The sequence below is a fragment of the Stenotrophomonas sp. YJH_SMC_91 genome (genome assembly GCF_059368495.1).
Genome location: NZ_JCAFRT010000011.1, coordinates 1 through 162,278 on the forward strand (window position 1 = coordinate 1; position 162,278 = coordinate 162,278).

Consider the following 162,278-nt stretch of genomic DNA (forward strand, 5'->3'; position numbering starts at 1 on the left):
AATCGAAATCGTCGGCATCCGTCCGGTGCAGAAGACCACCGTGACCGGCGTTGAAATGTTCCGCAAGCTGCTGGACCAGGGTCAGGCAGGCGACAACGCTGGCCTGCTGCTGCGCGGCACCAAGCGTGACGACGTCGAGCGCGGCCAGGTGCTGGCCAAGCCGGGCACGATCAAGCCGCACACCAAGTTCGAAGGTGAAGTCTACGTCCTGTCGAAGGACGAAGGCGGCCGTCACACCCCGTTCTTCAACGGCTACCGTCCGCAGTTCTACTTCCGCACCACCGACATCACCGGCGCAGCTGCACTGCCGGAAGGCGTCGAAATGGTGATGCCGGGTGACAACGTCAAGATGGTCGTCACCCTGATCAACCCGGTGGCGATGGACGAAGGCCTGCGCTTCGCCATCCGCGAAGGCGGCCGCACCGTCGGCGCCGGCGTGGTCTCGAAGATCATCGAGTAATCTGGTAGTATCTGCGCCCCGATGTTGCCTGGGTAGGGCATCGGGGCGTATCAAATGGGAAAGCAGGCACAGGATGTGCCTTGTGTTCCCCGGACCAGGAAGGGTCAATGCCATTCAGGCGGCGTCAACAGGCGACTGTTGACAGCTGCCTTGTGTGCCATTATGCTTCTACGTCTGGGCAGGCCTGGGAACGGGTCTGCCTACGTTTTTGAGGTCTATGGAGTGGCCTTGTCGGCCTGCAGGAGTGTGGGCCGTCCGTATTCAGGAATTTCATGGGGCAAAGCAACCCAGAGGCTTTGTCTGTCGCTCTTTTAACGAAGGAACCTACCGCCATGGCGGACCAAAAGATCCGGATCCGGCTGAAAGCGTTCGATCATCGTCTGATCGACCGTTCGGCCAGCGAGATCGTTGAAACGGCAAAGCGGACCGGCGCGCAAGTGCGTGGCCCGATCCCGCTGCCGACCAAGATCGAGCGCTACACCGTTCTCGTCTCCCCGCACGTCGACAAGGACGCGCGTGACCAGTACGAGACCCGCACGCACAAGCGCGTGCTCGATATCGTTGACCCGAATGACAAGACCGTGGACGCGCTGATGAAGCTCGAACTGGCTGCCGGCGTCGACGTTCAGATCAAGCTGACCTGAGGACTACGACCATGACGAAGAAATATTCGTTGGGCTTCGTGGGCCGCAAGGCCGGCATGAGCCGCGTGTTCACTGAAGATGGCCGCTCCATCCCGGTGACCCTGATCGAAGCAACCCCGAACCGCATCGCGCAGATCAAGACCGTCGAAACCGACGGCTACAGCGCCGTGCAGGTGACCGTCGGCGCGCGTCGCGCTGCCCTGGTCAACAAGCCGGAAGCCGGCCACTTCGCCAAGGCGAAGGTGGAAGCGGGTCGTGGCCTGTGGGAATTCCGCGTTGAAGACGCGCAGCTCGGCGATTTCGCCGTTGGCGGCGAAGTCAAGGCGGACATCTTCGAAGTCGGCCAGATCGTCGACGTCCAGGGTGTCACCAAGGGTAAGGGCTTCCAGGGCACCATCAAGCGCCACAACTTCCGTATGGGCGATGCAACCCACGGTAACTCGCTGTCGCATCGCGCGCCGGGTTCGCTGGGTCAGCGCCAGACCCCGGGTCGCGTTTTCCCGGGCAAGAAGATGTCGGGCCACATGGGCGCGGTGCAGCAGAGCACCCAGAACCTGGAAGTGGTCAAGGTCGACGTCGAGCGCGGTCTGATCGCGGTTCGCGGCGCCGTTCCGGGCGCGGCGGGTGGCGATGTGATCGTCCGTCCGGCGAGCAAGGCATAAGGAGAGATGACGATGGAACTCGTTATCACGGGTAGCAACAACAAGGTCTCGGTCTCCGAAGCCGTGTTCGGTCGCGATTTCAGCGAAGATCTGGTCCACCAGGTCGTCGTTGCTTACCGCAACGCCGGTCGCGCCGGCACCAAGGCACAGAAGACTCGCTCTGAAGTGGCTGGTACCACCAAGAAGTCGAAGAAGCAGAAGGGCGGCGGCGCGCGTCATGGCGCACTGACGGCTCCGATCTTCGTCGGCGGCGGTGTCACCTTCGCGGCCAAGCCGCGCAGCTTCGAGCAGAAGGTCAATCGCAAGCAGTACCGTGCCGCCATGTGCGCGATCCTGTCCGAGCTGAACCGTCAGGGCCGTCTGACCATCGTAGAGTCCTTCGACGTCGAAGTGACCAACACGAAGGGTCTGATCGCCAAGCTGGCCGGCCTGGAAGTGGGCAAGCGCCCGCTGATCGTCACCGAAGAAGCGTCCGAGCACCTGTACCTGTCCGCCCGCAATCTGCCGTACGTGCAGGTGCGTGACGTCCAGGGTCTGGATCCGGTCTCGCTGGTGGGTGCCGACACGGTCGTCATCACCGCTGACGCGGTCAAGAAGGTCGAGGAGTGGCTGGCATGAACAGCAACGAAAAAATCTTCAGCGTGCTGCGTGCCCCGCGTGTCTCCGAAAAGACCGCGCGCCTGCAGGAACTCTCCAACCAGTATGTCTTCGAAGTTTCGAACGAAGCCACCAAGGCCGATGTAAAGGCCGCGGTTGAGCAGCTGTTCGACGTCAAGGTCGAAGCCGTCAACGTGGTCAACGTCAAGGGCAAGAACAAGTCCTTCCGTAACCGTGCTGGCCGCCGCGGCGATTGGCGCAAGGCGTACGTTCGCCTGGCCGATGGCCAGTCGATCGATGTAACGGCCAAGGCCTGAGGTACATCCCATGCCATTGATGAAATTCAAGCCCACTTCCCCCGGCCGCCGTTCGGCCGTGCGCGTGGTCACTCCCGACCTGCACAAGGGTGCTCCGCACGCTGCCCTGGTCGAGTCGCAGAGCCGCTCGGGTGGTCGTAACCACCATGGCCGCATCACCGTGCGTCACGTCGGTGGTGGTGCCAAGCAGCACTACCGCATCATCGACTTCAAGCGCAACAAGCTGGGCATCCCGGCGCGCGTGGAACGCATCGAATACGATCCGAACCGCACCGCCCACATCGCCCTGCTGTGCTACGTCGACGGTGAGCGTCGCTACATCATCGCCCCGAAGGGCCTGAAGGCTGGTGATCAGGTGATCGCTGGTTCGGATGCCCCGATCAAGGCTGGCAACACCCTGCCGCTGCGCAACATCCCGGTCGGTACCACCATCCACTGCATCGAACTGAAGCCCGGCAAGGGCGCTCAGATCGCCCGCGCCGCCGGTGCGGCCGTGCAGCTGGTGGCCCGCGAAGGCATCTACGCCACCCTGCGCCTGCGCTCGGGTGAAATGCGCAAGGTGCCGGTCGAGTGCTGCGCCACCATCGGCGAAGTCGGCAACGACGAGCACAGCCTGGAAAAGCTGGGCAAGGCCGGTGCCAAGCGTTGGCGCGGCGTCCGCCCGACCGTTCGTGGTGCTGCCATGAACCCGGTTGACCACCCGCACGGTGGTGGTGAGGCCAAGGCCGGCCAGGGTAACCCGCATCCGGTCACCCCGTGGGGTGTCCCGACCAAGGGTTACAAGACGCGCCATAACAAGCGCACTCAGCAGTTCATCGTCCGCGATCGTAGGGGCTAATCGACCATGGCACGTTCACTCAAGAAGGGCCCGTTCGTCGATCACCACCTCGTCAAGAAGGTGGAGGCCGCTGCGGGCAGCAAGAAGCCGATCAAGACCTGGTCGCGCCGTTCGATGATCCTGCCTGACATGGTAGGCATCACCATTGCCGTGCATAACGGCAAGAACCACATCCCGGTTCTCGTCAACGAGAACATGGTCGGCCACAAGCTCGGCGAATTTGCCATCACCCGGACCTTCAAGGGTCACGGTGGTGACAAGAAGTCGGGCAAGTAAGGAGAGATGACAATGGAAGCGAAAGCCATCCTGCGCACTGCGCGCATCTCCCCGCAGAAGGCTCGTCTGGTCGCTGACCAGGTGCGCGGTCTGCCGGCCGAACGTGCGGTCAACCTGCTGAAGTTCTCGGACAAGAAGGCTGCCCACCTGATCAAGAAGGTGGTGGAGTCGGCTATTGCCAATGCCGAGAACAACCAGGGCGCCGACGTCGACGAGCTGAAGGTTCAGACCATCATGGTTGATGAAGGTCCGACCCTGAAGCGTTTCATGGCGCGGGCGAAAGGCCGCGGTACCCGCATCCTCAAGCGCACCAGCCACATCACTGTGGTTGTGGGCGCCGCCAAGTAAGCGGATAAGGAAAAGACCATGGGTCATAAAGTTCATCCGATTGGTATCCGCCTCGGCATTTCCAAGGACTGGAACTCCAAGTGGTACGCCAACAAGGCCGAGTTCGCCGGTTACCTGGCAGCCGACCTGAAAGTGCGCGACATGCTGCGCAAGAAGCTGGCCCAGGCCGGCATCAGCAAGATCCTGATCGAGCGTCCGGCCAAGACCGCTCGCGTGACGATCCACACCGCCCGTCCGGGCGTGGTGATCGGCAAGCGCGGTGAGGACATCGAGAAGCTGCGCAAGGAAGTGAGCGAGATGATGGGCGTCCCGGCGCACATCAACGTCACCGAAGTGCGCAAGCCGGAACTGGACGCGCAGCTCGTTGCCGAGTCGATCGCCCAGCAGCTGGAGCGTCGCATCATGTTCCGCCGTGCAATGAAGCGCTCGGTCGGCAACGCGATGCGCCTGGGTGCCCTGGGCATCAAGGTCAACGTCGGTGGCCGCCTCAACGGTGCAGAAATCGCCCGTTCGGAGTGGTACCGCGAAGGCCGCGTGCCGCTGCACACCCTGCGTGCCGACATCGACTATGGCTTCGCTGAAGCCAAGACGACCTACGGCATCATCGGCATCAAGGTCTGGATCTACAAGGGCGAGGTCTTCGATTTCTCCCAGGTTGGCCAGGAAAAGCAGGACGACACCCCGTCGCGCAACGATCGTCACGATCGCGGCGACCGTGGTGACCGTCAGCGCCCGGCCCGTGAAGCGAGGTAACGACAATGTTGCAACCCAAGCGAACCAAGTACCGCAAGGTACACAAGGGCCGTAACGATGGCCTGAGCTGGAGCGCCAACGCTGTCAGCTTCGGCGAATACGGCCTGAAGGCAACCGCACACGGTCAGCTGACCGCGCGTCAGATCGAAGCGGCCCGCCGCTCGATCAGCCGCTACGTCAAGCGCGGCGGCAAGATGTGGATCCGCGTGTTCCCCGACAAGCCCATCACCAAGAAGCCCATCGAAGTCCGAATGGGTTCTGGTAAGGGTAACGTGGAATACTGGGTGGCCCAGATCCAGCCCGGCCGCATGATCTATGAAATCGAGGGTGTTTCCGAGGAAGTGGCTCGCGAGGCGTTCCGCCTGGCCGCCGCCAAGCTCTCGGTCACCACCACTTTCGTGACCCGTACGGTGCGCTGATGGATATCAAAACTCTCCGTGAAAAGTCGGCTGACGAACTCAAGGCCCACCTGATCGACCTGCGTAAGGAACAGTTCTCTGTCCGTATGCAGCAGGTCACCGGCCAGCTGCCGAAGACCCACGACATTCGCCGGGTCCGTCGCGAGATTGCTCGCGTCAAGACCCTGCTCGGCAGCACGAAGTAAGGATGGCCGCTATGAGCGACAATACTGAAAAGAAGACGCTGCGCACGGTCGAAGGCCGTGTCGTCAGCAACAAGATGGACAAGACGGTTACCGTCCTGGTTGAGCGTCAGGTCAAGCACGCGCTGTACGGCAAGTACATCAAGCGCTCGACCAAGCTGCACGCCCACGATGCCGACAACGCCTGCAAGGAAGGCGATGTCGTCCGCGTGACCGAGATTGCTCCGATGTCCAAGACCAAGAACTGGCGCGTGGTGGAAGTCATCACGCGTGCGGCTGAATAAGGAGTCTGAATCATGATCCAGATGCAGAGCTACCTTGACGTCGCGGACAATTCGGGTGCCAAGCAGGTGATGTGCTTCAAGGTGCTGGGTGGTTCCAAGCGCCGTTACGCCGGCATCGGCGACATCATCAAGGTCACCGTGAAGGATGCGATTCCGCGCGGCAAGGTCAAGAAGGGTGAAGTGTATGACGCCGTCGTGGTGCGTACCCGCAAGGGTGTGCGTCGCGCCGACGGCTCGCTGATCCGCTTCGACGGCAACGCTGCCGTTCTGCTGAACAGCAAGCAGGAGCCGATCGGTACCCGTATCTTCGGGCCGGTGACCCGTGAACTTCGTTCGGAGAAGTTCATGAAGATCGTCTCGCTCGCTCCCGAAGTGCTGTGAGCGACAGGAGATAATCATGGCTAACCGTATCAAGAAGGGCGACCAGGTTGTCGTCAACGCTGGCAAGGACAAGGGCAAGCAGGGTGAAGTCGTCCGCGTCGACGGCGACCGTGTGGTCGTCGCCAACGTGAACATCGTCAAGCGCCACACCAAGCCGAACCCGCAGGCAGGTGTTGCCGGCGGCGTGGTCGAGCGCGAAGCTTCGATCCATATCTCCAACGTGAACGTGCTGAACCCGGCTTCGGGCAAGGGCGAACGCGTTGGCTTCAAGGTGCTGGAGGATGGACGCAAACTGCGTGTGTTCCGCTCCAGCGGTGAGGCGCTCGACGCCTGAGGAATGTGAAGATGACTTCCCGTCTCGAAAAGATCTACAAGGAAGAAGTGGTGCCGGCGCTGATGAAGCAGTTCGGCTACACCAATCCGATGGAAGTACCGAAGCTCGTCAAGGTCACCCTGAACATGGGTGTCGGCGAGGCTGCCACCAACAAGAAGATCCTGGAAAACGCCGTCGCGGACATGACCAAGATTTCCGGCCAGAAGCCGGTTGTCACCAAGTCGCGTATCTCGGTCGCGTCGTTCAAGATCCGTGATGGTTGGCCGATCGGCTGCAAGACCACGCTGCGTCGCCACAAGATGTACGAGTTCCTGGACCGCCTGATCAACATCTCGCTGCCGCGCGTGCGCGACTTCCGTGGTGTTTCCGGCCGTTCCTTCGACGGCCGCGGCAACTTCAACATGGGTGTGAAGGAACAGATCATCTTCCCGGAAATCGACTTCGACGCCGTCGATGCGATCCGCGGCATGGATATCGCCATCACCACCACTGCGAAGACCGATGCGGAAGCGAAGGCGCTGCTGGCAGCGTTCAAGTTCCCGTTCCGTAACTGATCTGTCGAGGAAACCGAAATGGCAAAGACCTCCATGGTCAACCGCGACATCAAGCGGGAAAAGCTGGCCAAGAAGTACGCTGAAAAGCGTGCGGCTCTGAAGAAGATCGTGTCCTCCGTGGACGCGACCTACGAAGAGAAGATCGAGGCCGCAACCAAGCTGGCCAAGCTGCCGCGCGATTCGTCGCCGAGCCGCCAGCGTAATCGTTGCGAGCTGTCGGGTCGTCCGCGTGGCGTCTACAGCAAGTTCGGCCTGGGCCGTAACAAGCTGCGTGAAGCCACCATGCGTGGCGACGTCCCGGGTCTGCGCAAGGCCAGCTGGTAACCCCAGCCGGCCCTGCGATCAGGAGCCCCTTCGGGGGTTCCTGAACCGGGCAGGGGAGGCATTCAGCTTTCCCGACGCAAAAAAACCGAGGAGCCCGGCGCAAGCCGGGCTCTTTTGGCGTATACTCCCGCGTCTTGCCCTGCGCAAACGGGGTCGTAGGAGTGGGCTTCCGGCCCGCTGCATCAAGGGACCTGGCCCGTTTCCAGGAGACAACAGATTTTCGCGAAAGCGGATATCGGTGCACTCAAAGGTACTCATATGAGCATGACTGATCCCATCGCCGACCTGCTGGTCCGCATCAAGAATGCGGCCGCGGTGGGCAAGCAGACGGTGAAAGCCCCGTCGTCCAAGATCAAGGTTGCGATCGCCCAGGTCCTGAAGGACGAGGGTTACATCGCCGACCTGCGCGTGACCCAGCTGGAAAACAACAAGTCCGAGCTGGAAATCGTGCTGAAGTATTTCGAAGGCAAGCCGGTCATCGCGACCCTGAAGCGCTTCTCGCGTTCGGGCCTGCGCCAGTACCGCGGCAAGAGCGAGCTGCCGAAGGTCATGAACGGCCTGGGTATCTCCATCATTTCCACCTCCAAGGGCATCATGACTGATGCGCAGGCGCGCCAGCTGGGCGTCGGCGGCGAAGTCCTGTGCTTCGTGGCCTAAGGCGAAAGGAGTAGAACTATGTCCCGCGTAGCCAAGAAGCCGATTACCCTGGGTAAGGTTGAACTGAACGTCCAGTCGGACAGCGTCACCGCCAAGGGCCCGAAGGGCACCCTGTCGCTGGCCAAGCCGGCCGGTATTGCCATCAACGTCGACAACGGCGTTGCCACCCTGAGCACCGAAAGCGCCGACCTGGTCGCACTGACCGGTACCGTGCGTGCGATCCTGTCCAACATGGTCAAGGGCGTGTCCGAAGGCTTCGAGCGCAAGCTGGAGCTGGTGGGCGTGGGTTACCGCGCTGCCATGCAGGGCAAGGACCTGAACCTGTCGCTGGGCTTCTCGCACCCGGTCGTGTTCGTGGCGCCGGAAGGCATCACGCTGTCGACCCCGACCCAGACCGAGATCCTGGTCCAGGGCGCTGACAAGCAGGTCGTCGGTGAAGTTGCCGCCAAGATCCGTGCGTTCCGCAAGCCGGAACCGTACAAGGGCAAGGGCGTGAAGTACTCCGACGAAGTCATCATCCGTAAGGAAGCCAAGAAGGCATAAGCGCGAGTCCCTCGCAAGAGCCCGCACATCCCTGTGCGGACTTCTCAGGGAAAAGCTCTTCCTTCAGCTTTCAAGGAATAATCAAAATGAACAAGAACATCGCCCGCCTGCGTCGCGCCAAGTCGACCCGTGCCCACATCCGTGAGCTCGGCGTCGCCCGCCTGTCGGTGCTGCGCACCGGCCAGCACCTGTACGCCCAGGTCTTCACCGCCGACGGCTCCAAGGTGCTGGCTGCTGCCAACACCACCCAGGCCGACGTCATCGAAGGCCTGAAGAACGGCAAGAACGCCGATGCTGCTGCCAAGGTTGGCCGCATCGTTGCCGAGCGCGCCAAGGCCGCCGGCATCGAGAAGGTTGCCTTCGATCGTTCGGGCTACCGCTACCACGGCCGCATCAAGGCCCTGGCAGAAGCCGCCCGCGAAGCCGGCCTGCAGTTCTAAGGGACAAGGGCAGGGGGCCATTGGCCTCCTGCCCACCTGCTCGCCAGCCTGAGTGAGGCTGGACGGCGCCGCTCTTCTGCAGCGGCCCACCGGAACGCCGCGTCACGCCACAACCATAAGCGGCTTCGAGCCGTACATACCCAAACAACCAAGGAATCAACATGGCAGAAGAGCGTCAGCAGCGGGGTCGCGATCGCGACCGTAACCGCGAAGAGAAGATCGACGACGGCATGATCGAAAAGCTGGTCGCGGTCAACCGCGTCAGCAAGACCGTCAAGGGTGGCCGCCAGTTCACCTTCACCGCCCTGACCGTCGTCGGCGACGGCGAAGGCAAGGTCGGTTTCGGCTATGGCAAGGCCCGCGAAGTGCCGGTTGCCATCCAGAAGTCGATGGAACAGGCCCGCAAGAACCTGGTCAGCGTTGACCTGAACAACGGCACCCTGTGGCACACCATCAAGGATGGTCACGGCGCAGCCCGCGTGTTCATGCAGCCGGCTTCGGAAGGTACCGGCGTGATCGCCGGCGGTGCCATGCGCGCCGTGCTGGAAGCCGTTGGCGTGAAGAACGTGCTGGCCAAGGCCACCGGTTCGCGCAACCCGATCAACCTGGTGCGTGCCACCGTGAAGGGCCTGGCTGCTGCACAGTCGCCGGCTCGCATCGCGGCCAAGCGCGGCAAGAAGGTGGAGGAACTCAACCATGGCTAATGAGTCCAACAAGACTGTCAAGGTCCGCCTGGTGCGTGGCCTGCGTGGCACCCAGTCGCGTCACCGCCTGTCGGTGCGTGCGCTGGGCCTGAATAAGCTCAACGATGTGCGTGAACTGAAGGACAGCCCGCAGGTGCGTGGCCTGATCAACAAGGTTCAGTACCTCGTCCAGGTTGAGGAGTAATCGACCATGACTCTGCGTCTCAATGAACTGAGCCCGGCACCGGGCGCCCGCACCGAGCGTACCCGCGTCGGTCGCGGTATCGGCTCGGGCCTGGGCAAGACTGCCGGCCGCGGCCACAAGGGTTCGTTCGCCCGCAAGGGTGGCGGCAAGATCAAGGCTGGCTTCGAAGGCGGCCAGACCCCCATGCAGCGTCGTCTGCCGAAGATCGGCTTCCGTTCGCCGATCGCCAAGGACACCGCTGAAGTGCTGCTGTACGCGCTGGACAAGCTGCCGGCCGGTGAGATCGACTTCGCCGCCCTGCGTGCTGCCAAGCTGGTCCCGAGCACTGCCAAGAAGGCCAAGGTCGTCGTCAAGGGCGAAGTGACCAAGGCGTTCACCCTGAAGGGTATTGCTGCCACGGCGGGTGCCAAGGCCGCGATCGAAGCTGCCGGCGGCAGCGTAACGGAGTAAGAAAATCATGGCGCAAGCTGGCATCGGTAACCTCGCGGGCGGAATGGGCAAGTTCACTGAACTTCGCCAACGTTTGCTGTTCGTCGTCGGGGCTTTGATCGTCTATCGCATCGGCTGCTACGTGCCGGTGCCGGGCGTCAATCCCGATGCCATGCTTGCCATGATGCAACAGCAGGGCGGCGGCATCGTGGACATGTTCAACATGTTCTCGGGCGGCGCCCTGCACCGTTTCAGCATCTTCGCGCTGAACGTGATGCCGTACATCTCGGCATCGATCGTGATGCAGCTGGCCGTGCACATCTTCCCCGCCCTGAAGGCGATGCAGAAGGAAGGTGAGTCCGGCCGCCGCAAGATCACCCAGTATTCGCGCATCGGCGCCGTGCTGCTGGCAGTGGTGCAGGGTGGCTCGATCGCGCTGGCCCTGCAGGGCCAGGTCTCGCCGTCGGGCGCTCCGGTCGTGTACGCGCCGGGCATGGGCTTCGTGCTCACCGCCGTGGTCGCGCTGACCGCCGGCACCATGTTCCTGATGTGGGTCGGTGAGCAGGTCACCGAGCGCGGTATCGGCAACGGCGTGTCGCTGATCATCTTCGCCGGTATCGTCGCAGGCCTGCCGGGTGCGATCATCCACACCTTCGACGCCTACCGCGACGGCAACATCCAGTTCATCCAGCTGCTGCTGATCGCCATCGTCGTGCTCGCCTTCACCTTCTTCGTGGTGTTCGTCGAGCGTGGCCAGCGCCGGATCACGGTCAACTACGCGCGCCGCCAGGGCGGTCGCAACGCGTACATGAACCAGACCTCGTTCCTGCCGCTGAAGCTCAACATGGCCGGCGTCATCCCGGCGATCTTCGCCTCGAGCCTGCTGGCCTTCCCGGCCACCCTGGCCATGTGGTCCGGCCAGGCTGCCAACCAGAGCAGCTTCGGCCAGGTCCTGCAGAAGGTGGCCAATGCCCTCGGCCCGGGCGAGCCGCTGCACATGATCGTGTTCGCTGCGCTGATCACCGGTTTCGCGTTCTTCTATACCGCGCTGGTGTTCAACTCGCAGGAAACCGCCGACAACCTGAAGAAGTCGGGCGCGCTGATTCCGGGCATCCGTCCGGGCAAGGCCACCGCCGATTACATCGACGGCGTGCTGACCCGCCTGACCGCAGCCGGCTCGGCCTACCTGGTGATCGTCTGCCTGCTGCCGGAACTGATGCGCACGCAGCTGAACGCCTCGTTCTACTTCGGTGGTACTTCGCTGCTGATCGTGGTGGTGGTGGTGATGGACTTCATCGCCCAGGTGCAGGCGCACCTGATGTCCCACCAGTACGAGAGCCTGCTGAAGAAGGCCAACCTGAAGGGCGGCAACCGCGGCGGTTTTGCCCGCGGCTGATTGGCCTGTTATACTTTCGTCTTCCTGACGTGATGGTCCCTCCGCTTCGCGGACTCCGGCCACACAAACGAAGGGCGGCCCCCGCAGCGGTTCCGGGTGGGGGTGTGATGAGGTGGTCCCGCGCTGGAGTAGCGCGGGCGGCCCCGGGGGGAACCCCAGGTCCAACCCCATCCGGCGCCGGAGCCTGGGCACACTCCCCAGGCCGGGTTCATGAAACCAATGGTTTCACGGGCTTCCATGTAAACCGGAACCTTGTTAGTATCGCTAGTTCACTTTTTTGATCCATCCTGCCGGATTGGCGTGCCCGAGGCGCGCTGTCGGCCATCACTCAGCTGGAGAACCGCGTCATGGCGCGTATTGCAGGCGTCAACCTGCCAGCCCAGAAGCATGTCTGGGTCGGGTTGCAAAGCATTTACGGCATCGGCCGTACCCGTTCGAAGAAGGTCTGCGAAGTCGCAGGCGTTGCTTCGACCACCAAGATCCGCGATCTGTCGGAGCCGGAAATCGAGCGCCTGCGCGCCGAAGTCGGCAAGTACATCGTGGAAGGCGATCTGCGCCGTGAGATCGGCATCGCGATCAAGCGCCTGATGGACCTGGGCTGCTACCGCGGCCTGCGTCACCGTCGTGGCCTCCCGCTGCGTGGCCAGCGCACCCGTACCAACGCCCGCACCCGCAAGGGTCCGCGCAAGGCGATCAAGAAGTAAGGGACTGAGAAATGGCTAAGCCCGCTGCTAAGACCAAGAAGAAGATCAAGCGCGTCGTCACCGACGGCGTTGCCCACGTCCACGCTTCGTTCAACAACACCATCGTCACCATCACCGACCGCCAGGGCAACGCTCTGTCGTGGGCGACCTCCGGTGGCGCTGGCTTCCGCGGTTCGCGCAAGTCGACCCCGTTCGCTGCCCAGGTGGCTGCTGAAAAGGCCGGTCGTGCTGCGCTGGACTACGGCGTGAAGTCGCTGGAAGTCCGCATCAAGGGCTCGGGTCCGGGCCGTGAGTCGGCCGTGCGTTCGTTGAACAACGTCGGCTACAAGATCACCAACATCATCGACGTGACGCCTATCCCGCACAACGGGTGCCGTCCGCCGAAGAAGCGTCGCGTCTAAAGGGAGCGATAAGAAATGGCTCGTTATATCGGTCCTACCTGTAAGCTCGCCCGTCGCGAAGGCGCCGACCTGTCCCTGAAGAGCCCGGCGCGTGCGCTGGACTCGAAGTGCAAGCTGGAGCAGAAGCCCGGCCAGCACGGCGCCACTGCCCGCAAGGGCAAGCTGTCCGACTACGCCACCCAGCTGCGTGAAAAGCAGAAGGTCAAGCGTATCTACGGCCTGCTGGAGCGTCAGTTCCGCAACTACTACAAGAAGGCCTCGACCAAGAAGGGCAACACCGGCGAGAACCTGCTGCAGCTGCTGGAAACCCGCCTGGACAACGTCGTCTACCGCATGGGCTTCGCCGTGACCCGTCCGGCTGCCCGTCAGCTGGTGTCGCACCGCGGCGTCACCGTGAATGGCAAGTCGGTCAACCTGGCTTCGTACCAGGTCAAGGCTGGCGACGCCATCGCTCTGTCTGAAAAGGCTGCCAAGCAGCTGCGCGTCCAGGAAGCCCTGACCGTCGCCGCCCAGCATGACCTGAGCCCGTCGTGGGTTGAAGTGGATTCCGGCAAGTTCACCGGTATCTTCAAGGCTGTTCCGGATCGTTCGGATCTGCCTGCGGACATCAACGAAGCGCTGATCGTCGAGCTGTATTCGAAGTAATTCACATTGGAGAGCCCCCGGCGACGGCCGGGGGTTCACTAGGAGAACCCGCAACATGACGGTTACCGCCAACCAGGTTCTGCGTCCTCGCGGTCCGCAGATCGAACGCCTTACCGACACCCGTGCAAAGGTCGTTATCGAACCTTTGGAGCGGGGTTACGGGCATACGCTGGGTAATGCCCTGCGTCGCGTGCTGCTGTCGTCCATCCCGGGCTTCGCCATCACGGAAGTCGAAATCGACGGCGTGTTGCATGAGTACACCACGGTCGAAGGTCTGCAGGAGGACGTGCTCGAAGTCCTGCTGAACCTCAAGGACGTGGCCATCCGTATGCACTCCGGCGACAGCGCCACCCTGTCCCTGTCCAAGCAGGGCCCGGGCGTTGTCACCGCTGCCGACATCAAGGTCGACCACAATGTGGAGATCCTGAACGGCGACCATGTGATCTGCCACCTGACCAAGGACACGGCAATCAACATGCGTCTGAAGATCGAACGTGGTTTCGGCTACCAGCCGGCTGCCGCGCGTCGTCGTCCGGACGAAGAAACCCGTGCCATCGGCCGCCTGGTCCTGGATGCCTCGTTCTCGCCGGTCCGCCGCGTCGCCTATGCCGTGGAAGCGGCCCGCGTCGAACAGCGTACCGACCTGGACAAGCTGGTCATCGATATCGAGACCAACGGCACCATCGACGCCGAGGAAGCCGTGCGCACCGCCGCCGACATCCTCAGCGACCAGCTGTCGGTGTTCGGTGACTTCACCCACCGCGACCGCGGTGCGGCCAAGCCGGCAAACAACGGCGTGGATCCGGTGCTGCTGCGCCCGATCGACGATCTGGAGCTGACCGTGCGTTCGGCCAACTGCCTGAAGGCTGAAAGCATCTACTACATCGGCGATCTGATCCAGAAGACCGAAGTGGAGCTGCTGAAGACCCCGAACCTGGGCAAGAAGTCGCTCACCGAGATCAAGGAAGTGCTGGCTCAGCGCGGCCTGTCGCTCGGCATGAAGCTGGAGAACTGGCCGCCGGCCGGTGTCGCCAGCCACGGCATGCTGGGCTGATATCGGTAATGCCTGAAGGCTCCACCGTTCGCGGTGGGGCCTTCAACGCAACACACCATGCCATGACGAACCGCAGGTTCGCGCGGCAGGTCGTCCAGGACGGGCGGCCAGGACCATCCGCAGTCCGCGCAGCAACGCCAGGATGGCGACAACGATCCACACAGCCACATCATTAACCAAGGAATATCACCATGCGTCACCAGAAGTCTGGCCGTAAGTTCAGCCGCACCAGCGCCCACCGCGAAGCGATGTTCAAGAACATGGCCGCCTCGCTGTTCAAGCACGAGCTGATCAAGACCACCCTGCCGAAGGCCAAGGAACTGCGCCGCGTTGCCGAGCCGCTGATCACCCTGGCCAAGGTCGACTCCGTCGCCAACCGCCGTCTGGCCTTCGCCCGCCTGCGCGACAACGAAGCCGTGGGCAACCTGTTCACCATCCTGGGCCCGCGCTACGCGAACCGTCCGGGCGGCTACCTGCGCCTGCTGAAGTGCGGCTTCCGCGCCGGCGACAACGCGCCGATGGCCTACGTCGAGCTGGTTGACCGTCCGGTCGTGGCCGAGGAAGTGGCCGAGTAATCGGACCGCTCCAACGCGACACAGCGAAAGCCCGGCCTCCGCCGGGCTTTTGCGTTTCCAGGGCTCGGATCCCTTTCCGCAGGAAAGGGCCCTGACCCCGGGCAGGCAGCACCGCAGGCCAGAGCCCTTTGCATTCGCACTGGGATCTGACCCGCACCGTTCCGACAGGCGTCACCTGTGGCGGTTCGAATGGCACGCACTCTCGGTTACGCTTGGCGCCTGATCCATTTGAGCGTTGACGATGAATCCACTGCGCTGGCCCTTCCGCGCCCAGTTCTTCCTGGGCTTCCTGATCTGCGCGGGCCTGCTTGGCTACGCGATCTTCCTGCAGTTGAAGATGGGCCTGGAGCCGTGTCCGCTGTGCATCTTCCAGCGCCTGGCCTTTGCCGCGCTCGGCCTGCTGTTCCTGATCGGTGCGCTGCACGGGCCCTCCAACCGCCCGGGACGCGCGACCTATGGCGTGCTGGCGTTCATTGCCGCCGCAGTGGGGGCCGGCATCGCCGCGCGCCACGTCTACGTGCAGATGCTGCCCCCGGAAATGGGTTCCACCTGTGGCCCGCCGCTGGCGTTCCTGAGCGAGACCATGGGGCCGCTGGAAGTATTCCGCACGGTACTGACCGGTACCGGCAACTGCGGCAACATCGACTGGACCTTCCTGGGCCTGACCATGCCGATGTGGTCGGGCGCGTGGTTCGTGCTGCTGGCGTTGTGGGCGCTCGTGGTGTCGCTGGGCAAGGTCAAGCGCTGAAAGCGAAACGGGGTCGCGTCCCTTGGCATCGCAAAGGGCTCTGACCCCAATCGTTGACGCAGGGTAGTGCCGGCCGCTGGCCGGCACACCGTGAGGATGCCGGCCAGCGGCCGGCGCTACCTCAGAAGTCCTGCTGCAGGCTCAGGTAAGCACCTCGGCGCGGTCCCCACTGCGGGGCGAAGACGCCGACACCGCCACCGTCGCGCAGTTGATAGCTGCGATCCAGTGCGTTGATCACGGCCAGTTGGACGTGCAATGGATGGCCGCTGTCGGCATTGAAGTCGTGCCCGGCGCTGAGGTTCACCTGCAGGTACGACGGCAGCTCGCCGCCGTTGGGTACGCCTTCGATGTCCGAACGCAGGCCGCTGCCAAACACGTAGTTGGCGCCGATCCGGTTGTGTCCGGCGAAGGCGTAGCTGAGACCACCCGATGATGTCAGCTTCTGGTCGTGGTCGAGGTGGATCCAGTGGTTGGCCACATAGGCCAGCGCTTCCGGGTCGAGGTTGTACTGGCTGGTGATGACGTCGGTACCGATGGCCTTGTTCAGCGCGGCGTTGAAGTAGGCACTGAACGGACCGTTGCTGTAGTCGGCGCTGAACTCCAGGCCGCGGATGTGGCCACGGCGGTAGTTGAAGGTCGAATAGATGTAGGCAGCGCCGAACTGGCCTTCGTCCTGCAGGCGTGCGACGCGTCGGTCATACGCGTCCAGGCCCAGGGTCAGGTGCTCGCCCAGTTGCTGCGAGACGCCGATGTCGTAGTAGTCGCTGCGCTCGGCCAGCGGCGTGTTGTTGCCGCCGCTGGGCTGCTGGTTGGTGGTGCCGTCGTACAGCGCGATGTCGCTGCTGGCAATCAACTCGCTGGCCGGTGGCGTGAAGTAGCGCGAATAGCCAGCGTGCACGGTGGTGCTGTCGCTGGCATTCCAGACCACGCCCACGCGCGGGCTGAGCTGGCCCTCGCTGCGGCCGAAGGCCCTGTAGCGGTCGCCGCGCAGGCCGTAGTTCACGGTCCAGTCCTCGCCGATCTTCCACTCGTCCTGCACGTACAGTGCCAGCGTGCTGGCGTGGAACGCGCTGCGATCGGCAATCAGCAGCGGCGTGGTGCCGGACTGCTGCCCGTTGTCGTCGACCGGGAACACCCAGCTGTTGCTGCTGGCCCGCGCGTTCTCGTAGTTGCCGTACAGGCCATAGCGCAGCGTGTGGTCGTTGCCCAGCGGCGTGGAGAAATCGGCCTGCAGGGTGTTGGCGCGATTGCTGCGCTGCACCTGCGAGGCGACGCCACTGAACACCAGGTCACCGATGACATCGGGATTGAAGCCGACATCGCTGTAACGCTGCCCGGCCGAGAGCTGGTAGGCGGTGCTGCCCAGCGTGCCCTGCAGCACCAGCATGCCGAAACGGGTGGTCTCGCGCTGGGTTTCATCCAGCTGGCTGGAATCGAAGGTGGTGGTATCGAGATAGCCGAACTGCGGCGCCTGGCCCGGATTGACCGGAATCTGGAAGCGGTTGTTGGCGAAGCCGGCAAACACGCTCAGGCGGGTGTTCTCATTGACCAGGTAGGTCAGGTCGGCGAATGCCTTGCCCTGGTGCGTGTCGTCGTGCGATGGCTTGCGTGTGTTGGTGGGGTTCTCCAGGCCGACGTCGTTCTGGTCGTAGTTGCCGGTCAGGAACCAGCTCCAGCGCCCCTGGTTGCCCCACCCGGAGGCATTCGGATTGACCTTGCCGAATGAGCCGGTGGTCAGCCCCGCGCTGCCGCCGTTGCCCAGCTCGGCACCGTTGCGGGTGGTGATGTCGACCACCGCGGCGGTGCGCTCGCCGAACTGCGCCGGCAGTGCGCCGTCCATCAGGCGGATGCTCTTGATGGTGCGCGCGTCCAGAGTCTGGCCGAAGCCGGAGATCGATTCGGGCAGCAGCACGCCGTTGATGCGGTACTGCAGGTTGGCGTGGTCGCCGCGCACATGCACGCCGCCATAGGAATCCTGGACCACGCCCGGGGCCTGCAGCAGTACCTGGCTGAGCGGCGCGGACGCGCCCAGCGGCTGCTTCTGGATGTCCTCGGCGGTGATCTGGTACTGGCTGCTGCCGATGTCCGGCGACAGCGTGTTGCGGGCCTGGTCGAGCTGGGCGTGGACGGTGACCGCGTCCAGGTCCTTGACGGACGAAGAGGTGTCGTCGACTGCCGAGGCGAAGGCGGGCAGGCTGGCCAGGGCCAGGGCGAAGGTGATGCCGGTAGCGAGGGGCGAGGGCTTCATGGTGGGAGAGGTGGCGGCTGGATGTGGAAGGGGCCGGTCCATGACATTGAAGTGTTACTCCGTAACAAATCATGCGCCTGTCCCGGGCGGCTGACCATGCAGGATCTGGCCGCTGGCGTCGGCCTTTCCCTGCCGTTCAGGCGGGCAGGCCACCCGGACCGGCCCTTTGCGTCAGCGGCTGGCTCTGCGACCATGACCGCCCCCCATCCCGGAAGTCTGCAATGAGCCTGTCCGCCGTTCCGCCCGTCCCCGATCCCGCCGCGACCGCCGCTGGCGCTGCCTGGTCGCCGGAGAGCTGGCGTGGCAAGACCGCGCTGCAGATGCCGACCTATCCCGACCCGGTGGCACTGGACGCGGCCCTGCACGAGCTGAAGCGGCTTCCGCCGCTGGTCACCTCGTGGGAGATCCTGGCGCTGAAGCAGCAGCTGGCCGAGGCGCAGGAGGGCAAGCGCTTCCTGCTGCAGGGCGGTGACTGCGCCGAGAATTTCAGCGACTGCGAATCGGGCACCATCTCCAACCGGCTGAAGGTGCTGCTGCAGATGAGCCTGGTGCTGGTGCACGGCCTGCGCCAGCCGGTGATCCGCGTTGGCCGCTTCGCCGGCCAGTACGCCAAGCCGCGTTCGGCCGACACCGAGACCCGCGACGGCGTGACCCTGCCCAGCTACCGCGGCGATGTGATCAACGCGCCGGCCTTCACCGAGGCGGCACGCCTGCCGGACCCGAAGCGGATGCTGCAGGCCCACGCGCATTCGGCGATGACGATGAACTTCGTGCGCGCGCTGATCGACGGTGGTTTCGCCGACCTGCACCACCCCGAATACTGGAACCTGGAGTGGGTAAGCCACTCGCCGCTGGCCGCCGAGTACCAGAAGATGGTGGCCTCGATCGGCGATGCGGTGCACTTCATGGAGACCCTGGCGGGGGCCCGCGTGCACAACCTCAACCGCATCGATTTCTACACCTCGCACGAAGCGCTGCTGCTGCCCTACGAGCAGGCGCTGACCCGGCAGGTGCCGCGCCAGCAGGGCTGGTTGAACCTGAGCACGCATTACCCGTGGATCGGCATGCGTACCGCTGCGCTCGATGGCGCGCACGTGGAGTACCTGCGTGGCGTGCGCAATCCGATTGCGATCAAGGTGGGCCCGTCGGTGACACCGGACCAGTTGCTGCGCCTGATCGACGTGCTCAACCCGCATGACGAACCGGGCCGCCTGAGCTTCATCCACCGCATGGGCGCCGCGCAGATTGCCGAGAAGCTGCCGCCGCTACTGGATGCAGTCAAGCGCGACGGGCGTCGCGTGCTGTGGGTGTGCGATGCGATGCATGGCAACACCGAAAGCACCGCCAACGGTTTCAAGACGCGCCGCTTTGACAACGTGCGTGGCGAAGTGGAGATGTCGTTCGACCTGCATGCGGCCGCAGGCACGCGCCTGGGGGGCGTGCACCTGGAACTGACCGGCGAGGACGTGACCGAATGCACCGGTGGTGCGCGCGAACTGACCGAGCGTGACCTGGAACGCGCGTATCGTTCGACGGTGGATCCGCGGTTGAACTACGAGCAGTCGCTGGAGATCGCGATGGCGATCGTGCGCAAGCAGGAGCAGGTGCGGTAAGGGTTTTTCGGCAGGGCTTGCAGCCCTGCACCTGCTGCAATCAACGTCAACGGCAAAAGCCGAAGCAGCGGCAACAGCATGCATTCCGTGGGCTGGCGGGGTGGTGTCGGAGTGCGGGGACGCTGCAAGTACGTCCCTGTAAGCTTGGCAGCCGCATCCATGCGGCTGACACCCCGCACTCCGACACCGCCCCACCTTCGACAGGTTCAGGTCCCTATTGGTGGGTGCCGACCGTTGGTCGGCACATCTGTCAGATGTCGAATGAATCATCCACGCATGGCGTGGATCTACTGGTAACCGCGGCGATTGGCATGCGCGGCTGTTGGTAGGTGTCGACCGTTGGTCGACACGATTTTTCTATCAGATAGCAGTATTCAAAATGGGCTCCGACCCCGTGCCGACCAACGGTCGGCACCCACCATCAGCAGCAGCTTCCGACAGATCGCAGAAAACTGTCGAAGGCGGGTGGGTCCGGTTGCGGGGGCGTGAGCCGCATGGGCCCGAGGCATGCCTCGGGCGGGTTGGGCAGGACGCCCAACCCCGGTCTTGCCGTGTGCGCAGGACTGCGCACACGAGCAAGCGGCGACCGAGCTTACATGGGTGAGGGCGCTTTGCTTGCGAAGCACTGCTTTGCAAGCGCCCGAAGGCACAGCCGCCGGCGGCTGGGCCGGGCCCCGGAGGGGGACTTGCAGCGACCCCCGCAACCGGACCCACCCTGCCATCCCACAGGAAACCCGCTTCTGCTTCTGCTTCGGCTGTTGCTCCAGCACGCAGCAGGTGCAGGGCTGCAAGCCCTGCCGACCAACACCCTGCTTACGAACGGCTGACGTGACGCTCATGCGCCATGCGCGAGGCTGTCCACCTGGTTGTTCGACTGGAGGTGGCAACGGTGCACTGGCAGAGCGCACAGGCCTACGCATGGCCGTTGGGATTGGCCGTAGTGGTGGGCGGCATAGGCGCGTGGCTGATCCTGTGGATCTATCACCGGCTGAAAGGGCGTGATCGCCGACGTGCGCGTATCGGTCGAGTACTCGGGTTGCCGCTGGCCACCGCGTGGCCGCTGCTGCTGCTGATTCCCGCCTTGCAGGCGACGCCGCTGCAGGATCCGTTGCTGGGCCACCTGCAGCACGGACTCCACATTGCATTGATGGCCTGCTTCGTCTGGCTGCTGGTACGCGCGGTGGCGGCGGGCGAGCGCGCGATCCTGCGCAGCCATCCCATCGATGTCTCCGACAACTTGGAGGCACGCCGCATCCAGACCCAGACGCGCGTGCTCAGCAGGGTGTTGATGGGCGGCATCATCGTGCTCGGTGCGTCGCTGGTGCTGTTGACCTTCCCGATGGTGCAGAAGATCGGCACGGCGCTGCTGGCGTCGGCAGGCCTGATCGGGCTGGTGGCGGGCATCGCCGCCAAGCCGGTGTTCGGCAACCTCATCGCCGGCCTGCAGATCGCACTGACGCAGCCGATCCGCCTGGACGACGTGGTGATCGTCGAAGGCGAGTGGGGACGCATCGAGGAGATCGGCAGCAGCTACGTGGTCGTGCGGATCTGGGATGAGCGGCGGATGGTGGTGCCCTTGACCTGGTTCATCGAGAACCCGTTCCAGAACTGGACGCGGCGCAGTGCCGATCTGCTCGGCACTGCGTTTCTGTGGCTGGACTATCGGGCACCGATCGCGGCGATCCGTGCCGAGCTGGAGCGCATCTGCCATGGCCAGGCGCTATGGGATGGGCGCGTCTGCGTGACCCAGGTGACCGAAACCAACGAGCGCGCGATCCAGGTGCGCCTGCTGGTCAGCGCGCGCAGTTCCGGTGATGCCTTTGATCTTCGCTGCCTGGTGCGCGAACGCATGCTCGATTTCCTCGCACGTGAGCATCCGCAGTCGCTGCCGCAGGTGCGTGCGCGGCTGCAACACGAAGATGAGCTGGATATGCCGCGTGGTCCACGTGCACGCACTGCGGATGTGCGTTCGCCAGGTGCTGAAGATGGTGAGGCGGCGATCGTGCCGGTGGAGCCACAGGATCGGTAGTGCCGGCCGCTGGCCGGCAACGCCGGAGCGATCGAGCTGCCGGCCAGCGGCCGGCACTACCGGAAGCAAGATGTCGCGGCGTCACCGGAGCTCAGGGCTCGCCGGCGTCGATCAGCGCATCGGTATCAAAGTGTGGCGGCCGCCGCGCACGGGTGCGTTGCTCGTAGGCGTAGGCCATTTCGATCAGCTTCGGCTCGCTCCAGGCGGTACCCATGAACAGCAGGCCGACGGGAAGGCCGTTGATCTGGCCCATCGGCACGGTCAGGCTGGGGTAACCGGCCACGGCAGCGGCGCTGTAGCTCTCGCCGGGAAAGTCGTCGCCTTCGCTGCGGATCGGCCACGCCACACCGGTGGTCGGCGCCACCAGCGCATCGAGCTGATGGGCGGCGAGGGCTGCATCGATGCCTTCCGGGCCGGCCAACCGGCGCGCATCACTGCGCGCGCGGATGTAGGCAGGGTCTGCCAGGCCGGTGGTGGCATCGGCCTCCACCAGCAGCTCCTGGCCGAACAGGCCCAGTTCCTGCTTGCTGTGCGCCTGGTTGAAGGCGATCAGTTCGGCCAGGCTGCGCAGTGGCGCGCGGTGGGTGCTGAAGTAGCGCTCCAGCCCGGCCTTGAATTCGTACAGCAGCAGCGTGCGCTCGGCCTCGGCCCACGCACCCTGGTTGGGCAGCTCCACTGGCACCACCACGGCGCCGGCGCGACGCAGCTCGGTCGCTGCCTGATCGATCAGCGGCGGCATGCCGCGGTACTTCAGCAGCGGCGTCTGCAGCAGACCGATGCGTTTGCCGCGCAGGCCCTGCGGGTCCAGGCGCGCGGTGTAGTCGTAGACCGCACGGCCGGGCATGGTCGCGGTGGCGGGATCGGCGTCATCGCGGCCGGCGATCGCAGTCAGCACGGCAGCAGCATCGGCGACGCTGCGGGTCATCGGGCCGGCGGTGTCCTGGCTGAAGGAGATCGGCACGATGCCATCACGACTGACCAGCCCGACCGTCGGCTTCAGACCGACCACGCCGTTGATCGCGGCCGGGCAGACGATGCTGCCGTCAGTTTCGGTGCCGATCGCCACGCTGGCCAGGTTGGCGGCCACGGCCACCGCGCTGCCGCTGCTGGAACCGCACGGTGAATGGCTGATGCGGTAGGGGTTGCGGGTCTGGCCGCCGCGCGCGCTCCAGCCGGAGATGGAGTCATTGCCGCGGAAGTTGGCCCACTCGCTGAGGTTGGTCTTGCCCAGCACTACGGCGCCAGCCTCGCGCAGCCGGCGTACCAGGTAGGCATCGTCCGGACGGAAGCCCTGCAGGGCCAGCGAGCCGGCACTGGTGACCATCGGTGCGGCGTTGATGTTGTCCTTCAGCAGCAGGGGGATGCCATGCAGCGGCCCACGCAGGCGCCCTTCGCGGCGCTCGCGGTCGCGTGCGGCGGCTTCCTTCAGGGCGTCGGGGTTGAGCTCGATCACCGCGCGCAGGCGGGGCCCGGTGCGGTCCAGGGCGGCGATACGCTGCAGGTAGGCCTGGGTCAGGGTGGTGCTGTCCAGATCTCCGGCAGTCATCCGCGCCTGCAGGTCGGCGACATCGGTTTCGGCGTACGGGAACGGCACGTTGCGGCTCGCAGGTTCGGCCGCATGCGCGCTGGGCGTGGCCGGGCTGCAGCCAGCCGAAAGCAGCGCCGGCAGCGCGGCGAGCAGGCAGGTCAGCAGAGGCGGCAAGGACGGGCGCATGGGGCGGCTTGGTCGGCTCCAATCCCCAGTGTAGCCGGTGCTCAGCGGTGGCGCTTGCGCAGGTCGCGGGCGAGGACGTAGACCACGATCAGGTTGATCGCCAGGATCGTCCATGACGGCCAGCCGGGATGGCGGATGATCGCGAAGATGTCGAAAGGCAGGTACAGGGCGGCGGTCAGGCAGCCCAGCCAGGACGCCCAGGCCTTGGCCCGCCACAGGCCCCAGGCTTCGACCAGGTGCAGCAGGCCGTAGCCGATCATCCCCGCCGCGGCCAGGTGGACCGCGTCGGGACTGATCATGTGCAGCAGCGAGGGCAGGGTGCCATGATCCGGATCCAGGCTGAAACGCCGGATCAGGGCCATGATGCCGTGCCGCAGCGGCTGCGGTCCGAGCACTTCCAGCCCGGTGGCGGCCAACAGCGCCAGCATCGCCTTGCTCGCTTCGAGCAGGGCGATGACGTGCAGACCCGGATGCCGGTGTGGATCCGGGTTGTAGCCGCTCTGGTTCACGGGGTGCTGGCTCAGCCGCCGCGCGAAGCCTTCTTGCGATCGCTCTCGGTCAGGAACTTCTTGCGCAGGCGGATCTCCTTCGGGGTGATCTCGACCAGCTCGTCGTCTTCGATGAAGTCCAGGGCCTGTTCCAGCGAGTACTTGATCGCCGGGGTCAGCTGGATCGCATCGTCCTTGCCCGAAGCGCGCATGTTGGTCAGCGGCTTGGTCTTGATCGCGTTGACGGTCAGGTCGTTGTCCTTGGAGTGGATGCCGACCAGCTGACCTTCATACACGTTGTCGCCTTCAGCAGCGAACAGCTTGCCGCGCTCCTGCAGCGGGCCCAGCGAGTAGGCCGGCGTGGTGCCCGGTGCATTGGCGATCATCACGCCGTTGATGCGCTTGGCAATCGCGCCCTGTTCCTTCGGACCGTAGTGGTCGAACACGTGGAACAGCAGGCCCGAACCCTGGGTCAGGGTCTTGAACTCGTTCTGGAAGCCGATCAGGCCACGGGCCGGGATCTGGTACTCCAGGCGCACGCGGCCCTTGCCGTCCGATTCCATGTTCTTCAGCTGGCCCTTGCGGGTGCCCAGCTTTTCCATCACGCCGCCCTGGTGGATTTCTTCGATGTCCACCACCAGCTGCTCGATCGGCTCCATCAGCTGGCCGTCGATTTCCTTGATGATCACTTCCGGGCGCGACACGGCCAGCTCGTAGCCTTCGCGGCGCATGTTCTCGATCAGCACCGACAGGTGCAGTTCGCCACGGCCGGAGACCAGGAACTTGTCGGCGTCTTCCAGCTGCTCGACCTTCAGGGCCACGTTGTGGACCTTTTCACGGTCCAGGCGGTCCTTGATCTGGCGGCTGGTCAGGAACTTGCCACCGGACAGGTCCTTGTTGCCGGCGAACGGCGAGTTGTTGACCTGGAAGGTCATCGAGATGGTCGGCTCGTCGACGGTCAGCGCCGGCAGCGCTTCCGGGAAGTCCGGTGCGCAGATGGTGTCGGAGATGGTCAGCTCCTGGATGCCGGAGATGGCCACGATGTCGCCGGCCTCGGCCGAATCCTGCTCGATGCGCTCCAGGCCCATGAAGCCCAGCACCTGCAGCACCTTGCCGTTGCGCTTCTTGCCTTCACGGTCGATGACCGCGACCTGCATGTTCTTCTTCAGGGTGCCACGCTGGATGCGGCCGATGCCGATCACGCCCACGAAGTTGTTGTAGTCCAGCTGGCTGATGCGCATCTGGAACGGGCCTTCCGGATCCACTTCCGGCTTCGGCGCGTGCTGCATGATCGCTTCGTACAGCGGGGTCATGTCGCCGTCGCGCACGGTGTCTTCCAGGCCGGCATAGCCGTTCAGGCCCGAGGCGTAGACGATCGGGAAGTCCAGCTGCTCGTTGGTGGCGCCGAGCTTGTCGAACAGGTCGAAGACCTGGTCGATCACCCATTCCGGACGGGCGCCCGGACGGTCGACCTTGTTGACCACGACGATCGGCTTGAAGCCCATCGCGAAGGCCTTCTGGGTCACGAAGCGGGTCTGCGGCATCGGGCCGTCCATCGCGTCGACCAGGATCAGCACGGTATCGACCATCGACAGCACGCGCTCGACCTCACCACCGAAGTCGGCGTGGCCGGGGGTGTCGACGATGTTGATCCGGTTCTTGATGCCGGTCTTCTTGTCTTCCCAGGTGATGGCGGTGTTCTTGGCCAGGATGGTGATGCCGCGTTCCTTTTCCTGGTCGTTGCTGTCCATCACGCGCTCGGCGAGGACGGTGCGCTCGGACAGGGTGCCGGACTGCTTCAGCAGCTGGTCGACCAGGGTGGTCTTGCCATGGTCGACGTGGGCGACGATGGCGATGTTGCGAAGATTTTCGATGGACATACGAAAGGGGGCCAGTCGGCGCCGGATTTGGAAAAAGAAGTCCAACATTATACGTCGAACTTGACGATTCGCGAAAAGGTGGATTTCACATCCGTCGCGGGGCCCATTCAGCTGGCTGTCCGCCGTGTCGGCCGGGGCCGCCAGCGCCCGGAGACGCGGCTTCCCGTCCACGGGCTGAAGCCGGGTTCTTCACCGATGGTCGAAGCCGCCGCCGCCACGAGGCAGGTGTAAACTAGGTGGCTAGACGCGTTCCCCTCTGCATCAAGGATCTTCATGTCCCTCATCGCCACTTTCGACACCACCCAGGGCCCGATCAAGGTCGAGCTGTTCGCCGACAAGGCGCCGCTGACCGTGGCCAACTTCGTGAACCTGGTCAAGCACGGCTTCTATGACGGCCTGATCTTCCACCGCGTGATCGCCGACTTCATGATCCAGGGCGGCTGCCCGCAGGGTCGTGGCACCGGCGGCCCGGGCTACAAGTTCGAAGACGAGAAGAACGGCGTGAAGCACGAGGTCGGCTCGCTGTCGATGGCCAACGCCGGCCCGAACACCAACGGCAGCCAGTTCTTCATCACCCACATCAAGACCGACTGGCTGGACGGCCGCCACACCGTCTTCGGCAAGGTCCTGGAAGGCCAGGCCATCGTTGATTCGGTCAAGCAGGGCGACGTGATCCATTCGATCACCCTGGAAGGCGACGTCGACGCCGTGCTGGCCGCCCAGGCCGACCGCGTCGCGGAGTGGAACAAGCACCTCGCCGCCTGATCCCCCTTCGAAACGGCCACCCATGGGTGGCCGTTTCCCTGTTCCCCGCCGCCCGCCTGGCCTGCGTGGCTCTGCCCGCGGCGTCCCATCAAACGCTTGCAAGCAAGAGGAAACCCCCATGAAAGCACCCGTTCGTGTTGCCGTGACCGGCGCCGCCGGCCAGATCGGTTATGCCCTGCTGTTCCGCATCGCCTCCGGCGAAATGCTGGGCAAGGACCAGCCGGTCATCCTGCAGCTGCTGGAACTGCCGGTGGACAAGGCCCAGGCCGCCCTGAAGGGCGTGATGATGGAGCTGGAAGACTGTGCCTTCCCGCTGCTGGCCGGCATGGTCGGCACCGATGACGCCGAAGTCGCGTTCAAGGACGCCGACATCGCCCTGCTGGTCGGCGCACGTCCGCGCGGCCCGGGCATGGAGCGCAAGGACCTGCTGCTGGAGAACGCCAAGATCTTCACCGCCCAGGGTGCAGCGCTGAACAAGGTCGCCAGCCGTGACGTGAAGGTGCTGGTGGTCGGCAACCCGGCCAACACCAACGCCTACATCGCGATGAAGTCGGCCCCGGACCTGAAGCCGGAAAACTTCACCGCCATGCTGCGCCTGGACCACAACCGCGCGCTGAGCCAGCTGTCGACCAAGCTCGGCAAGCCGGTCGGTGGCATGGAGAAGCTGGTGGTGTGGGGCAACCACAGCCCGACCATGTACCCGGACTACCGTTTCGCCACCGCCGATGGTGCGTCGATCGCCGATGCGATCAACGACCAGGAGTGGAACGCCAACACCTTCATCCCGACCGTCGGCAAGCGCGGCGCGGCGATCATCGAAGCCCGTGGCTCGTCCTCGGCTGCTTCGGCCGCCAACGCAGCGATCGACCACGTGCGTGACTGGGTGCTGGGCAGCAACGGCAAGTGGGTCACCATGGGCGTGCCGTCCGACGGTTCCTACGGCATTCCGGAAGGCGTGATCTTCGGCTTCGCGGTGACCACCGAGAACGGCAAGTACACCCTGGTCAAGGACCTGCCGATCGACGACTTCAGCCAGAAGTACATCGACAAGACCCTGGCCGAGCTGGAAGAAGAGCGCGCCGGCGTCGCCCACCTGCTGGGCTGATGCAGGCGGTACCGGCTCCGGCCGGTACGTCTTCCATCAAGGTAGGTACCGAACGTTGGTTGGTACGCAGAAAACGGGGAGGCTTCGGCTTCCCCGTTTTCATTTGGAATTCCTGGAACCGCATGATCCACCTGCACTACATCGATGACGCACTGCTGGTGGCCGAGAAGCCGGCTGGCCTGTTGTCCGTACCCGGCCGCAGCGCCGAGAACCAGGACTGCGTGGTCGCGCGCCTGCAGGCGCTGTATCCGGATGCGTTGACCGTGCACCGGCTGGACCAGGTGACCTCGGGCCTGCTGCTGCACGCGCGCGGCAAGGAGACGCAGGCCGCATTGTCGAAGCAGTTCGAGCAGCGCCAGGTTGGCAAGCGGTATGAAGCGGTGGTGCAGGGGCTGCTCGAGGGTGATTCCGGCGAAGTGGACCTGCCGTTGATCGTTGACTGGCCGAACCGGCCGAAGCAGATGGTCGATCACGAACGCGGCAAGCCGGCGTTGACCCGCTGGCGCGTGCTGGCGCGTGATGTAGAAGCGCGGCGCACGCGCGTGGCGTTGGAACCGATCACTGGCCGCAGCCATCAGCTGCGGTTGCACATGGCCAGTATTGGCCATCCGATTGTTGGCGACGTGCTGTATGACGCGGCACCGGCGCACCGCGTGCATCTGCATGCGTGCAGCCTGCAGTTCACCCACCCGGTGACGGGCGAGGTGCTCGCGTTCGAGTCTGCGGCTCCGTTCTAGGGGGTCGGCAGGGCTTGCAGCCCTGCACCCGCAGAATCAACGTCAACGTCAAAAGCGGGCTATACGTGGGTTGGCGGGACGGTGTCGAAGTGCGGGGCCGCCGCAAGTACGTCCGTGTAGGCTTGGCAGCCGCATCCATGCGGCTGACACCCCGCACTTCGACACCGCCCCACCTTCGACAGGTTCACTCGGCTGTTGGTAGCGGTGGCCGTTGTTCCGCGCAGCTGTTGGTAGGTGTCGACCTTGGTCGACACGATTTTTCTGTCAGATATCGAATGAACCATCCACGCATGGCGTGGATCTACCGCGTCGACCAAGGTCAACACCTACCAGAGCAGTCGACCAAGGTCGACACCGACCAGAACAATATGCCGTTCCGGCAGATCGCGGAATCTGTCGAAGGCGGGGTGGGTCCGGTGGCGGGGGCGTGAGCCGCATGGGCCCGAGGCATGCCTCGGGCGGGTTGGGCAGGACGCCCAACCCCGGTCTTGCCGTGTGCGCAGGACTGCGCACACGAGCCAGCGGCGACCGAGCCTCCAAGGACGGATTCACGGCGTCCCCCGCAATCGGACCCACCCCGCCATCCCCCAGTAAGCCAGCTTCTGCTGTTGCTTCGGCTGTTGCTTCTGAGGTTGCCGGCCAGCGGCCGGCACTACCGCGGGTGCAGGGCTGCAAGCCCTGCATAACAAACCCCACCCCCTACCAAGGTAGGGCGGCCCGCGCGGCAGCACCGGACTATCCTCGAACCCATGACTTTGTCTGGGAGGGCTGCGTCATGAACTACGAGGAAACCTACCGTCGCTCGATCGACGAGCCGGAGGCCTTCTGGGGCGAGGAAGCCAAGCGCATCCATTGGCATAAACCGCCGCAGCAGGTGCTCGACTACAGCAACCCGCCGTTCCGGCGCTGGTTCGTCGGCGGCGAAACCAATCTCTGCTACAACGCCGTCGACCGCCACCTGGCCGAGCGCGCCGACCAGCTCGCGCTGGTCGCCATCTCCACCGAAACCAACAGCACACGCGAGATCACCTATCGCCAGCTGTACCGCGAAGTGAACGACTTCGCCGCGGTACTCAAGCACCTCGGTGTCGGCCACGGTGACCGCGTGGTGATCTACATGCCGAACATGGCCGAGGCGGTGTTTGCGATGCTGGCCTGCGCGCGCATCGGTGCGGTGCACTCGGTGGTGTTCGGTGGCTTCGCCGCGCACAACCTGGCGCTGCGCATCGACGATGCCAAGCCCAAGCTGCTGATCGCGGCCGACGCCGGTATGCGCGGTGGCAAGCTGATTCCGTACAAGCCGATGGTCGACGCCGCCTGCGCCGAAGCGGCGTCGCCGCCACCGCACGTTCTGATCGTGTCGCGTGGGCTGGATGCCGCCGAACCCTGCGTGCCGGGCCGTGACGTGGACTACGCGACGCTGCGTGCGCAGATCGGTGAAGTCGACGTGCCGGTGCAGTGGCTGGAAGCGAGCGAGCCGAGCTACCTGCTGTACACCTCCGGCACCACCGGCAAGCCGAAGGGCGTGCAGCGCGATGTGGGCGGCTATGCGGTGGCGATGGCGCAGTCGATGGAGACCGTGTTCGACTGCAAGCCGGGCCAGGTGATGTTCTCCACCTCCGATGTCGGCTGGGCGGTGGGCCACTCCTACAACGTGTACGGCCCGCTGATCGGTGGCTGCACGTCGCTGCTGTACGAAGGGCTGCCGACCAACCCGGACCCGGGCATCTGGTGGGCACTGTGCGAGCAGTACAACGTGCGCACGATGTTCTCTTCGCCCACCGCCATCCGCGTGCTGAAGAAGCACGACGCAGACTTCATCCATCGCCACGACCTGCGTGCGCTGAAGTACCTGTTCCTGGCTGGCGAGCCGCTCGACGAGCCGACCGCGCACTGGATCAGCGAAGCGCTCGGCAAGCCGATCATCGACAACTACTGGCAGACCGAAACCGGCTGGCCGGCACTGACCCTGCTGCCGGGCCTGGAGATGAAGCCGGTGCGCTTCGGTTCGCCGGGTTTCCCCAATCTCGGCTATCGGATGAAGGTGATCGACGAGAACACCGGTGAGGAAGTCGCACCGGGGCAGAAAGGCGTGCTGGTGGTGTCGCCGCCGTTGCCGCCGGGCTGCATGAGCACGGTGTGGAATGATGACAGTCGCTTCCTGCAGAGCTACTTCAGCCACTTCAAGGAACTGCTGTACAGCTCGCTGGACTGGGCGATCCGCGACGACGATGGCTACACCTTCATCCTCGGTCGCACCGATGATGTCATCAATGTAGCCGGGCACCGTCTGGGCACGCGCGAGATCGAGGAGGCCATTTCCAGCCATCCGCGGGTGGCCGAGGCCGCCGTGATCGGGGTCAAGGATGAACTGAAGGGGCAGGTGCCGCTGGTGTTCGTCACCCTCAAGCAGGGCCTGGATGGCGAGGATCCGGCGCCGGTGGTGGCCGAGATGATGGCGACGGTGACCACCTCGCTCGGCGCGGTCGCACGCCCGGCGCACGTACACGTGGTCAATGCACTGCCCAAGACCCGCTCCGGCAAGCTGCTGCGGCGCTCGCTGCAGGCGCTGGCCGAACAGCGCGACCCGGGTGACCTGTCGACGCTGGACGACCCCAGCGCGCTGGAGGAGATCCGCCGCGCGCTGGGCCGTTGATCCGGTAGTGCCGGCTACTGGCCGGCACCCCCCACTCAATCCCGAGGTTGCCGGCCAGCGGCCGGCACTACCCGCGGCACTTGCGCTAAGCTCGGCCTGTCATCGACCTGCAATACGCGGCGCGCGCCGGGGAAGGCGCGTGCCGTCCGGGGATGGCACACAGGGGGGCGTGCCCGTCAGGGCGCGCCGGCATTGCGCATCGAGGGAGGGGGAGGCAATGGCATTGCTGCACGCCAAGACGGCTGCTGGCCGTCAGGAAATCGAAGACCGTGGCCGGCGCCTGCCGGCGGCACTGCGTTCGATCCTGCTGATGGTCGACGGCCATCGCGATGACACTGAATTGCGTGGCCTGTTCGAAGGCCTGCGCGCGCCGGCCGATGCACTGGAGCAGCTGGAAGCGCAGGGCCTGATCGAAGTGATCGGTGGCAATGCCGAGGTGGCACCGGTACGTGGCATCAGCACCGGCCGCGAACAGGATCCGGCGTTGTACCAGCAGCTCTACGACGCGATGAGCGAGGCGGTGCGGCGCCACCTGGGCCTGAAGGGCTACTTCATGCAGTTGAAGATTGAACGCTGCACCGATGCACTTGCGTTGGAACGCCTGTGCCCGGAACTGCTGGCGGCGGTGGGCAAGGCGCGCAGCCCGGCGCTGGCGCAGCGCTGGTGGCAGGAAACCCAGGCCGCCGTGGTCAATGGTGGCGGCGAGGTCGTGCAGGCCTGAGCCACCGCGTAAAGTGATCGGTTCACTTCCCCACAAGGAGTCCCGCGTGCAGGACGACCACGACGACACCGACACCCCAGGCTGGGACGCGATCAATGCGGCGCTGGCGCCGCTGTATGCCGGCCAGGAACCCCGTCACTACGGTACGGCGTTGCCGTACACGCTGGGTGGCCAGGATCCACTGGATGGCATCAGCGTTTACTGGGCGGATGCGCCGGTACCGCACTGGCATTACATCACCTACGGCTTCTCCGAGCTGTACGCCAAGGAGAGCAGCGATGCCGCCGCCAGCGGCTATGGTTTCGAGCTGACCTTCCGCCTGGCTGCTGAAGCCGGTGAGCACGCCGGCAGTACCCCGCCGGTGTGGCCGATGAACCTGCTGCAGAACCTGGCGCGCTACGTGTTTGGCAGCGGCAACGTGTTCGAGGATGGTCACCATCTGAACGCCAACGGCCCGATCGCGCTGGAGACCGGCACGCGTCTGTGCCACCTGGCCTTCATCGCCGATCCGCAGTTGCCTGCGCGCGACACCGCCAATGGCCACCTGCAGTTCCTGCAGCTGGTCGGGCTGACCGATGAGGAGATGGAAGCGGTCAAGCGCTGGTCGACGCGCGGCGTGCTGCAGGCGCTGCAACCGGCGATGCCGCTGTGGATCAGTGACCTGCATCGCGGCAACCTGTTGGAGGATCCGACACTCGCCGCACAGGTGCGGGCCGGCAGCGAGCGCGAGGGCTCCAGCACCGGCATGTTGTTCATCGAGACACTGGATTGGCGGCAGGAGGCGGGCGTCACCACCCTGGTGCTCGGCGCCGGCCAGGTGGCCAGTGTGTGCGAGCTGTTGCCATTGCGCCTGCGCCACGGCAAATCGCTGGAACTGGCCAGCCGCGAGCGGCAGTGGGAATTCATTCCGGCAGCGCGCGGTGAAACCGGCGAGGTATCGGCCGACAGCGCGCGCTGGGCGCTGGACGAGACGGGGCTGCAGGCCCTGGCGGGCGTGCGTGCCGAACGTGGCATCTACCCGGTGGCGGGAGCGCTGCGCATCGAAGTGGTGCCGACCTACCTGCGCGATGCCAACGGTGAAGTGATCCGCCAGATCGGCTGAGTGTGGTGATGGCACCGGTGGGGTCAGAGCCGCCTGCTGTGCAGACGGATCCGACCCCGCCCTGGCAGCGGTATCGGGGTCGGATCCGTTCGCCACGCGAACGGCTCCGACCCCGGGTCAGGCTCAGGCCAGGCCTTCGGCCTTCAGGGCGGCCTGCACGCCGGCATCGGCGTCCATGCGTGCCTTGTAGGCGGCCAGGTTGTCCAGGCCCGACAGGTCGACCTTGGTGCCGGCGGCCCAACGCAGGGTGATGTAGAAGTACGGATCGGCGAAACTGCGGAAGCCGGCCAGCCAGGGCTTGTCGGCCAGCTGCCTGTCAGCGGTCTCGAACAGGCCACGCAGGCGCTTGTGTGCGGCGGCGCGGATCGCGTCGAACTGGCTTTCGTCGGCGATGAACTTGCCCGGTGCGAACAGCGGCGAGAAGGCCGGATGCACGTCGGAATTGACGAAGGCCAGCCAGCGGGTGGCTTCGGCACGCTGGCGCGCACTGCCATCGCCGCCGAGGCCGGCCTGCGGGTAGGTGTCGGCGATATAGCCCATGATCGCGGCGTTCTGCAGCAGCACGAAGTCGCCATCGACCAGCGCGGGAACGGCGCCGGCCGGATTGATCTTGAGGAATTCCGGACCCTTCAGGGTGTCCTTGTTCAGCAGTTCGACCTCGAACGGCTGGCCGGTCCACTGCAGGGCGATGTGGTCGGCGGTGGAACAGGCACCGGGCTTGCTGTACAGCTTCATGGGAACTCCAGGTGATGCGGGCGGGAAACGCCCACTATCCCAGAGCCTGCCAGCGGGCGGCAACGCTGCCGCCAGCACGGATCGTTACGACTGCCGCGGCTTGAGGTTCTGCACCTTATAGAAGGTGTGATCGCCGATGGTGGCCACCTGGTAGGCGTTGCGCCAGTTCGGGCTGGCGATGGACAACGCGGCGAAGTGGCTGGCTCCGGGCACGATCTCGCGGCGCTCGCCGGCCGGCAGCGCCCAGTTGCGCTCGGCGTCGAAGGCCACGTTCATTGCCTCGCTCCAGGCCGCGTCATTGCCCAGCTGGGTGCCGGGGGAGACGATGGTCGGCGCGAACTGCTTGCGCGCGGTGACCACCTGGCACATCGAGTCGCCCCACAGGCCACTGTCGAGGCGGCGCAGGGCGACCTCGGCAACGGCTTGCTGGCCGCGCAGGGTCTGGTCGCGGGCTTCCAGGTAAACGGTGGTGCTCAGACACAGTGAATCAGCGGCCGGCTGCGGCAACAACTGCGACAGCCAGAGAATCCAGGCCAGTTTCATATAACTCCTTGCTCCGTATGGGCCGCACTCTCCGCTTCCAGTCGCGGGGGCGACAGGATGCGGGGTACGACTTGGCGTCATGGGGAGGCGGCCATCGGGGCCGCCCCGTGGGCAGCCCCAAAAGAAACGACCAGTACCGATCGTGGGGGCTGCGCCGGCTCACCGGAAACTGGCTGGTGAGCGGAAAGATGGCGCAAGGTAGGGGGGCGTAGCCGAACGCATCGTGAACCGTCCGGCTTGACATTCAGGTTCGGGAGGGGTGACGGAAATCACATTCCGTCCCCCATTCATGCGCTCATCAGAGCGCGGCGGCCACCCGGCTGCCCTGGTCGATGGCCCGCTTGGCGTCCAGTTCGGCCGCTACATCGGCACCGCCGATCAGCTGCGCGTTGATGCCGGCGGCCTGCAGTTCGGCCTGCAATGCGCGGTTCGGTTCCTGCCCGGCGCAGATCACCACATGGTCGACCGGCAGCAGCTGTTCGCTGCCTTCCACGCGGATGCGCAGGCCTTCGTCGTCCACGCCCAGGTACTCGACGCCGCCGAGCATGCGCACGCCCTTGGCCTTCAGCGTGGCGCGGTGGATCCAGCCGGTGGTCTTGCCCAGCCGCGCGCCGGGCTTGCCGGGGCTGCGCTGCAGCAGCCACAGCCGCCGCGGCGATGCCTCGGGCTGCGGCCTGGCCAGCGAGCCGCGGGCCTCGAACGTGCTGTCCACGCCCCATTCGGCCATCCAGCGCTGTGGGTCCAGCGAGGGGGACTCACCAGCGTGGCTGAGGAACTCGCCGACATCGAAGCCGATGCCGCCGGCGCCGATGATCGCCGCACTGGCGCCCACTTCGACCCGGCCCAGCAGCACGTCCAGGTAGCTGACCACCTTGGCGTGGTTGGCGCCGGGGAAGTCGACCTTGCGCGGCGTGATGCCGGTGGCCAGCACCACCTCGTCGAAGCCGGCCAGGCTGGCCGCGTCTGCTCGCGTGCCCAGGCGTAGCTGCACGCCGGTTTCAGCCAGCTTGTGGCGGAAATAGCGCAGGGTCTCGTGGAACTCTTCCTTGCCGGGGATGCGCTTGGCCACGTTGAACTGGCCACCGATCTCGTCGTTGGCATCGAACAGGGTGACCTGGTGGCCGCGCTCGGCGGCCACCGTGGCGCAAGCCAGGCCGGCCGGACCTGCGCCGACCACCGCGACCTTTTTCGGCGTGGCAGCCGGGCGGTAGACCAGCTCGGTCTCGTGTGCGGCACGCGGATTGACCAGGCAGCTGGCCAGCTTGTTCTCGAACACGTGGTCCAGGCAGGCCTGGTTGCAGGCGATGCAGGTGTTGATCGCCTCGGCGCGGCCGGCGCGGGCCTTGTTGGGCCATTGCGGGTCGGCCAGCAGCGGGCGCGCCAGCGACACCATGTCGGCGCCGCCGCTGGCGAGGATGTGCTCGGCGACGTCGGGCATGTTGATGCGGTTGGTCGCCACCAGCGGCACCGTTACATGCGGCTTGAGCTTGGCGGTGACACCGGCGAAGGCGGCGCGCGGCACCGAGGTGGCAATGGTCGGGATGCGCGCTTCGTGCCAGCCGATGCCGGAATTGATGATCGTCGCGCCAGCCGCCTCGATGGCCTGGGCCTGCTGCACGATCTCTTCCCAGTTGCTGCCGTCGTCAACCAGATCCACCAGTGACAGGCGGTAGATGATGATGAAGTCCGGGCCGCAGGCCTCGCGGATGCGGCGCACGATCTCCACTGCAAAACGCATGCGTTGGTGGGCGTCGCCACCCCAGCGGTCGGAGCGCTTGTTGGTGCGCGGGGCGATGAACTCGTTGATGAGGTAGCCCTCCGAGCCCATCACTTCGACGCCGTCGTAGCCGGCTTCGCGGGCCAGCTTTGCGCTGCGTGCGTAGTCGGCGATATGCCGCTCGACGCCGCTGGCCGACAGCGCACGGGGGGTGAACGGGTTGATCGGCGCCTTCAGCTTCGACGGTGCCACCGACAGGGGATGGTAGGCATAGCGGCCGGCATGCAGCAGCTGCAGGCAGATCTTCGCGCCGTGCTGGTGCGCGGCCGCGGTGAGCTGCCGGTGCGGGCGCACTTCCCAGGGCCAGGACAGCTTTCCGCCAAAGGGCTTCAGCCAGCCGACCACGTTCGGCGCGAAGCCACCGGTGACGATCAGGCCGACGCCACCTTCGGCGCGTTCGGCGAAGTAGGCGGCCAGGCGCGGGAAGTCGCGGGCGCGATCTTCCAGGCCGGTGTGCATCGAACCCATCAGCACGCGGTTGCGCAGCTGGGTGAAGCCCAGGTCCAGCGGGGCGAACAGGTGGGGGTAGGCGCTTTCGTTGGCTGGCGACATGATCGATACGCTTGCGTACGGAAGCGCGAAGCGTGCCGGGAAACGGCGGCCGGGGCAAGGGGCGCGGGCGGTAGTGCCGGCCGCTGGCCGGGTACGCTCGGCACATGCGTGCTGTCGCTCCCGCATTTCGCTGCGCGAACCGCGGGCCCCACTTACCGACCTCCAACCCCCGCGCCTGCGGCGCTGCCCCCGAACTCCGGGGGCGGTAGTGCCGGCCGCTGGCCGGCATTCGATCAGCTCAGGGTGATTGCGGTTGCCGGCCAGCGGCCGGCACTACCGGGGGACGCCCAATCCCGAACCAGCCCAGCGTTACTCCGCACAGGGGGCCAATCAGCAGGGCGAAGGCGAGGGTGCCGACACCGACGTTGCCGCCGAGCCACCAACCCAGCAGCAGCACGCTGCCCTCGATCAGGCTGCGCACCTTCCAGATCGGCCAGCCGGTGCGGGCATGCAGGCCGGTCATCAGGCCGTCGCGCGGGCCGGGCCCGAGCTTGGCGCCGATGTACAGGCCGGTGGCCAGGGCGACCAGCAGCATGCCGGCGCAGAACATCGCCAGCTGCCAGCCAAGGCCGACCGCCGGGGGAAGCAACCACAGCCCGAACTGCGCGGATGGGCCGATCAACATCACGTTGAGCACGGTGCCGACACCCGGCTTCTGTCGCAATGGCCACCACAGCAGCAGCACCAGTGCACCGATCACATTGGTGGCCAGGCCGAACGATAGCGGCGTCTGTGCGGCGATGCCCTGCGACAACACGTCCCAGGGGGCCACGCCGATCGCTGCACGGATCATCAGTGAGGCGCCGAAGCCGTACAGGAACAGGCCGATGATCAGTTGCAGCAGACGCAGGGGCAGGGCGGTGGGCATGACGGCGCTCGGGGAGAGGGGAGGGATCTGTTTCCACCGTAATCCCGATTCAGTCACTCCCATAGATACAGATGCCGGCCGATTCGCCGCTACAGGAGTCGTCGATCCTGCGTATGGGCCGTTCTGTGGAGCTGGGCCATGCTCCGGCTGCTTTGCCTGGCACCGCCAGCCGAACATGGCTCGGTACTGCACCGGCGTTCCAGCCTGGCTCAGTCGCCCCAGCCGGCCAGCGCCAGCTTGCCCACCGTGCGCCCGCTGGCCAAGCGCTGATGCGCGATGTCCAGATTCGCCGCATTGATCGCGCCCAGCGTCTCGCTGAGGGTGCCGCGCAGCTGGCCAGCGTCGATCATGCTGGCCGCGCGGCTGAGGATGCGGTGCTGTTCGATGCGGTCCGCCGTGGCGAAGCGCGAACGCGCGAACATGAACTCCCAGTGGATGCCGATGCACTTGGCCTTGTAGGGATCACCGATGCGCAGCGCGCCGCGCGGTTCGACGATGAGGCCGACATGGCCCTGTGGCGCCAGCAGCTGACCCAACGCATCCCAGTAATGGTCGGTGTCGGCCAGGTTGAGCGCGACCTGTACTGCGTCGATGCCCAATGCCTGCAGCTGGGGCAGCAGCGGCTGCCGGTGGTCGATTACATGCTGGGCACCCATCTGCCGGCACCAGTCGATCGATGATTCACGCGAGGCGGTGGCGATCACCTCGAATCCGGCATGCCGGCCCAGCTGGATCGCCATCGATCCAACACCGCCTGCTCCGCCGATCACCAGCAGGTGCTGGCCGGCATGGCGGCGATCATCCAGCTGCAATGGCATGCGCTGGAACAGCAGTTCCCATGCGGTGAGCGTGGTCAGTGGCAGTGCGGCCGCTTCGGCGAAGTCGAGCGTGGTCGGCTTGCGCGCTACCAGCCGTTCGTCCACAAGATGGAACTGCGCATTGCAGCCTGGCCGGGTGACATCACCGGCGTAGTAGACCTCGTCGCCGGACGCGAACAGGCTGGCGTCCTCGCCGATCGCTTCGACCACCCCGGCGGCGTCCCAGCCGAGTACGCGGGGTGCTTCGAGCGTGGCCGGATCGGTGGCCGCCCGCTGCTTGCCGTCGACCGGGTTCACCGAGACGGCCTCGACCCGGATCAGCAGGTCGCGGCCACGCGGAGGCAGCGGCGGGGGCAGGTGGATATCGCAGAGGGCGGGGGCAGATTCACGACTCAGGGCGACGGCTTTCATCTCGGCTCCGGCTGGGTACGTGGCTCCATCATAGAGTTCCTCACGTTTCAGCAGATACGCTGAATCGGGCGGCGCAAGCTGTTGCGCAATATGTCGTACTCCGCACCTAAATCCCGTCAAACCCTTGCAGCGTGAGGGTCTTGCGGATTTTCATCATCCTGTATAGGGTTTCAACGTCGGACCGGTGGAGGGTCGGGCGCGATACTTCACATGTTACGGGACTGTTAACATGACCTTCACCCGCCTGAGCATAATGTTCGCGGCGGTGGCGTGCTGAATCGGCTGTCGAACATCGACGCACTAGTGCTGGCCCATGCCTCTACCGGTTTCATACCCCCGAAATAGGAGCTGTACTCAATGAACAAGAAGATCCTTACTGCCGCGCTGCTGGGTGGTCTGGCTTTCGCCCAGGCTGCGTCCGCGCAGGAGTTCGATGACCGCTGGTACCTGACCGGTTCGGCCGGCTTCAACTTCCAGGACAGCGACCGCCTGACCAATGACGCTCCGTTCGTCACCCTGGGCCTGGGCAAGTTCATCAGCCCGAACTGGTCGCTGGACGGTGAGCTGAACTACCAGAACCCGAACTTCGACGCCAACAAGGACATGAACTGGTCGCAGTACGGCGTCTCGCTGGACCTGCGTCGCCACTTCATCAAGGAAGGCCGCGGCTGGAACCCGTACCTGCTGGCCGGCCTGGGCTACCAGAAGTCGGAAGAAGAGTACAACCCGATCAGCGGTGGCCTGGCTGACCGCAAGGACGGCAACTTTGCCGCCAAGGTCGGCGTCGGTCTGCAGACCACCTTCGAGAAGCGCGTCGCTGTCCGTGCCGAAGTCGCCTACCGCGCTGATTTCGACGACCAGAGCGTGAACCCGAAGCGTGCCGGCAACGATGAAAGCTGGTTCGGCGACGTGCTGGCTTCGGTCGGCGTCGTGATCCCGCTGGGCCCGGCTCCGGTCGCGGCTGCTCCGGCTCCGGCTCCGGTTGCCCCGAGCTGCGCCGACCTGGATGACGACGGTGACGGCGTCAACAACTGCGACGACAAGTGCCCGAACTCGCAGCCGGGTCAGACCATCGGTCCGGACGGTTGCCCGGTGCCGGTCTCCATCGACCTGAAGGGCGTCAACTTCGACTTCGACAAGTCGAACCTGCGTCCGGACGCCGTGGCGATCCTGAGCGAAGCCACCGAGATCCTGAAGCGTTACCCGGATCTGCGCGTTGAAGTCGCCGGTCACACCGACTCGAAGGGTACCGACGCTTACAACCAGAAGCTGTCGGAGCGTCGTGCTACCGCCGTGTACAACTACCTGACCAAGAACGGCGTTGACGCCGGTCGCCTGGTCGGCCCGATCGGCTACGGCGAGAGCCGTCCGATTGCTCCGAACACCAACCCGGATGGTTCGGACAACCCGGAAGGTCGCGCCAAGAACCGTCGTACCGAGCTGAACGTCCAGAACTAAGTTCTGACGCTCTGCCAGTAGGACACAGCAGGACCCGGCTTCGGCCGGGTCTTGTTGTTTCTGCGGCCCGGAATCCGGTGCCTGCCGGTCCGGGGGTAACCGTTCGTCGGGTTTTTGTCCGTAAAACCAATGGGTTGCCGTATTCATTGAAAGTGGCGCTTGAAAGCTGTCGCGGCATTGCTAAACTCGCCGCGTCACTTCCTTTCCTGGATGCCCTTCATGCTGCGCTCTGCATCGGCCGCCGTCCTGGCGCTGGCCCTGGTTCCCGCCGCCCACGCTGCGGTCGATTGCTCGGTCAACACCAGCGCCTCGCCGCTGCCGTTGCCGGCCACGACCATCGCGCCGGTGGCCGACGAGCTCTACATCCGTGGCAACCAGCTGGGCATGCCGGCCGGCGTGCTGAGCAGCAACTACGATCCGTCGCAGTCGCTGGACCAGGTGCTGCAGCGCCTGCGCATCGATGGCTGCCAGAACATCGCCAAGGCCATTCCGAGCGCACCGGCGGTGAAGCCGAACGATCCGGCGGCCTACAAGCCGCAGACCGAATTCGACAACACGCCCTGGCGCTTCGACATGAGCCAGAACGGCAAGCGCATGACCGCCGAAGAGTTCGACGCCTGGATGAAGGCGCGTGGCGTGCGTGTGGTCAAGGCGCGTCCGGCTCCGGCCGCCACTCCGGCCCCGGCCGAAGCACCGGCTGAGACCAAGCCGGTCGACAAGAAGTAAGCACCGCGGGGAGCAGAGGCTTGCGCACGCGCCGCCCACCTGCCACCCCCGCCGCCCGCTCCCACGCATCGCGTGGGCGTGCGACTCCCGCTGCCACCGCCGCCGGTGTCCGTCATGGCCTGGCGCGCGTGCTGTCCAAGGCCGGCGTCTGCTCGCGCAGCGAGGCCGCGCGCTGGATTGCCGAGGGCCGCGTACGCGTCTCCGGCCGCATCGTGCGGGATCCCGAGTTCCCGATTGGCCAGCCGGCGCCGCCGATCGAGGTCGATGGCCAGCCGATGGGCGCGCCGCAGCGCCTGTACCTGATGCTCAACAAGCCACGCGGGGTGGTGACCACCGCGCAGGACGAGCGTGGCCGCGACACCGTCTACCGCTGTTTCGATGGTGCAGGGCTGCCGTGGATAGCGCCGGTCGGGCGCCTGGACAAGGCCAGTGAAGGGCTGTTGCTGTTCAGCAACGATCCGCAGTGGGCGGCGCGCCTGACCGATCCGGAAACGGGTCCGCAGAAGACGTACCACGTGCAGGTCGACCGCCTGCCAGATGACGCCACGCTGGCGGCCCTGCAGGCTGGCGTGGATGACGAGGGCGAGTTCCTCGTGGCCCAGGCCGTGCGCGTGCTGCGCAGCGGCGACAAGACCGCGTGGCTGGAGGTGGTCCTCGACGAGGGCCGCAACCGCCACATCCGCCGCCTGCTGGCGGCCTTCGACCTGCAGGTGCTGCGCCTGGTCCGGGTTGCGATCGGCGGGCTGCAGCTCGCCGATCTCGGCAAGGGCCAGTGGCGGATGCTGGAGGTCAATGACCAGCAGCGGTTGGGGGCCGCTGCACCGGGCTGATCATCGCCCGCAGCCGGCGGTTGCCGGCCACCGTTCCAGGCGTAGGGGGCGCCTGGTTGCTGAACTTCCCGAACGGAGCCTGCCCATGTACCACCCGACCCTCAACCAAACCCTGCGCTGCGCAGGCCTGCTGCTGCCGATGGTGCTGCTGACCGCCTGTGGTGGCCACAAGAAGGTGGCCAAGGCAGAAACGCCGGCCGAAACCCCGGTGGTGGAAGTGAAGACCCCGGAGCTGGATGGCCGCGGCAGCTACCGCTTCCTGATGAGCAACGGCGACAAGAAGATGACCGCCGATGAGTTCGATGCCTGGATGAAGGCCAACGGCATCCGCGTTGCCAAGGGCAACGGCCAGGACGCTGCCGCCAAGCCGGTGGTGGTGGCCAGCAAGGACGAGCCGAAGGGCAAGAAGAAAAAGAAGTGATGCCGGGAAGGTGCCGACCTCGGTCGGCACGCCCTCAAGCTCTGGTAGGTGCCGACCTTGGTCGGCACGCTTTGACCGCTGGGATCAACCCTTGATCACGCCCAGCTCGACGCCAATGCGGGTGAACGCATCGATCGCGCGGTCCAGGTGCTCGCGGCTGTGCGCAGCGCTGATCTGGGTGCGGATGCGCGCCTGGCCCTTGGGCACCACCGGGAAGAAGAAGCCGATCGCGTAAATGCCTTCTTCGAGCAGGCGCTCGGCGAACTTCTGCGCCAGCGGTGCGTCGTACAGCATCACCGGGCTGATCGGGTGCACGCCCGGCTTCACGTCGAAACCGGCGGCGACCATCTTTTCGCGGAAGTAGCGGGTGTTCTCCACCAGGGTGTCGCGCAGGTCGTCAGCGGCGGCCAGCATCTCGAACGCCTTGATGCCGGCGGCCACCACATGCGGCGGCAGCGAGTTGGAGAACAGGTACGGCCGCGAACGCTGGCGCAGCAGCTCGATCACCTCGGCGCTGGCGCAGGTGAAGCCGCCCAGTGCGCCGCCCATGGCCTTGCCCAGGGTGCCGGTGATGATGTCGATCTTCTCCAGCACGCCCTTCACTTCGGCCGAGCCGCGGCCGGTGGCACCGAGGAAGCCGGTGGCGTGGCATTCGTCGATGTGCACCAGCGCGTTGTACTTCTTCGCCAGCGCGGTGATCTCGTCCAGCGGGGCAATGAAGCCGTCCATCGAGAACACGCCGTCGGTGGTGATCAGCTTGGTCTTGCAGCCGGCGGCATCGGCGGCCTGCAGCTGGGCTTCCAGGTCGGCCATGTCGCAGTTGGCGTAGCGGAAGCGCTTGGCCTTGCACAGGCGCACGCCGTCGATGATCGAGGCGTGGTTCAGTGCATCGGAAATGATCGCGTCGTTCTCACCGAGCAGCGGTTCGAACAGGCCGCCGTTGGCGTCGAAACAGGCCGCGTACAGAATGGTGTCCTGCTTGCCGAAGAAGTCGGCAATCTGCTTCTCCAGCTGCTTGTGCAGGTCCTGGGTGCCGCAGATGAAGCGCACCGAGGCCATGCCGAAGCCGTGGGTATCCAGCGCATCCTTGGCGGCCTGGATCAGGTCCGGATGGTCGGCCAGGCCCAGGTAGTTGTTGGCACAGAAGTTCAGCACCTTGCGGCCATCCTCGAGGGTGATCTCGGCCGACTGCGGGCTGGTGATGATCCGCTCGGACTTGAACAGGCCCTGGGCGCGGATGGCGTCCAGTTCCTCGGCGTAGTGGCGGGTCAGGGCGGAGGAGGCGTCGGTCATGGCGTGGGCACGGCTCTGAACGGGGAAACCGTTGATTCTACCGGGCTACGACGGCCTTCGACCGGGCCGGGCAGGGCACCGCCACGGGTGGCACATGTTGCATCGCAATAGCAAACGGGTTAAAAATTCGTGAACCGCGCCTGTCTGGCGCCGGTTGCCCGCTCCCCCTTCCCGCCCCCGCCACCCTCGGAGACGCCCATGAAGCACGCCCGTGCCTGCCTCGCCATTGCCGCTGCCCTGACCCTGGCCGCCCCGTTCGCCGCCAGCGCCCAGGAAAACGAATCGCCGTACAGCTGGAACGTCACCGCTGTTTCCGATTACCTGTTCCGTGGTGTGTCGCAGACCGACGAGGATCCGACCCTGCAGGCCGGTTTCACCTACACCAGCCCGGTTGGCCTGTACGCAGGCGTGTGGGGCTCGGGCGTGGATTTTGGTGCGGGTGACCCGAAGACCGAGGTCGACTACCTGATCGGCTACGGCGTGGACGTCACCGAGCGCGTCAACTTCGACGTGCTGCTGAACCGCTACACCTACCTGAAGTCCAGCCACCAGAACTACAACGAGCTGATCACCACCACCACGCTGGATGACACCTACAAGCTGACGGTGGCCTACACCAACGATGTCTGGAACAGCAGCACCGATGGCTGGTACTTCGGCCTGGGCGGCAGCTGGGGCCTGCCGAAGGACTTCACCCTGAATGCCAACGTCGGTCGCAGCACCTTCGAGGACGGCATCGCCAAGGACTACACCGACTGGAACGTCGGCGTCGCGCGCCAGTTCGGCCTGTTCAACGTCGGCCTGGGCTACTACGGCACCGACGGCAACGGCCGCGACAACTCCGGCAAGCTGGCCCACAGCCGGGTGATGCTGAGCGTCGCCGTCGGCAAGTAACGCCGCAGGCGTTACGGGTAGTGCCGGCCGCTGGCCGGCAACACCAAAGAAAAAGGCGCCCATCGGGCGCCTTTTTCAATTTCAAGGTGTGCCGAGCAGGCTCGGCACCCACCCATCGCGCACGGCGAAGGGTCAATTCCAGCTCAAAACAACCTTGCCGGCCTTGCCTTCTTCCATCAGGTCGAAGCCCTTCTGGAAGTCGTCGATCGGCAGCTGGTGGGTCATCACCTTGCCGAGCGGGAAGCCGGACAGCACCAGCTGGGTCATCTTGTACCAGGTCTCGTACATCTTGCGGCCGTAGATGCCCTGCACGGTCAGGCCCTTGAAGATGATCTTGTCCCAGTCGCAGCCGGCGCCCTTGGGCATGATGCCGAGCATGGCGATCTTGCCGCCGTGGTACATGCAGTCGAGCATGTCGTTGAACGCACGCGGGTTGCCGCTCATTTCCAGGCCCACGTCGAAGCCCTCCATGTGCAGTTCCTTCATCACGTCCTTCAGCGACTGGTTGGCCACGTTGACCACGCGGGTGGCGCCCATGTCGGCGGCCAGCTTCAGGCGGAAATCATTGACGTCGGTCACCACCACGTTGCGCGCACCGATGTGCTTGCAGATGCCGGCGGCGATGATGCCGATCGGGCCGGCACCGGTGATCAGCACGTCCTCGCCGATCACGTTGAACTCCAGCGCACAGTGCGCGGCATTGCCGTACGGGTCGAAGAACGCAGCCAGCTCCGACGGGATCTGGTCCGGGATCGGCCACAGGTTGCTGGCCGGCATCACCATGTATTCGGCGAAGGCGCCGTTGACGTTGACGCCGATGCCGACGGTGTTCGGGCACAGGTGCGGGCGGCCGCCACGGCAGTTGCGGCAGTGGCCGCAGACGATGTGGCCTTCGGCCGAGACGCGCTGGCCGATTTCATAGCCGGTCACGGCCGAGCCGAGTGCGGCGACGCGACCGACGAATTCGTGGCCGATGGTCAGGCCCGGCTTGATGGTGCGCTGGCTCCACTCGTCCCACAGGTAGATGTGCAGGTCGGTACCGCAGATCGCGGTCTTCTCCAGCTTGATCAGGACCTCGTTCGGGCCCGGGGTCGGCACCGGAACCTCTTCCAGCCAGATGCCCTTGGCCGCTTCGCGCTTGACCAGGGCCTTCATCGTTTGCTGCGCCATCGGGGTGGAACTCATCAGGGGGAAAGCGCGGATTATAGGGTGCCGCGCGGATTTCCCATGTTGCGCTGCGGGTGCAGTGGCGGAACGAAAGGCGTGCGCCGGCGGGCGTTTCGAACGTGCCGCAAACAGCAGCGCCTCCTTGATTCCGGGGGAGGGGGCGTGGTCACCCTGGCCGGGACACGCAAAAGCCCATCCATGGTGCTCGATGGCGCCTTGCTCGTGCGCGCTGTCCTGCGCACACGGCAAGACCGGGGTTGGGCGTCCTGCCCAACCCGCCAGTCGCATGCGCCCGGCCCATGGCGCCAACGGTCCCGGCCAGGGTGACCACGCCCCCTCTGGACGATTCCATGTGCGCGGCCGACGTGCGCATGGCAGCGCAAGAAGCAGGCCCATGACTTCCGGGGTTCGGGCCGGGGCAGGGCGGCGGGCTACAATCGAGGGTTCCACTACCAGGGGCCGCTCCATGCGCTCGAACCTGCTTGCATTCTCCATCGTCGCCAGCCTCGGGCTGGCCCAGGTCGCCCATGCCGCTGAAGGCATGTGGGTGCCGCAGCAGCTGCCGGAAATCGCCGGCCCGCTGCAGAAGGCCGGCCTGAAGCTGTCCCCGGAACAGCTGTCCAACCTGACCGGCGACCCGATGGGCGCGGTCGTCGCCCTCGGCGGCTGCACCGCCAGCTTCGTCTCGCCGCAGGGCCTGGTGGTCACCAACCACCACTGCGCTTATGGCGCCATCCAGCTGAATTCGACCGCGCAGAAGAACCTGATCAAGGACGGCTTCAACGCGCCGACCCTGAAGGACGAACTGAGCGCCGGCCCGAACGCTCGCGTGTTCGTGCTCGACCAGATCACCGACGTCACCACCCAGGCCAAGGCCGCCATCGCTGCCGCCGGCAACGACCCGCTGGCCCGCAGCCGCGCGCTGGACGCCTTCGACAAGGCCCAGGTCGCCGCCTGTGAAGCCGATGCCGGCTTCCGCTGCCGCCTGTACAGCTTCTCCGGCGGCAACACCTACCGCCTGTTCCGCAACATGGAAATCAAGGACGTGCGCCTGGTCTACGCGCCCCCGGGCAGCGTCGGCAAGTTCGGCGGCGACGTCGACAACTGGATGTGGCCGCGCCACACCGGCGATTTCTCGTTCTACCGCGCCTACGTCGGCAAGGACGGCAAACCGGCCGCCTTCGCCGCCGACAACGTGCCGTACCAGCCCAAGCACTTCCTGAAGTTCGCCGACCAGCCGCTGGGTGCCGACGACTTCGTGATGGTGGCCGGCTACCCGGGCCGCACCAACCGCTATGCACTGGCCGGTGAATTCAACGAAACCGCCAGCTTCACCTACCCGACCATCGCCAAGCACTACAACGCCGTGCTGAAGATGATCGCCGACGCCGGCAAGGCCGACGCCGACGTCAAGGTGAAGTACGCCGCCACCGCCGCCAGCATGAACAACGTGGCCAAGAACTACCTGGGCCAGCTGGAAGGCTTCAAGCGCATCGACGCCGCTGGCCAGAAGCAGGCGGAAGAAGCCGCCGTGCTGGCGTGGCTGAAGAAGCAGGGCGCTGCCGGCAAGCCGGCCCTGGCCGCACACGCGCAGCTGCTCAAGCATCTGGATACCAGCAAGTCGACCCGCGAACGCGACCTGTTCGTCGGTCAGTTCAACAACACCTCGGCCGTTGGCGCGGCGATCACCCTGTACCGCCTGTCGATCGAGCGCAGCAAGCCGGATGCCGAACGCGAAGCCGGTTACCAGGAACGCGACCTGACCACCATCGAAGGTGGCCTGAAGCAGATGGACCGTCGCTACGTGGCGAAGATGGACCAGCAGCTGCAGGCCTACTGGCTGGACCAGTACGTGGCCCTGCCGGCCGCACAGCGCGACAACGAAGTGCTGAACAAGTGGCTGGCCGGCAGCGATGCCGCTGCGGTGAAATCGCTGGTGGGCAAGCTGTCGGGCACCGAGCTGGGCAGCCTGGATGCACGCCTGAAATGGTTCAAGGCCGACCGCGCCGCGTTTGAGGCCAGCAACGATCCGGCCATCCAGTACGCCGTGGCCGTCATGCCCGCACTGCTGAAGCAGGAAGAGCAGAAGAAGATCCGCGAAGGCGAATCGCTGACCGCGCGCCCGCTGTACCTGCAGGCCGTGGCCGACTACAAGAAGAGCCAGGGTGAGTTCGTCTACCCGGACGCCAACCTGTCGCTGCGCATCACCTTCGGCAACGTCATGGGCTATGGCAAGGACGGCGTGAAGTACACCCCGTTCACCACCCTGGAAGGCGTGGCGGCGAAGGAAACCGGTGAGGATCCGTTCGATTCGCCGAAGGCGCTGCTTGATGCAGTCAAGGCCAAGCGTTACGGCGGCCTGGAAGACAAGCGCATTGGTTCGGTTCCGGTGAACTTCCTGTCCAACCTGGACATCACCGGTGGCAACTCGGGTTCGCCGGTGCTGGACGCCAACGGCAAGCTGGTCGGCCTGGCCTTCGATGGCAACTGGGAATCGGTCAGTTCCAACTGGGTGTTCGACCCGGTGATGACCCGCATGATCGCCGTCGACAGCCGCTACATGCAGTGGATCATGCAGGAAGTGGCGCCGGCGCCGCAGCTGCTGAAGGAACTGAACCTGGCGAAGTGAGGTAGTGCCGGCCGCTGGCCGGCAACCTCGACCAGATAGCCGGAGTTTCCCAAACCCCGCGACCCACGTCGCGGGGTTTTTTCATGCCCGGCCCGGCCCGGTGCGCCGAACAGGTATCATCCCTGTTCCGCGTACTTCACAGGATGTGAACGAAACGCGGAAACCTCCTCCCCCCAGGACCCCTTGCACGCATGCGCATCCTGCTTGCCCGCCACGGCGAAACGCCGTGGAACGCCGAAGGCCGCTACCAGGGCCAGATCGATATTCCGCTTTCGCCGATCGGTGAAGCCCAGGCCCAGGCACTGGGTGCCCGCCTGGCCTCGGTGGACATCACCCGTGCCGTCGCCTCGCCGCTGTCGCGCGCGCAGCGCACCGCGCAGCTGGCGCTTGGCGCCGCCCGCGCCGACATGCTGCTGACCGAGCCGGAGCTGCAGGAAATCGCCCACGGTGAATGGGAAGGGTTGCTCGCCAGCGAGATCCACGAGAAGGATCCGTCGCGCCTGCAGGCCTGGCGCGAGGAGCCGGATACGGTGCTGATGCCCGGCGGCGAATCGCTGCGCCTGGTGCTGGAGCGCAGTTGGCGCGGCCTGGCGCGTGCCACCGAAGGCCTCGGCGAGCACGACACTCTGCTGGTGGTAGCGCACGATGCGGTCAACCGCGTGATCCTGTGCAAGGTGCTGGGCCTGCCGCTTTCCCGCCTGTGGACCTTCCGCCAGGCACCGACCACGCTCAACCTGCTCGAAGGCCCCGACCTGGACAGCCTGGAAGTGGTGCGCCTGAACGACTGCGCCCACCACACGCCGTTCTTCGGCGAAGCCAAGCACCGCGCCCTCTGATCCATCCCCCGCATCAACTGCTTCTGCTGGAACCGCTGCCGTGACGAACACCCCGACCACCCTGGCCGACTGGCTGGACTACATTGAACGCCAGCACCCGGCGAGCATCGACATGGGCCTGGAGCGCGTGCGCGCCGTGGCCGCGGCGATGGGCCTGGGCGCGCCGGCCAAGCGCACCATCGTGGTCGGTGGCACCAACGGCAAGGGCTCAACCGTGGCTTTCATCGAAGCCATTGCACGCGCCGCCGGCTGGAAGGTCGGTGCCTACACCTCGCCGCACCTGCTGCGCTACAACGAGCGCGTGCGCATCGACGGCCAGGACGTGGACGATGCCGCGCTGGTCGCCGCGTTCAATACGATCGAAGCCGTGCGTGGCGAGATCACGCTGACCTATTTCGAGTACGGCACGCTGGCCGCGCTGCAGCTGTTCGCCGACGCCGGGCTGGACCTGGCGGTACTGGAAGTGGGCCTGGGCGGCCGCCTCGATGCGGTCAACATCGTGGACGCCGACGTGGCGGTGATCACTACCGTGGACATCGACCATGCCGAGTGGCTGGGCGAGGATCGCGAGGCGATCGGGACCGAGAAGGCCGGCATCATCCGCGGCTGGAAGCCGGTGATCCTGGGCGAGACCGATCCGCCGTCGAGCGTGCTGCGCCGTGCCTATCTGGTTGGCGCCAATGCGATCCGTGGTGGCAGCGACTATTTCTACGAGCCGATCGATGCGCAGCGTTGGCGCTGGCGCGATGTCGGCCTGCGCATGGAACTGCCGACCCCGGCGCTGGCCGGCCCGATCCAGCTGGCCAATGCGGGTGCCGCCATCGCCGCGCTGCGCGCGCTGGACAAGCCGGTGCCGCGTGCGGCGTGGGCCGCCGGTGTCGCAGCGGCGCGCATTTCCGGCCGGCTGCAGGCATTCGAGCGCGATGGCGTGCAGATCCGCGTCGACGTCGGCCACAACCCGCAGGCGGCGGGCCAGCTGGCGCGTGCGCTGAAGGCCGAGGTCTCTGCCGGGCGCACCCTGGCGGTGTACGCCGCGCTGCAGGACAAGGACGCAGCGGGGGTGGTGCAGGCGCTGGAGGACGTAGTGGGCGAGTGGACCCTGGCCGGGCTGGAAGGCCCGCGCGGGCAGAGCGCCGCCCAGCTGCAGGCACGCCTGGCCGGCACCGCCGCCGCCACGGCGCTGCTGGCTGACAGCGTCGAACAGGCACTGGCGCAGGTGCTGGCCCAGGCCGAGCGCGGTGACCGCGTGCTGGTGTTCGGCTCCTTCCATACCGCTGCCGCCGCCCTGCAATGGCTGCAGGGCGATGCCTGATGCGCGTTCAGCCAACGCCGACGCCGTCCGGTCCGGCACCCGTATAATCGATGCCAATCTCCGGACAGTTGCCTGCCTCACGTGGATACGCCTCTGAAACAGCGTCTGATTGGTGCCATCGTGCTGGTGGCACTGGCCGTGATTTTCCTGCCGATGCTGGTCAAGGGGCCGGCACCGGACAGCGGCGTGGCCAATGTGCCGATCGCCGCGCCGGATGCACCGGCCGATGGCCAGTTCGAAACCCGTGAGCTGCCCCTGGTCGCCCCGGCCGGTGGCGCCACCGGCCTGCAGACCGGGCAGGCCAAGCCGCTGCCGGACGCCGCCACGCCGGCCACTCCGCCGACCGTGGACACCTCGCCGACGGTCGCCGCCGGCAACTATGCGGTCACCTTCGGTGCCTACGGCAGCAAGGCCGACGCCGATGCGGTGATCGCCTACCTGAAGCGCTCGCAGCTGCCGGGCTTCGCCGAAACGGCGACCATCAACGGCCGCCAGGCATGGCGCGTGCGCGTGGGGCCGTACGCCGACCGTGCACAGGCCGAGGCCGCCCGCCTGCAGGCGGTGAAGATCCGTGCCGATGTGAAGGCCGAAGTGATCACCCTGGATGCCGCAGCGGACAGCAGCGCCCCGGTGGCAGCCACCCCGGCACCGGCTACGCCGAGCGCCAGTACCCCATCCGCCGCCACCGCGCCGTCGGCCAGCAGCAACCCGGTGCGCAGTGAAAGCCTGCCGCCGAGTACGCCGACTGCAACGACCACTCCGGCGGCCAAGCCCGAGCCGCCGAAGCCGGCGCCGAAGCCCGAAACCCCGAAGCCCGAGCCGAAGCCGGAGGCCACCGCCAGCAAGCCGGCAACGGCCCCGGCCACGCCGGCAGCACCGGCCGCCAGCGGCGTCGGCTTTGCCGTGCAGCTGGGCGCGTTCGGCCAGGCCAACGATGCCAACGCCCTGCGCGACAAGGTCCGCGCCGCCGGCTTCAGTGCTTTTGTCGAGCAGGTGCGCACCGAAAAGGGCACCCTGCATCGCGTCCGCGTCGGGCCGGTGGCCAACCGTGGCGATGCCGAGCAGCTGAAGGCGCAGGTTGCCGCCAAGGTCGGCGTGGCCGGCATGGTCCGACCGCACCCATGACCCACGCGCAGCCTCGTTGCCAGCGCCGCCGAAGGAGCGGGGCGCCATGATCGACGTGGTGCTGCTGATCGTGATCGCCGCCTCCACCCTGCTGGGGATGCTGCGCGGCTTCGTGGGAATCGTCATCGGCACCCTGTCGTGGCTGCTGGCCGCGTGGGCGGCCTTCGCCTTCGGCAATGACGCCGCCCATTGGTGGGCCGCCCCGGCGGCCCCCGGTGGCGAACACTTCGTCGGTGGCTACCTGGGGGTCGGCATCGGCGTGATGATCGTGGTTGCGGTGATCGGCATGGTCATCAAGGCTCTGGTCCACCGCAGCATGCTGACCAGCCTGGACCGCCTGCTGGGCGGGGTGCTGGGCGCCGTGCGGGGCGGCCTGATCGCCGCGATCCTGCTGCTGCTGGGCAGTTTCACCCCGTTGACTGCCGAGCCCTCCTGGCAGCGCTCGGCGGTGCGCCCGCTGCTGAACCCCACCGTTGCGTGGATGAACAGCAAGCTGCCGCACTGGGAGGTTCCCGGGGCCGATCTGCTGCCCAAGGCCTTGCCGACCGACGCGCTGTCCCCATCTGCATTGATGGAGTTGGGCAAGAACGCAGGCGCCGGGTTGGGAAAGCCGGGCGCGGCAGGCGATAATGGCATCCTCAACCAGGTAGTGGCAGGCAGCGGATGGCTGCGGCCTGCGAAAGCGGAACAGGGCGATTCCTACGATCCGGCCGAAGTGCGTCCGGACGCCCCAGCACTGCCGGACAGTATCGAGCCGGGCGATCCGGCCAATGTCGACCGCAGGCGCGGCGACCACCGCGGCCAGGTACGGCCACCTTCCTTGTAACTGGGCACAGCCCAGCGGAGACCTCGCACCATGTGTGGCATCGTCGGAATCGTCGGCAACCAGAACGTCGCCGGGCAGTTGTATGACGGCTTGACCGTCCTCCAGCACCGTGGCCAGGACGCGGCGGGCATCGCCACCGCCAATGGCAGCCGCCTGCGCGTGCAGAAGGCCACCGGCCTGGTCCGCGATGTGTTCGATGCCCGCACCATGTCCACCCTGGAAGGCAGCGTCGGCATCGCCCACGTGCGTTACCCGACCGCCGGTTCGGAAGGCATGGACGAGGCGCAGCCGTTCTACGTCAATTCGCCGTACGGCATCGCGCTGGCCCACAACGGCAACCTGATCAATACCGAGGCGCTGCGCCAGCAGGTGTTCGAACAGGACCGCCGCAACGTCAACACCGATTCGGACAGCGAAGTGCTGCTGAACGTGTTCGCCTACGAACTGGAACAGCAGCGCCAGCTCAGCCCGGAAGCGGCGATCCGCGCGGTGGCTGGCGTGCACCGCCGCTGCAAGGGTGGCTATGCAGTGGTCAGCGTGGTGCTGGGCCTGGGCCTGGTCGCCTTCCGCGACCCGCATGGCATCCGTCCGCTGGTGCTGGGCAAGCGCAGCCATGCCGAGGGCGACGAGTACATCGTGGCGTCCGAGTCGGCCGCGCTGGACGTGCTGGGCTTCCAGCGCGTGCGCGATGTGCAGCCGGGCGAAGCGCTGGTGATCACCGCGCGCGGCGAGCTGTTCTCGGAGATCTGCGCCGAGCCGGCCGAGCACACCCCGTGCATCTTCGAATACGTGTATTTCGCACGCCCGGATTCGATGATCGACAACGTGTCGGTGCACAAGGCGCGCATGCGCATGGGCATCAAGCTGGGCGAGAAGATCCTGCGCCTGCGCCCGGACCACGACATCGACACCATCATCCCGATCCCGGATACCTCGCGCGACGCTGCGCTTGAGATCTCCAACGTGCTCGGCGTGAAATACCGCGAAGGCTTCATCAAGAACCGCTACATCGGCCGTACCTTCATCATGCCGGGGCAGGGCGAACGCGTGAAGTCGGTGCGTCGCAAGCTCAACCCGATCCACCTGGAGTTCCGCAACCGCGTGGTGCTGCTGGTGGACGATTCGATCGTGCGTGGCACCACCAGCCAGCAGATCGTGCAGATGGCCCGTGACGCGGGCGCGCGCAAGGTCTACCTGGCCAGCGCCGCGCCGCCGGTGCGCTACCCGAACATCTACGGCATCGACATGCCGGCGGCCGAGGAACTGGTCGCGCACAACCGCACCGTGGAAGAGATCGAAGCCCACCTGGGCTGCGACTGGCTGATCTACCAGGACCTGGAAGACATGGAAGCGGCAGTGAGCGAGGGCAATCCGGCGCTGCGCAACTTCGATTCGTCCTGCTTCAACGGCCACTACCCGACCGGCATTGAGCCGGGCTACTTCGAGCGCATCCAGCAGCTGCGGTCGGACGACGCCAAGCACAAGCGCCGCGCCTGAGGACCAGGCGTGGTTGACGTGCCCGACGTTGCTGGCGACCTGCTGCGCGCAGCGCAGCAGTGCCTGGCCGAAGCCGACCCGCTGCGCAAGGTTGCGTTGACCCAGGCCTACGCCGCTGCGTTCCGTGCCGGCCGCCTGAAGGTGGCTGCCGACGCGCTACCGCCAGAGCCGATCCGCATGCCGGGCCGGCCGGCGCAGCTGGTGCTGGTGCACCCGCGCGAAGTGCCGCGGCGCGGACTGGGCGGTGTGGAAGGACGGGCTGCTTTCATCCACGCCATCGCGCATATCGAACTCAACGCGATCGACCTGGCCTGGGACGCGGTGTACCGCTTCCGCGGCCTGCCGCCGGCGTTCCATGCCGACTGGGTCAGCTGTGCCGACGACGAATCGCGGCACTTCATGCTGCTGCGGGAGCGCCTGCAGGTGCATGGCCACGACTACGCCGACTTCCCCGCGCACAACGGCCTGTGGGAAATGTGCGAAAAGACCGCGCACGATGGCCTGGCACGCATGGCGCTGGTGCCGCGCGTGCTGGAAGCGCGCGGCCTGGACGTGACGCCCGGCATGATCGAGAAACTGCGCAATGTCGGTGATGGCGAGACCGCCGATGTGCTGGAAGTGATCCTGCGCGAGGAAGTGGCACATGTGGCTGCCGGTTCGCGCTGGTACCGCTGGTACTGCGACCGCGCCGGCGTCGAACCGCGTGCACGTTTCAAGGAACTGCTGGTGGAGTACGCCGGCGGCTACCTGCACGGACCGTTCAACATGGAAGCGCGCCTGCTGGCCGGTTTCGACGCGGATGAGCTCGCCAACCTGGTCGAACAGGCCGGTTGAAGAAAAGGGGACGGAGGGGATTAAGTCGTTTGTGGCACAAACGACTTAATCCCCTCCGTCCCCTTTTTTCAGGCGTTCGGCAATACCACGCGCTTGCCATCCACCGTCGGCCGGTTGATGTAGAACAGGCCGGGACCCGGCCGGTAGGGTAGTTCGCTGACGCCGGCATCGGCGGCGTAGGTCAGTGCGGTGTCGCCCAGTGCATCGAAGTTCCAGTGCGCCGACTGCATCAGGTAACGCCGGCGCAGCAGCGCCTCCTGTGTCTGCGTCAGCGGCTGTCCGGCCACCAGGCGCCGTGCGATCGGCTGCAGGGCGGACGGCAGCTCCCAGCCAGGAACCTCGGCGGCATTGGCGGTCCATTGCACGCCGGCGTCGATGGCCTGCTGCTGCATCACCTGCAGTGCGATCAGCTGGTAACGCCAGTCGATGCGCCGACGCAGCACCACCGCGGCGGTCACATACAGCACCGGTGACAACAGCACGCTGCGGCTGCCGGCGCGACGCTGCTGCTGCCACTGGTGCCAGACATCCACCCAGACCTCCTTCTCACCCACGCCCAGCTGCTGGCGCCAGCGTTCGGCATCGGCCTGCGTTTCAGCGTAGACCGTGGTGGCCCGCAGCAACGCCAGTGGAGGGACCTGGTAGTCGGCAACCGCGGGGCGGCGCAACTGTTGCCGGCGCGGGCGGCTGAGCAGCTTGGGACCTTCTTCCAGCTGGTTGTAGCCACCGCCGATATTGGCGTGTACGCCGGGTAGGGCGATCTCGGCAAACGGCGGTGCCACGCTGGTCAACGGATAGTGCTGGCGATGTTCATCGCATGCAGTGAGCTGCACGACGCGACCGGCGATGCCGCTGTGCAGGGCCAGCTGCGGCCGCTCATCGGCGCGGCCGCCATTGACTGCGACAACGGTGTCGAACAGCCCGATGAAGCGCAGCACCGGCGTGGCCGGGGCGAAGTTCGCAGTGCAGGACAGGCCGGCGGCCTGCAGCAGCTGGCGCCAGCGCACGCTGTCCCAGCCCTGCAGTTGGTTGGCGATGTCACGTGCGGCAGCAGCACCGCGTGAATAACCGAACAGGTCCAGCTGCACGCCATGCAGCGGTCGCTGCCAGCGTGCGGATAGTCCCGACAGTGCGGCCGGAAGCAGCACCTGCAGCGCGCGCTGCACTTTCGCGCGAACGCCACTGGCACCGATGCCGAAGGCCAGCCCGATCAGATCGTCGTCGGCATCATCGCGGGTACCCACGCCTTCGACATAGATCGACAGCGAGGGAGCGGCCATCGCATCACGGCGGCTGTCCGGATACAGCTGCTGCAGGCGCGCGATGTTGGTCAGGCCGTTGTCGTAGCTGCTGGTCAGCCGGCTCTGGTAGGTCGAATCATCGTCCGCGCGCAGCTGCGCCGGTCGAGGCTGCGGAACCTGCGGACGGCCGCGCGCCAGGTTGTGTGCGTTGTTGCGGGTGCCGTCGAAGAACAGGCCGATCCGCAGCAAGCCGACATCTTCGTCCGTGTCCTTCGCTGGTGCCATGTGCATTCCCCGTCGTGGCCGCGTCACGGTAGCGCGAAAGCGGTGTATTGGCGAAGTGTAGTGACGCTTTTGACCTTACTTAACGCAGATGCGGTCGATCACAGTTCCTGATTTTCATTTCCATCTTCTATTGAATTCACACGACCCGCGCAGGCCATATGGCCAAACCCGGCAAACCCGGGCGTGCTGCATCAACGCTGTTCACATCATTCAAGGAGCGACGCAATGTTGTCCAGATCGATTGGCAAAGCGGCAGGTGGCCTGGTGTTGGGTTTGTCGGTGGCGGCAGCCGCGCACGCGGCACCGTTGTTCGAACCGGTGACGGTCATCAGCCGGGCATCGGCCAACAGCGAGCCTGCACTCGGCAAGCTGCTGGCCACCCCGTCCACGGCGACGGTGCAGGAAGTGCGTGTCGACGCGGCGGCTACGGCGCAGCCGCAGCTGGAATTCGAGCTGCTCGGCAAACGGGTGCAGGCGGTGCGCAGCAAGGTCGAGGCGCTGCCCGATGGTGGCAGCATCTGGTACGGCCAGTTCCGTTCGCCGTCCGACCGGTTGACCGCCGCCACCTCCAGCGGCCAGGACGATCCGGGCAATTCGTTGATCCTGGTACGTTCGGGCGACACCATCACCGGTTCGATCCGCAAGGACGGCAAGCTTTATCGCCTGCGTCCACTGGGTAACCGCCACGTGCTGGTCGAAGTCGACGAATCGAGGATGCCAGCCGATCATCCGGCTGACTACAACCAGCTGCCGAAGATCCCGATGGCCGACAACGACCACATCGGCATCGCGCAGGCCTCGTCGGGAACGCCGGCGACCATCCGCGTGCTGGTGGTGGCGACCAATGCGGCGGTCACTGCCTATGGCGGCAACATGCAGTCGCTGGTGCAGCTGGCGGTGGCCGAGTCCAACCAGGGTTACGTCAACAGCAACGTCGGCCTGACGCTGCAACTGGCCGGTTACGAGACCACCAACTACAGCGAGTCCGGTAACTTCACCACCGACCTGTCACGTTTCCGTGGTACCAGCGACGGCTACATGGACAGCATCCACACCAGCCGCAACACCACCGCGGCCGACGTCGGCGTGCTGCTCATCAACAACAGTGCCTACTGCGGCCTGGCCTCGGGCATCGGCTCGACCGCGTCGACCGCTTTCGCGGCGGTGTACTGGGATTGCGCGACCGGCTACTACTCGTTCGCGCACGAGATCGGCCACCTGCAGAGCGCGCGGCATGATATCGCGACCGACTCGAGCACCTCGCCGTACGCCTATGGCCATGGCTATCGCTATGAACCGTCCACCGGCACCGGCTGGCGCACGATCATGGCCTACAACTGCACCCGCAGCTGCCCGCGCCTGAACTACTGGTCGAACCCGAACATCAGCTACAACGGCATCCCGATGGGCAATGCCAGTACCGCCGACAACCAGCGCGTGCTGGTCAATACCAAGGCCACCATCGCGGCCTTCCGCTGAGGCCAGGCGCCGACCAGGGGCGGCGTCTACCCGGGCACGTGCACCTGCCCGGGTAGATGCCAACCTTGGTTGGCACCCTCGGACCCATCATTCGCGCGCGAGCGTATCCAGCGACCAGCCGCCGGCATCCACGCGCAGCACCGAACCCTGCTCGTACCAGTCGCCCAGCACGATGCGGGTGCAGGCACGGCCACCGGCCTGCAGCGAATGGATCGCCGGGCGGTGGGTGTGGCCATGGATCATGGTGTTCACGCCGTGGCGCGCGAACGTGGCATCGACTTCGGACGGCGCCACGTCGGTGACGGTCTCGAACTGCGCGCGATCACCCTGTTTCATTTCCGACTGGCGGGCCTGGCTGGCTTCGCGCGCCTTCTGCGCGAACGCGATACGCGCTGCCAGCGGCTGTGACAGGAACTGTGCCTGGAACACCGGGTCACGCGTCTGTGCACGGAACTGCTGGTAGGGAATGTCATCGGTGCACAGCAGGTCACCGTGCTGCAGCAGCACCGGGCGACCGTAGAGGTCGATCATGCACGGGTCGGGCAGGATGCGCAGGCCGGCACGGCGCGCGTAGTCCTCGCCAAGCAGGAAGTCACGGTTGCCGCGGATGAAGTACACCGGCACGCCGCTGTCGGACAGCACCTTCAGTGCATCGGCCACTGCGTCGGCGGCGGGCGAGGGAGTGTCGTCACCGATCCAGGCTTCGAACAGGTCGCCGAGGATGTACAGCGCATCGGCGCCGGGCGCCTGCTCGCGCAGGAAGCGCAGGAACAGGTCGGTGATCTCCGGACGGCTGGGGTCCAGGTGCAGGTCGGAAATGAACAACGTGGTCATGCGGGCATTCTAGGGCATCAACGATGACGGTAGCGCCGCCGGCATCGTGGGGATCAGATCCCTCCCCGAAGGAAAACGGATCTGACCCCGGGGGCTACACCGGCAACGGTAACCAGGCCAGGCTGGCCGAGGCCAGCCCGATGGCGATGCCGGTGGCGGCCAGCACATCGGACGGGTAGTGCAGGCCGAGTACCACCCGCGACAGCGCCACGCCCGCGGTGAACGGCACCAGCAGTGGCGCCAGCCACGGGTAATAGGCCAGCGCCACGATGGTGAACGACACCGCGTGCAGGGTATGCCCGGAGGGGAAGCTGAACTCGTCCAGCGGTGCCACCCAGGCACGGATGCGCAGGTCGGCGGCATACGGGCGCGGGCGCCGGGTCCAGCGCTTGAGGCCCTTGTACAGCAACAGCGCGGCCAGGCCGGTAGCGGCCATGTGCACCGATGCGCGCAGGCCGTCGAAGCCATCAAGCAGCACCAGGGCGCCCATCAGCACATACCAGAACACGCCATCACCGAGCCGGCTGATGACCGCGAACAGGCGGCGCACACGGCGGCGGCGGCAGTAGTGGTTGGCCCGCCGGCACAGGCGCGCTTCGCGGTCGGCCAGCAGTTCAAGCCGCGTTGTGCGCATGGCCGGTCCTCCGCGACTGGGCCAGTTCGGCCAGCAGGGCGTCGAATTCCGCCACCACCTGCTGCGGATGCAGGCGCTTCATGGCGCGTGCGGCGTTGCTGCCCAGCACGTGGCGCTGCGCGTCATCCGCGGCCAGTTGCACGGCCGCGTCGATGAACTGCTCGTCGTTGTCCACTGCGGCGCCATTCTCGCCATTGCGCAGGTACTCGCGCGCAGCGCCGTAGTCGAAGGCCACCGTTGCCACGCCGCTGGCCATGCTTTCAAGGGTCACGTTGCCGAAGGTCTCGCTGCGGCTGGGGAACAGGAACAGATCGCCGCTGGCAAAATGACGTGCAAGCGCATCGCCACGCTGGACGCCGCAGAAGATGAAGTCGGGATTTTCATGCGCCAGCTTTTCGCGGGCCGGGCCATCGCCCACCCACACGAAGCGGGCCTTCGGACGGATCTGCTGCAACCGACGGAAGGCTTTCACCGCCAGGCCAAGGTTCTTTTCCGCGGCGATGCGGCCGACATAGATCGCGACCAGGCCATTGCCGTCCACGCCCCATTCCTCGCGCAGCGCCGGGTCGCGCCGGCCCGGATCGAACTGCTGGTTGTCGACCGCGCGTGCCAGCAGGCGCACGCGTTCGAAGCCCTGTTCACCGAGGAACTGCTGCAGTTCGCGGGTGGGCACCAGGGTTGCATCGGCCTGGTTGTGGAAGCGGCGCATCCAGCGCATCGCGGCGGCCTGCAGCCAGGCCACGCCGTAGTCGGGCAGGTACTCGTCGAAGCGGGTGTGGAAGCCACTGGCCACCGGGATGCCGAGGCGCCGTGCGGTGCGCACCGCCGACCAGCCCAGCGGGCCTTCGGTGGCGACATAGACGGCATCCGGGCGTTGCTGCTGCCAATGGCGACCGAGCCGGATCGGTGCCGGCATGCCGAAGCGCAGGCCGGGGTAGCGCGGCAGGGCGGCGCCGGGAACCAACAGGGTGCCCGGTGCGGAGTCCAGCGCTTCGTTGGCCTGGCGGGGCCGGATCAGGTCGATCTCATGGCCGGAATTGCGCAGTCCCTGCTCCAGCCCCTGTACGGTGAGGGCAACGCCGTTCACTTCCGGCGGATAGGTCTCGGTGACGATGGCATAGCGCATGGCGGGCCTCCGGGTTTCCGGCATGCTCGGGCCTGGCGATGTAGCCGATGTGACCGCTTTGCGACCGGCAGATGACGCGGCCGGAAGCGTACGCCACCACGGCCCCGAAGGGCCGTGGTGGGCACCGTGCGTGGTGCGTGGATCAGAAGCGCTGCTGGTACTTCATGTAGATGAAACGGCCGATGTCGAAGCCACCGTAGTAGGAGAAGTTGGCACTCGGCTGGCTGTACATGGCCGGGCCCTGGCGGCCGAACACGTTGTTGGCGCCGATTGAAACGGTGGCGTCCCACGGCAGGCTGTAGCGCGCCTGCACGTCATGGAAGGTGACCGATCCACGACGGTTGTAGTCGCGCGTACCGCTGAACCACGGCGCGCGCTGGTCGGGATGGGAACACTCGTTCGGATAATCCTCCGCACCCAGGCAGCGTTCCTTGACGGCGGAGAAGTAACGCAGGCCCCAGGTCAGGCCGAGGTTGCCATGCTCCCAGCCCAGCGACGCGTTGGAGCGCACGCGGAAGCCGATGCCGCCGTTGGTGGCAATGCCATTGCTGGGGATGGCCGGTACGCCGGCTTCGTTGGTGGTCTTCTCTTCGGCGTTGACCACATAGGTGGACTTCCAGTCAGCGCTCAACCTGCCCCAGCGGGTTTCGACCTTGTGGCCAATCTCCAGGTCGTAGCCTTCTGCCTGGCGGAAGCCGCTGTTGCGGTTGCCGAAGTTGAGTTTGTTGACGATGCCCAGCTCCGGGTCGCGGGTGAAGCTGCTGCAGCGCTCGGCAATACCCAGCTCGTAGCAGTCGCGAAGGATGTCGTTGGGATGGTCGGAGACGATGGTGTTGTCGATGCGGATCTTCCACCAGTCCAGTGCGATGTGAAGCCCTTCGGCGAACGTCGGGCTCCAGACCAGGCCCAGAGTGCGGCTGGTCGAAGTTTCCGGCTGCAGGTCGGGATTGGAGCCGTTGGTGAAGGGCAGGGGAGTCTGCCCACTGCTGCCGGTGATGGGTTCATTGCCCTGGCCGAGCTGGCGGTAGGTGTCGGCGTTGGCGATGTCGGCAGCACAGCGCGCGCGGACCTCGGCACTGCTTGCGGCTGCGCCATGGACCGTATCGCAGGGATCGCGGAAGCCGGTGGTGAACGTCTCCGAGCCGCCGCCGTACAGGTTGGCGATGGTCGGCGCACGGAAGCCCTGTGCCCAGGTGCCGCGGACCAGCAGCTGATCGATCGGCTTCCAGGTGAAGCCGAACTTGCTGTTGAGGGTTCCGCCGAAGGTGGAGTAGTCCGAGTACCGCGTCGCCGCGCTGAGGGTCAGCTCCCGGGCACCGGCGAGGTCGCGCAGCACCGGCACGCTCAGTTCCAAGTAGGCCTCGTCGACGCGGTAGCCGCCACCGGTGGGGCCTGCCGCCAGGTTGGTGGTGGCACCGGTCTGCGCAAGCGCATCGGGGATGAAGCGGCCGTCCTCGCGGCGGCTCTCGGCCCCCACGGCGAAGCCCAGCTCACCGGCGGGCAGGCTGGCAAGGCTGCCGCTGAGGTTGGCGAACAGGTTGCGGGTGGTGGTGCGGCCGCGGGTGAGTTCTTCCGGGAACAGCCAATCCTGGAGCTCCGTGTTGCCGGTCAGGCCATAGGGATCGTCCTGGCCATACGGAACCAGCGGGTTCCAGGGTTTGCAGCCTGCGATCGGCGCATCCGGCGTTCCGCATTCGACCTTGCCGGTTGCCGGGTTGTAGAACGAAGGACCGGTGGCATCGGCCACGCGCTGCTTGTGCAGGTTGCCAGTGGCACGTTGGGTCAGCTCACTGCGGTTGTACTGGTAACCCGCTTCCCAGTCGAAGTCGCGACCGCCGAATTCGAAGTTGCCCTCGAGTGCCGCGACGGCCTGCCAAGTGGTCAGATCGCTGGTGCTGACGCGAGGAATCTCCCAGGTACGACGGTTCCAGTGCACATCGCTGGGCGTGTCGTAGCCGTGATGGCTGCCGAACGGATTGAACCAGCTGTCGGCCGACATCGGGGTGATGCCGGCTGGGCCGGACTGGAAGGGATAGCCGGCAATCTGGCGAGTGGTGGTGCGCCGGTTGTAGGCCAGCTGGGTGTTGAAACGGACCTGGTCGTTCAGCTCCACGCGCGCATCGACGAAGATCGAATCGCGCTTGATCGGCGTCTGCAGATGCATCTGCTCGTTGCTGTTGCTGACATCACCGGTGAACGGTGTGTTGTCGCTGAGGTGGAAGCTGTCCGGCCCACCTGGCTGGCTGCCACGGTCGAGCGAGTAGCTGCAGCCCCGGCTGTTGCTGCAGCCGGGGCCCTTGAAGCCGGTGATGCGACCCCACTGGCCGACCGTGGTCCAGCCGTCATCCGCGTGGCCGTCGGTATAGGTATAGGCACTGAAGCCGCGGTCCCTGGCCCAGACGCCCTTTTCTTCGACATGCTCGGCAGCAACGCTGATGGAAGCACGGTCATTGGACCAGCCGGCAACCACGTCGTACTGGGTACGGGCACCGTCGCCTTCACTGTATTGGCCGTGATAGACGTTGGCGGTTACACCCTGAACGTTGCGCCGGGTGATGATGTTCACCACGCCGGCCATCGCGTCGGACCCGTAGATGGCCGAGGCACCGTCCTTGAGCACTTCCATGCGTTCCACCGCAGCGGCAGGAATGCTGGAGATGTCCTGAAAACCCGAAGTGGTCATGCCCAGCCGCTTGCCGTTGACCAGCACCAGGGTGCGCTGGGCACCGAGGCCACGCATGTTCACGTAGCTGCCGCCGGCGGCTTCGCCGGCGCTCAACGGGCTGGCGCGGCTCAATGCCGGGCTGCCGGTCGCGGTCAGGTTCTGCAGGATGTCGGCAACGGAGTTGAAGCCCTGTCGCTCGATGTCGGCGCGGCTGACGGTCAGCACCGGCTGTGCGGTTTCCAGGTCGACCTGGCGGATGCGTGAGCCGGTGATTTCGATGCGGTCCAGCGTGGTGGCTTCCGGTGCCTGCTGCGCGAGCGCTGGAACGGCCAGGGTTGTGGTCGCCGTGATTGCAAGCGCACGACGGATCGCCAGCCCCAGTGCGGGAATACGGATGGTCATGGGTGTCTCTCTCTCAGTCTTCGAAGTCTTCGGTGCGCAGCCAAGCGGGCCGCGCCAACGCCACCGCAGGCGGTGGTTGTTCGAACCTAGTGAAGGAGGAGAGGGAGAGGTATGGGGAAAGGACGAAATCGCCATGGAGCGGCATGACGCTTCCGCACAAACCGGAAGTGAATCAATCGATTGATCTGATCGACGGCGGAGCGATGGACGATGCACCCTCGCCCCGACTCTGGACCGAAAGCGTCATGGCATTTGTTGGCAGCGACAGCCTGCGCGGAAACAGAAAAGACCACGGCTCCGAAGGGCCCTGGTCGTAGAGCTTCAACAGTTTGTCGAACACGCGCGGAACAGGCCTTTGGCGACGCGTCATGACGTGCCGCCCTGGCCGTAGGGATCAGGCCACGAACGGCCGGAACTGGATGCCCAGCCCGGCGATGCCGTCGGTCTCGCCGATCAGGTCGGCGCGGAGCAGCGGGCGCGCATCGATGAAGGCCTGCGGCACGATCAGCGACAGGCGATTGTCGTCCGCGGTCAATTCCAATGCCGGCAGCGGATCGTCCTCGTGTGCGCGGTTGAGCAGTACCGCCAGGCGCAGCAGGGCGGCCAACCGGCGTGCGGTCAGCAGCAGGCGCTCGGGCAGGGCGTCGAACGCGGTCTTGGTCACGCTGCGGCGATGGCTGCGTACCAGTGCGGCCAGCATCTGCTGCTCCTGCCGCGAGAAGCCGGCGATGTCCGAGTGTTCCAGCACGTAGCTGCCATGCACGTGGTAGCCGCTGTGGGCAATCATCAGGCCCAGCTCGTGCAGGCGCGCGGCCCAGCCGAGCATGCGTGCGTCGTCGGCATCGAGTTTCCAGCGCTCCTGCACCTGCTCCAGCAGCGACAGCGCGGTGTCCTGCACGCGGTCGGCCTGTACCGTGTCGATGCCGTAGCGCTGGCTGAGCGCGGCCACCGATTCGTCGCGCAGGTCGTTCTCACCGGCACGGCCGACGATGTCGTACAGGATGCCTTCGCGCATCGCCGCCTTGCTGACCAGCAGCTTCTGCAGGCCCAGGGCCTGGAAGGCGGCCTCCAGCACCAGGATGCCGCCGGCGATGATCGGGCGGCGGTCGCTGGACAGGCCCGGCAACTGGATGTCGTCGATCTTCTTGGCCTTCAGCAGCTCGTCGCGCAGCTGGGGCAGGGCCTCGGCGGTGATCGCGCCCTTGCTCAGCTTCATCGTCGCGCAGATCTCGCTGATTGCCTTGTGCGTGCCCGAAGATCCGAGCGCTTCCTGCCAGCCCAGTGCGCGGTACTTGCTGGCAAAGGGCTGGAACTCGCGGCCGATCTCGGCCAGCGCGTCCTTCCAGCGCTTCTTGCTCAGCTTGCCGCCGGGGAAGAAGCGGCGGGTGCTGGCGATGCAGCCGGCCTGCAGGCTTTCACGCTCCAGGGTCTGCATGCCCATGCCGATGATGAATTCGGTGGAGCCGCCGCCGATGTCGATGACCAGCCGGCGCTGGCCAGGCTTGGGCGGTTGCGCGTGGGCCACGCCGAGGTAGATCAGGCGCGCTTCTTCGCGGCCACTGACCACTTCGATGGCATGCCCCAGCGCGGTTTCGGCCGGGACCAGGAACGACTGCGGCGAGCGCAGCTGGCGTACGGTGTTGGTGGCCAGCGCGCGTACCCGGTGCGGCGGCACATTGCGGATGCGCTGGCCGAAGCGGGCCAGGCATTCCAGCGCGCGCTGCCGTGCGGCGGAAGAGAGCCCACCTTTGCCATCCAGGCCATCGGCCATGCGCACGGTCTCGCGCAGCCGGTCGATCACCCGCAGTTGGCCGAGTGTGTAGCGCGCGATGACCATGTGGAAACTATTGGAGCCAAGGTCGATGGCGGCCAGCAGGTCGCCATCCTGCAATGCGGGCGGAGTCGTAGTGGTATGCGGCATGGGCGAATGTTAGCCGAAGGGGCGGTGTGCTCGTCACCGCGCGGCCTTCACATTTTGGAAGAGGGGAGTGCGGCAGGGCTGCGCCCTACACCCGCCGAATCAACGGCAACAGCAAAAGCGAGCTATCCGTGGGTTGGCGGACCCACCCCGCCTTTGACAGATTTCTGCGATCTGATGGTGGGTGCCGACCGTTGGTCGGCACTGATCCTATCCCGCCCCAAATCGGTGCCTACTGCTCTTGGTAGGTGTCGACCTTGGTCGACACACCGGGTCAGAGCCCCTGCATCAATGCCATCTGAGCAGAATGCGGGGCTTCGTCGTGCGCCGGGGCACGCTTGTGGTAGATACCGTCGGCATCCAGTTCCCAGGCGTTGAGGTTGTCGTCCAGGTAGTTCTGCAGCACCTCGCGGTAGACCCGCTTGGCCAGCTCCGGGTCGAGGATCGGGAAGCAGGTCTCGACCCGGCGCAGCAGGTTGCGCTCCAGCCAGTCGGCGCTGGCGCAGTACATCTCCGGTGCGCCGTCGTTGCCGAACCAGTAGACGCGGCTGTGCTCCAGGAAGCGGCCGACGATCGAGCGCACGCGGATGTTGTCCGAGATGCCCGGCACACCCGGGCGCAGGGTGCAGGCGCCGCGGATGATCAGGTCGATCTGCACGCCGGCCTGCGAGGCGGCGTACAGCGCGCGCACCACCTGCGGTTCGTTCAACGCGTTCATCTTGGCGATGATCCGCGCGGGACGGCCGGCGGCGGCGATGCGCGTTTCGCGCTCGATGCGGCCGAGGATGCCGGTGTGCAGGGTGAAGGGCGACTGCAGCAGGCGCTTGAGCTTCATCTTCGAGGCCAGCCCGGACAGCTGCTGGAACAGCAGGTGCACGTCGTTGCCGATGTCCGCATCGGCGGTGATCAGGCTGATGTCGGTGTACGCGCGGGCGGTGCCGCTGTGGTAGTTGCCTGTGCCCAGGTGTACATAGCGGCGCAGCTTGCGGCCCTCGCGTCGCACGATCAGCAGCATCTTGGCGTGGGTCTTGTAGCCGACCACACCGTACACCACCTGTACGCCGGCTTCCTGCAGGCGATCGGCCAGGCCCAGGTTTGCCTCTTCGTCGAAGCGTGCGCGCAGTTCAACGACCACGGTCACGTCCTTGCCGTTGCGCGCAGCCTGGATCAGCGCATCGACAATCAGCGAATCCTTGCCGGTGCGGTACAGGGTCTGCTTGATCGCCAGCACGTTGGGGTCGATCGCCGCCTGCCGGATCAGGTCCAGCACCGCGGTGAAAGCATCGAACGGGTGGTGCAGCAGCAGATCCTGGCGCGCCGCGGTTTCGAAGATGCCGTCGCTGTCGCGCAGCGTGCGCGGGGTCATTGGCGGGTACTTCAGGTCCGGCTGTGCGATCAGGTCGTACAACTGGATGATGCGGTTGAGGTTGACCGGGCCGTCGATGCGGTACACCGCGTTCTCGGTCAGGCCGAAGTTCTGCAGCAGGGTGCGCACGATCTCGCGCGGCATGTCCTGCGCGATTTCCAGCCGCACCGCCGGCCGGTAGCCGCGATCGACCAGTTCGTCGCGCAGTGCCAGCGCCAGGTTCTCCACCTCCTCCTCGTCCACCACCAGCTCGGAGTTGCGGGTGACGCGGAACTGGTAGGCCCCCTGGACTTCCATGCCCGGGAACAGCTCATCGACGAAGGTGGACAGCACCGAGGACAGGAACACGAAATTCTGCGACCCGCCGAGCTTCTCCGGCAGCTGGATGATGCGCGGCAGCGAGCGCGGCGCACGCACGATGGCCAGATGGCCGGCGCGGCCGAATGCGTCGGTGCCCTTCAGCACCACCACGATGTTCAGCGACTTGTTGAGGATCTTCGGGAACGGGTGCACCGGGTCCAGGCCCAGCGGCGACAGCACCGGCATGATCTCGTTGCGGAAATAGGCGCGCAGCCAGCGCCTCTGCCGATCGGTCCAGGAGTGGCGGCCGAGCACGCCGATGCCGGCCTCCATCAGCGCCGGGCGCAGCGTCTCGTTCCAGCAGCGGTACTGCTGGTCGACCAGTTGTGCCGCGCGGTCGTGGATGGCGTTGAGGATGGCCTGCGGGCTCATCCCGTCCGGTGCCGGTGGCAGGCCGAATTCCTGCGCGTGGCGGACGGCGGCGGCGCGGATCTCGAAGAACTCGTCCAGGTTGGTGCAGGAGATGCACATGAAGCGCAGGCGCTCCAGCAGCGGCACCTGCGGATCCATCGCCTGCGCCAGCACGCGGAAGTTGAAATCCAGCTGCGACAGCTCGCGGTTGATGTAGAGCGCCGGGTCGCGCAACGGATCGTTGTCCGGGCTCACGGGGAGGGGGAGGGATCCGAGGCTGCTCATGGCGTCATTCTTCGATGGAAGTCAGGGGGGCGGACTCGCGCGGGCGCACGTGGTCGGCATCGAAATGGCAGGAGAACACCGAGCCCTTGCCGACCTCGCTTTCAATCTCCAGCCGCGCGTGGTGCAGGCCGAGGATGTGCTTGACGATGGACAGGCCCAGGCCGGTACCGCCGCTTTCGCGGGAGCGGCTGCTGGAGACACGGTAGAAACGTTCGGTCAGGCGTGGCAGGTGGGAAGCCGGGATGCCGTAACCGGAATCGCGCACCGCCAGCACCGCGCCCTCGCCTTCGCGACGGAACTCCACGGCGATGCGGCCACCGGCCGGCGTATAGCGCACCGCATTGGTGACCAGGTTGGAGAAGGCGCTATGCAGCTCCTTGGTGGAACCCTGCAGGTCGACGCCGGCCAGATCGTCGATGCTGATCTGGTGGCGGCCCTGGCTGTGCGCTTCGGCCTCGCGGCGTAGTGTGGCCAGCATCGGCTGCATGGCGACGGTCTCTTCCTCGCTGTGCTCCTGCGATTCCAGCCGCGACAGGGTCAGCAGGTCTTCCACCAGCTGGGCCATGCGCTGGCTCTGCTTGCGCATTTCTTCCAGCATCGGACCGGTGCCCGGGAAATCCTCCGGGTCCATCATGTCCAGGTAACCGTGGACCACGGTGAGCGGCGTGCGCAGTTCGTGTGAAACGTTGGCGACGAAGTCGCGGCGCACCTGTTCCAGGCGCAGCAGCTTGCTGACGTCGCGGGCGATCAGCAGCCAGTAGTCTGAAGAATACGGAATCAGTCGCAGGTTCAGGCGGATCGCAGGATCGACCGGTGAGGGCACGTCCAGGATCGGCTCGGCGTTGCGGCCGCCGGCCAGCCAGTGCGCCAGCGGCATCGGCTGCAGGCGTTCGACCAGCGCCTCGCCGAGGTCGCCCGGATGATGCAGGCCAAGCAGGGCGGTGGCCGCTTCGTTGAACCACTGCACGCGCTGGCTGTTGCGGTCCAGCACCACCACGGCATCGGGCAGCGCGGCGGCAGCGGCGCGGTAGCTGCGCAGCATGTCGAGCAGGCGGCGCTTGCGAACGCGCATTTCCACCTGGTTGCGGTACAGCAGGCGGTCCAGCTCGTTCCAGACGCCGGTGCCTTCCTCGGCGGTATCCCAGCGCTGGCGCGCGGTCAGCCGGCGCAGCACGCTGCGCAGCCGCCAGTAATGCCAGGCCAGGGTGGCCAGCGCGCCCAGTGCGATGCACAGCCACAGGTGACCCGTGAACCACCCCACCAGTCCGGAGAACAGCAGTACCGCGGCAACGGTGGCCAGGGTCTTCAACCAGGCAGAGCGGATGTGGCGGGGCATTGCGATCTCGTCGTTGAAGTGCGGCGGTTCACTGGGGTGAACCGAGGGTTATAGCAGAGTTGCCGGCGCCGGCACCCGCGGGTGCGCGGCGTCGGCACGACGAGACTCAGGTCGCGGTGGAGAAGCGGTAGCCGGCGCCGCGCACGGTCTGCACCATGTTCTCGGCGTTGAACGGTTCCAGCGTCTTGCGCAGGCGGCGGATGTGCACGTCGATGGTGCGCTCCTCCACGTACACGCTGCCGCCCCACACATGGTCCAGCAGCTGGGCGCGGGTGTAGACGCGCTCGGGGTGGGTCATGAAGAAGTGCAGCAGGCGGTACTCGGTCGGGCCGATCGGCACCGGCTGGTCGTTGGCGAACACGCGATGGGCGGCGCCGTCGATGCGGATCGGGCCGACGGCCACGCTGCCGTCCTCGTCGTCTTCGCGGGCGCGGCGCATGACCGCACGGATGCGGGCCAGCAGTTCGCGCGCCGAGAACGGCTTGACCACATAGTCGTCGACGCCGGCTTCAAGGCCACCTACGCGGTCGTTCTCTTCACCGCGGGCGGTCAGCATGATGATCGGCACTTCGCGGGTCAGCGTTTCCTTGCGCCAGCGGCGGGCCAGGTCCAGGCCGCTGGTGCCGGGCAGCATCCAGTCCAGCAGGATCAGGTCGGGGACGCGATCGGCGATGGCGGTCTGGGCCTCACGGGCATCGCCGGCGTGGACCGGTTCGTAATCGCCCTTGCGCAGGGCGAAGGCGACCATTTCACGGATCGCGGGCTCGTCATCGACGATCAGGATGCGTTTCTGCACGAGGACACCGTAGGGCTCGGTTACTGGAGTGGTGCCAGTAGACTACGGTTTGATGACATGTTTGTGACTACCTGGTCGGAACCGGTCGGGATTGCCATCGACCGGTCATGCAACACTCAGCGGCGGTCCAGGTCCGGGTCCTGCACGCCCTGGCGGCGCAGCTCCAGCACGGTTGGGGTGATCGCCTCGATGCGCGCATCCACCCGCGCCCGGCCCACGTAGTCCAGCGCCGGGTTGCGCTTGAGGGCCTGCAGCTGCATCAACGATTGCTCCGGGCGGCCGCTGAGGAAGGCAGCCTCGGCATAGGCCTCGCTGGCGCGCACGCTGTCACCGGCCAGCTCGCTGGCGCGGGCGTATCGCTGCTGGAAGACCGGATCGTTACCACTTTGCGACAGCAGGGGCCGCAGCATGGCCTGCGCGCGCTGGCCCGCCTCGCGGGTGCCCTGTTCGTTCAGGATCTCGGCGTAGGTCAGGGCCACGGGCCGGCTGTTGGGGTGCTCGCGCAGCAGCTGCTCGAAACGGGTGTTGGCCTGCGCGCCCAGTCCGGCACGCGATTCGGCCTCGCCCAGGCCCAGTGCCAGCCACAGGTTGTCCGGGCGGGTCTGCAGCAGGCTGGCCAGGGTCTGCCGGGCCTGCGTGGCACCGCTGCGGCCGCCGCGCATGACCGCCAGCGCTTGGCCATAGCGCTGGGCGTCGTTGAGACCGTCCTTCTGCCGCTTGGCCATGTCCGCGTATTCGCGCTCCAGTTCGGCGGTGGAATCGGCGCTCAGCACGCGCAGGCGCTCGCGCGCCCACTCGAAGTCGCCACTGGCGCCACGGGCCAGCTGGCCGACCGGAACGCGCAGCACGCTGCTGGGAAGCAACGGGTTGTTTCCTCGCAGCAGGGGCTCGGCCAGGCCCGGATCGGCTGGATTCACCCGCTCCCTGCGCTCGCCGCTGGGGGTGCTGGTGGTCAGCAGCACCGTGTCCTTCTTCATCTGCTCGGCGCGGGCCTTGGCCTCGCTGATGCGGGTGATGTTGACCGGGTGGGTGCGCAGGAACTCGGGCACGCTGTAGCCGCCCTCGTTGCCGCGCATCGCCGCCGACATGCGCTCGAAGAAGCCGGCCATGGCATCCACGTCATAGCCGCTGCGAGACAGGGTACGGATGCCGAGGCGGTCGGCTTCCGATTCGTTGGAGCGGGTGTAGTTGATCTGCCGCTGCTGCATCAGGCCCATGCCGGAGCTGATCGCGGCCATCGTCGCGTTGCCGGAGGACGTGCTGTTGCTGGCCTGCGCGGCCACCACCGCCGCCAGCATGCCGAGCAGGATCGGTATCTGGTCGCGCTGGGCGCGTTCGACCCCGCGCAGCACGTGCTGCTGGGTGACATGGGCGATTTCGTGGGACAGCACTGCAGCCACCTCGTCCTCGCGCTCGGCGGTCAGCACCAGGCCGGCATTGACCCCGATATAGCCGCCCAGCGTGGCGAAGGCGTTGATCTGGCGGTCCTTCATCACGAAGAACGTGTAGGGCTGGCGCGGCTGGTCGCTGTTGGAGCCAAGCCGGGTGCCCATGGTCTGCAGCCAGTCGTTCACCAGCGGGTCGTCCAGCAGGTAGCCGTAGTTGCGCAGCTCGCGCAGCATCATCGCGCCGTACTCGGCCTGGCGCGCCGGGGTCAGCAGCTCGCCGGCCGAGGAGCCGATGTCGGGCAGCTTCTCCTGGGCCTGGGCCAGCGGCATGGCCAGGGCCAGGGTAACGGCGGTAGTCAGCAGCAGGGCTCGCAAGCGGAAGGTCCTCGGGCAGGGCGCGCCAAGCGTGGCAGGGCAGGGGGCAACCATTCGTTAACCCACAGTGTTGCGGCGGTGGCGTGGAATTTCCAGCGCACCGGTACCATATGTAGACCGTCGATCCATCGTGGAGTTTCCCGTGACAGCCCAGACCGCCGGCGGCGCCCCCGCCATCACCATCTATTCCACCGCCGTCTGCCCGTACTGCGTGGCCGCCAAGAACTTCCTGAAGAGCAAGGGCCAGCAGTGGACCGAGGTCCGCATCGACCTGGACCAGGCCGAGCGCGAGAAGATGATGGCACTGACCCGCCGCACCAGCGTGCCGCAGATCTTCGTCGGCGACGTCCACGTGGGCGGCTACGACGACATGATGGCCCTGCACCGTGAAGGCAAGCTCGAGCCGCTGCTGGCCGGGCAGGGCCAGGCATGAGCGCGGCCGACGACGGCAGCAAGGACCGCATCGCCGAATTCACCGACTTCCGCAAGCGCATGAACGAACGCATCCTGGGCGAACCGAACCAGGTGGTGCGGCGCTTCTTCGCACTGGACACGCAGACCTACCAGGCGGGCGCGCTGGACGTGAAGACCAAGGAACTGCTGGGGCTGGTGGCCTCGATGGTGCTGCGCTGCGACGACTGCATCAGCTACCACGTGGCCCAGTGCAAGGACGCGGGGGTGACCCGTGAAGAGTTCTTCGAGACCTTCTCGGTCGGCCTGGTGGTGGGCGGTTCCATCGTGATTCCGCACCTGCGCCGCGCGGTCGACTTCCTCGACCAGCTTGAAGGCGGCGCCAGCGCTCCGGCAGCGCACGAGCACTGAGGGTAGTGCCGGCCGCTGGCCGGCATCGCCTGAACTCGACCTGGCCGAGGTTGCCGGCCAGCGGCCGGCACTACCGGGCCCGCGAGGGGGCCTGTCCCGCGATCCAACAGCCCAGGAGCCCCTTCTTGTTGAAGGGGCGCGCCGACAGGCGGGGGTAGAGGAAGAATGCGCGGGCAATTATGCCTTTGCCGGGGTCAGGACCATGGTCTACTTGGGTAGCCGGCCCCGGCTAAGGCATAATTGCCGGTGAAACTTCCTTTGCGCCGGCGTTTCCGGGCACGTCCGGACGGCGTTTTTCCCCCTGTTCGGAACATCGATCAATGACGCAGAAAATTACGGTCATCCGCGGCGACGGCATTGGCCCGGAAATCATGGACGCCACCCTGTTCGTGCTCGACCAGCTCAAGACTGGGCTGGAGTACGAAGACGCCGACGCCGGCCTGGTGGCCCTGGAAAAGCACGGCGACCTGATGCCGGCGGTGACCCTGGAATCGATCGCGCGCAACAAGGTCGCGCTGAAGAGCCCGCTGACCACCCCGGTCGGTGGTGGCTTCACCTCGATCAACGTCAGCCTGCGCCGCCATTTCGACCTGTACGCCAACGTGCGTCCGGCCCACACCTTCCCGAACACCAAGTCGCGTTTCGACAACGTCGACCTGATCACCGTTCGTGAGAACACCGAGGGTGCCTACCTGGCCGAAGGCCAGGAAGTGTCGGCCGACGGCGAGACCGCCTTCTCCGGCACCCGCATCACCCGCAAGGGCTCCGAGCGCATCGTGCGCTACGCCTTCGAGCTGGCCAAGAGCACCGGCCGCAAGAAGGTCACCGCTGTGCACAAGGCCAACATCATCAAGTCGACCTCGGGCCTGTTCCTGAACGTCGCCCGTGAAGTAGCCGCGCAGTACCCGGAGATCGAGTTCCAGGAAATGATCGTCGACAACTGCTGCATGCAGCTGGTGATGCGTCCGGAACAGTTCGACGTGATCGTTACGACCAACCTGTTCGGCGACATCATCTCCGACCTGTGCGCCGGTCTGGTGGGTGGCCTGGGCCTGGCCCCGGGTGCCAACATCGGCAAGGACGCGGCGATCTTCGAAGCCGTGCACGGCACCGCGCCGGACATCGCCGGCCAGGGCAAGGCCAATCCGTGCGCGCTGCTGCTGGCAGCCGCGCAGATGCTGGACCATATCGGCCAGCCGGAAAACGCCGAGCGCCTGCGCAAGGCCATCGTGGCCACCATGGAAGCCAAGGATTCGCTGACCGGCGACCTGGGCGGTACCGGCACCACCATGAGCTTTGCCCAGGCCATCGCCAGCCGCCTGTAAGCGGCCGGTCGACCTCGGTTGGATCCACAGCGGGGCGCCTTCGGGCGCCCCGTTGCGTTGTGGGCTGACTCGTAGATCCACGCCATGCGTGGATGGGGTGGCTTTGGTCCGCAGCCACCCATGGGGTGGCCCTACAGGGGGTTGTCTGTGCGTATCTCGCACAGATCATGTGCTGTTGCACGGCTGGTTCGTGCGCCATCCGCTCCGCATCCTGTGCCCACTTTCCACTGCACAGGAGTCGCTCCATGAATCTCACCGCCTTCGGCCTGGCCAGCCTGATCGGCATGGCCGCCACCGCCCCGGTCGCCGCTGCCGAACCGTCTCATCCCACCATCCGCCACATGGCCGGCGCGCCGGTCGCGACCTCGCTGGATGCGGCGAAGACCGCCGTGCTGGTGATCGACTTCCAGAACGAGTACTTCGATGCCAAGGCCGCGCCGGGCTTTGCCGGTGGCCGCATGGTCATTCCCGATGGCGTGGCCGCACTGCGCCAGGCCAAGCGGGTGGTCGCGTTCGCCGATGCCCACGGCATCCGCGTGATCCACGTGCAGCACGTGTTGCCGGCCGGTGCACCGCTGTTCGCGCAGGGCAGCGTCAATGCCGACTTCCATCGCGACCTGCAGCCGCGCAAGGGCGAGACGGTCGTGCAGAAGGACAACGTCAGTGTGTTCGCTGGCAACTCGGCCGCGGTACTCGACACGGTGCTGAAGGATGCCGGCATCGACACCCTGATCGTCACCGGCCTGCAGACCCATGCCTGTGTGGCCGGTGCCGCGCGCGACGCGGCGGCCGCACCCCGTGGTTACCGGGTGATCGTGTCGTCCGATGCCAGCGCCAGCCGTGACCTGGACCTGGCCGGTGGCCAGCGCATCGATCATCGCGCGCTGCACGATGCCTCGCTGGCGCAGATCGAAGACGCCTTCGGTGATGTCATGAGTACCGACGCGATCCTGGCGTTGCCGGTGCGCAAGGCCGGCGACGGCGCTTGATAAGCTGGCGGGGCCCGCATGCCGTGGGCCCCGCCACATGGAGCTGCCCGCCGATGGATCACTTCGCCGCCCTGCGTGCGCTGCGCGCCATCGTTGACGCGGGCAGTTTCACCGCGGCCGCTGAACGCCTGGGGACCACCCACTCGGCGATGTCACGGCAACTGCGCCAGCTGGAAGAGCATCTGCAGGTTCGCTTGCTCGATCGCAACAGCCGCCGGCTGTCATTGACCGAGGCCGGGCGCGACTACTACCGCGAGGCGGCAACGCTGCTGGATCGCCTGCAGGAGGCGGACGACCGTGCCCGCGCCGGGCAGGCGCAACCCAGTGGCAGCGTACGCATCAGCGTGCCGCAGGTGGTGGCCAGCCAGGAGTTGCCGCATTGGCTGCCGTCGTTCCTGCAGCGTTACCCGCACGTCTCGTTGGATCTGTCGGCCGATGATCAGCTGGTCGATGTCGTCGGTGGTGGCTTCGACCTGGCCCTGCGGATCGCGCATGCGTTGCCGGACAGCCAGCTGGTCGCACGTGAACTGGCCAGCTGCCCTCGCATCCTGGTGGCCGCGCCAGCCTACCTGGCGCGTCATGGCCTGCCGCGTCAGGCATCGGATCTCGCGCAGCACACGCTGCTGGGCTTCAGTCCCACACCGTCAATGCCGCCCTGGCAGCTGCAGGGGCCGCGTGGTGCCAGTGCGAGCGTCGAGGCCGGGCAACGCCTGCGGGTAGATGCGACGCCAGCGTTGTACGCCGCCGCGCTGGCTGGCATGGGCATCAGCCTGTTCACCGCACTGACGGTGCAGGAAGACCTACGCGCCGGTCGTTTGATCCGTGTGCTGCCGGCCTGGCACGCCGGACAGCGGCGCTACTTCGCGCTGTATCCGCATGCACGTGCGCTGGCGCCGAAAGTGCGCGCGCTGGTCGAGCACCTTGCGGCGCACTACGCTGCACAGGTGGGCGCGGCAGGGTAGTCGCGCGGTTGCAGCCGAGGTGGTGATGGAGTCGGTGTATCTGCTGGTCGCACTGGGCGCGATCGTCGCCGGATTCGTGCAGGGCCTGTCCGGCTTCGCCTTTGGCATGGTGGCGATGTCGTTCTGGGCATGGGGGCTGGAGCCGCGACTGGCGGCCACGCTGTCGGTGTTCGGCGCGCTGGTCGGCCAGCTGGTCGCGGTGTTCACCGTGCGCCGCGGATTCAACCTGCGCCTGCTGCTGCCGTTCGTGCTGGGCGGGTTGGCCGGCATTCCGCTGGGCGTGATGGTGCTGCCGCAGCTGGACATGGACTGGTTCAAGGCGCTTTTGGGCGGCTTCCTGGCGTTGTGGTGCCCGGTGATGCTGATGGCGCGCTCGTTGCCTCCGGTCCGCGTCGGCGGCCGTATCGGTGATGCGATTGCTGGCATGGCCGGTGGCGTGCTCAGCGGCATCGGCGGCTTCGCCGGGCCGGTGCCGACGTTGTGGAGCACGCTGCGCGGCTTCGGCAAGGACGAGCAGCGCGCGGTCATCCAGAACTTCAATCTGGCCATGCTGGCGGTGACCATGGCCACCTATGTCGGCAGTGGCCTGGTGAGCCGGCAGATGCTCCCGTACTTCGCCATCGTGGCGCCAGCCATGCTGGTGCCGACCCTGCTGGGCGCGCGCGTCTACATCGGCATCAGCGAGCTGCGCTTCAGGCAGGTCGTACTGGGCCTGCTGACCGCATCAGGCATTGCGTTGCTGGCTTCGTCGCTGCCGACGCTGCTGGCGCGCTGAGGGAGGAACGAAAAAGGGCGCCACGAGAGGCGCCCTTTGTCGTCTATGGCATGTTCCGACTCAGCGCTGCTGGATCTTCGACAGCAGGCGCAGGAACTCCACATACAGCCAGACCAGGGTCACCATCAGGCCGAATGCGCCATACCACTCCATGTACTTCGGCGCGCGCTGGGCCACGCCGGTCTCGATGAAGTCGAAGTCCAGTACAAGGTTCAATGCGGCCACGACCACCACGAACAGGCTGAAAGCGATGCCCAGCCAGCTGGCGTCATGGATCACCGGCACGTTGATGTTGAAAAAGCCCAGCACGAACGATGCCAGGTAGAGCAGGGCGATGCCGCCGGTGGCGGCGACCACGCCCATCTTGAAGTTCTCGGTGGCCTTGATCACGCCGCTGCGGTACGCGACCAGCAGGGCGGCCAGGGTGCCGAAGGTCAGCAGTACGGCCTGGAACACGATACCCGGGTATTTCATGTTGAACAGCGCCGACACGGCGCCCAGGAACAGGCCTTCGACCAGCGCGTACATCGGCGCGGTGACCGGCGACCATTCCTTCTTGAAGATGGTGATCAATGCCAGCACCAGGCCGCCGATCGCGCCACCGATGGCGTACAGGCTCGCGCTGCCGGAAATCTGGCCGTACTCGTCGACCGCCTGGCTCCAGGCGAACGCCGCGGTCAGCACGGTCAACAACAGCAGGATGCCGGTCTTGTTGGCGGTGCCGTTGAGGGTCATCACCTGGTCGGGGCTGGTCACCACCGAGCCGCTGGCGAGGTCGAGGAAGGTCGACTCGGAAAGAGCCGGGTTGCCGCTGCGCATGCGTGTTCTCCGTGCGGATGAGGGGCTGGACGGCCATCCGGCCGATGACCGGGAGCATAGCCGATGGCTGCACGTGGTGCCGTGCCAGGCGTCGGGTTCGAGTCGCCCGCGTTGACAGTTCATGATGCGCTTGGCCACAATGACCAGCTCCCCGGGCCTGGCCCGAGGGGATTGCAAGACCGGGGTATAGCGCAGTCTGGTAGCGCGCCTGCTTTGGGAGCAGGATGTCGGGGGTTCGAATCCCTCTACCCCGACCAATCCCACATCACGTCGGATTGGACACCGTTCCGGTCCGGGCGCCCGTAGCTCAACTGGATAGAGCACCGGCCTTCTAAGCCGGCGGTTACAGGTTCGATTCCTGTCGGGCGCGCCATTTCACCCATCTCCTGCAGGTCCTGTTGTTACCGGCCTCTGCCTGGTCCTGCGCTGTGTTGGCGCGCATTCAATCTGGTCCGTCGTGGCCGATGCATAGTCGGCCTGCCCCATGCCGGGGTGACTGCGCTGAGCCATCCCTTGATGAACACCGTTGCGCGATCGCGCTGTCTGCTGCTGGCGATGGGCCTGGGGCTTGCCGTGCAGGCGTCCGCCAATGCCCCCGTGATTGCGGTCTACCGCGGCGAGGCCGGTTGCCCAGGGTGTTCGGAGGCCGTCGAACAGGCCATCCATCGTTCGCGTCCGGACTATCACGTGGTGTTCGTCGGCCCGGGCGAGGCCGTCGATGTCGATTCGCTGGCCACGTCGCGCTACCGGGCCTATGTGCAGCCGGGGGGCGGGCAGGACATCGACGCCGCGATGGCGGCGATGGGCGAAGAGGGGGCGGCAGTCATCCGTCGTTTCGTCGATGCAGGCGGAACCTACATCGGCCTGTGCATGGGGGCCTACCTGGCCGGTGCATCGCATCTGGGCCTGCTGGCGCAGGACCTGGACGCCGAGGCCGGCAGGCCGGGATTCCCGGTGCAGGATGAAGACGATGCCGTGATTCCCGTCGTCTGGGACGGGCGTCGCCAGACGGTGTACTTCCAGGACGGTCCCTACCTGCCCAAGGCGCCACGCGACCAAGGGTTCAAGGTGATTTCCCGCTACACCAATGGCGACATTGCGGCTGCGTCGTATCGCCACGGGAAGGGCAGGGTGGTGCTGTCGGGACCCCATCCGGAAGCGCCGACGCAGTGGTTCAAGATGGCGGAAATCCCGCTTTCGCAGATGCCGTCGGCCGATCTGTTCAAGTCACTGCTGGATGAGGATCGGCGCTGAGGCGGGCGCGTGCGCAGCGCGACGCGGGCCGGAATGGCGACCGGCACATCAATGTGAAGAAATGCTTGCAATTCCTTCGCGACTCCCGGAAAATGCCGGACTCGCTTCAGGGGACGGCCTTCTGGTCCCACCCGGTCGCAACGCATCAGGTTCCACTGCTGGCAGCATCGGCAGGGGAGCAGAAGTTTCAGTGGTGGCTGTAGCTCAGTTGGTTAGAGTACCGGATTGTGATTCCGGTGGTCGGGGGTTCGAATCCCCTCAGCCACCCCACTGATTCAACCGTATCGGCGCTGCCGAAACGGTATTGCAATAAACAGAATGCACGCTACAATGTGCGTCTGAGTTTCACGGGCCGTTAGCTCAGTTGGTAGAGCAGTTGACTCTTAATCAATAGGTCCAAGGTTCGAATCCTTGACGGCCCACCAAGACGGAAGCCACCTGGTACGCCAGGTGGCTTTTTTCTTATAAGTGTGACCCCATCATTTCGATGGATCACGCGCTGAAGCGCTCCGCCTGGCGGGGTTCTGCAGTAGCAGCGGGACCGCAGCGCTGGTTTCAACGATGTTGAAAAAAGTGCTTGCACCCACCGAGCGGATCGGGTCATAATTCGCGCCCCGATTTCGGGCTGTTAGCTCAGTTGGTAGAGCAGTTGACTCTTAATCAATAGGTCCAAGGTTCGAATCCTTGACAGCCCACCAGACGAAAGCCACTTGGTCAGCCAAGTGGCTTTTTTCTTGCCTGTGGCCGGGCTGAGGGCGCCAAGTCGCCAAGCCGGTAGATCCATGTCATGCGTGGAGAAGGCGGAGGCCGCATCCACGCATGGCGTGGATCTACTGAAGCGATGATGAAACCGGGGTCACATGCGTCATCAGTGTTTTCAATGCTGTGCGCTGTTTCTCATCGCATCGCGTCCTGCATCGCACCCAATGGTTCTTCCGCGCCGATGGCGCATGCATGAAGGACGATCCTGATGGGTGATATCAATCGACTGCGCCCGGTGCTGTTGTTGTCGTTCGCGCTGGCGGCGCTCGCTGCCTGCAGCCAGCCCGGCGACCCGGCACAGACCGTGCAGCGCGACACCGATGCGCTGCACGCTCCCGCCGCGCCAGTCAGTGAGGCGATGCAGATGCAGCCGACGGCGCCAGCTGAAGGCGTGACCCGGCCCGAGGCGGTGCAGTTGCGCAGGACCAGCGACGGGGGCGTTGAAATCCGCAAAGTGGACGCAGTGTCCGGGCACGGTGCCGACACGGCACGCGTTGAACCTCAGCAGCACTGATCCACGGTCACTCCGGGCGGCGGCCGGTCGCCCGGAGTGACGGATTCAGCTTTGTGCAGGCCTTCCGCTTCCGGCCCCCGCCTGCGACAATGAACACCTGTGCCGGCCACGCGAAAGTGGCGGAATTGGTAGACGCCCTGGATTTAGGTTCCAGTGAGGGTGACCTCGTGCGGGTTCGAGTCCCGCCTTTCGCACCATCTGGCCGAGCACAGATTGCCTAAGTGATTGAAAAATAAGCTGGCGACGGTCAGTTGTCCTATTGGATTCCCGCTTTGGCAATTGATCCCTGTCTCGGAACGTCACCTGTTCCGTTCGAGGCGGCTGGGAGGCGGAACTGCTCCAGTGCAGACATGCCTTGGAGCGATTGCTCGGCCAGTACCTTCGCGTAGACCGCTGAGGTGGTCTGGATGTCGCGGTGTCCGAGCCACTCCTGCACGAGCTTGATGTTGCCGGTCGCCAGCAGCAGCCGAGTGGCGCACGTATGGCGGAGCGCATGCGGTACGCACTCCTTCTCGGAAGCGAGATGTGTCCCCTTGATGGCCCATTGCCACAGCCGGTCGGCGCGCGTGCGATTGAGCATCGTGAAGGGGCCGTCCGATGTGGCCGCCAGGGCGTCCTTGCGCCGCTGTAGAACCTCGGCGACACGGGCGGTGCAGGGTAGGGTGCGGGGACGCCCCTTCTTGAGCGTAGCGTGCCGCCAGAAGCGGACGTGGAGCCTTCCGCCCTGATCGACTACTTCGGACCACCGGATGCCGATGGCCTGGCTCATGCGGCAGCCCAGGTCGGCGAGGCACACGAACAGGTCGCGGTAGTCCGCCCCGTCGCGCACCCGTGGGTGCCCTCCGGCAGGGCCGTTCGGGAGCGTGTCCCACTCCAGCAGCCGCGCCAGGATCAATTCCTCGTCCTCAACGTTCAGGACGAACGTGCGTGCGTTGTCCCTCTCGTCGGCCAAGCTGTACTCGGGCAGCTCTCCCAAGAACCGGCCGGCCTTCCTCTCGCGTTTCAGTAGGGCAAGGAGGCACTGCATCTTGCGGTTCACGGTGGCGGGAGCCGCCTTGTCGGCGAGCATGCGCTGCGCCATGTCGTTGACCGCGGCCTGCGTGATGTCGTTGATGGGCGTTTCCTCGCCCAGGTAGCTCTGGACCACCTTGCAGTTGGTACGCACGGTGTCGATGGACCGGAGCTTGCCCCAAAAGTTGCGGTCGTCCAGCGCGTCGTCCATCGCGTCCTTGAGGGTGCGCTGGCGGACCTTGGCCTTCGCCACGGCCATCTGCACCGACCGGGACTTGCCCCGAATCAGCTCCCGCAGCGCGTCCTCTGCAATCTCGGGGTCGTCGCGCAGGGCGTCGAGGACCGCCTGCTCCTTGCGCTCGGCTGCCACGCGGTCGCGGGTGCCGGTGGACAAGCGCACGCGCCGGTATCCCTCCTGCACGTCGAGCATGTAGTAGCGCTTATCGGGCGCACCCGGCTTGGGCGCGGTCCCTTTGAGGCGAAGGGCCATGTGTATCTCCAGAAATGAAAAAGGCCCGCACTAGGCGGGCCTCGGGGCACAACGGGGTGTTGGGGGTTAGGCGGCTGCGACGCGCGCCGTCACCTTGCGGTTGACACGTTCTGCGAGCGAAGCCAGCCAGTGCAGCGCCTTGGTCGTCGGGAAGATCAGGTTGCGCTTGCGGTAGGCGGGATCAGGGCGCTGCTCTAGGAAGTCAGGCCCCGGCTCGCGGTTACGCTTGATAGACGACAGGTCGAGCACATTGCGGCTCACTGCGGAGGGAGAGAGTCCGCCGAGGACGCGCTCAAGGTCCACCTGCTGAATGCCCGGCTCGTCCACAACGGCGAGTAGGGTGAGGATGCGGGTGGCGGTGATGTCCTCGTCGATCTCTTCCCGGAAGGCTGACAGTGCGGTTGTGAGAATGGCCGTCAGTTCTTTCTGCGAGAGATTCATGGTGCGCTCATTTTCCGTAAGGGGATGGTTCCCCCTTGGGAAACCATCAGGGTCTATCTTGGAGCCGCAATGTAAGGATTACAAGGCCCAAGCCAATGTTGATGGCATTCTTGCCAATTTTGTCCATCCAGAAACCACGCTGCCAAGGCGTGGGGGAGGGGTCGATTCCGATCTCATATCCAAAGGCTTTCACGAACAGGTCCAGGTACTTCTGCCCTGCGAAGGGGCCGTCCTGTCCCCTGCTCACGGCGTTGTAATGCGCCGCCACCCCCGGCTGCGCTCCACAAAAAGGTCTTACGTTTCAGTGTTTTAAGAACGGTAGTGCCAGCATCGCCGCCAGGGTCACAATGGCCCCGACCACGGATGCAAAAAACAGTCCTTGCCCTACGCGGACTACCGCGCTGGCTATTGTCCGTCTCACCGTACTCATAGACTGAGAACGCCCCCCTGGTCGTCTGCGGATGCGCAGCCCGACAGCATGACGCTGCCGTCGGGCAGACTACAGGCCACAATGATGGCGCGTCCGTAGGAATCAAGTACCACGGGAGAGATTGATCCCGACTGGTGCAGTGAAGTCATGGCCGCGGGGTCTCCGTTGGGGCCGCGGGTGGGACCGGATACGACACCCGCCAGCCACAGTCCTCGGGGACGACCGAGAACTGGACGCGCTCGTTGAGTAGGCCGAGCATCGCGCGGAGAGCGCCGCGCTTCTCGTTATGGTCGAAATTGATGGTCCGAATCATTCGGGCACCTCGTAGGTCCGTTCATGCAGGACCAAAACCTCCCGCTCGAATACCAAGAACGGGCCGAACTGGTGGACGCGGAGGGCCACGTTGACGATCACCAGGGTCGAGTTTGCGGTGAAATCTGCGTTACGCATATGTAAGTCTCCTGTTATGCAAGTGCTACAAATGGAACAATGAGTGCCAAATATCGAGATTGGCCTTATGATTAGGGCTGAAGGGCGTGATCGCCACTCCCGACCCCAAGGACCGTTCGATGATTGACCCCCGCGTAGAAGTCGCCATTACGGCCCTTCACCTAGTCGTATGGGTGTGGACTAGCTCGGTGCCGGCGCATCGCACATACCTGTATTGGCGCAGGGTCTTGCGGAAGCGGCGTTAGCGGCTCCAGAAGTAGAAGCCGCTCACCTCAAACGCGTCACCGTTGAGCCGAATGTCGCGGCCATAGCTCTCGTAGTCGAAGTAGCGGGAGAGGGCGTCGGGCACGCCGTGGAGAAGCCCCGATTCGTCCACATAGTTCTCGGCAAAGTCGGCCCAGCTATCGAACTGGCCCACGTAGGCTTCGTGGAACTGCTCCACGGTCACATCGTCGAGGCCCTCGTGGTCGCAGAAGGCCGTGTAGGCAGCGCGTTCGGTGTCGTTGTGCAACTCGTCCAGCCGCTCTTGCAATGCGCACAGCTTGTCCAGGTCGGGGTGCTCGCCCCAGGTATCCCCGAACACGTCGTCGTAGTCGTGGACGGCCCACTCCTCGGCGCTGGCGACCTTGCCGCTTCCGCCACACGCCGTGCATTCCGCCCCGCCGAATACTCGGGGGACGTATGTGGTTCCAGTACCGCCGCAATCCGGGCAATCAACGGTCACGTTCGGGTGCGGCGACTCGCGCAGGATGCGGGCAATCTCATCGCGCACGTCGTCGGCGTCGCGTCCCTCCAAGTCGATCCACTCGCCGTGCAGGACGCCAGCGTTATATGAGGCAAGGCAGGCAACGTAGATTTGCATGGTGTGCTCCAGAAATGCGAAGGCCCGCACTAGGCGGGCCTCGGGATCAGGGGTGGTTATCGGTCAGTGCGCCCAATCGGGCTTGACGTTCAGCAGGTAGGCGGCGGCCACTGCGCGGGCGGTGTCCTCGTCGGCCACGTCGGCAATCCACCACCAGCGGTCCTTACCGGCCCAGCGGTAGACGCCCCAAAACTGCGCGGCCATCGGTGCGCAAGGCTCGACGCTCCCGTCGAACTCTTGGCGGGGACCGTAGGAGACCGATCGGTCGCCCAGGGTGACCAGCTTGTCACCGGCAGGTACAGCCAGCTCGTTGTCATTGCTCATTGCGACAGGCCCTTTGCGTGTTCGATGGCGCGATCCAGTGCGCCGGGGATGTTGTGAAAAATGCCGTGGCGTGTCGAGTGGGTGAGGCCGATTTTGTAGACCTCAAAATGGTTCGGCCCCTTGCGCAGCACCCATGCCTTTTCGGTCTCGAACAAGATGTCCTCCTCGCGGTAGCTCATCGCGCGGCTCCCATGCCCTCGGCGATCCATGCGCGGGCCTGCTGCTCGGCGCGGGCCACGCCATCGGCGGTCTCGTGGTTGATGCCGTTCCTCGACAGCCACCCGCCCAGCGGGTCGGCGATGTCGTAGGCCCAAACGCCGCTCCACTGCTCGCCGACCTCCTGCCAGAGGCGGTGCAGCATGCGCGCCACCTCGACAAGAAATTCGGAGTCCTCAATGCCCAGCGGCGCGGTGCTCATCGGCTCGGGCCACGTCCACCCGCTCGCCAGCTGCGCGAGGTCGATGGGGTCGAAGTCGGTATCCCTGATTGCGCGGTTGACCACGGTGGCGAACTCCTCGGCTTGCTGCGGCGTCATCGCGGTCGCCGCCAGTTGTTCGTGATAGCGCCCCGGCTGTGCCAGGAACACGTTGCGGGTTCCGTAGGTGCGCAGTTCCATCACAGCACCCCCAGCCCGCGCAGCACCGGCATCACCAGCGCGTTGGTCTCGTCGTTGTCGCTCCAGTCGCTCGCGGCGTCGTCCCCGTTCTCCCAAATCAGGAGCACAAACCCCGCCTTTGTTGCGTCCGGGCGGTAGAACCGCAGGTGATCGTGGTCGGTAGAGGCGAGGGCCTCCAACACTTCTTGCCGGTCGCGGCTGTGCCGCACCGTGGTTTCTTCGCCGTCGTAGACGCCGAGCGAGTAACCAGCGGCGAGGGCGGCATCCACCAGCGCCACGGCTATGCGCTTCGCGCTCTCGGGGGCGTAGTTGTCGAGGTTCATGGCTTTCTCCGGGCAACAAAAAAGCCGCCTTGCGGCGGCTGATGGGTTCGGGTTAAGCGCGGAGCGCGTCGCTGCACAGGGCTTCCGGGTATGACGAGTCGCGCATTGGCATGACGATCAAAGACGCGCACCTGATGCTCGGATCGGTGATGCCGCCAATACCGAACATGGCCGCCACGTCGCCGCCAGTCACCGGAATCAGTGAAGTGGCCTTGCCGCCGAATGCCTTGCAAATTACACCGGCCGCCTTCACTACGCCTTCGAGGACGGCAGGCGCGAATCCGGACAGCTTGAGTTCGTTCGGCTTGGACACCGCAGCACGCCAGTCCGGGTAGGTTCCATCAACGGCAGCAAACTCAATGGCCTGGCCTCCGCGCTCCGCCTTGAACCGGCTGGCATCGCCCACGGCGCTGAAATAGACATCGCCCTTCATCTTGGCGACCAGCTCGCACGCATTGCGCGGCACGATGATCTTGCCAATGTCCCACGGCAGGCTGGTACGCACCACAAGCATGCGGTGGCCGTCTGTAGCAACGATGATCGCACCATCGGCGTGCGACTCAATCAGCACGCCATTCAAGTAGAAGCGAACGTCATTCTTGGGGGCCACATGCAGAGCGGCGGCGATCAGGGCGGAAGGAATTTTGTTCATAGCTTTCTCCGGGCAACAAAAAAGCCGCCTTGCGGCGGCTTCGGGGGATTGGGGTAGGGCGCTGTTAGAGGAACAGCTTGGTCAGCGTGACGATGCCAGCCACAAAGGCCGTGGCGACCACCAGCGGATACCACCGGGTCTCCATCATCAGCTTGTCGCTCTCGCGGTTGATCTTGCGAATCTCAGCGGTGAGCTTGCGCACTTGCAAGTCCTCCAGTGGTCCATTGGTGCTCATGGTAGCTCCAAAAAAGACCCGCCGTCACACGTCGGCGGGGTGTGGAAAACCGGGTTGACGAAAGGGGATCAGATGACAACGGGGGATGGACAAGGCGCAACTTGGGTGCGGTTCTTGTGTGCCTGGCGCTCCCGCTCGTTGAGTCGGGCGCGGTGCTCGCGGATGCCGCGGCGGATGCAACCGGCCACGTAGTAGTCGCGGGCGGTCATATCAAACGGGATCATCGTCATGGGTTGCTCTCCAGTGAATCGGACCACCAAAACGCCCCATCACAACGGTAGGGGCGCTTTGGCGGTCAGACTCATGCTCGTAAGGCATGGAATCTGACCGTCGCCAGCTTCCGGGAGCGCCTCCAGCTCGCCTAGGAATCCCGTACAGATGGCCCCGCTCTTTCTGGCGGTGACCCGGTATCCGTGGCGGCCTTCATCGGCCCTTACACTTCCCGGCGCGGCTAGTGTTCCCAGCTCCCCGCGTTCTGCCGTGGGCGGCGCTCCTGCCTGCCCCTTTCCTACTGTCCCGACCGCACCCTGCGGCCGTTGTTCGATGGTGGGCATTATGCCCTTTTGCTCCCGGTTTGTCAATCACTCCCGGTAGGGGGATGGTTGAGCCGGACGTTACCTGCGGTGCGCTTAGGGGCCTTTGGGGCTAGTCCTCAGTGCTGGCGGGATAAGCTCTAGGTGCTGTCGATCCATCGGTCGCACGTCTGTCGCCGCCTTTTCCGCTGCCGCCGTGTTGCTGGCGACGGGTATAGATTAGATCAATCCCCGCATGGCTGTCAATACCCCGATGGCAACGATTTTGGATGGTCGCAGGGAGCGCCTAGCGCGCGCGTGGGGAGCTTCTATAGGCGGGGCGGTAGGGGTGCCCGTGGCGGGCCTTGCGTGGGCCGTGGTGGCGCATTGGCTGGCCGTGGTGGGCGGCAGGTGGGCATAGGCCGGGCAGGGTGTGCCGAGGTGGTCGGCAGGTGTGCCGAGGTGGTGCCGAGGTGGGCGCGTGGCGGTCAGGGCAAAAAGACAGATAGGGACAGACAGGGGCGCGAACGTTTGAGCGCGGATGTCCGCAGGTTGCCCAGGTATCGCATGGGATTGCCTAGGCACTGGATACCTAATCCGGTGGTTCACCTTTGGAATCAGTAGGTTAGCCGAGGTGGTGACGCCGCAGGTGACGCGAAGGGGGCGCATCGTGCCTTACGCTACAGGGGGCGACCCCCTACGGGGGGTGATCGCGCCGTTCCAAGTAGTTGGATACTCCTTCGGAAATTTGCCGCAAACCTTTCGACCACCTCTGTCACTTCGAGGAGACGTTATGTACGCCCGCCGATACACGATAAGAACCGCTACCGCGATCACCGTCCTGGCCTTAGTGCTCGCAGGACTCCCTGCCGCGTACTTTCAGACCGGCGTAAGGAGCGCTGAGGAGTTGCGTTCCTGGAACGAGCAGATCATCGAGAACGACGCCTCGCCGCAGGTGTTGGTTGATGAGGCGGTGCGGACGTTTGACGCCGCGACGAATGACCTCATCAGCAACCGCAATTCCCGCAACCTGTTTCTCCAGCTCGCTTTGGGCATCCCGGCGCTCGCTTGGATTGGTGCGGGCGTGGTGCTATGGGTCATCAAGGATGGGACGGAGGTCTAGTCCGCCGCAGTGGCACCCAAGGAGGACAGAGGAACACCCCAGGAGTGCATAGGAGAACTGTAGCTCTACTTGATGGTGAATACCAATGAATAGAACTCTATAGTCCTGCTAGAGTAATACTTAGGTCTTACTATGATAGCACCCTTGTCAAGCCCTCCCAGTGCTCCGTGGTCGAATAAACTTAGCGGTTGGCATAGACATTACAACGAGCATCTATGGCATCGCTCAATACCCTCCTCATTCGCTTGGCGGCGCTGGTCACTGTCCTCTCGCTGGTCTGTGCTGGAGTGCCCGCCGCATATCAGCACGCGAAGCTTCGAGCAGCACGGGAGCTGGTCGAACGTACCCGCGAGGTCATAAACGATGACACGACCTCGTACAGCGTGGTGGCCGATGCGGTGCCAATTCTGGATTCTGCACTGACTGAGGCCGCGCAGCACGAGCACATGAGAGGCCTACTCGTGGAATTCACGATTGGCGTCCCGCTGATCGTTTGGTTTGTCGTCTTGGCTGTAATGTGGTGGTTCAAGGATGAAGAATTGGCGTGATAGCTGAACTGTTCACTTTCAGGTAGAGTCGTTTCCTGTCTTTTAACTGGCCGTCGTGTACGGTACGAACCGTTTGGGGAACGTAGGCGTGGGAGAACGCGCGATGGCTACGGATGCATACAGCCAGGGTCGGCTCGGCTCGTTGTTGGTCATGGAAGATGATCCTGACCTCTCAGGGATGTTGAAGGAAATCCTGGCGATGCAGGGTTACGAGGTCGATGTGGTCGCCTCCGCTGCCGATGCATTCGACCGCATAGAGGCGAAAGCATTTCACGCGGCGATCTTAGACATCCAGACGCAGGACGGAGCATCAATGTCCGTCGCCGATTACCTGCTGTCGCACCGAATTCCCTACATGTTCGCGTCCGGGGTGCCGAACCCGCAGCTCCCTGACGCTCACCAGTGGGCGACCTTTCTCCCGAAGCCGTACCGCATCAAAGAACTCATGAGCGCCCTTGATAGGACTCGCCAAATCGGCATTCCTGTTTAGGCGCGTCCATGCGCCAGTAGTTCAGGTCCGGCGTTTTAGGAAACGCTTTGTAACCGTGTCGTAGGTCTGCACCGGAGGACCGCTGTAGAGGTCCGTCGAGCAGGCCATGAGGACTGCTTCGGTCGCGTTGTGGCCTGCCTTCATGGCGGCCAGGGCAATCGCACCACCACTACCGGCGACGAGGAAGTCGCGCCGGAGGTCGAGAGGGAGACCGTCGTGGTAGAAGGCCACCGGGTTGTCCCGCAGGCCGACCACGAGGATCGTGTACTCGCCCTTGGTCAGTTCGTCGAATCCCTCCGACAGCTCGCGCACGGCTCGCTGGATGTGGGAAGTGGTGCCCGCGCCGAACACCACCAGGTCGCGCCCGGTGGTGTCGGTGGTGCGGTAGAACTTCTCCTCCTCGTACCGCAGATCACCAGCGGTGACCTGCGAGTCGATAGCAACGAGCCGGCCGTCAAAGGCCAGCGTGGTCACTGCTTGATGTGCTCCCGCCAGTAGCTCGGGGTGAACGCAGCCCACTCGATGTCGTTCACGTCATCCCACAGGCGCTCCGCGGCATTCCGCAGGTGCTCCCACAGGCCGCCGAGGACGACGTAGGGCAGCGCCAGGAACACGACGACGAACAGCCAGCCGGTGTAGGTGCGACGGGAGGTCTCGCGCAGGCGCTCCAGGAGCCACTGCGAGGCGAGGGCAATGCGTAGCGCTACGTACCCCTTAGCGCGCTCGTAGGCGCGCACCAGGCGCTCGCTGGCGCGGTTGTAGATGGTCTTGAAGTTCATGGGTTCCGGTTAGGTGTTGCGGATGGTTGCCAGGGCCTTCGCGTAGAGCGCGTCCCAGGTGTCACGGTGCGGCTTGCCCGGCCGCCAGTTGCGGACGTAGTAGTCCCATGCGGCCTGGGGGTTACCCAGGGCGGGCAGCGGACGCGGATCGGTGAACAGCAGCAGGCGAGCGAACGCACAGGCGAGCACGTCGTCGGAGGCGAGCGCCTCGTTGACCGCAGCGGTCGAGGGACGCTCCAGACGCGCGGAGACGAGCTGTGAGGCGCGTGCGGAGGTCGCCGGGTGACGGAGTACACCTGCGGTGCCGCCGCCCGCCTCGAACTGCCAGAAGCCGCGTGCGGGGCCTTTGATCTGCCTGCGGTGCTCGAAGCGAGATTCCTGGAGACCAATGGCGAGCAGCATGACCTTCGCTTCGGGAGTGAAGGCCACGCCGGGGAGCAGCCGGGCCGCCGCGGGGATCAGGTTGTCCCTGACCTCCACGAGGCTCGGCAGCTTTGCGTCGGTCATACCGGCGCGTAGGGGTTCGACTGGCCGCCCTGGGTGTGGCAGCAGGGAGCGTGGTTGCAGTCGCACGGCGTTACCGGCGCGGGTGCGCTCGGGCCGTCGTTGTCGTCGTCGTTCTTGCGGCGCAGGAACAGGTACAGCAGGCCAGCGGCGGCGAGCGCCATCAGCCACGCAGCGAGCGTGTTGGACATTGGGTCTCCTACAGGATGTCGAGGTAGTTGTCGGGTGACGGCATGCGGCCGGTCACGGACTGGATGAAGGAGGCGTACTCGCGGTCGAGCAGCTCCTCCAGGTAGCGCTGCTCCTCCTTGGACACGTCTCGGGAGAGCTGGTCGGCCCAATACTTCACGGCCATCGCCAGCGCTTCGAGGCGGTCGTCGTGGCGCAGTGCGCCGCGGTCGCGCGTGATGCGCGTCAGCTGGTAGCACAGCTGGTACTTCTGTTCGGACTTCTGATCGGCGCGGATGATCGAGGCATCGACCACCAGGCGGTGCTGGTTCAGCACCGGCTCCAGCACGTCGATGATTCGGTTCTCCTTCGAGGTGCCGTAGTGCTTCACCTCCTCGATGGAGCACGGGTACACGCGCGCCAGGACGCCGGAGAGCATCTTGGCGAACATGCCGTCACCGAAGTTCGCCTCAATGAGGACTGCGGAGACCTTCTCGGCGCGCGCGATGTGCGCCAGGGTCTCCAGCGTGTCGTCGTCGTAGCCGCCCTTGGTCGCACCAGCGCGGCGCGCGTAGAGCATGCCGCGAAGCATGCCGACGACCGCGTAGCCGGTTTCGTCGCCACCTCGGCCCGAGGGGTCGATGGCGAGTACCTTGCCGGTGAACTCCTCCATTTCCGAGGCGAGGTACATGGGCCGGTACAGGCGGTCGCCAGTGAAGCCCACGGACGGGATGTCGCTGACGATGTACTCCGGGCCGCTGCTGTAGACCACGCGGATCGGAGCGACCTCGCGGTCCACGTCCATCACGATCAGGTCGGACAGCTTGAGCGGGTACTTCTCGGCGTCGGACAGCGACGCATCGAGCATGAACTGGAGCATGAAGCCGGAGCGTCCGTAGGACGCCTCGCGCTCCATCAAGTCCTCATCGGAGAAGCGGACGCTCTCGCAGTTCTTCCAGGCGAGCTTGGGGTTCGCGTCGAACGCATCGGCGATCATCGGCGCGAGGCGGTCGCCGTACACCTGACGGTGCTTGGTGTCCTTCGGGTAGCGCGCAGGCCAGATGCGGATGACGTAGCCGCGCTCGGGCAGCTTGTTGTAGAGCGACTCCTCGGTCTGCGGAGTGCCGAGGTAGATGATCTCGCCGCCAGGCTTGAGCACCGCGTCGAACTCCTTGACCAGCTCGGCGAGCTTCTCGCGCTGCACGACGGTCATGGAGTTCTTTGGGACTTCGATGTCGTCCGCGATGATGGTGTCGGCGCGGGAGCCGGTGAGCTGGCCGTTGATGCCGACCGACTTCACCGAGGGCGACTGATCGGGCTGCGCGGGACCGACATCGAACGCCAGGTTCGAGTTGCGCTGGTCGGGACGCGGGCGCAGGTGTTGCAGCTCAGGCAGGGTTTCGATCAGGCGCTTGACGAACACCGAGAACGCATCGGCGCGTTCCTTCGATGCCGAGACCACCATGATCTTGTGCTGGGGGTCTTTCCAGAGGAGCCAGCAGACGTAGGCGGCCGTCACCCAGGACTTGCCGACGCCGCGGTACGCCATGATGACGCGACGGCGCGGGCCGGTTTTCAGGAACTCGCAGATGTCGTACTGGATCGGAGTGGGGCTTGGTAGCCCCAGCTCCTTCCAGACGTACCAGGCGAAGTTGCGGAAGTCCTCGAAAGGGTGACGAACGTGGAGGCTCGTCATGCCCTCCATCAGTTCAGCCGCCCATCCTCAGCGGGATCGAACGGGAACTCGGACACCTTGTCGGCCAGCTTGCCCAGCGGTGAGCCGGGCGGCGTGGCCGCAACGTCGATGCCGTTGTCCTTGAGAAACTGCCGGGCCACGTTGAGGATCGAGGCCAGGCCCTTCGCGTCCGACTCCATCGAGTCGATGGTGTCGGCGAGCTTGTCAGCGACTGCGGCGTGCAGTCGCTCCAAGGCATCCTTGGGGGCGGTCACTTGTTGACGACGCGGTTCAGTACGGTCTCCAGCGCGGACGTGCCGAGCGACGCCAGGATGCACGCGAGCGCGACCTGGGCGACGAAGGAGACGCCGGGGATGAAAATGACGATGGCACCAGCGGCAAGGCCGGTAGCGCCAGAGAGGATTGCGCGGCCGAGCGCCTGCTTCCAGGTGATCGGATCGTTCGACGTGAGCATCTTTGCGATGCCCACGATGAGGCCGACGCCCGCGAGAGCGCCGACCAGCTTCACTTCATCGTGCATTAGGTCTCTTGTAGGTGGTGGATGCGTTAGAGCGGACGACCGAAGCTGTACTCGTAGTTGCCGGTCAGGGTGATCTGCGTGACGCCATCGGTGACGACGACTGTGAACTGCCCCATGCGGGAGGTGTTCCGCCCAGAGGCGGTCACAGTGCCACCGAGGCCGCTGCCGGAGATCGACGCGCCGCCTGTGACGGAGCGGGAGACCACGGAGTAGTTGCCGGTGCCGCCCGAGCAATAAACGCTGAACGACTCGCTGACCGTGCCGTTGGTGGACTGAGGCCAGTTACCCATCAGGTAGCTCGGCGACAGCGATGCTTGGAACGGCGTCGCCTTGACCGCGTTGTAGAACTGCGAGGCGTAGATCGGGCCGCTCGTGGGGACGCCGTAGTTGGCCGGAACGTCGGGCACCAATCCACGTCCTCGGTAATACTGGTCCGCGTAGATCGGGTAGCCGCCGCCAAACTCGGCGCGGATCATTTCCCAGGAGATAGGGCCGGAGCCGGGGAGGGCCATCAGGCACCTCCCCCAAGGTCCGCGACGCGCTTACGCAGCGCCTGCACCTCAGCGATAAGGAAGGGAATAGCCTTCTCCCACTGGATCGTCTTGATGCCGTTTGCGTGCGTGGCGACCATCAACGAGTAGACCTCCTCGGCCTCCTGCGCGATGCCGCCGACCTCGTGATCCGCGCTCGGGTGGAACGTGGGATTCAGCTCGGCGATTGCCTTGGCATCCCAATCGAACTCGCGTACACGGAAGCGGTCGAAGAAGTCGGCCACCTTGGAGGCCGAGGCGTCCACGATGTTCTTCTTTAGACGCGCATCGGACGCATAGGCGACGATGTTGCCCGTGGCGACCCAATTGTTGCTGCCGTCGCGGTAGGCGCACCACGAGAAGGCGTTGCTGGCGAGGAAGCCGTGGTTGTTGTCGTTGCAATGGAGCCAGTGCGTGGTCCCGTTGTCGGAGTCGTAACAGGTGATGGTTGGCGAGTAGCTCTCCAAACGGAGGTCGCCACCGCTACCGCCTGGGCCAGCGATAAGGAATCCCTTGCCGCCGTAGGTGCGAACCCAGGTGCTGTCCTGCATCCAGATGCCGCCGCCGTGCGCTTCCGAGTACCAGCCGGTGCCGGACTGCTGGGAGCGGAACCAGCCAGCGTTGAGGTAAATCTGATCGCCGACCGTCAGGCGGCCCGCAATGTTCGCAGCACCGTTCCAGTACAGGTTGTACCAGCTGTTCGTGTTCACGCGGGTGATCGAGCAAACGTCATCGCCAGCGCCGTTCGTTCCGTGGATGTACGCGGTTCCCGCTGCACCCATGCCGGTCAACCGCAGCGGCGCGCCATAGGCCAGAGTGACCTGCCCGGTGAAGGTTGCGCCACCCAGGCTCGCCTTGCCGTCCAGTGCGGACTGGAGGCCGCTGACGTTTGCGATGGTGTGCGTGTGACCGGCGTCGGCCTTTCCTGCCGGGTTGAAGTTCGCCGAGGTCCAGACGGTGCCGCCAGCGTTGAGGGACGCGACGCCACCCGTGCCATCGCCGAATCGGAACTCCAGCGAGTTCGCAGCTGGCGGCACGTACACATAGCGATCCAGCGACCCCAGGTACATGACGCCGGACGTGGCCTCGCCGCCAAATCCCTGCACACGAATCTGCCCGGAGGCGAACGTCTTGACGCCACCGATGGACTGATCGTCGGTCACGTTGACGACGTTGGCGATCTCGGCGGCGGTATGCGTGTGGCCGATTGCCGACTTCCCGTCGAGCGCCGCTTGCAGCCCGGTTACGTTTGCGATGGTGTGCGAGTGGGACGCCGCCGCTTTGCCGTCGAGCGCGGACTGGAGGCCGGTCACGTTGGCGATGGTGTGCGTGTGCGTCGCCGCCGCCTTGCCGTCGAGCGCCGTCTGCGTCGCGGTGCTGATCGGCTTGTCGAGGTCGGCGGTATTGTCCACCTTGTCGAGGCCGACCTGCGCCTTGGTGTGCGTGTGGGTGCTCGGCGGGTAGGTCGTCGGCTTCCCGGTGACGTGGGTGTTGAAGTCCACGTCGTCGCGGGTCGCCAGCGCGCCCAGGCCGCCGATGTCGCCAGCCACGAGGGTCACGTCGCCCTGCTTACCGGCGACGCTGGTGACCTGATCGGTGTTGTCGATCTTCTCCCAGGTAGCGCCGTAGAGCGCCTGGTCGCCGACTCGCCAGTGGATGTCGCCCACAGTGCCTTCGCCGACCACCTTGTAGAAGTGACCCTTCACCGGGTTGGCCGGGAACGCACCAGTGCCGGCATCCCACGATCCCATGTAGACCAGCGAGCCAGTGACGGCAGCCTGCGCCTGGGCGGCCCAATGCTTCGCCGAGAACTCGCCCGGCGAGACCTCGGTGCCCTGCGGCGCGTTCGCGTACAGGCCAGCCTTGTCGCGGGCAGCCTCGGCAGCGGCCTTGGCCGACGATGCGGTCTGCGCCGAGATCGAGGCGGCAGACGCCGAGCCGGACGCAGCGGAGGCATGACCGGCTGCGGTGGTCGCCGAGCCAGCAGCCTCGCCAGCCTTGGTCGCCGCGGCGGACGCCTGGGCTTCCGCCCGGTTGGCCTGGGTGGTCGCCTGAGTGACCGAGGTCGCTGCGGCGGTCGCGCTGTCGGCGGCTGCGGCAGCCGATGCTGCGGCAGCGGTGGCGTCAGCTTCCGCGCGGTCGGCCGCGTCGGTCGCATAGCCCAGGATGGTCTGCGCCTGATCCCGTGACGTGGCGGCAGCAGTCGCCGCTGCTTGCGCGTCGGAACGCGCCTGACCCGCTGCGGTGGCCGACGTGCCCGCCTGGCTTGCGGAGCCAGCCGAAGCCAGCGCCGAGGTGGCCGAGGCCGTCGCCGAAGCGGCGGCGTCCACTGCGGAGCTTGCCGCCTCGGTCGCGCTGTCGGAAGCCTCGGCCGCCTTGGCAGCAGCGAAGGTCGCCGCGTCGGCGGTGGCCTGCACGTCGTCGTCGATGCTCGCGGCGGATTCCGCAGCGCGCACGGCGGATGCTTCGGCAGCGTCGGCGAAGCCAGAGGCGTCATCTGCGGACGCCTGCGCGGCGTTCGCCATGCCGGTTGCCACGGACACCAGGTCGCGCACCTGCACGACCGAGCCGGTCAGCTCGTCGGTCAGCCCGGCCACGTCCTTCTGGAGCTGCGGGAACGAGAGGAGGGTGTGGTTGTTGCCCAGGCCGTCCGTCACGACGACGGTGCCTTCCTCCTGAGTCAGCAGCGCGATCATCTGATTCTCGCGCCGGTTCCAGCGGTCTACCAGCGTCGAGAGGCGCGAGGCCAGCTCGGCGTTGGAGACGTAGCCGGGGGTAGTGCTCATGCGGTGCTTGGGTTCTCTCTGAGGGTTATCGGATGCCGAAGGCGAAGCCGCCAATCGACGTGATGAGGTAGTTCGGGTAGGCCGGGGCGTCGTAGCCGTGGACCTGCGGAGGCGGGCTGGATGCGCGGCACCGCACGCGGAATGCGCGGGCACCGCCTGTCCATGCGCCGGACGCCGAGAGCGTCACCGACTGCTCGTAGGTGTAGAAGTTGGACGCGGTGAAGGTGTTGCCGTCGCCGCCCATCTGCTGAATCAACGCGCGGTACATCGGCGGCTCGTGCGAGGCGATGACGACCCACACAGAGTCGCGCAGCTCCTCCAAGATGACGTGCAGCCCGTAGACGCGCGTGTTCGCGGTGACGGTCACCGACACGGAGGGCGTATGACCCTCGCCAGCCAGCACCGGAGCGCCGAGCCAGAACTCGTGGATCGCCACCCAATCGCCGAGCGGGATGAAGTTGTTGCCCGCCTGGTAGCAGAGGCTCGTTGCCCCGGTCCACCACACGCCGGTCGCCGACTGGAACTGCCCAACGATGTTGGGAGCATTGACGCGGCCTCGGAAGAACGCGCCGCCGTTGCGGTCCACGTAGAACACCGCGTTGTTGGCGTTCTTCGCGCCGGAGCCGACCCACAGGGGCCAGTCGCCGAGGTTGGAGATTTCCACGCGGAACTCGGCAGCGTTGACGATGTTGCCGTTGCCGTCGAGGGTGTGGGTCTTGAACGTGCCGCCGTTGATCGTGCCTGCGTTTGCCGTGAGCGCGGCCAGGGAGTTCACCCTGATCTTGTCCGCAGTGATCGTCCCGTCCACCACCAGCGCACCCTGGATGCCCACGGTGGACTGGCCGCCGACAGTGCCGATCACGAACGGATACTTGATGCTCGCCAAGGTGCCGCCCGAGGTGTACTGCGGGTGGACGAAGGCGAAGCGATCCGCGGTGACGATGAAGTCGCTGCCGGTCTGCGGGTTGGCGGAGAGGGCGATACCGGCGACCACGGGGACGCCGTTGATGGTGCCCGCGTTGATCTTGACCGAGTAGTTGGCCTGCCACTGACCGTACATGCCGGAGTGCTGCCCGGCGACCACGTTGAACTCCTGCCGGATGGTGGCGAAGTCGCCGTCCTTGAACGCCTGGACCTGCGTGGCCGCGATGGCCTGTGCCTGCTCGGCGGTGATCTTGGTGGTGTTGAGCTGCTGCACCAGCGCGCCGGTCGGAGAGGTGACATCCAGGTCGGCCTTGCGCCAGCCGGTGCCATCCCAAATCTGCGTCAGGTACGCGCCGGTCTGCACGGTCTTGACCCAAAAGGTCGGAACCTTGAAGCCGCCAGCGGGCGGGGAGGGCTGCGCGTCCGAGAAGATCGTCGGCGCGGTGCTGGTCTCCAGCGTGGATACCTGGGAAGCCAGGGCTTCGCGCGCGGACGCTTCGGTGTCGATGCGCTGCTCGAAGGCGGCCGAAACCGCCGACACCTGGCCGTCGATCTCATTGGCAATCCCCTGCGGCACGTTCGCGCCGTAGCTGGCCGCCATCTGCTGTCGGAATGCCGTGTTGGCACCCTCGGCGTCCGTCAGGGCTTCGGTGGTCTCGGCCAGGCCAGCGATGTTCTCGCCGTGGCGGACTACTGCCGTCTCAACGTCGGACACGCGGGCCTTGGTTGCGTCAACCTCGGCCATGACCGCGGTGCGGACCTGCGCCGCGCTGTCCTCGATCTCTGCGCCGAGGCGCTGCTCGGTGGCCGCACGCGCCGCTTCGGTGGTGCTCTCCACCTCGTCGATGCGCTGGTTGAGCGCTGCGGAGATCGTCTTGCCGTTCTCGACCACCTGGCCTTGCAGCTCGGTGATCGCCTCGACGCGCGCGGAGCGCTCGTCAGCGATGGCGCGATTGACCTCCAGGAATCGTGCCTGGCTACTTTGCTCGCCGTAGTCCACCCGCGCGAACAGGTCGATGATCTGCTGCGCGATGACCTTGTTGCCTTCGGTCAGCAGTCCGATCTCGTGGGTGGCCGTGCTGATCTTGTCGCCATAGTCGCGCTGCACGTCGAAGAACTCGTGCGAGCGCATGATTTCCTCCAGGATCGCCTCGGCGTTCACGTCGATAAGGTCGATGCGGGTCAGCAGGTCTTGCAGTGCTGGCGAGCGGAGGAGCTGCTCGATGATTGCGTTGAGGTCCGGGTCGCCACCGGGGTTACCGGGGCCGCCACCGGGGAGGCCGCTGCCACCACCGAACTCGGCGAGTTCCTGGTGTGCGTACAGCAGTTGGCGGAACGACTTGGACAAGTCGCGCGCCGGGAGGTTTGCGCCTTCCTTGTAGTTGACCAGGAGGGCGTCAATCGGCGTGAATCGCCGGATGGTCACAGTGTAGGGTGCGTCGAGCACGCCATCCTGCGACGGAATCTCGATGGTGCTGGCGTCCACCCACGACACGGAGACAGCGCGGGCCGCGTCCGGTTCACCGACGAACGCCCGGATGTGTTCGCGGGCGATGTACGGGAACGGCACGGTGAACCGCGTAGGGCCTCCCTCGTAGGTGTAGAGCACGAAGGAAAGGCCGCGCGATAGTTCGATCATGCGTCCTCAAAAAGGTGGAGGCCCCGAAGGGCCTCCTGGTTACGGTCGATCAGTCCCGTCCTTGCGGTCAGGGAACTGCTGTAGGGCTTGATCCGCGATGTTGCGGACGCCCGTCATGTTGTTGAACCACCAAATCTTCCAGAAGTCGCGCATCTGCTTCTCGGTGATCTCCTCATCGTCGCGGATGGCCGAACCGATCATCCGCGTGCTGCCGTAGACCTTGTTGAACAGGTCGATGGACGGGATGCCCATCACGCCGTTCTCCAGGCCGGTCGAGCGGTTGTTGGCGAACACCGGGTCGTTACCCAAGGCGTCCGCCCACACGGCGTCGGTGACCGCGGGGATCACGTTCGACCAGCTCGATTGCGCGACAGCGTTCTTGTAGAAGTTCTCCTGCGTCAGCTGCTTCTTCCGCTGTTCGGGGTTGCCCGCAGTGTTGATGTACGTGCGAGCCGCCCAGCCCATGCCTGCTGCCGAAGTGGACAGCACGACCATCGCGTAGGTGCGCCAGTCGTCGTAGTGGTGGACGGAGTTCAGGAAGTGGCGGGTGTAGCTGTTGACCATGAAGCTGCGGAACTGCGTGACGATGCGGCCGGTGGTGGAGTGCATCAGCTCGATGCTGTCCGAGGCGTCACCTTCGAGAACCTGGTGTCGCGTCACGCGGAACAGGAAGGCCGCCATGCGCTCGCGCGTCTGGAACGGCAGCTTGTCCGGGTCGATCTGCTCGATCTGCCGCTTGCCTTTGAGGTAGCCGAACACGTCGGCCTGGGCCTTCTCGTCGAGGCCCCAGGTGCGCAGGCGGGCCACTTCGGCGTCCGACAGCTTCTTGGCGTTCGCCATGTCCAGCAGCCGCAGCAGCGTGGCGCGACCGGCGATGCGTTGGAGCATCGTGTTGATCGGGGCCATGCCGGATGCGACCGAGGTGACGTGCGTCGCCATGTTCATCGCGTTGTCGATCTTCTCGCCGTGCTTGACGTTGAACGTCTGCGGCACTAGCGCATCCTCGTCCAGGCGCAGGAACGGCGGGTTGCGCAGCCAGTCGGTGCCGGGTGCGAACAGCCGCTCCATGACGCGCGCCTCCTGCGAGGACAGCTTGCCGTCAGCGCCGCGCACCAGGAAGTCGCGGGCGGCACCCACGGAGTTCCAGAAGTTGCGGAGACCGGCATGCGCGATGGTCGGGCCAAGCTCGGCGAACAGCGAGAAGCCGACCTGGTTCATCACGCGGGCGAAGTTCCAGTTGCGCAGGAACCGCGCGTAGCGTGCGCCTCGGCTGGCGGGATCGAGTTCGGTGCTGCGGCCGAAGGTGGACTTGAGGCCGATGTCGATCAGGCGCTCGATGTCCTTCACGTCGTCGCCGGACTTGCGGGCGTCGCTCTTGAGCTTCGACACGAAGCGGTCGAGCTGTGCGCGGTTCTTGATGCCAGCCTTCGACGACAGCGCCGACCAGCCGGTGATCTCGCGCATGTAGCGGGTCATCACCGAGTCCACGTCGTTGTCGAACAGGTCGGCCATCGAGACCTGCACGTCCTCGCCAGCCTCGTTGCGGATGGTGGTGGAGTAGGTCTCGTCGAGGTCGATGCGCTTCTTCGCGCGGTCGAGCTTGCCCGACTCGTAGGTCTTGCGCTCCAGCTTGGACAGTAGCTCTTGCGACCGCACGGGCGAGACGCCCGCCTCGGTCAGCATGTTGCCGATCTCCTCGACCGAATCGCTGTCCAGCGGGCGGACCAGCAGGTCCATCCCGTCGCCCTCGAAGTTCGCTTGGGCGCGCTTGAGGTAGGAGCGTGCAACCGCCCCGAGCAGCTCGTCGTCGATCTCGTCGCCTTCGTCGGTGGTGGCCTCCCAGGCGCGACGCATGGCGGGCTTGATGAGCTGCTCGATCACGTCGTCCTGGTGAAGCTGCATCTCGCCGAACAGGCGCTTGAAGCCCTTGCCACTCCAGTAGCGCGGCAGGTAGCTGCCGTTCTGCGCCACGTTGGCGAAGCCGTCGAGGTTGCTGTCCTGCGCCAGCTTGAGCGCATCGCGCATCGCCTTGGCGACGCTGCCGGCCGCCTTGGCGGCTTCCGGTGATACGTCAGGCGCACCGCGCACGGCACGGCCGACCTCCTCGTTGAACTTTGCGCGCTCGGAGAAGTTCCACCAATGGGTGCCTGTCCGTTGCTTGTAGGCGTCCCATGCGGCGTTCACTCCGCTCCGCCATTCCGTCTCCATGACGGCCAGGTGGCGCTTGGCGAACTCGCTGGTGGACTCCTGGACCGCGACGGAGCGATCGGTGTAGCCGACGCCATCGCGGAACAGCAGGCGGCCCGCCTCGCGCACCAGCGGCGACTTGGCGCTACCCATGCGGGCAGCAAGGTCGCGGCGGACGGTGGCGAAGTGGGGCGTGATGTGCGCGTTGACCAGCGCCTTGTCGGTGAACTCCTGCTCGAATGCGCTCTCGTTGCGCAGCGGGAGGACGCCTGGCGTGAGGTCGTTGGCGGCGGTGCCTGCCACGCGGGCGGCGGACAGCGAGTCGTCACCGGCCAGCCGCTTCACCACGTCAGGCTTCACCTCGCCGTCGAACAGGGCACCCCGGCGAGCGCCGAGGGCACCACCGAACGCGAACGACAGGGCGGCGCTCTGCACGCCATCCGCGAGCGTCTGCTCGGGGTCGTAGGTGGAGGTTGCGGCCGACATCAGCGCGGAGGTGCCCGCAGCCTGTAGACCGGAACGCACCGCGTTGGCGAGGCGTCCGGCCTTGGCTGCGTACCCCAGGCCGCCCGTGGCGAGATCGAGGCCGGTTGCCACCGGGTCGGTGAAGCCGAGGGCGATCTGTCCGCCCAGGCCGAACTGCGCCAGGTCGTCGTCCGCCATCTGATTCATAAAGGCCACGGATTCCAGATAGGAGAGGTGCTCGTCGGACGTGGCCCGGCCGAACAGCTCCCACTGCTCCGGGCGCAGGCCCATCGACTCCCAGCGCTTGCGCGCGTCTGCGGGAATGCGATAGCCCTGCTGCGGCTCGTAGCCCAGCTCGGTGATGAAGCGGTCGATGAAGCCGATGCCGCCCTTTGCCTGGGCAGCGCCCCATCCGTCCCATACGGTCGTCTGATCCTTCCGGCGCTCCGCGGCCTCTCGCTGCTCCTTGCGCTCGCGCACGGCTTGCACGATGGGCTGCTGGGTTGCCGGCTTGACGATGTTCTCGTCTGCGCCGGGTAGGGATTCAAACATGCGGTCTTACTTCCTCGTCAGGTACTCCAGGAAGTCCTCGGGGACTGCCGGGGTGGTGGTGGTTTGCTTGGTGCCCGCGTTGGGAACCAGCGGCTTGGTGAGGTCGAACTTGGGCAGCTCGAAGGCGGGAGCCTCGGCGGCGCTGGCGTCGCGCTTGGCGATGGCCGCAGGGACTTCCGTGGTCGCCGACTGCGAGCGCAGGTCGCGGATGTTCCGGGACTGGTCCGCCCAGGTGGTGCGCTGCTCGACCCGACGACGCGCCTGGGATTCCGCAAGGTCTCCCTTCCAGCGCTGGTGCTGTGCCGCGATGGCACGCGGGTCGAAACCGATGGCGCGGCCGGTGTCCGGGTCAGGGATCAGCCAGTTGTCGGGGCCGACGATCTGCCACTGCCCCGGATTGCGGGGATTGGGCAGGGCCGACAGCTCATCCGGGTCGCGGCCGAGCTTGCGCGCGACCGTCTGGATCAGCTCGTCTACCGCTGGCTCGGCACCCTGCGGCATGCCGATGTTTGGCACGCGGCGGCCGTTGACGGTCGTGCGCTGGGCGTCGATCTGACCGACCGCTGCACGGATGGCAGCTTCGCCGGACACTCCGCCACGCGAGGCGATGCGCTCGGCTTCCTGGCGGATGCGGTGCAGCTCACGCGGGTCACGCGGCTTGCCGTCGATCTCCAGGTAGTCCTTGATGCCGGACTTCCAGGTGTCGTTGATGACCGAGCGGGCCTCCTCGACTTCCCGCTTCGGTTGCGTCAGGACGCGAGCGGCCTCCTGGTGAGACTGACCGCTGCGCCGGGTGTCGTAGAGGTACTGGTCCAGCATTGCGGCAGCCTCGCCGCCAGCGACCGTATCGGCGTACTTGGGCGAGACCTTGCGGAGCTGTTCGTACAGCGTCGCGGCGTTCTGGAAGTTCTCCTGGAACGCCGGGTCAGCGCGCTTGAGGATGCGTTCGAGCTGGGGGATGACGATGCCCTGCCGTGCCCACTTCTGGAGCACCTGGCCGCGTGCGGCCTGCGGGGTTTCCTCCCACTCCTTACCGGCCTGCTTCTTGAGGTCGGCGTCGCTGATCTCGTAGGGATTGCCCCCGGCTACCAGCTTGCGGATGCGCTCCTCTCGGGCGCGCTCCTTCGCTTCCTGCTCCCAGCGGCGAAGCGTCTGCTCCTGCTGGTTGTTCCAGTATCGCTTGAAGGACTGGAGGTCGCCACCGCTCAGGCCGAATTTACTGGCCCAGGTGTCGATGGTCTTGTGGGTGAGCTGGCCGCGATCCGCGAGGCCCTGGAGCGTCCACTCTGCCTCGGCCATCGCCTGCTTGCGTGCCTCGTCCTCGCGGTGTGCGATCACGCGGGCACCAGCGGCAGCCGCCGCGCGCAGCTCGTCGCCGTGCTCGGTGTTCATCAAGCCGGGCTGGCCGTCGCCGCGGTCCTGCTCCAGGAACGCCAGGATCGACTGAGGATCGCGGTTGCCTGCGGCCAGCTCCTCCTTGGCGGCCTCGACGTAGAGTTCGTCCACGTCGCGCTTGTTGAGATAGGCGTACTCCTCCTGGTCCAGCATCGCGTACAGGCCGTTCATGCCCTCGGAAGTGAGGAACGTGCCGCCCTTGATGCCGTCGCGGATGATCGCGGTCAGCGACTCCTTCTGCCGGACCAGCATTTCCCGCATCGAGTCGGCCTGCCACTGCTGGCGGACCTGCTGCGCGGCGCGCATGGCGACCGGCATCAGGGCCTTGCGGACCTGCGGGTCTTGGAACTCGGGGTTCTGCGTCAGCGCAGCCATCCGCTCCTTGATGAGCGGCTCGATGTCGGTGCCGGGTTCGGCCTTGGCGATCTCTTTGGCCGCTTCGATCTGCCAGTCGCGGACGCGGATGATGCCGTCTGCCTTGAGGTAGCCGCGACGCCATGACTCCGACTGCTGGGCAACGAAGTCCTCGGCCTGCCGGGGCGTACCCTCGGCGTCCTCCTGCATACGTTGGGTCGCCGCGGCGCTGTACTGCTCGCGGCTGTTTGAGATCATCTGCGAGTTGACGGAATCCGAGACGCGCGTCAGCACCGCAGCGGCGGTGCGAGAGAGGACACCGGCACCAGCGGAGGACGCTTGGTCAGCCTGCACCGCCAGAACGGGGCGCTCGGCGAGACGCTGCGGCACCTGCGCGCGGCGGATGATCTCTTGGGGTTTCGTGCGAGCCACGGGTTACTCGTCTCCGGGAATGGAATAGCGCTTGTAGGTTTGGATGTTGCTGTAGGCATTCGCGCCTGACTGCATCACGCCGCCCAGCGCCTCGGCATTGCCGGTGCGGATACGAGCGCGTGCTTCGGAGCCGCTTTCGACGACTCCGTTCCTGCGGTTCTTCTCGATGAGGGCCACGTCACGGCCAGCCTGGGCCATGATGTCGTTCGCCAGCAGCTCGACCGAGTTGCCGGACACTGCCGCTTCTGCTGCGGAGGCGCGCATCGCGGATCGCAGTGCGCGGGCCTCCTCCATGCGCTGTTGGGTGCGCTCGGCGGCCTGGTCGTTGATCTGCTCCTGCTGACGCTCCGCGGCTTCCTCGATGGCCTTGTTGTTCTGATCCTGGCCGTACATGGTCGCCATCGCGCTGACTGCGGCGATACCGACCTGGACTGCTACGGGGTTGCACATGGGGTCTTGGTTACTCGGACGAAGGGTGTCTTGGCGAAGCCGTAGGCGGACTCGACGCCGCTCTCGCGGAAGCCAAGCCAGCCGAGCCATCGCCGCGTGGTGACGGCGTGGACATCGACGAAGTTGAAGATGGTGCCGAAGGTGGCCGACCACTCGTCGCTGATCCGCCGAGCTTCTCGGAGGAACGTGCGGCAGAACGTGGGAGCCACCAGGGCGTCGGTGCCCAGCAGCCAAACCGAGGCGATACCCTCGGCGTGCTGGCTGAAGCCGAAGATGCACACGGGGGAACCGTCGTGCATCGCGGCGAAACTGCGGTCGCTCGCGGTCACTGCAAATGCGAGCGCCTGGAGCGGGGTGTGACCATGCGAAGCCGCCACCTCCAGGATGTCCTCCTGCCGCATGTTCTCGGCGACGTGGAGGATGTCGCTGGCGGTGGGGCTTCGATAGGTCAGGGTCATACTCGGCTGCGGGAGACGAACATGCCGCGCCACTGTGCTGACTGGAACCAGCACTGGAACGGCAGGCGGTTGACGAGGTGCATGCGGACGCTGTTGGCGTCGCCCAGCACGGGGAACCGGCGAGAGCCGGAGTGGAACGTCGGGGCGCTGGTGCGGAACACCGAGTCGTTGAGGACGCGCGCGGTGTACGCACCGGAGTGCGACGCCACGTAGGTCTCGACGCGGCCATTGCCGTGCTGCTCGACCTCCAGCTCGAAGTACGCGCCATCCTTGTAGGCGACCTCGATGTCACGCACCTGCGTGCGGCCCACCAGCACGGCCTGGTTCTGCCCACCGCGAACGATGGGCTTGGTCAGGGTGAGGCGGTGCTCGTAGTCCATGCCGACGACCACGCGGCCCTCGGTGTGGTTACCGGGGAGCGCAAGGCGGGTGCGGGCGTTGTCCCAGCGCGCCTTGGTGATGTCCAGGTACGCGCCGGGGTCTTGCCAGTCGTCCGTCTTGAGGACGGTGACCGTCATGCCATCGGGCACGATGTAGGGCAGGTCGATCCAGGTCTCGTTGCCGAACTGCTGATAGGTGGGCTGCACCACCAGCATGCGGTCGAGCAGGAAGTTGTAGTCGCCCGTGGCATCCGTGTCGTGCTGGTTGAGCACCATGCGGAACTTGAGCAGCTCGCAGCCGCCGCCTGGGGCTTCCGCGACGGCGTACAGCACGTCGTTGATGGCGTGCATGTGGACGATGCGACCGACGCCGGAGATTGACCAGCGCGTCCATGCGGACTGCTGCTTCTCGTCGCCGATCCAGCGGACGAAGTAGACGTAGAGCTGCGCGTCGGTCGGCTCGTCAGGAGCGAAGAACACGCAGTCGGCACCACTTGCGCTCGCCATCGCTCGCATGCGGCCCGGCATCAGCTTGGGCACATGCGCCGTCACGTCGGCGGCGTCGCCGGTCACCGACAGGTCGTCGATGAAGTATTCGCGCACGCTGGCGTATGCGCCGCTGTCCTCGGTGAAGTACAGCGACTCGCCCATCAGCTTCGGCCGGATGTACGGCGAGCTGCTGTAGCTGTTGACCGGATCGCTCTTGACGTTCTTGGCGGCCAGGTACGGCTCGGCGGTCAGGAGGAACTGGCCGCCCGCAGCGGCAAGGAACAGGGCCGACTGGAACGGGACTGCGTGGTAGAGCGTGGTGACGCCGTTAGACCCGCTGACGCTCACGTCGATGGGGTCGGCGTCGAGCACCTGGGTCACCGAAGTGCGCCAGAGGTTGAACGGATCGGAGACCTCGGACATCAGCACGTTCTCCCCGGCCAGGAAGCCTAGGCGGTCCCGGTGCTTGAACACCTCGCGGATGCGCTGGCCGTCGATGGACGGGAACGGGTTGCTTTGCTCGTCACCCGCGAGGCGCGCGGTCCACTCCGGTCCACCGAAGGAGAACCAAAAGCCGTCCGCATGCACTGGATCGGGGATGCGCTTGAGGATGTGCGGCATCGTCTTGGCATCGAAGCGGTGCTTGATGCCCGGCCGGGCGACCTCCAGGTAGACCGAGGAGGACTGCTTCTGGACGTAGTAGTCGTCGAATTGCGATTCGGACGAGCCGATGATGTTGTAGATCGCGCCGGTCGGCACAACGGCCGAGCCTTTGTCGCCGGGCTTCGGCAGGTCGGACATCGTTTGCGCCGATCCGTACAGCGAACCGGGCGACAGCTCATCGCTCTGCTTCACGTCTACCAGCCGGTTGACGATGAAGGTGGTGTCGGAGAACGTCGCCAGCGCGAAGCACGACCACGCACGCTGTCCCTGGGTGTCCAGGTAGTTGAGCGCGTCGCCCGTGGCGTTGACGGTGTATTCCTTGCCGGTCTCGTGGTCGAACACGCGGATGCTGCGGTGACCCACGGCGACGATGTAGCGCTCGTTCTCATCGCGGACGATGGAGTGGAAGGCACAGTCGTGATCGAGGGTGACGCCAAGGCCAGCAACGAACTCGGCGGGCGGGCGCTTGCCAGCGCCCATTGCGGCATGCAGCCAGGCGTTGATCGCCTTGGTGAGCTGGTTCGGCGAGCGGACGGTATCGTCCTGCTGCGACTCGCCTCCCAGGAACGAGGGATAGTCCCCCGTGATTAGCGGCATCAGCGGTCCCAAATATCAGACACGTCCGTCGAGCCACTGAGGAAGTTGTGGCCGCGGGCGTAGGTGAAGTCGGCGTGCTCCTGCGCGAAGATGAGGTATGCCTCCTCCTCGTGCTTCTCGGTGAACACGTAGAGCTGGTCGCTACCCAGCACGCTCGTCTGGAACAGACGCGCAGCGCGCACGGCGATGTAGCGGCGGGCCGACTCGGGCAGCTCCTCGTAGGCGAGGAACCAGGTCACGAAGTCGGCGGTGGGGGCCGACGAGAACGTGTCGGCGAGGGTGAGCGGGTTGATGAGGCGCGTGCCTCGGATCACCAGCGGCTCGCTTCCGCGTGCGGGGACGAGCTTGAGGATCGACTGCGGCGGCAGCACCTTGCCTTCCGCGTTGAGCGTGAAGGTGAACGACTCGCTGGTGTTGAACCACCAGCCAGCGGTTTGGACCTCGCGGCTCACCGCGCGGAGGGTGTCGCGCGCCTGCGAGGCGTACAGGTTGCCGAGCGCTTCGAGGTCGCTGATCGGCGCTTCGCCGATAGCACCGAGCAGCACATTGACGGCTTCGAGTTCCGTGGTCGGAGTGAGTTCGAGGTTCATGGATTCGGGGCAAAAAAACGGGGGACACCCATGTGGATGTCCCCCGTAGATGGAGAGAGATTGAAGCGCCGCGGGATTTGCCCAACGGCGCGGTATTGCTTACGGGGCCTTCGACAGCTCGATGGCACCGCGCGGAGCCAGGATGCCGTGACCCAGCGCGTACTTCGCCAGCATCAGGGTGCCCTGCTTCTCGCCCTGGTACACGTCCTCCAGGGACAGGTCCAGCAGCTTGAGGGTGCCGACCGCCGAGCGGTGGAAGATCACGCCCACGGTGTCCGCGAAGTTGCCGCGGTACTTGGCCGGGATCGAGGCCAGGGCCGACTCATCGACACGCGGCATCGCGTTGATCTTCACCAGCGGGATGCGGGCGACCGAGGAAATGATCGCCTGGCCGTAGGAGCCGTTCGATTCCGCGTTGATGTCGCGGTCGATCAAGTCCTTGTTCTCGGTCAGCAGATACCACTGAGCCGGGGCCAGTGCGCCAGTGAACTCCTGCGGGTTGTCCGGCAGCAGCTTCTCGTCGAACAGCATGCGGGCGTTGCGGAACGCATCGGCCAGCACGGTCGGATCGGAGGCCATCGTGGCGGCCTTGATGATGGCACCACCCGGCTGGCCTTCGACCTTGCCTTCGGTGGTACGAGCGGCCAGGATCGCGCAGCGCAGCTCGTTCTGCATGCGCTTGAGCGCCAGCTCCGCACCCTGCTGACGGGTGTACTCGGAACGCACGTCGTAGTGGTTCATCGCCTCGTCGATGTTGGCGATGAAGGCGTGCGAGATCAGCATCGGATCGAGGGTGATGATGGTCTCGTTGTGCTCGACCACCAGGCCCTTGATCTCGGTGCCCGGCACATGGTACTCGGAGCCGATGGTGCCGACGTTCGGGAACGAGGCGGACTTGCCGCTCTCGATGTTGCGCACCGACACGCGGCCGTCCAGCTTGTAGTTCTCGACGAAGCTGGTGATGGTTTCAGCAGTGTAGTTCTGCTTGAACAGCGCCCAGGCGTCGCCGTTGGCCTGGGCTTGACCCAGGCGGGAGGGGATTGCGTCCGACATTTAGTCCTTGCTTGAGGTTGAGTGGATTACTTGAACAGCGGCGACACGGCCAGGCGGGCGGAGACTTCCGCGCGGTAAGCCGGATCACGGTGGTAGCGCACATCGCGCATCGCTTCGACGACCTGCGCCTGCGACTGGAACGGCTTGGGGCCTGCATCGGCGTTCGATGCGGTCTTGCCATTCAGAAGGCGGCCGTTGCCGCCACGGAGGGCGACGAGGCCCTGGACTGCCAGCGCTGCGCGGCCGGCGTCGCCGGACTGCACCGCTTCGTTGAACGCCCGCTTCTGCTCGGCGCTCAGGTTGGTCTTAGCCCACTGGACCAGGCCGTCGTAACCGGCCTTGCCACCTGCGGGCGAGTAGACGGCGTTCTCGTAGGTCTGCACGCGAGCGCGCAGGCCATCGACGTACACGTCCACCAGCTCCTTCGGATAGCCCGCGTCCTGGAGCTTCTTGTAGCTCTCCTCGGACAGCGAGCCGTTCGAGTTGAACTCGGTGGCGAAGTCGTCCAGGTTCAGGCCAGCCCGCGCCAAGGCGTCACGCGCGTCATCCGCGGTGGCGTCGTCGATGGTCGCGGGGCCGCCCTTGCCACCCTTGTCGTCGGCTGGCGTGCTCAGTTGTGCGTAGGCGGCTTCCAGCTCCTCCACGGTCTTGTACTTGCCGCCGAACAGGCGCTCGCCATCGGTGCCACCCTGCGCGCCCGGTGCGGGCTGCTGGGTGTCCTGGGAGTTCTGCGGCGGCTGCTGACCTGGGGTCGGCTGGCCGTTGATGCCGTCAAGGCTGACGGTCACTTCGGACTTGCCCGGCTGCGACATTACTTGTCCTCGGGCTTGTAGTTGACGATGACCAGGCCGTTCGTCTTGCGGGTGATCTCGGCCTTGCCCTTACGCTCGACGCTCGGAGCCTTCGGGGCTTCCTTGGTCGGCTTGGCGGGCTTCTCGGTGGTTTCGTTCGACATTGCGTCCTTCTCGGGGTTACGGGGTTTGGGTCATCGCTGAGGCGATATTCGGAGCGGCACGGACCATCGCCTCCTGCGCCGAGGCGTCCTGCTGCTCGGCAGCAAGCTCGTCGTCGGAGCGGATCAGGCCCTTGGTGGAAATGTCGGAAGCGGCGGCCAGTCGGGAGATCGCCTCGCCACTGTTGAGGCGGCGCGCCTTCTCCTCTGCGCCGACAAGCGCATCCACTGCCTGACCGAACTCGATCAGCTTGTTCAGGTCGTGGCCGCGGCCGAGGGCGGCGATGCCAACGGTGATGCGCGGCTTGATGAGTTCCTGCGGCAGCTCGGGCAGGCGACCCTGCTTCTGGAGCTTGTGCAGGCGGCGGCGGATCAGCGGCAGCAAGAGCTGCTCGCCCGACATCGCCATGAAGCCGCTGAGGGCGTCGTCGAGTTCCTGGGTGAGCACCCGGATTTCGTAGGCGGTCACGCGCTCGCCGGGGCGCTGCACGGCGGACTTCACGCCGAAGATCAGCTCCAGCGAGTTCGCCAGCCCTTCGGCCTCCTGACGCACGAAGTTCAGGTCGTAGGCTTTCTGGAGCTGGAGCGTGGTCACGTCGCTGGCCTCGCCACGCAGCACCGCGCCGGACTCGGCCTCGGTGAGCTGGCGCTCGCGGATCGTCGAGGTCGGCTTGAGGAACATGATGATCTTCGCCAGCGCGGCGGCACCCTTACGGATCGCCTTGCGCAGCGCCTCCAGCGACTCGAACGCGCCCACGTAGTCGTAGACCAAGCCCTCGCCGTAGTCGTCCACGAGGGACGGCGGCGCGCACAGGGGAATCCACGGGCAGGCGTCGATGGGGTAGGTGCCCACGGTCTCGGGGACTTCGACGCCCTCGACCTCCTGGACCACTTCCCACTCCTTGCCATCTTCCGAGCGACGCACCCAGGTGTAGAGGTTCACGTCGTCGTTCTTGGTCTTTTCGTCGCGTTCCTGGGCGAGCTTCTGCATCACCGCCGCGCGGATCGAGTCCGGCAGCATGGCCGGGGCGATCTTGTCGAGCGTGATGATCTCCAGCACGTTGCCCAGGCCGTCGCGGTCGGTCACGTAGGAGGTCAGCGGATACAGCTTAGGCTTGCCCTCGTCGGGGTCGTAGAGCAGGAAATTGCCGAGGACGATGGCGTGCTTGGCCGCCTCGCTGAGGACCGGGCGGACGCCGCTGGTCTCCAGGTCGTTGACGATGACCCGCTCCACGTCCACCAGCGCGGCCTCCAGTTCGGAGGTCTCCACGCCAGCCTGCTCGGCGATGTTCTCGGCGACTGCCTGGTCAGGCGCGAGCTTGAACACCGAGGCGTTCGGCGGGAGCCAGGCCAGCACGATCTTCGAGGCCAGGGCGTTGACGCACTTCGGGCCGGTGTCGATGTAGGCGGAACCGGGGGTACGCGATTTCGCGCCCTCGTCCACCCACAGGCGGGGCAGGGTAACCTTGGCGCAGCGCTTGGCGCGCGTCTCGGCTTCTTTGCGGTTGGACTTGAGATCGCCGTAGCGCTTCGCGGCCGTCTGCTTCTCGGCCGAGGTCTGCTTGGCGTCAGCCATTCGGAATGGTCAGTCCTTGGTACTGCGTTGCGTTGTTCAGGTCCAGTCGGACCTTGGACTTACGCCGCTGATCGGCCGCGTGGCCGGTCGGCTGGGTGTCCTGGCGGGTCAGCAGGATCGGGTCTTTCTCCTGCTGGTCCGGCATGTTGGGCTTGCTGCACATGATTAGCGGGCGCGGTGCTCCATCTGCTCGACCTTCCGCAGCGCCTTTAGCCGGAGGATCAGGCGGCGCTCGCCCTGCCGGAGCAGGAACTCCTCCTTCGGCTTGGCGGGGTCGTAGATCACTTCGGGGTGCAGTTCGTCCAGGAGGTCGATCAGGTCGTAGGAGTGCAGAGGGATTTGCATAGAACTCCTGGGTTATGAATAGGTGGGGAAACTGTCGTTTCCCCCGATGATGACCACTAAACCCTTAGAGTCGGGCCAGCGATTCCGCGACCATCCGCAGGCGGTGGATCGGGCCGTTGTTGTCGATCACGGTGTCGATCAGGTCGCCGTGGACGCCTGCCTCGGAGGCATGCGCCGAGACCGGGGCCGCGCTGTCGCGGAGCACCTGGACCACCTGGCCGCCCCACTCACGGATGAACTGCGCCTCGTTGTCGAAGCGAACGTCCGACACCACGACGCCAGCAGCGCCGTCGCGGCGGGCCTGACGGATCTTCTGCGCGACCACCTTGACCCACAGGTCGCGGTCGATCATTTCACGGCCCCACTCGGTGCCCACGGTCTGCATCAGGCGGCGCGGGGTCTGCCCGTTGAGCCAGTCGAGCGGCTCCTCCTTGAGCGGGCCGTCCTCCATCGCGGACACCGGCAGGCCGGTGATGTCCGCCACGAAGGCGCGGATCGGGGCCGCGAAGGACAGCTTCACGAAGCCGTGGTCGCTGACCAGGAACTCGGCCAGGGTGTCTTTGCCGCTGCGGGCGCGGCCGGTGATTCCGATGATCTTCATGGGGACTCCAAAAGAGAAACCCGGCCTTAGCCGGGTACAATTCGTGTTCGTTATGGAAGGAGACAGGTATGGCGAGTTCTACGCCGAGTAACACAAACGGAGCGGAAATCTCTGAGCTTGCACAGAAGCTCTATGGCCTACAGGAGGCGATGGATGCGCTCGTGGCATCAGGGCAAGCACAAGGAATTCAGCGAGAGCGCTACGATGCGGCCAAGCAGCTCATCACAGATAAGCTCACTGAGTTCAGCTGCACGTATGAAACGTTGACTACGCCGAAGGCGATCCAGCTTTGGGTTTTCAATAGCCGAGAACCCGTAAGTCGGAATCCGTCAGAGATTGCACACTGGAAGCAGTTCTACGTGGACGAGTTGCGGTAAGCAGGATCAGGTGGCTTGGTTGTCGTCAGGCGAAACACCGGGCGATCAGCCAAGCCGCGCCAGCAACGCCGACAGCGGCCGGCCACAGCTTGACGCTGCCAGCCGAGCGGTACAGGGTGCGTTCGAGGGTGTTGAGGCTGCGCCACCACAGCCAGGCAGCGCCGTAGGCGACGAAGGCGAACAGCACGGCCAGCACGGCGACGATGGTGATGAACAGGATCAGGGTTTCCACAGCTTCACTTCCTTGGTCTTGGGGTTGTAGTCGCCGTAGCGCAGGATTCGCGCGAGGCGTGCTTGGCGGATCGCATCGTGCTTCGACAGCGGCTCGGTGCCGCCGCGGGGGATGCGGGTGGTGTAGGTGGTGACGACGGTGTTCCACAGAGCGCCGAGGTGCTCCTCGACGGACGCATCGCGGTACGCCTCGTGGATGGGCATGAGCAGCTCGTCCGCGCCCTTGTGGCCGATGCCGGGGAAGCCGGGGTAGTTATCCACCTGGTCGCCCGTGAGCACCTGCTTCATCCAGAACAGGTCAGCGTCGTGAGCCGAGATCGGCCGGACGCCCACGTCGGGACGGTTGGGGTTGTAGAGACGGATGCCGGGGATCGTCTGCATGTCCTTGTCGATGGACACGACGATGCGGCTGCCTGGCGCGCGCTTCGGATTCGGGTGCGAGGCCAGCAGCCCCAGCACGTCGTCACCTTCCAGGTTCTCGATCTCCACGATCTTGTCGCCGAACTCGTCGTAGACGAACTCGTCGAGCACGTACCACAGGGCAGGCTTGTCCTTGCTGGCACGGTTGAGCTTGTAGGTTGGGTCGATGTCCTTGCGGAAGTTGTGCTTCTTGCAGGACAGGGCCAGCAGGTAATCACGCGCGCCGAACTTCTCGACGATCTCGTCGATGTAGTCCTCCAGCTTCGCCTTCGCGCGCTCGGGCTGGATCGCTTCGACCTTGTTGCCGTCGCCGTTCCAGTCGATGTTCGCGGTGTTCGAGAACGCGAGCTGGTAGCGCAGCACATCGGCGTCGATCAGTAGCAGGGGGCCGCGCTTGTTCATGCGTCCACCCACTGCCATCCCAGGAACGCCAGCGCGAACCAGCGGTGCAGCCAGTTCGGACGCTCCCGGACCTGCACGAAGAAGTTGCCGCCAATGACCCAGGAACCGGCCGCCTGCGGTGGCCGATAGGTGACGTAGGAAGTCATGGCCGCTTCTCCGGGTGGCGCTCATACCACGCCTGTAGCTCGGCGGCGTAGCGCTTCATTCCGGCCTGGTACTCCGGGCCGTCGCCGAGCGGGTACTCGTGCTCGTCGCACACGAAGTCGGTGGTCGGGATGGTGTACGGAATCTGCGTGCAGGAGTTCCCCGTACACATCGACTGCCACATGATGATGTAGGAGTTCTCGCTGTGCCCTTTCAGGCACGAGCCATAGTCCGCACTCGGCGGCCAGGGCTTCATATCGCACGCAGCGAGGCCAGCACACAGCGCCAGGATCAGGAGAGCGCGCTTCATACCATGCTCTCGTGTACGGCGACCCAGCACTTCTCGCTAACGCGGCGGATGAAGTAGGTCGCGGTGCTCCACTCCACGGGGCGCAGCATGCGCTCGGTGCAGCACGGGCACTTGGCGTTGTAGGCATGAACCTCGGGCTGGTGTTCGAGCACAGCCACGCGGTAGGTGGTACACGGATCGATCACGCGGACATCGCCGTCAGCGGGGCCGCCAATGAAATGCACGCGAAGCCGGTTCTCGTTCATCGGTTCGATTCCTTGAGGACTTCCAGGGCGCTCGCCTTGTCGGCGTTGCAACGCTGGAGGCCGTCCTCGGCGTTGCCGCCGAAGCGGTAGAGGTCGTAGGTGGTGGTGGTCGGGTCAGCCATCACGGCGTCGAGTGAGGAGTGCGTGCCCTCAATGACGGTCGGCTGGAGGAACTGCTCCGGCACGACTTTCGAGGTGTGCGCGGCGCAGCTCGTCAGGAATGCGGCGAGACAGGTAATCGCCAGTTTCCGGGTCAGCATTTGCTGCAATCTCCACAGAGCGGTTGGTGGTGGCGCGGGCGTTCCGCAGCGCTGCATCGAAGGCAGAGCGGCGCACGGCTTCGCGGTTGAGGGTCTCGACGGTCTGCTTGAGGTCGGCCAGTTCCTTTGCCGACTCCTCCAGCTCCGTCACGCGCTGGGCCATTGCGGTGTACTTCCAGGCTGCGAAGCCGCCTGCCGCGAGCGCGGCAACGACCAGCAGCGCCGCGAGGGCGCGCAGGATGTTGGTTGGGTTCATCGGTTCTCTTGGACGTAACAGGCGACTCGCAGAAGCTCCGAGGGAGTCGCGTCGGACTTGATCTGATTCGCGCGTGCGGAGATCACGCGCACGTTGCCCCGGACGTAGCCGAGGTCAGGTTCGATGCGGTCGAGCGTGGGTGAGTTGGGGCCTTGGGCCTTGCGCCCGACAGCGCGGTACAGCGGGATGCCCAGTGCCGGGCAGAAGTCGGGGACCACGATGTCGTCCGACGTGAGGTCGAACGGCAGTCCCTTCCTAGCTGCCCGGCGTTTCGCTTGGCGCACCAGGGCGAGTGCAATGTCCCGCTTGCCGCGGGTCAGTGCGTCTCGGCCCAATTCCTTCCGATCTTGAACTCGCCATCGAGCGGACAGCGGAAGCCGAAGTAATCGCCAGCCTTGCGGATGGCAGCCTGGGCGGTCTTGCCCACGAACTCGGCCTTGTCCTCGTCCACTTCGATTTGCCACTCGTCATGGACGTTGGCGAGGAACTCGTAGTGGACGCCCGGCACCAACCCTGCGGCTTGCAGGTCGGCGTCGAGGATCACCAGGGCTTTCTTCATCACCAGCGCACCGGCCGACTGGAGCAGGGTATTGAGCGCGGCGTGGTCGCTGCGGATGTGCAGCTTCCGGCCGTCGAGACCGATCAGGTATCCCTTCTCGGCCGCGCGCTTCTTGACCCCGCGTACCAGCTTCTCCAGCGCAGGCAGCCCGGCCAGGAACTTCGAGCGGAGCTTCGCCCCGGCCTGGCGACCCTTGCCAACGATGGAGCCGAGCTTCGCGTCGCCTGCCCCATAGAGGAAGGCGTAGATGAAGGTCTTGGCGTTGTCGCGGGTTGGCAGTCCTGCCGCCGATTGGTTGACGGAGTGGATGTCGCCTTCGAGGATGACCTTGGCGTACTCGCCGCCGTCGTGCTTTGCCATGAAGTGCGCCAGGCAGCGCAGCTCCAATCCCGAGGCGTCCGCGCCGACCTGGAGCTTCCCTGTTGGGACGCAGAACAACGAGCGGCACTCGAATCCGTAGCCGCCTTCCTGGCCCTTGAGGATTCCCTTCTCCTTCGAGTGCTGGACCTTCGGCACCTGAGCGATGTTCGGCTTCGAGTGCGTCATGCGGCCGGTCACCGCTGCGTTCTGATTCACGCTGCCGTGGATGCGGCCGTCCTTCTTGATGGCCTTGAGCCACGCCTCGTCGCCTTCGGCGAGCTGGCCGAGGCGCTTGTTGACGATGAAGTGCTCCAGCAGGAGCGGGATGATCGGGAACTTGAGCGCGCCCAGGACTTCTTCGTCGATCTTCGGCTGGCCCTTCTCGGTGAACTCCTGGGGCTGCCAGCCGTACATTGCAGTCAAGCGGTCAGCAATGTGCTGGCGGCTTGCCGGGTTGAACACCACGTCCTTGTAGGTCGTGACCTCCACGCCCTTGACGTAACCGCGGCGCTTGTCGTCGCGCTTCGGTACGAACTTGCGCTTCACCACCTTCCACGGCGGAATGACCTTGCGCAGCTCGGCCTCCAGCGCAGTGCGCCGGGACACGAGGATGCACTCCAGCTCACGCGCCTTCTCCTGATCGAACAGGTAGCCGTAGCGCTGCTGACGCGAGAGGATCGGCGCGACGGCCTGCTCCAGCTCGATGGCCTCGGTAGGGAGGCCCTTGCTCATCAGCAACGCGAACAGCGCTTGCGTGACCGCAACGTCCTGGTCGCAGTAGTCGTCCATTTCCTGAGACCACTGTGCCCAGGGATCGAGGCCGCGTGCGGCCATCTGCGCCGCGTAGTCGCCTTTCCAGCGACCGAGGCGGTAGCCCCACGCTTCGAGGGCGTGGCGGCCGATCAGCTTGCCCGGCAACACCGGGTTCGCTCCCTGCTTCTTGCGGGCCTTGAAGTCGCGGTCCTTGAGGTCCGGGTAGACCAGCGTGGACATCAGCAACGTGTCGAAGTACGCCTGGACCTTGAAGTCCGGGAACACCTTGGCGATAGCCGGAATGTCGAATCCGGCGATGTTGTGGCCGACAACGCGCTTGGCCTTCTTGAGCCTCTCGACGGCCTGACGGACTGTCATTTCGCCCGTGCCGTGATCGTTGGCGGACAGGATGGGACCGCGCGGTGCGCCGGTCTCATCTACCTCTTGGAGGGAAATGCAGTGGATCGTGTCAAGTTCGTCGAGGAGGCCATTGGTCTCGCAGTCGAATACGAGGATCAACGGCGGTCCTCCTTACGGGTAGCCGTGGTTGGTTACGGGGATTGCGCGGACGCGGCGGCGGGCGCGGAGGATGTACTCCGGCTCGGGGGCCTTCGGCGGCGTGTGGACGCCCTGCGGCGCGTGGCCGGGGAAGTCGTCGTCCTCGAACAGTTCGTCCTGCTCGGGCTGGTCGGGATGCAGCGTGTAGCCGTAATCCTCGACGTAGTGCGTGATGCGGCGGATGGTGCGCTCGGTGCCGTTGTTGTTCAGCACGAACAGCAGCTTCTCCGATGCGTCGGCAACCGCGCCTTCGAGGGATACGACCACCACCTCGTCGGTGCTGGGTTCGTAGATGGCGACGTGGGCGCAGCACCGCAGATCGAACCGGGCGCAGTGCTCGTGCGGCGTACCGAACTCGAAGCCGATCAGGCTCACGAGGTGACCCTCGGGCGAGCGGAAGTTGCGGATGCCGTTCGGAGCGGCCTCGCTGGTCCAGTCGTTACGGCCGCTCAGGTACGCGGCCACGTAGGTGTAGCTCGCCAGTGACACGAAGAAGCAGTCGATGTCCTTGATTTCGGTCCCGTCGTAGAACGCGCGCAGGCTTCCGCCACCCAGGATCACCAGGTGGCGGACTTCGGCCGGCAACACGTCGAACAGGGACCGAGCGTGTTGCTCGGCAGTCATGGTTGGTCCCTTAGCGGATCAGGTTGGTGAAGCGCTCGGCGACGCGCAGGGCGCGCTCGGCTTCTTCCTCGTGCTCGTCGGCCTGCGAGTGCAGGACATCGGCCTTGTCGCGCAGCGTCGATGCGGTGGCGATGCGGTCGGCGCTGATCTTGAACAGCTTGTCCACCTGGCCCTCCAGCACCTTCACCACGTCGGTCACGGTGTCCTTGCGGAACGGAGCGGTCAGCAGGTCGATTGCGATGGCGACGATCTCTTTCATTGGGGTAGTTCCTCGGCTTTGATGTGGATGACCACGCGCCGCCCAGGCTTGCCGTACATGACACGGCAGGCTTGGTCGGAGCGCGGGAGTTGGTAGGGGAGAACGAGGCTCTCAGCGAAGGAGAGCGGCGCATCAGCTGGGATGAAGCCGACGACCGAGCGGCCGTCAGTAGTCGGAGGTGGATACATCGGATGACTCGTCGGCGAAGTCGCCGTATTCGCCCGGAGCATCTGCATTGAGCAGGCGGCCGGATGCGTGGTCGTAGCTGTAGTAGAGAACCTGGCCGTTCGACTGGCCGGTGAAGCGATCCTTTAGGACGCGGAAGGTCGTGCAGTTGCGCTCGGCCTCGTTCTCGGCCTGCGTGTTGCGCTCCAGGCCGAACGCGAAGTGCGTCCAGAAGCCAATCGCGCGGCTGCCCTTGAAGTGGCGGAGCATCACGCGCCCGCCTTCCTCGTGTGGCTTGCCTTCCGGCGTGGCGAGGTGCGAGACCAGGTAGATGCAGATGAGGTGGCGCTGCGCGAACTGCGCGATCTTCGCCATCGTGTCCTCCAGCATCTTCCGCTCGTCCTCGGCACCGGCTGCAAACGACGTGAGGTTGTCGAGGACGATGTGCTTGACGCCCTCGGCGACGACCATGTGGGCCATCTTGGCTTCGATCACGTCCCACTCGGACGAGCCGAAGTGGTCGTAGATGAACACCTGGCCCTTGTCGAGAATCTCGAACGCGGCTTCCAGCTCCTCCTGCGTCCAGCTCCCATCGGGGACGTGGAAGCGGCGGCCAGCAACCTTGCCTGCCATGCGCTTCGCCGTCTCGACCGGCTGCTGCTCCAGGAAGAACAGGCCAACGCGGTCGCCGGTTTCCTGCGCGATGAAGGCTGCTTCCTCCATCAGCCAGTCGGTCTTGCCGATGCCGGTGCCCGCGCCGAAGGTGTAGACCTCGCCGTACCGCTTGCCGTAGGTCAGCGCGGTGAGGCGCGGGTCGTGCCAAGGCATGCCCATCGAGACCGGCTTGAGTGCCTTCTCCTTGAGGGAGCCGAACGTCACCACTCCATCGGGGCGCTTGGTCTGCGCTTCGTAGATGGCGCGGGTGATCGCCTCGGCATCGCCACGCTGGAGCAGCTCGTTCGGGTCTTTCGCCGGGAGCTGTGCGATCTTGGCCTTGCCGGGAGTCAGCAGCAGCGCCACTTCCTGCGCGGCGGCTTGGCCCGGTTCGTCCATGTCGAACATGAGCACAACCTCGTCGAAGCCGTTGACCCACTCCAGCTCGCGCTTGATGGACTTGGCCGCGCCTTGCGCTCCGTTCGGAACGGACACCACCGGCCAGCGGAGGCCGAGTGCCTGCGCCACGGAGAGCGCGTCGATCTCGCCTTCGGTGATGACGAGGCGTCGCCCCGGTTCGTAGAGGTGCTGGCCGAACAGCCCGCACGCCTTCGAGTCGCCGATGAATGAGAACTTCTTGTCGGGGTAGCGGAGCTTCTGCGCGACGATGCCGCCATCGCGCTTGTAGTTGGCGATCTGCACGGTCTTGCCGTGCTTGTCCTTGCCGATCCAGTAGCCGTACTTACGGCATGCTTCCTCAGTGATACCGCGCTTCGCCAGGGCTTGCGGTTCACCCTTCGCAAAGTCGCTCATGGTTTTCCTGCTGGTGGGTTGAGAGACCTCCTCGCCTTCGGCTGGCTCGTAGTGACCGCAGCCGAAGCAGTAGCCGTGCCCGTCGCTGTAGCGCGCAAGGTTGTCCTTGCTGCCGCAGTTCGGGCACGGCTCTTTGTGGAGGTATTCGGAGTCAGCGCTTTGCACGCTCCACGGACCACATGCGCTTGCGGTAGGAAATGCCGAGGCGACGATTCAGCGCACCCTTGACGGTGCGGCCCAGGCCGCGGAACGGCTTGTCGGCGCGCGCCCATGCGCGCTCGAAAGCCAGGCGCATCGCGGACGGAATGACGGTGGTAGCGGTGTTGGTCATGCGTTCTTCTCCAGCAGGAACTTGGTGAATGCGGCGACTTCTTCGGTCGCATCGTTGGCGTCGAGGCCCAGCTCGTCGGTGCAGTAGTTGCGATACAGCTGGAGCAGCGCATCGACGCGGTACTGCTTCGGAGCGCGGCGCGCTTCCAGGAGCGGAGCCTTGCTGCGGCGCTGACGGCGCGACAGGCGATAGCGCGTGTACCGCTGCCCCGAGGCGTCCTCGCAGGTCTGCGTTTCGATCTCGAAGCCAGCAGCGCGCAGCTCATCGACGCGCGAGGCGAGGCGGCGGATGCGGTAGACGCCTTCGGCCTGCCACGAGGTCAGGTGCGAGTGGCGACGCAGGTGATCCAGGACGACCTGGGTTTGCGGGGGCAGCGGTTTCACGTTGGGTTCTCCTATCGAGGGAAGTCAGGTGCCCACACGACGGGCTTGCCGTAGGCGGCGAGCAGGCGTCGCAGCGCGGCGTGTTGGGCTTCGGTGAAGTTGTCCTCGGGCTGCATGGCGTCGTTGACGCCGCCCAGGAGGCAGACTTGGTATGCGGATTGGTTGTGCTTACCGGCGAGAGCGCCGGGCTGATTCAGCGGGCGACCGTCGTAGATCGAGCCGTCACGTTCGATGACGAAGTGGACGGCGATCTTCGAGTAGCCCTGCGAGCGGTGCAGGCGTGCGAGTTCTTCGCCGGTCGTGACCTGCTCGGGGCGGGTCATGCTGGCGAGGACGAACAGCGCCTCTACCGATTCCAGAGGTTTGAGGCGCACTTAGAGTTTGTAGAGGTGGACTTCGGTGCGTGGTTCTTCGTCCGGCTGCGCCCAGCGCTTACCGGAGAGCAGCCACATGACTTGCTTGTCGTCGGCCCAATAGCCGGTGGCTTTGGTCACAACGTCCATCGGCCCCTTGGCGAGGTTGTCCACGTCGCCCTTGGGAAACGCGGCCTTCGAGGTCTTGGCGCGTTTGCATACCGCGATGATGACCACTAAAACCGGATCGGTCGGCGACAGGTCCAGATCACCGGCTGGCAGATGCTTCTCTGCGGCTTCCTTCCAGGTCTTGTAGGTCTTGCCGTAGTAGACGCCCCAGCGCGAAACCTTCGGGCGCGAGGCGGGCACCGGGTCAAACGGGAACGTGAGGGAGGCCAAATGCTTGGCCCCCCTCGCGGTGTTCACGATGACCGACAGCGGATCAGTAGTCGCCGTCATCGCCCTCGTCGTCGGAGTCGCTGTCGTCGTCCGAGTCGTCATCGCTGTCGCTGAACGGCGCGCTGTCGGCGGCCTCGTAGCCGTCCTCCTCGCCGAAGCCGTAGTCCTTGGCGTTGCGCTGGCCGAACTCGACCAGCTCGATCACCTGGACGGCGACCATGTAGCAGGTCAGGTAGAACTTCTTGGCCGATTCGACGAACGAGCCGCCGATCTCGTAGGAGACCTTGAGTTCGCTGCCGCCGCCGATCTGCGGCGGGTTGTCGATCTTCTTGCCGCGGGCGTCGAAGATGTCCGGGCGCATGGTGAACTTCTTGCCGGTGCGCTTGCTGACGCCGCTGGCCTTCATCTTGAACTTCACCAGCACGCGGCCGGTGTCATCGCCGTTCTCGTCGGTTTCTTCGGTGAACACCGGGGCCACTTCGGCACCCTTCTTCTTCTTCGGGTTCTCGCTCAGGAACTCCTGGAACAGCTCGTCGCGCCGGGTTTCCAGCTTCTTCGCCAGCGCCTTGAAGTCCTTGTCGTTCGGGTCGAACGCCAGGCTCACGGTGTATTCGCCTTCCGGCTTGAACTTGGTGTCCGGTTCGTTCAGGCGCGGCCACACGGCGGTGCCCTTGGGGGAGACGAATCGTTCGCGCTTCTTGGTTGCCATCAGTTGTCGGTCTCGTAGTTGGTCGGGAGATAGATGCCCGCGCGCCACAGGTCAGCGGCGGCGGTCAACGGGGTGTCGGCGGAAATGCCGAAGGCTTCGTCGATGTCGAAGCCGATGAGCGCCTCGTCGATGAAGGCGTCGGTGATCGGGTCACGCATCACGGGTAGTGCGGTTTCAGCTCGCGCTCCGCGTAGCGGCGCACGGCGTTGAGGGTGTTGACCTGCCGGTAGCGGCAGTCCTGCTCCATGCGCGAGACGACCCGCAGCACTTCCATCGGATCGAGGCCGAGCACTTCGCAGAAGTTCTTGAAGGCGCACGCCAAGCCGATCACCTGATCGGCCGGGTGGCCGAGGGACTGCACGCTGTCGATCACTACGAAAGCGCCGCGTGCGGCGCTCTCGGCAGAACGTGAGTGCAGTCCGTCGATGACGCGATCACGCACCTGCGTGCAGCTCCGTCATGCGGTGCTTGAACTCCTCGACCGTGCCGTGTTCGGCCGGGTTGTAGATGCCGAGGACCACACCGAAGTGGTCCTGGGCAACGTAGGTGTTCAGTGCGTGCTGGTAGTTGATGCTCATGTTGACGTTCTCGCTTGGGGTATCAATTGCCAAAGGGGGATGGACTAGGCAAAGAAATAGCGCGACTCCAGCACCAGGCTGAGGTCCAGGTCGCCATGCGGCGGGAGGGGTGGGAGTTTCTCTGCCGCTTCTGGCGGGAGCTGCTCGACGAGTTGCTGTCGGAAGTCGGCCAGTACGTCGCCGCTGTATTGATCGACGAACGCCTGCCGGAGTGCGGCGGCGAGGATTGCTGCCTGGCCCGCGTGCGTACCGTAGGAGTCGTGGATCATGGCGAACGACTCGATGCCGTTCTCTGCCGCGAGGCAGGTGGTCAGCATCATGTGGCTGGCGTCGCAGGAGTGGACGAAGTTCGGACTGATCCCGAGGGTCTGCCTGCGACGGTCGAGCTTAGTACCGCCGATGTTGACCACTAAATTCACCTCGCGGCCTCCGACGTGCGGCCGGATGCGGACGCCTTCCTCCTCGCGGTACTCCTGGAGGACCGGGAAGCCAGCGGGGGTCGTCCAGCTCACCGGCAGGTCGGCCGACGAGGCGACCTTGGAGGCGTCACGCAGCCAGTCCATCGCCGCGCGGGCTGCGATCACGACCTCGCCGATGCACTCCCACAGCAGGGTCGCCAGGTACTCGGCGGTCTCCCAATCGTCCTCCATGCCCAGCTTCTTGAACTTGGAGAGCACCTGGGCGCGCATGCCCGACTTCGTGACGCCGTAGGGCAGCGTCATCACCGGCTGCTTCACGATGTCGCGGGTGAGCTGGCCGTCCAGCTTGATCGCCAGCGGGTCGCCGCTCTCGGCACGGGCGCGCAGCTTCTCCTGGGCCACGTCTTTCACGCGCGAATAGATGTCGGCGGGCTTCGGCTGCGGGATCAGGTTGGTGGCTGCACCGCCCACGGAGTCGCGGAGCATGGCCGAGAAGTTCTGGAGGCCGTTACAGGAGCCGTCGAGCGCGATGGGCAGATGGGAGACGTGATCGCGGCCGTTGAGGCTGTAGCCGAGCCACTCGAAGCACGCTGCCAGCGCGCAGAACGGGCTGTCGGCGTCCATCCAGAAGCGTTGGCCGTCCAGCGGATCGAGGGCGCTGTCGAGAATCTGCTCCTCGTGCTCGCGCACCCAGGCCACGCGCTCCTCGAACGACACCTTGTCCACGCCGAAGCAGTTGGCGACGTGGATGGCGAGCCAGTAGGCACCGTCCTCGCCGAGCGGCACGCCTTGGGCGAACGTCAGCAGGCCCTTGGCCGCATCATCACCCTGCGGGGTCAGCGTCGGGGGCAGGGGGTAGCACCGGCCGCGGAAGTCGAGGTTGTGAGGGAAGTAGATCGCGGGGTACTCGGCGAACTTCTCCGCCAAGGCGATCTTCTGCGCGGCGGCGAGGCGGGTGGACACGCTGCGCGCGTTGGCCTCGTAGACCTTGGCGCGGTCGCGCTTCCATTCCTTGAACTCGTCGGCGTGGTGCTCCTTGAAGTAGTCCGGGTCGGTCTCCAGCAGGGCAGGGCGGCTCGGCAGGTCCATCAGTTCACGCTCCGGCAGCCCGGCGACACCGCCGCCTGCGTTCCACAGCTCGCGCATGACCTCTAGGACGGGCACGTTCACCTTCCAGGCGGTTGCCTGGATGGCGTTGAGGGCCTGGTAGACGTTGGGCATATCGACCAGCGCCAGCTCGCGCTTGTAGGCGCGGTTGCGGGTACGCACGAGGTCAGCCCGGCCGCCGATGTCGGTCAGGTAGCCGCCGTCGCGGGGCGTGGTCCACGGACGGGGCGGGACGACCATCGGCATCAGCACCGGCTGGTACAGGGCGGCGCTGTCGTGGGCCTTGGTCAGCCAGTCGAGCACCTTCTGATTCCCGGCGATGAGCAGGTGGCGCTTGCCGCGCTCGGCGACGGTGACCAGCTCGACCAGCCCGGTCGCCTCGACGAACAGCTCGATGAGCTTCATGCCCACCAGCAGCGCGTCCTTGTCGGACAGGTAGAGGCGCTTGTCGTCCTCGGGGGCGAACTCGGCGTCGGCGATGACGTGCCGCATGACGGCGGTGGAGTGCCGGGCCGAGGTGGACTTCTTGAGCTGCTCCTGGACGACCCGGTACAGGCCGGGGTGCTTCTCGCGGAGCAGGGAGAAGTTGATCTCGTTGGCGACCTCGTGGCCCAGGGTGATCGCCACGGACACCGCCTTGCGGTGATCGGCGACCAGCGCGTTGACGCAGGTGAAGCTGGTCAGATAGGCGAGGGCGTGGGGGTTCAGGTGGCGGATGAATTTGAGGGCGGCGTGGCGCTTGCCCGGCTTGCCGGTGTCGGCTTCGGCCACGAACGCCATGATCGCGGCGGCGGTGGCGTCGATGCTCTCCATGACCAGCTTGCGGCCGGGGCCGGTCTCGGCCTCCTGGCGCTGCTCCCTGATCTTCTCGTAGCGGGCAATGCCCAGGCTGGTGCTTTCCTTCTCCAGTTCGAGCTGGGCGGCGTGCAGGTCGTTCTCTTGCCAAGTCGTCATCGTTTGCCCTCGGGGGATGCAAAAGTCAAAACGGGAGGACCGCACCGGGGGCTGCCCGGTACGGTCCTGAGTGGTTCGGTTGTTGGTCCTGGGTGGACCTATGTGGAACTGTAGTAGTCCTCGGTGGTGAACAGCAATGAGTAGTTCTGAATGGTTGTCCTAGGAGGAGGTCCGCCGAAGATGACCACTTTATTCGGCGTCACCTGGTGTCACCTGTCGCGGCACCCGGCGTCACCTATATGTCACCCGAAGCGTCACCTGATAGACTGGAACGCTGTAAGTAGTTGAGTGGTCAGCACTAATCGGCAGGGGCTTCGGGATTTAGGTTCCAGTGCCGCAAGGCGTGGGGGTTCGAGTCCCCCCTTTCGCACCAGCCGAGGTGCGTCCATGGCCGGCCAGCCACTCCCCCTGCAATGCCACTGGCAGATGCCGCATCTGCCCAAGTGTTGGCCAGCGGTCTTCACATAGTCGTTATACTTGTTGGCCGCATCGCGTGGCCGGATTTGCTGCGCTTACAACAAGGAAGGGGGGATTCATGAAGAAGTTTCTGAAGTGGGCGATCATCGTGATCGTGGTCCTGTTCGTGGGCCTGATGGCACTCGGCATGCTGGTCGACGCCAACAAGACGCCTGAGCAGCGTGCAGCCGAGACCGCTGCGCGTGAGCAGCAGCGTACCGAAGCCGCAGCCGCCAGGGAGCAGGCCAAGGCCGACGCTGCGGCATCGAAGGAGCGCGCCAAGGCCGAGGCCGAGCAGAAGAAGCTCGACGAAGAGCGTGCCGCGCTCGACGCGCTGCCGCAGGTGACTGTTGCCGAGCTGGCCAAGGCCTACGAGGAGAACACCGTTGCCGCCGACCAGAAGTTCAAGGGCAAGCGCTACCGCGTTTCCGGCACGGTGGACTCGATCAACACCGATCTGATGGGCGACCCCTACGTGAGCCTGCGCGCGGGCCTGTTCATCGAGCCGCAGTTCTCGTTCAGCCAGGCTCACCTGGAGGTCATCGGCACCCTGAAGAAGGGTCAGACCGTGAATCTGGTCTGCACCGGTCGTGGTGATGTCGGCAAGACGCCGATGTCCAAGGATTGCCAGGTCCTCTGACCGCGACGCTGTCCCGTACTGGAAAAGGGCGCCATTGGCGCCCTTTTTTTGATGTGTGTGGCCCACCATGGGGCGTGCCTGAACGCGGGGCGGGCTCGCCGGGCACGGGCGGAGGGTCTGCCGGGAGCCAGGTTCAACCCCCCTTGACCGGCACGCGCTGGCAGTGCAGGCCGAATTGGGCGAAACTAAAGGGCTGCGGCAAGCAGGCGCGTCCCAGACGTCGTGTCCTTACAACCGTTTCATCCCAATCATCGAGCCGGGGGCGTGGGCCACCGGTGGCAGGAGTCAACATGCAAGCTTCGATCGAATCCACCGGCAACCTGGAACGCCGCCTGAGCTTCTCGCTGCCGGAAGACCGTCTGCAGAGCCACATCGTCGGCCGCCTGGGCGAAATCGCCCGTACCACCCGCCTCAAGGGTTTCCGTCCGGGCAAGGTGCCGGCCAAGGTGATCGAGCAGCGCTTCGGCGCGCAGGTCCGTGGCGAGGCGCTGGACGGCCTGCTGCGCGAAACCTTCGACGCGGCTGTGCGCGAGCACGATCTGCGCATCGTCGGCAGCCCGCGCATCGACAAGGGCGACGAGGGTGAATTCTCCTTCGTGGCCACCGTGGAAGTGGTGCCGGACTTCGGCGACATCGACGTCAGCAAGCTGACTGTCGTGCGCCACACCGCCGAGATCACCGACGCCGACATCGACCAGATGATCGAGAACCTGCAGAACCAGCGCCGTACCTGGGCCCCGGTCAGCCGTGGCGCGCAGGACGGTGACCTGGTCGCGGTGGAAACCTGGTCGCAGGCCGGTGAAGAGCGCCTGCCGGCCGAAGGCACCGAGAAGGGTTCGATCGTGCTCGGCCAGGGCATGATGTTCGAGACCATTGAAAAGGGCCTGGTCGGCCTGGCCAAGGGCGAAGAGAAGACCCTGGACGTCGAGTTCCCGGCTGACTGGCGAGTGCCGGTGCTGGCCGGCAAGACCGTGCAGGTCACCGTCAAGGTCGCCGAAGTGTCCGAGCCGGTCGTGCCGGCGGTCGACGAAGCCTTCATCAAGAGCTTTGGCGTGAAGGGCGGCGACGTGGAGCAGTTCCGCAGCGACATCCGCGCCAACCTGGAGCGCGAGCTGAAGGGCGCGCTGATGAACCGCCTGCGCCGCGAAGTGGGCGAGCAGCTGATCGCCGCCTATTCCTCGGTGGAAATGCCGCCGCGCCTGGTCGAGAACGAAGCCCGTGCCATGCTGGCCCAGCAGGTCGAGCAGATCCGCCGCAACGGCCAGAACGTCGGCGAGATCCCGGCCGATGCCCACGAAGGCTTCAAGGAAGCGGCCGCCAAGCGCGTGCTGGTCGGCCTGCTGGTCGGTGAAGTGGCCCGCATCAACGACCTGCGCCTGGAAGCCAAGCGCCTGAACGAAACGATGCGTCTGATCGCTTCGACCTACGAAGAGCCGGAGCAGGTCATTGAGATGTACCGCAACGACCCCCAGCTGATGTCTGGCCTGCAGAACCGTGTGATGGAAGAGCAGGTGATCGACTGGATCGCCGAGCGTGCCCAGCACACCGAAGAGAAGCTGTCGTTCCAGGACGCGATCCGCCAGTAAGCCGGGCGGATCACCGGATGCCCCGCGCCTTTGCCGGCGCGGGGTTGTTGCCCCCCCAAGATAGGTACCTCACGTAATGGACAACCGAACCAAAGCCCTGAACCTGGTTCCGATGGTGGTCGAGCAGACCAGCCGCGGCGAGCGTGCCTACGACATCTATTCGCGCCTGTTGAAGGAGCGCCTGATCTTCCTCGTGGGCCCGATCGACGATCACATGGCCAACGTGGTGGTGGCGCAGTTGCTGTTCCTGGAATCGGAAAACCCGGAAAAGGACATCAACATCTACATCAACTCGCCGGGTGGCGTGGTCACCGCCGGCATGGCGATCTACGACACCATGCAGTACATCAAGCCGAATGTGAGCACCACCTGCATCGGCCAGGCTGCCTCGATGGGGGCCCTGCTGCTGGCCGCGGGCGAAGCCGGCAAGCGCTATGCGCTGCCGAACTCGCGCGTGATGATCCACCAGCCGCTGGGTGGCTACCAGGGCCAGGCCACCGACATCGACATCCACGCGCGTGAGATCCTGACCCTGCGTTCGCGCCTGAACGAGGTGCTGGCCAAGCACACCGGCCAGTCGCTGGAGACGATCGCCCGCGACACCGAGCGCGACAACTTCAAGAGCGCCTTCGAGGCGCAGGCCTACGGTCTGGTCGACCAGGTCCTGGAGCGTCGTCCGGATGAGTCGATCCAGGCCGGTTGACCGGCCTTCACGGGGCCATGGAGGCCTCGTTCCTGCAGGGTCGGGCGGGACTGGTGTCCCCTCGGCCCTGTGCTATTCTCGAATCGAACCCCCGTTCAGCGGGTGGGGTAACTGGGTAAGCGAAGCATGAGCGAAGACCGCCAAGGTCGTTCCACGGACACCGGCAAGATCCTCTACTGCTCTTTCTGCGGCAAGAGCCAGCATGAAGTGCGCAAGCTGATTGCGGGTCCGAGCGTGTTCATCTGTGATGAATGCGTGGAGCTGTGCAACGACATCATCCGCGAGGAGCTTGAGGAAAAGGCGCAGTCGGCGCGCAGTTCGCTGCCGAAGCCGCGCGAGATCCTCGAGGTGCTCGACCAGTACGTGATCGGCCAGAACCGCGCCAAGCGCACCCTGGCCGTGGCCGTGTACAACCACTACAAGCGCATCGAGAGCCGGCAGAAGAACGACGACGTCGAACTGGCGAAGTCGAACATCCTGCTGGTCGGCCCGACCGGTTCGGGCAAGACCCTGCTGGCCGAGACCCTGGCCCGCCTGCTCAACGTGCCGTTCACCATGGCCGACGCCACCACGCTGACCGAAGCCGGTTACGTGGGTGAGGACGTGGAGAACATCATCCAGAAGCTGCTGCAGAAGTGCGACTACGACGTCGAGAAGGCGCAGCAGGGCATCGTCTACATCGATGAAATCGACAAGATCTCGCGCAAGAGCGAGAACCCGTCGATCACCCGCGATGTGTCCGGCGAAGGCGTGCAGCAGGCCCTGCTGAAGCTGATCGAAGGCACCGTGGCCAGCGTTCCGCCGCAGGGCGGCCGCAAGCACCCGCAGCAGGAATTCCTGCAGGTGGACACCAAGAACATCCTGTTCATCTGCGGCGGCGCGTTCGCCGGGCTGGACAAGGTGATCCAGGCCCGTTCCACCGACGTCGGCAGCATCGGCTTCGGCGCCAAGGTGAAGAGCAGCGAGCGCAAGCAGGAAGTGGGCAAGGTGCTGGCCGAAGTCGAGCCGGAAGACCTGATCAAGTTCGGCCTGATTCCCGAGTTCGTCGGCCGCCTGCCGGTGGTGGCGACCCTGGAGGAGCTGGACGAGCCGGCCCTGATCAAGATCCTGACCGAGCCGAAGAACGCCATCACCAAGCAGTTCAAGAAGCTGTTCGAGATGGAGAACGTCGAGCTGGAGTTCCGCCCGGACGCGTTGTCGGCCATTGCCCGCAAGGCGCTCAAGCGCAAGACCGGTGCCCGCGGCCTGCGCACCATCGTCGAATCGGTCCTGCTGGACACCATGTACGACCTGCCGTCGCAGGAAAACGTCAGCAAGGTGGTGGTGGACGAGTCGGTGATCGAGCACAAGTCCGAGCCGTACCTGATCTACCAGACCCCAGCGGCCCCTGAACAGAAGGCCGCAGGCGCCGAGTGATCCTTCCAGGTTGTTGATTGGAAAGGATTTTCAAGGAATGCCTTGCATCTGAAAGCCGATGGCCCCATAACGGGGCCATCGGCTTTTTTTGTCTCCGGAAGATGCCCTCCCGGAGGCGGTTTTCCCCCTTCCCTGGAGCCCCCATGGCCCGTTCCCCAAGTGAAACCCTCGACCTGCCGGTCCTGCCGCTGCGCGACGTAGTGGTGTTCCCGCACATGGTCATCCCGCTGTTCGTCGGCCGTGACAAGTCCATGCACGCGCTCGAACAGGCAATGGAGGCGGACAAGCGCATCCTGCTGCTGGCGCAGAAGTCGGCCGAAACCGATGACCCGCATGCGGCCGACCTCTACCAGGTCGGTACGCTGGCGCAGGTGCTGCAGCTGCTGAAGCTGCCCGACGGCACCATCAAGGTGCTTGTCGAAGGACTGTCGCGCGTACAGGTCACCCACGTCGACGAGCGCAACGGCTCGCTGCACGGCCAGGCGGTGGAGATCGAGGCCACTGACGAGCGCGCAGCGCGCGAGGTCGAGGCCATCGCCCGCTCGCTGATGTCGCTGTTCGAGCAGTACGTCAAGACCAACCGCAAGCTGCCGCCGGAGCTGTTGCAGACGTTGTCGGGCATCGATGAGCCGGCGCGCCTGGCCGACACCATCGCCGCGCACATCAGCGTGCGCCTGGCCGACAAGCAGCGCCTGCTGGAAACGCTGGCCGTGGGCGACCGCCTGGAAATGCTGGTCGGCCTGGTCGACGGCGAGATCGACGTGCAGCAGATGGAGAAGCGCATCCGCGGCCGCGTGAAGTCGCAGATGGAGAAGAGCCAGCGCGAGTACTACCTCAACGAACAGATGAAGGCCATCCAGAAGGAACTGGGTGACCTGGACGACGCACCAGGCGAGCTGGAAGAACTGGCCCGCAAGATCGCCGAAGCCGGCATGCCGAAGGCCGTTGAAGCCAAGGCGCGCAACGAACTGAACAAGCTCAAGCAGATGTCGCCGATGTCGGCCGAAGCCGCGGTGGTGCGCAACTACCTGGAGTGGCTGCTGGGCGTGCCGTGGAAGAAGCGCAGCAAGGTGCGCAAGGACCTGAAGGCCGCGCAGGACACCCTCGACGCCGACCACTACGGCCTGGAGAAGGTCAAGGAGCGCATCCTTGAATACCTGGCGGTGCAGTCGCGCGTGAAGCAGATGAAGGGCCCGATCCTGTGCCTGGTCGGGCCGCCGGGCGTGGGCAAGACCTCGCTGGGCCAGTCCATCGCCAAGGCCACCAACCGCAAGTTCGTGCGCATGTCGCTGGGCGGCGTGCGCGACGAGGCCGAGATCCGTGGCCACCGTCGTACCTACGTCGGTTCGATGCCGGGTCGCATCGTGCAGAACCTCAACAAGGTCGGCAGCAAGAACCCGCTGTTCGTGCTCGACGAGATCGACAAGATGTCGATGGACTTCCGTGGCGATCCGTCTTCGGCGCTGCTGGAAGTGCTCGACCCGGAGCAGAACAACGCGTTCAACGACCACTACCTGGAAGTGGACCTGGACCTGTCCGAAGTGATGTTCGTGGCCACCTCGAACTCGCTCAACATTCCGGGCCCGCTGCTGGACCGCATGGAAGTGATCCGCATCCCCGGCTACACCGAGGATGAGAAGCTCAACATCGCTACCCGCTACCTGGTGCCCAAGCAGATCAAGGCCAACGGCCTGCAGCCGGAAGAGCTGGAGATCGGTAGCGATGCCATCCAGGACATCGTGCGCTACTACACGCGCGAATCGGGCGTGCGCAACCTGGAACGCGAGATCGCCAAGATCTGCCGCAAGGTGGTGAAGGAGATCGCGCTGGCCGGCCCACAGCCGGCGGCGAAGGCGAAGAAGGGTGCGAAGAAGAAGGCGCTGGTGAGCGTGTCCAGCAAGAACCTGGACAAGTACCTGGGCGTGCGTCGCTTCGACTTCGGCCGTGCCGAGGAAGAGAACGAGATCGGCCTGGTCACCGGCCTGGCCTGGACCGAGGTCGGCGGCGATCTGCTGCAGATCGAATCGACGCTGGTGCCGGGCAAGGGCCAGCTGATCCTGACCGGCCAGCTCGGCAACGTGATGAAGGAATCGGCGTCGGCGGCACTGTCGGTAGTGCGTTCGCGCGCGGTCGGCTTCGGCATCGACAGCGACTTCCTGCAGAAGCACGACGTGCACCTGCACGTGCCCGATGGTGCCACGCCGAAGGACGGCCCGAGTGCCGGCGCGGCGATGGTGACCTCGCTGGTGTCGATGCTGACCAAGGTGCCGGTGCGTGCCGATGTGGCGATGACCGGCGAGATCACCCTGCGTGGTCGCGTCACCGCGATCGGTGGCCTGAAGGAAAAGCTGCTGGCGGCACTGCGTGGTGGCATCCGCACGGTGATCATCCCGGAAGAGAACCGCAAGGACCTGGCCGACATTCCAGCCAACGTCACCCGCGATCTGAAGATCGTGCCGGTGAAGTACATCGAAGAAGTCCTGGACCTGGCGCTGGAGCGTCCGTTGGCACCGAAGAAGGCGCGCAAGAGTGCGCAGCGTGTCACGGTGCGCAGCAAGGCCAAACCGAGTGGAAGCGCGCGCGTCAAGCATTGACGCGCGCTGTCCAATGGCCCGAAACCCGCGTCGTTGCTGGCTTTCCAGCTTGCGTGGGGGTAGGGCCACTGGTATAAAAGCAGCACTCGCGAATGAGTGATCGCTGTCAGCGATGACTGAATCGGCGAACCGTTTCCACATGGCGGCCGCATGCAGAAGGCATGCGGTTGCTTCCCTGTCGAATAAGCGGAACCCACCGCCAAAGGAGTTGTAGAGAATGAACAAGACCGAATTGATCGATGCCGTTGCTGAAGCTGCCGACCTGACCAAGGCCGAGTCCAGCCGCGCTGTCGATGCCGTCGTTGCTGCCGTCACCAAGGCGCTGAAGGACGGCGATGCGGTCACCCTGGTTGGCTTCGGTACCTTCCAGGTCCGCGACCGTGCTGCACGCACCGGCCGCAACCCGAAGACCGGCGACACCATCAAGATCGCTGCTTCGAAGAATCCGTCGTTCAAGGCTGGTAAGGCCCTGAAGGATGCTGTAAACTAAGCGGCTCGCTGGGGTGCTTAGCTCAGCGGTAGAGCGTCTCCTTTACACGGAGAGGGTCGGGGGTTCGAAACCCTCAGCACCCACCACAGCACCGCGGTAAAAGTTTGAGTGTGGAGCGGTAGTTCAGCTGGTTAGAATGCTGGCCTGTCACGCCGGAGGTCGCGGGTTCGAGTCCCGTCCGCTCCGCCATTCAACGAGGCCTCCGGCCAAAAGCTGGAGGCTTTGTTTTCTTCCCGGTCCAGGCTGGTTGGAAAGCAAGAAAAGCAACAATGCGGAGCGGTAGTTCAGCTGGTTAGAATGCTGGCCTGTCACGCCGGAGGTCGCGGGTTCGAGTCCCGTCCGCTCCGCCACTACATCGAGGCCCCCGGCCTGAAGCCGGGGGCCTTGTCTTCTCCCCGGAAGGTTCGGGAAGAAGGCGAAAAGGTTTTTGCAAGAACGGAGCGGTAGTTCAGCTGGTTAGAATGCTGGCCTGTCACGCCGGAGGTCGCGGGTTCGAGTCCCGTCCGCTCCGCCATTGCAGAATTCTTAAGTCCCTGTGAAAAAACTTTGAAAAAAGTGTTCATCGGGCTGGGTTTCCAGGGAGTCTTCGGATATACTGGGCGCCTGCAAAGTTTCAGCGCGGAGCGGTAGTTCAGCTGGTTAGAATGCTGGCCTGTCACGCCGGAGGTCGCGGGTTCGAGTCCCGTCCGCTCCGCCAACTTTAAAAGCCCTCGGCGCAAGCCGGGGGCTTTTTCTTTGTGTCGTCGCGAAGCGGTGCGCAGGCCACGCCGGTGCTGCTTTTGGTCCCTGCGACGAAGCGGGTTACACTGCCGGGCTCGCCAATCAGGCCTTGTGATTCCTCACCATGCTGCAGAAACTCCGCGACAAGACCTCAGGCTGGATCGTCACCGTGATCCTGGGGCTGCTGATGATTCCGTTCCTGTTCGTGATCGACAACAGCTACCTGGGTGGCGTTGGCGCACAGAACGTGGCCAAGGTTTCCGCGCCCCCGACCTGGTGGCGTTCGGCACCGTCGTGGTGGCCGGTGCGCATGCTGTGGCAGCACCATGAGATCAGCGCGCAGGATTTCCGCACCCGCTTCGAGCAGGAGCGCATGCGTGAGCGCCAGCAGCAGGGCGAGAACTTCGACCCGCGCGCGTTCGAGAGCACCCAGAACAAGCTGGCCGTGCTCGACCAGCTGATCGACGAGCAGGTCGTGCGCCTGGTCGGCGAGCAGGCCGGTGTCGTGATCGGCGATGGCGCGGTGCGCGAGTACATCGCCACCATCCCGGCCTTCCTCGATTCGAACGGCAAGTTCAACGAGAACAACTACCGCCTGGCGCTGGCCGGTGGCAATCCGCCGCGTACCCCGACCCAGTTCCAGGAACTGGTGCGTGAGAGCCTGCAGCAGTCGGTGATTCCGTCGGGCCTGCAGAACTCGGGCTTCGTTACCCAGTCCGAGACCGAGCGCCTGCTGAAGCTGCTGGGCGAGACCCGCGACGTCGAACTGGCCGCGCTGCCGGAAGTGCCGGCCGATACCGCGCCGGTGACCGATGCGCAGATCAAGCAGTGGTACGACAGCCATGGCAAGGACTTCCGCCAGGCCGAGAGCGTCTCGCTGGAGTACGTCGAGATCAATGGCGCGAACCTGCCGGCACCGACCGCAGCCGACGAAGCCACCCTGCGCAAGCGCTATGAAGACGAGAAGGCGAAGTTCACCACGCCGGAGCAGCGCCAGGCCTCGCATATCCTGATCACCGGCGACGGTGCCGAAGCCAAGGCGAACAAGATTGCCGCCGAAGCCAAGGCCGCCGGCGCCGACTTCGCTGCACTGGCCAAGGCCAACTCGGAAGACCCGGGTTCGAAGGGGCAGGGTGGTGACCTGGGTTGGGTCGAACGCGGCGCGATGGTCAAGCCGTTTGAAGATGCGCTGTTCGCCGCCAAGGCCGGTGACGTGATTGGTCCGGTCAAGACCGAGTTCGGCTATCACATCATCAAGGTTGCCGCGGTCCGTGGTGGCCAGGGCAAGTCCTTCGAGGAAGTGCGTGACACGCTGGCTGCAGAGCAACTGAAGGCCGACGGCGAGCGCGGCTTCAACGAACTGGCCGGCCGTCTGGTCGACGCCATCAACAAGAGCCCGAGCGATCTGGCTGCTGCGGCCAAGGAAGTGAACCTGCCGCTGCAGACCCTGGGCCCGATCACCCGTGCCACCGCCAGTGGCATCGCCGCTGACCCGGCCGTGCTGCGTGCCGCGTTCTCCGACGTGCTGGTGCAGGACGGGACCGCCAGCGACCCGATCGCTCTGGGCGGCGCGACCAACCACAGTGTGGTCATCCGCGTGGCCGCGCACACCCCGGAACAGGCCATGCCGCTGGACAAGGCCCGCGAGCAGGTGATCGCCGCGATCCGTGCCGACCGCCAGCGCCAGGCCAGCGACAAGGCGGCCGATGCCGTGCTGGCCAAGCTGAAGGCGGGCGCCACCCTGCAGTCGCTGGCGGCCAGCGAGAAGCTGCAGCTGAGCCCGATGCCGGGCCTGCCGCGCAGCCAGCCGGTGCCGACCCCGGAAATCAACCGCGCGATCTTCAGTGCGCCGGTGCCGGCCGATGGCAAGCCGAGCTACGGCAAGGTCGACGTCAACGGCCACGCGCTGCTGTTCGCGGTGAACAAGGTGAACCCGGGCGACGTGAAGGAAGTGACCGCCGAGCAGCAGAAGCAGCTGAAGGACCAGCTGAGCCAGATCGATGGCATGGCTGCGGCCAAGGCCTACGTTGAGGCGATGCGCAAGAAGTTCGTGATCCAGACCACCGAAGCGAACCTGTAAGCCTCGCGGCGGGCAGGACGAGAAAGGCCCGGCATTGCCGGGCCTTTTTTGTTGGAGCGTTGCTGGAAATTGAACTGTAGAGCCGAGCCCACGCTCGGCTTGCCATGAATGCCGAGAAGTCGCAGGCAAGAAAAAAGCCGAGCATGGGCTCGGCTCTACATGGGGAGGCGCCTGGCCTGCGCGTCAGTCCTCGACGCGCAGTACCGCGCCAGGCTTCAGCACGCTGCTGCCGCTCAGGCCGTTCAGCGACAGCAGGGCCTTCACCGGCATGCCGTAGCGGCGGGCGATGGTCCAGGCCGACTCGCCATCACGCACGGTGTGGCGGCGGCTGCGCGGGCGGTCGGCGATCGCGGCGACGGTCCTGGTGGCCTGCGGCGCGGGTACAGCGGCCGCCACCGGTGCGGCGCTGGCGACCAGCGCGGTCGCTGCCTCCGTTACCGTCGCATTTGCGGCCGAGACCGGTGCCAGCACGCGGGTGGTGCCCGAGGGTCGGCCACCGGAGGCCAGGGCCGGGTTGAGGCGGGCGATCCTGGCCGGGTCCAGGGCGCGCTGTGCGGCCCACTGCTGCACGCTGGTGCCCGCAGGCAGGGTGTGGTCCTTCAGCACCGGCACGGTGCGGTCCAGCGAGGCCATCACGCCGGGCTGGTCTTCCACGTCTTCCAGCACGCACGCCAGGGCATGCAGCTTCTCGACGTAGGCATGGGTGACCGGCGACAGGCCGGGCAACGCCGAAGGCTTGGCGTTCTGCGCGTTCATGCCAGCCTTGCGCATGGACTGCAGCACGCGGTACTCGCCGGCGTTGTAGGCCATGGTGGCCAGGCGCCAGTCGCCGCCGAACATGCCGTGCAGGGTCTTCAGGTAACGCACTGCGGCCTGGGTGGAATCGACCGCCGACAGGCGGCCGTCATAGCCGTTGGCCATCGGCACGCGGTGGTTGCGCGCGGTGGTGGCGATGAACTGCCACAGGCCGGTCGGGCCGCTGCCGTTGCGGGCATTGGGCCGGTAGCCGCTTTCCACGAAGGGAATCAGCGCGAATTCGGTGGGCAGGTCGGCCTTGCGCAGCTCTTCGACCACGTAGCCGAACAGCACCAGCGCATCGTCATCCTGGTTGGCCAGGCGCGAGGGGGCGTGGGCGAACTGCTTCTGCCAGCGCGGGCTGGTGGCCTCGGCGTCGCAGCTGGGTTCGGCCAGGCCGTCGCGGAAGCTGGTGAAGATCTCCTGGCCATTGCGCACCGAGGCCGCTGGCAGCGCGGACGGGTCCAGCGGCAGGGCCGCGGCAGCGGTCAGGTTCTGGCTGATGCCGGCGCCCAGCGACTGTGCGCCCGCGGTTCCGGCCAGCCCCAGGGCAAGGCCCAGGGCCAGCGGCAGACTTCGGCGCATCATGCGCGGAAGCCGTCTTTCCAGTGCCGGAGACCGGCCATCACGTCGACGTCGTCAACGACGTCACGGCCCAGGTGTGCCGACACCGACGCACGGATCGGCGCCGCGTGCACACGCAGGAAGGGATTGCAGTCGAATTCGTTGGCCAGGGTTACCGGCAGGGTGGAACGGTCATCGCGGCGCATGGCCAAAGCCTCCTCTTGGCGCTGCCACAGGGCAGCGTTGGCGGGGTCGACATGCCGCGCGAAGACGGCATTTGACACGGTGTACTCGTGGGCGCAACAAAGCAGCAGTTGCGCGGGCAAGGTACCCAGCTTGCGCATCGATGCCAGCAGCTGGGACGGCGTACCTTCGAACAGACGTCCACAGCCCAGGCTGAACAACGAATCTCCACTGAAAAGATGTTCAGCAGTGTGAAACGCGATGTGGCTGCGGGTATGCCCGGGCACGGATAGTACGTGGAACGTCCGGCCCAGTGCCTGAACGCGTTCACCTTCGCCGACCCGCTCGGTCGCCGTGGGAATGCGCTCTTCGACAGGCGCGATCACCCGCGCATCGGGAAAACGCGCTTTCAGGGCAGGCACGCCACCGATGTGGTCGTCGTGGTGGTGGGTGAGCAGGATCGTATCCACGCGCAGGCCCTGATCGGCCAGCGCGAGCACCGGCGCGGCGTCGCCGGGGTCAACGACCACGGCGGCACCATCGTCGTCGATCAGCGTCCAGATGTAGTTATCCGCAAATGCGGGCAGGGCAGTCAGTCGCATAGAATTGGACCATGCCCGCGCTGCAGAGCACCCGTCAAGCGAGCCAGACCCCGTGGTTCGACAGTGAGCCAGCGGCGGCCCTGCGCGTTCTGGAACGGCAGTTGCTGCTTCCGCAGCTGTCGGTGCTGCCCGCGCAACCCTGGTTGTGGATCGCACCGAGTGCGGCCTGGCTGGAGGATGCGCAGCTGGGTGGGCGCGGCCTGCGCCTGTACCGGCAGGGGCCGGGCTATGACGGCGATACCCGCTGCGGGCTGCCCTTGCCCCTGGCCAACGAGAGCGTCAATGCGATCGTGCTGCAGCATGTCACCACAGGCGATGCCGACCAGCTGCTCGACGAGTGCGAGCGCGTACTGATGCCGGGCGGGCATTTGTGGCTGAGCAGCCTCAACCCGTTCAGCCCGTACCGCACGCACTGGCGGCAGCATGGGCTGGTGGTGCGTACGCCACAGCGGATCCGCCTGCTGCTCGGCCGCCATGGCCTGGAGTGCGACGATATGCGCTACCTCGGCCCGCTCTGGCGCGGTGCCGGCAGCCGTCGTGCGGGGGGCTGGGCGCCATTGCGCGCGGCCTGCCTGTTCCATGCGGAAAAACGCACGCTGGCCCTGCCCGGGCCGAAACCGTTGCCGGTGCGCTGGCACGGCACCGTTGCTACCTGATTCTGGAGCTGTATTGAAAACCATCGAAATCCACACCGACGGATCCTGCCTCGGCAATCCCGGCCCCGGCGGCTGGGCCGCGTTGCTGCGCTACAAGGGCCACGAGCGCGAGCTCAGTGGCGGTGAGGCGCACACCACCAACAACCGGATGGAGCTGATGGCGGCCATTTCCGGGCTGGAGACGCTGACCGAGCCGTGCAACATCGTGCTCTACACCGACTCGCAGTACGTGCGGCAGGGCCTGACCCAGTGGATGCCCGGCTGGATCCGCAAGAACTGGAAGACTGCCGGCGGTGATCCGGTGAAGAACCGCGAGCTGTGGGAGCGCCTGCACGCGGCCACGCTGCGGCACCAGATCGACTGGCGCTGGGTGAAGGGGCACTCCGGCGACCCGGACAATGAGCGGGTGGATACCCTGGCCCGCAACGCGGCGATCCAGGTCCGCGACTCCAGCCCGGTAAACTGAGCCCATGCGTCAGATCATCCTCGATACCGAAACCACCGGCCTGGAGTGGAAGAAGGGCAACCGCATCGTCGAAATCGGCTGCGTGGAGCTGTTCAAGCGCCGCCCGACCGGCAACAACTACCACCAGTACATCAAGCCGGACTGCGAGTTCGAACAGGGCGCGCAGGAAGTCACCGGCCTGACCCTGGAGTTCCTCGATGACAAGCCTGAATTCGCGCAGATTGCCGATGAGTTCCTGGCGTTCATCGATGGCGCCGAGCTGATCATCCACAACGCGGCGTTCGACCTCGGCTTCCTCGACAACGAGTTGTCGCTGCTGGGGCCGCAGTACGGAAAGATCGCCGACCGCTGTACGGTGATCGATACCCTCGCGATGGCGCGCGAGCGCTTCCCGGGCCAGCGCAACTCGCTGGATGCGCTGTGCAAGCGGCTGGGCGTGGACAATTCGCACCGTGCGCTGCACGGCGGCCTGCTCGATGCGCAGATCCTTGGCGATGTCTATATCGCACTGACCTCGGGCCAGGAAGAGATCGGCTTCGGCCTGGGCGATGACGACGGCGGCGGTGCCGGCGCGGCGTTGCAGGCTTTCGATACCAGCAAGCTGCTGCCGCGTCCGCGCGTGGTGGCTACGCCGTCGGAATTGGAAGCGCACGCTGCGCGGCTGGAACGGCTGCGCAAGAAGGCCGGCCACGCACTGTGGGATGGCCCGAAGGTGGAAGAGCCCGCCAGCGCGTAATACATCGAGGTAGTGCCGGCCGCTGGCCGGCATCGTCCTGATACGAGGTTCCCCGGGTGAGCCGGCCAGCGGCCGGCACTACCGCCTCCACGCACGGCGTGGCTCTACCGGTTAATGGCAGCGCACCAGGATCACGCTGATGTTGTCGCGGCCACCGCCGTCGAGTGCGGCGGCGACCAGCGTATCCACGCATTCCTGCGCGCTGGCATCTTCGAATGCCAGGGTGCGGGCGATGCCGCGGTCATCCACTTCCTCGGTGAGACCGTCACTGCACAGCAGCAGCTGCATGCCCGGGCGCAGCTCACCGCTGGTCGTAGCCACGTTCAGGTGGGCCGGATCAGTCACGCCCAGTGCCTGGGTGACCACGTTGCGGTGCGGATGCGCGCGGGCCTGCTCGGCGGTCAGGTTGCCCTGTGCGACCAGTTCCTGCACCACGCTGTGGTCCTGGCTGAGCTGCGCCAGCTGGCCGTCGCGCCACAGGTAGGCGCGGCTGTCGCCGACCCAGGCCACTTCATAGCGGTTGCCCTGCACACGCGCGGCGACCACGGTGGTGCCCATCGGCAACGTGTCGTTGCGCCGGCGCGAGGCGCGGATGATCTCTTCGTCGGCAGTGCGGATGGCTTGTGCCAGCGGTGCGCCGCGGCGGATTTCGCGCACGATGGTTTCGCGCGCCAGTGCACTGGCCACTTCGCCGCAGGCATGCCCGCCCATGCCGTCGGCCACCAGCCACAGGGCCAGCTCGCTGTCACCGTAGTAGGTGTCCTCGTTGAGCTCGCGGCGCATGCCGGGGTGGGTGAGGTGTCCGAATTCGATCATGGTGGGCAGGGCGGGGTATTGCCGGGGGAGACAGGCATCATCGGGTGGCCGCAGGCATCCGGCAAGGCATGCGTCCAGGAAATTTTCACTTCGTTGGCCGGAATCACTTGTCGTCGGCCTCACTTCCTCGTATGATGCGCGTCCCCGGTCCGCCGGGGACCACCCGGAGAGGTGGCAGAGTGGTTGAATGTACCTGACTCGAAATCAGGCAGGCGTTTATAGCGCCTCGGGGGTTCGAATCCCCCCCTCTCCGCCAGATACTTGAACTAAGCCCTTGAATTTCAAGGGCTTTTTTCATTTGTGGCCTGGCTGGTATGCCATCTGGTATGCCATCGGGGGCTGGCTGCTGCTGGATCCATCTGGACGGGGGCGCGTCTGCCTTGCTGGTCAGAGCGTTTGGATGCCATAGGAGCCAAGCGGGCAGGGCGCGGTCCCTCGAAGCACTTATATCGATGTGGCACACAGATGCGTTGGATCTGTGCTGCAAAGCGTGCTGTACGATCGCTTCAACTTTTCTACAAGCTCAAGACTCCCTGTTGCGATGAGGGCCATCGGCAGCAGCTGGTTATGGTGGTGATCTTGGTGCCGTAGCATCCTGATGGCCGTTCCGCAGTGATCTGCAGGTGGATGGGCTACCTCGAACGGAGATGGTTATCAAAATGCAGCCCTTGTGTGATCATGATGGTAGTGTTCGGGGGTTGCCGGTAGACCGCAGGCTTTCCCCTAGAGCTCGTACAAGGAATTACTGACCCGGATGAGTGATCTTTCCCCGGTATCGCACGGATGACGAACGAACAGCTTGCAGATCTAACCCAGCCACAACGCGACCGGCTCGCGTTTGTGGAGTTGCGCGTGCGCTTCATCGGGGAGATACGCCGTCAGGACTTGGTCACGCGGTTTGGCATCCAGTCCGCCGCCGCATCCAGGGATCTGGCGCTGTACAAGGAGTTGGCCCCGGGCAACATCGACTACGACCCCAAGGGCAAGTCCTACGTCTTGGGGCCGGACTTCCGGCCTGTATTCGACTTCCCCCCGGAGCGGGTGCTGTCGTGGCTGACTCAGGGCTTTGGCGATGGTGAGCCGATGCGGCTCAAGGCGTGGGTGGCCAGCGAGAGCCCGTCACGGCTCACGCATCCGGATCTGGATGTGCTGGCGAGCGTGACCCGGGCGATCCACCAAGAGTGTCCGCTCGGCATCGAGTACCACTCCATCTCCAGTGGCCGCACTGAGCGGGAGATCGTCCCGTTCGCGCTGATCGACAACGGCCTCCGTTGGCACGTCCGCGCCTTCGACCGGAAGTCGCAGGAGTTCCGGGATTTCGTCATCACTCGGATCAAGCGCCCGGTCCTTATGAGGGATGCAGACGTGCAGCCCCATGAGCGCAGTGATCAGGACATCCAATGGACCCGGATCGTGGAGCTGGAGATGGTGCCGCACCCGGACCAGCCCCGCCCTGAAATTACGGAGATGGATTACGGCATGGTTCGCGGGTCACTGCGGATGAAGCTGCGTGCCGCCACGGCTGGATACATCTTGCGGCAGTGGAGTGTGGACTGCTCTCCGGACCACAGTCTGCGCGGTTATGAATTCAGGCTCTGGCTGAAGGACCCGCTGGCGCTCTATGGCGTCAAGAACGCGATACTTGCGCCTGGATACAGGGTTCCCGATAGCTCCAGCACTGACACTAAAAAACTGGCGGGAATCTAAATGGGTGAATATTTTTCAACAGCAAGGACTATCGAAGTTTTCGAAGTCAAACTGCTCGTGAAGCCCAGCACCTACGACCATGAATCATCTGCTTGGTCAAATGCCGAATTGACTACATATGTACACGGTGAAGAGCACCTAACTGCGACCACAAAGATAGTTCCCGGTTCCGACAGGATGAAGGTGCTTGCATCTGATTCTAGCCGGCACGTGGCCGTGATGTGTGATTCGCAGTGGTACGAGGATCTCTACATTTTTGAGCTGCCAAGTCTTCGAAAGATTTCCAGTTTCGAGGGTGTAGAAATGATAGATGGCGCTTCGGAAGGATTCTTTTTGGAGGACTTCTTCATAGCGCTGCCTACATTTTCATTTGAAGGAGGATGTGGCGGCCTGCGAAGAGTATCACTCAAGGATGGCAATGTTGAAGTGATCCTACCTCCTAGTTTCTTTTCAGGTTTTAGAGTCTTTCTTCAGCCAGCGCGTCGCAACAGAAATGACTCTCCAGGAATAGACCTCCCGGCCCCATTTGGCCTACTCAATTTTACTTACGACAATGATTCAGGCGCGCTCGATCTCGACTATGTCGCCGGTAGGTTAAGAATATTTATTGATAGCAGTGCTGGCTCAAAAGAGCCTCGCGCTATTGAATTCATTGCGCGCAGCACTACTGAGTCATTTCAAGATTCGGAGGGTAATCGCTGGTTGATTCGGGATGATGACCGAAATAGCAACTGGTGGCTTCGAAACGGACCGCAGCGCGCGCTGGAGTTGCTCCGGATCGGCTCGGGCCGCGCCGACGCCACCTTCCGTGAAGGTCAAGAGGACGCGATTCGCCACATCGTCGAAGGGCGAGGCCGCTTGCTGGTCGTCCAGAAGACTGGATGGGGAAAAAGCTTCGTCTACTTCATTGCGACGAAGCTGCTGCGCGACGCCGGAAACGGTCCGGCGCTATTGATCTCGCCGCTGCTGGCGCTGATGCGCAATCAGATCGCCGCAGCGGAACGAATGGGCGTTCGTGCGGCCACGATCAACTCCGACAACGTCGACGACTGGACCCAAGTCGAGGCCAGGCTCGCCCGGGGCGACATCGACATCCTCTTGATCTCACCCGAGCGCCTGGCGAACGAGCGCTTCCGCACGCAGGTTCTGGCCGGCATCGCCGCACAAATCTCGATGCTGGTCATCGACGAAGCGCACTGCATCTCCGACTGGGGCCACGACTTCCGCCCCCACTATCGCCTGCTGGAGCGGATCGTTAAAACGCTGCCGCCAAACCTGCGCTTGCTCGCTACCACGGCAACGGCGAACAACCGCGTGATGGAGGACCTTGCTGCCGTGCTCGGTCCGAATCTGGACGTCTCGCGTGGCGACTTGAATCGGACTTCGCTTTCCCTGCAGACGATCCGCTTACCCAGCCAGGCCGAGCGCCTTGCCTGGCTGGCAGAGCAACTGGCCACGCTGCAGGGCCACGGCATCATCTACACGCTGACGGTTCGTGATGCCAATCAAGTGGCGCAATGGCTGAAGACCCAAGGCTTCAACGTGGAAGCCTATACCGGCGAAACCGGCGATCGCCGAGAACAGCTTGAACAGGCGCTGCTCAACAACCAAGTCAAAGCGCTGGTTGCCACAACAGCGCTAGGCATGGGCTACGACAAGCCGGATCTGGCGTTTGTCATCCACTACCAAATGCCGGGATCGGTCGTCGCCTACTACCAGCAGGTTGGTCGCGCGGGACGCGCACTGGACTCCGCCTATGGAGTACTCCTCAGCGGTCAGGAAGAGTCTGACATCACTGACTGGTTTATCCGGAGTGCCTTTCCGACCCGACAAGAAGTTGCCGATGTCCTCGGTGCGCTTGAAGACGAGCCCAACGGGCTGTCTGTGCCCGAGCTGCTGAGCCGAGTCAATCTGAGCAAAGGGCGTGTCGACAAGACGATCGCACTGCTTTCCCTCGAAGCGCCGGCACCCATTGCCAAACAAGGCAGCAAGTGGCAGCTAACGGCGGCAACGCTGAGTGAAGCGTTCTGGGATCGAGCGGAACGCCTTACCGCGCTACGGCGAGACGAGCACCAGCAGATGCAGGACTACGTCAGCCTGCCGTTTGGTGAGCACATGGGCTTTTTGATTGCTGCGCTCGACGGCGATCCAAGTGTTGTCACAGAACCTGCCTTACCGCCATTGCCTGCAACCGTGGATACCGAGCTGGTCAAAGCCGCCGTCGAATTTCTTTGTCGCACAAGTCTGCCCATCGAGCCTCGCAAAAAATGGCCCGATGGTGGAATGCCCCAGTACGGCGTCAAGGGATTCATCGCCCCTGCCCACCAGGCCGAATCCGGCAAAGCCCTCTGCGTCTGGGGTGATGCCGGTTGGGGCGGCTTGGTTCGACAGGGTAAGTACCACGACGGCCACTTTTCCGATGACCTCGTTGCTGCGTGCGTGAAGATGATTCAAGAGTGGAATCCGCAGCCGAGCCCGACCTGGGTGACCTGCGTTCCTTCGCTTCGGCATCCCCAATTGGTGCCGAATTTCGCGCAGCGCTTGGCTGCTGCGCTGGGTCTCCCGTTTCATATGGTCATCGCAAAAACAGACGCGCGGCCCGAACAGAAAACGATGGCAAACAGTACACAACAGGCGCGCAACATTGATGGTTCGCTCGCACTCAACGGCCAACCCATTCCTCCCGGCCCGGTCCTCCTGGTGGATGACATGGTCGACTCGCGCTGGACGCTGACGGTGTCTGCATGGCTGCTGCGCAAAAGCGGTAGTGGTGCAGTTTGGCCGATGGCCCTTTCACAGACGGGGCACAACGAATGACGCCAGTCCTCTCACCCAATACACAGGCGATCCTGCTGCTGACGGCGCCGCTCATTGCCGGACGAGGCACTGCGTCATCGGATCTGCTCTCGCCAGGTGAATACAAACGTCTCGCGCGTCATTTGCGCGAGATCCAGCGTCAGCCTGCGGATCTTATCTCACCGGATGCAGCTGAAATCTTGCGCGCGTGCCAGCCGGTGATTGACGTGGGCCGCCTGCAGAAATTGCTGGGGCGCGGATTCCTGCTGAGCCAAGTGATCGAGCGCTGGCAAGCCCGCGCCATCTGGGTCGTCAGCCGCGCCGACGCCGAGTATCCGCGCCGTCTGAAGGCCCGCCTTCGTGAAGATGCGCCAGCGGTGCTCTACGGCTGTGGCGACATGGCTTTGCTCGAAACCGGCGGGCTTGCCGTCGTTGGATCGCGCCATGTGGACGACGCCCTCATCGACTACACCATGGCAGTTGGCCGGCTCGCTGCGCGGGCAGGCAGAACACTTGTCTCCGGTGGCGCCAAGGGCATCGATCAGGCCGCCATGCGAGGTGCGCTTGAGGGAGGTGGAAAAGTTTGTGGCGTTCTGGCGGACAGTCTGGAAAAGACCACCATGAACCGCGAGCACCGCAACCTGCTGCTCGATGGGCAACTGGTCCTGATTTCGCCCTACGACCCGAGTGCCGGGTTCAATGTCGGCAACGCCATGCAGCGGAACAAGCTGATCTATGCCCTGGCAGACACCTCACTGGTGGTCAGTTCCGACCTCAACAAAGGTGGCACTTGGGCGGGCGCTGTCGAGCAGCTCGACAAACTCAAGTTCGTCCCGGTCTTCATTCGATCGACGGGCGAGTCTTCAGCCGGATTAGATGGTTTGCGAAAGAAAGGCGCACTTCCCTGGCCGAACCCGCAAGACGTGGATTCGTTCGAGGACGTGTTCAACGTGGCGATGCCCACGCCGACGGCATCCCCACAGGTTGGTTTTGCGCTGTTTTCAAACGAAGAACCAACGTCGGCTGACGCCAAGCCAACGGCGCCCGTGCCACCCGACACCGCGCCAGCGCCCCAGGCCGCGAGTGAGCCATCGGCACCGGTCGACGTTGTTTCCGATGCGCAGCCACCCGCTGAGGCATTGGAAGAACCGCCGCCAGTCACGCCAGAGGCCGTGGCGCCTATAGACGAGGCCAAGAAATCTCCGCAGCCGGAATCGACCCCTGCCGAAGCGCTCTTCGCTGCCGTGCGCGCTGCGATTCAGCAACTCTTGAGTGCGCCGATGAAGGACGCCGAAGTAGCAGCGGCGCTGGACGTTTCCAATGCGCAGGCCAAGGCGTGGTTGCAGCGCCTGGTTGACGAAGGCGTACTAGAAAAACAGAAGAAACCTGCGGGCTACATCGTCAAGCAAAAGCGGCTGTTCGAGTAACCGATGAAGACCAAACAAGAACACAAGCCGCAGTGCGACGGCATTGATATAGAAGGGCTATTCGTTTGAGCGACCAACAAATCACCCTCAGCCAACTCGAAGGTCACCTCTGGGAATCCGCCAACATTCTGCGTGGCCCGGTGGATGCGGCTGATTTCAAGACCTACATCTTCCCGCTGCTGTTCTTTAAACGAATCTGCGATGTCTGGGACGAGGAATACCAGGAGATTGTCGACGAGACTGGCGACGAGCAACTAGCCTGGTTTCCGGAGTCGCACCGCTTCCAGATCCCGGAAGACTGTCACTGGAACGACGTTCGCACCAAGGCCAGCAATGTCGGGGCGGCCCTTCAGCGCGCGATGCGCGAGATTGAGAAAGCCAACCCCGACACCCTGTACGGCGTGTTCGGTGATGCCCAGTGGTCGAACAAGGATCGGCTGTCTGACGCCCTGCTCAAGGACCTGATCGAGCACTTCTCCAAGCTGCCGTTTGGCAATAAGAACGTCAACTCGGATCTGCTTGGCGACGCCTACGAATACCTGATCAAGAAGTTTGCTGACGCCACCAACAAGAAGGCCGGCGAGTTCTATACCCCGCGCAGCGTGGTACGCCTGATGATCGACATGCTGGACCCGAAGGAGGCAGACACGATCTATGACCCGGCCTGCGGAACGGGCGGCATGCTGTTGGCGGCCGTGGAGCACGTGCGCCAGACCCACGGTGACGTCAAGCGTCTGTGGGGCAAGCTCTATGGCCAGGAAAAAAACCTGACCACCTCCTCTATTGCTCGCATGAACCTGTTCCTGCACGGCATCGAGGATTTCCATGTGGTGCGTGGTGACACGCTGCGCAGCCCGGCCTTCTTCGAGGGCGACCGGCTGGCCACCTTCGACTGCGTCATCGCCAATCCGCCGTTTTCGCTGGAAAAGTGGGGCGAGGACCTGTGGCTGAACGATCCCTTCGGCCGCAACTTTGCCGGTCTGCCGCCGGCATCCAGCGGTGACTTCGCGTGGGTGCAACACATGGTCAAGTCGATGGCCGACGTCAGCGGTCGGATGGCCGTGGTGCTGCCCCAGGGCGCCCTGTTCCGCAAAGGTGTGGAAGGCAGCATCCGCCAGAAGCTGCTGGAGATGGATCTGGTCGAGGCGGTGATCGGTTTGGCGCCCAACCTTTTCTACGGCACCGGGCTCGCCGCGTGCATCCTGGTTCTGCGCAAGCGCAAGCCGGCCAAGCACAAGAAGAAGGTACTGATCGCCGATGCGTCACGCCTGTTCCGCCGGGGTCGTGCGCAAAACTATCTGGAGCCCGAGCACGCCACCGAAATCCTCGGCTGGTATCGCGGCTTTGCCGATGTGCAGGACGCAGTCCGCGTGGTCAGCCTCGACGAGATCAAGGCCGAAGACTGGACGCTGAACATTTCGCGCTATGTCCTGCCGCCATTGCAGGAAGACATCCCAGCGCTGCCCGATGCTATCGCGGCATTCAAGGACGCGCTCACCCGCTGCCGTGAAGCCGAAGAGCGACTCGCGCAGGTCATGACTGAAGGGGGATGGCTCAAGTGACCAAGCCCGCGCATCACCTCACGGATGACATCCTCGCCGCTCTCATGGCGCGCTACGAAACCGATCGCCTTGTCGTTTCAACCGCCTATGACGATGGGGGCACCGACTCCTTGAGAAGCCGGCTGGAGGGCGGGCTGCTCAATCAGATGGAGAGCGGGGACGCCATGGCCGCGCGCTACGCCATCTGGGCCAATACTGTCCGCGACAACATCATCACCGGCATGAATGCATTGAAGGCTGGCAAGTCGGACGAGGGCTATCGGCACCTGATTCACGCGGCTAACAGTTTGTCCGCTTTCTCGGACGCTCAGGCCTACCTTGATCCGCTCAATATGGGGAAGCGCGCATGAGCCGCATCAGCCAACAAGAACTCGAAAGCTACCTCTGGGGTGCCGCCGTGCTGCTGCGCGGTCTCATCGACGCCGGTGACTACAAGCAGTTCATCTTCCCGCTGCTGTTCTACAAGCGCGTGTCGGATGTGTGGGAGGAAGAATACCAAGCGGCCCTGGCCAACTCAGGCGGCGACCTCTCCTACGCGCAGTTCGCGGAGAACCATCGCTTCCAGATTCCTGAGGGCGCGCACTGGAACGATGTTCGCCAGGCACCCAAGAACGTCGGTGCCGCCATCCAGAAGGCCATGCGCGCCATCGAAAGCGCCAACCCGGATCTGCTCGACGGCATCTTCGGTGACGCGCCCTGGACCAACCGCGAGCGTCTGCCCGACGAAACGCTGAAAAACCTCATCGAGCACTTCTCGACGCAGACGCTCTCGGTGGCCAACGTCCCCGAGGACGAGTTGGGCAACGCCTACGAGTACCTGATCAAGAAGTTCGCGGACGATTCCGGCCACACGGCGGCCGAGTTCTACACCAACCGCACCGTCGTCCACTTGATGACGCAACTTCTTGCACCTCAGGCCGGCGAGTCGATCTACGACCCCACCTGCGGTACCGGCGGCATGCTGATCTCGGCCTTGGACGAAGTGAAGCGCTCGGGCGGCGAGTACCGCACGCTCAAGCTCTACGGGCAGGAGCGCAACCTCATTACCTCATCCATCGCTCGCATGAACCTGTTCCTGCACGGCGTGGAGGACTTCGAAATCATCCGGGGTGACACCTTGGCCGAACCCAAGCACATCGAAGGCGACCGCCTGCGCCAGTTCGACGTGATCCTGGCCAACCCGCCGTACTCCATCAAGCAGTGGAACCGCGAGGCCTGGAGCAGCGATAAGTGGGGCCGCAACTCCCTGGGTACGCCGCCGCAGGGCCGCGCCGATTACGCCTTCCAGCAGCACATCCTGACCAGCCTCACCGCCAAGGGGCGCTGTGCCGTGCTCTGGCCCCACGGTGTGTTGTTCCGTAATGAAGAACAGGCCATGCGCGCCAAGATGGTCGAGCAGGACTGGGTCGAGGCCGTCATCGGCTTGGGCCCCAACCTGTTCTACAACTCCCCGATGGAGTCGTGCATCGTCATCTGCAACCGCAAGAAGGTCGCAGCTCGCAAGGGCAAGGTGATCTTCATCGACGCGGTGAACGAGGTCACCCGGGAGCGGGCGCAGAGCTTTCTGAAGCCCGAGCACCAGCAGCGCATCCTGAGCGCTTACAAGACCTTTGCGGATGTGCCCGGTTTCGCCAAGGTCGCCAACCTGGCAGAAATCGGCGCGAATGCTGGCAATCTGTCAATCCCGCTCTACGTGAAGCGTGTTGCTGCAGTCAGTGCCACCGACAGCAACGGTGAGGCAATATCGCTGCGCACGTCCTGGGAGCAGTGGCAAAACGACGGCCGTGTCTTCTGGCAACAGATGGATGTACTTGTGGAAACGTTGGATAGCGTTTCAAAGGCAGAGGACGCTGTATGAAGCTTCAAACGATTCGTCTATCGAATTTCCAGTCTTTTGGAGTAGAGCCTACCGAGCTCGAGCTGGATGATATTACCTACCTGATTGGCCCCAACGGCTCAGGTAAGACAGCTGCGCTCCAAGCGCTGTGCCGCCTGTTTGCTTTCGATCCATCCTTGCGCCGCATCCTGCGATCAGACTTTCACGTCCCCTTTGATGAGGAGAAGGTGCCGGAAGAGCGCCAGCTCTGGATAGAGGCCGATTTCCTCTTCCCGGAGCTGGCGGAAGATGAAGACAACAGCACCGTTGCTCCTCACTTTGGCCACATGCGGCTTGATGAGGCGGATGGCATTCCGCGTGTGCGCTTTCGCCTCAGTGCCACCATGGGACCGGATGGCGACATAGAAGAGACCTTGGTCTATGTCTTGGACATCAATGCAGATGGTTCGCCGCTTAACACAGCGCAAGTGCCCCGGTCTGAGCGCAACCATATCCATGTCCACTACCTGCCCGCCCGCCGTGACCCAGCTGATCACATTGCCTACGGCGCCAATGCGTTGCTCGGGCGCATGCTGCGTGCGGTGAACTGGGATGCAGAGCGTGATGTCATCAAGGGGCTCACTGACCAAATCAGCGACAGTCTGGCGGCCAACCCATCGGTAGATGCATTCAGCACAAGCTTGAAAGCGGCTTGGGACACTTTGCACAAAGGCAGTTTCTTTACCGACCCGAAAATCACTTTCGTGGCCTCTGAGGTTGAAGCCTTGTTGAGGCATATGTCGGTTTCCTTTTCGCCCGGGCACGATGAGCAGTTGGTGGACTTCTCACGCCTGAGTGATGGTCAGAAGTCGATGCTCTACCTGTCCCTCGTGCTGTCGTCACAGGCCATTGGTCGCGCCGTACTGGCTGAAGAGGACACATCATTCGATGCCGACAAGTTGCGGCCACCTGTCTTTACGCTGGTTGCCGTTGAGGAGCCCGAAAACAGCCTCTCCCCGCACTACCTTGGGCGGATCGTTAGTGCTTTAAGCACCATGGTTCAGCACCCGGACGCCCAGGCCCTCATCGCCACGCATGCGCCGTCGATGCTGCGGCGCGTAGCCCCCGAACGGATCCGGTACCTGCGTCTGACCGAGGGGCGAACATCGCGCGTTACCCATATCCAGTTGCCCGACACCGCGGACGACGCACACAAATTTGTGCGGGAAGCCGTCCAGGCATTTCCTGAGGTCTATTTCTCGCGGCTCGTCGTCCTGGGCGAAGGCGATAGCGAAGAGATCGTGTTGCCACGCCTGCTGCAGGTCAAAGGAGCGCCGGTTGATGAGTCTGCAGTCACGATTGCGCCGCTAGGAGGCAGGCATGTTAATCACTTCTGGCGCCTGCTGTCGGCTTTGCAGATTCCGTATCTGACCCTCCTTGATCTGGATGTGGCTCGTTATACCGCAGGCTGGGGGCGAATCAAGTACGCCAATGACCAGTTGGCTTTGCATGAGCCGAGCAAGGTCCTCCCCGCCGGCCATGTCATCCCCAATTGGAAAGATGCCACCCACAAAGTCCGGGATTACGGAAACTATCTTGCGGCGCTCGAAGAACGAGATGTGTACTTCTCATACCCCATGGATCTGGATTTCGCTATGTTGCTTGCGTACCCAGATGCGTATGGCGTGGCAGAGGAAGATCCCGAGGAATCCACGATCAAAGCTGTCTTGGGTAAAAGTCACCACGACGCAAGCCAGTACAGCAAAGGTGAACAGAAGCTATTTAACACTTACCATCAGCTCTTCAAGTTGGGTAGCAAACCTGCAGCCCATATCGATGCACTGGCCCAACTGACCGATGAGAAATTGCTGGAAGACATGCCAGCATCCTTGAGCAGATTAGCTGATGCCGTCATCGCCAAGCTCGCGGGGTTGCCGGAGTGATTGCGGTCGATACCTGGAATGCTGCGGATGGGCTGACGCTTGAACCCAATGCCCTGCGCGCAGCCAAGGAACGGGCGTGCAGTCTTGCGCTCACCGCTGGCCCAGGTGCTGGAAAGACAGAAATGCTTGCGCAGCGGGCAGACTTCCTGCTGCGCACTGGAACCTGTCGTTATCCCAAACGCATACTGGCCATCTCGTTCAAGGTCGATGCCAGCAGCAACCTGAAAGAGCGGGTCAAGCGACGCTGCGGCCCAGAGCTGGCTACGCGATTTGACAGCTACACCTTCCATGCATTTGCCAAGCGAATCATTGATAGATTCCGTCCCGTTCTTCAGGGAGTCGACGCCCTTAATGCTGGATACAAGATTGGAGCTCAGAGGGTTAGTCATGATCAAATCACATTTAATGAGCTTGTACCGTTTGCGGTTGAGATATTGAAAAGTTCCAGCATTGCCAGAAACGCCATCCGTCAAACCTACAGCGACGTCTTCCTCGACGAATTCCAGGACTGTACAAACCTGCAGTACGAGCTGCTCAAGCTCGCGTTTCATGGTACGAGCATTCGCTTGACCGCCGTGGGCGACACCAAGCAGAAGATCATGGGTTGGGCGGGGGCCATGGACGGCATCTTTCAGGCTTTCGTTGCTGACTTTGCTGCCACGCCGCTCAATATGTACCGCAACTTTCGCTCAAAGCCCCGACTGCTGCGCCTGCAGAACGAGATTATTCGCAGACTTGACCCTTCATCCGTCATGCCTGATGAGCAGCTTGCCGGCGACGAGGGCGAGGTATTCGCGTGTCGCTTCGAAGACAGTCGGAAGGAGGCAGACTATCTCGCAGACTTGATTGAAGGCTGGATAAAGACCGAGCAGCTGCCCCCCGCGGAAATTGCGGTCCTGATTCGCAATCAGCTCGACCTGTACGCCGATCATCTGATGGCGGCTCTAGAGGCACGTGGTATCCCCTTCCGCAACGAGCAGCAGATGCAGGACATCACGGTCGAGCCGGCTGCACGTTTGATCGTGGACTATCTGTCCTGCCTCTATGGTCAGCGCGAGCCCAAAGCCTGGATTCGGCTCATGAATCAGCTGATCCCGTTTGCTGATGAAGAGATTCAGTCGACAGCACGCAAGGAACTTGATCGGCTCGTCAAGCAGCAACGAAAAGAAACGGCCATTGCCGGGCTGGTCGATGAGCCCTTCTCCGGCTGGTGGAAGTTTGTTCAGGCATTCCTGAAGCAAGTCAGTATCGAAACACTGGTGTCGCTTTCCCCGGACTACGAGTCGCACGATCGGTTGAAAGAGGTGATTCGTGACACCAAAGCCAGGATCGAGGAATTGCTAAAGCAGGAGCCTGACTTGCCCAAAGCCCTCGAACGCTTCTCAGACGACCAAGCAGTGCGAATACTGACCATCCATAAGAGCAAGGGCCTTGAGTTTGATTCGGTCATCATCATGGCCGTCGAAAAAGAAATCTTCTTTGGTGATCAGGACGAAAACAGATGCGCCTATTTCGTCGGGGTTTCTCGTGCCAAGAAGCGCTTGGTCCTTACGCATGCCGATCAACGGGAGCGCCCAGCGGGACATACGAGGCGCTGGGATGTGCAGCGCACGGCTCAAAATGAGTACTTCGGCTACGCCACACCGTTTGTGAGACGAGAAATATGAACAACAAGACATTAAAGCCAGGCTGGCAGCGAGTGAAGTTTGGCGACGTGGTGCGCCTCTCGAAAGCCCGCAGCCAAGATCCGCTCTCTGATGGCATTGAACGCTACGTCGGTCTGGAACACCTCGAACCCGGTGACTTGCGCATCCGCCGTTGGGGCAGCGTCGCTGACGGCGTGACCTTCACCAGCGTGTTTCAACCGGGGCAGGTGCTGTTCGGCAAGCGACGCGCTTACCAGCGCAAGGTGGCTGTGGCGGATTTCTCTGGGGTGTGTTCCGGGGACATCTACGTGCTGGAGACCAAGGATGCGCAGGTCTTGCTGCCGGAGCTGCTGCCATTCATTTGCCAGACCGATGCCTTCTTCGATCACGCTGTTGGCACGTCGGCGGGCTCACTGAGCCCGCGTACTAACTGGACGAGTTTGGCGGATTTTGAGTTTGCACTGCCGTCAATGGAGGCGCAAAAATTGATCTTGTCTGTGCTGACCAGCTACTCCGCACTTGATGACAATTACGCGTCCGCCAACCGCTGCGCCCTTGATCTATTGTGTTCGCATGCAAATGCAATTTTCTCAAATCGAAAATACGATCTTGTCTCATTCGAAAAGGTATTGACCCGGCAGCCACAGAGCGGGCTTTACAAGGCTCAGGAATTTCTAGGGCGAGGCACGAAGATCGTAAACATGGGTGAGTTATTCGGCTTTGACACGATTGACAGTTCAATTGACATGAAGCGCATGGAGCTTACCCAAGAGGAAGTTTCAAAGTACCAACTCACCCCGGATGATCTGTTGTTTGGACGGCGTTCGATTGTTCTCGAAGGCGCAGGAAAGTGTTCAATGATCGGAGACCTTCAGGAACCGGTAATTTTTGAATCCTCAATTCTCCGAGTGACAGTTAATCCCGAAGTCGTTCTTCCGCAATTCATCTTTGAATGGCTGAGAAGCCCCAAAGGCACTCAGCAGATCACCCGGATAAGAAGCTTTACTACAGTCGCAGGAATTGCCGGGTCAGATTTAAAAAGAATCGTTGTACCTGTGATGCCAATCAAAGAGCAACTTGCGATCAGCGATGAGTTGTCGTCAATGAGAGCTTCCGTGGGTGCGTTAAGTCAGCGTCAAACGGCAAATAGGGCTCTCAAGAAAACAATTTTGGAAGAAGTTTTGGGGGGCTGGGATGTTCACTGAATCCAACACCGTCGAAGCCTACGTCCGCGATCTGCTCGCCGGCCCAGTCAAGGCTGTCCCGGCCAACACCGCCCAGGAACCTCAAGCCAGCTACGGTCCCAGCCCCAAAGGCATCGGCTGGCGCTACGCTGCTCCGTCTGAGGTGCCGCGCCAGATCCAGGAAGTGCTGGTCGAACCCTGGCTGCGCGATGCACTGATCCGCCTAAACCCCGAGATTGCCGCCCAGCCCGACCGCGCCGACGAGGTGCTCTACAAGCTGCGCGCCATCGTGCTGTCGGTGCGATCGGATGGCCTGATCCGCGCCAACGAGGAAATGACCGCCTGGATGCGCGGTGAGCGCTCGATGCCCTTCGGCCCCAACAACGAGCATGTGCCGGTGCGGCTGATCGACCTGGATGATCTGGCGCAGAACCAGTACACCGTCACCCAGCAGTTCATTTACCGCGCAGGCCCCACCGAGCGCCGCGCGGATCTGGTGCTCTTGGTTAACGGACTGCCGTTGGTGCTGATCGAGGCGAAGACGCCTGTCAAGAAGTGCATCAGCTGGGTCGATGGCGCGGTGCAGGTGCACGACGACTATGAGAAGTTCGTGCCTGAGCTGTTCGTCTGCAACGTGTTCTCGGTGGCGACTGAAGGCAAGGCTTACCACTACGGGTCCATCGGCCTGCCGGTCAAGGATTGGGGGCCGTGGCATCTGGATGGCAATGGGGAGGATGGTCAGCACCACCCGCTGAAGTCGCTCAAGCTGTCCGCTGAGAGCATGTTGCGCCCGCATGTGGTGCTGGACATCCTCGGCAGCTTCACCCTGTTCGCCACCAACAAGAAAAAGCAGCGCATCAAGATTATCTGCCGCTACCAGCAGTTTGAAGCGGCCAACAAGATCGTCGAGCGTGTGCTGGCGGGCTACCCCAGGAAGGGCTTGATCTGGCATTTCCAGGGCTCGGGCAAGTCGCTGCTGATGGTGTTTGCCGCACAGAAGCTACGCATGCATGCGGGCCTGAAGAACCCCACGGTGCTGATCGTGGTGGATCGGATCGACCTCGATAGCCAGATCACCGGCACCTTCACCGGAGCGGACATTCCCAATCTGGAAAAGGCAGATAGCCGCGAGAAGCTACAGCAGTTGCTGGCGCAGGATGTGCGCAAGATCATCATCACCACGATCTTCAAGTTCGGCGAGGGCCCCAACTCAACAAAAGGGGGCAGCCTGAACGACCGCAGCAACATCATCGCCTTGGTGGACGAAGCCCACCGCACGCAAGAAGGCGACTTGGGCCGCAAGATGCGTGAGGCCCTGCCCAACGCGTTTCTGTTCGGTCTGACCGGTACGCCGATCAACCGTGCCGACCGCAACACCTTCTACGCCTTCGGAGCCGACGAGGATGAGAAGGGCTACATGAGCCGCTACGGCTTCGAGGAGTCGATCCGCGATGGTGCCACGCTGAAACTGCACTTCGAACCGCGCTTGATCGATCTGCACATCGACAAGGCCGCCCTGGACGCCGCCTACAAAGACCTGACCGGCGGCCTGTCAGATCTGGACAAAGACAACCTCGCCAAGACCGCCGCCAAGATGGCCGTGCTGGTGAAGACGCCCGAGCGCATCCGCAAGATCTGCGAGGACATCGTCGAGCACTTCCAGACCAAGGTGGAGCCCAACGGCTTCAAGGGGCAGATCGTCACCTTTGACCGGGAATCCTGCTTACTATTCAAGGCCGAGCTAGACAAGCTGCTGCCGCCCGAGGCTACAGACATCGTGATGTCGGTGCAGGCGGCGGACAAGAAGGAACACCCAGAGTACGCGGCCTACGACCGTTCACGCGATGAGGAAGAACGGCTGCTCGATCGCTTCCGCGACCCGGCCGACCCGCTGAAGCTGATCATCGTCACGGCCAAGCTGCTGACCGGCTTCGACGCGCCCATCCTGCAGGCCATGTACCTGGACAAGCCGCTGCGCGACCACACGCTGTTGCAGGCCATCTGCCGGGTGAACCGCACCTACTCCGAGCAGAAGACCCATGGCCTGATCGTCGACTACCTCGGCATCTTCGATGATGTGGCGGCGGCGCTGGAATTTGACGACCAGAGCGTCAAGCAGGTGGTCAGCAACATCCAGGAGTTGAAGGACAAGCTGCCTGAGGCGATGCAGAAATGCTTGGCCTTTTTCACCGGCTGTGATCGTACCCTGCAAGGCTATGAGGGCCTGATCGCGGCTCAGCAGTGCCTGCCCAACAACGAGGTTCGAGACAACTTTGCTGCTGAGTACAGCGTGCTCAACAAGATCTGGGAGGCGCTGTCACCGGACACCGTTCTGGGCCCCTTCGAGAAGGACTACAAGTGGTTGTCGCAGGTGTACCAGTCGGTGCAGCCCTCCAGTGGCCACGGCAAGCTGATCTGGCATTCGCTGGGCGCCAAGACCATCGAGCTGATTCACCAGAACGTGCATGTGGACGCCGTGCGGGATGACCTTGACACCCTGGTGCTGGACGCTGATCTGCTGGAGGCCGTGCTGTCGAACCCCGACCCGAAGAAGGCCAAGGAGATCGAGATCAAGCTCAAGCGCCGACTGCGTGGGCATGGCGGCAACCCCAAGTTCAAGAAGCTGTCGGAACGGCTTGATGCGCTGAAAGACCGGTTCGAGTCTGGTCAGATCAACAGCGTGGAGTTTCTGAAGCAGTTGTTGGAGATCGCCAAGGAAACGCTGCAAGCCGAGAAGGATGTCCCGCCCGAAGAGGACGAGGATCGCGGCAAGGCGGCGCTCACCGAGCTGTTCAACGAGGTCAAGACGGCCGAGACACCCATCATGGTGGAACGTGTGGTCGCCGACATCGACGAGATTGTGCGACTAGTCCGCTTCCCGGGCTGGCAAGGCACGCAGGCCGGTGAGCGTGAAGTCAAGAAGGCACTGCGCAAGGCCCTCTTCAAATACAAGCTGCACGCGGATGAGGAGCTGTTCGAGAAAGCCTACAGCTACATCCGGCAGTATTACTAAAAGAGGCGGAGGATGACCACTCAGACGATCGATAGTGCACCGCTTTCAACCTTGTTTGGGGCAGTTGCGGATGCGTAATATAAATAAATTCAGACACATATCACCCAGTTGATGCCGGTGGTTGCTGGCTTCGCGTGTCGATGCTCCGCAATGAAGCATCTTCCTTGGGTATGGCTGTATGAAAGAAAGATCCGATTGTCTGTACTGTGTTTTGGTTGTCGCAGCCTCCATCATCGCTGCGGTTGCTCGGTGTGCTCTGTCTTCGGGCAGTGAAGACATCGAACCCTTTAATTGATACTGCATTGGCATACGCACAAGGCCCGGCATCGTCCGGGCCTTGTGCGTTTGTGCCATAAGAAGCGAGGAAAATACGATGCATCTGGTTGAAACAATGGCTTATGCGGGTGCTAAGCCGTGGCATGGTCTGGGCAATAAGCTTGAACAGCACCAGCCCATTGAGGTCTGGAAGCGTCAGGCTGGTATGGATTGGCAAATCGAGGACTCCGAGGTCCGCTTCATCACGGGCAGCAATGCCATCGGTGCCATCCACTCCTTCCCGGAGCAGAAGGTTCTTTATCGCTCCGATACCAGGGAGCCGCTGGCAGTCGTCTCCAAGCGGTTCAAGGTGGTCCAGCCGGGAGAGATCCTGGAGTTCTACCGTGACCTGACGCAGCACAGTGGCTTTGAGCTGGAGACGGCGGGGGTGCTCAAGGGTGGCAAGAAGTTCTGGGCCATGGCTCGGACGGGCCAGAGCACGTCGCTCAAGGGGCGTGACCGGGTGGATGGCTATCTTTTGCTTGCTACTGCCTGTGACGGCACGTTGGCCACCACGGCGCAGTTCACCTCGGTGCGCGTGGTGTGCAACAACACCCTGCAGATCGCTCTGGGAGACAGCAGCGGAGCCATCAAGGTCCCGCATCGTAGTCAGTTCGACCCGGATGCCGTGAAGCGGCAGTTGGGGATCACCGTCTCGACATGGGACAGCTTCGTGGCTCGCATGAAAGCCCTCTGCGACCGTCCAGTTGACCCCGATACGGTCGATGGTCTGTTGCGACGGGTGCTTACCTACCAAGGCCAGGGCAGCACCGCTGAGGTCGTCAACGAACAGGCGCTGGCCAGTGTCCGTGCCCTGTATGAGGGCGGCGGTCGAGGCGCGTTGTTGCCTTCCAGCCGTGCAACGGCCTGGGGCGTACTCAACAGCGTCACGGAGTACGTTGACCACCACCGACGAGCTCGTAGCGATGATCACCGCCGTGATGCGGCATGGTTCGGTGCTGGAGCTCAGCTCAAGCAGCGCGCGTGGGATGAAGTGATGAAGTTGGTGGCCTGATGGAAGCGCAGGCCTATCACATGACCACATCAAGGGCCGGATCCGATGAGGAGGAGAGCAGGATCCGGGTACGTGAGGACAGGACGATTGCGAGGGCGCTGCAGATCCTGCAGAAACGGGCATCGTTGCCAGGGGAGGTGCTGGGAGGAGCAACCCAGGGTGCATTGTTCTTCCGGCTACGTCTGGGAGGCGAAAACCGCGAGCATTTCGAGGTTGCCTTTCTCAACACGCAGTTCCAGCTCATCGCAGTTGAGCGGCTTTTCTCAGGGACGATTGATGCAGCCGAGGTCCATCCTCGGATCGTGGTTCAGAGGGCACTTGCCCACAATGCATCGGCGGTACTCATGGCTCACAACCATCCAAGCGGTAGCTTGCAGCCCTCTGCGTCAGATCGGGCAGTCACGGCGCGGCTGAAGGCTGCCTTGGACACCGTGGACGTGAGGCTGTTGGACCATTTCGTTGTCACCAGCCATGAGGTGGTCTCGATGGCCTCTCAAGGCATGGTCTGACAGAGCTGCAGCGATCAGTGCTGTCGCTTCGCCCATTCATCTTGCCCACATCGATAGCTTGAAATGAAAGACCTGACCAAGGCCGCCCATCAAGGCGGCCTTTTCTATTCCGGAGATTGCCAATGAGCAAGCACACCGCGTTGCGTTTGGTTGATACGCGTTCACTGGATCGCCAGCAGTGGCTGGAGGTCCGCAATGGCGGCATCGGTAGTTCGGATGCTGCCACCGCCGTCGGGTTGAACCCCTACAAGAGCCAGCTGGAGCTGTGGCAGGAGAAGACGGGCCGCAAGCCAATGGAAGAGATCCCACCTGGACAAGAGGATCCCCGCTACTGGGGAACCCTGCTCGAACCCATGGTGGCCACGGCCTACCAGGAGCGCACCGGGAACCGGGTACGCCGGGTCAACGCCGTTCTGCAGCATCCGACCTTTCCGCACATGCTGGCCAACCTCGATCGAGAGGTAATTGGTTCCCCGGCGGTCCAAATCCTTGAGTGCAAGACAGCAGGGGAGTTCGGCTCTCGGCTGTGGAAAGACGGGGTTCCCGAGTACGTGCAGCTGCAGGTACAGCATCAGTTGGCAGTGACGGGGAAGCAGGCAGCAGATGTGGCAGTGCTGCTGTGTGGCCAGGCGCTGAGGATCCACCGTATTGAGCGAGACGAAGAGATCATCAGCCGCTTGGTGGTATTGGAGGCCCGGTTCTGGGAGCACGTCATCAATGACATCGAGCCACCAGCCGATGGCTCGGAGTCAGCGGCCAGGGCGTTGCGGAGCTTGTACCCAGGCAAGGACACCGTTGTCGATTTCAGTCAGGACCCGGAATTGGTCGAGACCTTCACCAACCTCGTCTCGTTAACTGAGGCAGTTGCAGAGCAGGAGCAGCAGGTAGAACTGCTCAAGCAGACACTGCAGCAAGCCATGGGGGACGCTTCCATTGCCCGGTTCGGCTCACTGGGAGAAGTCATCTACCGCCGTAGTAAGGATGGCACGTCACTGGATACCAAGCGGCTCGCAGCCGAGCACCCGGAGATCGCTGCGGCCTACACGGTAGTCCGTCCGGGTTCGCGCCGCTTCCGGATCAACACCACGATCAAAGAGGTCACATCATGCTGAAGGGATTGGCTATCACGCCGCCCGTGATTGGGCGTATTTCCATCGGCCGGGTAGTGGAGCGCAATGGCAAGCGGCTACCTGAGAAGGACGATCAGTTCACCCTCACCAGCCAGGTCCAGAATCGCGAGGGCTGGGTGCTACATCCACTGGATGAGGAGCTGCGGAAGGCATCGGAGGGTAACAAGCTGCGATCCATCCCGGTACGGCTGCTCTTCGACGACCCGACACTGAACCTACGGGCGGACTACTCACTGTTCAACCGAGAGAACGGAAGGCCGCTGTGCGTAGGCAACGGAGAGACCTGTCGACGTGCTGGGCCTGAAGGCATGGAGACGTTGCCATGCCCGGGGCCGGATGCGTGCCAGTTTGCCAATGGGGGCTGCAAGGCATATGCACGTTTGAACGTGGTCATTGGGGACGGGGAGGGGGATGCGATGGGCAGCTTTGTCCTGCGTACCACTTCCTACAACACCATCCGCACACTGGCAGCACGCCTGCACTACCTCAGTGCAGTGTCGGGCGGAAGACTGTCTTGTCTGCCGCTCGAGCTGAAGCTGCGGGGCAAGTCCACGACGATGAGCTACCGATCAGCGATCTACTACGTCGATCTGGTGGTTCGGAGCGGGCTGACGCTCGAATCGGCGGTCGCAGAGGCGGTGGACCGACACGCCGCAAGAGCTGCGGCGGGGATCGACCAAGCTGCACTGGATGAGGCAGCGAGACAGGGCTTCGCAAATGGAGCCTTCGAGGATCTGGACGAAGACGTGCCGGCCGTGGTCGAGGAGTTTTATCCGTCAGGGCATGGCGAGGTTGCACAGGCTCCTGCGAAGGAAAGTCTCAAGGATAGGCTGGAAGCGCAAGCGTCTCGGTTGGTGTCGTAGGGGAGCAGTACCGGTACGGATCTGTATCAGGTACGGACAAGAGGCAGTTCAGGTCCTGAGCGGACATCGGATGGAACGGACCGGTTTGTGGGCGCAGAGGACGAGACATGCCAGGGAGCGAAAGCTCCCTGGCATGTAAGTGTTTGATTTTTCTTTGATCTGGTCGGTTGTGCGCGTCCCTGGAAAAAACCTGGATTTTTTTTCCCTGTACCCCCAACAGCAGCATATCGACACTGATCACGTCGGAGGCCAATCACCTTCGATAGGAAACCGGCCGGATTCCTTCCTGAAACGTTCAACACAACGAAGGAATCAACAAATGAAGCACATGACGTCCAGTCTGCGCCAGGGCGTAGACAAAAGCATGACTTTGGCCGAAGAGAACAACAGTGCTGGGAAAGCAGGTTGGCCGGATAGCCCGACGCTGCGCTTGAAGGAGCTGATCAAGCTGCTGCGTGTCAGCAGGAGCAAGGCCTACGAACTCATGAAGTCCGATCCGGACTTCCCGAAGGGCATTCCGCTTTATGACAGCGAACTGTCCCCGAAGTTCTACTGGACGCATGAGGCCATGGCATGGGCTGAAGGGCGTGCCGTCAAGTTCCGCCGTGCGAAGGAGGCGAAGTGATGATGACTAATTTCGTGAGCCACACCTCGCCGCTTGACGCACTCACGCACGCTCTTGGTGAGCAGTTGTCCAAGGGGAAGAACAAGCTTGAGCAGGATTTCAGGGAGGCCTATCCGATCCTGGAAGAGCACATAGCAAGGAAGATGCGCAAGAAGATCTTGGTAGATCAGTTCAATGCTGCGTACAAGCATGAGCTGAACCTGATTCAGTTCCGAAAGCTGCTCAAGGAGGAGCGTGCTCGTCGCCATGCGGATGGCGATGCTACCCGGTGCCAGAGTTGTGGCCAGCTGTTGGTCGAGGCAGAAGAAAACACCTCTGCTGAGACGACAGGGGAGGATGCATGATGACTACTAATCGGCAGCGTTATGCCCCCAAATATCCTCTGGAAACCTTTCACCATGTTGCTCGTGAGGCTGGTCTTGAGCTCCTCCGCAACGTGCAAGTTCCCGATGCCATGGTTGGCATGGGTCTTATCAATGCCATTTCGATGGCTTGCCAGGGGCTGATTGATGTCAAGTTGCCAACCGGGCAGACCCGGCCTGTAACACAGAATTTGATGCTTGTTGCTGAGTCTGGTGAGCGCAAGTCGACGGTGTTCGAGCTGCTGCAGGCGCCTTTCCGCAATGCAGATACGAAGGCGATGACTGCGTTCAAGCAGCAGACTGAGGCTTATGAGATCGAGTACGGACTCTGGACGGCCAAGATGAAGGGGTTGAGGAGCGCGATCAGTAAAGCAGTTGCAGCAGGTAAGTCTGCGGAAGCACTCGAGTCACAGCTGAAGGAGTACGCAGAAAAGAAACCTCTGCAGCCTCGCTTGCGCTGCTTCCTGCGGCAGGACATCACGGCCAAGGCCATTATGGAGGCCGTTCAGGGTGATGGTGAGTCCATCGCCATCACGACTGATGAAGGTCACATGCTGTTCAAGAGCGAGGCAATGGCGAATGTGGGCTTGCTCAATCGTCTCTGGGATTCACCAGGAATGATGCCGTTGGATCGAGCGGAGAACGAGCATCTGATTGCGATGAATCCGCGCGTGTCTGTGAGCATCATGACCCAGTACGAACCGCTCAAGCAGTTCCTCAATAGGCGAGGCTCTGTCGCAAAGGGGAGTGGGCACTGGGCACGCTATTTGGTCGCGTGGCCTCGCTCCATGATGGGCTATCGGCGAATCGAGGACGTGGAACCGGTGTGGGAGCATTTGCCGGCATTCCATGATCGGATCTCTGAGCTGTTGTACAAGTACAAGGAGCTGTCAGCTTCGGGAGTCATTACTCGTGAAGTGGTGTCTTTCTCCATCGATGCCAGGGCACGCTGGGTAGCACTGGCATCAGAAACTGAGTCTTTGGACCGGCCAGAGTTCTGTAGACACTCAGTTGCCGCTCTGCGCGTAGCGCCTTTCAAACTCTACCGGTGACACGCCGCCAGCGGAACCATGCCGGCGGATCGGGTTGTAGAACATCTCGATGTAGTCGAACACGTCCGA

172 protein-coding genes and 12 tRNA genes are annotated in these 162,278 nt (G+C 64.6%); 103 read left to right on the forward strand and 81 right to left on the reverse strand.

Going from position 1 to position 162,278, the window contains the following annotated elements; all coding sequences use genetic code 11:
* The 29 genes from AC5P5X_RS13690 to AC5P5X_RS13830 form a co-directional block, all read left to right on the forward strand.
* Window positions 1-460 (forward strand): EF-Tu C-terminal domain-related protein (locus tag AC5P5X_RS13690; RefSeq protein WP_495215997.1); only part of this gene is annotated, 460 nt, incomplete at its 5' end.
* A 332-nt stretch (window positions 461-792) separates the two neighbouring features.
* Window positions 793-1,104, forward strand: a complete 312-nt coding sequence (gene rpsJ, locus AC5P5X_RS13695; RefSeq protein WP_005408208.1) for a 30S ribosomal protein S10 — start codon at window positions 793-795, stop codon at window positions 1,102-1,104.
* An 11-nt stretch (window positions 1,105-1,115) separates the two neighbouring features.
* The gene (gene rplC, locus AC5P5X_RS13700) at window positions 1,116-1,766 is read left to right on the forward strand and encodes a 50S ribosomal protein L3 (RefSeq protein WP_004145336.1); all 651 of its coding nucleotides are present in this window, start codon (window positions 1,116-1,118) and stop codon (window positions 1,764-1,766) included.
* A gap of 12 nt (window positions 1,767-1,778) precedes the next feature.
* Window positions 1,779-2,384 (forward strand): 50S ribosomal protein L4, encoded by a 606-nt coding sequence (gene rplD / locus AC5P5X_RS13705; RefSeq protein ID WP_049432779.1) that lies wholly within the window; start codon window positions 1,779-1,781, stop codon window positions 2,382-2,384.
* Entirely contained in the window at window positions 2,381-2,680 is a 300-nt protein-coding gene (gene rplW / locus AC5P5X_RS13710; protein WP_004145338.1) for a 50S ribosomal protein L23, read from the forward strand. The genes rplD and rplW overlap by 4 nt, the downstream gene beginning before the upstream one ends.
* Before the next feature lie 10 nt (window positions 2,681-2,690).
* Window positions 2,691-3,518: a 50S ribosomal protein L2 gene (gene rplB / locus AC5P5X_RS13715; RefSeq protein ID WP_004145339.1), complete on the forward strand. Its 828-nt coding sequence runs from the start codon at window positions 2,691-2,693 to the stop codon at window positions 3,516-3,518.
* Window positions 3,519-3,524: 6 nt separating this feature from the next.
* Window positions 3,525-3,794 (forward strand): 30S ribosomal protein S19, encoded by a 270-nt coding sequence (rpsS, locus tag AC5P5X_RS13720; protein ID WP_005415413.1) that lies wholly within the window; start codon window positions 3,525-3,527, stop codon window positions 3,792-3,794.
* A 12-nt stretch (window positions 3,795-3,806) separates the two neighbouring features.
* Window positions 3,807-4,142 carry a 50S ribosomal protein L22 gene (rplV, locus tag AC5P5X_RS13725; RefSeq protein WP_004145348.1) on the forward strand — a complete coding sequence of 112 codons (336 nt, stop codon included), beginning with the start codon at window positions 3,807-3,809 and terminating at the stop codon, window positions 4,140-4,142.
* 18 nt (window positions 4,143-4,160) lie between these two features.
* The gene (gene rpsC, locus AC5P5X_RS13730) at window positions 4,161-4,895 is read left to right on the forward strand and encodes a 30S ribosomal protein S3 (protein WP_005415414.1); all 735 of its coding nucleotides are present in this window, start codon (window positions 4,161-4,163) and stop codon (window positions 4,893-4,895) included.
* 5 nt (window positions 4,896-4,900) lie between these two features.
* Complete coding sequence (rplP, locus tag AC5P5X_RS13735; protein ID WP_004154486.1) at window positions 4,901-5,314, forward strand: 50S ribosomal protein L16; 414 nt, start codon at window positions 4,901-4,903, stop codon at window positions 5,312-5,314.
* Entirely contained in the window at window positions 5,314-5,499 is a 186-nt protein-coding gene (gene rpmC, locus AC5P5X_RS13740) for a 50S ribosomal protein L29 (RefSeq protein ID WP_004154487.1), read from the forward strand. The genes rplP and rpmC overlap by 1 nt, the downstream gene beginning before the upstream one ends.
* 11 nt (window positions 5,500-5,510) lie before the next feature.
* Entirely contained in the window at window positions 5,511-5,780 is a 270-nt protein-coding gene (rpsQ, locus tag AC5P5X_RS13745; RefSeq protein ID WP_004154489.1) for a 30S ribosomal protein S17, read from the forward strand.
* 12 nt (window positions 5,781-5,792) lie between these two features.
* Window positions 5,793-6,161: a 50S ribosomal protein L14 gene (gene rplN, locus AC5P5X_RS13750; protein WP_004145357.1), complete on the forward strand. Its 369-nt coding sequence runs from the start codon at window positions 5,793-5,795 to the stop codon at window positions 6,159-6,161.
* A gap of 16 nt (window positions 6,162-6,177) precedes the next feature.
* Window positions 6,178-6,495 carry a 50S ribosomal protein L24 gene (gene rplX, locus AC5P5X_RS13755; protein WP_004154490.1) on the forward strand — a complete coding sequence of 106 codons (318 nt, stop codon included), beginning with the start codon at window positions 6,178-6,180 and terminating at the stop codon, window positions 6,493-6,495.
* An 11-nt stretch (window positions 6,496-6,506) separates the two neighbouring features.
* Entirely contained in the window at window positions 6,507-7,049 is a 543-nt protein-coding gene (gene rplE / locus AC5P5X_RS13760; protein ID WP_005415416.1) for a 50S ribosomal protein L5, read from the forward strand.
* Window positions 7,050-7,067: 18 nt separating this feature from the next.
* Window positions 7,068-7,373 carry a 30S ribosomal protein S14 gene (gene rpsN, locus AC5P5X_RS13765; RefSeq protein WP_019659577.1) on the forward strand — a complete coding sequence of 102 codons (306 nt, stop codon included), beginning with the start codon at window positions 7,068-7,070 and terminating at the stop codon, window positions 7,371-7,373.
* A 258-nt stretch (window positions 7,374-7,631) separates the two neighbouring features.
* Complete coding sequence (gene rpsH / locus AC5P5X_RS13770) at window positions 7,632-8,030, forward strand: 30S ribosomal protein S8 (protein ID WP_021204581.1); 399 nt, start codon at window positions 7,632-7,634, stop codon at window positions 8,028-8,030.
* An 18-nt stretch (window positions 8,031-8,048) separates the two neighbouring features.
* Window positions 8,049-8,573, forward strand: coding sequence for a 50S ribosomal protein L6 (gene rplF / locus AC5P5X_RS13775; RefSeq protein ID WP_019659576.1), 525 nt, complete (start codon window positions 8,049-8,051; stop codon window positions 8,571-8,573).
* 80 nt (window positions 8,574-8,653) lie between these two features.
* Window positions 8,654-9,013, forward strand: coding sequence for a 50S ribosomal protein L18 (gene rplR, locus AC5P5X_RS13780; RefSeq protein WP_026346969.1), 360 nt, complete (start codon window positions 8,654-8,656; stop codon window positions 9,011-9,013).
* Between the two features lie 161 nt (window positions 9,014-9,174).
* Window positions 9,175-9,717, forward strand: coding sequence for a 30S ribosomal protein S5 (gene rpsE, locus AC5P5X_RS13785; RefSeq protein ID WP_004154496.1), 543 nt, complete (start codon window positions 9,175-9,177; stop codon window positions 9,715-9,717).
* Window positions 9,710-9,901, forward strand: coding sequence for a 50S ribosomal protein L30 (gene rpmD, locus AC5P5X_RS13790; RefSeq protein ID WP_005408214.1), 192 nt, complete (start codon window positions 9,710-9,712; stop codon window positions 9,899-9,901). The genes rpsE and rpmD overlap by 8 nt, the downstream gene beginning before the upstream one ends.
* Window positions 9,902-9,907: 6 nt before the next feature.
* Window positions 9,908-10,351 carry a 50S ribosomal protein L15 gene (gene rplO, locus AC5P5X_RS13795; protein WP_004154498.1) on the forward strand — a complete coding sequence of 148 codons (444 nt, stop codon included), beginning with the start codon at window positions 9,908-9,910 and terminating at the stop codon, window positions 10,349-10,351.
* A 7-nt stretch (window positions 10,352-10,358) separates the two neighbouring features.
* Window positions 10,359-11,726 (forward strand): preprotein translocase subunit SecY, encoded by a 1,368-nt coding sequence (gene secY / locus AC5P5X_RS13800; protein WP_005408215.1) that lies wholly within the window; start codon window positions 10,359-10,361, stop codon window positions 11,724-11,726.
* A gap of 347 nt (window positions 11,727-12,073) precedes the next feature.
* Window positions 12,074-12,430 (forward strand): 30S ribosomal protein S13, encoded by a 357-nt coding sequence (gene rpsM, locus AC5P5X_RS13805; protein WP_004154500.1) that lies wholly within the window; start codon window positions 12,074-12,076, stop codon window positions 12,428-12,430.
* A gap of 11 nt (window positions 12,431-12,441) precedes the next feature.
* Window positions 12,442-12,831, forward strand: a complete 390-nt coding sequence (gene rpsK / locus AC5P5X_RS13810; RefSeq protein ID WP_495215998.1) for a 30S ribosomal protein S11 — start codon at window positions 12,442-12,444, stop codon at window positions 12,829-12,831.
* A gap of 15 nt (window positions 12,832-12,846) precedes the next feature.
* Window positions 12,847-13,476, forward strand: coding sequence for a 30S ribosomal protein S4 (gene rpsD / locus AC5P5X_RS13815; protein WP_004145446.1), 630 nt, complete (start codon window positions 12,847-12,849; stop codon window positions 13,474-13,476).
* A gap of 55 nt (window positions 13,477-13,531) precedes the next feature.
* Complete coding sequence (locus AC5P5X_RS13820; protein WP_005408216.1) at window positions 13,532-14,530, forward strand: DNA-directed RNA polymerase subunit alpha; 999 nt, start codon at window positions 13,532-13,534, stop codon at window positions 14,528-14,530.
* A gap of 191 nt (window positions 14,531-14,721) precedes the next feature.
* The gene (gene rplQ, locus AC5P5X_RS13825) at window positions 14,722-15,105 is read left to right on the forward strand and encodes a 50S ribosomal protein L17 (protein ID WP_005408217.1); all 384 of its coding nucleotides are present in this window, start codon (window positions 14,722-14,724) and stop codon (window positions 15,103-15,105) included.
* 241 nt (window positions 15,106-15,346) lie between these two features.
* Entirely contained in the window at window positions 15,347-15,853 is a 507-nt protein-coding gene (locus tag AC5P5X_RS13830) for a disulfide bond formation protein B (protein WP_012479237.1), read from the forward strand.
* A 121-nt stretch (window positions 15,854-15,974) separates the two neighbouring features.
* Here AC5P5X_RS13830 and AC5P5X_RS13835 read toward each other — a convergent pair whose 3' ends face one another.
* Window positions 15,975-18,101: a TonB-dependent receptor gene (locus AC5P5X_RS13835; RefSeq protein ID WP_111189431.1), complete on the reverse strand. Its 2,127-nt coding sequence runs from the start codon at window positions 18,099-18,101 to the stop codon at window positions 15,975-15,977.
* A 221-nt stretch (window positions 18,102-18,322) separates the two neighbouring features.
* On the opposite strand from AC5P5X_RS13835, the gene AC5P5X_RS13840 reads away from it, so the two are divergent.
* Window positions 18,323-19,714 carry a class II 3-deoxy-7-phosphoheptulonate synthase gene (locus AC5P5X_RS13840; RefSeq protein ID WP_111189432.1) on the forward strand — a complete coding sequence of 464 codons (1,392 nt, stop codon included), beginning with the start codon at window positions 18,323-18,325 and terminating at the stop codon, window positions 19,712-19,714.
* An 844-nt stretch (window positions 19,715-20,558) separates the two neighbouring features.
* Complete coding sequence (locus AC5P5X_RS13845) at window positions 20,559-21,743, forward strand: mechanosensitive ion channel family protein (RefSeq protein ID WP_033835444.1); 1,185 nt, start codon at window positions 20,559-20,561, stop codon at window positions 21,741-21,743.
* A 91-nt stretch (window positions 21,744-21,834) separates the two neighbouring features.
* Here AC5P5X_RS13845 and AC5P5X_RS13850 read toward each other — a convergent pair whose 3' ends face one another.
* Genes AC5P5X_RS13850 through typA form a run of 3 tightly spaced genes read right to left on the reverse strand, consistent with a single transcriptional unit; the run spans window position 21,835 to window position 25,825 of the window.
* Entirely contained in the window at window positions 21,835-23,457 is a 1,623-nt protein-coding gene (locus AC5P5X_RS13850) for an amidase (protein ID WP_043033752.1), read from the reverse strand.
* 41 nt (window positions 23,458-23,498) lie between these two features.
* Window positions 23,499-23,966 (reverse strand): DUF2127 domain-containing protein, encoded by a 468-nt coding sequence (locus AC5P5X_RS13855; RefSeq protein ID WP_005408223.1) that lies wholly within the window; start codon window positions 23,964-23,966, stop codon window positions 23,499-23,501.
* 11 nt (window positions 23,967-23,977) lie between these two features.
* Window positions 23,978-25,825, reverse strand: coding sequence for a translational GTPase TypA (gene typA / locus AC5P5X_RS13860; RefSeq protein ID WP_005412346.1), 1,848 nt, complete (start codon window positions 25,823-25,825; stop codon window positions 23,978-23,980).
* Between the two features lie 273 nt (window positions 25,826-26,098).
* Between typA and AC5P5X_RS13865 the strand changes: the two genes are divergently transcribed.
* From AC5P5X_RS13865 to AC5P5X_RS13895, 7 genes are all read left to right on the forward strand, one after another.
* On the forward strand, window positions 26,099-26,590 hold the full coding sequence (locus tag AC5P5X_RS13865) for a peptidylprolyl isomerase (protein WP_005408225.1): 492 nt from the start codon (window positions 26,099-26,101) through the stop codon (window positions 26,588-26,590).
* A 118-nt stretch (window positions 26,591-26,708) separates the two neighbouring features.
* Window positions 26,709-27,695 carry a malate dehydrogenase gene (locus AC5P5X_RS13870; protein ID WP_004153634.1) on the forward strand — a complete coding sequence of 329 codons (987 nt, stop codon included), beginning with the start codon at window positions 26,709-26,711 and terminating at the stop codon, window positions 27,693-27,695.
* Between the two features lie 122 nt (window positions 27,696-27,817).
* Window positions 27,818-28,432 carry an RluA family pseudouridine synthase gene (locus AC5P5X_RS13875; protein WP_059033261.1) on the forward strand — a complete coding sequence of 205 codons (615 nt, stop codon included), beginning with the start codon at window positions 27,818-27,820 and terminating at the stop codon, window positions 28,430-28,432.
* Between the two features lie 290 nt (window positions 28,433-28,722).
* Window positions 28,723-28,863 (forward strand): hypothetical protein, encoded by a 141-nt coding sequence (locus AC5P5X_RS13880; protein ID WP_154329255.1) that lies wholly within the window; start codon window positions 28,723-28,725, stop codon window positions 28,861-28,863.
* Window positions 28,864-29,207: 344 nt separating this feature from the next.
* Window positions 29,208-31,088, forward strand: a complete 1,881-nt coding sequence (gene prpE / locus AC5P5X_RS13885; protein ID WP_099474270.1) for a propionate--CoA ligase — start codon at window positions 29,208-29,210, stop codon at window positions 31,086-31,088.
* A 217-nt stretch (window positions 31,089-31,305) separates the two neighbouring features.
* Entirely contained in the window at window positions 31,306-31,809 is a 504-nt protein-coding gene (locus tag AC5P5X_RS13890; RefSeq protein WP_005408228.1) for a hypothetical protein, read from the forward strand.
* 46 nt (window positions 31,810-31,855) lie between these two features.
* On the forward strand, window positions 31,856-32,911 hold the full coding sequence (locus tag AC5P5X_RS13895; protein ID WP_099474272.1) for a suppressor of fused domain protein: 1,056 nt from the start codon (window positions 31,856-31,858) through the stop codon (window positions 32,909-32,911).
* 123 nt (window positions 32,912-33,034) lie between these two features.
* On the opposite strand, the gene AC5P5X_RS13900 is transcribed toward AC5P5X_RS13895, so the two are convergent.
* From AC5P5X_RS13900 to AC5P5X_RS13920, 5 genes are all read right to left on the reverse strand, one after another.
* A complete protein-coding gene (locus AC5P5X_RS13900; protein WP_005408230.1) occupies window positions 33,035-33,646 on the reverse strand; it encodes a glutathione S-transferase N-terminal domain-containing protein in 612 nt (203 codons plus the stop codon).
* 84 nt (window positions 33,647-33,730) lie between these two features.
* Window positions 33,731-34,189 (reverse strand): cell wall hydrolase, encoded by a 459-nt coding sequence (locus AC5P5X_RS13905; protein WP_004154513.1) that lies wholly within the window; start codon window positions 34,187-34,189, stop codon window positions 33,731-33,733.
* A 298-nt stretch (window positions 34,190-34,487) separates the two neighbouring features.
* On the reverse strand, window positions 34,488-36,518 hold the full coding sequence (locus tag AC5P5X_RS13910; RefSeq protein ID WP_099474274.1) for an NADPH-dependent 2,4-dienoyl-CoA reductase: 2,031 nt from the start codon (window positions 36,516-36,518) through the stop codon (window positions 34,488-34,490).
* Between the two features lie 238 nt (window positions 36,519-36,756).
* Window positions 36,757-37,386 carry a membrane protein YczE gene (yczE, locus tag AC5P5X_RS13915; protein WP_005408232.1) on the reverse strand — a complete coding sequence of 210 codons (630 nt, stop codon included), beginning with the start codon at window positions 37,384-37,386 and terminating at the stop codon, window positions 36,757-36,759.
* A gap of 209 nt (window positions 37,387-37,595) precedes the next feature.
* Window positions 37,596-38,615: a zinc-binding alcohol dehydrogenase family protein gene (locus tag AC5P5X_RS13920; protein WP_049459798.1), complete on the reverse strand. Its 1,020-nt coding sequence runs from the start codon at window positions 38,613-38,615 to the stop codon at window positions 37,596-37,598.
* Between the two features lie 357 nt (window positions 38,616-38,972).
* Between AC5P5X_RS13920 and AC5P5X_RS13925 the strand changes: the two genes are divergently transcribed.
* From AC5P5X_RS13925 to AC5P5X_RS13940, 4 genes are all read left to right on the forward strand, one after another.
* Complete coding sequence (locus AC5P5X_RS13925) at window positions 38,973-40,073, forward strand: OmpA family protein (RefSeq protein WP_005408234.1); 1,101 nt, start codon at window positions 38,973-38,975, stop codon at window positions 40,071-40,073.
* A 219-nt stretch (window positions 40,074-40,292) separates the two neighbouring features.
* Window positions 40,293-40,799: a hypothetical protein gene (locus AC5P5X_RS13930; RefSeq protein WP_005408235.1), complete on the forward strand. Its 507-nt coding sequence runs from the start codon at window positions 40,293-40,295 to the stop codon at window positions 40,797-40,799.
* 20 nt (window positions 40,800-40,819) lie between these two features.
* Entirely contained in the window at window positions 40,820-41,629 is an 810-nt protein-coding gene (locus tag AC5P5X_RS13935) for a pseudouridine synthase (protein ID WP_043033745.1), read from the forward strand.
* A gap of 85 nt (window positions 41,630-41,714) precedes the next feature.
* Window positions 41,715-42,050, forward strand: a complete 336-nt coding sequence (locus AC5P5X_RS13940; RefSeq protein WP_005412356.1) for a hypothetical protein — start codon at window positions 41,715-41,717, stop codon at window positions 42,048-42,050.
* Between the two features lie 84 nt (window positions 42,051-42,134).
* On the opposite strand, the gene kbl is transcribed toward AC5P5X_RS13940, so the two are convergent.
* Complete coding sequence (gene kbl, locus AC5P5X_RS13945) at window positions 42,135-43,343, reverse strand: glycine C-acetyltransferase (protein ID WP_005408238.1); 1,209 nt, start codon at window positions 43,341-43,343, stop codon at window positions 42,135-42,137.
* A gap of 198 nt (window positions 43,344-43,541) precedes the next feature.
* Between kbl and AC5P5X_RS13950 the strand changes: the two genes are divergently transcribed.
* Window positions 43,542-44,237, forward strand: a complete 696-nt coding sequence (locus tag AC5P5X_RS13950) for a TorF family putative porin (protein WP_005412357.1) — start codon at window positions 43,542-43,544, stop codon at window positions 44,235-44,237.
* Window positions 44,238-44,369: 132 nt separating this feature from the next.
* Here the strand turns inward: AC5P5X_RS13950 and tdh are convergent, their stop codons facing one another.
* Entirely contained in the window at window positions 44,370-45,392 is a 1,023-nt protein-coding gene (gene tdh / locus AC5P5X_RS13955; protein ID WP_010483949.1) for an L-threonine 3-dehydrogenase, read from the reverse strand.
* A 478-nt stretch (window positions 45,393-45,870) separates the two neighbouring features.
* Between tdh and AC5P5X_RS13960 the strand changes: the two genes are divergently transcribed.
* From AC5P5X_RS13960 to AC5P5X_RS13990, 7 genes are all read left to right on the forward strand, one after another.
* Entirely contained in the window at window positions 45,871-48,033 is a 2,163-nt protein-coding gene (locus AC5P5X_RS13960) for a S46 family peptidase (RefSeq protein WP_005412359.1), read from the forward strand.
* A 191-nt stretch (window positions 48,034-48,224) separates the two neighbouring features.
* The gene (locus tag AC5P5X_RS13965) at window positions 48,225-48,869 is read left to right on the forward strand and encodes a histidine phosphatase family protein (RefSeq protein WP_012479251.1); all 645 of its coding nucleotides are present in this window, start codon (window positions 48,225-48,227) and stop codon (window positions 48,867-48,869) included.
* A gap of 40 nt (window positions 48,870-48,909) precedes the next feature.
* A complete protein-coding gene (gene folC, locus AC5P5X_RS13970) occupies window positions 48,910-50,181 on the forward strand; it encodes a bifunctional tetrahydrofolate synthase/dihydrofolate synthase (protein WP_059033280.1) in 1,272 nt (423 codons plus the stop codon).
* Window positions 50,182-50,262: 81 nt separating this feature from the next.
* Window positions 50,263-51,306 (forward strand): SPOR domain-containing protein, encoded by a 1,044-nt coding sequence (locus AC5P5X_RS13975; protein WP_111174099.1) that lies wholly within the window; start codon window positions 50,263-50,265, stop codon window positions 51,304-51,306.
* A gap of 46 nt (window positions 51,307-51,352) precedes the next feature.
* Complete coding sequence (locus AC5P5X_RS13980; RefSeq protein WP_012479253.1) at window positions 51,353-52,132, forward strand: CvpA family protein; 780 nt, start codon at window positions 51,353-51,355, stop codon at window positions 52,130-52,132.
* Window positions 52,133-52,162: 30 nt separating this feature from the next.
* Window positions 52,163-53,629, forward strand: a complete 1,467-nt coding sequence (purF, locus tag AC5P5X_RS13985; RefSeq protein ID WP_005408246.1) for an amidophosphoribosyltransferase — start codon at window positions 52,163-52,165, stop codon at window positions 53,627-53,629.
* Window positions 53,630-53,638: 9 nt separating this feature from the next.
* Window positions 53,639-54,463, forward strand: coding sequence for a ferritin-like domain-containing protein (locus tag AC5P5X_RS13990; protein WP_005408247.1), 825 nt, complete (start codon window positions 53,639-53,641; stop codon window positions 54,461-54,463).
* A 68-nt stretch (window positions 54,464-54,531) separates the two neighbouring features.
* On the opposite strand, the gene AC5P5X_RS13995 is transcribed toward AC5P5X_RS13990, so the two are convergent.
* Window positions 54,532-55,989: a T6SS phospholipase effector Tle1-like catalytic domain-containing protein gene (locus AC5P5X_RS13995; RefSeq protein WP_111189434.1), complete on the reverse strand. Its 1,458-nt coding sequence runs from the start codon at window positions 55,987-55,989 to the stop codon at window positions 54,532-54,534.
* A 225-nt stretch (window positions 55,990-56,214) separates the two neighbouring features.
* On the opposite strand from AC5P5X_RS13995, the gene AC5P5X_RS14000 reads away from it, so the two are divergent.
* Window positions 56,215-57,468 (forward strand): zinc-dependent metalloprotease, encoded by a 1,254-nt coding sequence (locus AC5P5X_RS14000; RefSeq protein WP_043033738.1) that lies wholly within the window; start codon window positions 56,215-56,217, stop codon window positions 57,466-57,468.
* Between the two features lie 87 nt (window positions 57,469-57,555).
* On the opposite strand, the gene lpxH is transcribed toward AC5P5X_RS14000, so the two are convergent.
* The 4 genes from lpxH to AC5P5X_RS14020 form a co-directional block, all read right to left on the reverse strand.
* Window positions 57,556-58,302 carry a UDP-2,3-diacylglucosamine diphosphatase gene (gene lpxH / locus AC5P5X_RS14005; protein WP_043033737.1) on the reverse strand — a complete coding sequence of 249 codons (747 nt, stop codon included), beginning with the start codon at window positions 58,300-58,302 and terminating at the stop codon, window positions 57,556-57,558.
* Window positions 58,303-58,396: 94 nt separating this feature from the next.
* Complete coding sequence (locus AC5P5X_RS14010; RefSeq protein WP_005408251.1) at window positions 58,397-58,936, reverse strand: phosphatase PAP2 family protein; 540 nt, start codon at window positions 58,934-58,936, stop codon at window positions 58,397-58,399.
* Window positions 58,917-60,062 carry a glycosyltransferase family 4 protein gene (locus AC5P5X_RS14015; protein WP_043033736.1) on the reverse strand — a complete coding sequence of 382 codons (1,146 nt, stop codon included), beginning with the start codon at window positions 60,060-60,062 and terminating at the stop codon, window positions 58,917-58,919. Before AC5P5X_RS14015 ends, AC5P5X_RS14010 begins: the two co-directional genes overlap by 20 nt.
* Window positions 60,063-60,204: 142 nt before the next feature.
* Window positions 60,205-63,129 (reverse strand): TonB-dependent receptor plug domain-containing protein, encoded by a 2,925-nt coding sequence (locus AC5P5X_RS14020; protein ID WP_005408253.1) that lies wholly within the window; start codon window positions 63,127-63,129, stop codon window positions 60,205-60,207.
* Between the two features lie 143 nt (window positions 63,130-63,272).
* Between AC5P5X_RS14020 and AC5P5X_RS14025 the strand changes: the two genes are divergently transcribed.
* Window positions 63,273-63,446, forward strand: a complete 174-nt coding sequence (locus tag AC5P5X_RS14025) for a hypothetical protein (RefSeq protein ID WP_157803286.1) — start codon at window positions 63,273-63,275, stop codon at window positions 63,444-63,446.
* Window positions 63,447-63,523: 77 nt separating this feature from the next.
* Here AC5P5X_RS14025 and ppx read toward each other — a convergent pair whose 3' ends face one another.
* From ppx to AC5P5X_RS14050, 5 genes are all read right to left on the reverse strand, one after another.
* Window positions 63,524-65,050 carry an exopolyphosphatase gene (ppx, locus tag AC5P5X_RS14030; RefSeq protein WP_005408255.1) on the reverse strand — a complete coding sequence of 509 codons (1,527 nt, stop codon included), beginning with the start codon at window positions 65,048-65,050 and terminating at the stop codon, window positions 63,524-63,526.
* A gap of 271 nt (window positions 65,051-65,321) precedes the next feature.
* Window positions 65,322-67,409 (reverse strand): polyphosphate kinase 1, encoded by a 2,088-nt coding sequence (ppk1, locus tag AC5P5X_RS14035; RefSeq protein ID WP_005408256.1) that lies wholly within the window; start codon window positions 67,407-67,409, stop codon window positions 65,322-65,324.
* 4 nt (window positions 67,410-67,413) lie between these two features.
* Complete coding sequence (phoR, locus tag AC5P5X_RS14040; protein WP_005408257.1) at window positions 67,414-68,745, reverse strand: phosphate regulon sensor histidine kinase PhoR; 1,332 nt, start codon at window positions 68,743-68,745, stop codon at window positions 67,414-67,416.
* Window positions 68,746-68,851: 106 nt separating this feature from the next.
* Window positions 68,852-69,541, reverse strand: a complete 690-nt coding sequence (gene phoB, locus AC5P5X_RS14045; protein WP_005408258.1) for a phosphate regulon transcriptional regulator PhoB — start codon at window positions 69,539-69,541, stop codon at window positions 68,852-68,854.
* A 116-nt stretch (window positions 69,542-69,657) separates the two neighbouring features.
* Window positions 69,658-71,304, reverse strand: a complete 1,647-nt coding sequence (locus tag AC5P5X_RS14050; protein WP_005412370.1) for a M48 family metalloprotease — start codon at window positions 71,302-71,304, stop codon at window positions 69,658-69,660.
* Window positions 71,305-71,446: 142 nt separating this feature from the next.
* On the opposite strand from AC5P5X_RS14050, the gene grxC reads away from it, so the two are divergent.
* The 6 genes from grxC to AC5P5X_RS14080 all read left to right on the forward strand — a co-directional run bounded on the left by grxC (window position 71,447) and on the right by AC5P5X_RS14080 (window position 76,177).
* The gene (gene grxC, locus AC5P5X_RS14055; RefSeq protein ID WP_111189435.1) at window positions 71,447-71,737 is read left to right on the forward strand and encodes a glutaredoxin 3; all 291 of its coding nucleotides are present in this window, start codon (window positions 71,447-71,449) and stop codon (window positions 71,735-71,737) included.
* Entirely contained in the window at window positions 71,734-72,126 is a 393-nt protein-coding gene (locus tag AC5P5X_RS14060) for a carboxymuconolactone decarboxylase family protein (protein WP_005412372.1), read from the forward strand. The genes grxC and AC5P5X_RS14060 overlap by 4 nt, the downstream gene beginning before the upstream one ends.
* Before the next feature lie 320 nt (window positions 72,127-72,446).
* Window positions 72,447-73,451, forward strand: coding sequence for an isocitrate dehydrogenase (locus tag AC5P5X_RS14065; RefSeq protein WP_005408261.1), 1,005 nt, complete (start codon window positions 72,447-72,449; stop codon window positions 73,449-73,451).
* Window positions 73,452-73,696: 245 nt separating this feature from the next.
* On the forward strand, window positions 73,697-74,440 hold the full coding sequence (locus AC5P5X_RS14070; RefSeq protein ID WP_111117983.1) for a cysteine hydrolase family protein: 744 nt from the start codon (window positions 73,697-73,699) through the stop codon (window positions 74,438-74,440).
* Between the two features lie 53 nt (window positions 74,441-74,493).
* Window positions 74,494-75,402, forward strand: a complete 909-nt coding sequence (locus AC5P5X_RS14075; protein WP_005408263.1) for a LysR family transcriptional regulator — start codon at window positions 74,494-74,496, stop codon at window positions 75,400-75,402.
* 25 nt (window positions 75,403-75,427) lie between these two features.
* Entirely contained in the window at window positions 75,428-76,177 is a 750-nt protein-coding gene (locus AC5P5X_RS14080) for a sulfite exporter TauE/SafE family protein (protein ID WP_043033732.1), read from the forward strand.
* Window positions 76,178-76,237: 60 nt separating this feature from the next.
* On the opposite strand, the gene AC5P5X_RS14085 is transcribed toward AC5P5X_RS14080, so the two are convergent.
* The gene (locus tag AC5P5X_RS14085) at window positions 76,238-76,996 is read right to left on the reverse strand and encodes a Bax inhibitor-1/YccA family protein (protein WP_158230134.1); all 759 of its coding nucleotides are present in this window, start codon (window positions 76,994-76,996) and stop codon (window positions 76,238-76,240) included.
* A gap of 180 nt (window positions 76,997-77,176) precedes the next feature.
* On the opposite strand from AC5P5X_RS14085, the gene AC5P5X_RS14090 reads away from it, so the two are divergent.
* The 8 genes from AC5P5X_RS14090 to AC5P5X_RS14125 all read left to right on the forward strand — a co-directional run bounded on the left by AC5P5X_RS14090 (window position 77,177) and on the right by AC5P5X_RS14125 (window position 79,723).
* Window positions 77,177-77,253 (forward strand) — tRNA-Pro (locus tag AC5P5X_RS14090).
* A gap of 39 nt (window positions 77,254-77,292) precedes the next feature.
* A tRNA-Arg gene (locus tag AC5P5X_RS14095) sits at window positions 77,293-77,369 on the forward strand.
* 143 nt (window positions 77,370-77,512) lie between these two features.
* Entirely contained in the window at window positions 77,513-78,250 is a 738-nt protein-coding gene (locus AC5P5X_RS14100) for a BPL-N domain-containing protein (protein WP_043033730.1), read from the forward strand.
* 193 nt (window positions 78,251-78,443) lie between these two features.
* Window positions 78,444-78,520: transfer RNA gene (locus AC5P5X_RS14105), tRNA-His, on the forward strand.
* 79 nt (window positions 78,521-78,599) lie between these two features.
* Window positions 78,600-78,675: transfer RNA gene (locus tag AC5P5X_RS14110), tRNA-Lys, on the forward strand.
* Between the two features lie 197 nt (window positions 78,676-78,872).
* Window positions 78,873-78,948, forward strand: a tRNA-Lys gene (locus AC5P5X_RS14115).
* A gap of 272 nt (window positions 78,949-79,220) precedes the next feature.
* Window positions 79,221-79,526: a hypothetical protein gene (locus tag AC5P5X_RS14120; RefSeq protein WP_043033729.1), complete on the forward strand. Its 306-nt coding sequence runs from the start codon at window positions 79,221-79,223 to the stop codon at window positions 79,524-79,526.
* A gap of 110 nt (window positions 79,527-79,636) precedes the next feature.
* Window positions 79,637-79,723, forward strand: a tRNA-Leu gene (locus AC5P5X_RS14125).
* A 59-nt stretch (window positions 79,724-79,782) separates the two neighbouring features.
* Here AC5P5X_RS14125 and AC5P5X_RS14130 read toward each other — a convergent pair.
* From AC5P5X_RS14130 to AC5P5X_RS14180, 11 genes are all read right to left on the reverse strand, one after another.
* Window positions 79,783-81,027, reverse strand: coding sequence for a tyrosine-type recombinase/integrase (locus tag AC5P5X_RS14130; RefSeq protein WP_049417433.1), 1,245 nt, complete (start codon window positions 81,025-81,027; stop codon window positions 79,783-79,785).
* A gap of 66 nt (window positions 81,028-81,093) precedes the next feature.
* On the reverse strand, window positions 81,094-81,468 hold the full coding sequence (locus AC5P5X_RS14135) for a winged helix DNA-binding protein (RefSeq protein ID WP_005412378.1): 375 nt from the start codon (window positions 81,466-81,468) through the stop codon (window positions 81,094-81,096).
* 739 nt (window positions 81,469-82,207) lie between these two features.
* Window positions 82,208-82,348 carry a hypothetical protein gene (locus AC5P5X_RS14140; RefSeq protein WP_005412379.1) on the reverse strand — a complete coding sequence of 47 codons (141 nt, stop codon included), beginning with the start codon at window positions 82,346-82,348 and terminating at the stop codon, window positions 82,208-82,210.
* 241 nt (window positions 82,349-82,589) lie between these two features.
* Window positions 82,590-83,210 (reverse strand): antirestriction protein ArdA, encoded by a 621-nt coding sequence (locus AC5P5X_RS14145; RefSeq protein WP_032961789.1) that lies wholly within the window; start codon window positions 83,208-83,210, stop codon window positions 82,590-82,592.
* 63 nt (window positions 83,211-83,273) lie between these two features.
* A complete protein-coding gene (locus AC5P5X_RS14150) occupies window positions 83,274-83,534 on the reverse strand; it encodes a hypothetical protein (RefSeq protein WP_032961791.1) in 261 nt (86 codons plus the stop codon).
* Entirely contained in the window at window positions 83,531-83,713 is a 183-nt protein-coding gene (locus AC5P5X_RS14155; protein ID WP_032961794.1) for a hypothetical protein, read from the reverse strand. Before AC5P5X_RS14155 ends, AC5P5X_RS14150 begins: the two co-directional genes overlap by 4 nt.
* Window positions 83,710-84,150, reverse strand: a complete 441-nt coding sequence (locus AC5P5X_RS14160; protein ID WP_005412383.1) for a hypothetical protein — start codon at window positions 84,148-84,150, stop codon at window positions 83,710-83,712. Before AC5P5X_RS14160 ends, AC5P5X_RS14155 begins: the two co-directional genes overlap by 4 nt.
* The gene (locus AC5P5X_RS14165) at window positions 84,150-84,473 is read right to left on the reverse strand and encodes a hypothetical protein (RefSeq protein WP_005412384.1); all 324 of its coding nucleotides are present in this window, start codon (window positions 84,471-84,473) and stop codon (window positions 84,150-84,152) included. Before AC5P5X_RS14165 ends, AC5P5X_RS14160 begins: the two co-directional genes overlap by 1 nt.
* A gap of 52 nt (window positions 84,474-84,525) precedes the next feature.
* Complete coding sequence (locus AC5P5X_RS14170) at window positions 84,526-85,125, reverse strand: DNA polymerase III subunit beta family protein (RefSeq protein WP_005412385.1); 600 nt, start codon at window positions 85,123-85,125, stop codon at window positions 84,526-84,528.
* 64 nt (window positions 85,126-85,189) lie between these two features.
* The gene (locus AC5P5X_RS14175) at window positions 85,190-85,360 is read right to left on the reverse strand and encodes a hypothetical protein (RefSeq protein WP_004154558.1); all 171 of its coding nucleotides are present in this window, start codon (window positions 85,358-85,360) and stop codon (window positions 85,190-85,192) included.
* 68 nt (window positions 85,361-85,428) lie between these two features.
* The gene (locus AC5P5X_RS14180; RefSeq protein WP_154267699.1) at window positions 85,429-85,590 is read right to left on the reverse strand and encodes a hypothetical protein; all 162 of its coding nucleotides are present in this window, start codon (window positions 85,588-85,590) and stop codon (window positions 85,429-85,431) included.
* Window positions 85,591-86,665: 1,075 nt separating this feature from the next.
* On the opposite strand from AC5P5X_RS14180, the gene AC5P5X_RS14185 reads away from it, so the two are divergent.
* From AC5P5X_RS14185 to AC5P5X_RS14195, 3 genes are all read left to right on the forward strand, one after another.
* Window positions 86,666-86,995 (forward strand): hypothetical protein, encoded by a 330-nt coding sequence (locus tag AC5P5X_RS14185; RefSeq protein ID WP_032961796.1) that lies wholly within the window; start codon window positions 86,666-86,668, stop codon window positions 86,993-86,995.
* 215 nt (window positions 86,996-87,210) lie between these two features.
* The gene (locus AC5P5X_RS14190; protein WP_043033726.1) at window positions 87,211-87,543 is read left to right on the forward strand and encodes a hypothetical protein; all 333 of its coding nucleotides are present in this window, start codon (window positions 87,211-87,213) and stop codon (window positions 87,541-87,543) included.
* 88 nt (window positions 87,544-87,631) lie between these two features.
* Entirely contained in the window at window positions 87,632-88,033 is a 402-nt protein-coding gene (locus AC5P5X_RS14195) for a response regulator (protein WP_125899042.1), read from the forward strand.
* Between the two features lie 21 nt (window positions 88,034-88,054).
* Here AC5P5X_RS14195 and AC5P5X_RS14200 read toward each other — a convergent pair whose 3' ends face one another.
* The 23 genes from AC5P5X_RS14200 to AC5P5X_RS14310 all read right to left on the reverse strand — a co-directional run bounded on the left by AC5P5X_RS14200 (window position 88,055) and on the right by AC5P5X_RS14310 (window position 111,118).
* Window positions 88,055-88,507, reverse strand: a complete 453-nt coding sequence (locus AC5P5X_RS14200; protein ID WP_005412387.1) for a hypothetical protein — start codon at window positions 88,505-88,507, stop codon at window positions 88,055-88,057.
* Window positions 88,504-88,812: a hypothetical protein gene (locus tag AC5P5X_RS14205; RefSeq protein ID WP_005412388.1), complete on the reverse strand. Its 309-nt coding sequence runs from the start codon at window positions 88,810-88,812 to the stop codon at window positions 88,504-88,506. Before AC5P5X_RS14205 ends, AC5P5X_RS14200 begins: the two co-directional genes overlap by 4 nt.
* 9 nt (window positions 88,813-88,821) lie before the next feature.
* Entirely contained in the window at window positions 88,822-89,319 is a 498-nt protein-coding gene (locus tag AC5P5X_RS14210; protein WP_065426719.1) for a hypothetical protein, read from the reverse strand.
* Window positions 89,316-89,507: an LPXTG cell wall anchor domain-containing protein gene (locus tag AC5P5X_RS14215; protein ID WP_005412390.1), complete on the reverse strand. Its 192-nt coding sequence runs from the start codon at window positions 89,505-89,507 to the stop codon at window positions 89,316-89,318. The genes AC5P5X_RS14210 and AC5P5X_RS14215 overlap by 4 nt, the downstream gene beginning before the upstream one ends.
* Window positions 89,508-89,515: 8 nt before the next feature.
* On the reverse strand, window positions 89,516-91,180 hold the full coding sequence (gene terL, locus AC5P5X_RS14220) for a phage terminase large subunit (protein WP_032961836.1): 1,665 nt from the start codon (window positions 91,178-91,180) through the stop codon (window positions 89,516-89,518).
* An 8-nt stretch (window positions 91,181-91,188) separates the two neighbouring features.
* A complete protein-coding gene (locus AC5P5X_RS14225; RefSeq protein ID WP_032961803.1) occupies window positions 91,189-91,434 on the reverse strand; it encodes a DNA packaging protein in 246 nt (81 codons plus the stop codon).
* Window positions 91,431-91,700 (reverse strand): phage holin family protein, encoded by a 270-nt coding sequence (locus AC5P5X_RS14230; protein ID WP_005412393.1) that lies wholly within the window; start codon window positions 91,698-91,700, stop codon window positions 91,431-91,433. Before AC5P5X_RS14230 ends, AC5P5X_RS14225 begins: the two co-directional genes overlap by 4 nt.
* 26 nt (window positions 91,701-91,726) lie before the next feature.
* Complete coding sequence (locus tag AC5P5X_RS14235) at window positions 91,727-92,212, reverse strand: hypothetical protein (protein WP_126411773.1); 486 nt, start codon at window positions 92,210-92,212, stop codon at window positions 91,727-91,729.
* Window positions 92,212-95,016 (reverse strand): tail fiber domain-containing protein, encoded by a 2,805-nt coding sequence (locus AC5P5X_RS14240; RefSeq protein WP_049427184.1) that lies wholly within the window; start codon window positions 95,014-95,016, stop codon window positions 92,212-92,214. Before AC5P5X_RS14240 ends, AC5P5X_RS14235 begins: the two co-directional genes overlap by 1 nt.
* 25 nt (window positions 95,017-95,041) lie before the next feature.
* Window positions 95,042-97,579: a phage tail fiber domain-containing protein gene (locus tag AC5P5X_RS14245; protein WP_005412396.1), complete on the reverse strand. Its 2,538-nt coding sequence runs from the start codon at window positions 97,577-97,579 to the stop codon at window positions 95,042-95,044.
* A gap of 39 nt (window positions 97,580-97,618) precedes the next feature.
* Window positions 97,619-100,783, reverse strand: a complete 3,165-nt coding sequence (locus AC5P5X_RS14250) for a hypothetical protein (protein ID WP_005412397.1) — start codon at window positions 100,781-100,783, stop codon at window positions 97,619-97,621.
* A gap of 6 nt (window positions 100,784-100,789) precedes the next feature.
* Window positions 100,790-102,964, reverse strand: coding sequence for a hypothetical protein (locus AC5P5X_RS14255; RefSeq protein WP_032961810.1), 2,175 nt, complete (start codon window positions 102,962-102,964; stop codon window positions 100,790-100,792).
* Between the two features lie 3 nt (window positions 102,965-102,967).
* Entirely contained in the window at window positions 102,968-103,366 is a 399-nt protein-coding gene (locus AC5P5X_RS14260; protein WP_032961812.1) for a virion core protein, T7 gp14 family, read from the reverse strand.
* Window positions 103,367-103,398: 32 nt separating this feature from the next.
* A complete protein-coding gene (locus AC5P5X_RS14265) occupies window positions 103,399-103,872 on the reverse strand; it encodes a hypothetical protein (protein ID WP_005412400.1) in 474 nt (157 codons plus the stop codon).
* The gene (locus tag AC5P5X_RS14270) at window positions 103,869-106,001 is read right to left on the reverse strand and encodes a phage nozzle protein (protein WP_005412401.1); all 2,133 of its coding nucleotides are present in this window, start codon (window positions 105,999-106,001) and stop codon (window positions 103,869-103,871) included. The genes AC5P5X_RS14265 and AC5P5X_RS14270 overlap by 4 nt, the downstream gene beginning before the upstream one ends.
* Window positions 106,001-106,591, reverse strand: coding sequence for a phage tail tubular protein A (locus AC5P5X_RS14275; RefSeq protein WP_005412402.1), 591 nt, complete (start codon window positions 106,589-106,591; stop codon window positions 106,001-106,003). Before AC5P5X_RS14275 ends, AC5P5X_RS14270 begins: the two co-directional genes overlap by 1 nt.
* 99 nt (window positions 106,592-106,690) lie before the next feature.
* A complete protein-coding gene (locus AC5P5X_RS14280) occupies window positions 106,691-107,644 on the reverse strand; it encodes a major capsid protein (protein WP_005412403.1) in 954 nt (317 codons plus the stop codon).
* 26 nt (window positions 107,645-107,670) lie between these two features.
* Window positions 107,671-108,456 (reverse strand): capsid assembly protein, encoded by a 786-nt coding sequence (locus AC5P5X_RS14285; RefSeq protein ID WP_005412404.1) that lies wholly within the window; start codon window positions 108,454-108,456, stop codon window positions 107,671-107,673.
* Entirely contained in the window at window positions 108,456-108,599 is a 144-nt protein-coding gene (locus AC5P5X_RS14290; protein ID WP_004154577.1) for a hypothetical protein, read from the reverse strand. The genes AC5P5X_RS14285 and AC5P5X_RS14290 overlap by 1 nt, the downstream gene beginning before the upstream one ends.
* 16 nt (window positions 108,600-108,615) lie before the next feature.
* Window positions 108,616-110,172 carry a portal protein gene (locus tag AC5P5X_RS14295; protein WP_005412405.1) on the reverse strand — a complete coding sequence of 519 codons (1,557 nt, stop codon included), beginning with the start codon at window positions 110,170-110,172 and terminating at the stop codon, window positions 108,616-108,618.
* Window positions 110,165-110,317 (reverse strand): hypothetical protein, encoded by a 153-nt coding sequence (locus tag AC5P5X_RS14300; protein WP_005412406.1) that lies wholly within the window; start codon window positions 110,315-110,317, stop codon window positions 110,165-110,167. Before AC5P5X_RS14300 ends, AC5P5X_RS14295 begins: the two co-directional genes overlap by 8 nt.
* 20 nt (window positions 110,318-110,337) lie before the next feature.
* Window positions 110,338-110,517 carry a hypothetical protein gene (locus tag AC5P5X_RS14305; protein WP_005412407.1) on the reverse strand — a complete coding sequence of 60 codons (180 nt, stop codon included), beginning with the start codon at window positions 110,515-110,517 and terminating at the stop codon, window positions 110,338-110,340.
* 64 nt (window positions 110,518-110,581) lie between these two features.
* On the reverse strand, window positions 110,582-111,118 hold the full coding sequence (locus tag AC5P5X_RS14310; protein WP_004154581.1) for a deoxynucleotide monophosphate kinase family protein: 537 nt from the start codon (window positions 111,116-111,118) through the stop codon (window positions 110,582-110,584).
* Window positions 111,119-111,186: 68 nt separating this feature from the next.
* Between AC5P5X_RS14310 and AC5P5X_RS14315 the strand changes: the two genes are divergently transcribed.
* The gene (locus AC5P5X_RS14315; RefSeq protein WP_032961816.1) at window positions 111,187-111,495 is read left to right on the forward strand and encodes a hypothetical protein; all 309 of its coding nucleotides are present in this window, start codon (window positions 111,187-111,189) and stop codon (window positions 111,493-111,495) included.
* A gap of 25 nt (window positions 111,496-111,520) precedes the next feature.
* On the opposite strand, the gene AC5P5X_RS14320 is transcribed toward AC5P5X_RS14315, so the two are convergent.
* The 21 genes from AC5P5X_RS14320 to AC5P5X_RS14420 form a co-directional block, all read right to left on the reverse strand.
* A complete protein-coding gene (locus AC5P5X_RS14320; protein ID WP_005412408.1) occupies window positions 111,521-111,727 on the reverse strand; it encodes a hypothetical protein in 207 nt (68 codons plus the stop codon).
* On the reverse strand, window positions 111,715-112,548 hold the full coding sequence (locus AC5P5X_RS14325) for a hypothetical protein (protein WP_004154583.1): 834 nt from the start codon (window positions 112,546-112,548) through the stop codon (window positions 111,715-111,717). Before AC5P5X_RS14325 ends, AC5P5X_RS14320 begins: the two co-directional genes overlap by 13 nt.
* Window positions 112,545-112,694, reverse strand: coding sequence for a hypothetical protein (locus AC5P5X_RS14330; RefSeq protein ID WP_005412410.1), 150 nt, complete (start codon window positions 112,692-112,694; stop codon window positions 112,545-112,547). Before AC5P5X_RS14330 ends, AC5P5X_RS14325 begins: the two co-directional genes overlap by 4 nt.
* The gene (locus tag AC5P5X_RS14335; protein WP_043033722.1) at window positions 112,691-113,002 is read right to left on the reverse strand and encodes a hypothetical protein; all 312 of its coding nucleotides are present in this window, start codon (window positions 113,000-113,002) and stop codon (window positions 112,691-112,693) included. Before AC5P5X_RS14335 ends, AC5P5X_RS14330 begins: the two co-directional genes overlap by 4 nt.
* Window positions 112,999-113,247, reverse strand: a complete 249-nt coding sequence (locus AC5P5X_RS14340) for a hypothetical protein (RefSeq protein WP_005412412.1) — start codon at window positions 113,245-113,247, stop codon at window positions 112,999-113,001. Before AC5P5X_RS14340 ends, AC5P5X_RS14335 begins: the two co-directional genes overlap by 4 nt.
* Window positions 113,244-113,369: a hypothetical protein gene (locus AC5P5X_RS14345; RefSeq protein ID WP_005412413.1), complete on the reverse strand. Its 126-nt coding sequence runs from the start codon at window positions 113,367-113,369 to the stop codon at window positions 113,244-113,246. The genes AC5P5X_RS14340 and AC5P5X_RS14345 overlap by 4 nt, the downstream gene beginning before the upstream one ends.
* A gap of 28 nt (window positions 113,370-113,397) precedes the next feature.
* A complete protein-coding gene (locus tag AC5P5X_RS14350; RefSeq protein ID WP_005412414.1) occupies window positions 113,398-113,763 on the reverse strand; it encodes a hypothetical protein in 366 nt (121 codons plus the stop codon).
* Window positions 113,760-114,098, reverse strand: a complete 339-nt coding sequence (locus AC5P5X_RS14355) for a hypothetical protein (RefSeq protein ID WP_050483582.1) — start codon at window positions 114,096-114,098, stop codon at window positions 113,760-113,762. Before AC5P5X_RS14355 ends, AC5P5X_RS14350 begins: the two co-directional genes overlap by 4 nt.
* Window positions 114,080-115,954 carry a DNA polymerase gene (locus AC5P5X_RS14360; RefSeq protein ID WP_049417451.1) on the reverse strand — a complete coding sequence of 625 codons (1,875 nt, stop codon included), beginning with the start codon at window positions 115,952-115,954 and terminating at the stop codon, window positions 114,080-114,082. The genes AC5P5X_RS14355 and AC5P5X_RS14360 overlap by 19 nt, the downstream gene beginning before the upstream one ends.
* A gap of 12 nt (window positions 115,955-115,966) precedes the next feature.
* Window positions 115,967-116,617 carry a Gabija anti-defense Gad2 family protein gene (locus AC5P5X_RS14365; RefSeq protein WP_005412416.1) on the reverse strand — a complete coding sequence of 217 codons (651 nt, stop codon included), beginning with the start codon at window positions 116,615-116,617 and terminating at the stop codon, window positions 115,967-115,969.
* Window positions 116,618-116,627: 10 nt separating this feature from the next.
* The gene (locus AC5P5X_RS14370) at window positions 116,628-116,876 is read right to left on the reverse strand and encodes a hypothetical protein (RefSeq protein ID WP_005412417.1); all 249 of its coding nucleotides are present in this window, start codon (window positions 116,874-116,876) and stop codon (window positions 116,628-116,630) included.
* A 165-nt stretch (window positions 116,877-117,041) separates the two neighbouring features.
* On the reverse strand, window positions 117,042-118,673 hold the full coding sequence (locus AC5P5X_RS14375) for a toprim domain-containing protein (protein WP_004154589.1): 1,632 nt from the start codon (window positions 118,671-118,673) through the stop codon (window positions 117,042-117,044).
* Window positions 118,660-118,839, reverse strand: a complete 180-nt coding sequence (locus AC5P5X_RS14380) for a hypothetical protein (RefSeq protein WP_004154591.1) — start codon at window positions 118,837-118,839, stop codon at window positions 118,660-118,662. The genes AC5P5X_RS14375 and AC5P5X_RS14380 overlap by 14 nt, the downstream gene beginning before the upstream one ends.
* Window positions 118,836-119,222 (reverse strand): helix-turn-helix domain-containing protein, encoded by a 387-nt coding sequence (locus AC5P5X_RS14385; protein WP_004154592.1) that lies wholly within the window; start codon window positions 119,220-119,222, stop codon window positions 118,836-118,838. Before AC5P5X_RS14385 ends, AC5P5X_RS14380 begins: the two co-directional genes overlap by 4 nt.
* Window positions 119,223-119,233: 11 nt before the next feature.
* Complete coding sequence (locus tag AC5P5X_RS14390; protein WP_004154593.1) at window positions 119,234-119,596, reverse strand: N-acetylmuramoyl-L-alanine amidase; 363 nt, start codon at window positions 119,594-119,596, stop codon at window positions 119,234-119,236.
* Window positions 119,597-120,034: a RusA family crossover junction endodeoxyribonuclease gene (locus tag AC5P5X_RS14395; protein ID WP_157178715.1), complete on the reverse strand. Its 438-nt coding sequence runs from the start codon at window positions 120,032-120,034 to the stop codon at window positions 119,597-119,599.
* Window positions 120,018-120,683 (reverse strand): hypothetical protein, encoded by a 666-nt coding sequence (locus AC5P5X_RS14400; RefSeq protein WP_004154595.1) that lies wholly within the window; start codon window positions 120,681-120,683, stop codon window positions 120,018-120,020. Before AC5P5X_RS14400 ends, AC5P5X_RS14395 begins: the two co-directional genes overlap by 17 nt.
* Complete coding sequence (locus AC5P5X_RS14405) at window positions 120,683-120,841, reverse strand: hypothetical protein (RefSeq protein WP_154267700.1); 159 nt, start codon at window positions 120,839-120,841, stop codon at window positions 120,683-120,685. The genes AC5P5X_RS14400 and AC5P5X_RS14405 overlap by 1 nt, the downstream gene beginning before the upstream one ends.
* A complete protein-coding gene (locus tag AC5P5X_RS14410) occupies window positions 120,841-121,125 on the reverse strand; it encodes a hypothetical protein (protein ID WP_005412421.1) in 285 nt (94 codons plus the stop codon). The genes AC5P5X_RS14405 and AC5P5X_RS14410 overlap by 1 nt, the downstream gene beginning before the upstream one ends.
* Complete coding sequence (locus tag AC5P5X_RS14415; protein ID WP_005412422.1) at window positions 121,118-121,261, reverse strand: hypothetical protein; 144 nt, start codon at window positions 121,259-121,261, stop codon at window positions 121,118-121,120. Before AC5P5X_RS14415 ends, AC5P5X_RS14410 begins: the two co-directional genes overlap by 8 nt.
* A 44-nt stretch (window positions 121,262-121,305) precedes the next feature.
* Window positions 121,306-123,741, reverse strand: coding sequence for a DNA-directed RNA polymerase (locus AC5P5X_RS14420; protein ID WP_005412423.1), 2,436 nt, complete (start codon window positions 123,739-123,741; stop codon window positions 121,306-121,308).
* Between the two features lie 535 nt (window positions 123,742-124,276).
* On the opposite strand from AC5P5X_RS14420, the gene AC5P5X_RS14425 reads away from it, so the two are divergent.
* The 12 genes from AC5P5X_RS14425 to AC5P5X_RS14480 all read left to right on the forward strand — a co-directional run bounded on the left by AC5P5X_RS14425 (window position 124,277) and on the right by AC5P5X_RS14480 (window position 134,426).
* Complete coding sequence (locus tag AC5P5X_RS14425) at window positions 124,277-124,837, forward strand: OB-fold protein (RefSeq protein ID WP_052504338.1); 561 nt, start codon at window positions 124,277-124,279, stop codon at window positions 124,835-124,837.
* 290 nt (window positions 124,838-125,127) lie between these two features.
* Window positions 125,128-126,423 (forward strand): trigger factor, encoded by a 1,296-nt coding sequence (tig, locus tag AC5P5X_RS14430; protein WP_495215999.1) that lies wholly within the window; start codon window positions 125,128-125,130, stop codon window positions 126,421-126,423.
* A gap of 76 nt (window positions 126,424-126,499) precedes the next feature.
* Window positions 126,500-127,126 carry an ATP-dependent Clp endopeptidase proteolytic subunit ClpP gene (gene clpP, locus AC5P5X_RS14435; RefSeq protein WP_004146318.1) on the forward strand — a complete coding sequence of 209 codons (627 nt, stop codon included), beginning with the start codon at window positions 126,500-126,502 and terminating at the stop codon, window positions 127,124-127,126.
* A gap of 126 nt (window positions 127,127-127,252) precedes the next feature.
* Window positions 127,253-128,542 carry an ATP-dependent Clp protease ATP-binding subunit ClpX gene (gene clpX / locus AC5P5X_RS14440; RefSeq protein ID WP_004154600.1) on the forward strand — a complete coding sequence of 430 codons (1,290 nt, stop codon included), beginning with the start codon at window positions 127,253-127,255 and terminating at the stop codon, window positions 128,540-128,542.
* A gap of 143 nt (window positions 128,543-128,685) precedes the next feature.
* Complete coding sequence (gene lon / locus AC5P5X_RS14445; protein ID WP_495216000.1) at window positions 128,686-131,136, forward strand: endopeptidase La; 2,451 nt, start codon at window positions 128,686-128,688, stop codon at window positions 131,134-131,136.
* A gap of 217 nt (window positions 131,137-131,353) precedes the next feature.
* Window positions 131,354-131,626: an HU family DNA-binding protein gene (locus AC5P5X_RS14450; protein WP_004146343.1), complete on the forward strand. Its 273-nt coding sequence runs from the start codon at window positions 131,354-131,356 to the stop codon at window positions 131,624-131,626.
* Between the two features lie 11 nt (window positions 131,627-131,637).
* A tRNA-Val gene (locus AC5P5X_RS14455) sits at window positions 131,638-131,712 on the forward strand.
* 26 nt (window positions 131,713-131,738) lie between these two features.
* Window positions 131,739-131,815 (forward strand) — tRNA-Asp (locus AC5P5X_RS14460).
* An 84-nt stretch (window positions 131,816-131,899) separates the two neighbouring features.
* Window positions 131,900-131,976: transfer RNA gene (locus AC5P5X_RS14465), tRNA-Asp, on the forward strand.
* A gap of 87 nt (window positions 131,977-132,063) precedes the next feature.
* Window positions 132,064-132,140: transfer RNA gene (locus AC5P5X_RS14470), tRNA-Asp, on the forward strand.
* A gap of 106 nt (window positions 132,141-132,246) precedes the next feature.
* A tRNA-Asp gene (locus AC5P5X_RS14475) sits at window positions 132,247-132,323 on the forward strand.
* Window positions 132,324-132,470: 147 nt separating this feature from the next.
* The gene (locus AC5P5X_RS14480; protein WP_106550098.1) at window positions 132,471-134,426 is read left to right on the forward strand and encodes a peptidyl-prolyl cis-trans isomerase; all 1,956 of its coding nucleotides are present in this window, start codon (window positions 132,471-132,473) and stop codon (window positions 134,424-134,426) included.
* A 183-nt stretch (window positions 134,427-134,609) separates the two neighbouring features.
* Here AC5P5X_RS14480 and AC5P5X_RS14485 read toward each other — a convergent pair whose 3' ends face one another.
* Together AC5P5X_RS14485 and gloB are read right to left on the reverse strand one after the other, a co-directional pair.
* A complete protein-coding gene (locus AC5P5X_RS14485) occupies window positions 134,610-135,809 on the reverse strand; it encodes a lytic transglycosylase domain-containing protein (RefSeq protein ID WP_111189437.1) in 1,200 nt (399 codons plus the stop codon).
* On the reverse strand, window positions 135,806-136,570 hold the full coding sequence (gene gloB / locus AC5P5X_RS14490; protein WP_106550100.1) for a hydroxyacylglutathione hydrolase: 765 nt from the start codon (window positions 136,568-136,570) through the stop codon (window positions 135,806-135,808). Before gloB ends, AC5P5X_RS14485 begins: the two co-directional genes overlap by 4 nt.
* Before the next feature lie 11 nt (window positions 136,571-136,581).
* Here gloB and AC5P5X_RS14495 point away from each other — a divergent pair, with 11 nt between their 5' ends.
* The 3 genes from AC5P5X_RS14495 to dnaQ are packed head-to-tail and all read left to right on the forward strand — an operon-like array spanning window position 136,582 to window position 138,428.
* A complete protein-coding gene (locus tag AC5P5X_RS14495) occupies window positions 136,582-137,226 on the forward strand; it encodes a class I SAM-dependent methyltransferase (protein WP_106550101.1) in 645 nt (214 codons plus the stop codon).
* Between the two features lie 13 nt (window positions 137,227-137,239).
* Window positions 137,240-137,692, forward strand: a complete 453-nt coding sequence (rnhA, locus tag AC5P5X_RS14500) for a ribonuclease HI (protein WP_004154603.1) — start codon at window positions 137,240-137,242, stop codon at window positions 137,690-137,692.
* 4 nt (window positions 137,693-137,696) lie between these two features.
* Window positions 137,697-138,428, forward strand: coding sequence for a DNA polymerase III subunit epsilon (gene dnaQ / locus AC5P5X_RS14505; protein ID WP_005408276.1), 732 nt, complete (start codon window positions 137,697-137,699; stop codon window positions 138,426-138,428).
* Between the two features lie 111 nt (window positions 138,429-138,539).
* Here the strand turns inward: dnaQ and AC5P5X_RS14510 are convergent, their stop codons facing one another.
* On the reverse strand, window positions 138,540-139,244 hold the full coding sequence (locus AC5P5X_RS14510) for a PP2C family protein-serine/threonine phosphatase (RefSeq protein WP_005408277.1): 705 nt from the start codon (window positions 139,242-139,244) through the stop codon (window positions 138,540-138,542).
* Window positions 139,245-139,409: 165 nt separating this feature from the next.
* Here AC5P5X_RS14510 and AC5P5X_RS14515 point away from each other — a divergent pair.
* From AC5P5X_RS14515 to AC5P5X_RS14600, 18 genes are all read left to right on the forward strand, one after another.
* Window positions 139,410-139,500, forward strand: a tRNA-Ser gene (locus tag AC5P5X_RS14515).
* Window positions 139,501-140,027: 527 nt separating this feature from the next.
* On the forward strand, window positions 140,028-140,951 hold the full coding sequence (locus AC5P5X_RS14520) for a helix-turn-helix transcriptional regulator (protein WP_070473771.1): 924 nt from the start codon (window positions 140,028-140,030) through the stop codon (window positions 140,949-140,951).
* On the forward strand, window positions 140,952-143,768 hold the full coding sequence (locus AC5P5X_RS14525; RefSeq protein WP_254665306.1) for a RecQ family ATP-dependent DNA helicase: 2,817 nt from the start codon (window positions 140,952-140,954) through the stop codon (window positions 143,766-143,768).
* On the forward strand, window positions 143,765-145,174 hold the full coding sequence (locus AC5P5X_RS14530; RefSeq protein WP_070473773.1) for a DNA-processing protein DprA: 1,410 nt from the start codon (window positions 143,765-143,767) through the stop codon (window positions 145,172-145,174). Before AC5P5X_RS14525 ends, AC5P5X_RS14530 begins: the two co-directional genes overlap by 4 nt.
* 65 nt (window positions 145,175-145,239) lie before the next feature.
* Window positions 145,240-146,736 carry a type I restriction-modification system subunit M gene (locus AC5P5X_RS14535; protein WP_495216001.1) on the forward strand — a complete coding sequence of 499 codons (1,497 nt, stop codon included), beginning with the start codon at window positions 145,240-145,242 and terminating at the stop codon, window positions 146,734-146,736.
* Window positions 146,733-147,086, forward strand: a complete 354-nt coding sequence (locus tag AC5P5X_RS14540; protein WP_161613631.1) for a hypothetical protein — start codon at window positions 146,733-146,735, stop codon at window positions 147,084-147,086. Before AC5P5X_RS14535 ends, AC5P5X_RS14540 begins: the two co-directional genes overlap by 4 nt.
* Entirely contained in the window at window positions 147,083-148,594 is a 1,512-nt protein-coding gene (locus AC5P5X_RS14545; RefSeq protein WP_495216002.1) for a type I restriction-modification system subunit M, read from the forward strand. The genes AC5P5X_RS14540 and AC5P5X_RS14545 overlap by 4 nt, the downstream gene beginning before the upstream one ends.
* Window positions 148,591-150,495, forward strand: coding sequence for an ATP-dependent nuclease (locus AC5P5X_RS14550; protein ID WP_495216003.1), 1,905 nt, complete (start codon window positions 148,591-148,593; stop codon window positions 150,493-150,495). The genes AC5P5X_RS14545 and AC5P5X_RS14550 overlap by 4 nt, the downstream gene beginning before the upstream one ends.
* Window positions 150,492-152,162, forward strand: a complete 1,671-nt coding sequence (locus AC5P5X_RS14555; protein ID WP_495216004.1) for a UvrD-helicase domain-containing protein — start codon at window positions 150,492-150,494, stop codon at window positions 152,160-152,162. The genes AC5P5X_RS14550 and AC5P5X_RS14555 overlap by 4 nt, the downstream gene beginning before the upstream one ends.
* On the forward strand, window positions 152,159-153,346 hold the full coding sequence (locus AC5P5X_RS14560) for a restriction endonuclease subunit S (RefSeq protein ID WP_495216005.1): 1,188 nt from the start codon (window positions 152,159-152,161) through the stop codon (window positions 153,344-153,346). The genes AC5P5X_RS14555 and AC5P5X_RS14560 overlap by 4 nt, the downstream gene beginning before the upstream one ends.
* On the forward strand, window positions 153,336-156,338 hold the full coding sequence (locus AC5P5X_RS14565; protein WP_495216006.1) for a type I restriction endonuclease subunit R: 3,003 nt from the start codon (window positions 153,336-153,338) through the stop codon (window positions 156,336-156,338). The genes AC5P5X_RS14560 and AC5P5X_RS14565 overlap by 11 nt, the downstream gene beginning before the upstream one ends.
* A 373-nt stretch (window positions 156,339-156,711) precedes the next feature.
* Window positions 156,712-157,668, forward strand: coding sequence for a DUF932 domain-containing protein (locus AC5P5X_RS14570; protein ID WP_135965900.1), 957 nt, complete (start codon window positions 156,712-156,714; stop codon window positions 157,666-157,668).
* Window positions 157,668-158,177, forward strand: a complete 510-nt coding sequence (locus AC5P5X_RS14575) for a JAB domain-containing protein (protein WP_225792103.1) — start codon at window positions 157,668-157,670, stop codon at window positions 158,175-158,177. The genes AC5P5X_RS14570 and AC5P5X_RS14575 overlap by 1 nt, the downstream gene beginning before the upstream one ends.
* Before the next feature lie 122 nt (window positions 158,178-158,299).
* The gene (locus AC5P5X_RS14580) at window positions 158,300-159,289 is read left to right on the forward strand and encodes a YqaJ viral recombinase family nuclease (RefSeq protein ID WP_070473783.1); all 990 of its coding nucleotides are present in this window, start codon (window positions 158,300-158,302) and stop codon (window positions 159,287-159,289) included.
* Window positions 159,283-160,170 (forward strand): recombination directionality factor, encoded by an 888-nt coding sequence (locus tag AC5P5X_RS14585; RefSeq protein WP_070473785.1) that lies wholly within the window; start codon window positions 159,283-159,285, stop codon window positions 160,168-160,170. Before AC5P5X_RS14580 ends, AC5P5X_RS14585 begins: the two co-directional genes overlap by 7 nt.
* A 319-nt stretch (window positions 160,171-160,489) precedes the next feature.
* Window positions 160,490-160,795, forward strand: a complete 306-nt coding sequence (locus tag AC5P5X_RS14590) for an AlpA family phage regulatory protein (protein WP_070473787.1) — start codon at window positions 160,490-160,492, stop codon at window positions 160,793-160,795.
* The gene (locus AC5P5X_RS14595) at window positions 160,795-161,139 is read left to right on the forward strand and encodes a hypothetical protein (protein ID WP_062607661.1); all 345 of its coding nucleotides are present in this window, start codon (window positions 160,795-160,797) and stop codon (window positions 161,137-161,139) included. Before AC5P5X_RS14590 ends, AC5P5X_RS14595 begins: the two co-directional genes overlap by 1 nt.
* A complete protein-coding gene (locus AC5P5X_RS14600; protein WP_495216007.1) occupies window positions 161,136-162,209 on the forward strand; it encodes a YfjI family protein in 1,074 nt (357 codons plus the stop codon). Before AC5P5X_RS14595 ends, AC5P5X_RS14600 begins: the two co-directional genes overlap by 4 nt.
* On the opposite strand, the gene AC5P5X_RS14605 is transcribed toward AC5P5X_RS14600, so the two are convergent.
* Window positions 162,165-162,278, reverse strand: a 114-nt coding sequence (locus AC5P5X_RS14605; RefSeq protein WP_495216008.1) for an IS3 family transposase, incomplete at its 5' end; no start/stop codon positions are given. The genes AC5P5X_RS14600 and AC5P5X_RS14605 overlap by 45 nt on opposite strands.

What these genes read in the sequence shown, in the direction of transcription:
- rpsJ (WP_005408208.1), top strand. Translation starts at nt 793, where the DNA reads ATGGCGGACCAAAAGATCCGGATCCGGCTGAAAGCGTTCGATCATCGT.
- rplC (WP_004145336.1), top strand. Translation starts at nt 1,116, where the DNA reads ATGACGAAGAAATATTCGTTGGGCTTCGTGGGCCGCAAGGCCGGCATG.
- rplD (WP_049432779.1), top strand. Translation starts at nt 1,779, where the DNA reads ATGGAACTCGTTATCACGGGTAGCAACAACAAGGTCTCGGTCTCCGAA.
- rplW (WP_004145338.1), top strand. Translation starts at nt 2,381, where the DNA reads ATGAACAGCAACGAAAAAATCTTCAGCGTGCTGCGTGCCCCGCGTGTC.
- rplB (WP_004145339.1), top strand. Translation starts at nt 2,691, where the DNA reads ATGCCATTGATGAAATTCAAGCCCACTTCCCCCGGCCGCCGTTCGGCC.
- rpsS (WP_005415413.1), top strand. Translation starts at nt 3,525, where the DNA reads ATGGCACGTTCACTCAAGAAGGGCCCGTTCGTCGATCACCACCTCGTC.
- rplV (WP_004145348.1), top strand. Translation starts at nt 3,807, where the DNA reads ATGGAAGCGAAAGCCATCCTGCGCACTGCGCGCATCTCCCCGCAGAAG.
- rpsC (WP_005415414.1), top strand. Translation starts at nt 4,161, where the DNA reads ATGGGTCATAAAGTTCATCCGATTGGTATCCGCCTCGGCATTTCCAAG.
- rplP (WP_004154486.1), top strand. Translation starts at nt 4,901, where the DNA reads ATGTTGCAACCCAAGCGAACCAAGTACCGCAAGGTACACAAGGGCCGT.
- rpmC (WP_004154487.1), top strand. Translation starts at nt 5,314, where the DNA reads ATGGATATCAAAACTCTCCGTGAAAAGTCGGCTGACGAACTCAAGGCC.
- rpsQ (WP_004154489.1), top strand. Translation starts at nt 5,511, where the DNA reads ATGAGCGACAATACTGAAAAGAAGACGCTGCGCACGGTCGAAGGCCGT.
- rplN (WP_004145357.1), top strand. Translation starts at nt 5,793, where the DNA reads ATGATCCAGATGCAGAGCTACCTTGACGTCGCGGACAATTCGGGTGCC.
- rplX (WP_004154490.1), top strand. Translation starts at nt 6,178, where the DNA reads ATGGCTAACCGTATCAAGAAGGGCGACCAGGTTGTCGTCAACGCTGGC.
- rplE (WP_005415416.1), top strand. Translation starts at nt 6,507, where the DNA reads ATGACTTCCCGTCTCGAAAAGATCTACAAGGAAGAAGTGGTGCCGGCG.
- rpsN (WP_019659577.1), top strand. Translation starts at nt 7,068, where the DNA reads ATGGCAAAGACCTCCATGGTCAACCGCGACATCAAGCGGGAAAAGCTG.
- rpsH (WP_021204581.1), top strand. Translation starts at nt 7,632, where the DNA reads ATGAGCATGACTGATCCCATCGCCGACCTGCTGGTCCGCATCAAGAAT.
- rplF (WP_019659576.1), top strand. Translation starts at nt 8,049, where the DNA reads ATGTCCCGCGTAGCCAAGAAGCCGATTACCCTGGGTAAGGTTGAACTG.
- rpsE (WP_004154496.1), top strand. Translation starts at nt 9,175, where the DNA reads ATGGCAGAAGAGCGTCAGCAGCGGGGTCGCGATCGCGACCGTAACCGC.
- rpmD (WP_005408214.1), top strand. Translation starts at nt 9,710, where the DNA reads ATGGCTAATGAGTCCAACAAGACTGTCAAGGTCCGCCTGGTGCGTGGC.
- rplO (WP_004154498.1), top strand. Translation starts at nt 9,908, where the DNA reads ATGACTCTGCGTCTCAATGAACTGAGCCCGGCACCGGGCGCCCGCACC.
- secY (WP_005408215.1), top strand. Translation starts at nt 10,359, where the DNA reads ATGGCGCAAGCTGGCATCGGTAACCTCGCGGGCGGAATGGGCAAGTTC.
- rpsM (WP_004154500.1), top strand. Translation starts at nt 12,074, where the DNA reads ATGGCGCGTATTGCAGGCGTCAACCTGCCAGCCCAGAAGCATGTCTGG.
- rpsK (WP_495215998.1), top strand. Translation starts at nt 12,442, where the DNA reads ATGGCTAAGCCCGCTGCTAAGACCAAGAAGAAGATCAAGCGCGTCGTC.
- rpsD (WP_004145446.1), top strand. Translation starts at nt 12,847, where the DNA reads ATGGCTCGTTATATCGGTCCTACCTGTAAGCTCGCCCGTCGCGAAGGC.
- AC5P5X_RS13820 (WP_005408216.1), top strand. Translation starts at nt 13,532, where the DNA reads ATGACGGTTACCGCCAACCAGGTTCTGCGTCCTCGCGGTCCGCAGATC.
- rplQ (WP_005408217.1), top strand. Translation starts at nt 14,722, where the DNA reads ATGCGTCACCAGAAGTCTGGCCGTAAGTTCAGCCGCACCAGCGCCCAC.
- AC5P5X_RS13830 (WP_012479237.1), top strand. Translation starts at nt 15,347, where the DNA reads ATGAATCCACTGCGCTGGCCCTTCCGCGCCCAGTTCTTCCTGGGCTTC.
- AC5P5X_RS13835 (WP_111189431.1), bottom strand. Translation starts at nt 18,101, where the DNA reads ATGAAGCCCTCGCCCCTCGCTACCGGCATCACCTTCGCCCTGGCCCTG.
- AC5P5X_RS13840 (WP_111189432.1), top strand. Translation starts at nt 18,323, where the DNA reads ATGAGCCTGTCCGCCGTTCCGCCCGTCCCCGATCCCGCCGCGACCGCC.
- AC5P5X_RS13845 (WP_033835444.1), top strand. Translation starts at nt 20,559, where the DNA reads ATGCGCGAGGCTGTCCACCTGGTTGTTCGACTGGAGGTGGCAACGGTG.
- AC5P5X_RS13850 (WP_043033752.1), bottom strand. Translation starts at nt 23,457, where the DNA reads ATGCGCCCGTCCTTGCCGCCTCTGCTGACCTGCCTGCTCGCCGCGCTG.
- typA (WP_005412346.1), bottom strand. Translation starts at nt 25,825, where the DNA reads ATGTCCATCGAAAATCTTCGCAACATCGCCATCGTCGCCCACGTCGAC.
- AC5P5X_RS13865 (WP_005408225.1), top strand. Translation starts at nt 26,099, where the DNA reads ATGTCCCTCATCGCCACTTTCGACACCACCCAGGGCCCGATCAAGGTC.
- AC5P5X_RS13870 (WP_004153634.1), top strand. Translation starts at nt 26,709, where the DNA reads ATGAAAGCACCCGTTCGTGTTGCCGTGACCGGCGCCGCCGGCCAGATC.
- AC5P5X_RS13875 (WP_059033261.1), top strand. Translation starts at nt 27,818, where the DNA reads ATGATCCACCTGCACTACATCGATGACGCACTGCTGGTGGCCGAGAAG.
- AC5P5X_RS13880 (WP_154329255.1), top strand. Translation starts at nt 28,723, where the DNA reads ATGGCGTGGATCTACCGCGTCGACCAAGGTCAACACCTACCAGAGCAG.
- prpE (WP_099474270.1), top strand. Translation starts at nt 29,208, where the DNA reads ATGAACTACGAGGAAACCTACCGTCGCTCGATCGACGAGCCGGAGGCC.
- AC5P5X_RS13890 (WP_005408228.1), top strand. Translation starts at nt 31,306, where the DNA reads ATGGCATTGCTGCACGCCAAGACGGCTGCTGGCCGTCAGGAAATCGAA.
- AC5P5X_RS13900 (WP_005408230.1), bottom strand. Translation starts at nt 33,646, where the DNA reads ATGAAGCTGTACAGCAAGCCCGGTGCCTGTTCCACCGCCGACCACATC.
- AC5P5X_RS13905 (WP_004154513.1), bottom strand. Translation starts at nt 34,189, where the DNA reads ATGAAACTGGCCTGGATTCTCTGGCTGTCGCAGTTGTTGCCGCAGCCG.
- AC5P5X_RS13910 (WP_099474274.1), bottom strand. Translation starts at nt 36,518, where the DNA reads ATGTCGCCAGCCAACGAAAGCGCCTACCCCCACCTGTTCGCCCCGCTG.
- yczE (WP_005408232.1), bottom strand. Translation starts at nt 37,386, where the DNA reads ATGCCCACCGCCCTGCCCCTGCGTCTGCTGCAACTGATCATCGGCCTG.
- AC5P5X_RS13920 (WP_049459798.1), bottom strand. Translation starts at nt 38,615, where the DNA reads ATGAAAGCCGTCGCCCTGAGTCGTGAATCTGCCCCCGCCCTCTGCGAT.
- AC5P5X_RS13925 (WP_005408234.1), top strand. Translation starts at nt 38,973, where the DNA reads ATGAACAAGAAGATCCTTACTGCCGCGCTGCTGGGTGGTCTGGCTTTC.
- AC5P5X_RS13930 (WP_005408235.1), top strand. Translation starts at nt 40,293, where the DNA reads ATGCTGCGCTCTGCATCGGCCGCCGTCCTGGCGCTGGCCCTGGTTCCC.
- AC5P5X_RS13940 (WP_005412356.1), top strand. Translation starts at nt 41,715, where the DNA reads ATGTACCACCCGACCCTCAACCAAACCCTGCGCTGCGCAGGCCTGCTG.
- kbl (WP_005408238.1), bottom strand. Translation starts at nt 43,343, where the DNA reads ATGACCGACGCCTCCTCCGCCCTGACCCGCCACTACGCCGAGGAACTG.
- AC5P5X_RS13950 (WP_005412357.1), top strand. Translation starts at nt 43,542, where the DNA reads ATGAAGCACGCCCGTGCCTGCCTCGCCATTGCCGCTGCCCTGACCCTG.
- tdh (WP_010483949.1), bottom strand. Translation starts at nt 45,392, where the DNA reads ATGAAGGCCCTGGTCAAGCGCGAAGCGGCCAAGGGCATCTGGCTGGAA.
- AC5P5X_RS13960 (WP_005412359.1), top strand. Translation starts at nt 45,871, where the DNA reads ATGCGCTCGAACCTGCTTGCATTCTCCATCGTCGCCAGCCTCGGGCTG.
- AC5P5X_RS13965 (WP_012479251.1), top strand. Translation starts at nt 48,225, where the DNA reads ATGCGCATCCTGCTTGCCCGCCACGGCGAAACGCCGTGGAACGCCGAA.
- AC5P5X_RS13980 (WP_012479253.1), top strand. Translation starts at nt 51,353, where the DNA reads ATGATCGACGTGGTGCTGCTGATCGTGATCGCCGCCTCCACCCTGCTG.
- purF (WP_005408246.1), top strand. Translation starts at nt 52,163, where the DNA reads ATGTGTGGCATCGTCGGAATCGTCGGCAACCAGAACGTCGCCGGGCAG.
- AC5P5X_RS13995 (WP_111189434.1), bottom strand. Translation starts at nt 55,989, where the DNA reads ATGGCACCAGCGAAGGACACGGACGAAGATGTCGGCTTGCTGCGGATC.
- AC5P5X_RS14000 (WP_043033738.1), top strand. Translation starts at nt 56,215, where the DNA reads ATGTTGTCCAGATCGATTGGCAAAGCGGCAGGTGGCCTGGTGTTGGGT.
- lpxH (WP_043033737.1), bottom strand. Translation starts at nt 58,302, where the DNA reads ATGACCACGTTGTTCATTTCCGACCTGCACCTGGACCCCAGCCGTCCG.
- AC5P5X_RS14010 (WP_005408251.1), bottom strand. Translation starts at nt 58,936, where the DNA reads ATGCGCACAACGCGGCTTGAACTGCTGGCCGACCGCGAAGCGCGCCTG.
- AC5P5X_RS14015 (WP_043033736.1), bottom strand. Translation starts at nt 60,062, where the DNA reads ATGCGCTATGCCATCGTCACCGAGACCTATCCGCCGGAAGTGAACGGC.
- AC5P5X_RS14020 (WP_005408253.1), bottom strand. Translation starts at nt 63,129, where the DNA reads ATGACCATCCGTATTCCCGCACTGGGGCTGGCGATCCGTCGTGCGCTT.
- AC5P5X_RS14025 (WP_157803286.1), top strand. Translation starts at nt 63,273, where the DNA reads ATGACGCTTCCGCACAAACCGGAAGTGAATCAATCGATTGATCTGATC.
- ppx (WP_005408255.1), bottom strand. Translation starts at nt 65,050, where the DNA reads ATGCCGCATACCACTACGACTCCGCCCGCATTGCAGGATGGCGACCTG.
- ppk1 (WP_005408256.1), bottom strand. Translation starts at nt 67,409, where the DNA reads ATGAGCAGCCTCGGATCCCTCCCCCTCCCCGTGAGCCCGGACAACGAT.
- phoR (WP_005408257.1), bottom strand. Translation starts at nt 68,745, where the DNA reads ATGCCCCGCCACATCCGCTCTGCCTGGTTGAAGACCCTGGCCACCGTT.
- AC5P5X_RS14060 (WP_005412372.1), top strand. Translation starts at nt 71,734, where the DNA reads ATGAGCGCGGCCGACGACGGCAGCAAGGACCGCATCGCCGAATTCACC.
- AC5P5X_RS14065 (WP_005408261.1), top strand. Translation starts at nt 72,447, where the DNA reads ATGACGCAGAAAATTACGGTCATCCGCGGCGACGGCATTGGCCCGGAA.
- AC5P5X_RS14070 (WP_111117983.1), top strand. Translation starts at nt 73,697, where the DNA reads ATGAATCTCACCGCCTTCGGCCTGGCCAGCCTGATCGGCATGGCCGCC.
- AC5P5X_RS14075 (WP_005408263.1), top strand. Translation starts at nt 74,494, where the DNA reads ATGGATCACTTCGCCGCCCTGCGTGCGCTGCGCGCCATCGTTGACGCG.
- AC5P5X_RS14080 (WP_043033732.1), top strand. Translation starts at nt 75,428, where the DNA reads ATGGAGTCGGTGTATCTGCTGGTCGCACTGGGCGCGATCGTCGCCGGA.
- AC5P5X_RS14085 (WP_158230134.1), bottom strand. Translation starts at nt 76,996, where the DNA reads ATGCGCAGCGGCAACCCGGCTCTTTCCGAGTCGACCTTCCTCGACCTC.
- AC5P5X_RS14100 (WP_043033730.1), top strand. Translation starts at nt 77,513, where the DNA reads ATGAACACCGTTGCGCGATCGCGCTGTCTGCTGCTGGCGATGGGCCTG.
- AC5P5X_RS14120 (WP_043033729.1), top strand. Translation starts at nt 79,221, where the DNA reads ATGGGTGATATCAATCGACTGCGCCCGGTGCTGTTGTTGTCGTTCGCG.
- AC5P5X_RS14130 (WP_049417433.1), bottom strand. Translation starts at nt 81,027, where the DNA reads ATGGCCCTTCGCCTCAAAGGGACCGCGCCCAAGCCGGGTGCGCCCGAT.
- AC5P5X_RS14135 (WP_005412378.1), bottom strand. Translation starts at nt 81,468, where the DNA reads ATGAATCTCTCGCAGAAAGAACTGACGGCCATTCTCACAACCGCACTG.
- AC5P5X_RS14140 (WP_005412379.1), bottom strand. Translation starts at nt 82,348, where the DNA reads ATGCGTAACGCAGATTTCACCGCAAACTCGACCCTGGTGATCGTCAAC.
- AC5P5X_RS14145 (WP_032961789.1), bottom strand. Translation starts at nt 83,210, where the DNA reads ATGCAAATCTACGTTGCCTGCCTTGCCTCATATAACGCTGGCGTCCTG.
- AC5P5X_RS14150 (WP_032961791.1), bottom strand. Translation starts at nt 83,534, where the DNA reads ATGAGCAATGACAACGAGCTGGCTGTACCTGCCGGTGACAAGCTGGTC.
- AC5P5X_RS14155 (WP_032961794.1), bottom strand. Translation starts at nt 83,713, where the DNA reads ATGAGCTACCGCGAGGAGGACATCTTGTTCGAGACCGAAAAGGCATGG.
- AC5P5X_RS14160 (WP_005412383.1), bottom strand. Translation starts at nt 84,150, where the DNA reads ATGGAACTGCGCACCTACGGAACCCGCAACGTGTTCCTGGCACAGCCG.
- AC5P5X_RS14165 (WP_005412384.1), bottom strand. Translation starts at nt 84,473, where the DNA reads ATGAACCTCGACAACTACGCCCCCGAGAGCGCGAAGCGCATAGCCGTG.
- AC5P5X_RS14170 (WP_005412385.1), bottom strand. Translation starts at nt 85,125, where the DNA reads ATGAACAAAATTCCTTCCGCCCTGATCGCCGCCGCTCTGCATGTGGCC.
- AC5P5X_RS14175 (WP_004154558.1), bottom strand. Translation starts at nt 85,360, where the DNA reads ATGAGCACCAATGGACCACTGGAGGACTTGCAAGTGCGCAAGCTCACC.
- AC5P5X_RS14180 (WP_154267699.1), bottom strand. Translation starts at nt 85,590, where the DNA reads ATGACGATGATCCCGTTTGATATGACCGCCCGCGACTACTACGTGGCC.
- AC5P5X_RS14185 (WP_032961796.1), top strand. Translation starts at nt 86,666, where the DNA reads ATGTACGCCCGCCGATACACGATAAGAACCGCTACCGCGATCACCGTC.
- AC5P5X_RS14190 (WP_043033726.1), top strand. Translation starts at nt 87,211, where the DNA reads ATGGCATCGCTCAATACCCTCCTCATTCGCTTGGCGGCGCTGGTCACT.
- AC5P5X_RS14205 (WP_005412388.1), bottom strand. Translation starts at nt 88,812, where the DNA reads ATGAACTTCAAGACCATCTACAACCGCGCCAGCGAGCGCCTGGTGCGC.
- AC5P5X_RS14210 (WP_065426719.1), bottom strand. Translation starts at nt 89,319, where the DNA reads ATGACCGACGCAAAGCTGCCGAGCCTCGTGGAGGTCAGGGACAACCTG.
- AC5P5X_RS14215 (WP_005412390.1), bottom strand. Translation starts at nt 89,507, where the DNA reads ATGTCCAACACGCTCGCTGCGTGGCTGATGGCGCTCGCCGCCGCTGGC.
- terL (WP_032961836.1), bottom strand. Translation starts at nt 91,180, where the DNA reads ATGACGAGCCTCCACGTTCGTCACCCTTTCGAGGACTTCCGCAACTTC.
- AC5P5X_RS14230 (WP_005412393.1), bottom strand. Translation starts at nt 91,700, where the DNA reads ATGCACGATGAAGTGAAGCTGGTCGGCGCTCTCGCGGGCGTCGGCCTC.
- AC5P5X_RS14235 (WP_126411773.1), bottom strand. Translation starts at nt 92,212, where the DNA reads ATGGCCCTCCCCGGCTCCGGCCCTATCTCCTGGGAAATGATCCGCGCC.
- AC5P5X_RS14240 (WP_049427184.1), bottom strand. Translation starts at nt 95,016, where the DNA reads ATGAGCACTACCCCCGGCTACGTCTCCAACGCCGAGCTGGCCTCGCGC.
- AC5P5X_RS14245 (WP_005412396.1), bottom strand. Translation starts at nt 97,579, where the DNA reads ATGATCGAACTATCGCGCGGCCTTTCCTTCGTGCTCTACACCTACGAG.
- AC5P5X_RS14250 (WP_005412397.1), bottom strand. Translation starts at nt 100,783, where the DNA reads ATGTTTGAATCCCTACCCGGCGCAGACGAGAACATCGTCAAGCCGGCA.
- AC5P5X_RS14260 (WP_032961812.1), bottom strand. Translation starts at nt 103,366, where the DNA reads ATGGCGACCATGTACGGCCAGGATCAGAACAACAAGGCCATCGAGGAA.
- AC5P5X_RS14265 (WP_005412400.1), bottom strand. Translation starts at nt 103,872, where the DNA reads ATGACCCTGACCTATCGAAGCCCCACCGCCAGCGACATCCTCCACGTC.
- AC5P5X_RS14270 (WP_005412401.1), bottom strand. Translation starts at nt 106,001, where the DNA reads ATGCCGCTAATCACGGGGGACTATCCCTCGTTCCTGGGAGGCGAGTCG.
- AC5P5X_RS14275 (WP_005412402.1), bottom strand. Translation starts at nt 106,591, where the DNA reads ATGAACCTCGAACTCACTCCGACCACGGAACTCGAAGCCGTCAATGTG.
- AC5P5X_RS14280 (WP_005412403.1), bottom strand. Translation starts at nt 107,644, where the DNA reads ATGTCGGACGCAATCCCCTCCCGCCTGGGTCAAGCCCAGGCCAACGGC.
- AC5P5X_RS14285 (WP_005412404.1), bottom strand. Translation starts at nt 108,456, where the DNA reads ATGTCGCAGCCGGGCAAGTCCGAAGTGACCGTCAGCCTTGACGGCATC.
- AC5P5X_RS14290 (WP_004154577.1), bottom strand. Translation starts at nt 108,599, where the DNA reads ATGTCGAACGAAACCACCGAGAAGCCCGCCAAGCCGACCAAGGAAGCC.
- AC5P5X_RS14295 (WP_005412405.1), bottom strand. Translation starts at nt 110,172, where the DNA reads ATGGCTGACGCCAAGCAGACCTCGGCCGAGAAGCAGACGGCCGCGAAG.
- AC5P5X_RS14300 (WP_005412406.1), bottom strand. Translation starts at nt 110,317, where the DNA reads ATGCCGGACCAGCAGGAGAAAGACCCGATCCTGCTGACCCGCCAGGAC.
- AC5P5X_RS14305 (WP_005412407.1), bottom strand. Translation starts at nt 110,517, where the DNA reads ATGCAAATCCCTCTGCACTCCTACGACCTGATCGACCTCCTGGACGAA.
- AC5P5X_RS14310 (WP_004154581.1), bottom strand. Translation starts at nt 111,118, where the DNA reads ATGAAGATCATCGGAATCACCGGCCGCGCCCGCAGCGGCAAAGACACC.
- AC5P5X_RS14315 (WP_032961816.1), top strand. Translation starts at nt 111,187, where the DNA reads ATGGCGAGTTCTACGCCGAGTAACACAAACGGAGCGGAAATCTCTGAG.
- AC5P5X_RS14325 (WP_004154583.1), bottom strand. Translation starts at nt 112,548, where the DNA reads ATGAACAAGCGCGGCCCCCTGCTACTGATCGACGCCGATGTGCTGCGC.
- AC5P5X_RS14330 (WP_005412410.1), bottom strand. Translation starts at nt 112,694, where the DNA reads ATGACTTCCTACGTCACCTATCGGCCACCGCAGGCGGCCGGTTCCTGG.
- AC5P5X_RS14335 (WP_043033722.1), bottom strand. Translation starts at nt 113,002, where the DNA reads ATGAAGCGCGCTCTCCTGATCCTGGCGCTGTGTGCTGGCCTCGCTGCG.
- AC5P5X_RS14340 (WP_005412412.1), bottom strand. Translation starts at nt 113,247, where the DNA reads ATGAACGAGAACCGGCTTCGCGTGCATTTCATTGGCGGCCCCGCTGAC.
- AC5P5X_RS14345 (WP_005412413.1), bottom strand. Translation starts at nt 113,369, where the DNA reads ATGGCTGACCCGACCACCACCACCTACGACCTCTACCGCTTCGGCGGC.
- AC5P5X_RS14350 (WP_005412414.1), bottom strand. Translation starts at nt 113,763, where the DNA reads ATGAACCCAACCAACATCCTGCGCGCCCTCGCGGCGCTGCTGGTCGTT.
- AC5P5X_RS14365 (WP_005412416.1), bottom strand. Translation starts at nt 116,617, where the DNA reads ATGACTGCCGAGCAACACGCTCGGTCCCTGTTCGACGTGTTGCCGGCC.
- AC5P5X_RS14370 (WP_005412417.1), bottom strand. Translation starts at nt 116,876, where the DNA reads ATGAAAGAGATCGTCGCCATCGCAATCGACCTGCTGACCGCTCCGTTC.
- AC5P5X_RS14380 (WP_004154591.1), bottom strand. Translation starts at nt 118,839, where the DNA reads ATGACCAACACCGCTACCACCGTCATTCCGTCCGCGATGCGCCTGGCT.
- AC5P5X_RS14395 (WP_157178715.1), bottom strand. Translation starts at nt 120,034, where the DNA reads ATGACGGCGACTACTGATCCGCTGTCGGTCATCGTGAACACCGCGAGG.
- AC5P5X_RS14400 (WP_004154595.1), bottom strand. Translation starts at nt 120,683, where the DNA reads ATGGCAACCAAGAAGCGCGAACGATTCGTCTCCCCCAAGGGCACCGCC.
- AC5P5X_RS14405 (WP_154267700.1), bottom strand. Translation starts at nt 120,841, where the DNA reads ATGCGTGACCCGATCACCGACGCCTTCATCGACGAGGCGCTCATCGGC.
- AC5P5X_RS14415 (WP_005412422.1), bottom strand. Translation starts at nt 121,261, where the DNA reads ATGAGCATCAACTACCAGCACGCACTGAACACCTACGTTGCCCAGGAC.
- AC5P5X_RS14420 (WP_005412423.1), bottom strand. Translation starts at nt 123,741, where the DNA reads ATGACGACTTGGCAAGAGAACGACCTGCACGCCGCCCAGCTCGAACTG.
- AC5P5X_RS14425 (WP_052504338.1), top strand. Translation starts at nt 124,277, where the DNA reads ATGAAGAAGTTTCTGAAGTGGGCGATCATCGTGATCGTGGTCCTGTTC.
- tig (WP_495215999.1), top strand. Translation starts at nt 125,128, where the DNA reads ATGCAAGCTTCGATCGAATCCACCGGCAACCTGGAACGCCGCCTGAGC.
- clpP (WP_004146318.1), top strand. Translation starts at nt 126,500, where the DNA reads ATGGACAACCGAACCAAAGCCCTGAACCTGGTTCCGATGGTGGTCGAG.
- clpX (WP_004154600.1), top strand. Translation starts at nt 127,253, where the DNA reads ATGAGCGAAGACCGCCAAGGTCGTTCCACGGACACCGGCAAGATCCTC.
- lon (WP_495216000.1), top strand. Translation starts at nt 128,686, where the DNA reads ATGGCCCGTTCCCCAAGTGAAACCCTCGACCTGCCGGTCCTGCCGCTG.
- AC5P5X_RS14450 (WP_004146343.1), top strand. Translation starts at nt 131,354, where the DNA reads ATGAACAAGACCGAATTGATCGATGCCGTTGCTGAAGCTGCCGACCTG.
- AC5P5X_RS14480 (WP_106550098.1), top strand. Translation starts at nt 132,471, where the DNA reads ATGCTGCAGAAACTCCGCGACAAGACCTCAGGCTGGATCGTCACCGTG.
- AC5P5X_RS14485 (WP_111189437.1), bottom strand. Translation starts at nt 135,809, where the DNA reads ATGATGCGCCGAAGTCTGCCGCTGGCCCTGGGCCTTGCCCTGGGGCTG.
- gloB (WP_106550100.1), bottom strand. Translation starts at nt 136,570, where the DNA reads ATGCGACTGACTGCCCTGCCCGCATTTGCGGATAACTACATCTGGACG.
- AC5P5X_RS14495 (WP_106550101.1), top strand. Translation starts at nt 136,582, where the DNA reads ATGCCCGCGCTGCAGAGCACCCGTCAAGCGAGCCAGACCCCGTGGTTC.
- dnaQ (WP_005408276.1), top strand. Translation starts at nt 137,697, where the DNA reads ATGCGTCAGATCATCCTCGATACCGAAACCACCGGCCTGGAGTGGAAG.
- AC5P5X_RS14510 (WP_005408277.1), bottom strand. Translation starts at nt 139,244, where the DNA reads ATGATCGAATTCGGACACCTCACCCACCCCGGCATGCGCCGCGAGCTC.
- AC5P5X_RS14520 (WP_070473771.1), top strand. Translation starts at nt 140,028, where the DNA reads ATGACGAACGAACAGCTTGCAGATCTAACCCAGCCACAACGCGACCGG.
- AC5P5X_RS14525 (WP_254665306.1), top strand. Translation starts at nt 140,952, where the DNA reads ATGGGTGAATATTTTTCAACAGCAAGGACTATCGAAGTTTTCGAAGTC.
- AC5P5X_RS14530 (WP_070473773.1), top strand. Translation starts at nt 143,765, where the DNA reads ATGACGCCAGTCCTCTCACCCAATACACAGGCGATCCTGCTGCTGACG.
- AC5P5X_RS14545 (WP_495216002.1), top strand. Translation starts at nt 147,083, where the DNA reads ATGAGCCGCATCAGCCAACAAGAACTCGAAAGCTACCTCTGGGGTGCC.
- AC5P5X_RS14550 (WP_495216003.1), top strand. Translation starts at nt 148,591, where the DNA reads ATGAAGCTTCAAACGATTCGTCTATCGAATTTCCAGTCTTTTGGAGTA.
- AC5P5X_RS14560 (WP_495216005.1), top strand. Translation starts at nt 152,159, where the DNA reads ATGAACAACAAGACATTAAAGCCAGGCTGGCAGCGAGTGAAGTTTGGC.
- AC5P5X_RS14565 (WP_495216006.1), top strand. Translation starts at nt 153,336, where the DNA reads ATGTTCACTGAATCCAACACCGTCGAAGCCTACGTCCGCGATCTGCTC.
- AC5P5X_RS14570 (WP_135965900.1), top strand. Translation starts at nt 156,712, where the DNA reads ATGCATCTGGTTGAAACAATGGCTTATGCGGGTGCTAAGCCGTGGCAT.
- AC5P5X_RS14575 (WP_225792103.1), top strand. Translation starts at nt 157,668, where the DNA reads ATGGAAGCGCAGGCCTATCACATGACCACATCAAGGGCCGGATCCGAT.
- AC5P5X_RS14580 (WP_070473783.1), top strand. Translation starts at nt 158,300, where the DNA reads ATGAGCAAGCACACCGCGTTGCGTTTGGTTGATACGCGTTCACTGGAT.
- AC5P5X_RS14585 (WP_070473785.1), top strand. Translation starts at nt 159,283, where the DNA reads ATGCTGAAGGGATTGGCTATCACGCCGCCCGTGATTGGGCGTATTTCC.
- AC5P5X_RS14590 (WP_070473787.1), top strand. Translation starts at nt 160,490, where the DNA reads ATGAAGCACATGACGTCCAGTCTGCGCCAGGGCGTAGACAAAAGCATG.
- AC5P5X_RS14595 (WP_062607661.1), top strand. Translation starts at nt 160,795, where the DNA reads ATGATGACTAATTTCGTGAGCCACACCTCGCCGCTTGACGCACTCACG.
- AC5P5X_RS14600 (WP_495216007.1), top strand. Translation starts at nt 161,136, where the DNA reads ATGATGACTACTAATCGGCAGCGTTATGCCCCCAAATATCCTCTGGAA.